Source organism: Mesorhizobium sp. C277A, from assembly GCF_040324395.1.
Lineage (GTDB): Bacteria > Pseudomonadota > Alphaproteobacteria > Rhizobiales > Rhizobiaceae > Mesorhizobium.
Window position 1 is genome coordinate 3770773 of the sequence record NZ_JAMYVW010000002.1, and the last position, 228813, is coordinate 3999585.

General features: G+C 63.3%; 215 protein-coding genes and 3 tRNA genes (1 of these 218 only partly in view). 114 read left to right on the forward strand and 104 right to left on the reverse strand.

The window, feature by feature from the left end; translation table 11 throughout:
* The 6 genes from NKK52_RS18595 to NKK52_RS18620 all read right to left on the reverse strand — a co-directional run.
* A protein-coding gene (locus NKK52_RS18595; RefSeq protein ID WP_023741010.1) for a glycosyltransferase family 2 protein crosses the window boundary here: on the reverse strand, positions 1–171 show its 5' portion. It extends 708 nt beyond the left edge of the window; 171 of the gene's 879 nt are visible here — the first part of the coding sequence; it begins with the start codon at positions 169–171; its stop codon lies beyond the left edge, outside the window.
* Complete coding sequence (locus NKK52_RS18600) at positions 164–1099, reverse strand: glycosyltransferase family 2 protein (RefSeq protein WP_023713997.1); 936 nt, start codon at positions 1097–1099, stop codon at positions 164–166. The genes NKK52_RS18595 and NKK52_RS18600 overlap by 8 nt, the downstream gene beginning before the upstream one ends.
* A gap of 101 nt (positions 1100–1200) precedes the next feature.
* A complete protein-coding gene (locus NKK52_RS18605) occupies positions 1201–2085 on the reverse strand; it encodes a transglutaminase family protein (protein ID WP_023683456.1) in 885 nt (294 codons plus the stop codon).
* A 1-nt stretch (position 2086) separates the two neighbouring features.
* Positions 2087–4498, reverse strand: coding sequence for a circularly permuted type 2 ATP-grasp protein (locus tag NKK52_RS18610; protein WP_023683457.1), 2412 nt, complete (start codon positions 4496–4498; stop codon positions 2087–2089).
* 6 nt (positions 4499–4504) lie between these two features.
* Positions 4505–7864 carry a transglutaminase family protein gene (locus NKK52_RS18615; protein WP_023683458.1) on the reverse strand — a complete coding sequence of 1120 codons (3360 nt, stop codon included), beginning with the start codon at positions 7862–7864 and terminating at the stop codon, positions 4505–4507.
* A 248-nt stretch (positions 7865–8112) separates the two neighbouring features.
* The gene (locus tag NKK52_RS18620) at positions 8113–9309 is read right to left on the reverse strand and encodes an acyl-CoA dehydrogenase (RefSeq protein ID WP_023703957.1); all 1197 of its coding nucleotides are present in this window, start codon (positions 9307–9309) and stop codon (positions 8113–8115) included.
* Positions 9310–9415: 106 nt separating this feature from the next.
* Here NKK52_RS18620 and NKK52_RS18625 point away from each other — a divergent pair, with 106 nt between their 5' ends.
* Positions 9416–10327 carry a LysR family transcriptional regulator gene (locus tag NKK52_RS18625; RefSeq protein ID WP_286439811.1) on the forward strand — a complete coding sequence of 304 codons (912 nt, stop codon included), beginning with the start codon at positions 9416–9418 and terminating at the stop codon, positions 10325–10327.
* A gap of 11 nt (positions 10328–10338) precedes the next feature.
* Here NKK52_RS18625 and NKK52_RS18630 read toward each other — a convergent pair whose 3' ends face one another.
* The 9 genes from NKK52_RS18630 to NKK52_RS18670 all read right to left on the reverse strand — a co-directional run bounded on the left by NKK52_RS18630 (position 10339) and on the right by NKK52_RS18670 (position 21191).
* Positions 10339–10521: a hypothetical protein gene (locus tag NKK52_RS18630; protein WP_023671771.1), complete on the reverse strand. Its 183-nt coding sequence runs from the start codon at positions 10519–10521 to the stop codon at positions 10339–10341.
* 49 nt (positions 10522–10570) lie between these two features.
* Positions 10571–12892, reverse strand: coding sequence for a Tex family protein (locus NKK52_RS18635; RefSeq protein WP_023683462.1), 2322 nt, complete (start codon positions 12890–12892; stop codon positions 10571–10573).
* A gap of 114 nt (positions 12893–13006) precedes the next feature.
* A complete protein-coding gene (locus tag NKK52_RS18640) occupies positions 13007–14188 on the reverse strand; it encodes a serine hydrolase domain-containing protein (RefSeq protein ID WP_023683463.1) in 1182 nt (393 codons plus the stop codon).
* Between the two features lie 33 nt (positions 14189–14221).
* Entirely contained in the window at positions 14222–15418 is a 1197-nt protein-coding gene (locus NKK52_RS18645; RefSeq protein ID WP_031204039.1) for a serine hydrolase domain-containing protein, read from the reverse strand.
* A gap of 62 nt (positions 15419–15480) precedes the next feature.
* On the reverse strand, positions 15481–16515 hold the full coding sequence (locus tag NKK52_RS18650; RefSeq protein WP_023683465.1) for an ABC transporter substrate-binding protein: 1035 nt from the start codon (positions 16513–16515) through the stop codon (positions 15481–15483).
* A gap of 23 nt (positions 16516–16538) precedes the next feature.
* Positions 16539–17339, reverse strand: a complete 801-nt coding sequence (locus tag NKK52_RS18655) for an ABC transporter permease (RefSeq protein WP_023671766.1) — start codon at positions 17337–17339, stop codon at positions 16539–16541.
* The gene (locus NKK52_RS18660; RefSeq protein WP_023683466.1) at positions 17332–18252 is read right to left on the reverse strand and encodes an ABC transporter permease; all 921 of its coding nucleotides are present in this window, start codon (positions 18250–18252) and stop codon (positions 17332–17334) included. The genes NKK52_RS18655 and NKK52_RS18660 overlap by 8 nt, the downstream gene beginning before the upstream one ends.
* Before the next feature lie 2 nt (positions 18253–18254).
* Positions 18255–19355 (reverse strand): ABC transporter ATP-binding protein, encoded by a 1101-nt coding sequence (locus NKK52_RS18665; protein ID WP_023683467.1) that lies wholly within the window; start codon positions 19353–19355, stop codon positions 18255–18257.
* Between the two features lie 156 nt (positions 19356–19511).
* Positions 19512–21191 carry an amidohydrolase gene (locus NKK52_RS18670; RefSeq protein ID WP_023683468.1) on the reverse strand — a complete coding sequence of 560 codons (1680 nt, stop codon included), beginning with the start codon at positions 21189–21191 and terminating at the stop codon, positions 19512–19514.
* A 277-nt stretch (positions 21192–21468) separates the two neighbouring features.
* On the opposite strand from NKK52_RS18670, the gene NKK52_RS18675 reads away from it, so the two are divergent.
* Both NKK52_RS18675 and NKK52_RS18680 read left to right on the forward strand, forming a co-directional pair.
* Entirely contained in the window at positions 21469–22122 is a 654-nt protein-coding gene (locus NKK52_RS18675; protein WP_023686329.1) for a TetR/AcrR family transcriptional regulator, read from the forward strand.
* 24 nt (positions 22123–22146) lie between these two features.
* Positions 22147–23178: a histone deacetylase family protein gene (locus NKK52_RS18680; protein ID WP_023683469.1), complete on the forward strand. Its 1032-nt coding sequence runs from the start codon at positions 22147–22149 to the stop codon at positions 23176–23178.
* 86 nt (positions 23179–23264) lie between these two features.
* On the opposite strand, the gene NKK52_RS18685 is transcribed toward NKK52_RS18680, so the two are convergent.
* Positions 23265–24458, reverse strand: coding sequence for a TMEM43 family protein (locus NKK52_RS18685; RefSeq protein WP_023683470.1), 1194 nt, complete (start codon positions 24456–24458; stop codon positions 23265–23267).
* 64 nt (positions 24459–24522) lie between these two features.
* Positions 24523–27429, reverse strand: a complete 2907-nt coding sequence (locus NKK52_RS18690) for a M16 family metallopeptidase (RefSeq protein ID WP_352629565.1) — start codon at positions 27427–27429, stop codon at positions 24523–24525.
* A gap of 507 nt (positions 27430–27936) precedes the next feature.
* Between NKK52_RS18690 and NKK52_RS18695 the strand changes: the two genes are divergently transcribed.
* Positions 27937–28647, forward strand: a complete 711-nt coding sequence (locus tag NKK52_RS18695) for a helix-turn-helix transcriptional regulator (RefSeq protein ID WP_023683473.1) — start codon at positions 27937–27939, stop codon at positions 28645–28647.
* Positions 28644–29414, forward strand: coding sequence for a helix-turn-helix transcriptional regulator (locus tag NKK52_RS18700; protein WP_023683474.1), 771 nt, complete (start codon positions 28644–28646; stop codon positions 29412–29414). Before NKK52_RS18695 ends, NKK52_RS18700 begins: the two co-directional genes overlap by 4 nt.
* 31 nt (positions 29415–29445) lie before the next feature.
* Here the strand turns inward: NKK52_RS18700 and NKK52_RS18705 are convergent, their stop codons facing one another.
* The 6 genes from NKK52_RS18705 to motA are packed head-to-tail and all read right to left on the reverse strand — an operon-like array spanning position 29446 to position 34297.
* Positions 29446–29883, reverse strand: a complete 438-nt coding sequence (locus NKK52_RS18705; RefSeq protein WP_023671756.1) for a BspJ family T4SS effector nucleomodulin — start codon at positions 29881–29883, stop codon at positions 29446–29448.
* Complete coding sequence (gene flhB / locus NKK52_RS18710) at positions 29880–30962, reverse strand: flagellar biosynthesis protein FlhB (protein WP_023683475.1); 1083 nt, start codon at positions 30960–30962, stop codon at positions 29880–29882. Before flhB ends, NKK52_RS18705 begins: the two co-directional genes overlap by 4 nt.
* Positions 30963–30975: 13 nt before the next feature.
* Complete coding sequence (locus NKK52_RS18715; protein WP_023683476.1) at positions 30976–31992, reverse strand: flagellar motor switch protein FliG; 1017 nt, start codon at positions 31990–31992, stop codon at positions 30976–30978.
* A 38-nt stretch (positions 31993–32030) separates the two neighbouring features.
* On the reverse strand, positions 32031–32420 hold the full coding sequence (fliN, locus tag NKK52_RS18720) for a flagellar motor switch protein FliN (protein WP_023683477.1): 390 nt from the start codon (positions 32418–32420) through the stop codon (positions 32031–32033).
* Positions 32421–32453: 33 nt separating this feature from the next.
* Positions 32454–33386 (reverse strand): FliM/FliN family flagellar motor switch protein, encoded by a 933-nt coding sequence (locus tag NKK52_RS18725; protein WP_023683478.1) that lies wholly within the window; start codon positions 33384–33386, stop codon positions 32454–32456.
* 35 nt (positions 33387–33421) lie between these two features.
* Positions 33422–34297 (reverse strand): flagellar motor stator protein MotA, encoded by an 876-nt coding sequence (gene motA / locus NKK52_RS18730; RefSeq protein WP_023671751.1) that lies wholly within the window; start codon positions 34295–34297, stop codon positions 33422–33424.
* Between the two features lie 144 nt (positions 34298–34441).
* Here motA and NKK52_RS18735 point away from each other — a divergent pair, with 144 nt between their 5' ends.
* The 32 genes from NKK52_RS18735 to NKK52_RS18890 all read left to right on the forward strand — a co-directional run bounded on the left by NKK52_RS18735 (position 34442) and on the right by NKK52_RS18890 (position 65259).
* Complete coding sequence (locus tag NKK52_RS18735; protein ID WP_031204041.1) at positions 34442–36253, forward strand: DUF1217 domain-containing protein; 1812 nt, start codon at positions 34442–34444, stop codon at positions 36251–36253.
* A gap of 7 nt (positions 36254–36260) precedes the next feature.
* Positions 36261–36986 carry a flagellar basal-body rod protein FlgF gene (gene flgF, locus NKK52_RS18740; protein ID WP_023683481.1) on the forward strand — a complete coding sequence of 242 codons (726 nt, stop codon included), beginning with the start codon at positions 36261–36263 and terminating at the stop codon, positions 36984–36986.
* Between the two features lie 4 nt (positions 36987–36990).
* Positions 36991–38412, forward strand: coding sequence for a flagellar protein export ATPase FliI (gene fliI, locus NKK52_RS18745; protein ID WP_023686339.1), 1422 nt, complete (start codon positions 36991–36993; stop codon positions 38410–38412).
* Entirely contained in the window at positions 38399–39265 is an 867-nt protein-coding gene (locus NKK52_RS18750; RefSeq protein ID WP_031203984.1) for a hypothetical protein, read from the forward strand. The genes fliI and NKK52_RS18750 overlap by 14 nt, the downstream gene beginning before the upstream one ends.
* Positions 39266–39350: 85 nt before the next feature.
* Positions 39351–39731, forward strand: a complete 381-nt coding sequence (gene flgB / locus NKK52_RS18755) for a flagellar basal body rod protein FlgB (RefSeq protein ID WP_023683310.1) — start codon at positions 39351–39353, stop codon at positions 39729–39731.
* A gap of 2 nt (positions 39732–39733) precedes the next feature.
* Positions 39734–40150 (forward strand): flagellar basal body rod protein FlgC, encoded by a 417-nt coding sequence (gene flgC, locus NKK52_RS18760; RefSeq protein WP_023683309.1) that lies wholly within the window; start codon positions 39734–39736, stop codon positions 40148–40150.
* Positions 40150–40485, forward strand: coding sequence for a flagellar hook-basal body complex protein FliE (fliE, locus tag NKK52_RS18765; RefSeq protein WP_023683308.1), 336 nt, complete (start codon positions 40150–40152; stop codon positions 40483–40485). The genes flgC and fliE overlap by 1 nt, the downstream gene beginning before the upstream one ends.
* Positions 40486–40496: 11 nt before the next feature.
* On the forward strand, positions 40497–41285 hold the full coding sequence (flgG, locus tag NKK52_RS18770; protein WP_023673650.1) for a flagellar basal-body rod protein FlgG: 789 nt from the start codon (positions 40497–40499) through the stop codon (positions 41283–41285).
* Between the two features lie 6 nt (positions 41286–41291).
* Entirely contained in the window at positions 41292–41819 is a 528-nt protein-coding gene (flgA, locus tag NKK52_RS18775; RefSeq protein WP_023683307.1) for a flagellar basal body P-ring formation chaperone FlgA, read from the forward strand.
* Complete coding sequence (locus NKK52_RS18780) at positions 41816–43057, forward strand: flagellar basal body P-ring protein FlgI (protein WP_023683306.1); 1242 nt, start codon at positions 41816–41818, stop codon at positions 43055–43057. The genes flgA and NKK52_RS18780 overlap by 4 nt, the downstream gene beginning before the upstream one ends.
* A 3-nt stretch (positions 43058–43060) precedes the next feature.
* Complete coding sequence (locus tag NKK52_RS18785; RefSeq protein WP_023673653.1) at positions 43061–43642, forward strand: MotE family protein; 582 nt, start codon at positions 43061–43063, stop codon at positions 43640–43642.
* Complete coding sequence (gene flgH / locus NKK52_RS18790; RefSeq protein WP_023673654.1) at positions 43639–44343, forward strand: flagellar basal body L-ring protein FlgH; 705 nt, start codon at positions 43639–43641, stop codon at positions 44341–44343. The genes NKK52_RS18785 and flgH overlap by 4 nt, the downstream gene beginning before the upstream one ends.
* Before the next feature lie 17 nt (positions 44344–44360).
* Positions 44361–44861: a flagellar basal body-associated FliL family protein gene (locus NKK52_RS18795; protein WP_023683304.1), complete on the forward strand. Its 501-nt coding sequence runs from the start codon at positions 44361–44363 to the stop codon at positions 44859–44861.
* Positions 44858–45589: a flagellar type III secretion system pore protein FliP gene (fliP, locus tag NKK52_RS18800; protein ID WP_023817295.1), complete on the forward strand. Its 732-nt coding sequence runs from the start codon at positions 44858–44860 to the stop codon at positions 45587–45589. The genes NKK52_RS18795 and fliP overlap by 4 nt, the downstream gene beginning before the upstream one ends.
* A 210-nt stretch (positions 45590–45799) precedes the next feature.
* On the forward strand, positions 45800–46684 hold the full coding sequence (locus tag NKK52_RS18805; protein WP_023683303.1) for a flagellin N-terminal helical domain-containing protein: 885 nt from the start codon (positions 45800–45802) through the stop codon (positions 46682–46684).
* Between the two features lie 282 nt (positions 46685–46966).
* On the forward strand, positions 46967–47851 hold the full coding sequence (locus NKK52_RS18810; RefSeq protein WP_023683302.1) for a flagellin N-terminal helical domain-containing protein: 885 nt from the start codon (positions 46967–46969) through the stop codon (positions 47849–47851).
* A 192-nt stretch (positions 47852–48043) separates the two neighbouring features.
* Positions 48044–49684, forward strand: a complete 1641-nt coding sequence (gene fliF, locus NKK52_RS18815; RefSeq protein WP_023683301.1) for a flagellar basal-body MS-ring/collar protein FliF — start codon at positions 48044–48046, stop codon at positions 49682–49684.
* 3 nt (positions 49685–49687) lie between these two features.
* Positions 49688–50314: a hypothetical protein gene (locus NKK52_RS18820; protein ID WP_023683300.1), complete on the forward strand. Its 627-nt coding sequence runs from the start codon at positions 49688–49690 to the stop codon at positions 50312–50314.
* Between the two features lie 31 nt (positions 50315–50345).
* The gene (locus NKK52_RS18825) at positions 50346–51692 is read left to right on the forward strand and encodes a MotB family protein (RefSeq protein WP_023683299.1); all 1347 of its coding nucleotides are present in this window, start codon (positions 50346–50348) and stop codon (positions 51690–51692) included.
* On the forward strand, positions 51689–53119 hold the full coding sequence (locus NKK52_RS18830) for a MotC family chemotaxis protein (protein ID WP_023683298.1): 1431 nt from the start codon (positions 51689–51691) through the stop codon (positions 53117–53119). The genes NKK52_RS18825 and NKK52_RS18830 overlap by 4 nt, the downstream gene beginning before the upstream one ends.
* On the forward strand, positions 53116–54501 hold the full coding sequence (gene fliK, locus NKK52_RS18835) for a flagellar hook-length control protein FliK (protein ID WP_023683297.1): 1386 nt from the start codon (positions 53116–53118) through the stop codon (positions 54499–54501). Before NKK52_RS18830 ends, fliK begins: the two co-directional genes overlap by 4 nt.
* Complete coding sequence (locus NKK52_RS18840) at positions 54479–55021, forward strand: transglycosylase SLT domain-containing protein (protein WP_023683296.1); 543 nt, start codon at positions 54479–54481, stop codon at positions 55019–55021. Before fliK ends, NKK52_RS18840 begins: the two co-directional genes overlap by 23 nt.
* Positions 55022–55241: 220 nt before the next feature.
* Positions 55242–55910 carry a response regulator transcription factor gene (locus NKK52_RS18845; RefSeq protein WP_023683295.1) on the forward strand — a complete coding sequence of 223 codons (669 nt, stop codon included), beginning with the start codon at positions 55242–55244 and terminating at the stop codon, positions 55908–55910.
* 94 nt (positions 55911–56004) lie between these two features.
* Positions 56005–57258, forward strand: coding sequence for a flagellar hook protein FlgE (locus tag NKK52_RS18850; protein ID WP_023683293.1), 1254 nt, complete (start codon positions 56005–56007; stop codon positions 57256–57258).
* Positions 57259–57434: 176 nt separating this feature from the next.
* Positions 57435–58889, forward strand: a complete 1455-nt coding sequence (gene flgK, locus NKK52_RS18855) for a flagellar hook-associated protein FlgK (RefSeq protein ID WP_023683292.1) — start codon at positions 57435–57437, stop codon at positions 58887–58889.
* Positions 58890–58892: 3 nt separating this feature from the next.
* Positions 58893–59936: a flagellar hook-associated family protein gene (locus tag NKK52_RS18860; RefSeq protein ID WP_023683291.1), complete on the forward strand. Its 1044-nt coding sequence runs from the start codon at positions 58893–58895 to the stop codon at positions 59934–59936.
* A 30-nt stretch (positions 59937–59966) separates the two neighbouring features.
* The gene (gene flaF, locus NKK52_RS18865; RefSeq protein ID WP_023671893.1) at positions 59967–60314 is read left to right on the forward strand and encodes a flagellar biosynthesis regulator FlaF; all 348 of its coding nucleotides are present in this window, start codon (positions 59967–59969) and stop codon (positions 60312–60314) included.
* Positions 60311–60754, forward strand: a complete 444-nt coding sequence (gene flbT, locus NKK52_RS18870) for a flagellar biosynthesis repressor FlbT (protein ID WP_023683290.1) — start codon at positions 60311–60313, stop codon at positions 60752–60754. Before flaF ends, flbT begins: the two co-directional genes overlap by 4 nt.
* Positions 60754–61161 carry a flagellar hook assembly protein FlgD gene (gene flgD / locus NKK52_RS18875; RefSeq protein WP_023683289.1) on the forward strand — a complete coding sequence of 136 codons (408 nt, stop codon included), beginning with the start codon at positions 60754–60756 and terminating at the stop codon, positions 61159–61161. Before flbT ends, flgD begins: the two co-directional genes overlap by 1 nt.
* A 24-nt stretch (positions 61162–61185) precedes the next feature.
* Positions 61186–61452, forward strand: coding sequence for a flagellar biosynthesis protein FliQ (fliQ, locus tag NKK52_RS18880; protein ID WP_023671896.1), 267 nt, complete (start codon positions 61186–61188; stop codon positions 61450–61452).
* A gap of 71 nt (positions 61453–61523) precedes the next feature.
* Positions 61524–63392: an asparagine synthase (glutamine-hydrolyzing) gene (gene asnB / locus NKK52_RS18885; RefSeq protein WP_023691732.1), complete on the forward strand. Its 1869-nt coding sequence runs from the start codon at positions 61524–61526 to the stop codon at positions 63390–63392.
* A gap of 223 nt (positions 63393–63615) precedes the next feature.
* Positions 63616–65259: an MFS transporter gene (locus tag NKK52_RS18890; protein ID WP_023671898.1), complete on the forward strand. Its 1644-nt coding sequence runs from the start codon at positions 63616–63618 to the stop codon at positions 65257–65259.
* Between the two features lie 23 nt (positions 65260–65282).
* Here NKK52_RS18890 and NKK52_RS18895 read toward each other — a convergent pair whose 3' ends face one another.
* The 8 genes from NKK52_RS18895 to NKK52_RS18930 form a co-directional block, all read right to left on the reverse strand.
* Positions 65283–65651 (reverse strand): cupin domain-containing protein, encoded by a 369-nt coding sequence (locus tag NKK52_RS18895; protein ID WP_081725355.1) that lies wholly within the window; start codon positions 65649–65651, stop codon positions 65283–65285.
* 58 nt (positions 65652–65709) lie between these two features.
* Complete coding sequence (locus NKK52_RS18900) at positions 65710–67095, reverse strand: NAD(P)/FAD-dependent oxidoreductase (RefSeq protein ID WP_023683286.1); 1386 nt, start codon at positions 67093–67095, stop codon at positions 65710–65712.
* Between the two features lie 50 nt (positions 67096–67145).
* Positions 67146–68261 (reverse strand): ABC transporter ATP-binding protein, encoded by a 1116-nt coding sequence (locus tag NKK52_RS18905; protein WP_023683285.1) that lies wholly within the window; start codon positions 68259–68261, stop codon positions 67146–67148.
* The gene (locus NKK52_RS18910; protein ID WP_023683284.1) at positions 68258–69055 is read right to left on the reverse strand and encodes an ABC transporter permease; all 798 of its coding nucleotides are present in this window, start codon (positions 69053–69055) and stop codon (positions 68258–68260) included. The genes NKK52_RS18905 and NKK52_RS18910 overlap by 4 nt, the downstream gene beginning before the upstream one ends.
* Positions 69055–69927, reverse strand: coding sequence for an ABC transporter permease (locus NKK52_RS18915; RefSeq protein WP_023683283.1), 873 nt, complete (start codon positions 69925–69927; stop codon positions 69055–69057). Before NKK52_RS18915 ends, NKK52_RS18910 begins: the two co-directional genes overlap by 1 nt.
* Before the next feature lie 22 nt (positions 69928–69949).
* Entirely contained in the window at positions 69950–71026 is a 1077-nt protein-coding gene (locus NKK52_RS18920; RefSeq protein WP_023683282.1) for an extracellular solute-binding protein, read from the reverse strand.
* Positions 71027–71063: 37 nt separating this feature from the next.
* Positions 71064–71717 carry a helix-turn-helix domain-containing protein gene (locus tag NKK52_RS18925; protein ID WP_027049833.1) on the reverse strand — a complete coding sequence of 218 codons (654 nt, stop codon included), beginning with the start codon at positions 71715–71717 and terminating at the stop codon, positions 71064–71066.
* A gap of 90 nt (positions 71718–71807) precedes the next feature.
* Positions 71808–72077 (reverse strand): hypothetical protein, encoded by a 270-nt coding sequence (locus NKK52_RS18930; protein ID WP_023683280.1) that lies wholly within the window; start codon positions 72075–72077, stop codon positions 71808–71810.
* A 170-nt stretch (positions 72078–72247) separates the two neighbouring features.
* On the opposite strand from NKK52_RS18930, the gene NKK52_RS18935 reads away from it, so the two are divergent.
* Positions 72248–72562, forward strand: coding sequence for a hypothetical protein (locus NKK52_RS18935; RefSeq protein ID WP_155921527.1), 315 nt, complete (start codon positions 72248–72250; stop codon positions 72560–72562).
* Between the two features lie 39 nt (positions 72563–72601).
* Here NKK52_RS18935 and NKK52_RS18940 read toward each other — a convergent pair whose 3' ends face one another.
* Positions 72602–72901 (reverse strand): putative quinol monooxygenase, encoded by a 300-nt coding sequence (locus tag NKK52_RS18940; RefSeq protein ID WP_023683279.1) that lies wholly within the window; start codon positions 72899–72901, stop codon positions 72602–72604.
* Positions 72902–73024: 123 nt separating this feature from the next.
* Between NKK52_RS18940 and flhA the strand changes: the two genes are divergently transcribed.
* The 7 genes from flhA to NKK52_RS18975 all read left to right on the forward strand — a co-directional run bounded on the left by flhA (position 73025) and on the right by NKK52_RS18975 (position 78596).
* Entirely contained in the window at positions 73025–75112 is a 2088-nt protein-coding gene (gene flhA, locus NKK52_RS18945; RefSeq protein WP_023671908.1) for a flagellar biosynthesis protein FlhA, read from the forward strand.
* Complete coding sequence (gene fliR / locus NKK52_RS18950; RefSeq protein WP_023683278.1) at positions 75109–75861, forward strand: flagellar biosynthetic protein FliR; 753 nt, start codon at positions 75109–75111, stop codon at positions 75859–75861. Before flhA ends, fliR begins: the two co-directional genes overlap by 4 nt.
* A gap of 1 nt (position 75862) precedes the next feature.
* Positions 75863–76246 (forward strand): hypothetical protein, encoded by a 384-nt coding sequence (locus NKK52_RS18955; RefSeq protein ID WP_023683277.1) that lies wholly within the window; start codon positions 75863–75865, stop codon positions 76244–76246.
* A 291-nt stretch (positions 76247–76537) separates the two neighbouring features.
* Positions 76538–77110: a rod-binding protein gene (locus tag NKK52_RS18960; protein ID WP_023683276.1), complete on the forward strand. Its 573-nt coding sequence runs from the start codon at positions 76538–76540 to the stop codon at positions 77108–77110.
* 13 nt (positions 77111–77123) lie between these two features.
* Positions 77124–77540, forward strand: a complete 417-nt coding sequence (locus tag NKK52_RS18965) for a hypothetical protein (RefSeq protein ID WP_023671919.1) — start codon at positions 77124–77126, stop codon at positions 77538–77540.
* Positions 77541–77568: 28 nt separating this feature from the next.
* A complete protein-coding gene (locus NKK52_RS18970; protein WP_023683275.1) occupies positions 77569–78117 on the forward strand; it encodes a hypothetical protein in 549 nt (182 codons plus the stop codon).
* 194 nt (positions 78118–78311) lie between these two features.
* Positions 78312–78596: an SCP2 sterol-binding domain-containing protein gene (locus NKK52_RS18975; RefSeq protein WP_023683274.1), complete on the forward strand. Its 285-nt coding sequence runs from the start codon at positions 78312–78314 to the stop codon at positions 78594–78596.
* Positions 78597–78665: 69 nt separating this feature from the next.
* On the opposite strand, the gene NKK52_RS18980 is transcribed toward NKK52_RS18975, so the two are convergent.
* Complete coding sequence (locus NKK52_RS18980) at positions 78666–79337, reverse strand: GNAT family N-acetyltransferase (protein WP_023683273.1); 672 nt, start codon at positions 79335–79337, stop codon at positions 78666–78668.
* Between the two features lie 147 nt (positions 79338–79484).
* Positions 79485–80618 (reverse strand): ornithine/lysine decarboxylase, encoded by a 1134-nt coding sequence (gene odc2, locus NKK52_RS18985; RefSeq protein ID WP_023671923.1) that lies wholly within the window; start codon positions 80616–80618, stop codon positions 79485–79487.
* A 540-nt stretch (positions 80619–81158) separates the two neighbouring features.
* Between odc2 and NKK52_RS18990 the strand changes: the two genes are divergently transcribed.
* From NKK52_RS18990 to NKK52_RS19005, 4 genes are all read left to right on the forward strand, one after another.
* Positions 81159–82358: an amidase gene (locus NKK52_RS18990; RefSeq protein ID WP_023683272.1), complete on the forward strand. Its 1200-nt coding sequence runs from the start codon at positions 81159–81161 to the stop codon at positions 82356–82358.
* A gap of 2 nt (positions 82359–82360) precedes the next feature.
* A complete protein-coding gene (locus NKK52_RS18995; protein ID WP_023671925.1) occupies positions 82361–83260 on the forward strand; it encodes a LysR family transcriptional regulator in 900 nt (299 codons plus the stop codon).
* 89 nt (positions 83261–83349) lie between these two features.
* A complete protein-coding gene (locus tag NKK52_RS19000) occupies positions 83350–84018 on the forward strand; it encodes a DUF1007 family protein (protein ID WP_023683271.1) in 669 nt (222 codons plus the stop codon).
* An 8-nt stretch (positions 84019–84026) separates the two neighbouring features.
* Positions 84027–85187 carry a nickel/cobalt transporter gene (locus NKK52_RS19005; protein WP_198031495.1) on the forward strand — a complete coding sequence of 387 codons (1161 nt, stop codon included), beginning with the start codon at positions 84027–84029 and terminating at the stop codon, positions 85185–85187.
* Positions 85188–85197: 10 nt separating this feature from the next.
* Here the strand turns inward: NKK52_RS19005 and denD are convergent, their stop codons facing one another.
* From denD to NKK52_RS19025, 4 genes are read right to left on the reverse strand one after another with little or no spacing between them, the layout of a single operon-like run.
* Entirely contained in the window at positions 85198–86181 is a 984-nt protein-coding gene (denD, locus tag NKK52_RS19010; protein WP_023683269.1) for a D-erythronate dehydrogenase, read from the reverse strand.
* Positions 86182–86192: 11 nt separating this feature from the next.
* Positions 86193–86399: a hypothetical protein gene (locus NKK52_RS19015; RefSeq protein WP_023683268.1), complete on the reverse strand. Its 207-nt coding sequence runs from the start codon at positions 86397–86399 to the stop codon at positions 86193–86195.
* A 58-nt stretch (positions 86400–86457) separates the two neighbouring features.
* Positions 86458–87429 carry a cation diffusion facilitator family transporter gene (locus NKK52_RS19020; protein ID WP_023683267.1) on the reverse strand — a complete coding sequence of 324 codons (972 nt, stop codon included), beginning with the start codon at positions 87427–87429 and terminating at the stop codon, positions 86458–86460.
* 15 nt (positions 87430–87444) lie between these two features.
* Positions 87445–88131 (reverse strand): GNAT family N-acetyltransferase, encoded by a 687-nt coding sequence (locus NKK52_RS19025; protein WP_023683266.1) that lies wholly within the window; start codon positions 88129–88131, stop codon positions 87445–87447.
* 83 nt (positions 88132–88214) lie between these two features.
* Here NKK52_RS19025 and NKK52_RS19030 point away from each other — a divergent pair, with 83 nt between their 5' ends.
* Positions 88215–89399, forward strand: coding sequence for a pyridoxal phosphate-dependent aminotransferase (locus NKK52_RS19030; protein ID WP_023683265.1), 1185 nt, complete (start codon positions 88215–88217; stop codon positions 89397–89399).
* 12 nt (positions 89400–89411) lie between these two features.
* On the opposite strand, the gene NKK52_RS19035 is transcribed toward NKK52_RS19030, so the two are convergent.
* Positions 89412–90173, reverse strand: coding sequence for an SDR family oxidoreductase (locus NKK52_RS19035; RefSeq protein ID WP_023683264.1), 762 nt, complete (start codon positions 90171–90173; stop codon positions 89412–89414).
* Positions 90174–90505: 332 nt separating this feature from the next.
* The gene (locus tag NKK52_RS19040; protein ID WP_023671935.1) at positions 90506–91243 is read right to left on the reverse strand and encodes a tellurite resistance TerB family protein; all 738 of its coding nucleotides are present in this window, start codon (positions 91241–91243) and stop codon (positions 90506–90508) included.
* A 204-nt stretch (positions 91244–91447) separates the two neighbouring features.
* On the opposite strand from NKK52_RS19040, the gene NKK52_RS19045 reads away from it, so the two are divergent.
* The gene (locus tag NKK52_RS19045) at positions 91448–91810 is read left to right on the forward strand and encodes a YybH family protein (protein WP_023683263.1); all 363 of its coding nucleotides are present in this window, start codon (positions 91448–91450) and stop codon (positions 91808–91810) included.
* Positions 91811–91833: 23 nt separating this feature from the next.
* Here NKK52_RS19045 and trhO read toward each other — a convergent pair whose 3' ends face one another.
* Positions 91834–92760, reverse strand: a complete 927-nt coding sequence (gene trhO, locus NKK52_RS19050) for an oxygen-dependent tRNA uridine(34) hydroxylase TrhO (protein ID WP_023683262.1) — start codon at positions 92758–92760, stop codon at positions 91834–91836.
* A gap of 174 nt (positions 92761–92934) precedes the next feature.
* On the opposite strand from trhO, the gene NKK52_RS19055 reads away from it, so the two are divergent.
* Positions 92935–93573, forward strand: coding sequence for a 2-dehydro-3-deoxy-phosphogluconate aldolase (locus NKK52_RS19055; RefSeq protein ID WP_023683261.1), 639 nt, complete (start codon positions 92935–92937; stop codon positions 93571–93573).
* 135 nt (positions 93574–93708) lie between these two features.
* Here NKK52_RS19055 and NKK52_RS19060 read toward each other — a convergent pair.
* The 3 genes from NKK52_RS19060 to NKK52_RS19070 all read right to left on the reverse strand — a co-directional run bounded on the left by NKK52_RS19060 (position 93709) and on the right by NKK52_RS19070 (position 97652).
* Positions 93709–93782, reverse strand: a tRNA-Gln gene (locus NKK52_RS19060).
* 115 nt (positions 93783–93897) lie between these two features.
* Positions 93898–95724, reverse strand: coding sequence for a peptidoglycan L,D-endopeptidase MepK (mepK, locus tag NKK52_RS19065; protein WP_023683260.1), 1827 nt, complete (start codon positions 95722–95724; stop codon positions 93898–93900).
* A 389-nt stretch (positions 95725–96113) separates the two neighbouring features.
* Positions 96114–97652 (reverse strand): sigma-54-dependent transcriptional regulator, encoded by a 1539-nt coding sequence (locus NKK52_RS19070; RefSeq protein WP_023683259.1) that lies wholly within the window; start codon positions 97650–97652, stop codon positions 96114–96116.
* 145 nt (positions 97653–97797) lie between these two features.
* Between NKK52_RS19070 and NKK52_RS19075 the strand changes: the two genes are divergently transcribed.
* From NKK52_RS19075 to NKK52_RS19130, 12 genes are all read left to right on the forward strand, one after another.
* Positions 97798–99636, forward strand: coding sequence for a M3 family oligoendopeptidase (locus tag NKK52_RS19075; RefSeq protein WP_023683258.1), 1839 nt, complete (start codon positions 97798–97800; stop codon positions 99634–99636).
* Positions 99637–100050: 414 nt separating this feature from the next.
* Entirely contained in the window at positions 100051–100767 is a 717-nt protein-coding gene (locus NKK52_RS19080; protein WP_023683256.1) for a helix-hairpin-helix domain-containing protein, read from the forward strand.
* A gap of 163 nt (positions 100768–100930) precedes the next feature.
* The gene (locus NKK52_RS19085) at positions 100931–102076 is read left to right on the forward strand and encodes an aminodeoxychorismate synthase component I (protein WP_023683255.1); all 1146 of its coding nucleotides are present in this window, start codon (positions 100931–100933) and stop codon (positions 102074–102076) included.
* A complete protein-coding gene (locus NKK52_RS19090; protein ID WP_031199162.1) occupies positions 102025–102687 on the forward strand; it encodes an aminotransferase class IV family protein in 663 nt (220 codons plus the stop codon). Before NKK52_RS19085 ends, NKK52_RS19090 begins: the two co-directional genes overlap by 52 nt.
* 52 nt (positions 102688–102739) lie before the next feature.
* Positions 102740–103663, forward strand: a complete 924-nt coding sequence (locus NKK52_RS19095) for a heme-dependent oxidative N-demethylase family protein (protein WP_023683253.1) — start codon at positions 102740–102742, stop codon at positions 103661–103663.
* 2 nt (positions 103664–103665) lie between these two features.
* On the forward strand, positions 103666–104904 hold the full coding sequence (locus tag NKK52_RS19100; protein ID WP_023683252.1) for a hypothetical protein: 1239 nt from the start codon (positions 103666–103668) through the stop codon (positions 104902–104904).
* A gap of 127 nt (positions 104905–105031) precedes the next feature.
* Complete coding sequence (locus NKK52_RS19105) at positions 105032–106477, forward strand: homospermidine synthase (RefSeq protein ID WP_023683251.1); 1446 nt, start codon at positions 105032–105034, stop codon at positions 106475–106477.
* Positions 106478–106665: 188 nt separating this feature from the next.
* Positions 106666–107043, forward strand: a complete 378-nt coding sequence (locus NKK52_RS19110; RefSeq protein ID WP_023683250.1) for an Omp10 family outer membrane lipoprotein — start codon at positions 106666–106668, stop codon at positions 107041–107043.
* Between the two features lie 197 nt (positions 107044–107240).
* Positions 107241–109268, forward strand: a complete 2028-nt coding sequence (locus tag NKK52_RS19115) for a bifunctional metallophosphatase/5'-nucleotidase (protein WP_023683249.1) — start codon at positions 107241–107243, stop codon at positions 109266–109268.
* Positions 109269–109422: 154 nt separating this feature from the next.
* Positions 109423–110487, forward strand: a complete 1065-nt coding sequence (gene hemH, locus NKK52_RS19120; protein WP_023683248.1) for a ferrochelatase — start codon at positions 109423–109425, stop codon at positions 110485–110487.
* Between the two features lie 158 nt (positions 110488–110645).
* Entirely contained in the window at positions 110646–111596 is a 951-nt protein-coding gene (locus NKK52_RS19125) for an SPFH domain-containing protein (protein WP_023671952.1), read from the forward strand.
* Between the two features lie 37 nt (positions 111597–111633).
* Positions 111634–112098 carry an NfeD family protein gene (locus NKK52_RS19130; protein ID WP_023683247.1) on the forward strand — a complete coding sequence of 155 codons (465 nt, stop codon included), beginning with the start codon at positions 111634–111636 and terminating at the stop codon, positions 112096–112098.
* Positions 112099–112185: 87 nt separating this feature from the next.
* Here NKK52_RS19130 and NKK52_RS19135 read toward each other — a convergent pair whose 3' ends face one another.
* On the reverse strand, positions 112186–113181 hold the full coding sequence (locus tag NKK52_RS19135; protein WP_023683246.1) for a KpsF/GutQ family sugar-phosphate isomerase: 996 nt from the start codon (positions 113179–113181) through the stop codon (positions 112186–112188).
* Between the two features lie 150 nt (positions 113182–113331).
* Here NKK52_RS19135 and NKK52_RS19140 point away from each other — a divergent pair, with 150 nt between their 5' ends.
* On the forward strand, positions 113332–115116 hold the full coding sequence (locus tag NKK52_RS19140; protein ID WP_031203979.1) for an outer membrane beta-barrel protein: 1785 nt from the start codon (positions 113332–113334) through the stop codon (positions 115114–115116).
* Here the strand turns inward: NKK52_RS19140 and galU are convergent, their stop codons facing one another.
* Positions 115117–116022, reverse strand: a complete 906-nt coding sequence (galU, locus tag NKK52_RS19145) for a UTP--glucose-1-phosphate uridylyltransferase GalU (protein ID WP_023671956.1) — start codon at positions 116020–116022, stop codon at positions 115117–115119.
* A gap of 207 nt (positions 116023–116229) precedes the next feature.
* On the opposite strand from galU, the gene NKK52_RS19150 reads away from it, so the two are divergent.
* Entirely contained in the window at positions 116230–117453 is a 1224-nt protein-coding gene (locus NKK52_RS19150; protein ID WP_023683244.1) for a lytic murein transglycosylase, read from the forward strand.
* A gap of 104 nt (positions 117454–117557) precedes the next feature.
* Positions 117558–118763: an SGNH/GDSL hydrolase family protein gene (locus NKK52_RS19155; protein ID WP_023683243.1), complete on the forward strand. Its 1206-nt coding sequence runs from the start codon at positions 117558–117560 to the stop codon at positions 118761–118763.
* Here the strand turns inward: NKK52_RS19155 and NKK52_RS19160 are convergent.
* Entirely contained in the window at positions 118760–120214 is a 1455-nt protein-coding gene (locus tag NKK52_RS19160) for a glutamate synthase subunit beta (protein WP_023683242.1), read from the reverse strand. The genes NKK52_RS19155 and NKK52_RS19160 overlap by 4 nt on opposite strands.
* Positions 120215–120354: 140 nt before the next feature.
* Positions 120355–125106 carry a glutamate synthase large subunit gene (gltB, locus tag NKK52_RS19165; RefSeq protein WP_023683241.1) on the reverse strand — a complete coding sequence of 1584 codons (4752 nt, stop codon included), beginning with the start codon at positions 125104–125106 and terminating at the stop codon, positions 120355–120357.
* 508 nt (positions 125107–125614) lie between these two features.
* Between gltB and NKK52_RS19170 the strand changes: the two genes are divergently transcribed.
* Entirely contained in the window at positions 125615–126664 is a 1050-nt protein-coding gene (locus tag NKK52_RS19170) for a threonine aldolase family protein (RefSeq protein WP_023683240.1), read from the forward strand.
* A gap of 18 nt (positions 126665–126682) precedes the next feature.
* Positions 126683–127579: an MBL fold metallo-hydrolase gene (locus NKK52_RS19175; RefSeq protein ID WP_023683239.1), complete on the forward strand. Its 897-nt coding sequence runs from the start codon at positions 126683–126685 to the stop codon at positions 127577–127579.
* On the opposite strand, the gene NKK52_RS19180 is transcribed toward NKK52_RS19175, so the two are convergent.
* Together NKK52_RS19180 and NKK52_RS19185 are read right to left on the reverse strand one after the other, a co-directional pair.
* Entirely contained in the window at positions 127576–128340 is a 765-nt protein-coding gene (locus tag NKK52_RS19180) for a sulfite exporter TauE/SafE family protein (protein ID WP_023683238.1), read from the reverse strand. The genes NKK52_RS19175 and NKK52_RS19180 overlap by 4 nt on opposite strands.
* A gap of 157 nt (positions 128341–128497) precedes the next feature.
* Positions 128498–128965: an Hsp20 family protein gene (locus NKK52_RS19185; protein ID WP_023671202.1), complete on the reverse strand. Its 468-nt coding sequence runs from the start codon at positions 128963–128965 to the stop codon at positions 128498–128500.
* 458 nt (positions 128966–129423) lie between these two features.
* Between NKK52_RS19185 and NKK52_RS19190 the strand changes: the two genes are divergently transcribed.
* From NKK52_RS19190 to NKK52_RS19205, 4 genes are all read left to right on the forward strand, one after another.
* Complete coding sequence (locus NKK52_RS19190; protein ID WP_023683237.1) at positions 129424–130383, forward strand: alpha/beta fold hydrolase; 960 nt, start codon at positions 129424–129426, stop codon at positions 130381–130383.
* A gap of 164 nt (positions 130384–130547) precedes the next feature.
* Positions 130548–130718, forward strand: a complete 171-nt coding sequence (locus NKK52_RS19195; RefSeq protein WP_023683236.1) for a hypothetical protein — start codon at positions 130548–130550, stop codon at positions 130716–130718.
* Between the two features lie 3 nt (positions 130719–130721).
* Entirely contained in the window at positions 130722–130961 is a 240-nt protein-coding gene (locus NKK52_RS19200; protein ID WP_023683235.1) for a DUF1127 domain-containing protein, read from the forward strand.
* Between the two features lie 125 nt (positions 130962–131086).
* Complete coding sequence (locus tag NKK52_RS19205) at positions 131087–131917, forward strand: helix-turn-helix domain-containing protein (RefSeq protein WP_023683234.1); 831 nt, start codon at positions 131087–131089, stop codon at positions 131915–131917.
* A 12-nt stretch (positions 131918–131929) separates the two neighbouring features.
* Here the strand turns inward: NKK52_RS19205 and hisN are convergent, their stop codons facing one another.
* Positions 131930–132703 carry a histidinol-phosphatase gene (gene hisN / locus NKK52_RS19210; RefSeq protein WP_023683233.1) on the reverse strand — a complete coding sequence of 258 codons (774 nt, stop codon included), beginning with the start codon at positions 132701–132703 and terminating at the stop codon, positions 131930–131932.
* Between the two features lie 337 nt (positions 132704–133040).
* Entirely contained in the window at positions 133041–133982 is a 942-nt protein-coding gene (locus tag NKK52_RS19215) for an N-formylglutamate amidohydrolase (RefSeq protein WP_023683232.1), read from the reverse strand.
* Between the two features lie 164 nt (positions 133983–134146).
* Between NKK52_RS19215 and cpdR the strand changes: the two genes are divergently transcribed.
* Together cpdR and NKK52_RS19225 are read left to right on the forward strand one after the other, a co-directional pair.
* Positions 134147–134509, forward strand: a complete 363-nt coding sequence (gene cpdR / locus NKK52_RS19220; RefSeq protein WP_023671195.1) for a cell cycle two-component system response regulator CpdR — start codon at positions 134147–134149, stop codon at positions 134507–134509.
* 115 nt (positions 134510–134624) lie between these two features.
* Positions 134625–134699: transfer RNA gene (locus NKK52_RS19225), tRNA-Val, on the forward strand.
* Between the two features lie 207 nt (positions 134700–134906).
* Here the strand turns inward: NKK52_RS19225 and NKK52_RS19230 are convergent.
* The 7 genes from NKK52_RS19230 to NKK52_RS19260 all read right to left on the reverse strand — a co-directional run bounded on the left by NKK52_RS19230 (position 134907) and on the right by NKK52_RS19260 (position 140263).
* Positions 134907–135194 (reverse strand): DUF982 domain-containing protein, encoded by a 288-nt coding sequence (locus NKK52_RS19230; protein WP_245263087.1) that lies wholly within the window; start codon positions 135192–135194, stop codon positions 134907–134909.
* A gap of 114 nt (positions 135195–135308) precedes the next feature.
* Positions 135309–135731: a DUF982 domain-containing protein gene (locus NKK52_RS19235; protein WP_348625649.1), complete on the reverse strand. Its 423-nt coding sequence runs from the start codon at positions 135729–135731 to the stop codon at positions 135309–135311.
* 64 nt (positions 135732–135795) lie between these two features.
* Complete coding sequence (locus NKK52_RS19240) at positions 135796–136260, reverse strand: Hsp20 family protein (RefSeq protein WP_352630538.1); 465 nt, start codon at positions 136258–136260, stop codon at positions 135796–135798.
* A 407-nt stretch (positions 136261–136667) separates the two neighbouring features.
* The gene (locus NKK52_RS19245; protein ID WP_084633965.1) at positions 136668–136874 is read right to left on the reverse strand and encodes a hypothetical protein; all 207 of its coding nucleotides are present in this window, start codon (positions 136872–136874) and stop codon (positions 136668–136670) included.
* Positions 136875–136955: 81 nt separating this feature from the next.
* A complete protein-coding gene (fcl, locus tag NKK52_RS19250; RefSeq protein WP_023683228.1) occupies positions 136956–137924 on the reverse strand; it encodes a GDP-L-fucose synthase in 969 nt (322 codons plus the stop codon).
* Positions 137925–137933: 9 nt separating this feature from the next.
* Positions 137934–139004, reverse strand: a complete 1071-nt coding sequence (gmd, locus tag NKK52_RS19255) for a GDP-mannose 4,6-dehydratase (protein WP_023683227.1) — start codon at positions 139002–139004, stop codon at positions 137934–137936.
* Between the two features lie 104 nt (positions 139005–139108).
* A complete protein-coding gene (locus tag NKK52_RS19260) occupies positions 139109–140263 on the reverse strand; it encodes a dihydrodipicolinate synthase family protein (RefSeq protein WP_023683226.1) in 1155 nt (384 codons plus the stop codon).
* A 228-nt stretch (positions 140264–140491) separates the two neighbouring features.
* On the opposite strand from NKK52_RS19260, the gene NKK52_RS19265 reads away from it, so the two are divergent.
* The 14 genes from NKK52_RS19265 (at position 140492) to NKK52_RS19330 (ending at position 155775) form a co-directional block, all read left to right on the forward strand.
* Positions 140492–141550 carry a LacI family DNA-binding transcriptional regulator gene (locus tag NKK52_RS19265; protein WP_023683225.1) on the forward strand — a complete coding sequence of 353 codons (1059 nt, stop codon included), beginning with the start codon at positions 140492–140494 and terminating at the stop codon, positions 141548–141550.
* Positions 141547–142563, forward strand: a complete 1017-nt coding sequence (locus tag NKK52_RS19270; protein ID WP_023683224.1) for a Gfo/Idh/MocA family protein — start codon at positions 141547–141549, stop codon at positions 142561–142563. The genes NKK52_RS19265 and NKK52_RS19270 overlap by 4 nt, the downstream gene beginning before the upstream one ends.
* Positions 142560–144161 (forward strand): acyl CoA:acetate/3-ketoacid CoA transferase, encoded by a 1602-nt coding sequence (locus NKK52_RS19275; RefSeq protein WP_023683223.1) that lies wholly within the window; start codon positions 142560–142562, stop codon positions 144159–144161. Before NKK52_RS19270 ends, NKK52_RS19275 begins: the two co-directional genes overlap by 4 nt.
* Positions 144154–144930 (forward strand): enoyl-CoA hydratase/isomerase family protein, encoded by a 777-nt coding sequence (locus NKK52_RS19280; protein ID WP_023683222.1) that lies wholly within the window; start codon positions 144154–144156, stop codon positions 144928–144930. Before NKK52_RS19275 ends, NKK52_RS19280 begins: the two co-directional genes overlap by 8 nt.
* Positions 144931–144940: 10 nt before the next feature.
* Entirely contained in the window at positions 144941–146452 is a 1512-nt protein-coding gene (locus NKK52_RS19285; RefSeq protein ID WP_023683221.1) for an aldehyde dehydrogenase family protein, read from the forward strand.
* Positions 146453–146510: 58 nt separating this feature from the next.
* On the forward strand, positions 146511–147764 hold the full coding sequence (locus NKK52_RS19290; protein ID WP_027049809.1) for an ABC transporter substrate-binding protein: 1254 nt from the start codon (positions 146511–146513) through the stop codon (positions 147762–147764).
* A 253-nt stretch (positions 147765–148017) separates the two neighbouring features.
* Complete coding sequence (locus NKK52_RS19295; RefSeq protein WP_023683220.1) at positions 148018–148968, forward strand: carbohydrate ABC transporter permease; 951 nt, start codon at positions 148018–148020, stop codon at positions 148966–148968.
* The gene (locus NKK52_RS19300) at positions 148965–149924 is read left to right on the forward strand and encodes a carbohydrate ABC transporter permease (protein WP_023671181.1); all 960 of its coding nucleotides are present in this window, start codon (positions 148965–148967) and stop codon (positions 149922–149924) included. Before NKK52_RS19295 ends, NKK52_RS19300 begins: the two co-directional genes overlap by 4 nt.
* 20 nt (positions 149925–149944) lie before the next feature.
* Positions 149945–151060 carry an ABC transporter ATP-binding protein gene (locus NKK52_RS19305; protein ID WP_023671180.1) on the forward strand — a complete coding sequence of 372 codons (1116 nt, stop codon included), beginning with the start codon at positions 149945–149947 and terminating at the stop codon, positions 151058–151060.
* A gap of 5 nt (positions 151061–151065) precedes the next feature.
* Positions 151066–152568: a GMC oxidoreductase gene (locus tag NKK52_RS19310; protein ID WP_023671179.1), complete on the forward strand. Its 1503-nt coding sequence runs from the start codon at positions 151066–151068 to the stop codon at positions 152566–152568.
* A complete protein-coding gene (locus tag NKK52_RS19315; RefSeq protein ID WP_023671178.1) occupies positions 152565–153326 on the forward strand; it encodes a 3-ketoacyl-ACP reductase in 762 nt (253 codons plus the stop codon). The genes NKK52_RS19310 and NKK52_RS19315 overlap by 4 nt, the downstream gene beginning before the upstream one ends.
* A 12-nt stretch (positions 153327–153338) precedes the next feature.
* On the forward strand, positions 153339–154967 hold the full coding sequence (locus tag NKK52_RS19320) for a GMC family oxidoreductase (RefSeq protein WP_023671177.1): 1629 nt from the start codon (positions 153339–153341) through the stop codon (positions 154965–154967).
* A gap of 20 nt (positions 154968–154987) precedes the next feature.
* Positions 154988–155305, forward strand: a complete 318-nt coding sequence (locus tag NKK52_RS19325) for a Dabb family protein (RefSeq protein ID WP_023683219.1) — start codon at positions 154988–154990, stop codon at positions 155303–155305.
* 89 nt (positions 155306–155394) lie between these two features.
* Complete coding sequence (locus NKK52_RS19330) at positions 155395–155775, forward strand: MFS transporter (protein WP_023683218.1); 381 nt, start codon at positions 155395–155397, stop codon at positions 155773–155775.
* A 29-nt stretch (positions 155776–155804) separates the two neighbouring features.
* On the opposite strand, the gene NKK52_RS19335 is transcribed toward NKK52_RS19330, so the two are convergent.
* From NKK52_RS19335 to NKK52_RS19405, 15 genes are all read right to left on the reverse strand, one after another.
* Positions 155805–156650: an EamA family transporter gene (locus tag NKK52_RS19335; protein WP_023683217.1), complete on the reverse strand. Its 846-nt coding sequence runs from the start codon at positions 156648–156650 to the stop codon at positions 155805–155807.
* Between the two features lie 7 nt (positions 156651–156657).
* A complete protein-coding gene (locus tag NKK52_RS19340) occupies positions 156658–157566 on the reverse strand; it encodes an endonuclease/exonuclease/phosphatase family protein (RefSeq protein WP_023683216.1) in 909 nt (302 codons plus the stop codon).
* Between the two features lie 88 nt (positions 157567–157654).
* On the reverse strand, positions 157655–159208 hold the full coding sequence (locus tag NKK52_RS19345; RefSeq protein WP_023683215.1) for a cation:proton antiporter: 1554 nt from the start codon (positions 159206–159208) through the stop codon (positions 157655–157657).
* 152 nt (positions 159209–159360) lie between these two features.
* A complete protein-coding gene (locus tag NKK52_RS19350; protein WP_023683214.1) occupies positions 159361–160425 on the reverse strand; it encodes an ABC transporter ATP-binding protein in 1065 nt (354 codons plus the stop codon).
* 30 nt (positions 160426–160455) lie between these two features.
* Entirely contained in the window at positions 160456–161247 is a 792-nt protein-coding gene (locus tag NKK52_RS19355) for an ABC transporter permease (RefSeq protein ID WP_023683213.1), read from the reverse strand.
* Complete coding sequence (locus NKK52_RS19360; protein ID WP_023671170.1) at positions 161244–162158, reverse strand: ABC transporter permease; 915 nt, start codon at positions 162156–162158, stop codon at positions 161244–161246. Before NKK52_RS19360 ends, NKK52_RS19355 begins: the two co-directional genes overlap by 4 nt.
* A 63-nt stretch (positions 162159–162221) precedes the next feature.
* Entirely contained in the window at positions 162222–163328 is a 1107-nt protein-coding gene (locus NKK52_RS19365) for an ABC transporter substrate-binding protein (RefSeq protein ID WP_023671169.1), read from the reverse strand.
* Positions 163329–163567: 239 nt separating this feature from the next.
* A complete protein-coding gene (locus NKK52_RS19370) occupies positions 163568–164740 on the reverse strand; it encodes an iron-containing alcohol dehydrogenase (RefSeq protein ID WP_023683212.1) in 1173 nt (390 codons plus the stop codon).
* A gap of 18 nt (positions 164741–164758) precedes the next feature.
* Entirely contained in the window at positions 164759–166144 is a 1386-nt protein-coding gene (locus NKK52_RS19375; protein WP_352629604.1) for an aldehyde dehydrogenase family protein, read from the reverse strand.
* A gap of 13 nt (positions 166145–166157) precedes the next feature.
* On the reverse strand, positions 166158–166577 hold the full coding sequence (locus NKK52_RS19380; protein ID WP_031197611.1) for a type II toxin-antitoxin system VapC family toxin: 420 nt from the start codon (positions 166575–166577) through the stop codon (positions 166158–166160).
* Positions 166574–167029 carry a DUF7662 domain-containing protein gene (locus NKK52_RS19385; protein WP_023683210.1) on the reverse strand — a complete coding sequence of 152 codons (456 nt, stop codon included), beginning with the start codon at positions 167027–167029 and terminating at the stop codon, positions 166574–166576. Before NKK52_RS19385 ends, NKK52_RS19380 begins: the two co-directional genes overlap by 4 nt.
* Before the next feature lie 90 nt (positions 167030–167119).
* Positions 167120–168490 (reverse strand): glutamine synthetase family protein, encoded by a 1371-nt coding sequence (locus NKK52_RS19390; protein WP_023671164.1) that lies wholly within the window; start codon positions 168488–168490, stop codon positions 167120–167122.
* Between the two features lie 79 nt (positions 168491–168569).
* Positions 168570–170126, reverse strand: a complete 1557-nt coding sequence (locus NKK52_RS19395; RefSeq protein ID WP_023671163.1) for an amino acid permease — start codon at positions 170124–170126, stop codon at positions 168570–168572.
* A gap of 78 nt (positions 170127–170204) precedes the next feature.
* Positions 170205–171749, reverse strand: a complete 1545-nt coding sequence (locus tag NKK52_RS19400) for an amino acid permease (protein WP_023683209.1) — start codon at positions 171747–171749, stop codon at positions 170205–170207.
* A gap of 17 nt (positions 171750–171766) precedes the next feature.
* Positions 171767–172585 (reverse strand): N-formylglutamate amidohydrolase, encoded by an 819-nt coding sequence (locus NKK52_RS19405; RefSeq protein ID WP_023683208.1) that lies wholly within the window; start codon positions 172583–172585, stop codon positions 171767–171769.
* A 147-nt stretch (positions 172586–172732) separates the two neighbouring features.
* Between NKK52_RS19405 and NKK52_RS19410 the strand changes: the two genes are divergently transcribed.
* From NKK52_RS19410 to NKK52_RS19420, 3 genes are all read left to right on the forward strand, one after another.
* Positions 172733–173557, forward strand: a complete 825-nt coding sequence (locus NKK52_RS19410; RefSeq protein WP_023671160.1) for a MurR/RpiR family transcriptional regulator — start codon at positions 172733–172735, stop codon at positions 173555–173557.
* A gap of 171 nt (positions 173558–173728) precedes the next feature.
* Positions 173729–174892 (forward strand): efflux RND transporter periplasmic adaptor subunit, encoded by a 1164-nt coding sequence (locus tag NKK52_RS19415; protein ID WP_023683207.1) that lies wholly within the window; start codon positions 173729–173731, stop codon positions 174890–174892.
* Positions 174889–178020, forward strand: a complete 3132-nt coding sequence (locus NKK52_RS19420; RefSeq protein WP_023683206.1) for an efflux RND transporter permease subunit — start codon at positions 174889–174891, stop codon at positions 178018–178020. Before NKK52_RS19415 ends, NKK52_RS19420 begins: the two co-directional genes overlap by 4 nt.
* Positions 178021–178201: 181 nt before the next feature.
* Here NKK52_RS19420 and NKK52_RS19425 read toward each other — a convergent pair whose 3' ends face one another.
* The 3 genes from NKK52_RS19425 to NKK52_RS19435 are packed head-to-tail and all read right to left on the reverse strand — an operon-like array spanning position 178202 to position 180694.
* Entirely contained in the window at positions 178202–179239 is a 1038-nt protein-coding gene (locus NKK52_RS19425) for a zinc-binding dehydrogenase (RefSeq protein WP_023683205.1), read from the reverse strand.
* Positions 179240–179250: 11 nt separating this feature from the next.
* Entirely contained in the window at positions 179251–179553 is a 303-nt protein-coding gene (locus NKK52_RS19430) for a zinc-binding dehydrogenase (protein WP_084633971.1), read from the reverse strand.
* Positions 179456–180694 (reverse strand): acyl-CoA dehydrogenase family protein, encoded by a 1239-nt coding sequence (locus tag NKK52_RS19435; RefSeq protein ID WP_023683203.1) that lies wholly within the window; start codon positions 180692–180694, stop codon positions 179456–179458. The genes NKK52_RS19430 and NKK52_RS19435 overlap by 98 nt, the downstream gene beginning before the upstream one ends.
* Positions 180695–180809: 115 nt before the next feature.
* On the opposite strand from NKK52_RS19435, the gene NKK52_RS19440 reads away from it, so the two are divergent.
* From NKK52_RS19440 to NKK52_RS19450, 3 genes are read left to right on the forward strand one after another with little or no spacing between them, the layout of a single operon-like run.
* Entirely contained in the window at positions 180810–181625 is an 816-nt protein-coding gene (locus NKK52_RS19440; RefSeq protein ID WP_023683202.1) for an SDR family oxidoreductase, read from the forward strand.
* Positions 181622–182137: a MaoC family dehydratase gene (locus NKK52_RS19445; protein WP_280790513.1), complete on the forward strand. Its 516-nt coding sequence runs from the start codon at positions 181622–181624 to the stop codon at positions 182135–182137. Before NKK52_RS19440 ends, NKK52_RS19445 begins: the two co-directional genes overlap by 4 nt.
* Complete coding sequence (locus NKK52_RS19450) at positions 182134–183168, forward strand: phosphotransferase (RefSeq protein WP_023683201.1); 1035 nt, start codon at positions 182134–182136, stop codon at positions 183166–183168. The genes NKK52_RS19445 and NKK52_RS19450 overlap by 4 nt, the downstream gene beginning before the upstream one ends.
* 250 nt (positions 183169–183418) lie before the next feature.
* On the opposite strand, the gene NKK52_RS19455 is transcribed toward NKK52_RS19450, so the two are convergent.
* Positions 183419–184255: a hypothetical protein gene (locus NKK52_RS19455; RefSeq protein ID WP_156939259.1), complete on the reverse strand. Its 837-nt coding sequence runs from the start codon at positions 184253–184255 to the stop codon at positions 183419–183421.
* Between the two features lie 113 nt (positions 184256–184368).
* Between NKK52_RS19455 and NKK52_RS19460 the strand changes: the two genes are divergently transcribed.
* Positions 184369–185013, forward strand: a complete 645-nt coding sequence (locus NKK52_RS19460) for a TetR/AcrR family transcriptional regulator (RefSeq protein WP_023671149.1) — start codon at positions 184369–184371, stop codon at positions 185011–185013.
* Between the two features lie 186 nt (positions 185014–185199).
* Positions 185200–185433, forward strand: coding sequence for a hypothetical protein (locus tag NKK52_RS19465; protein ID WP_023683200.1), 234 nt, complete (start codon positions 185200–185202; stop codon positions 185431–185433).
* Between the two features lie 139 nt (positions 185434–185572).
* On the opposite strand, the gene NKK52_RS19470 is transcribed toward NKK52_RS19465, so the two are convergent.
* Genes NKK52_RS19470 through NKK52_RS19495 form a run of 6 tightly spaced genes read right to left on the reverse strand, consistent with a single transcriptional unit; the run spans position 185573 to position 191419 of the window.
* Entirely contained in the window at positions 185573–185800 is a 228-nt protein-coding gene (locus NKK52_RS19470) for a hypothetical protein (RefSeq protein WP_023683199.1), read from the reverse strand.
* A gap of 52 nt (positions 185801–185852) precedes the next feature.
* Positions 185853–186437: a sarcosine oxidase subunit gamma gene (locus NKK52_RS19475; protein ID WP_023683198.1), complete on the reverse strand. Its 585-nt coding sequence runs from the start codon at positions 186435–186437 to the stop codon at positions 185853–185855.
* Positions 186430–189423, reverse strand: a complete 2994-nt coding sequence (locus NKK52_RS19480) for a sarcosine oxidase subunit alpha (RefSeq protein WP_352629615.1) — start codon at positions 189421–189423, stop codon at positions 186430–186432. The genes NKK52_RS19475 and NKK52_RS19480 overlap by 8 nt, the downstream gene beginning before the upstream one ends.
* Positions 189420–189731, reverse strand: coding sequence for a sarcosine oxidase subunit delta (locus NKK52_RS19485; RefSeq protein ID WP_023683197.1), 312 nt, complete (start codon positions 189729–189731; stop codon positions 189420–189422). Before NKK52_RS19485 ends, NKK52_RS19480 begins: the two co-directional genes overlap by 4 nt.
* Before the next feature lie 12 nt (positions 189732–189743).
* Complete coding sequence (locus NKK52_RS19490) at positions 189744–190166, reverse strand: hypothetical protein (protein WP_023671143.1); 423 nt, start codon at positions 190164–190166, stop codon at positions 189744–189746.
* Positions 190166–191419, reverse strand: a complete 1254-nt coding sequence (locus NKK52_RS19495) for a sarcosine oxidase subunit beta (protein WP_023683196.1) — start codon at positions 191417–191419, stop codon at positions 190166–190168. The genes NKK52_RS19490 and NKK52_RS19495 overlap by 1 nt, the downstream gene beginning before the upstream one ends.
* Positions 191420–191621: 202 nt before the next feature.
* Between NKK52_RS19495 and NKK52_RS19500 the strand changes: the two genes are divergently transcribed.
* From NKK52_RS19500 to NKK52_RS19535, 8 genes are all read left to right on the forward strand, one after another.
* On the forward strand, positions 191622–191990 hold the full coding sequence (locus NKK52_RS19500) for a YrdB family protein (protein WP_023683195.1): 369 nt from the start codon (positions 191622–191624) through the stop codon (positions 191988–191990).
* Between the two features lie 133 nt (positions 191991–192123).
* Complete coding sequence (locus NKK52_RS19505) at positions 192124–192882, forward strand: SDR family oxidoreductase (protein WP_023683194.1); 759 nt, start codon at positions 192124–192126, stop codon at positions 192880–192882.
* A gap of 105 nt (positions 192883–192987) precedes the next feature.
* On the forward strand, positions 192988–193374 hold the full coding sequence (locus NKK52_RS19510) for an SET domain-containing protein (RefSeq protein ID WP_023671139.1): 387 nt from the start codon (positions 192988–192990) through the stop codon (positions 193372–193374).
* 175 nt (positions 193375–193549) lie between these two features.
* Positions 193550–193828: a 30S ribosomal protein S21 gene (rpsU, locus tag NKK52_RS19515; protein ID WP_023671138.1), complete on the forward strand. Its 279-nt coding sequence runs from the start codon at positions 193550–193552 to the stop codon at positions 193826–193828.
* A gap of 203 nt (positions 193829–194031) precedes the next feature.
* Positions 194032–194886 carry a tetratricopeptide repeat protein gene (locus NKK52_RS19520; RefSeq protein WP_023683193.1) on the forward strand — a complete coding sequence of 285 codons (855 nt, stop codon included), beginning with the start codon at positions 194032–194034 and terminating at the stop codon, positions 194884–194886.
* 257 nt (positions 194887–195143) lie between these two features.
* A complete protein-coding gene (locus NKK52_RS19525) occupies positions 195144–195617 on the forward strand; it encodes a DUF992 domain-containing protein (protein ID WP_023671136.1) in 474 nt (157 codons plus the stop codon).
* Positions 195618–195705: 88 nt separating this feature from the next.
* Positions 195706–196185: a DUF992 domain-containing protein gene (locus tag NKK52_RS19530; RefSeq protein WP_023683192.1), complete on the forward strand. Its 480-nt coding sequence runs from the start codon at positions 195706–195708 to the stop codon at positions 196183–196185.
* 193 nt (positions 196186–196378) lie between these two features.
* Positions 196379–197815, forward strand: coding sequence for an MFS transporter (locus tag NKK52_RS19535; RefSeq protein WP_023683191.1), 1437 nt, complete (start codon positions 196379–196381; stop codon positions 197813–197815).
* Positions 197816–197935: 120 nt separating this feature from the next.
* Here the strand turns inward: NKK52_RS19535 and coaBC are convergent, their stop codons facing one another.
* The 3 genes from coaBC to ubiE all read right to left on the reverse strand — a co-directional run bounded on the left by coaBC (position 197936) and on the right by ubiE (position 201852).
* On the reverse strand, positions 197936–199402 hold the full coding sequence (gene coaBC / locus NKK52_RS19540; RefSeq protein WP_023683190.1) for a bifunctional phosphopantothenoylcysteine decarboxylase/phosphopantothenate--cysteine ligase CoaBC: 1467 nt from the start codon (positions 199400–199402) through the stop codon (positions 197936–197938).
* A gap of 67 nt (positions 199403–199469) precedes the next feature.
* Positions 199470–201044: a 2-polyprenylphenol 6-hydroxylase gene (gene ubiB / locus NKK52_RS19545; RefSeq protein WP_023683189.1), complete on the reverse strand. Its 1575-nt coding sequence runs from the start codon at positions 201042–201044 to the stop codon at positions 199470–199472.
* A 31-nt stretch (positions 201045–201075) separates the two neighbouring features.
* A complete protein-coding gene (ubiE, locus tag NKK52_RS19550) occupies positions 201076–201852 on the reverse strand; it encodes a bifunctional demethylmenaquinone methyltransferase/2-methoxy-6-polyprenyl-1,4-benzoquinol methylase UbiE (RefSeq protein WP_023683188.1) in 777 nt (258 codons plus the stop codon).
* Between the two features lie 133 nt (positions 201853–201985).
* On the opposite strand from ubiE, the gene NKK52_RS19555 reads away from it, so the two are divergent.
* The 3 genes from NKK52_RS19555 (at position 201986) to NKK52_RS19565 (ending at position 204413) form a co-directional block, all read left to right on the forward strand.
* Positions 201986–202957 (forward strand): adenosine deaminase, encoded by a 972-nt coding sequence (locus tag NKK52_RS19555; protein WP_023683187.1) that lies wholly within the window; start codon positions 201986–201988, stop codon positions 202955–202957.
* Between the two features lie 134 nt (positions 202958–203091).
* Positions 203092–203721 carry a uracil phosphoribosyltransferase gene (upp, locus tag NKK52_RS19560; protein ID WP_023671129.1) on the forward strand — a complete coding sequence of 210 codons (630 nt, stop codon included), beginning with the start codon at positions 203092–203094 and terminating at the stop codon, positions 203719–203721.
* 128 nt (positions 203722–203849) lie between these two features.
* Positions 203850–204413: a TIGR02281 family clan AA aspartic protease gene (locus NKK52_RS19565; RefSeq protein WP_023683186.1), complete on the forward strand. Its 564-nt coding sequence runs from the start codon at positions 203850–203852 to the stop codon at positions 204411–204413.
* Positions 204414–204422: 9 nt separating this feature from the next.
* On the opposite strand, the gene deoA is transcribed toward NKK52_RS19565, so the two are convergent.
* The 6 genes from deoA to NKK52_RS19595 all read right to left on the reverse strand — a co-directional run bounded on the left by deoA (position 204423) and on the right by NKK52_RS19595 (position 210713).
* Complete coding sequence (gene deoA, locus NKK52_RS19570) at positions 204423–205742, reverse strand: thymidine phosphorylase (RefSeq protein WP_023683185.1); 1320 nt, start codon at positions 205740–205742, stop codon at positions 204423–204425.
* Entirely contained in the window at positions 205742–206560 is an 819-nt protein-coding gene (locus NKK52_RS19575; protein ID WP_023683184.1) for a purine-nucleoside phosphorylase, read from the reverse strand. The genes deoA and NKK52_RS19575 overlap by 1 nt, the downstream gene beginning before the upstream one ends.
* A 12-nt stretch (positions 206561–206572) precedes the next feature.
* Positions 206573–206965, reverse strand: a complete 393-nt coding sequence (cdd, locus tag NKK52_RS19580; RefSeq protein ID WP_023683183.1) for a cytidine deaminase — start codon at positions 206963–206965, stop codon at positions 206573–206575.
* A gap of 106 nt (positions 206966–207071) precedes the next feature.
* Positions 207072–208043 carry an ABC transporter permease gene (locus NKK52_RS19585; RefSeq protein ID WP_023683182.1) on the reverse strand — a complete coding sequence of 324 codons (972 nt, stop codon included), beginning with the start codon at positions 208041–208043 and terminating at the stop codon, positions 207072–207074.
* A gap of 1 nt (position 208044) precedes the next feature.
* Entirely contained in the window at positions 208045–209184 is a 1140-nt protein-coding gene (locus tag NKK52_RS19590) for an ABC transporter permease (RefSeq protein WP_023683181.1), read from the reverse strand.
* Positions 209181–210713 (reverse strand): ABC transporter ATP-binding protein, encoded by a 1533-nt coding sequence (locus NKK52_RS19595; RefSeq protein WP_023683180.1) that lies wholly within the window; start codon positions 210711–210713, stop codon positions 209181–209183. Before NKK52_RS19595 ends, NKK52_RS19590 begins: the two co-directional genes overlap by 4 nt.
* A 221-nt stretch (positions 210714–210934) precedes the next feature.
* Between NKK52_RS19595 and NKK52_RS19600 the strand changes: the two genes are divergently transcribed.
* Entirely contained in the window at positions 210935–211141 is a 207-nt protein-coding gene (locus NKK52_RS19600) for a SlyX family protein (protein ID WP_196813821.1), read from the forward strand.
* A 13-nt stretch (positions 211142–211154) separates the two neighbouring features.
* Positions 211155–211544: a hypothetical protein gene (locus tag NKK52_RS19605; RefSeq protein WP_023683179.1), complete on the forward strand. Its 390-nt coding sequence runs from the start codon at positions 211155–211157 to the stop codon at positions 211542–211544.
* Here NKK52_RS19605 and NKK52_RS19610 read toward each other — a convergent pair.
* The 4 genes from NKK52_RS19610 to NKK52_RS19625 form a co-directional block, all read right to left on the reverse strand.
* Positions 211539–212000, reverse strand: coding sequence for a GNAT family N-acetyltransferase (locus NKK52_RS19610; RefSeq protein ID WP_023683178.1), 462 nt, complete (start codon positions 211998–212000; stop codon positions 211539–211541). The genes NKK52_RS19605 and NKK52_RS19610 overlap by 6 nt on opposite strands.
* A gap of 89 nt (positions 212001–212089) precedes the next feature.
* Entirely contained in the window at positions 212090–213079 is a 990-nt protein-coding gene (locus NKK52_RS19615) for a BMP family lipoprotein (protein WP_023683177.1), read from the reverse strand.
* 246 nt (positions 213080–213325) lie between these two features.
* Positions 213326–213649, reverse strand: a complete 324-nt coding sequence (locus tag NKK52_RS19620) for a hypothetical protein (RefSeq protein ID WP_023683176.1) — start codon at positions 213647–213649, stop codon at positions 213326–213328.
* A 118-nt stretch (positions 213650–213767) separates the two neighbouring features.
* A complete protein-coding gene (locus tag NKK52_RS19625) occupies positions 213768–214514 on the reverse strand; it encodes a hypothetical protein (protein WP_023683175.1) in 747 nt (248 codons plus the stop codon).
* 359 nt (positions 214515–214873) lie between these two features.
* Here NKK52_RS19625 and NKK52_RS19630 point away from each other — a divergent pair.
* A tRNA-Ser gene (locus NKK52_RS19630) sits at positions 214874–214963 on the forward strand.
* A 232-nt stretch (positions 214964–215195) separates the two neighbouring features.
* Here the strand turns inward: NKK52_RS19630 and NKK52_RS19635 are convergent.
* Entirely contained in the window at positions 215196–215648 is a 453-nt protein-coding gene (locus tag NKK52_RS19635) for a BA14K family protein (RefSeq protein WP_023683173.1), read from the reverse strand.
* A 508-nt stretch (positions 215649–216156) separates the two neighbouring features.
* On the opposite strand from NKK52_RS19635, the gene NKK52_RS19640 reads away from it, so the two are divergent.
* Positions 216157–216555, forward strand: a complete 399-nt coding sequence (locus tag NKK52_RS19640; RefSeq protein WP_023683172.1) for a hypothetical protein — start codon at positions 216157–216159, stop codon at positions 216553–216555.
* Positions 216556–217460: 905 nt separating this feature from the next.
* On the opposite strand, the gene NKK52_RS19645 is transcribed toward NKK52_RS19640, so the two are convergent.
* The 4 genes from NKK52_RS19645 to NKK52_RS19660 form a co-directional block, all read right to left on the reverse strand.
* Positions 217461–221987: an autotransporter outer membrane beta-barrel domain-containing protein gene (locus NKK52_RS19645; RefSeq protein ID WP_156939258.1), complete on the reverse strand. Its 4527-nt coding sequence runs from the start codon at positions 221985–221987 to the stop codon at positions 217461–217463.
* Between the two features lie 215 nt (positions 221988–222202).
* Positions 222203–222358, reverse strand: coding sequence for a hypothetical protein (locus tag NKK52_RS19650; protein WP_156033724.1), 156 nt, complete (start codon positions 222356–222358; stop codon positions 222203–222205).
* Positions 222359–222827: 469 nt separating this feature from the next.
* Complete coding sequence (locus tag NKK52_RS19655; RefSeq protein WP_023704064.1) at positions 222828–223121, reverse strand: hypothetical protein; 294 nt, start codon at positions 223119–223121, stop codon at positions 222828–222830.
* A gap of 192 nt (positions 223122–223313) precedes the next feature.
* Positions 223314–225107, reverse strand: a complete 1794-nt coding sequence (locus NKK52_RS19660) for a PAS domain S-box protein (protein WP_023683170.1) — start codon at positions 225105–225107, stop codon at positions 223314–223316.
* Positions 225108–225262: 155 nt separating this feature from the next.
* Here NKK52_RS19660 and NKK52_RS19665 point away from each other — a divergent pair, with 155 nt between their 5' ends.
* Positions 225263–225631, forward strand: a complete 369-nt coding sequence (locus tag NKK52_RS19665) for a response regulator (protein WP_023671108.1) — start codon at positions 225263–225265, stop codon at positions 225629–225631.
* A gap of 435 nt (positions 225632–226066) precedes the next feature.
* Here the strand turns inward: NKK52_RS19665 and NKK52_RS19670 are convergent, their stop codons facing one another.
* Both NKK52_RS19670 and NKK52_RS19675 read right to left on the reverse strand, forming a co-directional pair.
* Entirely contained in the window at positions 226067–226225 is a 159-nt protein-coding gene (locus NKK52_RS19670) for a hypothetical protein (protein ID WP_023671107.1), read from the reverse strand.
* 129 nt (positions 226226–226354) lie between these two features.
* The gene (locus NKK52_RS19675; RefSeq protein ID WP_023683169.1) at positions 226355–228355 is read right to left on the reverse strand and encodes an AI-2E family transporter; all 2001 of its coding nucleotides are present in this window, start codon (positions 228353–228355) and stop codon (positions 226355–226357) included.
* Between the two features lie 185 nt (positions 228356–228540).
* On the opposite strand from NKK52_RS19675, the gene NKK52_RS19680 reads away from it, so the two are divergent.
* Complete coding sequence (locus NKK52_RS19680) at positions 228541–228774, forward strand: hypothetical protein (RefSeq protein ID WP_023683168.1); 234 nt, start codon at positions 228541–228543, stop codon at positions 228772–228774.
* Positions 228775–228813: the final 39 nt, after the last annotated feature.

The window sequence follows — 228813 nt, forward strand, 5'->3', positions numbered from 1 at the left end:
GACCCCGGCGCCGGTCAGCAGCGCCAGGACCTCGCCTCCGCCCGAGTTGACCACCATGATCTCGAGCGGCGCATTCTGATCAAGCAGGGATGTCACCGCCTCGACGATTTGAGCCGGCGCGCGATAGCCGATGACAATGACGGCAAGCTGCGGCGGGGCTGATTCAGGCACGTTGCAACTGGACGCGCGGAGAGGAAAACCAGCGCCGCAGCGCCAGCTTCAGCTGGTAGCGCCTGCAACGCCAGGTGTTCGACCGCACCTTCGGCGCCGCCGCCGCGATCCTCAGGAACCGCGCCGCCGTCTCCAGATCGCCGCGCGCATAGTGAACCCTGGCGATCTTGAGGGCGACCAGCCCCTCCCTGGTTTTTAGCGACGACAGTGGGATGCCACAGTCAGTCAGCTCGCGCAGCGCCAGCCGCCAGTCGAGAAAGCGGCGCACCGGCCTGGTGATGAAGCGATCATCGGAACGCACTGCCGAAACGTGGTAGATCATGACGGGATGCACGATCAGGGCAAGCGACGCCCTGCCCATCAGCCTGGACCAGAACAGCGTGTCCTCGTCATAGGCAAGCCCGGTCGGGAAGCGCGTGTCGCCGACGACGCGCCGGGAAACCAGCGCACTGCCCACGGCGATCGAGCGAATGTGACCTTCCAGATAGGCCGAGGCATTGGCTATACCATCTTCTATGTAGCCGGCTGGAAGCTTGAGGTTCCGGTTCTCGCCATCGGTGCGCCGACGGTAGGCGCCGATCACCATGTCGGCGGCCGGCTGCGCCCCCGCCCGGACCAGCATCGACCGCAGCCCGCCCTCCAGATGCAAGTCGTCGGCGTCGATCAGGTAGATCCAGGAGCATTGCGCCTGCGCCAGCGCCACATTGCGGGAGCCGCCCGCGTCCCGGCAACTGCTCATGAGCACGCGCAACGGCAACGAGAATTGCGTGGCGGCATTCAGCGCGGCTTCTGCCGTCCCGTCCGAGGAGGAATCGTCGACCAGCAGCACCTCGCCGATAACCTCGGCTTCGGAACGAAGCGAGGCCAGCGTGGCCGCTATGGTTGCCGCCGCATTGTGCGCCGGGATGATGACACTGATTGCCGTCAATACCGAACTCCGCATCAGCATGCCTGCCGACCGATCCTCCCCGAAGTTTCAACCGAGCATAACGGGCATGGCCGTTGTTGAGAAGCTGTGCTTCGAGGCTGTCAGGCCTTCTCGAGCGCGACCGGGATGACGTCGACGGCCTGGTCGCCGACCTGGCCGCCGGTGGTTTTCAGCACGCCGACGATCGGAGCCACGTCGGAATAGTCGCGGCCATAGCCAACGGTGATGTGGTCGTTGCTGGCCCGCATGCCATTGGTCGGGTCGAATTCCTGCCAGCCGGCATCGCGCCCACACCACACCTTGACCCAGGCATGCATGGCATCGGCGCCTTCGAGCCGCGGCTTCCCTTTCGGGGGAATGGTGCGCAGGAAGCCGCTGACATAACCCGCAGGAATACCTAGCCCGCGCAGGCCGGCGATCATGATGTGGGAGAAGTCCTGGCACACGCCCCGCTTCAAACGGAAGGCATCGCTGGCCCCGGTACGCACCGTGGTCGCTTCCCCGTCATAGGTGAAGTCGCGGTGGATGCGGTTGCACAGATCGATGGCCATGCCGACCGTCGAGCCGCCGGCGCTGTCGCGGGCATAGGCGGTGATCGCCGCATCGATGCCGGCATGATCGCTGGCGGCGAGAAAGTGATGCGGTGCATCCGGCGCCAGTGACCGTACGGCGCCGAGTTCTTCCCGCAGCCGCTGCAGATCGGGCGACACGTCGAGCCCAGGCTCCGGCCGTGACACCGACACGCGCGCGCTCATTCTGATGTCGAGCCCGTCATGGACGTCGCGAAAGGCGATCGCGGTGACATTGTTGCCGAAGAAATCGGCAAAATCCGTGCGCTCGGATGGGGTCGGCACAAACGAAAGCGAGGCCGCGATCACGCGCTGCACGCCGGCAATGGTCGGCGGCAATACACGCACCTGATGCCGGCTGCCACCGGCCGCGGCGTCATAATCGTAGCTGAGATGAAGCCTGATATCGTACAGCATGTTAACCGAAATACGCTTTAGCCAGGCTGCTGTAGAGGTTGCCGATCTCAGTTGCGAGATCGTCCAGCACCTCCGACGACATCTCCGATGGCTCCATGACGGCAATTGCCGTGTTGAGCTGCAGGATTTCCTTGGCCGCGACCGACATATGCCCCTCCGGGCCAACCGAGGGCAACAGGCCGATCTCCGCCTTCAGCCGTTCGAGCTGGAACAGGATCGAGCGCGGGTTGAGTGGGTCGAGCGCCAAGAGGTCGATCACCGTGCGCCGTCCGGCCCGCACCGGATATTGCCGGCGGTGGGTCATGACGCTGTCGCCGATCTCCAGCATCATGTCGAGCGAGCCGTCCGGCGCACCGGACCTTGTCAGTCGGGCTAGCGTACGGGCGATCTGGATGCCGCGCTCGATCCGCCGGCCGATCTCGAGGAAACGCCAGCCGGTGAAACGGTACATATTCTCGTGCAACAGGCCAGAGAAACCGGCGAGCTTGCGCAGCATGACCGTCATCGCCCGTGTCGCGTCGTCACCCGGCGCCACCGTGGTGGCGAACTGATGAATGGTCTTCGACAGGTCCTTCAGCGCCAGCCAGCCATCGGGCGAAAAGCGGTCGCGGATCTGTCCGGCGCTGTAGACGGCGCTGTCCAGCGTGCCGATCAATCCGGGCGGAATGGCCGCTTCGAGATCGACGCCGAAGGGTTCGAGATAGTCCCTGATATCGGCGAGCAGCAGCATGTCAGGATCGGACGTCTCGGCCAGCCGCACATGATAGGCGCGCAGGATGCGAACCGTATCCTCCGAGCGCTCGATATAGCGGCCGAGCCAGGTCAGGTTTTCCGCCGCGCGGCTGGGCAGGCTGCCCGGCATGGTGCGGACAAAGCTGTCATGCTCCTGCGGCAGCAGCGTCTCGCGCTCGACCGACCGGTCGCTGACCACCCAGACGTCGGCCGCCTGGCCGCCGCGCTGCATGGCGATGGCTGTCGGGTCGAGCGACAGGCCGACACGGGCGAAACCGCCCGGCATTACCGTCCAGCCATCGGGCGTGCGCGCCAGATAAACGCGCAGGCTTGCCGGTCGCGGTTCCAGCCAGCCGCCGACATAGACCGGCGTCGTCGACAGCGTCACCGCTTCCTGGCCGACGAAACCGCTGCCATCGCTCTCGATGCGCGCGATCAGCGCGATGCGTTCCTCCGGCGTCAGTGCCGAACCGAGCCTGGTCTGGCCGTCATCCTCGAAGGCCAGCCGCGTCGACAGCGCCGGACCGATCACCATGCGATCGATGTTGGCAAGCACATGGGCCCGTTCGGTTGCTTGCCCGCACCACCAGGTGGCGACGCTTGGCAACAGAAGTTCTTCGCCGCGCAATGCGCGCGAAATCTTCGGCAGGAAAGCGAGCAGCGCCCGGGTTTCCATCAAGCCCGAACCCAGCGCATTGACCGTCGACACGGTGCCGCGGCGGATCGCCTCGACCAGCCCCGGGGTGCCGATATGCGAGTCTGGCCGCAGTTCCAGCGGATCGGCGAAGGCGGCATCGAGCCGCCGCCACAGCACGCTGATCGGCATCAGCCCGGAAACCGTGCGCACCATCAGCTTGCCGCCGGAGACGGTCAGATCCTCGCCCTCGAGCAGCATGATGCCGAGATAGCGGGCGATATAGGCGTGCTCATAATAAGTCTCGTTGAGCGGCCCCGGCGTCAGAATGGCGACGCGGCCGTCATTCTCCTTCGCCATGCCGATCAGAGCATCGCGAAAGCGACGGAAGAAACCGGCCAGGCGATGCACATGCATCTCGCCATAGATGTCGGACAAAGCCCGCGTCGTGGCGACGCGGTTTTCCAGCGCAAAGCCGGCGCCCGACGGCGCCTGCGTGCGGTCGCCCAGCACCCACCAGCTTCCATCCGGCCCACGGCCGAGCTCGAAGGCGCAAAAATGCAGGAAATGACCGCTGGCCGGCATGGTGCCGACGACGGGGCGCAAATATTCGGGGCTCGCCGCAATCAGGCCTGCCGGCAGGATTCCCTTCTCGATCAGCCGGTTCGGCCCGTAGATATCAGCGACTATCTCCTCGAAAAGGTCGGCCCGCTGGACGAGACCGGCGCTGATTCCTGCCCATTCCTTGTCTTCGATCAGCAGCGGGATATGCGCCAACGGCCATTCGCGCTCATTGGCGCCGGCCTTGTCGTAGACGCGGTAGTAGACCCCGGCATCGCGCAGATACTGGTCGGCGCGGGCAAAGCGCTGGCCGAGCTTTTCGGGACCCAGCTCCTCCAGCGCCTCGATGAAGGGCGCCCAGGCCGGACGCGGATGGCCCGAAGCATCGACCATCTCGTCGACGACGCCGTCAATCGGCTGGTAGTGCTCCAGCAGACTGTGCCTCAGCGGCTTGCCGCGGACCTTTTTCTGATTCCCCTTTGCCATCGCTGATCAGAGTCTTGCTGGCCGCCTGAGGTCAAGGGTCATGGGGAAGTCTTCAGAGGCTTCTTCATTGCGCAGCACATAGGCCGACGGCGTATGGCCGCGCGGCTCGAAGCGGGCGAGACGCCTCGCCTCGGCCTCATTGCCGTTGACCGGGAAAGTGTCGTAGCTGCGCCCACCTGGATGCGCGACATGGTAGACGCAGCCGCCCACCGCCCGCCCCGACCAACGGTCGTAAATGTCGAAGACCAAAGGCGTGTTGACCGGCAGCGCCGGATGCAGGCCCGACGAAGGCTGCCAGGCCTTGAAGCGCACACCGGCCACCGCGACCTCGCGATTGTCGGTGACCTTCATCGGCACGATTCGGCCATTGCAGACAATGGCATGGCGTTCCGGGTTGAGGCCTTCGGTCCTGACCTGCAGCCGTTCGACCGAGGAGTCGACGAAACGCACAGTGCCGCCGATTGCGCCTTGCTCGCCCATGACATGCCACGGCTCCAGCGCCTGCCGCAGTTCCAGCTTGATGCCGGCATGCTGGACTTCGCCGCAGAACGGAAAGCGGAACTCCAGCTGGGCATCGAACCATTCCGGCCGGAATTCGAAACCGTTGAGCTTGAGGTCGTCGAGCATGTCGAGGAAATCCGCCCAGACATAATGCGGCAGCATGAAACGGTCATGGAGCGAGGTGCCCCAGCGCACGAAGCGGCCATCAAGCGGGTTGTTCCACGCACGGGCGATGATGGCGCGTACCAGCAATTGCTGCGCCAGCGACATGCGCGCATTGGGCGGCATCTCGAAACCGCGGAACTCGACAAGCCCAAGCCGGCCGGTTGGGCCATCGGGTGAAAACAGCTTGTCGATGCAGATTTCCGAGCGGTGCGTATTACCGGTGACGTCAGTCAACAGATTTCGGAACAGTCGGTCGACCAGCCAAGGCAGCGGTGGGTTGCCCTGGCCCGGATGCGGCACCTGCGCCATCGCGATCTCGAGTTCGTAAAGCGAATCGTGCCGCGCCTCGTCGAAGCGCGGCGCCTGGCTGGTCGGGCCGATGAACAGGCCGGAGAATAGATAGGACAGCGACGGGCGCCGCTGCCATTGCAGCACCAGGCTCTTCAACAGATCGGGCCGGCGCAGGAACGGGCTGTCATTGGGCGTCGCGCCGCCGACGACGACATGGTTGCCGCCGCCGGTACCGGTGTGGCGGCCATCGATCATGAACTTGTCGGCGCCAAGCCGCGTCTGCCGTGCTTCCTCGTAGATCGCCGTCGTCGTCGCCACGCAGTCCTGCCAGTTGGCAGCCGGATGGATGTTGACCTCGATGACGCCGGGATCGGGTGCCACCCTGATGACGTTGAGGCGCGGATCGTGCGGCGGTCCATAGCCTTCGATATGCACGGGAAGGCGGATCGCCTTGGCCGCGTTTTCTGCGGCTGCGACCAGTTCGAGATAATCTTCCAGCGCCTCGACCGGCGGCATGAACACGCAAAGCCGCCCGTCGCGCGGCTCGACCGAAAGTGCTGTACGCACCGCGCCGCCGATCTCGGTGATCTCCTGCTCCACCCGGTCTTGCTGGCCGGTCGTCGCAGTGAACGATACCGCCTGCTGGCGCCGCGCCATCTCGTCGGCGCCTTCCAGTTCGGCCGGAGCCGGTTCTGGCAGTATGGCTTCCCGCGCCGGCAGCGGTCCACGCGGCAGCGACGGATCGACCGGCACAATATAGGGGAACTGCGCCGGCGGCACATAGGGCAGCGTGCCCAGCGGCAGGCGGTAACCGACAGGGGAATCGCCCGGCACCAGGAACAGCCGCCCGCGCCGTGTCTTCCACTTCTCCGAGCGCCAGCGCGGGTCCGAAGCCTGGCTGTTCCAGCGCTGCACCGGCAGCACGTAGCCGGACGGCCTGGTCAGCCCGCGCTCGAACACTTTCGCCATGCGGCTGCGCTCTTCCGGGTCTTCCAGCTTGGAGTTGGACGGATCGACATTGTCGGGCAGCTTGCCTTCCTTGAGCAGCCATTCGGCCGGGTCCTCATAGGCCTCGCTGACCATCGCCTTGTCGATGCCGAGTTCGCCGGCGATTGCCGTCAGCAGGTTTTCCGCCTGCTGCGGCCCGACCTTCGCATCGCTCTTTTCGTGTGCGATCAGCGACGGATCGCTCCACACCGGCTGGCCGTCGGTGCGCCAATACAGCGAGAAGGTCCAACGCGGCAGGCTCTCGCCCGGATACCATTTGCCCTGGCCGTAGTGGAGGAAGCCGCCCGGCGCGAAGCGTTCGCGCAATTTACGGATCAGCGCATCGGCCTTTTCGCGCTTGGTCGGGCCGACGGCGGCGGTGTTCCACTCGGCGGACTCGAAATCGTCGATGGAGACAAAGGTCGGCTCGCCGCCCATGGTCAGCCTGACGTCGCCCGCTTGAAGTGCGGCGTCGACCTTGTTGCCCAGCCCATCCAGCGCCTGCCAGCTTTCGTCCGAGAATGGCTTGGTGATGCGCGGATGTTCGGCGATGCGGTCGACACGCATGTCGAAGCCGAATTCGACATTGGCGAAGCTCGCCATGCCGGAAATGGGTGCGGCGTTGCGGAAATGCGGCGTGGCCGCCAGCGGCACATGGCTTTCGCCGGTGAGCAGGCCCGACGTCGGATCGAAGCCGATCCAGCCGGCGCCCGGCAGATAGACCTCGCACCAGGCGTGCAGGTCGGTGAAGTCGACGGCGGTTCCGGCTGGGCCATCGAGCGCGACCAGATCGGGCTTCAGCTGGATCAGATAGCCTGAGACGAAACGCGCGGCGAGGCCGAGATTCCTGAGAATTTGCACCAGCAGCCAGCTCGAATCCCGGCACGATCCCTTTTTCGCGGCCAGCGTTTCCTCCGGCGAGAACACGCCGGTTTCCATCCGCACGATATAGGCGATCTCCCGCTGCAGCCGCGCATTGAGGTCGACGACGAAATTGACGGTGTTGGTGGCGCTACGGTCGATGGTTGCGAGGAAAGCCGACAGCAGCGGCCCCGCCGGCTCCGGCGTGCGGTAGATGGCGAGATCGTCCCTGATGTCTTCGGGGTACTCGAACGGGAAGGTCTCGGCCGATGGCTCGACGAAGAAATCGAACGGATTGTAGACCGTCATGTCGGCGACGAGATCGACCTCGATCTTCAATTCCGTCACTGGTTCCGGGAAGACGAAGCGGGCCAGGAAATTGCCGTAGGGGTCCTGCTGCAGATTGACGAAGTGGTTCGCCGGCCCGACCTTCAGCGAATGGCTGAGCACCTTGGTGCGGGAATGCGGTGCCGGCTGCAGCCTGATGACCTGGGGCCCGAGAACCACCGGCCGGTCATATTTGTAATGGGTCAGGTGGTAGACGGCTGCCAGTATTGCCATGGGGCCCCGGAGATCGGCGTTTCTTCAGCCGAACCCTGACACATCTATTGGCCATTCTCCAAGCAGAGATGTTGCGCTGCACCTAAATTAAGCAGCCGAAGCCGGCTACGCTGTGTCGAGATTCAGGTCAGGCCGAGTCGAAAATGGCTGATACCGAGAACCGGAGCAGAGCGTACTTTTGGCACGCGAGCACCGGAAGCGCAGGTATCGGCCATTTGCAGGCCGGCCTCACTTGAATTCGGCACAGCTTAGAAAAACGCCTGTATCCCCGTCTGCGCCCGTCCCAAAATCAGCGCATGCACGTCATGCGTGCCTTCATAGGTGTTGACCGTCTCCAGGTTCTGCGCGTGGCGCATGACGTGGTAGCCGATCTGGATGCCGTTGCCGCCATGCATGTCGCGGGCCTGGCGCGCGATGTCGAGCGCCTTGCCGCAATTGTTGCGCTTGACGATCGAGATCATTTCCGGGGCCATCTTGCCTTCATCCATCAGCCGCCCGACGCGCAGCGAGCCCTGCAAGCCGAGCGCAATCTCGGTCTGCATGTCGGCGAGCTTTTTCTGGAACAGCTGCGTGCCGGCGAGCGGCTTGCCGAACTGCTTGCGGTCGAGTCCATACTGCCGGGCCCGGTGCCAGCAATCCTCGGCGGCGCCCATCGCGCCCCAGGAAATGCCGTAGCGGGCCCGGTTGAGGCAGCCGAATGGGCCGCCGAGGCCCCTGGCGTTGGGCAGCAGCGCGTCTTCGCCGACTTCGACGCCTTCCATCACCACCTCGCCGGTGATCGAGGCCCTAAGGCTGAGCTTGCCGCCGATCTTCGGCGCCGACAGCCCCTTCATGCCCTTCTCCAGCACGAAACCGCGGATTTCGTCCTTGCCGTTGTCGCCCTTCAGCTTCGCCCAGACCACGAACACATCGGCGATCGGCGCGTTGGATATCCACATTTTCGAGCCGGAAATCCTGTAGCCGTTCGCGGTCTTCTCGGCCCGCGTCTTCATACCGCCGGGATCGGAACCCGCATCCGGTTCGGTCAGGCCGAAGCAGCCGATCCATTCGCCCGAGGCCAGCTTAGGCAGAAAATTCTTGCGCTGTTCTTCCGAGCCATAGGCATGGATCGGATACATCACCAGCGACGACTGCACGGACATCATCGACCGGTAGCCGGAATCGACCCGCTCGACCTCGCGCGCCACCAACCCGTAGGTGACGTAATTGGCGCCGAGCCCGCCATATTCCTCAGGGATGGTGATGCCGAGCAGGCCGGCCTCGCCCATCTCGCGAAAGATGCCGGCATCGGTCTTTTCCTCGAGATAGGCCTCCTCGATGCGCGGCGCGAGCTTGTCGGCGGCAAAGGCGGCCGCGCCATCGCGCACCATGCGCTCATCCTCGGAAAGCTGGTTCTCGATCAGGAAGGGGTCTTCCCAAACGAACGCGTTCTTGTCGGCGGCCATGGCTTCGCTCTCTCCCAAAATCTTGAAGTGCTCGGGCTTATCCGCCTTCGCTTCGGAAAAATCAAACAAAATTGCATCACCGATCAATGAGGTTTAGTAATGGATCATGAACGTCCAACGCCGGCTTTTGCCCAGCACCAGCGCCCTTGCCGCCTTCGAGGCCGTGGCCCGCCTTGGCTCCTTCACCGCTGCCGCCCAGGAACTCGATTTGACCCAAGGGGCCGTCAGCCGCCAGATAGCCCTTCTGGAGGAACAGTTCGGCCGCCGGCTGTTCGAGCGCGACAGCCGCAATGTTCGGCTGTCCACGGCGGGCGAAATCTATGCCGAAGCCGTGCGGGCGGCACTCGGGCAATTGCGCGACGCGGCGCTCGGATTGATGAGCAATCGGCATAGCGGCATGCTGAACCTCGCCATACTGCCGACCTTCGGCACGCGCTGGCTGATGCCGCTGATCCCGGATTTCGTCGCAGAAAACCCTGACATCACCATCAACTTTGTCACCCGCATCGGCCGCTTCGACTTCGCCCGCGAGCGGCTCGACGCCGCCATCCATCATGGCCAGCCCGACTGGCCGGACGCCGACTCCACGCTTCTGATGCGCGAGACCGTAATGCCGGTGGTCTCGCCAGACTTCCTTGCCAGCCGCGATATCACCACGGCGGCCGACATTAGCCGCCTGCCGCTGCTGCACATGGCGACGCGTCCCGGGGCCTGGGGCGAATGGTTCGAGGAACAGGGCTTGAGCGCACCGATCGGACCCGGCATGCAGTTCGAGCAATTCGGCACCGTTGCCCAAGCCTGCATGGCGGGGCTTGGCGTCGCGCTCCTGCCGCAAGTTCTTATCGCCGGCGAATTGCAGCGCGGTCAGCTCGTGCAGGCGCCGGGACAGCCGATGCAAAGCCGCAGCGCCTACTACCTCGTCGTCCCGAACGACAAGCGCGGCCACCCGCCCGTCGTCAGCTTTCGCGACTGGCTGCTGGGCCAGGTTGAGAAGGAACCGGCCGTTCTGGCCTGGTAGCTACTGCCGCTTCATCGACTCGGTTTCCGGCTGGAAGCGCAGCGTTTTTGCGACTTGCGTTCGGCAACTTTCGCATCGAGCTTGCTTTTGATCCGGGCGAAAGCCTGGTCTCCATCGACCGAACTGCCACTCGCCATGCCCTCGTCCCAAAGACGCCCCAACTCTTGGACACTCACTTTCTCGAAACTTGCCATATCGCGCGTATCTCCACACAAGGATGGGATTGCAAGGAACCATTCGAGGCTACTTCCGCTTCAAGGCATCGGCCAGTGCTGCGCCAAACGCGCCTTGCTGTGCCGGTCCTTCCGGCTGACGCTGCGGCATCGGCGAAGGTTGCGCCGGCTTGCCGCCGCCATTGTCGCGCGGCCCCTTCGGCGTCCCGCCCTCGCCGCCGTCCTTGCGCATGGACAGCGCGATGCGCTTGCGCTTGATGTCGACATCGACGACCCGCACCTTCACCACATCGCCCGCCTTCACCACCTCATGCGCGTCCTTGATGAAACGATCGGCCAGTTGCGAGACATGCACCAGCCCGTCCTGGTGCACGCCGATATCGACGAAGGCGCCGAAGGCCGCGACATTGGTGACGGTGCCTTCGAGAAGCATGCCGGGCTTCAGATCCTTGATATCGTCGACGCCCTCGGCAAAGGTCGCCGTCTTGAAGCCGGGGCGCGGGTCGCGGCCGGGCTTTTCCAGCTCCGCAATGATGTCGCGCACCGTCGGCAGGCCGAACCGTTCGTCGACGAAGACGCGCGGATCGAGCGCCTTGAGCGCGGCACTGTCTCCCATCAGCGAGCGCACATCGCGACCGCAGACGGCTACGATCTTCTTGGCCACGCCGTAGGCTTCCGGATGGACCGACGAGGCGTCGAGCGGCTCGCTGCCATTGGCAATGCGCAGGAAGCCTGCGGACTGTTCGAACGCGCGCGGTCCGAGCCGCGCTACCTTGAGCAGCTCCTTGCGGCTGGCGAACGGCCCGGTCGCATCGCGATGCGCGACAATGGCATCGGCAAGCGACGCGCCCAGGCCTGACACGCGGGCCAAAAGCGGCGCCGAGGCAGTGTTGAGATCGACGCCGACGGCATTGACCGCGTCCTCCACCACCGCCTCCAGCGAGCGGCCAAGCCGGTACTGGTCGACATCATGCTGGTACTGGCCAACGCCGATCGATTTTGGCTCGATCTTGACCAGTTCGGCGAGCGGGTCCTGCAGGCGCCTGGCGATCGACACCGCACCGCGCAGCGACACGTCGAGCCCGGGAAACTCAGCCGCCGCTGTCGCCGAGGCCGAATAGACCGAGGCGCCGGCTTCGCTGACGATCACCTTGAGCGGCTTCGGCCCGCCATCCGAAGGCATATCGGACAGCATGTCGGCGACCAGCTTTTCAGTCTCGCGGCTGCCGGTGCCGTTGCCGATCGAGATCAGCTCGACCTTGTGCAGGCGGATGAGCTTGGCGAGCTCCGCCTGTGTGCCGCGCACATCGTTCCGCGGCGGAAATGGATAGACCGTCGTCGTCGCCAGCACCTTGCCGGTGCCATCTACCACCGCGACCTTGACGCCGGTGCGGATGCCGGGATCGAGCCCCATGGTCGGCCGCGATCCGGCGGGCGCTGCCAGCAGCAAATCCTTGAGGTTGCGTGCAAAGACATGGATCGCCTCTTCCTCCGCCCGCTCGCGCAGGTCGCGCATCAAATCGAGCGTCAGGTGCAGCGAAAGCTTGATCCGCCAGGTCCAGCCGGCGACTTCCATCAGCCAGCGGTCGCCCGGCAGGCTGCCGCCGATGGCGTAGGCGTTGGCGATCATCCGCTCGACCGGCTTCACCGGCGAGGCATCGTCGGCATCGACCTCGATGTCGAGCGACAACACCTCTTCGTTGCGGCCGCGCAGCATGGCCAGCGCACGGTGGCTCGGAACATTGGCCCAGCGCTCGACATGCTCGAAATAGTCGGAGAATTTCGCCCCGGCCTCCTGCTTACCGTCGACGACACGGGCACGCATGAAAGCGCGCTCCTTCATGTAGGTTCGCAATTTGCCGACCAGATCGGCATTTTCCGCAAACTGTTCCGACAGGATGTCGCGTGCGCCTTCCAGTGCGGCCTTGGCGTCGGCCACATCCTCGGTCACATAAGCCAGCGCCGCCTCGGCGGGCACCAACGACCGGTTGGCCAAAATAGCCTCCGCCAATGGCCCCAGCCCGCGCTCCCGGGCGATCTCGGCCTTGGTGCGGCGCTTGGGCTTGTAGGGCAGGTAGATGTCTTCCAGTTCAGCCTTGGTGGCGGCAGCCACAATTTTGGCCTCAAGTTCGTCGGTCAGCTTGCCCTGCTCGCGAATCGAACCAAGGATCGTATCGCGCCGCGCATCGAGCTCGCGCAGATAGGCCAGCCGCTCGGCAAGGTCGCGCAATTGCGTGTCGTCGAGCCCGCCGGTGACCTCCTTGCGGTAGCGCGCCACGAACGGCACCGTCGCGCCCTCATCGAGCAGCCCTATAGCTGCCGATGCCTGCTCCGACCGCGCCCCGATCTCTGCCGCGATGATGGATGCGATGCGTTTGCTGTCTGCTGCCATGCTGGTCCCTGTCGCAAAGAGCGGCGACCATAGGCGCTGATGTCCGTCCCGCCAACCGCAGTGTTCTCAAGCGTCAAAGAGGTCCACAGGAAAGCGCCTTGCTTTGGCTCGTCCTCAGACCATCCCGCTCAGCGCCTCGAAAAAGGCAACGATCTCGCGTTCGAGCGGATAATCTTCAGGCACCGGCTGCGACCCCATTTTTGCAATCACCACTTCCGTCTTCGGGTTGACGTAGAGCCATTGGCCGTGGATGCCGATGCCGCAGAAGGCGCCGTTTGCCGCCCCCGTCTGGTACCATTTGTTACGGTAACGGCCCTTTGGGAACAGATGCACCATTGTGCCGCGCTGCCAGGCCTCCGCGCTGCCGCCGGCAACGGTCGTATCGCGCACCCAGCCTTCTGGCACGATGCCGCGGCCATTGGCCGTGCCGCCCTGCCGCATCATCTCGCCGATACGCGCCAGGTCGCGCGGCGTCACCGAAATGCCGCCGGCGGTGCGCGCCGTACCTTCCATGTCGACGCCGATCGAAGCCTCGCTGACTGCACCCAGCGGTAGCCACAGTTTCTCGCGCATCAGGTCCGGGAAGCGCTGGCCGGAAGCTCGTTCGAGCAGCAGGCCGAGCAGATCGGAATTGGGCGAACGGTAGCGGAAGGTTTTGCCGTGCGGTTCTTCGAGCCGCTGCAAGGTCAGAATGAATTCGCGCAAGCTTTCAGTGCCGCCGCCCGGATTCCACAGCGTCGCGCGGCGGTAACGGGCAAAGGCGCTTTCGGGATCGAGATAGGCCTCCTCGAAATCGAGGCTGACGCTCATGTCGAGCACATGCCGGCAGCTTGCATCGGCATAGGCCGAGCCGGCGGCTTCCGGAATGTACTGGGTCACCGGCGCTTCCGGGTCGAACACGCCCTCGCCTTCCAGTATTCCGGCGATGATCGCGGTGACCGATTTGCTGATCGAAAAGATGATGTGACGGGCGCCGAAATCCATATTGGGCGCGAACCAGTCGCCGATGACCTTGCCAGCCTTCATCACCGTCAGCGCGTCGCTGCTCGAACGTGTGAGGAATTCGGCCACCGTCTCCGGCGCGCCGGCGGCGGAGACGTTTTCGCCGAGCAGGCCGCTCAGGTCCCGCACCGGTGCCTCGACGCTTCCCAGCGTCGCCGCCACGGGGGCGGTCGGCACCAGCTCGCCAAGGTTCTGGAACGACCAGCGGTTGAACGGGCTTTCGCGCCAGTTGGAGAGCAGCACCTCATTGCGGGCAAAGCCGTAGCGGGTCTCGAACGCGGTCTTGCCAGTCATGAACGTTTCCTCGGAGGGATGATTTGTTGTGGGTCAACCAAGCGCCTTGGCGATGGCGTGCACCGCCTTCAGCGTTGCTACCGAATAGGCGACATTGCTGAAATCCGGACAGGTCGAAAGCTTGACCACGACCATGCCGGTGTCCCAGTCGACATGGATCATCTGCCCGAACACGCCCCGGCACATCAGCGCGCGCGAGCGCGGGTCTTCGATCCAGAACTGGTTGCGATAGCTGCCTTCGGGCAGGCTTGGATTGAAGTCCGGCCCATGCCTGCCGTTGCGCGTCGCCTCGATCCAGTCTTCCGGCACGATGCCGCGGCCCTTGTCGAGAATCAGCTGGCCGAAGCGGGCATAGTCGCGCAGCGTCGCGTTGAAGCCGCCATCGGCCAGAGCATAGCCGGCGCTGTCGACCGTGAAGCAGGCGCTCTCGTCGGCGCCGAGCTTTTGCCACAGCTCCTCGGACACCAGCTGCGCCAGCCGTTTACCGGTGACCCGCTCCATGATGAAGGCAAGCACGTCGGTCTCGATCGAGCGGTACTCGAACGCGGCGCCATGCGGCCGCACCTTGTCCTTCAGCTGCAGGATCAACTCGAACAGATGCGGCGGCCATTGGAAATCCGGATCGCTGTCCGGCGGCACCGGCTTCCAGCCGGTGGCGACATCGACCTGGCCGATATCGGAGTAACGGTCGGTGTATTCCTCGGAAAAGCGCACGCCGGTGGTCATATCGAGCACATGCTGCACGCTGGCGCCGTCCCAGCCGGTCGCGCCGAGCTCCGGCAGATAGGCGGTCACCGGTTTGACCGGGTCGATCAAGCCGCGCCCAACCAGAATACCGAACACGGTGCCTGTTACCGACTTCGCCATCGACTGCGACAGATGCAGCGTGCGCTCGGCCATGCCGTTGAAATAGCGCTCATAGGCGACCTTGCCGTCTTTGAGCACCAGGAAACCGTCCGTGTAGGTCTCGTCGAGCAGGCCAACGAGCGTCGTCGGACGGCCCTTGCTGTCTTCCACCGGCAGCGCGTCGAGATCGGTCTCTGCGCGCTCAAGACGATGGCGATGGCCATTGCCGCGCCAGACCTCGATGGTCGGCAGGAATTCGCGGATGTGTTGGAAGGCCCAGCGATTCCATGGCGGCCGGTCCCAGTCGAGCTTCGGCAGCACCATTTGAGGCGGCGAGCCCTGCATGATCGACGGCCGCGGATCGCTGTTGCGATAGGAGTCCATGAAAGCCATTCCGGAAAAGAAAAGACCCGGCGGCGCATGCCGCCGGGTCTGTCAGACTGCGGTTATTTCTGCAGTTCGGTCCAGATCTTGGTGTAGATGTCCTGGATCTCAGGCGCGCACATCTTCTGGAATTCGCCTTGTGCCTTCGCAGCCTCCGGAATGACGACTTCCGGGGCATCCTTCATATCGGCCGGCATGTACTTGTCCGAGCCGGTAATGGCGTTTGCGTAGCGATGGAAGGCCGAGAGGCCGGCCGCGTTTTCCGGATCCATGATGAAGTTCTGGAACAGCTTGGCGTTCTCGACATTTTTGGCTTCCTTGAGAACGACGACGTTATCGCTCCACAGGCCGTAGCCTTCCTTCGGATAATTGTAATGGATGGCCGGATTGGCCAGCCGCTGACGCAGCGCCGAACCGTTCCAGTCGCTGGTCGCCTTGAAGTCGCCGGCGCCCATCTTTTCGATGGTGTTGTATTCCATGGCGATCCAGTTCGGCTTGGCCGCGACAAGCGTGTCGCGCACCTTCTTCAGCACCGTCTTGTCGTCGGTGCACTGCTGGCCGCCGACATATTTGATCGCCGCGAAGATAACGTCATTCATCTCGGGAACGACATTGGTCTTGCCCTTCAGCTCGTCCGGCGTGTTGAAGATGATGCCCCAGCTGTCGGCTGGTCCCTTGTAGGCATCGGTGTTGACGACGACGCCGACGGTGCCCAGCGCCCACGGCACGGAATATTTGCGGCCGGGGTCGAAGTCTGGATTGGCCCATTCCGGCGCCACGTTCTTGAAGTTCTCCATCTTGCCCGGATCGGTCTCCTGCACGAGGCCCTCCTTGATCCAGATCGGCACGTAGGTTTGCGACGGAACGGCGATGTCGAAGCCGGTGCCGCCCTGGCGTACCTTGGCGAGCGCCGTATCGTTGGAATCGTAATCGGTGATGGTCACCTTGACGTTGTATTTGGCTTCGAACTTTTTGATCACGTCGGGGCTGGTATAGTTGCCCCAATTGTAGATGTTCAGCTCGCCATCGGCGCTGGCCAGGCTCGTCGTTGCGAGCAGCGCCAACCCCATGGCGGCTGTCGTTGTTTTCCAGTTCATGGTTTTAGCTCCCATTTGTCGGTTCAGTCTCTTTTCCTGCTGACGAAGAAAAACAACGTGACGATCGCGACCGAAAGCAGCAGGAAGGCGGTCGATATCGCGTTGATCTCAGGCGTGATGCCGCGGCGGATCTGGCCGAGCATGTAGGTGGGCAGCGTATCCTGGCCGCCCGATTTGACAAACTCGGTGATGACGACGTCATCGAGCGAGATGACGAATGCCAGCATCAGTCCGGCCAGTATGCCGGGCCACAAAAGCGGCAGCGTGATGCGGCGGAAGGTCTTCCAAGGCGTCGCGTACAGATCGGCGGCCGCGCGCTCCAGCGTCAGGTCCATGTTTTCCAGCCGCGCCCGGATCGGCAGATAGGCGAACGGGATGCAGAACGCCGTGTGCGCGGCGATCAGATATCCAATGCCGGAATAGCCGGTGAAGATCTTGATGCGCGAGAAGAAGATCAGCAGCGCCACGCCGGTGACGATCTCGGGCACCATCAGCGGCTGGTTGATCGCCGCATATTTGAAGGTGAGGCCCGGATAGGACGCGGTGCGCGTGGTGGCGAGCGCGGCCATGGTGGCAAAGATTGTCGACAGCACCGCAGCGACGGCGCCGATCTGGAACGAGCGTAGCGTCGCGTCGATAACTTGCACGTTCTGCCAAGCCGACTGGAACCAGCGCATCGAAAAGCCGCCCCATTCCGACGTCGAGTTCGCCGCGTTGAAGGCATAGGCGACCAGCACGATGATCGGCAGATAGAGCACGATAAAACAGGTCGCAGCGATCACCGTGAAGCCGGTCTGGTGCTTGATGGAAAAGTTCTTAGCCATGCCGCGCCCCCGACTTGCCGGCATTGCGCACATAGGCAAGCAGCGCCACCATGACGATGATCATCACCGTGATCGACAGCGCCGAGCCGAGCGGCCAGTTGCGGCCTTGGCCGAACTGCAATTCGATCAGGTTGGACAGCATCATATTCTTGCCGCCGCCAAGCACGCTCGGCGTCACATAGGCGCCAAGGGCTGGAATGAAGACCAGGATGGAGCCGGCAATGACGCCGGGTTTGACCAGCGGGAAAATGATCTTCCGCAATACATTGAAACGGGTCGCGTAGAGGTCGTAGCCCGCCTCGACGAGGCGAAAATCAAGCTTCTCCATGCTGGCATAGATCGGCAGCACCATCAGCGGCAGATAGACATAGGCCATGCCGATCAGAATCGCCGTGTCGGTGAAGAGAATCTGCACCGGCGCTGAGACGATACCAAGCTTCATAAGGATGGTGTTGATGATGCCTTCGTTGCGGATGATCTGCAGCACGGCGAAGGTGCGGATCAGAAGGTTGGTCCAGAACGGAATGGTGATCAGGAACAGCCAGAGATCCCTGGTTTTCTCGCTGCGCGTCGCCATGAAATAGGCGGTTGGAAACCCCAATGCCAAAGTGGCGATCGTCGTTATCACCGCCAGCTTGATCGAGCGCCAGAAGATGGTGACATGCGCTGCCGCAAGCGAAAGCGTATCGTCGAAAATGTCGCGTTCCATGAACACCGACAGCCAGGCATCGGGCGAAAACTGCCACTTCACATCGCCATAGGGGCCAGGCGTCAGGAACGAGTAGATCAGCACGATCAGCAAGGGGCCGGTCGCGGCGAGGAAGATCACCAGCAAGGCTGGCGCTGACAGCAGCCAGCGGTCGCGCACATCGCGCCGCTCCGCTGCCTTGGCGACTTGTTCCGCGGTCGCCATGATCAGTCCTTCAGCACTTGCGCGGCGTCGTTGCCGATCATGATGCCGATCTGGCCGCCCTGCACGAAGCCGTCACCGGCGCCGCGGCTGTTCTGACGCCGCACGATGAACGGCTCGCCACCGGCAAGGCGCAGATGGAAGTGCGTGTCGGTGCCGAGATAGACGATGTTTTCGACGGTGCCGGACAGCGAAGCGATCGGGCTGGCCGTGCCCAACTGCGCATGCTCTGGACGCACGACGATGGTGACCTTGCCGCTGGGGCTGAAGCCTTCCGGCAGCGAGGCTGGGATTTCCACACCAGACGGCAGCTTCACCGTCGCCCGGCCACCAGTCGCGCTAACCACATCCGCCTTGAGGAAGTTCGACTCGCCGATGAAGTCGGCGACGAAACGCTCGGCCGGCCGGTCGTAGATGTCGCGCGGCGAGCCGACCTGCAGGATTTTGCCCGACGACATCACCGCGATGCGGTCCGACATGGTCAGCGCTTCCTCCTGGTCGTGGGTGACGAAGATGAAGGTAATGCCCGTCTCGTGCTGCAGCCGCTTCAATTCGATCTGCATTTCCTTGCGCAGCTTGTAGTCGAGCGCCGAGAGCGGTTCGTCGAGCAGGAGCACCTTGGGCTGCGGCGCCAGCGCCCGGGCGAGCGCCACGCGCTGCTGCTGGCCGCCGGAGATCTGGCTGGTTCGGCGACCCGCCAGCGCCTCCATCTTCACCAGTTTCAGCATCTCGGCGACGCGCGCCTTGATCTCGGCCTTCGGCTTGCCCAGCATTTCCAGGCCAAAGCCGATATTGTCGGCGACCGTCATATGCGGGAACAGCGCGTAGGATTGGAAGACGGTGTTGACCGGCCGCTTGAAGGGCGGCAACGGCGCGATATCCTGACCGTAGAGGAGGATTTCGCCGGCGGTTGGAAAGTCGAAGCCGGCAATCAGCCGCAGCAACGTGGTCTTGCCGCAGCCGGATGGTCCCAGCAGGGTGAAGAACTCATTCTCGCGGATGGATACCGAGACCGTATCGAGGGCAGCAACCTGCCCCTCACCCGATCCGAAAATTTTACTGACGTTTACGACTTCAATTGCATTCCGATCCGGTTTTTCCGGCACGATACGCCTCACTGTTCACCCCGCTCTTGCTGGCGGAGTTTTTCCCCTGTTCGATGTGACCACACGGCCGGTAGGTTGGCAAGTCCGGCATTGAATCACAGTTCAGTCAGTCATTTCGTCTTGCAAGCGGTAAGCTGTGCAAGCCGCATGCCATTGTCAGGCCTGGTAGGTGACCTTGCCACCGCAGACCGTCGTCACCGGCCGCAGCTTGTGTAGATCGGCCGGCGCCGTCTTCTCGATATCGGCCGACAAAACCACCAGATCCGCCATGTAGCCGGGTTTCAGAACGCCTTTGCGATGCTCGGCGAATTCGGCATAGGCGCCCTCGACCGTGTAGGCGGCAATCGCTTCCTGCAGCGAGAAACTCTGGTCAGGATCGCCTTCTGCCCACGGTTTGCGCTGCACTGCCGCCTGAATGCTCAGGATCGGGTCGATCGCCGCCACCGGCCAGTCCGAGGCGAACACGACATGGGCGCCGGCGCTTTTCAGGGTGCGCCAGGCATAGCTCAGCGGCCAGCGGGCCGGTCCGATGCGTGACACCGTCGGCTCCAGTGGAAAATCCATGGCGCCGGGCGGATGCGACGGCTGCATCGAGGCGATGACGCCGAGTTCGGCAAAACGCGGCACGTCGGCTGCTGTGGTGACCTCGATGTGCTCAACCCTGTGCCGGCTGTCGCGCTTGCCATTGAGCTTCTGCGCTGCCTCGTAACCGTCGAGCACTGCGCGCACCGCGCCGTCACCGATCGAGTGCACCGCGATCTGCAGCCCGCGTTTGTCGATAGCCACGGCGAGATCGATAAATTGCTGCGGCGTGAACAGCGGCTCGCCGACCCAGTCGGGACGATCCGCATAGGGTTCGACCATAACAGCGGTCCAGGAATCGAGCACGCCGTCATAGAACACCTTGACCATGCCCGATGACAGCCACTCACTGTGGTAGCGCTCGGCCATGACGGACGCCTTCTCGAGCATGTCGAGCGTCATGAAATTCTTGTAGTGGAACGGGATCTTGACGCGGCAGGGCAATCCCTCCTCGGCCTCGATCTCGGAAAGCAGTTCGAGCTGGTAGAGATTGCCGTCCATGTTCTGGATCGAGGTGATGCCGTGGCGCGCGCACCATGCAAGCCCGCGCCGCATGATGTCACGGTCAGCGGCCCGCTCGGCGGCCGACGGCATTGGGTCGGGCTCACCGCCGGTCGACAGCCCCAGCCGCACCCGGCTTTCGCCGGCAAGGTCGAGCACCGGACCGAAGGCCTCGCCCTCGCGCAATTCGCCCGCGGCCAGGCCGTCGCCACCCATCACGATCTCGTTGCCCGGACCGAGCGTGCGTCCCTTCAGGATGCCGGCTATCTCCAACGCCTTGGTGTTGGCCCACATCGTATGGTGGTCGGGCGCTGCCATGCAGAAGGGGCGGTCGGGCAGGATGGCGTCGAGATGATGGCGTGTCACCCGCTCGTCGCCGAGCACGGTGTAGTCGACGCCCTGGCCCACAAGCATTTTCGCCTCGGGCCGCGTCGTTGCGTAGTCGCGGATGGCGCTTTGAAGCGCCTCGAAGCCATGGATACCGCCGAGTTGAAGATGCGCGAGCTCGGCCCCTCCCGAGAACAGATGCATGTGGGCTTCGATGAAACCGGGCAGGACCGAACCGCCCTTGGCGTCGATCACCTCTGTGGTCGTTCCCTTGAGTTTTTCGATGGCGGCGTGGTTGCCGATGGCGATGATGGCGCCGTCTTTGACGGCAATCGCCTCGGCGGCGGGATTGTCATCGTCCATGGTCCGCACGCGACCATTGATGACGATCAGATCAGCATTTTGACCCGCACCCGTGACAGACATCGCGACTCCGCGCTTTTGACGACTGGCTGAGACCGACAACCCTCTTGTCCGACAAGCTGCCACTCCGCTGGAGCGGCGTTATCGGACGAAAACTGATGCCAGTGCGCTGTTTCGAAATTCCCCTTGTGATCTCTGGAAACAGCGTGGATAAAAGAATGCGACTAATTATTCGCGTTTGTCAACGTGCCGAATTTCGAATGTATTGTGGACAACACACCACGCCAATGTTGAGACCGGGACCTGTGTTGAAACCGGCAGGGAACGAAGGCATCAATCCGTGAAGCGCAGTCTCAGCCGCGAAACCAGGATGGCGCTCGAACCGCGCAAGCAGCCGCGGCAGGAACGGTCGAGCAAGGTGGTCGACAGGATACTCGACGCGGCTTTGATCCTGACGCGGGAGCAAGGAACCAAGACGCCGACGACGCTCGCCATTGCCCGGCGCGCGGGCCTGTCGGTCGGTTCGGTCTACCAGTACTTTCCCAACAAGGAAGCCATTCTCCTCGACCTCGCCCGGCGCTGGCTGTCGTCCTTTCCCGAGGTGATCGCCAGGCGCATCGAGGTCACCCCACCCACCAACCGCGACGAATTTCGGCAGGAGGTGCGCAAGCTCTTCATCGATACCTCCAGAATATATCTCGAAAACGCCACCCTGATGCCGGTGATCGAGGCGATATCCGGCAATGCCGACCTCAGGCCGATCCAGGACGAATATGACGAGCAGATCATCGCGCTTTACGCCGCGTGGCTGCAGCATGTGAACCCGGCCCTTGAAGACAAGATCGCCAGCCGGCTCGGCGTGCTGATGATGGATGTCGGGCACGCCTGCCGGCTTGTGGGGTTGAAGCGGGATCGCAAGACATACGACCTCATCGAGGACGATGTGGAAAGAATGTGGCTCGCTTTGGTCACCCCCTATCTCAACCTTGACTGATTTCGCTATTTCGAGAGGAAATTCATGAAGACTGTCTATTCGCCACTTCATGCCGGCCATGCCGGCCAGATGGAACTGGTCACGTCGGCAATCGTGCCGGGTTTCGAAAAGCCATCGCGGGCCGAGTTCATCAAGGCGCGGGTCGAGAGCGAGAAGCTGGGGCCGATCATCGGACCGGTCGAGCACGATCTCACAGCCGCCAAGCGCATCCACAAGGCCGACTATATCGACTTCCTGCCAACCGTCTGGCCAGCGTGGAAGGCCGCCGGCCTCGATGGCACGGCGATGCCCTTCACCTGGCCGACGCGCGGCCTGCGCGGCGACGTGCCACCCAAGCGCGTCGACGCCTTGCTCGGCTATTACTCCTTCGACGCCGGCGCCACCTTCGTCGAAGGCACATGGACCGCCATCAAATCGTCCTATGACGTGGCGCTGACGGCGGCGGCCTTGGTCAAGGGTGGCGAGCGGTCGGCCTTCGCGCTTTGCCGCCCGCCCGGCCATCACGCCGGTGCCGGGTTCATGGGCGGCTACTGCTACATCAACAATGCTGCGGTCGCCGCGCAGTGGTTCCTCGACCAGGGCGCCGAACGCGTCTCGATCCTCGACGTCGACTACCACCACGGCAATGGCACGCAGGAGATCTTCTATGAACGCGCCGACGTGCAGGTTCTCAACCTGCATGGCGATCCCATGGTCGAGTATCCGTTCTTCCTCGGCCATGCCGATGAACGCGGCGCCGGCGCCGGCGAAGGTTTCAACGTCAACTATCCCATGCCCTTCGGCACCAATTGGGACGCCTGGAACGCCTCGCTGGAGGATGCCTGCGTCAAGCTCGCCGCCTACGCCCCCGATATCGTCATCGTCTCCCTTGGCGTCGACACCTTCGAGAAGGACCCGATCAGCCAGTTCAAGCTGAAAAGCCCGGACTATCCGAAGATCGGCCGGCGCATCGCCAAGCTCGGCCTGCCGACGCTGTTCGTGATGGAAGGCGGCTACGCCGTCGAGGAGATCGGCATCAACGCCGTCGGCGTGCTCACCGGCTTCGAGGACAAATAGGAAAGCAATTCCAGGATAAGTGTGAGGCGGTTTTCCGGCCGGATTGCGCCAAAGAGATATGGGGTGGCTCCGGCCGCCCCGACCATCTAGGCGGCCGCAGCCGGGTTAGGTGCAACCACCGGAACGGCTGGCCTTCGCGACCGGCCGATGCGGTAGACAATCACCGCCGCAATCACGCCTGCCGCCAGGATGGCGAGCGCCAGCAACGGCCGGTACCAGAACCAGGCAATCGCGATCGTCACCGTGCCGACCAGGATCGCCAGAACGAAGGCGATGATGCCGGTGCCCATCCGCGCCATGCTGCCGAGGAAGGGTATGACGTCGAGGATCACCCCGATCGGGTTGAGGAACAGCGCAAAGCCTATGGTCAGCAACAGCAAGCCGGCGCCGCGCAGCAGCCAGGTGATCAGCGTGTTGGCGCTGACGGCGTCGGCGAACATCTTTTCGGCCGGGACGTTGCCGGTGTCGACCATCAGCAGCGCATCGCCGGCTTGCGTCTGGTAGGGCTCGAAGCGGCTGCCGGCCTGGCGCGCGATGATACTGATCACGCCCAGCGGCGCCAGTTCGTAGCCGATGCGATAGTCGCCCAAAGCGGGCGTCGTGTTGTCATTGCCGAGAAAAATCTTGCCATCGACGATGCTGAGCGGTTTCGTTCCGGTATAGGCAGCCTTTATCGCCGCCGACTGGTCGGCTGAGAGCGAATAGTCCTTGTCACCCTCGATACGGTCCAGCACTGGCGTATCGAGATCGAAGGCGACAAGCTTGCCCTCGGGAATCTGGAAGGTCCGGCCGTGGATTTCCATCGGCGGATTCTGGTGGCCGTCCGGCTTCTTGAAGTCCGACGAGTCGATCTGGCTGTCGTCCCACACCTTGGAATAGCTGTAGGTGGTCACCGTCTCTTCGCCACCGCCGAGCTTCTTGGTCGTCTCCGACTTGGACTCTTCCTTCCACTGATACATCTCGACACTGCGCGACAGCCGCAGCCCTTGCGTGGCGATGCCGAAATCCGGATCCGCCAGGCCGCTGTCCGCCGTCACCAGTCCGCTGACATGAACCAGCTTGCCGTCATTGGCGGTATCGACGCTGTCGGCGCCGACCGAAACCACCGCTCCAGAACCTTCGGCCAGCGAGCGCGCCGTCTGCACGGCGCGGCCTTCGTTCCAGAACAGCCCGATCACCATCAGCACGATCAGGATAAGGCCGAAGATGACCCCGCCGACCGCGCGCTTGATCCGCCCGAACCACGAGACGGATGTGACTTCCCGAAATGAATCGCTCATCGTTTCCCCCGAAACAAAGTTACCCCAAAATTACAACGCGGCCGGCGGCTGCGCGTTTAGCCCGTCAATCGGCGTGGATCTGCGCGCCGCAATCCCTTTCGCCGGCGCAGGCGTGCACCGCGCGCGTCGTGCCGCCATCGCCAACCCGCCACGGTGAAGCGGACAGTGGCGCTTGCCTCTTATTGCCCAGAAGATCAAGCGCCCGCATAGCGGTCTGCTCCTCCGCCTCGTCACGCTTGACGATCTCGACGTCCTTGAGGCCGATCGCGGCAAGCTGCGGCATCACCACATCAGGGTCGCCCGCCACCACGATCAGCGACGGATCGAGCGACGCCAGGGCCAGCGCCTGTTTCTGAACCGCATCGAGCGTCAGCTTTGTGCGCGCCGCCATGCGGGTTTGCTGGTCCTCCAGCGTCGATCCGCTGCCGACCGCGCCAATCAGCGAGGAGAACAGACCAGCCGACGTCTCGGCCGATCCAGCCAGCGCCCGGCGATAGACAGTCACCGTGCGGTCGACTTCGTCCTGCGCCACCGGCAAGGTGGTCAGGCCGGCAAATCCTTTCAGGATTTCGGTAATCGCCGGCCCGGTGTTGGCGCGCTCGACGGTGGTTGCCACGACCAATCCCGAGCCGGCCTTCATCGGGCTCATCAGATAGCTCGACACGCCATAGGAGTAGCCCTTCTCCTCGCGGATCACCGAATTCAGCCGGCTGGAGAAATCGGCGCCAAGCAGGTTGGAGACCGCGGTCGATTCAGCGCGCTCGCTCTCGTCGGTGCCGGGCGCCGGCCGCGCCACGAACAGCGCCGACTGGCTGGCGCCGGGTTCGGGCACCAGCAGCACTTTCTGTCCCCCGTTGAAATGCGCCGCCGGCGACGGCTCGACGGCATAGCCGGCGGTGTCGCTTGTCCACGCGCCGAATGCTTTTTCAAGGCTGGCGGCGACGGTCGCGACCGGCATCGGGCCGACGCTGTAGAAGGTCACCGCCTTCGGCGTGAACTCCGCCTTGAATGCGTCCCTCGCCTCGTCGAGCGAGATCGAGGCCAGCGCCTTTGCCGACCAGTCCACCGCTGCCTTGCCCGGCACCTGCGGGATCAGCGTCGCCTTTGCCATGCGGCCGGCAACGCCGGGCAGATCCGCCTCGCGGCCGTTTAGCCAGTCGACTGTCTGCGCCATCAGCACCGTCCATTCGGTCTTGTCGAAACGAGGCTTCAGCACCGCGTCGGCGAGCAGGCCAATACCCTGGTCGAGCTTTTCCGGCGGCACGCCAAGCGTCATCATCGTGGTCAGCGTTCCGGCCTGGTGGCCGACGCCGGCGCCGATGTCGCTGGCCGCCTTGGCGAAATCAGCCGAGCCGCGATCGGCGGCCCCGCGTGTCGCCATGCTTGCTGCAAGCTCCAGCAATCCCTCCTTGCCTTCCGGCACGCTGTTCCAGCCGCCGGCGGCACTGGCCGCGACATAGACCATCGGCGCTTCCGGCATTGTGTAGTGGACGAGTTTGATGCCATTCGAGAGCGTCGCCGTTTCCATGGCGGGCAGTGTTGCCGAAGGCGCTTGCCCGGCCGCATGCTTCGGAATGTCGATCGCCGCTCGCTCCGGCGCGGTGAACGGCTGCGGTGTGCCGGACGACCCGATCAGTGCATCGGGATAGCCGCCGCGCGGGCCGGGCTTCAGCACCAGTATGCTGGCGTCTTCCGGTTTCAACAGCCGCTTCATCGTTGCCTCGACGCCCGCCACGCTGGCGTCCTTCACCCGCGGGTCGTCCACCAGCGCGCTCTGCGCATCGCCGAGCACGTCGGCATTGTAGGAGACGACGCCGGCGCGATCCTTCAGTGCTTCGCTGCCGAGCCGCGCTGCCTGCAAGATGCCGGTGCGCGCACGCTCGACATCGACCGGATCGAGCGGGGTCTTCAGGAAATCCGCAAACGCCGTTTTCATCGCGCTTTCCAGCGCTTCCGGCGCCACATCTTCGGCGGCACCCGCCTCGAAGGTAAAGCGGCCACCGAGCAGACCGCCGGTCCAGCTCGCGCTGGCATAGGTGGCAATGCCCAACTGCGAAACCAGCCGGTTGCGCAAAAAACCATATTCGCCGTTGCCGAGCAGTTCGGCGGCAATGCTGAGCGCACCATTGTCGGGCGACTGCGCCACCGGGCCACTGAAGCCGACCACAACGATGGGGCTTGGCACGCGATCCTCGAGCACCAGCTTGAGCCGGGCCTGCGTCGGTTCCGGCACGGCGGGCCGCGCCACATCGGCGCCGCGCGCCACGCGGCCGAACGTGTCGGCAATCAGCGCCTTGGTGTCGTCGATCTCCAAGTCGCCGACCAGCACCAACACCGCATTGTTGGGCAGATAGTAGCTGTTGAAGAAACCCCTGACATCGTCGAGCGTCGCCGCATCGAGATCGGCGACCGAGCCGATGACCATGCGGCTATAGGGATGCGGCTTCGGGAACAGCCCGGACCAGAAAGCTTCCCAGCCGGATGCGCCGGCCTTGTCGAGCACGTTCTGGCGCATCTCGTTCTTGACCACCGAGCGCTGCAGATCGAGCTTGGCCTGAGTCACCGAGCGGCCGAGATTGGCCATGCGGTCGGCCTCCAGCGACAAGATCATCGGCAGTGACGACGACAGCCCGTCGACGTAATAAACCGTGCCGTCTTCGGTGGTCCAGGCATTGATCTCGTTGCCGAGCGCGGCGTGCGCGCCGAACACGTTCGGCCAGGCCGGCGTGCCGGAAAACATCAGATGTTCGAACAGATGCGCAAAGCCCGAGCGTCCCGCGGGTTCATTCATCGACCCGACGCGGTAGCGCAGGTTCATCACCACCTTCGGCACGCGATGGTCGGGCACCAGCACCACCTGCAGCCCGTTGTCGAGCGCATAGGTAACGGTCGGCTCAGCCTTGGCGGGCGCTGCCATGCCGGCAAGAGCCGCAAGCACCACCGTGAACGCCAGGAAAACCTGCTTCATCATGACCCCCGATGCTGATGGCCGCGAGCAAGCGCCGCCAAATCCGCCGTATGACCGAAGGGATGCCCACCCCTGCCGGCTGCCGAGACCCTATCGGAATCGATCGGCCCTCGATACGGCAGTATCGCAACACCCTCTGGCTTTTTCGTGTCGGCGTTTCAGGCCTTTTGCGGCGGAAAAGGCCGCGAAAGCAGCCCCTGAGTCGCTTGAGTCCAATAATATTGATTTTGTCAAATCGCGTTTGATGTCGGATTCATCTGCGGGTAGATTAGACCCGAATCAGCCGGTCCTTGGGGGGCGCGGCGACCACCCAAAGTCTCAAGTTCCGGCCAATGACCGGCACCAGACGCGGACGGCTTCGCGTTCCCTGAATGGATTCGGCGATCAGCGCGACCGCCGCGCCGTGTGAGTGCTTCGTAAACGTGATGCGTCTTCAAGTTCGGCCGCTGCTAACCCCAGCGTCCGGGCTCAAGAAAAGACTCCGGCCATGACATACAACCAAAGCATCCAATGAGCAGTTCCGCCGCGCTTCTCCAATCCGATACGTTAGGCTCGCGCCTCGAATCGCGCGGCGATCTCACCTCCTTTTTCATGCAGCTTGCCGCCGAGATCGGCGCCGACAGCTACATGCTCGTCGCCATCGTCCACGACCAGGACCGCAACGACGCCCGCATCGTCTCATCCAACTGGATCTTCGACGCCATTGAACTGATCGGCAAGCGGCTGATCGCCGGCCTTGCCCAGGGACCGCTGACCGTTGCACCTGGCATCCGCCCGAGGCCCCTGGTCGCCGCCGCGGCACCCGACGCCGGCGGACTGCTCACAGGCGAAGAGGCGCGCCTGCTCGACGTGCTTGGACATGCCGAAGTCTATTCACTGCGGCTCAATGTCGGCCGCCAGCGGCTGTTTGCGCTTTTCTCGGCGGCCGAGGCCGGCAGTATCGACCAGCCGGCGCTGATGAAGGCTCAGTTGAAGTGCTGTTACGCGCTGTCCGCCATCCCGCAATTGATCGCCGCCGTCGCCATGCAGGACCCGCTGTCCGACCGCGAGCGCGAATGCCTGTTCTGGGTGTCTGAAGGCAAAACCACCGATGAGGTCGCAGTGATCCTCGGGGTCTCGTCCAACACCGTCAACAGCTACATCACCCACGCCATCCAGAAATTCGCGGCGTCGAACCGCGCGATGGCCATCGCCACGGCGATCAGGAGCGGCATCATTTGAAACATGCTGACATCAAGGCGGCGGCCGAAGCCCTTTTCAACGAGCAGCGCAATCCGTTCGGCGCCTTCTCCATCGGTTCCGAGACGCACCATGCCGTTACCATCCCGGACGCGGTGCGCCGCTGCCGCTGGATCGCCGTCGACATCAACGCGTCGGCGTTTGGCCTCTACTTCGTCAGCCCCTCGCCGGAACGGGCGCGCCTGGTGCCGAGCTTCGATTCCGACTATCCCGCCACCGCGGTGACAACCAAATTCATTGCCGGCGCCAACGGTGAGGAGATGGTTCGCCACAGCGGCGCCTCGACAGCGCCGCGCTGGTGGGCCGATGACGGCATCGCCGGCTCGGACGCCGTCTTCAAGAACCTCGCCTGGGCGGAGCGGACGGAGCCGCTGGCGCCGGGCACCAACGGCATTGGCTTTCCCGTCCATGCCGATCGCGGCCATTGCGGGCTGGTGGTGTTCCTCGGCTCGACGATCGCTTTGCCGGAGGACACGCTCTACGAAATCCACGCCCGCTGTTTTTCGCTGTTCGCCGCCGTCGCCCGCATTCGTCCGAACGATGCCGGCCGGATGCGGTCGATCTCCAAGCGTGAACTGGAGTGCCTGAAGCTGACCGCCAACGGCAACACCAGCGAAGAGATCGCCAGGCTGTTGAAGCTGTCGGTCCACACCGCCAACCAGTATCTCACCCAGTCGACGCAGAAGCTCAACGCGGTCAACCGCAACCAGGCGGTGGCCAAGGCGCTGCGGCTGGGGCTGATCGAGTGATCGCGTCTGGCAGTTGGAGTAAGACAAAAGATCAGCGATAGGCGAGCGGCTCGGTCCTGCGGATTCGCGCCTCTTCGATCACCGTCTCCAGCAAAGCGGTGTTGTGCTCGGGGTCTTCCCCGGGCTTTTCGAACGACACATAGTTGACCGCGACCGAAGACCTCTCCTCGCTCAGCGTCAGCTGGAAATAGACGGTGACGCCCGGCGGCCGAAGCTCGAGATCGAGCACGATGCGCGGGCTGCCGCTCCAGTCGACATGTGCCTCTCCGCCATGGCCGAGCCTGAGCGTGCCTGGGAGGAAAAAAAGCTCCACAGCCGAATCCACCAGATCCGACAGGCAAGCGAAATGCTCGAGCCGGATGAAGGCGATGTAGTCGGCGACGTCGATCAGCCGCAACTCGTCGACCACCTGCTCGATGGCCTTGGCGACGATGAGTTCGCGGGATTTTGCGTGCGGTTGGCGGTTCATGAAATTTGTCTCCGCTCAGCCTTTTTGGAGTAGACGATCCGCACCAGTTCGGCGACGGCCTGGTAGAATTGCGACGGGATCACGCTATCAACCGAAACTTGCTTGTACATGGAGCGGGCGAGCGCCACGTCCTCGAAGATCGGGATGTTGTGCTCCTTGGCAATCTCGCGAATCTTGAGCGCCACAAGGTCCTGGCCCTTGGCCAGCACCATGGGTGCTGAATCCTCGTCGCGGACATATCTGAGCGCGATGGAAAAGTGCGTCGGATTGGCGATGATCAGCGTCGCGCGCGGCACCGCCGTCATCATCCGCTTGCGCGCCCGGTCGCGCGCCAGCGAGCGCAGCCGCGACTTGATGATCGGGTCGCCCTCGGACTGCTTGAACTCGTCCTTGACCTCCTGCTTGGTCATCCGCAGATCCTGCTTCCAGTGGAAGCGCGACCAGACGACGTCGACCGCCGCGATCAGCCCCATGACGAAGACGATCGCCACCAATATGTCGACGGTGATGCTTTTGATGACGAGGCCGAAAGCGACGGGGTTGGTGATCATGCCGGCCAGGAGCTGGCGGTAGTCCTGCGATAGCGTGAAGTAGAGCACGATGCTGGCGAAGCCGAGCTTGCCCAGCGATTTCAGGAACTCGACCCAGCCCTGAATGCCGAACATCCTGGTCCAGCCTTTGGCTATCGAGATGCGCGACAGTTGCGGCCGGATCCGCTCGCCGACGACTTGCGGCATGTTCTGCAGCACCGAGGCGCCGATGCCGGCCACCACCAGCAGCACCAGCAGGCTGACGACGGCGTTGCCTATTTCCATCATCACGGTCTTGTAGAGCGCGATGACGTCGGTCTCGGTGTCCATCGGCCACGCCTCGGGCTTTTCCAGGAACATCGACAGGAACATGCCGAGATCAACGACCGCGTCCTTGGCGTAGAAGACGGTGAACACCAGTATGGCGATGAAGGACGCCAGAAGTGCGGCCTCTCGCGAATGGGGCAGCTTGCCCTGTTCGACGGTGTCGCGGATCTTCTTTTCGGTCGCGTCTTCGGTTTTGGAGTCTTTGTCCGCCGCTTCAGCCATTCAGCGCTCGGCGTTAAGCCGCTTCGCTCTGCTGCGATGAGGGCAGTTCGAAAGCCCCCTCGCGCGAAAGCCGGATTGTCGCCACCGCGATGTTCTTGCGCGCCGTCATGATGTCGGCAAGCTGAATGCCTTCCGAGCCCTGGCCGAGCTCGGACTCGATCATGCGCCGCGACCGTGCGCCGATCGCCGACAGCACCGATTCCGTCAATGCGGGCGCCGCACCGCGCAGCGCCAGCGTGATCAGTTCGGTCGACAGCCCGTCGAAAAGGAGTACCCTCGCCTTCTGCGTCAAAAGCGGCAGATCGTCGAAGGCAAACAACCTGGAGCGAACACCGCCGAGGTCCGGCGTGCCGGCCTCTTCCAGATCCTGCATGACCTCTTCCAACTGAGGCTTGTCCATCTCGTTGAGCATACTGGCGACGCGCGCCTGTCCCGCCGAGATATCCTTGGTCGCGGTCTGCGCCAGCACGCTGGCGCGCAGCTGGTTCTCGATGATCCTGGTGGCCGCGTCCGGAATGGTCGCCATCGTCACCATGCGCTTGATGATCTCGCTGCGCATCGGCTTTTCCATGGTCAGCAAAATGTTGGCGGCGGCTTGCGGCGCAAGCTTCGACAGCACCATGGCCGCGGTCTGGGGATGCTCGGCGGCAAGGAATGTGCCCAGACGCGTCGGTTCGAGCTTTTCCAGCTCCGGCCAGATCGGCGGTGGCCCTTCCGGCGCAACCTCGAAGCGCTTGTCGCCCATGATGGCGCTCATCTCTTCGGGCGACAGCGATTCATTGAGGATCGTGTCCATCCGGTCGGCGGAATCGAGCAGGCCCGCACCTTCGGTGAACTCGGCCTCGAATTCGGCAACGATGCGTTCGAGGTCGCTTTGCGGAATGGTGCGCAGCAGCCGCGCCCCTTCGATCAGTGCCTTCAGTTCTTCTTGCTTGAAGAATTTCAGCAGCCGGCTGGCCGAAGGTTTGCCCATCGCCACCAGGATGGCGGCGGCCTTTTGCGGGCGCGTGAGCGTCACCGGCGTCGTCATGGCATCCGCTCCTGCTGAGACCGCATGTCATTCATTGCTCAAGCGCCCTTGGTCGCCGCGATAATTTCGGTCAGCCTGATGCCAAAGCGCGACGGATCGCTTTCCAGCACGGTGATCTCGCCGCGCGCGATCTTGCGGCCGTTGACCACGACATCGACCGGTTCGCCGATGCGCCGGTTGAGCGCCACCGTCGAGCCCTTCTGCAGCGCCATCAGGTCCGACACCGGCATTTCCGTACTGCCGAGGATGATCTGCACATCGACCGGGATGCTCATGATGATGTTGGAATTGGCGCCGGACGTGGCAGCCCGCAAGGCGGCGTCGGGGCGCTTTTCCTCCTCCTGGAGGACGCCGCGCAATTCCTCGATGGCGCGGTCGAGCTGTTCGTCCGGCTGGTCGATATTGGCTTCCACCTTGGTCTTGGCCATCAGTCGTCTCCAAATGCTTGGGCTTGCCCGGCGTCAGCCCGGCATGAGCCCATCGATAAAATCCTGACCGGCATCGTAAGGATGCCTGATCCGGACGGTGTAGTTCTGCCCGAGTTTACCGAACTCGCAGACAAACAGCGTCTTGTCGCGCGCGCTCAGCTTGGCCTGCGACTGCGCGGTTTCCTCGAACTCGATGACCTGGCCTGGCTCGAAACCGGCGAGATCGCCGAGCGTCAGGCGGGCCAGCGGCATGGTCGCTTCGAGCGTCACCGTCGAGCGCATCACTTCTTCGGAAAAACGTGCCCGCCAGTCGGAGGTCGTGCCTTCGCTGTCGTGGACATCGGCGATACCGCGTGTGGCAAGCAGAATGCGCTGCGGGATCATCACCGTGACCGTTCCGCTGTCGGTCGGCGTCGAGATGCCGAAGACGATGCGCACCGCCGCGCCATCGCGCAGCACGCGACGCTTGGCTTCGCTGCCCGAAAGCGCCCGCGGCACCGGCAGCCGCAGCTCGAGCGAGCGCCGGCCCGATCCGTTCAACGCCTGCGCAACTTCCTGGAAGACCGTGGTCGCGACATCGGTCTCGATCTGCGACAGAGCGCGCTCGATCGGCGAAACCGGCTGATCCGGATCGCCGCCGAACAGCGCGCACACCATCACGGCGATGGCCGGCGCATCAGCCACCAGCGTCATCGCATCCGAAGACGTCGGCGATGCTATGATGGCCATGGCAAAGGCATCGCCGGCATTCGTGCGGGCATCGGGAACACGGCTGATCTCGACCGCGCGCAGGTCGACGGTGACCGGTGCGCCGAGTTCGCCGGCCAGGCTCTTCTGCAGCAGCGGCAGGGCGCGCTCGCCCATCGAGCGCCCGGTGCCGATGACATGAGCGGCCTCACCGCTGTCACCGACCAGACGCTCAATGATCAGCGAGCGGGCTTGCGAGGGGCTGCCAGGACTTGTCATGACGGCGTGCGGTCCTGTCTGTCGTCATGCATGGCTCAAGCCGCTTTCTTCTCGGCGGAAGCTGTGTTCATCGTGCTTTGCTCGACGGCATCGATCGTCGGCCGCTCATAGGACGAGATGGTCTTGCGACCGAACTCGATCGCCACCTGCGGCAGGGCGCCGTTCATGTAGGCAAGCAGCGTCTGCTTGACGATGATATAGAGGCGGTTCTTCTTCTCGCGCACCGTCTTGATCTTGGTGGCGACCGGCCCGACCACCGCATAGGACAGGAAGATGCCGAGGAAGGTTCCGACAAGGGCAGCGCCGATCAGGCCGCCGAGGATTTCGGGCGACTGGTCGAGCGCGCCCATCGCCTTGACCACGCCGAGCACGGCGGCGACGATGCCGAGCGCCGGCAGACCATCGCCCACCGCCACCAGCGCATGGTAAGCCTTCATCTTGTCGGACTTGATGGTCTGGATTTCCTCGTCCATCAGCGCCTCGATCTCATGCGAGCGGGCATTGCCGATGATGATGATGCGGCAGTAGTCGCAGATGAAATTCGTCAGGTCGTGGTTCTTGAGCACGGTCGGGAACGCCTGGAAGATTGCCGACTCCTCCGGATTGTCGATATGCGCCTCGACCTCGCTGCGCGACTTCGAGCGCAGTTCGCGCATCAGGCTGTGCAGCACGCCCAGCGTCTCCAGATAGTCGCGCTCTTTCGGCACCGCCTGCTTGAACGCTTCGAGGATACCCCTGCCGGTGTCCTTGACCGTCTTCATCGGGTTGGCGACGAGAAAGGTTCCAAGTGCGGCGCCACAGATGACCACCGCTTCCCAAGGCTGCATCAGCACATGCAGATGGCCGCCCATCGCCATGAAGCCGCCGAGAACACAGCCGAGCGTCACCACAAGTCCGATCAGAATGCCCACGCCAGATCCTTCCGCATCACGTCAGGCCTAACCGATAGCCCCCGTGCCTTGTGTGAGGCTTGAATCATGCAAGGTGAGGCGATTCAGCCTCGCGCAAGCAAGTCCGCATACTCTTGCTTTTGAAGCTGCGACCGGAGGCATGTCGTGTTGAGCACTTTTACCAGCTACCAGCTCATCGCCAGGGACATCCCCAAGGCGATCGACCGCATCGAGGCGGAGCCGATCACCAAGCGCGACACCGACTACTATCTCGCCAACATCGGCAGCGTGAAATCGATAGACGATTTCGTAAAGAACGACCGGCTGTTCAAATATGCCATGAAGGCCTTCGGTCTCGGCGACATGGCTTACGCCAAGGCCTTCATGGTCAAAGCCCTGAAGGAAGGGGTGTCGGATTCCGACAGCTTCGCCAACAAACTGAGCGACAAGCGTTATGCCGAGTTCGTGTCGGCCTTCAATTTCGCCGCCCTGGGCCCTAATGCCACGAGCTACAATTCGGCGCAGCAGGGCGTGACCAACAATTACGGCCTCCAGGTCTCGGTCGGCCCTTCGCAGAACGGCTTCACCTACTACAAGGGCGAAACCTCGTACTACCTGAGCAACATTTCCAACGTAAAATCGATCGACGACCTGATGGGCAACGATCGCCTGCTCACCTATGCGATGGCCGCGTTCGGCCTGGACGCCGACGCCGAGCCGGCTGTGACCGTGCGGGCCATGTTGGAAGGCGGCGTCACCGACCCGAACAGCCCCGCAAACACGTCGACAAACAAGGGCTATGCGGCTTTCGTCGCGGCTTTCGACTTTGCCCAATATGGCGACCAGGCTACGGCGGGCGACGCCGTCCAGCAGGCGGTCCCAAAAGCTGTGATCGGCGGAACCGGGCTGCTGCTCGTCAAGCCGACCGCGCAATACATCAAGGGCGAGGCCGACTACTACGCAGCCAACATCTCCAAGGTGAAGTCCATCGAAGACCTGCTGAAGGACAAGCGCCTGCTGACCTTCGCCATGGCTGCCTATGGGCTTGATGCATCGACCCAGACGACGAAGCAGATCCGCACCATGCTTACCGGCGGCGTTGCCGATCCGTTGAGCCCCGCCAATTTGTTGACCGACAAGAGCTACGCCAACTTCGTCAGCGCCTTTGATTTTGCCCAGTATGGCGATCAGACGACCACGCGCGACGCGGTGCTGAAGACCACGCCGAAGCTCTACACGACCGAGTCCAGTCTTGGCCTCATCAAGCCGAATGCGGACGCTGTCCAGGCCGAGACCAGTTACTACCTCGCCAACATCATCAAGGTGAAATCGGTCGACGATCTGATGGCCGACAGCCGCCTCTACAACTATGCGCTGTCCGCCAGCGGGCTCGATCCGGCGACGACCAACAAGGATCTCGTCCGTGATGTCCTTGAGGGCGGTGTCCGCGATCCCGCCAGTGTCGCCAACAAGCTCTCCAACAAGGCCTACGCCAGGCTCGCCACCTCGTTGAATTTCGAGGCCTACGGCGCAGCGGCAACGACCCGCAGCCCGTCGCAGCAGCCGGTGGTCGACAAATACATGCGCCAGACCTTGGAAGAAGACGCCGGCAAGACCAATGAGGGCGTGCGGTTGGCGCTCTATTTCGAGCGCAAGGTCTCGACCATCACCAACTGGTACGACGTGCTGGCCGACACGGCCCTGGCCAGCGTGGTACGCACCGCCATCGGCCTGCCCGATTCCTTCGCTGCCGCAGATATCGACAAGCAGGCGCAGGCCTTCGAGGCAAAACTCGATCTCACCGATTTTACCGACCCGACCAAGCTCGAGAAATTCCTCACCCGCTTCACCAGCTTTTGGGAAATCAATCATCCGACCTCGACCGCTCAGACATCGGTCGGTGTGCTGTTTGCGCAGCCGACCACCGTCGGCATCTCGACCGATCTGATGATGGCCATGCAGAAACTGAGATTCTGAGAACACTATGCAGGACAGCCTTTACGTCGCCCTTTCCTCGCAGATCGCGCTTGAGCGCCGTCTCGACACCATCGCCGATAATGTCGCCAACGCCTCGACCATCGGCTTTCGCGCCACCGGCGTGAAGTTCGAGGATGTCGTCTCCGGCACAGGTCCCAAGTCCGTGTCCTTCGCGTCCTCCGGCAAGACCTATTTGTCCGGCGCCCATGGCGCGATGACGCAGACCGGCAACCCGTTCGACTTCGCCGTCCAGGGCGATGCCTGGTTCGGCATCGACACTCCGGCCGGCATCGTGATGACGCGCGACGGGCGGTTTTCGATCAACGAGAACGGCGAACTCATGTCGCTCGAGGGCCATCCGGTGCTGGATGCCGGCGGCGCGCCGATCCAGCTCGACCCGCGCGACGGTCCGCCCAAGGCGGGCGCCGACGGCTCGCTGCGCCAGGGCGACAAGCTTGTCGGCGCCATCGGCCTGTTCAATTTCGACCCCGGTCCGAACTTCGTCCGCTACGGCAATTCTGGCATCGTGCCCGCGCGTGCGCCCGAGCCGGTCACCGACCGTTCCGATCTCGGCGTCGCGCAGGGCTATGTCGAGGAATCCAACGTCAATCCGGTGCTGGAGATGACGCGCCTGATCATGGTCCAGCGCGCCTTCGAGAACACGGCGGCGCTGATGCGCCAGACCGATGCCTCGACCGACGACGCCATCAAGACGCTCGGCTCCAAGTCGTAGCAGCATGTCGAGCAGCAAATCATCGATACGCGCGCTTGAACGGCAACCGGAGACAGCACCGGAAAACCGGCTGGCTGCGCTGGAGCGGATCTGGCGCCGCTTCGATGACACCGAGACGTTGCTGCGGCGCGGCGGCCGTGTTTCGGAGGTTTCGCCAACGCATTACAAGGTGCGCGGCCTGTCTGAAGTCGCCAGGCTTGGCGACCTCGTCGAACAGCGCGGCAATGCCGGCACGCGCCGCGGCGAGATCGTCAGGATCGGCCGCGACGAAGTCGTCATCGCCCCTTTCGAACGCAGCGCCGACGCCGGCATCGGCGACGCCGTGTTTCGCCGCGGCCCGCTGACGGTAACGCCGCATGCTTCGTGGCGTGGGCGCGCCATCGACGCGCTGACCCGCGTCATCGACGGCGGCCCGCCGCTGATCAGGATCGGCGAGGCTGCGAGCGGCGACGGCACAACGCCCGGCGCCATGGCGCGGCAGCGCGTCGGCACCGCCTTCACGACCGGGGTCAAGGTCATCGACATCTTCACGCCGCTCTGCCTCGGCCAGCGCCTCGGCGTCTTTGCCGGTTCCGGCGTCGGCAAGTCGACGCTGCTCGCCATGCTGGCCGGCGCCGACGCCTTCGACACCGTGGTCGTGGCGCTGATCGGCGAGCGCGGCCGCGAGGTACGCGAATTCCTCGAAGACACGATCGGCGCAGAGAGCATGGCCAAGACGGTCGCCGTCGTCGCCACCAGTGACGAGAGCGCCATGATGCGCCGGCGCGCGCCGGATACCGCCATGCGCGTTGCCGAACATTTTCGCGACCAGGGCCATCGCGTGCTGCTGGTGCTGGATTCGATTACCCGCTTTGCCCATGCGCTGCGCGAGGTAGCGACCGGCACCGGCGAGCCGCCGGTCGCCCGCGGCTATCCCGCTTCGGTTTTCACCGATCTGCCCAAGCTGCTCGAACGCGCTGGCCCGGGCGCTGAAGGCCCCGGTGTCAAAGGACAGGGATCAATCACTGCCATCATCTCGGTGCTGGTCGACGGCGACGACCACAACGACCCGGTCGCCGATTCGGTACGCGGCATCCTCGACGGCCATGTCGTGCTCGACCGCGCCATTGCCGAACAGGGCCGCTACCCCCCGGTCAATCCGCTGTCGTCGATCTCGCGCCTCGCCGACAAGGCATGGAGCCCCGAGCAACGCATGCTGGTGACCAGGCTGAAATCGATGATCTCGCGCTTCGAGGACACGCGCGACATCCGCCTGCTCGGCGCCTATCAGGGCGGCGCCGATGCCGAGCTCGATATTGCCGTGCGCCAGGTGCCGCTGATCTACGAGGCGCTGACGCAGTCGCCCAGGGATCGCGCCTCGAGCGACGCATTCTCCGACCTCGCCCGTCATCTGAAAGGCAAGCAAAGTGTCGATGCAGGAGACTGAGCTTCAGTACACCGAGCGGCTTTTGCGCGAGATGATCGCAGAGGCCAGTGCCGCCGAGGAAGCCCGGGCCAACGAAGCGAGAGCTGTCAGGGCAAAGGCCGATCTCGACAAGGCCGCCAAGGCTGAGGCCATTCTGGCCAGGGCCGCCAGGCCATTCTTGCCCAGGGTAGTCAGCGTAGTCGAGTCCACTGTGCCTCGCTTGGCCGAGCCTGCCTTGCCCAGCGTCGTCAAGCCTGCATTGCCAAGGACCTCTCGCGCCGGCCCCAAAGAAGCGATCGAGACCAGTCGTGACTCGCTTCTTGACGGGCTGTTCCCGGTCACCGAATGGCCGCAGCCGCCAAGGCCGCAATATCCCAGGCTCGACAAGAAATCCGACCGCCGCAGCGATATCGTCTTTGCCGCGCTCGGCATCACGCTCGGCCTGATCTGCGCGCTGTTTCCCTGGTATATCTTCTTCAATCAGGACCAGTTCGGCGTGCAGGCGATCAAGTTCGGCGGCAGCGGCACCAATGCAGGGCGGGTCAGCGGCGGTTCGCAGATGGAAAACAGCGGTCAGCCGCTGACGGCAAACGATGTTCCCGATGTCGACCTGTTCGCCACCGGCACGCTGCAGGATCCCGAGGATAGGACCCAGCCTTCCGGCGTCGACGAGCAGCCCTTCCCGGCGGATCCCAAATTTCGCATGGTTCATGTCGCCAATGGCCGCGCCATGATCGAGGACGATGCCGGCCTGTGGATCGTCCAGCGCGGCTCGAAGCTGCCCGACTCCAGCGTCGTCTCGTCGATCGAGCAACGGGGCGGCAAGTGGGTCATGGTCACCAGCACCGACCAGGTGATCGAACTCTCCAAATAGCGGCACACCGGATTCACCCCCGAGCCGCGCAAGGTCCGCGCAAGACTGGCAGCCTAGTCTTGTTCGTACCAGCCCGGAGATCCCCATGGAGCCCGTCAATCTTTTCGATCTCGCCGCCAAACAGTCGCAATGGCTGTCGGTGCGCCAGTCTGCCATTGCCGGCAACATCGCCAACGTCAACACGCCCGGCTACACCGCCGGCGATGTCGAGCCGTTCGAGAAGGTGCTCGACCGCACGGCAGTGTCGCTGACCGCCACCCAGGCAGGCCACCTCGGCACTGCCGCCACCAATGCCGGCTTCACGGTCAAGCCAGAAGAGACGACCGGCGCCATCATGCCCTCGAAGAACACGGTGGTGGTCGAGAACGAACTGATGAAGGCCGGCGAGGTCCGCCGCTCCTTCGAGCTCAACACCGCGATCGTCAAGGCCTTCCATTCGATGATGATGATGGCGGTGAAGAGCTGACAATGGACCCCTTGACCTCAGCCCTCAAGATCGCCGCGTCCGGCCTCAGCGCCCAGTCGGACCGCTTGCGCGTCGTCTCGGAAAATCTCGCCAACGCGCAGTCGACCGGCAACACCCCGGGCGCTGACCCCTATCGCCGCAAGACCATCAGTTTCGTCTCGGAACTCGACCGTGCCTCGGGTGGCACGACAGTTGAGGTCAACTCCATCGACCGCGACCCCAGCGACTTTCCCGTCGAATTCCAGCCCGGCAACGAGGCCGCCGACGACAAGGGCTACGTCAAGATGCCCAATGTCAACGTGCTGGTCGAGATGGCCGACATGAGCGAGGCCAACCGCTCCTACGAAGCCAACCTTCAGGTCATCAAGCAGGCGCGTGATCTGATCTCCATGACCATCGACCTGATGAGGAACCAGTAATGATCAGCGGCATTGGCGGTATCGGATCGCTTCCCCTCAAGCCGGAGATCGGTGGCGCCGATACCACGACCGACCTGTTCCAGGGCACCAGGGCGCCGATGGCCGGCAGCGAAATCGGCGCCACCTTCGCCGAAGCGCTGAGCCAGGCTACTTCAAAGACCGTCAACACCTTGCAGAACGCCGAGCAGGTCTCGATCCAGGCGCTCAAGGGCCACGCCGATACCCGTCAGGTCGTCGACGCCGTCATGAGCGCCCAGCAGGCCCTGCAGACCACGATCGCCATCCGCGACAAGGTCGTCTCCGCCTATCTCGAAATCAGCCGTATGGGCATCTGAGGAGACTTGCCGTGAAAGCACTCGCCATCGCAGCGACCGGCATGAATGCCCAGCAGACCAATCTGGAAGTGATCGCCAACAACATCGCCAACATCAACACCACCGGCTACAAGCGCGCGCGCGCCGAATTCTCCGACCTGCTCTACCAGGTCGACCGCACACAGGGCGTGCCCAACCGCTCCAATTCATCGCTTGTGCCGGAAGGCGTGTCGATTGGCCTTGGCGTCAAGACGACGGCGGTGCGCAACGTCCATACCCAGGGCGAACTGACCTCGACCGGCAACAGTTTCGACATGGCGCTGACCGGCCGAGGCTGGTTCCAGATCGAGGGCGGCGACGGCGGCACGCTCTACAGCCGCGCCGGCGCCTTCAACACCAACGCCACCGGCCAGCTGGTGACCGTCGACGGCGCCAATGTCATCCCGGCCATCACCGTGCCGACCGATGCCATCGAAGTTGTCGTCAACAAGACCGGCCAGGTCTTTGCCCGCATCGACGGCCAGACCGACCTCCAGCTGCTGGGCCAGCTGCAGCTCGCCAACTTCGCCAATGAAGCAGGCCTCGCGCCGCTCGGCGACAATCTGTTCCAGGAGACGCCGGCCTCCGGCCCGGCCAATGTCGGCGTGCCCGGCGATCCCGGCTTCGCCTCGGTCGAGCAGGGTTATCTCGAGGCCTCCAACGTCGATCCGGTCAAGGAAATCACCGAGCTGATCTCGGCGCAGCGCGCCTATGAGATGAACTCCAAGGTCATCCAGGCCGCCGACGACATGGCCTCCGTCGTGTCCAAGAACATCAGGTAAGATTTGATGGTCTCTCCGGCCTTCCGCTCCGCGCTTTGCCGCACCGCGCTGATCCTGGCGCTGGTGGCCGGCGGTGTGCCGGCGTTTGCCCAGGAGAGCGCAGACCAGCAGACCACCACTCAGGTCGCGAGCAGTCAGGCAACGGGCGAGATCGTTCTGATCCCCAACCGGGCCATTTATCCCGGCGAGATGATCGACACCGGCGTGCTGAAACCGGTGACGCTGCTCCCCGGCAAGCACAGGCCAGATGCGGTCGCCACGCGGGCCATGGAACTCCAGGGCAAGGTCGCCAAGCGCACGCTGCTGCCCGGCCGCTATATCCCGGTCGCCGCCATCCGCGACGCCTGGCTGGTCGAACAGGGCGCCGACGTGCAGGTCTATTTCATCGCCGGCGACCTCACCATTTCGGCCACGGCGGTGTCGCTGCAGCCGGGTGCCGCCGGCGATTTGATAAAGGTCCGCAACACAGACAGCGGCAAGATCTTTTCCGGCACGGTGATGGCTGACGGCACCATCCGGGTCAGCGCGTCATGAGACGCGGAGCTGCCCTTCTGCTCGCGACCGTTGTCGGCCTGCAGCCGGCGCTGGCCGACGGTCTTACGCCGAAGCAAAAGCGCGATCTTGCCGGCCAGAATGGCGGCGCCTTTGTCGATCCCGAATACGATCCGGCCACCACCAACCGCATGTTCAGGGTCTCCAACGGCCCAAGCTCTCTGCCACCCGGCCAGGTCGCATCGCGCATCAAGGACATTGCGCAGCTGCAGGCTTCGCGCGACAACCAGCTCGTCGGCTACGGCCTCGTCATCGGCCTCGCCGGATCGGGCGACAGCCTGCGCAATTCGCCCTTCACCGAACAGTCGATCCGCGCCATGCTCGAAAATCTCGGCATCGCCACCGAAGGTGGCAGCGCGCGGGCCAAGAACGTCGCCGCCGTCATCGTCACCGCCAACATGCCGCCTTACGTGCAGTCGGGCGCCCGCATCGACATCGACGTCTCCTCCATGGGCGACGCCACATCGCTTGCCGGCGGCACGCTGATAATGACGCCACTGAAGGCGGCCGATGGCGAGATCTATGCTGTCGGGCAAGGCTCGGTCATCGTTTCCGGCTTCACTGCCCAAGGCGATGCTGAAAAGCTGACGCAGGGCGTGCCGACGGCCGGCCGCGTGCCCAACGGCGCCATCGTCGAGCGCACGGTGCGCGCCGAATTCGAGGACCAGGCGCTGCTCACCTTGCAATTGCGCAACCCCGATTTCTCCACTGCCGTTCGCATCGCGGACGCCATCAACGGCTACACCTCGCAACGCTTCGGCATGCGCGTGGCGGCGGAGCGCGATGCACGTACCGTGCAGATCAGGCGGCCGAAGAATGTTTCGGCGGCGCGCTTCTACGCCGAGATCGAGAATTTGGTGGTCGAGACCGACACGCCGGCACGCGTCGTCATCGACGAACGCACCGGCACCATCGTCATCGGCAACGAGGTCAAGATCTCGCGGGTGGCGATCAGCCACGGCACGCTCACCGTGCGCATCACCGAACAGCCGAAGATCGTCCAGCCGGAACCGTTCTCCAAGGGCGTGACAGCGGAGGAACCCTTCACCACCATCGATGCCACGCGGCCTGACGCCCGCGTCAATGTGCTCGACGGACCGAACCTCGAAACGCTGGTGTCGGGCCTCAACCGTCTCGGCGTCAAGCCGGACGGCATCATTGCCATTTTGCAAGGCATCAAGTCGGCCGGCGCTTTGCAGGCCGATCTGGTTCTCCAATAGGCCATGCCGATGATCGATTTCTTTTCCCAAAAGCAGCACCGCCGAAGCGCAGCCTTGGCAGCTTGCGTCATCGCCGCCACCGTCCTTGCCGGCGGCACTGTTCGCGCGGAAGAAGCGGTGCGGCAGGTTCTTCCTGGCGGGCAACAGCCGGCGGCAGTGCAGCAGCTGGTCCGCGAGAAGGTGCCCGATGAAAGCGAGATCCAGCGCTTCTGCTCCAACATCGCCGACGCCGCCCGCGACCGCCGTTACGCGCTGCAGGCCGAAGAGTTGAAGCAGTTGCAGGCTGGCATCGACCAGCGCATGAAGGCGCTGGACGACAAGCGCGCCGAATACGAGCAATGGCTGAAGCGGCGTGAAGTTTTCCTGGCCCGCGCCGAGGATGGCGTCGTCAAGATCTATGCCGGCATGAAACCGGATGCCGCGGCCGAGCGCCTGGCCATGGTCAACACCGATCTCGCCGCCGCCATCCTGATGAAACTCGATTCGCGCAAGGCCGGCGTCATTCTCAACGAAATGGACCAGAAGGCGGCAGCCACGCTCACCGGCATTATGGCCAGCGCGGCGCGAAGGGTAGACCCGTCATGAAGTCGCATATACTCGCCCTGGTCGCCACCGCTTCACTTGCCGGCTGCGCCTCCGACCCCAGGGAGATCGGCAGGGAGCCGGCGCTGTCGCCGGTTGGCACCGGCATTACCGGCAGCGTCAATGCGCCCTACTCCTATCCCGAAACGCCACCCGCGCCAGTGAAGAAATTCTCGCTGTGGGATGATCGCCAGAGCCGGTTGTTCACCGACCCACGCGCGCTGCGCGACGGCGACATCCTCACCGTCAGGATCAAGCTCAACGACAAGGCCAACTTCAAGAACCAGAACGACCGCAGCCGCACCGCCGGGCGCAAGCTCGGCTATGACGTCAACCTCGGATGGGAAGGTGCCACCACCAGCGGCAAGGGCGACGCGGGGCTGAGCTCCACCACCGAAACCAATGCGGACGGCGAAATCAAGCGCTCGGAGAACCTCGAGCTCAACGTCGCCGCCGTCGTCACCGAAGTCCTGCCCAACGGCAATCTGATGATCCGCGGCTCACAGGAGGTGCGCGTCAATTACGAGCTCAGGGTGCTGACCATCGCCGGCATGGTGCGTCCATCCGATATCGGCGCTGAAAACACCATCTCTTATGAACGCATCGCCGAGGCGCGCATCTCCTATGGCGGCCGCGGCCGCGTCAGCGAAATCCAGCAGCCCGCTTACGGTCAGCAGATCCTCGACCAAGTCCTCCCCTTTTAGGACTGGAGAACGGCGCCGTGGCAAATGTCGAACAGGTTCAGCAAAAAAAGGGCCCGTCGCTTGTCATCCAGCTTGCGATGCTGCTGGCGGTGACGGGCGCCGCGATCGGCATGGGCTGGATGTCCGGCGGCTATCTGAAGGGCGTCGGGGGACCGGTGCCTGTGCCCGCCGCACCGGAGAACCAGTCCAATGCCGAGCAACCGAGCAAGGCGGCCGAACATGCTCCCGGCACCGGGCCGACGCTTGTCCAGCTGGCGCCGATCACCACCAATCTGGCTTCGCCTGCCGACACCTGGATAAGGCTGGAAGCGTCAGTGATCTACGATGCGCCGCAGCCGCCCGAACTCACCGAAAGCATTCACCAGGACCTGCTGGCCATGGTCCGCACCCTGAAGATGCATCAGATCGAAGGTGCCAGCGGCTACCAGCATTTGAAAGCCGACATCGAGGAGCGCGCCGCAATCCGCAGCGGTGGCCATGCCAAACAGGTTCTGATCAGGACATTGCTGCTCGAATGAGAAAACTCGTCCTCGCCGCCGCGATCGTCGTCGCCACCACCTCTGTCGCCGCCGCCCAGCAGCTCGATCTCGGCGGCATCGGCAAGGCCGACGGCGCCACCGTCGGCTATATCATCCAGATGTTCGGTCTGCTCACCGTGCTGTCGGTGGCGCCGGGCCTGTTGATCATGGTGACGAGCTTCACCCGCTTCGTCATCGCCTTCTCGATCCTGCGCGCCGGCATCGGCCTGCAGTCGACGCCGGCCAATCTGATCCTGATCTCGCTGTCGCTGTTCATGACCTTCTACGTCATGGCGCCGACCTTCGACCAGGCCTGGAACACCGGCGTCAAGCCGCTGATGGACAACCAGATCAGCCAGACCGAGGCGTTCGAAAAGATTTCGGACCCGTTCCGCACCTTCATGCTGCACAATGTCCGCGACAAGGACTTCGACCTGTTCGCCGATCTCGCCCGCGAACGCGGCCAGGTCGTTGCCAGGGACACCGTCGACCTGCGCATCCTGGTGCCGGCCTTCATGATCTCCGAAATCCGCCGCGGCTTCGAGATCGGCTTCCTGATCGTGCTGCCGTTCCTCGTCATCGACCTGATCGTCGCCACCATCACCATGGCCATGGGCATGATGATGCTGCCGCCGACCGTCGTTTCGCTGCCCTTCAAGATCCTGTTCTTCGTCCTCATCGACGGCTGGAACCTGCTTGTCGGCAGCCTGGTGCGCTCCTTCACCTGACCGTCCGCGCGCCCTTGGCGCCTTGCTAAAATTTTATGCAATATATTTCCGGTTAACCGTCCCGTTTAGCCCTTTGGTAGGGACTTGCCCGCATATTGCTCGCAGATGGCGGGTGATCGGGTCTCACGATCATTGGCATGATGCCGCTCCGTCATACCGGAAAAGCCGGTATGTCAAAAACACCCTGTAAAAATCAAGGTACGAGTAGCTATGTCCAGTATCATGACGAACGCCTCGGCGCTGACCGCGCTGCAGAGCCTGAACAACACCAACAAATCCCTCGAGCAGACGCAGGCCCGCATCTCGACCGGCTACCGCGTTGCCACCGCTTCCGACAACGCCGCTTACTGGTCGATCGCGACCTCGATGAAGTCCGACAACAAGGCCAACTCGGCCGTGCAGGACGCCCTCGGCCTCGGCGCCGGCAAGGTTGACACCGCCTACACCGCCATCAACGACGTCAAGGACCAGGTCGACCTGATCAAGACCAAGCTGGTCACTGCCCGCAGCGCCTCGAAGGAAGACCAGCAGAAGATCGCGACCGAAATCAACGCCATCCAGGCGCAGATCAAGTCCTCGGTCGCCAACGCCAATTTCGCCGGCTCGAACCTGCTGCAGAACGACGCTGCCGCTGCGTCCGACCTGAAGATCGTTGCGGCTTACAACCGTACCGGCGCGACCGTCACCATCGACACCATCGACGTCAAGGCTGCCGATACGCAGGTTCTCGATGTCGCCGGCACGGGCGGCATCGTCGGCGGCCTGCTCGCCGCTGCCTTCTTCGACCCGAGCACCACGGCGGTTACCCCCGCCGCCATCGACACCGCGCTCGGCACTGTTGAAACCGCGCTTGCCAAGCTGTCCACCGGCGCTGCCTCGCTCGGCGCCGCCAAGTCGCGCATTGACACCCAGAAGAGCTTCCTGTCGAACCTGTCGGACTCGATCGACAAGGGCGTCGGCGCTCTGGTCGACGCCGACATGAACAAGGAATCGACCCGTCTGCAGGCCCTCCAGGTCCAGCAGCAGCTCGGCATCCAGGCGCTGTCGATCGCCAACGGCAACTCGCAGTCGATCCTGTCGCTCTTCCGCGGCTGATCTCTCGACATTACGACTGACACCATCCGTCGGGCCGCGCCAACAGCGCGGCCCGATTTCTTTTTGCGGCTGTTGATTTTCTTGCTAAATGGCTGCCGATTTTTGCTCTTGGCCAGCGCCCTGAATGGCTTGGTTTAACAGGCCGTTAACCATATCCCGGTAGTCATGGTTAACCATTCCATGGCGGGCAGACCATACGGTCGATGGGCTTATGCCTACCCCCTTGATGAAGTTGATCCGGCGTGTTCGGGACACGCCAGTGTTTGAAAAGGGGTAAATATCTTGGCTAGCATCATGACGAACGCTTCGGCTCTGACCGCGCTGCAGAGCCTGAACAACACCAACAAGCAGCTTGAAACCACCCAGTCACGCATTTCGACCGGCTACCGCGTCGCCACCGCCAGCGACAACGCCGCCTACTGGTCGATCGCCACCACGATGAAGTCCGACAACAAGGCGCTTTCGGCCGTTCAGGACGCGCTTGGCCTCGGCGCCGGCAAGGTCGACACCGCCTACACCGCCATCACCGACATCAAGGACCAGGTCGACCTGATCAAGGCCAAGCTGGTCACTGCACGCAGCGCCAGCAAGGACGACCAGCAGAAGATCGCGACCGAAATCAAGGCCATCCAGGACCAGATCAAGTCGTCGGTCACCAACGCCTCCTATGCCGGCTCGAACCTGCTGCAGAACGACGCTGCTGCGACCTCCGACCTGAAGATCGTCGCGTCCTATAACCGCACCGGCACGACCGTCGCCATCGACACCATCGACGTCAAGGCGGCCGACACGCAGGTCCTCGATCTTCCCGGCACCGGCGGCATCGTCGGCGCTCTGCTGGCGACGACCTTCTTCGATCCCAGCACAACCCAGGTCCTTCCGGCAGCCATCGACACCGCACTTGGCGCCGTTGAAACGGCGCTTGCCAAGCTGTCCACGGGCGCTGCCTATCTCGGCGCCGCCAAGTCGCGCATCGATACCCAGAAGAGCTTCCTGTCGAACCTGTCGGACTCGATCGACAAGGGCGTCGGCGCGCTGGTCGACGCCGACATGAACAAGGAATCGACGCGGCTGCAGGCCCTGCAGGTCCAGCAGCAGCTCGGCATCCAGTCGCTGTCGATCGCCAACGGCAACTCGCAGTCGATCCTGGCGCTGTTCAAGCAGTAAGCCTGACCCGGCTTTCTCCTTCTTGAATTGAAGGGCCGCGCCGACAGCGCGGCCCTTTCGCTTTGTGGCTGTGTTTTGACGCATGTCGTTGACCCGGAACCGCTGCACTTCCGGGCGACATGCTCTATCATCTTCGCACAAGCTTCGCGGTCTAGTGTTCCCACGGAATATCATGCTGGGAGCGCTTGAATCGTGCCGCAACAGATCCAGAGCATCATCTCGAATCTCAGGGCATTTGGCGTCAGGCGCCTTGCCATGCTGGCCGGCATTGCCGCATTGGTGATGGCCGTCATCGGCATCGGCTCGGTCTATCTCAACCGCCCGGCCTATGAGACGCTCTATGTCGGGCTCGATCGCTCCGACGTGAACCAGATAGGCCTGGTGCTCGGCGAAGCCGGCATCGGCTTCGACGTCGGCTCCGACGGCACCTCCGTGCTGGTGCCGGCCGGCACCACCGCGCAGGCGCGCATGCTGCTCGCCGAAAAGGGCCTGCCGACCAGCGCCAATGCCGGCTACGAACTGTTCGACAATGTCGGTTCTCTTGGCCTGACCTCCTTCATGCAGCAGATCACCCGCGTGCGCGCCCTGGAAGGCGAGATCGCCCGCACCATCCAGTCGATATCCGGCATCAAGGCCGCCCGCGTTCACATCGTCATGTCCGAGCGCGCCAATTTCCGCCGCGACGAACAGCAACCCTCCGCCTCGGTGGTCATCCGCTATTCCGGCATCGACGCCGAAAAGAGCGCCATGTCGATCCGCCATCTCGTCGCCGCCGCCGTGCCGGGCCTGTCGGCCGACAAGGTTACCGTGCTCGATTCCAACGGCAACCTTCTCGCCGCCGGCGACGATCCCTCCAACACAAGTGCTGCCCGCACGCTCGGCGTCGAGCAGACCGTCGAGGCGCAGATCGGCGACAACATCCGCCGCGCGCTGACGCCTTATCTCGGCCCCGACAATTTCCGCGCCAGCGTCAAAGCCGACGTCAATACCGACACCCGCCAGACCGAAGAGACAATCTTCGATCCGGAGTCGCGCGTGGAGCGTTCCGTGCAGTCCGTGCGCGCCAACGAAAACAGCAATCAGAGGCAGGCCTCGACCCCGGCCACCGTCGAGCAGAACCTGCCCGAGACCCAGGCGACCAGCACCGATGGTCCGCAGACGTCATCGGAGAATGATCGCAAGGAGGAGATCACCAATTACGAGATCAACTCCAAGAAGATCGCCACAGTCTCCAACGGCTATTCCGTCACCAAGATGTCGATCGCCGTCGTCGTCAACCAGCAGCGGCTGATGACCATCCTCGGCAAGGACGCCACACCCGAACAGATCGCCAAGCGCGTCGCCGACATCCAGAAAATGGTCGCCTCAGCCACCGGCTTCGACGACAAGCGCGGCGACATCATCGATGTCTCGGCGGTCGAGTTCATCGACGGGCTGGACGGCGAGCCGGTCGAACAGCCGGGCATAATGGCGTCGATCGGAACCCATGCCGGTACGATGATCAACGCCGGCGCGTTCATCGTCGTGGTGTTCCTGGTCGCCTTCTTCGGCCTGAGGCCAATGGCCACCGCGCTGAGCGCGCGGCCGACGCCGGCACTTGCCGGTCCGAGCTTCGACGACGTCCAGCGTTCGCTGCCGACACCCGAAGCCGCCGGCGCCGAACCGGCGCCGGCTGCCTTGCCCGGCAGCCGCCCCGGCCCGACTCCACTCGATGATCTTCGCCAGAAGATCAGGCCGGCGCCACAGGAGCGGCTTGCCCGCATGGTCGACATCAATGAGGAGCGCACCGCGCAGATCCTGCGCAAATGGGCGGCCCAGGAAGCAGCGGTATAGACCATGGCCTCGGCAGCGCTTTTCGACCTTTTGCCGGATTTCGGCGCACGCAGCCAGCGTGCCGGCCAGCCCTCGCTCGCGGCCATGGCCGAGCCAAGGCCGGAGACGTCGGCGCCGCAGGCCGACATCGGCGCGCTGATCGCCGAAGCGGTCATCGATGCCGAAGCCGCCCTTGAAGCCCGCCTTGCCATCGCCCACCAGGCAGCGCTCGAGGCGCAGAGACAGGCCAATGCCGATGAAGCAAAGGCCTTTCTGGAAAGTTTCGGCGGCGATCTCGGCGCGGTCGTCACTGCCCGTATCGAGATCATGGAGGCCAAGGTCAGCGACCTCGTCGGCGCCACCATTGCGCGCATCATTGGCGGCCTTGTCAGCGACGATCTGCAGAAGCGTTCGCTGGAAGCCCTTGCCGGCACGATCCGCGAAGCCGTCGGCGACAGCGAGGCGGTGCGCATCGCCGTGCGCGGACCGCTGTCATTGTTCGAGGCACTGAAGGCTTCGCTCGGCCCACGCGCGGCCAATCTCGATTTCATCGAGGCGCCCGGCTTCGACCTTACCGTCGCCATTGACGAGGCGGTGTTCGAAACCCGCATTGCCGAATGGTCGGCCGCCTTGTCGGAGGCCCTATCATGAGCGGGGGCCCTATTATGAACGAGTGGACGTCATGAGCGTTGTCGAGGCCGCAGACGCCAGGCACGAGATCATCATCGTGCGGCGCAATCACGACGACCACGACGACGCCCACCATGGCGGCGTCTGGAAGATTGCCTTTGCCGATTTCATGACCGCCATGATGTGCTTCTTCCTCGTCATGTGGCTGATCAACGCCGCCAACGAGCAGACCAAGGCGGCCGTTGCCAGCTACTTCAATCCGGTCAAGCTGGTCGATCGCAACGCCAGCCGCAAGGGCCTCGAAGACCTCGGCGATGGCCCGAGCAAGGTCGGGCTGACGGCCGACGACCCGCGGGACAAGACCAGCAAGGCCGGACAGGACGGCATCGGCGGCGCCGGCACCTCGGACAAGAAGCAATCGAAGGAATCGGCGCCGAAGACCGATCTTTCCGACGAGCATCTGTTTGCCGATCCCTATGCTGTGCTGTCGGAAATCGCCACCGACACCGGCGTCATGCAAAATGTCAGCGAGAAGGGCGATGGCGGCGCGCAGGCGTCCGGCCCGGCTACCGGCGCATCCGGCGGCCAATCCTACCGCGACCCGTTCGCGCCGGATTTCTGGTCGCAGCAGGTGGCTGCACCAGGCGCCGAAGCCACCGCCGAACGCACCAAGATCGAAGGCGATCCCCTGAAGCCGGGTGACAAGGCGGCACAGACGCAAGTGGCGGAGGTGAAGGCCGTGCCGGCCGCGCCGCCAGTGGCCGCGGCGCCGCTCGAGCCGCTGGCGAAATCCGTTTCCGATAAGCCGCTGACCAAGGCTGAAGCCAAAGCAGAGGCCAAGGCTGAAGCAGCGAAGGCCGAAATTGCAAAGGCCGAAGCCGCCGAAGCACAACCCGCACCCAAACCCGAAGCCGCAGAAAAAGCGCCGACGGCCGCCACTGTTAGAGCCGCGGCGCAGGTCAAGCAGGAACTGGCCGAGGCCTTCAAGCCAGGCGACAAATTGCATGATGGCGTCTCCGTCGAAGCCACCGACAAGGGTGTCGTCATTTCCATCACGGACCAGTTCGATTTCGGCATGTTCGAGATCGGATCGGCTGTGCCTAGGCGTGAACTGGTGCTGGCGATGGAAAAGATCGGCCGCATCGTCAACGAGCAGAAAGGCACGATCAGCATCAACGGCCACACCGACGCGCGGCCGTTCCGCAGCGACACTTACGACAATTGGCGGCTGTCCACGGCGCGCGCCCATTCCGCCTATTACATGCTGGTGCGCGGCGGCGTCGACGAGCGCCGCATCACCGAGGTCGCCGGCTTCGCCGATCGCGAGCCGAAAATTGCAGCCGACCCGATGGCGGCCGCGAACCGCCGCATCGAAATCCTGATGGCGACCGACGGATGAGGCGCGCCGCGATCATCGGCCGCGCCGTCGGGCTGCTGCTGCTGAGCGCTGTCCATCCGCCATCGGCCTTCGCCGAGGACGGCTTGCAGCCCTATCAGCTGGTGCGCTCGCTGCAGCTTGTGCAGGACCGCATCGCCGCCGGCGATCACGCCGCGCTGCCGATGCAGGCCAAGCTGCTCGAAATGGCCGACACAAGGCTGCGCGCGGCGGACGCAGATGATTTCAGCGACCCGAAGAATTTTCGCGCCTTGCTGGTCTATGGCATGAGTGGCGGCAACCCCGTCACCGTCGAGGCGGCGGTGTCGCGCGCCAAGACCGACCCGCAAAGCCTGACCATCGCCAAGGGCATTGTCGATTATCTGAACGGCCGGCAGGCGGCTGCGATCGAGGCGCTGAAGCCGATCGATCCGATGACCCTGCCCCCCGATGTCGGTGCCTTTCTGGCGCTGGTCAAGGGCTCGCTTCTCGCCACCGAGCAACCGGTCAGCGCGCTTGCGCTGCTCGACGATGCTCGCCTGCTCAGCCCCGGCACGCTGGTCGAGGAAGCAGCGCTGCGCCGCTCGGTCGGCATCGCCGCCGCGCAAGGCGACGGTGCGCGTTTCGCGCTTGCCTCAACCCAATACGTCGAAGACTACCTCTATTCGCCCTATGCCAGCCAGTTCGCCGACGCCTTCGTCTCCGGCGTCATCACGCTGCACATGGCGATCAGCCAGGACAAGCTCGCCGACATCACCGCAATGATGGATCCAGAACGCGAGAAGGTGATCTATCTGCGCATCGCCCGCCGCGCCGCGATCGACGGCTTTGCCGATCTCTCCGCCTTTGCCTCGGCCAGGGCTGAACGGGGCCGCGACGGCATCCACAATCAGGACGATCCGCGCGCCCAGCTCTATTCCAGCCTGTCCACGGTAACGTCCGGCACCATCGGCGAGGTCCGCGCCAAGCTGGACAAGATCGATCGGAACCAGCTTTCGCAAAGCGACCGCGACCTGCTCGATGCCGCGCAGGCCGTGGCGGGTGAAGTCATCGCCCCGCCGGCGCCGCTGCCTGCCGAAAAGCCCGCACCTGCCGCGGCCAGGCAGGAGCCGGTCAAGACCGCGGCAGTGGAAAGACCCGACGAGCCAGAGCTGCCGCCGGTCGAAGGCGCGATGCCGGAACGGCCAGCCGCCACAACGTCGAGTGAACAGCCCGCAACCGACCAACCGAAGGCGGCAAGTGAGCCGGCCGCGCAGGCACCGAGCACGCCAGAGGCAAAGGCGGCGGAAACGCCTGCAGTCGCCTCGGCCAGCGATGCGGCTCCGGTCGTGCCGGCATCGGTGCCGGCCCCCGCCGCAGTAGAGCCTACCGATCCCACCGACGCCGCCATGGCGAGGACGCGTCGCCAGCTCGATTTGATCGACCAGATGCTTGGAGCAGCCCCGAAATGACCACCAATGTTGGCCAGGCCCTGCCGGCTCCCGCGCACGCCGGATCGAAGCAGTCGGCCTCAAACGCCAAAGGTGGCGACAAAAGCTTCGGCGACATGGTGCGCGGCGACGACGATGCGCCGACACCGATAGGCCACGGAGCAATTGAGGCCGCGTCGCACGAGCTGCGTTGGGCCAAACGCAGCCCTGCCGGTCCCGGCAAAAGCGAAATCCCACACACCCAGTCTGGCAAAACGGGGACGAAATCCGCTGCCGGCAAGGCCGCAAAAGAACATGCCGATAGTGGCCCGGACAAACCATCCAAGGATGCTGAGGTGGCCGGACGAGACGCGGATGCAGGATCGCTGCAGGATCATTTGCCACTGGTGCTGGCGCTGCACGATATCAGGCATTTCTCAACGGTCCGGACAAGCGGGAACGGCATCGCGACGAATGGACAGACTGGGCAACCGGCGCCCGCTGGCGAGGCCATTTCTGCACAGACGTCGCCTCTGAAGAGACACCGCGCAGCGTCCGGCATTGACAACAGACTCGACACGACGACGCGATCGGAACGGGCCAAGCCCGGTACCAGCGTTTCCGCACAGGATCAGGGGCAAAAGCTGCCCGCGATCGGGCTCCAGTCCGGCAAACTGCCGCACCAGGATGGTCCGACGCCTCCTCTACCGGCGGACCAGACGGCAAGCGACGTTTCGGCACCCGAGGCAAAACGGTCCGCGCCGTCGGCGAAGTCCGTCGATGGAGCCCATTCCGCGGCATCGGCCACACAGGGAAAACAGCCGCCATTCGCTGCGCGCGTCGACATTGTCGCCGAACAGAGCTTCCCGGCCCCGGCGCAAAACCCGATGAACCAGACGACTTCGGCGCTTATCGACGTGCTGGCTTCGGACAACGGACTGCGGCAAGCGGTTTCGACGCCGTCGACGAGCGCCCAGACGGCCGGTTCTGTTGCCGTTCCGACACATATATTGAAGATCGAGCTTCACCCGGCAGAGCTAGGCATGGTCACCGCCAGTCTCAGGCTTTCCGGAGAACAACTTTCGATAGAATTGAAGCCCGAAACCCATGAGGCTTACCGCCGTCTCGCCACCGATAGCGACGCCATCGTGAAGTCGTTGCGCGGGCTCGGCTTCGATGTCGACAAGGTCACCATCCTGCAACCTTCGATAGCAGTCCACGCAGGGGTTCGCAGCGATGCAGCGAACTCGCAGCCAATGCCGCAAGGCCGCGACCAGTCCGCTTTTCAGCCCGGAAACTCGAGCGGCAACAATACGGGTTCGGGCGGCCAGCAGTCGGGAAGAAACCGCAATGACGATGCCCAGGAATTCGGCCGCGCTGGCGCGCCTGCTCGCGAGCGCGATGGCGAGGATATGTTTATCTAGCCTCATCGCCGGGCCTGCCAACGCCGCCACCAACCCTTGCGAGCCCGAGATCTTGCGTGCCGCCGACCGCTATGGCGTGCCCGCCGGCATCCTCTATGCGGTCGGGCTGACCGAGACCGGCAAGAAGGGTAGCTTGCAACCTAACGCATTGAATATAGAGGGAAAAGCGGTCTTTCCAAGGAGCCGCACTGAGGCCCTGGCCGCCTTCGAAGCAGCCCGACGTGAGGGCAAGACGCTGATCGACCTCGGCTGCATGCAGATCAACCATCACTATCACGCCGCGCATTTCCGCAGCGTCGACGACATGCTCGACCCGCGCCAGAATGTCGACTATGCCGCGCGCTTCCTGGCCAGCCTGCATGCTCGTCATGTCAGCTGGTCGATGGCCGTCGCCCGCTACCACGCCGGCCCCGACAATGACCCCGCGCAGAAATTCTATGTCTGCCGCGTCATCGCCAATATGGTCGCCACCGGCTTCGGCAAATGGACCCCGAACGCCCGCAACTTTTGCAACCCTTAGGTGAATAATCTCTTGCGAACGGTTGCAAATCCACGCCCGGCGGGTGACGTGCCACGTCACCCGTTCGGCAACCAACGATACAACCTCCTGATTGCGGTTATTTCGAAACTCGAAATAACTCCCAAGAAAATAGCTACAAGAAATGATGGTTGTTCAGGATTCCCGGCACCGGTTACGGCTCTTCCCACGGGGCAGATGATCTGATTCGGAGGCGGGGCCGATGATTGTAATCGTTGACGAGCGTGAGCTCGTAACTGAAGGCTATAATTCACTTTTCGATCGTGAGGGCGTCGCCTGTGCAGGCTTCGCGTCCGGTGAATTCGGCGAGTGGGTGACATCGGCCGCCGACACGGATTTGCGATCGGTCCGAGCCTTCCTCATCGGCGACTGCCGCGAAGGCGCCATCTCGCCACGCCAGATCCGCGACCGCACCGGCGCTCCGGTCATTGCGCTGAGCGAACAGCACTCGCTTGAAAATACGCTGCGGCTGTTCGAGAGCGGGGTCGACGACGTCATACGCAAGCCGGTCCATATCCGGGAGATCCTGGCCCGCATCACCGCCATCCGCCGCCGCGCCCATGAGGACGTCAGCTACACCGAGATCGGCGCCATGCGCATCTTCATGGATGGCCGCGATCCCGAGATCGATGGCCAGCCGCTGCCTCTGCCGCGCCGCGAACGCCGCATCCTCGAATATCTGGCGAGCAACCGCGGACGCCGCGTCACCAAGACCCAGGTCTTCAACGCCATCTACGGCATCTTCGACGAAGAGGTCGAGGAGAACGTGGTCGAGAGCCACATCTCCAAATTGCGCAAGAAACTGCGCGAAAAGCTTGGTCAGGACCCGATAGATTCCAAGCGCTTCCTCGGCTACCGGCTGGTGTTCTGATGCCGGTCTGCGCCAGCCTCGCGCAAGACAAAAATTATATCCTCGCGACCACAGACATGGGCCCAACGATGTTGGGCATTGAGGAGACGTTTCGATGAGCCTTTACGGAATGATGCGGACCGGCGTTTCCGGCATGAACGCGCAGGCCAACCGCCTTTCGGCGACAGCCGACAACATCGCCAATTCCGACACCACCGGCTACAAGCGATCCTCGGCCGAGTTTTCGACGCTGATCATGCCGCAGGTCGGCGGCGCCTATAATTCCGGCGGAGTCAACACCACCATCCGCTCGGCCATCAGCGCCCAGGGCGTGCTGCAGTACACGACTTCGGTTTCCGACCTTGCGGTGAACGGCAACGGTTTCTTCGTCGTCCAGGACCCCAGCGGGACGCCCTTCCTCACCCGCGCCGGCGCATTCGTTCCCGACGCTCAGGGCAGACTGGTCAACGCCGCCGGCTACCAGCTGATGGCCTACAGCTACGCCAACGGCACGCCGGCTGCCACCGCCAACGGTTTCGAAGGACTGGTGCCGGTCCAGATCTCCGACCAGGAAATGACGGCGACGCCCAGCACCACGGGCAATTTCAACGCCAATCTGCCGGCTGGCGCCACGCCGCCCGCCGGTCCGCTGCCTTCCACCAACAGCCCGACCGCGGAATACACGTCGAAGTCCTCGATGGTCACCTACGACAATCTCGGCAACAAGAAGCTGCTCGACGTCTATTTCACCAACACCGGCACCGGCACCTGGTCGGTCTCTGTGTTCGACCAGTCCCAGGCGACGCCGGGCACATCCTTCCCCTATACGGGCGGTGCGCTGGCCACGGCCAACTTGACCTTCGACACCACCACCGGCAAACTCACCGGCGCCGTCGACTCAATCACCATCCCCGTGCCGGGCGGTGCGTCGCTCGATCTCGATCTGTCCAAGCTGACCCAGCTCGGCACCGGCTTCACGGTCTCCGAAGCCAAGGTCAACGGCAACGCGCCCAGCACGATCGAAAAGATCCAGATCGGTGAGGACGGCGTCATCTACGCCCAGTATCAGGACGGCTCGACCAAGCCGCTGTTCAAGATCCCGCTGGCTGACGTCCAGAGCGCCGATAACCTCACCGCACTGCCGGGCAATGTCTATGCACAGTCCACCGACTCCGGGACCGTGCGCATCGGCTTCGCCAATGAAGGCAAGCTCGGCAGCATCATCTCCGGCGCGTTGGAAAATTCCAACGTCGATATCGCCGAGGAATTGACCAACATGATCGCGGCGCAGCGCAGCTACACCGCTAACTCGAAAGTGTTCCAGACCGGTTCCGACCTCATGGATGTCCTTGTCAACCTGAAGAGATAAACGACGGGCGCCAGGGGAATGAACCCAAACCAGAGCAGCGCGGTGCGCGGATTTCGAATTCAAGGCCACACCGGCAAACCGGCCGGGGTGGTCTGGGATTGCAGGTTTCCGAACGCCGACGCCGCCGACAGGGCAGAGACGTCATCCCCTCCCCACTGGCCTCGTGAAAGACCCGCATGTCGCTGACTTCCGCATTGACCATAGCCCAACAGTCGCTTCAGACCACATCGAAGCAGACCAGCGTCCTTTCCCGCAATATTGCCGACGCCAGCAACCCCGACTATGCCCGCCGCACGGCGGTCGTCGTCAGCAGCGCGCCCGGGGCGCGCTCGGTCGAGATCCAGCGCGCCACCAACGCCCTGCTGTTTCGCCAGAACCTTAGCGCGCAATCGGCCTGGAGCGGCCAGAGCACGCTCTACAGCGGCATTGACCGCCTCGCCGTTGCCGTCAACGGCGTCGACAACGCCTCCTCTGCCTCGACCGCGATCGGCAAGCTGCAGAACGCGCTGCAGCTTTACGCCGCTACGCCATCCAACCAGAACCTCGGCTCCAGCGTCATCGACGCGGCCCAGCAGGTGGTGCGCGCTCTGAACGACGGCACCAACGCGATCCAGGATTTCCGCACCCAGGCCGATGGCGAGATATCAACGGCGGTTAACGATCTCAACTCGCTGCTTAGTCAGTTCCAGGACGCCAACAAGGCGGTCATCTCCGCAACCCGTTCGGGTACCGACGCATCCGACGCGCTCGACCAGCGCGACGCTTTGCTGAAGAAGATCGCGGACTATGTGCCGGTGTCAACCTTCACGCGGGGCGACAACGACATGGTCATCACCACCAAGGATGGCACGACACTGTTCGAGACCATTCCGCGCTCGGTAAGTTTCACCCCGTCGCCGGGCTACACGGCCGGCACACCAGGCAACACCATCTACATCGACAATGTGCCGGTCAGCGCCGGGGCTGGCGGCAACACCAGCGCCGACGGCAAGCTCGCCGGGCTCATTACCTTGCGCGACGGCGTCGCGGCGACGATGCAGAGCCAGCTCGACGAAGTGGCGCGCGGCCTCATCACCGCCTTTGCCGAAACAGCACCTTCGCAGCCCGACCGAACCGGCCTGTTCACCTGGTCGGGTGCGCCCGCCATTCCGGCCGCCGGCACGCTGATCGACGGGCTTGCCGGCTCGATCAAGGTCAACGCCGCAATGGACCCGAGCGTCGGCGGCAATCCGGTGCTGCTGCGCGACGGCGGCGCCAATGGTGCGGCGTATATCGCCAACACCGCCGGCAACGCCTCCTATTCGCAGCTCTTGATCGGCTATGGCGACAAGCTCGACAAGCCGATGCCTTTCGACGCTGCGGCCGGCATCACCGTGACGTCCAGCGTCTCCGACTACGCCGCCAATGCCATTGGCTGGTTCGAAGGCCAGCGCCAGCAGGCCTCGAGCAATGCAGACGCCAAGGAAGCGCTGGCATCGCGCACCGCCGAGGCGCTGTCCAACGACACCGGCGTCAATGTCGACCAGGAGATGTCGCTGCTGCTCGACCTCGAACACACCTATCAGGCCTCGGCGCGCATGATGAAAACCGTCGACGACATGCTGTCGGCCCTGCTCGATGCCGTGGGATAAGCCATGAAAGCCACATCCGTCTCCTCAGCCGCTCTCTCCAACGCCGCGCGCTATCAGCAGATGCGCATGCAGGGCGAACTGGTCAAAGCCACTAAGGAATCGACGACCGGCACCGTCGCCGATGTCGGTCTGGCGCTCGGCGCGCGCACCTCGCAGGCGGTCACCTTCTCGCGCGACCTCGACCGGTTGAACGTCATCATCGATTCCAATTCGCTGGTCACCGCTCGGCTGTCCTCGACGCAGGCTGCGCTTGGCCAGCTTTCCGACACTGCGCAGAATTTGCTGACCGCACTGACCGCCGCCGGCAATTCCTCGAGCACCATCACGCAGCAAGCCGGCAAGGCCGCCGTGCAGCAGATGACCTCTATCCTCAATGCCAGCGTCAACGGCGAATATCTGTTTGCCGGCACCAACACCGACGTCAAGCCGATCGACGATTTCACCGCCGCCGGCTCGCCGGCCAAGGCGGCGTTCGACGCTTCCTTCTCGTCGTATTTCGGCTTCACGCAGACCGATCCGCTCGCCGCCAACATCACCGCCGCCCAGATGGACGGCTTCATCACCAGCAATGTCGTGCCGCAGTTCATGGGCGCCGGCTGGCAGGCCAACTGGTCGAACGCCACCGACCAGCAGATCGTCAGCCGCATTTCGCTGGGCGAAACCACCCAGACCTCGGCCAGCGCCAATGAAGACAGCATCCGCAAGCTCGCCATGGCTTCCGCCCTGGTCACCGGCCTGCTCTCCGGCAACATCAGCCAGGCGGCGAAGACCACCGTCGTCGGTCGCGCCCAGGCGATGGTCGGCGAGGCGCTGGGCGGACTCGGCCAGTTGCAGGCCGAGACCGGCCTTGCCGAGAAGCGTGTTTCCGACGCGAGCGACCGCATGAAGACGCAGGTCGACCTGTTCGAGCGCCATATCCTCGATCTGGAGGGCGTCGATCCGGCCGAGGCCGCCACCCGCGTCGCGGATCTGACGCAGCATATCGAGACGTCCTTCGCGCTGACCGCGCGCCTGCAGCAGATGAGCCTGCTGAACTACCTGACCTGACAATCTCAACCGCAACGGTAGAGCCAAACGATGTACCAATTCTCCTACGCCGACATCCAGACCGACTCCGTTGCCGATGCGAAAGATCGCGAGCGGCAGCTTTTGACCCGCTCGATCGAAATGCTGGCGGCGGCGGCGGCGGTCGGCCACACCTCGATGGAGGCAGTCGAAGCGCTGCACTTCACCAACCGGGTCTGGACCACCTTCGTCGAGGATCTCGGTTCCAGCGACAATGTCCTGCCCAAGGAACTGCGCGCCAACCTCATCTCCATCGGCCTGTGGCTGCTGCGCGAGGCCGAGGACATCCGCCAGGGCCGCACCGACAATTTCGAAGGGCTGATCGAAGTGTCCCAGATCATCCGGGACGGCATTCAATGACCAACACGCTGAAGATATCGCTGAAGCCGAACGAGAAGATCTACATCAACGGCGCCGTCATCCGCGTCGACCGCAAGGTCACCGTCGAGCTGATGAACGACGTACAGTTCCTGCTCGAGAACCATGTCATCCAGGCCGACGATGCCTCGACGCCGCTCAAGCAGCTCTATTTCATCCTGCAGGTGATGCTGATGAACCCGGCCGGCGCCATCGAGGCGCGCGCCATGTTCCGCCGCTCGCTGCCCTTGCTTTTGGCAAGCTTCGAGGATGAGCAGATCAGTGGCGCGCTGAAGCAGATCGACCGCATGGTCGGCGAAGACCATATCTATGAAGCGCTGAAGGCTATCCGCGCGCTTTATCCGCTCGAACGCCGCGCACTTGGCGGCAATGACGATGTTCAGGGTGCGAAGCGCCCGCTGGCCGTGGGAGCACAATACTGATGAATGTGGACATGACGACGACGATCCCCACGGGCGCCAACCAGGGTACCCAGCAGACGTCGAAGACAGCGGTCGACTACCAGTCGTTCCTGAAGCTGTTGATCGCCGAGATGAAGAACCAGGATCCGACGAAACCGATGGATTCGACGCAGTACGTCGCCCAACTCGCCACCTTCTCGCAGGTCGAGCAATCGGTGCAGACCAACACCAAGCTCGACCAGATCATGCAGTCGTCGGCGCTGTCGCAGGCCGATGCCCTGATCGGCCGTTCGATCACCTCGGCCGACGGCAAGACGACCGGCGTCGTGGCCTCGGTCAGGCTTGCAAGCAACGGCGTGATCGCCGTGCTGCAGAACGGCACCGAAGTGCCGGTCGGCGCGGGCGTTTCGATAAAGCCGGCCAGCTAGACAGTTCAATAGAGGCGCGCTCACATGAACGAGGCCGACGCCCTAGACATCGTCCAGTATGCGGTGTGGACGGTGCTCGTCGCGTCCGCGCCGGTGGTGCTGGTTGCCATGGTGGTCGGCATCGGCATCGCGCTGATCCAGGCCCTGACCCAGATCCAGGAAATCACCCTGACCTTCGTACCCAAGATCGTAGCCATCATGCTGGTCGTGGCGCTGACCGGTCCGTTCATCGGCAGCCAGATATCGGCCTTCACCAACGTCATCTTCGAACGCATCGAAAACGGGTTCTAGGCAGCGCTTGCAGGCGGCTGTGTTCCGGCTAGATTGCAGGCCATGACTCAGGCAGAACTCACCGGCAGGCCATGTGCGGAATAGCCGGCGTCTGGCGCAAACGAAACCCGATCGACGCCAACGACCTGTCGGATGTCGCCAGCATGATGCAGGCGCTGGTACATCGCGGCCCCGACGATCATGACAGCTGGCACAACAATCGGCTGGCGCTCGGTCACCGCCGGCTTACCATCATCGATCCCTCGCCCGCCGCCCGTGAGCCGATGCTGACTTCTTCCGGCGATGGCGTTCTCGTCTACAATGGCGAGGTCTACAATTACCGCTCGCTGCGCGAAACGCTGCAGGCGCAAGGCGTCGTCTTTCGAACCATCTGCGATGCCGAAGTGGTTCTCGAAGCCTTGCATCACTGGGGTCCCGAAAAAGCCGTGCCGCTGTTCGACGGGATGTTTTCCTTCGCCTATTTCGACGCTCGCAGCAGTGCGCTGTGGCTTGCGCGTGACCGTCTTGGAATCAAGCCGATGTCGGTGGCCGACACGCCGGAGCGAATCCTGTTCGCCTCGGAGGACAAGGCGATCCTCGCCTGCGACGGTTTTCCGCGCGACATCGACAGCCGCGAGATCACCTTGCGGCTTGCCTGGCAGAGCCGCGATTCCAGCTACAGCCTGTTCGACCGCATCGAGCGCCTGCCGCCCGCCGGCCTGTGGAAGATCACCGATGGCGTTATCGAGAAGCGCCGCTTCTGGCATGTGCTGGACGTGCTGGAGACCGCGCGCATTACCGGCGATGCATCCGCTGATGCTGAACACATGGCGACGCTCGAGGCGTTGCTCAAGGACAGCGTCGGACTTCACTGCATCGCCGATACCAGCGTTGCCACCGCCTGCAGCAGCGGTGTCGATTCCGGCCTGATAACGGCGCTGGCAAAGCGGTTCAGGCCGGAAGTCCACGGTTATGTCGTCGACCCGCAGCTCGGCAACAGCGAGGCCGAAGACGCCGAACGCACCGGCCGCCATGTCGGCGTGCCCTTGCGCCGGGTGCCGGTCGACAGGAACCGGTTTTTCGAACTTTGGCCAAGGGTAATCTGGCATCTTGAAAGCGATGGCTGGCACGCCAGCCATGTCGCACTGCTGGCGCTTGCCGAACGATGCCGGGCCGATGGCGTCAAGGTGCTGCTCACCGGCGAAGGCGCAGACGAATTGTTTGGCGGCTACCCCTTGCAGGCCTTGAGCATGAAGAAGTGGCGTTCCTGGTCGTGGCCCCGGCGCCTGGTCCATTCGAAGCGCTCGCTCGACCGGAGATTCGAGCAACAGCGTCATGCCCCCTACAAGGTCTCGGCTGGAAGCCACTCACAAATGGATCGCAGCATGGTCCTGCGTGCTTTGTCGCCGGAGCTGAATTTTCTGCAAACCGAGATCTTCGACCGCCTGGAGCCGGTTATGCCGCCCGCGGATCGCGCCTTTCTCGGTAGTTGCCTCTACGACCTCTATTCGCATCTGCAGGACATCCTGCACCGGCACGACCGGCTGAGCATGGCGGCGTCCGTGGAACTGCGGGTCCCGTTCCTGGAAAACCGCCTGATCGACTTCGCCATCCATTTGCCGAGGCGGCAGAAATACCGCGACAAAACAGGAAAATGGCTTTTGCGAAAGGTCGCTGAAAAGCATATTCCGCGCCAGAACGTCCAGGCGCGCAAGATCGGCTTCGAGATGTCGTCGCAATTTTCGGCCGGCACGGAGACTTTGCTACGCGGCGGTTTCCTGCGCGATGCCTTGAAATGGCCCGCCGCGAATTTGGAGGACATGGTCCAGTTGGCGCGGCGCGAGCAACCGTCCAGGCTGCGGCTTGTCGGCATGGAGCTTTTCCTGCGCCTTCACGCCGGCGGCGAGACGACAGGCACGCTGACCGAAGCCTTGCATACCGCTGCCCGGGACAGAAGCTGACTTCGCGCGCGGCCGACAGCCCCGCGCAGTGGACCAATGAGAACATCGCTCTGGGTAGCGGACCATTCCCGGCTGACGTATTTTCGCCTTGCTATCCTGTTGTTGGACCATGATCTTTTTCGAAGACGCGTTCGCCCTTTTGGATGTCGTGCTCTATTTCAAACGGATGCCATGATTGTCGTCCCCGCGGACGAAACCAGCACGTTAAGGTGGGACAGGTCTGATGATCGATGACGAGCCGGACAGCGAACGCGTTTCGGCGCTGGCGCCGTTCCGGCACGGCATCTTCCGCGCCGTCTGGTCGGCCAGCCTGGTGTCGAATTTCGGTGGCCTGATCCAGGGCGTCGGCGCCGCCTGGATGATGACCACCATCGCCACGTCGCCCTATCAGGTGGCGCTGGTCCAGGCCTCGGCCACTCTGCCGATCATGCTGTTTGCACTCGTCGCCGGCGCCATCGCCGACAGCTTCAACCGGCGCAAGGTGATGCTGATCGCCCAAATCTTCATGCTGGTCGTCTCTGCACTTCTAACGCTGTTCACCTGGAACGGCTGGATGACGCCGTGGACGCTGCTTGCCTTCACCTTCCTAATCGACAGCGGCACGGCGCTCAACAACCCGTCCTGGCAGGCATCGGTCGGCGACATGGTGCCGCGCAACAAGCTGCCGGCCGCGGTTGCACTCAATTCACTGGGCTTCAACCTGACACGCAGCGTCGGCCCGGCGATCGGCGGCATCATCGTTGCCGCCGCTGGTGCGGCTGCTGCGTTCGCCGCCAATGCGCTGAGCTATATAGGTCTCATCATCGTGCTCTTCCGCTGGAAGCCGGAGCTGCCGGTCTCGACGCTGCCGCGCGAGACGCTGGGCGCCGCCATGGGCGCCGGCCTGCGCTATGTCGCCATGTCGCCCAACATCGGCAAGGTGCTGGTCAGGGGCTCCGCCTTCGGCTTCAGCGCCGGCGCGGTTTTGGCGCTGCTGCCGCTGGTGGCGCGCGACGTCGTCAAGGGCGATGCCTTGACCTACGGCATCATGCTCGGCGCCTTCGGCATCGGCGCCGTCGGCGGCGCGCTGATAAGCGTGCGTCTCAGACAATTGCTGTCCAGCGAGACGATGGTGCGGATGGCCTTCGCCGGCTTTGCCGTCTGCGCCTTCAATGCCGCCATCAGCCTCAATGCCTGGCAGACTGCGGCGGGTTTGCTCATCGGCGGCGCCTGCTGGGTGATCGCGCTGTCGCATTTCAACGTCACGGTGCAGATGTCGACGCCGCGCTGGGTCGTCGGCCGGGTGCTGTCGGTCTACCAGACGGCGACCTTCGGCGGCATTGCGCTGGGCAGCTGGATCTGGGGCGTCGTTGCCGATGCGCATGGCGCCGAAACCGCGCTGATTGCGGCGGCCATCGCGATGCTTGTTGGCGGCGCCATCGGCCTGTTCCTGCCGCTGCCGCAGCAGACGACTCTCAACCTCGACCCGCTCAACCGCTTCAAGGAGCCGCATCTCGGCCTCGACCTGAAGCCGCGCAGCGGCCCCATCGCCATCATGATAGAGTACATTATCCGCGACGAAGATGTACCCGAATTCCTCGCCACCATGGCCGAGCGCGGGCGCATCCGCCGCCGCGACGGCGCCCGCAACTGGACGCTGGCTCGGGACCTAGAAAATCCCGCAGTCTGGATCGAACACTACCACACGCCGACCTGGCTGGAATACATCCGCCACAACCGGCGCGCCACCCATGCCGACGCCGTCGTCGGCGAGCGGGTGCGGGCGCTGCACAGCGGCGACGAACCGCCGCGCGTGCGCCGCCTGATCGAGCGCCCGACGACCGCCGGCACCGCGCTGGTCTCGCCGAAGGGGCCGATCGATCACTGAGCTCGCCATAGCCGTAGCGCCGGTCAGCCGGCGCTCTGGATCATGTAGAGCTTGCGCGTGGTCTCGCGTATCAGCCACTCGCCCTTCCAGCCCTGCGGCAGGACGAGGAGATCGCCCGGACCGAGTTCCCGCACCTCGCCATCGATGCGGCTCAGTTCCACGCGCCCCGAAATGATGTGGCAGATCTCCGACGAGTCCGAACGATCGGCGGTGAAGCGGCCGGGCGTGCATTCCCAGATGCCGACATCGACAGTCCCGTCAGGCGATTGAAAGAACGAGCGCACGGCCTCGACCTGATCGCCTTCAATCGAGCTTGGCTTAGGAGAGAACGCGCCGATCTCGGCCTTGGCGAGATCGTGGAAGGTCGAAAGATCGATCAAGTCTAGCTCCATGGATAAGAGCAATTCCAGGAAAGGGGTCTGCCCCGGAATTGCGTGAGAACAAATGGCTTTAGTGGCCGGTGATGCTGTCGGCCAACGCGGCCAGCTTCGAGGTGCGCGCAAGCCCTGCCGCCTCGCGGCCATCGGCAATGCGATAAAGCTGGTACATCGAATGCACGCCCAGCCAGCGGAAGGGCTCCGGTTCCCATGGCCTGACCTTGCGGTTGACCCAGGGCAGCTTCGTCAGCTCGGTGTTTGCCCCGAGAACAAGGTCAGCCAGCGTGCGCCCCGAAAGGTTGGAGCTGGACACGCCGAGGCCGACATAGCCGCCGGCCCAGCCGATGCGGGTCGCGGGATCGAGGCCGACCGTGGTGCACCAGTCGCGCGGCACGCCGAGCACGCCGCACCAGGCGTGATCGATGCGGCATCCCTTGGTCTGCGGCAAGAGCGTCGTCAGGATCGTGTGCAGCTGGTCGATCGTGGCCTGCTGCGTCTGGCCGTTGACGTCGGTGCGCGAGCCGTAGCGATAAGGCACGCCGCGTCCGCCCATCGTGATGCGTCCCTCACGCGTGTGCTGGGCATAGCAATAGGCATGCGCCGCATTGCCGAGCAGTTCGTGCCCTTCCCAACCGATGTCGCGCCACAGGTCGGCAGGCAGCGGCTCAGTCACGATCTGCGCGCTGTTGAGCGCCAGCCAGGTCCGCTCCTCGCCGGGGATGCCTGATGTAAAACCCTCGGTCGCGCGGATGATCGTCTCCGCCTGCACCGTACCGCGGTCTGTCGTCACGCTGCCCTTGGCGATGCTTGTCACCGTCGTCTTCTCATAGATCGGCACGCCCAGCCGCTCGACGGCATCGGCAAGCCCGCGCACCAGCTTGGCCGGCTGCACCCGCGCCTGGCCATGGACGACGAAGCCGCCCATGACGTTACGGATGTTGATGCGCGTGCGCGTTGAGGCGGCGTCCAGCATCTCGACGCGGTTCGGGTCGACATCCCAGGAACGGATCGTCTCGCATTCTTCGCGCACGCGCTCCAACTGCGCTGCGTTGGTGGCCACCGTCAGATTGTCGACGCGGCGAATGTCGGCGTCGATGCCTTCCTCGGTCGCGACCCGGATCACTTCATCAACGCAGCCTGCCATCGCCGCCTGCATCGCCATCACGCCTTGGCGGCTCGATGTCTTGAGATATTTTTCGCGCGACCAGCTGAAGCCGCCCGACAGCCAGCCGCCATTGCGCCCCGAAGCGCCGAAGCCGGCAAATTCGCGCTCGACGATCACGACGCGCAGCGATGGCTTCGCCTTTTTCAGATAGTAGGCGGTCCACAGGCCGGTATAGCCGGCGCCGACAATGGCGACATCGGCCTCGATGTTTCCAGGCAAGGACGGGCGCGGAACGGGAACCGCCCCCAGATCCGCATACCAGAACGATATGTCGCCGTTGCGCTTGGCTTGCATGGAATGACTTTCAGATGAGATCAGGCCAGATGGGATCAGGCCAGATGGAATCAGGTGAGTGTGGTGTCGGCGCTTGCGTCGTCCGCCAGCAGCTTGGCGTCGCTGCCGTCGAAGCAGAGCTCGACCTTGTCGCCGAGGCCAAAACTCTCGCCGGTCAGCGGTGAGCGCACGATCGCGGCCGAGCCGTCGGCGAGCTTAACTTCGTATTTCGATTCCGAGCCGAGATAGATGGCTTCCGCGATCGTCCCCGACAGGCGGTTGGCGCCATTGGCAGCACTTTGGCCGGCTCTTCGGATCGCGAGCTTTTCGGGACGCAGCAGCATCACCGGGCTGGCTTCTCCCGACAGCTTACGCGGTACCGTCACCGTCTCGCCGGCGATGCTCAGCGCGGTGCTGTTGCCATCGCTGCGCGCCTCGCCGCGCAGCACGGTGGAATCGCCGATGAAGCGGCCGACGAACAGCGTTGCCGGCTCGTCATAGAGCTGGCGGCCGGTGCCGACCTGCTCGATGTGCCCGCGGTTAAACACGGCGACGCGGTCGGACAGCACCAGCGCCTCTTCCTGGTCGTGCGTGACATAGACGAAGGTGGTGCCGAGCTCGCGGTGGATGCGCTTGATCTCGAGCTGCAGCCATTCGCGCAGCTTCTTGTCGAGCGCGCCGAGCGGCTCGTCCATCAGGAGCAGCGGCGGGTCGAAGACGATGGCGCGCGCCAGCGCCACGCGCTGCTGCTGGCCGCCCGACAATTCGCTGGGATAGCGATGCGCGAAATCGCCCATCTTGACCATGTCGAGCGCCCTTGCCACGCGTGTCTGCCGCGTCGCCTGGTCGACGCCGCGCAGCGTCAGCGGATAGGCGACGTTGCGGCCGACGCTCATATGCGGGAACAGCGCGTAATGCTGGAAGACGACGCCGATGTTGCGCTTGTGCGCCGGCACGCCGACGACGCTTTTTTCCCCGACCAGAAGCTTGCCGCTGGTGACATCGGTGAAACCGGCAATCACGTTGAGCGTCGTCGTCTTGCCCGAGCCGCTGGGGCCGAGCAGCGTCATGAACTCGCCGGGCTCGATGCGCAGCGACACGCCGTCCAGCGCCTTGAAGCCGCCATAGGCCTTGCTGATCGCTTCGAGATCGATCGCCGCGCCCTTGCTTGTCGGCTTCGGATTCATTGGCGTCCTTTCCGCTCGCGGCCAAGAAGGAGCATGCCGCCGCCGATCAGGATCGTGGTCGCGAAAAGCAGGATCGTGCCGACAGCCGCCACCGTCGGATCTGCGTCGCGCGTGATCGAGGCAAAAATCTGCACCGGCAATGTCTTGAGATAGGGGTTGGTGATGAACAGCGACACGACAATCTCGTCGAACGAGGTGGCGAAAGCGAACAGCAGGCCGGAGAGCACGCCCGGCGCGATCAGCGGCAGCGTCACCGTGCGAAACGTGGTCAGTGCGCCGGCGCCCAGGCTGGCTGCGGCTGTCTCCAGCCGGCGGTCGAACACTTCGAGACTGGCCGAGACCGCGATCAGCACGAAGGGCAGCGCAAGGATGGTGTGGGCCAGCACGAAGCCGAGCAGCGTCCCGACGAGCTGCGTGTCGAGATAGACGGCATAGATGCCGATCGCCAGCACCACGCCCGGCACCACCATCGGCGTCAGCATCAGCATGCGTAAAAGGTTCGCCGGCCGCGCCTTCATGCGGTCGAGGCCGAAGGCGGCAAGCGTGCCGAGCACCGTTGCCACGACGGCAACGATGGAGGCGACTTTCAGCGAGTTCAGGAAGCTGTTCGACCAGTCCGGATTGGTGGCGAAATTCTGGTACCACTGCCAGGAAAAGCCTTGCGGCGGAAAGGCCAGCGATTTGTTTTCGTTGAACGACATCGGCACCACGACCAGCGTCGGCGCCACCAGCCATATCGCCACCAGCAGGCAGACGAGCCCGAGAAGAACGCGGGTGAGCGGCTTCATCTCCATCAGCGCCGCCCCGCTTCCCGATGACTGGACCGCATCACGGGTGCTGCCAGCGCCAGCAGCACGAAGGTGGTGACCAGCAGAACGACGCCCATGGCGCCGCCCCTGCCCCATTGCAGCAGGCTCAGCACCTGCGTCTGCACCAGCGTCGACAGCATGGTCGAGCGCGGGCCGCCGAGCAAAGCAGGCGTGATGTAGAAGCCGAGCGACAGGATGAAGACGATGATCGCGCCGGCATAGACGCCGGGCAGCGACAGCGGCAGATAGACGGTGAAGAACGCGCGCGACGGCCGCGCACCGAGGCTTTGCGCCGCACGCATCAGCCTGAGGTCGATGCCTTGCATCACGGAATAGAGCGGCAGGATCATGAACGGCAACAGCACCTGCGCCATGCCGATGACCACGCCGGTCTGGGTGCGGATCAGCTTGACGCCGCCGAACCCGACCGAGCGCAGCAACGAATTGATGACGCCCGAATCCTGCAGCAGGATCACCCATGACAGCGTTCGCACCACACCACTCACCCAGAACGGGATCAGCACGCAAAGCACAAGCACCAGCCGGACGCGCGGCCCGACCGCGGTCATCAGATAGGCATAGGGATAGGCCGCGATGACGCACACCAGCGTCACCCAGGCCGAGATGACAAAGGTCCGCTGCAGCACCGTCAGGTTCACCGGCGCACCGAAGAACCAGGCATAGTTCTGCAGCCCCCACTCAGGTTCCGACAGGCTGCGCAGCACGATGGTGAGCAGCGGGTAGCCGATCACCGCGACAAGCAGGATGAGCGCCGGCGCCGTGAGCGCGAACGGCCGCCATGCCCGACCGGGCCGCACATCGGCGGCGGGTTGGGCGATGGGTTCGGACGCGCTCACGGCCTGGCTCTCACTCGGCTGTTCAGTTGCCTGCCATCAGCGCCGACCACTTCTCCTGCGCCACCGGGAAGTTCTCGACCCAGAACTTGATGTTCTGCTTGTAACCCTGCTTCTGGCGCTCTGGCGTGTTGGTCAGGAAGGCGGCGACCGACGCATCGACCTTTGGCTGCGCGTCATTGTTGATCGGCGTATAGGAGGTCTGCTGCGCCAGGATCTCCTGCGGCCCCTTGCCGAGATAGGCATTGAGCAGCGCATAAGCCGCATCCGTATCCTTGACGCCGACCGGAATGGTCATCTGGTCCATCACCACCAGCCAGTCCTGCCAGGCCGGCGCATATTTGGCGCCGTTCTTCACCGCCGTCATGGCACGGCCCGTCCACATCATCAGCATGTCGGCCTCGCCGGACTCGGCGAGTTGCTGCGATTCAGCGCCGGTCTTCCAGTAGATCGTGTCGGGGCCGAGCTTGCGGATCACGTCGATGGATTTGTCGATGTCGGCCACCGTCATCGCCTTCGGATCGCCGCCCGACGCCTTCAACGCCTGCTCCAGCAGGCCACCGGTCGGATCGCCGGAACCATCCAGCGCGCGCACGCCCGGGAATTTTGCCGTGTCGAAGAAATCGGCCCAGCTCTTGGGCGGGTTATCCCCATACTTCTCCTTGTTGTACATCAGCACGACGCCGTAGTTCATCGCCGGCACCGAGCATTCGCCGACCTGGCCCTCGGGCACCTTGGAGACGTCAAGCTTGCTGAAATCAAGCTTCTGGAACAGCTTGCCGCAATAGACGTAAGGCGGCAGGTCGGCGGTGTCGACGACGTCCCAGGTGACGTTGCCGGATTCGACCTGCGCCTGCAGCTTGGCGATCTCTGTCGGCCCGTCATTGAGCAGCGTGGCGCCGGACTTTTCGACGAACTCCTTGAGCGCGGCGGCCTGGCCGTCCTGGTAGATGCCGCCATAGGAGACGAGCGTCAGCGTCTTTCCCTTGAGCGAGCCTTCCTTGACCTCACCCGCGACAGGCTTTTCCTGCGCGAACGCTGCGGTTGCCAGAACGCCGAGCGCCAGCACGGCGCCAAGGCCAAGATGTCTTGTTTTCAGCATGATTATTGTTCTCCCATTTGACCCGCATGGATTGAACCTACCTGGCTGCGAGCGGTTTCCAGGCCCTGTATTGATCGAGTTCGGCGCGCACCGAAGTCGGTGGCGCAATGATCCACATCACCTCGGCTCGACCACTGCCGATGTTCTCTGAGCGATGTGCTGTCGATGTCGCGTATTCGATGCTGTCGCCCTCTTCCAGCACATGCCTGACATCGCCGAGCGAAACCTCGACGATGCCGCGCAGCACGACGAGCATCTCGTGCGCGTCGCCATGGGTGTAGAGCGCTGGGCCGGTCGAGCCGCCGATTTCGAACTCGCCGACATAGACTTCCATGTCGCTTAAAGGGGGACGCGAGAGCAGCATCTTGCGGCAGCCGTCGCTGGGCGGCAGGCTCGGCCGCTCGCTGCGCAGCAAGACCCCGCGCTGCCCGGCGGCACTATCCTCGAACAGCATCGCCACGCTCACCCCAAGCGCCGAGGCCATCTGGTTGAGCGAGGCGGTGCTGGCGCCGGTCAGGCCGCGCTCGAGCTGGCTGATGAAGCTGGCGCTGGTCCCGGTCAGCTCGGCGAGTTCGCGCAGCGAAAGCCGCCGGCCGAGACGCAGGCTCTTCAGCCGCTGGCCCAGCATCTGATGGGCATGCGTCGCCGTCGAGGCGACGCCATTCTTGACCGGAGCCTGGTCGGTGCTCATCCCGTCTTTTTCTCCCACTGAACAATTTGTACAGTGACACTGTACACGTGGCAAGCGCCGAGTAGGGACATTTAAGATGCCGGCCGAGGCCTAGTCTTCGCCCGACAGGTCGCGCCGCGCCTTGTCGAGTTCCTCGGCGTAGCGCCGTATCAGATGGCCCTCGGTCAAAAGCCCGACAACGGCCCGGTTGTCGAAATTCTCGACCACCGCCAGTTCCTCCGCGACGGCGCGCTGGATGGTTTCGGCGGTGGACTGGACGTTCATGGTCGGCACCAGCACCGCATGCCGGAATTTGGCCGGCGCCAGCACCGGCGTCTCACCATCGGACGGATCGCTGTGCAGTTCGGCGACGATCAGCACGGCGACATAATGCCGGCTGCTTGCGGCGCCATTCTGGCGCTGAGGCGCAGTCAGGCTTGCCGCCCCGCTTCAATTCCCCGCGAGCGTGTCGAGGTATATGAGCGATCGCTTACGCAATCGACGCAGCTGTGTTATTTTTGGCCGTCTCTATTTCCCTCAAGGAGGAGAAGATGAGTGCGCGGGGATTTTTTTCATTAGCTGTTGGCATGATTTTTTTGAGCTCGTCTGCGGTGAGCAATTCAAGCATGGATATGCCGGTTAGGTCTGTTGTGTCACACCCGATGTCTCTTTTTTTGGCGGGAGGCAATCCGGAAAACCAAAGCCGGCCGGCAAAGGAATTTATCCAGACTGCACAACAAGATGTTTGCTGTCCTGGCGGCTACCCTTGGTATCGCAATTCGACGAACACCTGCTACGGCAGCTATGAAGACTGCCACGATACCGATGGCGGCGGATGGTCCTGCAGACAGGTCAACGCCTGCTAGACTTTCTTGGGCCTACGCCTTCTTGACTGTGCCCGGTCCTCAGATCGGCTTCGGCTCGCCGGCCTCGTAGAGCATGAGGTTGCGCTCGCCTATGCCGAGCGATGCCCAGCTCGCCCGCCAATCGGCGATGTGAGGCGAGCGGAAATGCGCGTCGAGCGCGGCCCTGTCGCTCCACACCTCGGTTACATGGATGAGCCCGACGTCGAGCACGTCCTGCGCGTAGGAGTATTCGATGCAGCCGGGCTCCGCACGGCTGCCCAGTATCATGCGCCGCATGGCCGGCCTTGCCTCGTCGAGCCGTTGCGCAGGCAGGCGAATGGTGCCGATGATCACCAGCATGATCTCTCTCCTCAAGGCCTCTGTCGTCCTGGCAAGTAACCAGTCCTCCCACCCTCGCGCAAGCTTGACCGGTTAGGCTCGAAGGGCTGTCGCGTGCTCGGCAGGCTTGTGATTGGGGACGATATGGCCGTCAGCGAAAGCTTAGCGACAGGAACAGTGGCCAAGAACGGCCGCGATGTCTTCTTCGCCATCGGCATCGTCATCATCCTGGCCGTGCTGTTCCTCCCGATCCCGGCCTTCCTCATCGACATCGGCCTCGCCTTCTCGATCGCACTGTCGGTGCTGATCCTGATGGTGGCGCTGTGGATCCAGCGGCCGCTCGATTTCTCGTCCTTCCCGACCGTGCTGCTGATCGCCACCATGCTACGGCTATCGCTCAACATCGCCACCACGCGCATGATCCTGTCGCACGGCAATGAGGGCACGCACGCCGCCGGCTATGTCATCGCCGGCTTCTCCAAACTTGTGATGGCCAGCGATTTCGTCATCGGCCTGATCGTCTTCATGATCCTGATTGTGGTCAACTTCATCGTCATCACCAAAGGCGCCACCCGTATTGCCGAAGTCGGCGCCCGCTTCACCCTCGACGCCATCCCCGGCAAGCAGATGTCGATCGACGCCGACCTGTCCGCCGGCATGATCGACGACAAGACAGCGCAACTGCGCCGCAGAGAACTCGAGGAAGAATCGTCCTTCTTCGGCTCGATGGACGGCGCCTCGAAATTCGTGCGCGGCGATGCCATTGCCGGCCTCATCATCACCGCCATCAACATCGTCGGCGGCATCGCCATCGGCTACATCAGGCACGGCATGGGCATGGGCGAAGCCGCCGATGTCTTCATCAAGCTGTCGGTCGGCGACGGCCTGGTCACCCAGATCCCGGCGCTTATCGTTTCGCTCGCCGCCGGCCTGCTGGTGTCCAAGGGCGGCACGCGCGGCTCGACCAACCAGGCGGTGTTCGGCCAGCTCGGCGCGCATCCGCGCGCGCTCTATGTCGCGGCCTCGCTGCTCGTCCTGCTCGGCCTGATGCCCGGCCTGCCGTTCTTCCCGTTCTTCACGCTGGCTGCAGGCATGGCCGGTCTTGGCTACGTCATCCCGATGCGCGCCAACCGCGAGGCTGCCGCCGCCGAAGCGATCAAGGATCTGGAGAAGGCGAACAAAGTCGAGGAAGAGAAGAACTCGGTCAAGGCTTCGCTGACCACCGCCGAGATCGAGCTTCTGATCGGCAAGCAGCTGTCGACGCGGCTGCTGGTGTCGCATCAGGAACTGGTGTTCCGCATGGCCAAGATGCGCAAGAAATTTGCCACGCAATACGGCTTCGTCGTGCCGGAAGTGCGCGTCGCCGACGATTTCGGCATCCCGCCGAAAAGCTATCAGATCAAGGTCCACGGCACCGTCGTCGCCGAATATCAGATGCGCGTCGGCGAGATCATGGTGCTGCTGGGGAACCGGGATTTGCCCGACGTTCCCGGCGAGGAAATCCGCGAGCCGGCCTTCGGCATGCGCGCCTTCTCGGTGCTGGAAACCTTCGCCGAGGATCTGAAGCGCGAGAACTATACCTTTGCCGACAACATGTCGGTGCTGCTCACCCATTTGTCCGAGGTGATCCGCAACAACCTGCCGCAGCTTCTGTCCTACAAGGACATGAAGGCGCTGCTCGAGCGCCAGGATCCGGAATACCGCAAGCTGGCCGACGAGATATGCACCTCGCACATCTCCTACCCCGGCCTGCAGGCGGTGCTGAAACTGCTGCTGGCCGAACGCGTATCGATCCGCAACCTGCATTTGATCATCGAGGCTATCGCCGAGATCGCGCCGCATGTGCGCCGCACCGAGCAGATCGTCGAGCATGTCCGCATCCGCATGGCCCAGCAGATCTGCGGCGATCTCTCCGAAGGCGGCATGCTCAAGGTGCTGCGGCTCGGCAACCGCTGGGACCTCGCCTTCCACCAGAGCCTCAAGCGCGACGCCAAGGGCGAGGTGCGCGAGTTCGACATCGACCCGCGCCAGCTGGAGGAATTCGGCCAGGACGCGACCAAGGCGATCCGCAAGCATCTCGAGGCCGGCGAGCGTTTTGTCCTCGTCACCGCGCCCGATGCGCGGCCTTATGTGCGCATGATCATCGAGCGCCTGTTCACGACGCTTCCCGTTCTCTCCCATGTCGAAATCGCCAAGGGCGTCGAGATCAAGGTGCTCGGGACGATCTCGTGAACATCCTGTCGCAAGGCGTCGTCATCGCCGCCTTCCTCGCCTTCTGTCGCATCGGCGCCTGCTTCATGCTGGTGCCGGGTCTGTCCAGCGCCCGCGTGCCGGTCCAGGTCCGGCTGTTCGTGTCGATCGCCGCCACCGGTGGCCTGCTCGCCTTCCTGTGGGACAAGATCTTTCCCTTCGTCGATGCGCGTCCGCAGGTGCTGACACCGATGATCATCTCCGAACTTTTGGTCGGCGGGCTGATCGGCGCGATGACGAGGCTCTACATGGAGGCGCTGCGCTTCATAGGTTCGGCCATCGCCATGCTGATCGGCTATGGCGGCACCGGCGGCCCCGCCATCGAGGAGCCGGAGCCGCAGGCGGCCCTCGCCGCCATCATCTCGTTTTCAGCGTTGCTGCTGCTCTTCGTCTTCGATTTCGACCACGAGATCATCCGCGCTCTGGTCGCCTCCTACACGGTGGCGCCGGTCAACGTCTTCTTCAATCCGCAGGCCGCCCTGGTCGATCTCACCGACACGGTGTCGGACGCCTTCTTCCTGGTCATCCGGCTCGGCAGCCCGTTCATCGCCTATGCCATTCTCGTCAATTTGACGATCGGCTTCGTCAACAAGCTGACGCCGCAGATCCCGGTCTATTTTATCTCGCTGCCTTTCGTCATCGCCGGCGGCATGATCATCTTCTACTTCGCCATCGGCACCATGCTGTCGCTGTTCGTCGACGGCTTTGTCGACCTGACGCTGGCGAGGTGAGATGAGCACGCGCAAGGAACGGCTGAAGAAACTGGTCAAGGTGCAGGAGCAGTTGAAGGCCCTGCACGAGACGCGCCATGCGGCCTTCCTGGCGGCAGCGGCAACCGCCGAAACCGAGGCCAGGGAACTTGTCCAGCATTTCGACGCCGACCAGTCGATGGCGGTGCTGTTCCCTGATCTCTACCATCGCCGCATCGCCAATGCGCTGGTCCGGCAGGAAGCGAGCTTGGAAAGCGCCAGGCAGGAGGTCACGCTCATCGCCACTGCGACGGCGCGCACCAACATGGTCGAGCGCGCCTACAAGGACGTGCGCCGACAGGACGAACGCGAACGCTCCGACCGCGACCGGCTCGATCTGATCGCGCAGAAGCGCGGGCAGGAATAATCGAAAGTTAAAGCCGCGTCACTTGCGGACGGCGTTCGGTTTCGTTCCGTGCGGCGGGCTGTATTGGGTGTACGGCGCCGTGTTCGGCCTCTGCGCCTACGCCACCTACGATCTGACCATGGCGACGCCGGCAGCGCCCACCGCAAACGACCAGATCGCATCGACCCAGCCGGACTTGCCGCTGCTGATAGCAATGGCCCCTCATCCGGCGAAGGATTTCAAACCGGCAAGCCTGCCACAAGCTTGTTGCGGCATGGTCGCTCAGGAAACCCGGCAAAGAGGCGGACTTTCTTGGCGATTTCTCCACCCAGCGACATCGTTCTCGATGTTGCCCGAGCCGTCGACCCGACGGATATCGAGGCTGCCCGTGCCGCGCTGGCCAAGCGGGCCAACGGCGTTGGCGGTAATTTTTCTGTCGACATGGCTGCTTCGGTCGATGCCGGCTCGATCCTGTCGCGCGCTACCGCCGACAAGGCCGCCGCAAATGCCGATCCCGCCAGCAAGTTCAAGAAGTTCGAGGCGATGGTCTTGCAGACCTTCATCCAAAACATGCTGCCCAAGGACACCGAGGGCGTCTACGGCAAGGGGCTGGCCGGCGACATGTGGAAATCGCAGCTTGCCGAGCGTGTCGCCGACGTCATGGCCGAGCGCGGCGGGATCGGCATCGCCAAATCGCTGCTCGCCGACCACTACAAGGACGGCAAGCGCACCGTGCCGATCGGCCCGGTGTCAACCGGGCCGCACAAGACCGAGATCGACCAGCAGACCCGGCTGTCCACCTCGCTGGTCGAGGAATTGCAGCGCAAGGCCGCACGGTCGATGACCGGCGACGAGACGACCATCAAAACCGAAATCAAGATCTAGACCAGGATTTTCAATGGCCGATTTTTCAAAATACTCTTCCAACCTGCCGGCGCGTACGTCCGAAGCGCCGATCCCGTTTGCACGGCCGGGCAACCTTGCCGCCATCATCGGCCGCATCGAGGAAGCGGTCGAGGAAGAGACGGCCGGTTTGAAGAACGACACCAGCTATGACCTCAAGGCCTCCAACGCCCGCAAGAGCCGCTACCTCTATGAGCTGACCCGCGCCATGAAGGGCGCCAACGAGATCGAATTCCTGGAACAGCATCGCGACAGTCTGGCGCGGCTGCGCCAGAAGCTCGCGAAAAACGAGGCTGCAATCCTCGCCCACCTCAACGCGGTCAACGAAGTCGCCACGCTGTTGAAGAACGCCATTCAGCGCGCCGAAGCCGACGGCACCTATTCGGCCGGCGAATTCGGTTGGGCGAGCTGATGATCTCGGCAACAGGCGGGAACAACCGGTGATCAAATTCATCGCTGCCGCGATCTGGATCTGCGCCGCCACGCTTGGCGCGGTGTTCTATTCGTTCCAGGCGGCCGGTGAGCGCGGCGTCGGCGAGACGCCGAAACCGATGCTGGGTGGCCTCGACTACGTCAAGACCGACATCATCTCGGTGCCGCTGATCCGCGATTCCAAGATCGACGGCTATTTCCTCACCAAGCTCGTCTACACGGTCGAGCCGGCCGAGATAAAGAAGATGTCGATTCCGGCCGAAGCGCTGATGACCGATCAGGTCTATTCCTATCTCTACTCCAATCCTCAGATCGACTTCACCAAGAAGGAAACCATCGATCTCGATGCCTTCCGCAAGGCCATACGCGACACCGTCAACGCCCGCGTCGGCGCCGACCTGGTGCATGAAGTGCTGATCGACCAGGTCAACTTCCTGACCAAGGACGAAATCCGCGACAACGCCATGCGCCGCCGCAAGGATCCGGCCACGCCGACCGAACCGGCCCCGGCGGAATCGGCCCAGGCCGAGGCGGCGAAGCCCGCTGCTGAACACTAACCTTCGTCGCAGGGCGAATGTTCTCTGCCGCATTCCTTCCGACTGAAACGAGATGACGCATCGCGCGTTGACGTTTACGTCAACTCGAAGCTATATGCGCCAAGCGACCAGGATCGCGGCACGCGCGAGACAGCGACTCGGCGGACGCCGGTCACTGAAGCGCGGCAAAACGCAACGAGACCAGGAGAACAGTCATGAGCGTTCAGGACATTGCCGAGAAGATGAGGTCGCGCGTGGCGAGCGCCGGGTTCGAACATTCCGTGAAGTTCGATACCGGCAGCAACGGCGTCATCGTCATCGACGGCGCGACCGTCTCGACCACCGATGCGCCGACCGACTGCACCATCAAGCTGTCGCTCGACGATCTCGATTCGCTGATCGCCGGCGACCTCAACCCGACCATGGCGTTCATGTCCGGCAAGATAAAGGTCGAAGGCGATATGTCGGTCGCCATGGCGCTCAGCCAACTGATCGGCTGAGCCCTTCGCAAAAACAAAACGCCGCCCTCGCTGAAATGCAAAGGACCGGCGGCGTTTGTTTTTGACCAATCAGGCGGCCAGCGACAGCCTCTGCGCCTTGAGCTTGCGACCTGCAGCCCTCAGCGTGCCACGCGCGCCGTCGAGCGCACCATCGATCAGTTCCAGCGCCAGCAGGCGGTGCCGCTCGTACGGACCAGGCATGGCGAGCGCGCCGGTCTTCTCCGCCGAGAAGCCGAAGCGGCCATAGTAAGGCGCATCGCCGACCAGCAGCACCGCGGCATGGCCGAGACGCGCGGCCTCGGCCAAAGCATGGTGCATCAGCGCCGAGCCGATGCCGGCGTTCTTCAGCGCAGGATCGACGGCGAGCGGTCCGAGCAGAAGTGCTCCCGGGCCGCCCTCGCCAAGACGCACGTCCCACAGCCGCACCGTGCCGGCAACCGCGCCGGCGGCATCCCGCACGACAAAAGCGAGGCCTTCGGAAGGCCGGCGGCCGCGCCGCAGCTTCTCCGACGATTTCTTGCGCCGCATCGGCCCCATGGCGCGATCGAGCAACGCTTCACGCGATGCAATGTCTGCCGCAGTTTCGGCGACGATGGGAATGGCGCGGGCACTCTCCCCCCTCGAGGGGGAGATGTCGCCGAAGGCGACAGAGGGGGTCGGCACGACCTGACGCGACACCGCGTCGTGGACGAGGGATGCCGGCGCTTCACGCGAGACGACCCCCTCTGGCCTGCCTGCCATCTCCCCCTCAAGGGGGGAGATTCCCACGGCACCATCAATGTAATTTACAATGTCCATTTCCGCGATCCTTCACGAGCGGAGCTTGTTCCACAGGCGAACCCGAGCGGACGCAAACGTCCGCCTGAGGTGATCTGAAGGCCGAAGCCGTCAGATCACGTAGGATCGGAGAGGCTCGAAGCCGTTGAAGGCGACCGCCGAGTAGGTGGTCGTGTAGGCGCCGGTGCCTTCGATCAGCACATCGTCGCCGATGGTCAGCGACAGAGGCAGCGGATACGGCGTCTTCTCGTACATCACGTCGGCCGAATCGCAGGTCGGGCCGGCGAGCACGCAAGGTGCTGTCTCCGAGCCGTCATGGCGGGTGACGATCGGATAGCGGATCGCCTCGTCCATCGTCTCGGCCAGACCGCCGAACTTGCCGATGTCGAGGAACACCCAGCGCACATTGTCGTTTTCGGCCTTCTTGGAGATCAGCACGACTTCCGACTTGATGACGCCGGCATTGCCGACCATGCCGCGGCCCGGCTCGATGATGGTCTCAGGGATCGCATTGCCGAAATGCTTGCGCAGCGCCGAGAAGATGGCCTGGCCATAGGCCTGGGCCGCCGGCACGTCACGCAGATAGCGCGTCGGGAAACCGCCGCCCATATTGACCATCTTGAGGACGATGCCTTCGTCGGCGAGCGTGGCGAACACCTTCTTGGCGTCGGCCAGCGCACGGTCCCACGCCGTCAGGTCGGTCTGCTGCGAGCCGACATGGAACGACACGCCATAGGCGTCGAGGCCGAGCGTCCTGGCATGGCGCAGCACGTCGACGGCCATCGCCGGCACGCAGCCGAACTTGCGCGACAGCGGCCACTCGGCGCCTTCGCCGTCGGTCAAAACGCGGCAGAACACGCGCGCGCCGGGAGCGACGCGGGCGATCTTGTCGACCTCCTCGACGCAGTCGACGGCAAACAGCCGAATGCCGAGCTGGTAGGCGCGTGCAATGTCACGCTCCTTCTTGATGGTGTTGCCGAAGGAGATGCGGTCCGCCGGCGCACCGGCGTCCATCGCCATCTCGACCTCGGCAACGGAAGCGGTGTCGAAGGACGAGCCCATCGCAGCAAGCAGGCGCAGGATCTCCGGCGCAGGGTTTGCTTTCACCGCATAGTAGATCCTGGAATCGGGCAGCGCCTTCTCGAAGGCACGGAAATTGTCGCGCACGACATCGAGGTCGACGACGAGGCAGGGGCCGGACGGACGTCGGGTGGCGAGGAAGTCGAGGATGCGCTGGGTGGCCATCGGGGTCTCTCCATTAACGCCTTGCGGCGCGCAATAAGGCTGCGGGACGCGGGCTTTCGGCCTCGCGAACACGCGGTCAAACAAAGGCGGGACGGAAATCCATGGAACCAGCCGGTGGAGACCCCGGAACCATGAAACGCCGTCTCGCGGCGGTGAACCTTGGCCTTGCCCGGCCTCGGTTCGCTTTGTCTGCCTTGGCTTGGATGGGAGACCCGTCCGCACTGCCGGCAATGAAGGTGTGCCTCTTCAGTAACCCCGGTCTTTGGACGACCGGCAGAACACCAGAAAGGCCCGCACCGTCGTTGCTTCAAGGTGTCCTCGGGCTGGCGGTTGGCCGCTAGACCGACTGGAGGGGTTAGCTCCAGTTACCTTACCGATTTCCCTCACCATTCGAGGATCGGCGGACACCCACAGGCACGTGCGACTTTGGGCAAGCGCGATATAAGATCGAAAGATTTCACAATCAATAAAAATCGTATCCCAGGTTGTAAAATTTCCGGCATCGAACAATGCTGGCCTACTGTATACGGATATCGAACGATGCCAGGCACACACGGCCCGCTCAACGCCTTTCTCGACCTGCGCCGCATGCCGGTCGCCAATGCGGAACTGGGGCCGCTGGCGGGGCTCAAACTGGCGGTAAAGGACATTTACGACGTCGCCGGCTATCGCACCGGTTGCGGCAATCCGGTGAAGTTCGCCGAGTCCCACGCCGCGTCGAGCACCGCACCGGCCGTACAGGTGATTCTCGATGCCGGCGCGCGCTTCATCGGCAAGACGCAGACCGACGAGTTCGCCTTCTCGCTGATGGGCCAGAACGCGCATTTTCCGTTTCCGGTGAACCCGGCTGCCCCCGACCGCGTCACCGGCGGCTCGTCCTCCGGATCGGCCGCGGCGGTGGCCGGCAAGCTCGCCGACATCGCCACCGGCTCGGACACCGGCGGCTCGATCCGCGCCCCGGCGAGCTTTTGCGGATTGATCGGGCTGCGCACCACGCATGGCCGCATCTCGCTCGAAGGCACGATGAAGCTGGCGCCGAGCTTCGATACGTTCGGCTGGTTCGCCGACGACATCGAAACCTATGAGACGATCGGCAAGCTGTTGCTTGGCCGCGACCCGCATCAGCATCCGCTCAACCGGCCGCTGTCGATCCGCTGGCTGGACGCCTTCGTCGCCGGCCCGGCCGAGGCAGCCGAATATGCCAGGATGAGAGCGCTGGCCGCCAGTCTTGTCGGTGAGCCGGCGCCGGTAGAGTACAGCTTCGCCTCCTTCCCCGACGAGCTCTACTGGTGCTTTCGCCGCCTCCAGGCCGCCGAGGCCTGGCAGCAACATGGCGCCTGGATCATTTCGGGCGAGCGCAATCTCGGGCCGGGCGTCGAGGAGCGCTTTGGTTTTGGCAGGACAATCGACGAAAAGACCGCGCGGGCCGAGGCGGTGCGCCGCCTGACCTTCCGCTCCGAGCTGGCTGCCTTGCTCGGCCAAGACGGGTTTCTTGTCCTGCCCACCGTTCCAGGCCCCGCACCTCTGGTCAAAAGCGAGCCGCAGCAGCTCCAGGCCTACCGCGAAAGGGCCTTGCATCTTTTGTGCCTTTCGGGTCTTTCAGGCTTTCCGCAAATCACCCTGCCGCTGGGCTCGGTCGACGGTGCCCCTTTCGGCCTCTCGCTGCTCGGCCCTCCCGGCAGCGACATTGCCCTGATACGGCTCGGCCGGCGAATTCTCGATGCGGCACGAAAGGCCTGATGATGGATACACTGACCCGCATGCGCGCCTTCATCGACGTCGTCGAGGCCGAAGGCTTTTCGGCGGCCGCGCGCAAGATCGGTCGCTCCAAGGCGCTGCTGTCGAAATATGTGCGCGAACTCGAGGACGAACTCGGCGCGCTGCTGCTCAACCGCACCACGCGGCAGTTCTCGTTGACTGAGGCCGGCCATACCTATTACAGCCGCGCTTCGGAAATCGTGCGCGAGGTCGACAGCCTAGCCGACGCCGTGCGCGAATCCTCCGGCGACGTGCGCGGCAGGATCAAGCTCTCCGCGGCGCGCACCTTCGCCGACGCGCCGATAGGCCAGTCGCTCATCGACTTCGCCAAACAGCATCCCGACATCGTGCTCGACATCCATCTCGACGACCGTTTTGTCGATCTGGTCGAGGAAGGTTTCGATCTTGCCGTGCGCATCTCGCGCCTGGAGAACTCATCGCTGATCGCCCGCCGCCTGGGGCCGTTTTCGATCAAGCTTTGCGCCTCGCCGGAGCTGATCGCCAAGCACGGCAAGCCGACGCGCCCGCAGGATCTCGCCAACTTGCCCTGCATCGTCGACACCAATGGCCGCTCGCTCGCCAACTGGCGCTTCAGGGGCGATGGCGAGGAGTCAGTCAGTGTCAACGTATCGGGTCCCATCGAGGTCAACAGCCCGATGGCCGCGCGAGCCGCCGCCGTGTCCGGTCTGGGCTTCACCATCCTGCCGGATTTCATCGCCGCGCCCGACCTCGCATCCGGGCTTCTGGTGTCGTTGCTCGACGACCGCATCCAGTCGGGCAGCGGCATTTTCGCCGTCTACCCGCACCGTCGCTATCTGCCGGCCAAGGTCCGTGTCTTCGTCGATTTCCTGGTGCAATGGTTCAAGAACCGCGAGAGCGCTTGAGCCGGTCCTGCCGTGCCGCGGTCCCAATTTCGCCCCGTTTCTGGTAACCTCTCGAAATCTCTCCGAGGCCGATGGAACAGCGACCGAGAATGCATCTGAAACGGCACGCAATCATGCTGGCTTCGGCCCTGGCGACGACTTTTGCCTCCGTCGGAGCGGCTGGCGCGCATCCTCATGTCTTCGCCGAGGCCCGCCTCGACGTGATCCTCTCTCCGGATCACCAAAGTGTGAAAGCGCTGCGTCACCTCTGGCGTTTCGATGATCTGTTTTCGAGTACGGTGATGATGGAGTTCGACAAGAACTCCGACCTGAAGCTTGACGACAAGGAGCTGAAGGATGTCGCCGACACCGTTCATGCCTCGCTGGCCGAGTTCAATTATTTCCAGCTCGTCACCGTCGACGGCAAGGACGTGCCGATGACGCCGCCACCGCATCTTATGGCCAATTTCGAAAACGACCAGCTGATCATCCTGTTCGAATCCGAACCCAAGGTGCCGATCAAGCTCGCCGGCAAGATCGATTTCGGCGTCTACGATCCAACCTTCTACACAGCGATCGACTTCACCGAGGATAGCAACATCACGGTGGAAGGCCTGCCCTCGAGCTGCACCAAGAGCGTCATCCGGCCTGATCCAGACGAGGCGATCAAGGAAAACCAGAAGACCCTGACGGACGCGTTCTTCAACGACCCGACAGGCACCGACATGAGCAAGATCTTCGCCACCAAGCTCGAACTGAATTGCCCGCCAGAAGGATAGATCCGGTGATGAAACCGTCCCTGCGTTTGGCATTCGGCCTCGTGGCCGCTGCCCTGCTGATGACGCACTTTCTCGGGCAGGCCCATGCCCAGAGCTCACTCGGCATCGGTGTCAATGACGGCATGGCGCCCACCACCGGCCCGTTCGCCCACATCCTGATGTGGATCAATCTGCGCCAGCAGGAATTCTACCGCGCATTGGCCACGGCGATGAAAGCAATGCGCGAGGACGGCAGCAAGATGTGGCTGCTGATCGGCCTGTCCTTCGCCTATGGCATTTTCCACGCCGCCGGCCCCGGCCACGGCAAGGCGGTGATCTCGTCCTACATGGTGGCCAATGAAGTGGCGCTCAGGCGCGGTATCCTGCTGTCCTTCGTCTCGGCGCTGCTGCAGGGCCTGACCGCGATCCTGGTGATGCTGCTTGCCTATTTCGTCCTGCGCGGCACCGCCATCTCGATGACCGACGCAGCCTGGTTCATGGAGATCATGAGCTATGTCTTCGTCACTTTGTTCGGCGCCTGGCTGCTGTGGCGCAAGCTTGGGCCCACGGTCCAGCGCTGGTTCGGCAGGGCGCCCGCCTACAGCCTGTCGGCAGCCCACGCCGGCCATGGCGGCCATTCGCATGCCGGTCACAGCCACGCGGCGCAGGCGCATGCCTTGCATGTGCATCACGACCATTCGCATGATCATCACGATCACGCCGCGCACGACCACGACACGCACGATCATTCCGATCACGACCACGCTCATCACAATCACGCCGCTCACGATCAACCGGCCGGCGAGGTCTGCGACACGTGCGGCCATTCGCATGCGCCTGATCCGGCGCTGCTGTCGGGCGACCGCTTCGACTGGCGCACGGCCTGGTCGGCTGTAGCCGCCGTCGGCATCCGCCCCTGCTCCGGCGCGCTGATTGTGCTCAGCTTCGCGCTGCTCAACGGCCTGTGGCTCGGCGGCCTGCTGTCGGTGCTGGCGATGTCTATCGGCACCGCCATCACAGTCTCGGCGTTGGCGACGATCGCTGTGACAGCCAAGAACTGGGCGGTCTATTTCGCCGGCGATGGCCGCATGGGCAACCGTATCCACACATTCGTCGAAATCGGCGGCGCCGCGTTCGTCTTCCTGTTCGGGCTGTTGCTGTTGTCGGCGAGCCTGTCCGGAACTGTATGACCTCGGCGGGTCAGGCCTGACCCGCGATCTTTCCGCCCAACTCATCCTCGATATGAGCGCGGATGATTTCATCGAAACTGTTTTCGGCGCTGAAGCCGAGGTCCCTTGCACGGCGCGCCTCGAAGCGCGTCGGCCAACCCTTGACGATCGCCCAGATGGTCTCATCCGGCTGTTCGCGGATCAGCTTCACGACGTCGGCGCCTGCAATGCGCTCCAGCGCCTCGATCTGCTCGCCGACGGTGACGGCAACGCCGGGCATTGTGAGGTTGCGGCGCGGCCCGACAGCGGCACCGTCGAGCCCGGCGGCATGGATCAGGAAGTTCACCGCCGAACGCGGGCTGGCATGGGTGTGCAGCACCGAGCGCGGCACCGGCAGGATCGCCTCGTGGCCGCTCAGCGGCTCGCGGATGATGCCGGAGAAGAAACCTGACGCCGCCTTGTTCGGCTTGCCGGGCCGCACGCAGATGGTCGGCAGCCTTATGCCGATGCCGTCGAAGAAGCCGCGCCTGGAATAGTCGGCCAGCAGCGCCTCGCTCATCTGCTTCTGGGTGCCGTAGGAGGTCAGCGGCGTCGGATGAAAGTCGTCCGGGATCACATCGGGGAACGGCGCGCCAAACACCGCGATCGACGAGGTGAAGACGAGGCGCGGCGAAAAGCCCGCCAGCCGGACCGCATCGAACAGAGCCCGTGTGCCGTCGAGATTGACGCGGTAGCCGAGATCGAAATTGGCTTCCGCCTCACCCGACACGATGCCGGCGAGATGGAACATGACGTCGGGGCGTGACGCCACCAGGCTCTCGGCAGCACCGGCGTCGGCAAGGTCGCCGGTATGCGTGGCGATGCTGACGCCGTCCATCGCCGGCGCCTGCGGCGGCACGATGTCGTGCAGGTCGAGCCCGGTGATCTTGCGGCCGTTGAGCGTGCCGTCCTTGGCCAGCCGGTCGACAAGTTTGCGGCCGACCATGCCGGCGGCGCCAGTAATCAGGATGCGCATTTCAAAGCCTCTTATTTGCCCTTGTTCTGGCTGCGACCCCGCAACCAGAACACCAGAAAGAATGCCAGCACGAAGGCGATGCCGACGATGCCGGCAAGTACGGTCGAGATATTGCCGACAGCCAGCATCACCGTCGGCAGATAGAACGCCGCGATGCCGAACAGCAGCATGATCCAGGCTGCGGCAATCAGCGCGTTTCGCGTGTCGCGATCCATCATGCCGTCCCGCCACAGCGGGAACTCGTCAACTCGGATGCCAATGCCATGAAATTCCCTGTCAGTGATAATGGCCGTGATGCGGTGGCGCACCATGGTCGTGGTCATGATCGTGCTCGTCATGGCTGTCGGCGCACTGGCCGAATTCCGGTTCGACCGTCGCGTGGCTGATGCCGTGTTCGGCGGCGAGCCGCTTCTTGATGGCGCTGACCGCCTGGTGCGGATCGACGCCATCGTTGAGGCAGGCATGCAGCGTCGCCATGTTGCTGGAGCCGTCCAGCGACCAGACATGCATATGGTGCACTTCGCGCACGCCCTTGACGGTGCCGGCAATGTCCTTGGCGATGATGTCGCGGTCGAGGCTTGCCGGTACGCCTTCGAGAAGGACGTGGGCGGCTTCGCGCATCAGCGACCATGCGGTGGACAGGATCAACACCGAGACCAGCACCGACAGAATCGGGTCGATCGGCGTCCAGCCGGTGGCCAGGATGACCAGCGCCGCCACGATCGCCGCCGCCGAACCGAGCAGGTCGCCCAGCACATGCAGGATGGCGCCGCGCATGTTGAGGCTGTCGTGGTCGCCGCCATGCAGCACGAAGAACGAGGCGAAGTTTACCAGAAGGCCGGCGATCGCCACCACCAGCATCGGCCCGCCCAGCACCGGCGCCGGCGTCATCAGCCGGCCCCAGGCTTCGTAGACGATCCACAAAGCAATGGCGAAGATGGCGATGCCGTTGGTGTAGGCGACCAGCGTCTTGACCCGGCCGAAACCATAGGTCAGGCGCACTGTCGCCGGCCGTCCGCCAAGATGGAAGGCGTACCAGGCAAGGCCAAGCGCGATCGAGTCGGCGAGCATGTGGCCGGCGTCGGCCAGCAGCGCCAGTGATCCCGTCAAAAGGCCGCCAAGCACTTCGGCCACCATGAAGCCGGCGGTCAGGCAGGCTGCGATCAGCACACGCTTCTTGTCGGTCGAGCCATGCAGGTGGCTGGCGCCATGCCCAGCAAGCGAACCATGATCATGGCTGTGCGCCATCGGAAAAAACTCCTGTTACGCGCCGAACTCGGCGCGGAAATCCTCGAGCCGCCGCTTCTGCCGGCCTTCGCCATCGAAATTGGCGGGATCGAGCCATGCCTCATAGGCTTTGCGCAGCGCCGGCCATTGCTTGTCGATGATCGAGTACCATGCGGTATCGCGGTTTTCACCCTTGACCACAAGATGCTGGCGGAAAATGCCCTCGAACTTGAAGCCGAACCGTTCCGCCGCGCGCTTTGACGGCTCGTTGCGGTTGTTGCATTTCCACTCGTAGCGGCGATAGCCGAGCCCGTCGAAAATATACTTCATGAACAGGAACTGCGCCTCGGTCGCTGCCGGCTTGCGCGAGATCAGCGGCCCCCAATAGATGTTGCCGATCTCGATGACGCCATAGGTGGGATCGATGCGCATCAGCGTCTGTCGCCCGGCGACCTTGCCGCTGGCCTTGTCGATGACGGTGAAGAACAGCGGGTCCTCGCTCGCCTCGACCTTGTCCAGCCATGGCTGGAAATCGGCGCGGGTTTGCGGCGGGTAGTCGGGCAGCCAGGCAAAGCGTCCATCGATGTCGGGCACGGACGACGCCTCGTACAACCCATCGCCGTGCTTTTCGGCGCTCAGCGGTTCGAGCCGGACATAGCGGCCGTCAATGGGCTTGCGCTCGGGCCGCGGACGCGCTTGCCAATCTTTGAGATTTTCCGACACGCAAAACTCCAATCCGTTTGACTTTTGTGAGCAGACGCTCACAAAAACGCGACCTAACAGCAAGAACCACACGGACGGGAAAAATGCTCCACACGATTTCGGCCTTCGACCGTCTCGGCGAGGAAAACGCCTTTGCCGTGTTGGCGCGCGCGACTGCACTGGCTCAACAGGGCCGCGACATCGTCAACCTCGGCATCGGCCAGCCCGACTTCAAAACGCCGCAGCACATTGTCGAGGCCGCGATCAAGGCGCTGCGCGACGGCCACCATGGCTACACCCCGGCCAATGGCCTGCTGGCGACGCGCGAAGCGGTGGTGCGGCGCACGCTGACCACTACCGGCGTCGAAGTCTCGCCCGAGAATGTAATGATCCTGCCCGGCGGCAAGCCGACCATGTTCGCGGCCATCTTGATGTTCGGCGAACCCGGCGCCGAGATCCTCTATCCAGACCCAGGCTTTCCGATCTACCGCTCGATGATCGAGTTCACCGGCGCCGCGCCCATTCCGGTGCCGATCCGCGAGGAGAACGGCTTTGCCTTCTCGGCAGAAGAGACGCTGGCGCTGATCACGTCGAAGACCAGACTGCTAATCCTCAACTCACCGGCCAACCCGACCGGCGGCGTCACGCCGCGCGCCGAGATCGAGAAGCTGGTAAAGGGACTGCAAGCGCATCCGCAGGTCGCTATCCTCTCCGACGAAATCTACGACGTCATGACCTATGACGGCGAGACGCATTTTTCGCTGCTCAATTTTCCGGAAATTCGCGACCGGCTGATCGTGCTCAACGGCTGGTCGAAGACATGGGCGATGACCGGCTGGCGCATGGGCTGGTCGATCTGGCCGAATGGCGACAAGGGCGGGCATCTCTACGACAAGGTCCGCAAGCTGGCGGTCAATTGCTGGTCCTGCGTCAACGCGCCGAGCCAGTTCGCCGGCATCGCCGCCATCGACGGCCCGCAGGACGATGTCGACAAGATGATGTGCGCCTTCGACAACCGCAGGAAGATGGTGGTCGAGGGGCTGAACGCGCTGCCCGGCGTCTCCTGCATCACGCCCAAGGGCGCATTCTATGCCTTCCCGAATGTTTCGAAGACCGGCTGGAAGGCCAAGAAGCTCGCCTCGGCACTGCTCGAGGAGGCCGGCGTGGCGCTGATCGGCGGCCCCGATTTCGGCATTCTCGGCGAAGGCTACATCAGGCTCTCCTACGCCAATTCCGAAGAGAACATCTTGCGCGCGCTGGAGCGGATCGAGTCGTTTTTGAAGAGGTAGGCCTTCGGCTCTTCACCCACGCCCCACGAACGGCATCTTGGTCGCCATCACCGTCATGAACAGCACATTGGCATCGAGCGGCAGGCTGGCCATGTGGACGACGGCGTCGGCGACGCGCTGGACGTCCATCACCGCTTCGGCGGCGATGGTGCCATTGGCCTGCGGCACGCCGACCGTCATGGCATGCGCCATATCGGTCAGCGCGTTGCCTATGTCGATCTGGCCGCAGGCGATGTCATAGGGCCGGCCGTCGAGCGCCAGCGTCTTGGTCAGCCCCGATATGGCGTGCTTGGTCGCGGTGTAGGGCACCGAGCCCGGCCGTGGCGCATAGGCCGACACCGAGCCATTGTTGATGATGCGGCCGCCCATTGGCTTTTGCTTGCGCATGACGCCGAAGGCGGCGCGGGCGCACAGGAACGATCCGGTGAGATTGACGCCGACAATATCGTTCCAGACCTCGACCGGGATCTCGTCGATCGGCGTCGACTTGTAGCTCATGCCGGCATTGTTGAAGAGCAGGTCGACGCGGCCGAAGGCTGCGGCCACCGTCTCGAACAGATCATCGACTTCGCCGGCCTTGCTGATGTCGCAGGCAACCGCCAGCGCCTTGGCGTCCGTTTTCCCGGCCTCGGTAATGGCGGCATCGAGCACCGCTTTGCGGCGGCCGCAAAACACCGTGTTCCAGCCGGCCTTGAGCAGCGCCGTGGCGACGCTCTTGCCGATGCCGGTGCCGGCGCCGGTGACGATGGCGGTTTTCTCTGTGAGGACTGTCATGATTTTGCTCCTGCGCGCCGCGCATCCCCGGCACAGATCGGGGTGCATCCGAATGCACCGACCCATCGCAAATGAGGGCGATCATGGCAAGCCGGACACTAATGCATGTCGCTCAAAAGTGGCCCCGGTTCTGAGAGAACGACATGCATCCGGACAAAAACATGAAGCGCCACGCGCTTTATGTGATCGGTCCGACAAAAAGGGCGGTCATTGGCGACCGCCCCCTGATCTGAACCGGGCTTGGGAGGAGGAAAAGCCGATCCGACTAACTAAAATCATGCGCTTCCTCGGTAAACGAGCAGTTAACGCTTTTCCCGCCGCGGCTGCGTTGTCTACCAGCGCGGGTTCGGCGCCGTGCCTGACGGAACCGGCACCTTGGCCGCCGACACCGTCGCCTCGACATGATCGACGAGCGCATCCGGCAGGCCGAGCCGGCCGGCGAGCAGGTCGAGATAGCCGCGTTCGGCGCGCGTATCGGGGTCGATCGTCAGTCGCGACGCCGTGTAGAGCTCGAGCCTCTGCTCATCGGTCTTGGCGCCTGCGACCAGCGTATCGAGGTCGAGCGGGCTATCCAGCTCGGCCATCAGAAACTTTTCCGCTTCCGTGCCGATGCCGGCCAGACTGAGCTTGCCGGCGATCTTTTGGCGTTCCGCGTCATCGACATGGCCATCGGCCTTGGCCGCCGAGATCATCGCCCGCACCAGGGTCAGCGTGAACTCGTCCTCCCCCTGTGGCGCCTGTGAAGGATGAAAGCCGGTGTCGGCGGGCGGCGGCAGCAATTCCGGCTGGCCGGCCGCCGGCGCCTGCTCGGGTGCATTGCCGGCCTTGTAATTCTGGTAGGCCTTGTAGGCGAGACCGCCGATCGCAGCCAGTCCGCCGAGCTTCACGGCCGTGCCGGTGACCTGCCGTCCCGTGCCGGTTCCAAGCAGCACCGCGGCCAGCGCACCGGCGGCCAGCGGATTGTCCTTGGCCATCTGCACAGCCTGCCCGGCCTTGTCGCGAACGGTGCCGGTTGTGCCGGGAACTTGCGAGCCGAGCAGATCGTCGAGAAGCTTCTTGGGGTCGAACATGGTGCCTCCAGAAAAGGGCCCGCACCAACGTGGACGGGCAGGTTTTGGACGTTGCAGACGTAGGTCCCGCACACTGACATTACAATGACGGAGGCGCGCTTTGCTATCGGCGCCGGCAATGCCGCAAATCAGTGATCCGTGTGTCGATACCGGCCTCGGCTTGCGCTAATGTCGCCGCCGCATTGCCGAGGGAGGAACCTTGCTGTGACCGATCAACCTGGCCGGGAACCGGCGCGCGATCCGCAGGATCTGGAACGTTTGTTGATCGACCGGCAGTGGGCCGGAGACATTGACGGCATGGTGGCGTTGTTCCAACCCGATGCCGTCATCGACACCGGAGCAGCCGAATTGACGCGTGGCCACGAGGCGATCCGCGCTTTGTTCGAAGCCTTTGCCGCGAGCGGGCGAAAATTCCAGCGCGGCGAGCAGCGCCCGGCGGCCATCAACGGCGACCTCGCGTTGACGTCGACCAGGCTTGCCGACGGATCGATAACCTCAGAGATCGCGCGCCGGCAGGCCGACGGCACATGGCTGTGGGTGATCGACCGCTATTCTGTCGTGTGGTGATCCAGTCAGGGCGTCGGCGGCACTTAACTGCCGATATGTCCCCTGCCCTGCGCCTGCGCAAGTTCGACCTGGCGCTGGCGCTCGGCATAGCGGGTGCGATCCTCATCCGAGCGTGCCTCGTAGCAATGCGGGCATGTCACGCCGGTGGAAAAATGCGGCGACAGCCGGTCCTCCCGCGTCAGCGGATGCCGGCAGGCGCGGCAGAGTTCGGCCTCGCCTTCGGTCAACCCATGCGACACCGAGACCCGATCGTCGAAGACGAAACACTCGCCCTGCCAAAGGCTGTCTTCGGCCGGCACCTCTTCAAGATATCTGAGGATGCCGCCCTTGAGATGGAACACATCCTCGAAGCCGAGCGACTTCACATAGGCCGTCGCCTTTTCGCAGCGGATGCCGCCGGTGCAGAACATCGCAACCTTGCGGCCGTCGAGTTGGTCGCGGTGTTTTTCCACCCAGGCCGGGAATTCGCGAAAGCTCGACGTGCGTGGATCCACCGCACCCTCGAACGTGCCTATCGACACTTCGTACGCGTTGCGTGTGTCGATGACGATGGTGCCGGGGTCCGAGATCAGCGCGTTCCAGTCGGCCGGCGCGACATAGGTCCCCGCACCCGTCGCCGGGTCGAGGTCTTCGACGCCCATGGTGACGATCTCGCGCTTCAGCCGCACCTTCATGCGATGAAACGGCATTTCGGCGGCAGTGCTGTATTTGACCTCGAGATCGGCAAGACCCTCGATGGCCTCAAGATAAGCGATCAGGTCGGCTATGTCGGTTTCGCTGCCGGCGACCGTGCCGTTAATACCTTCCTGCGCCAGAAGCAATGTGCCCTTGATGCCCCGCCCGCAGCAGAAGGCGGCAAGTGGCGTGCGCAAGACCCGCAGCACCTCGAAGTCGCCCAGCCTCGCAAATTTGTAGAGTGCGGCAACGCGCACGGGTTCACGGTTGGTCATCGCCAAGCCACTAAACCGTGGTCAAAGCGGATTCAAGGCAGAGCTAAAGACACTTCGTCGGTATTCGCCCGCAGGCTCGTTGGCCGACATGTGACATCGCGGCAGGCCGGGTTTCGTGGACTCGGAATCGGCCTTCTGCTAATCGGTTGAAATCACCTAGGGAGAGACAAGCCAATGCTCAGCAAGACCGAAACGCTCCTGTCGCTGCTCAATGGCCAGCCGGTCATTCCGGTGCTGAAGATCGCCAATGTCGCGGACGCCGTCCCGCTCGCCCGGGCGCTGGCCGCCGGCGGCCTGCCGGCAATCGAGATCACGTTGAGAACCGCCGATGCGCTGGAAGCGATCCGCCGCGTCGCCGGTGAGGTCGAGGGCGCCATTGTCGGCGCCGGCACAATTCTCGATGCCAAGCAGTTCGACGAGGCAGCGGCCGCTGGCTCGAAATTCATCGTCAGCCCCGGCATCACGCGAGAGTTGCTGGCGGCGGCCAAGGACAGCGACGTTCCCTTGCTGCCCGGCGCCATCACGCCCGGCGAGATCATGGCTGCCCGCGAGGCCGGCCTGCGGTTCCTGAAATTCTTCCCGGCCGAACAATCCGGCGGCATCGCCTCGCTCAAGGCCTTTGCCTCGCCGCTGGCCGACGTGAAATTCTGCCCGACCGGCGGCATCTCGGCCAAGAACGCCGCCGACTATCTCAGCCTGCCCAATGTCGTCTGCGTCGGCGGCTCGTGGGTGGCGCCGGACGAGTTGGTCAAGGCCGGCAAGTGGGATGAGATCGAGGCGCTCGCGAAGGCCGCGAGCAAGCTCGGAAAATAACCTCCGCTACTTTGTCTTTGCGCAATTCCCAAGGGAAGCGCTCTTTTCCCGGGAAAATCACAGTGTTCCCGGAATTGCACTCGGCACAAAAACCCGCCAGCTGCGCCGACCGGGTTTGCTACGCATTGAAATTTTTGGTTCCCGCTCATGGGCTCGAACCACGATTCACGCCTTCAAAGGGCGCTGTCCTACCATTAGACGAAGCGGGAATGCAGGCTGGTGGTTAGCATTCCGGGACGCTAGAAGCCAGTGCTGGAGATTCGCCAACAGCAAAAAGCCGCGCGGGTTGCCCAGCGCGGCTTCGATGTTTACCCCGTCGAGCTCTTACTTCGTCTGGAAGCGGGCGACCGAAAGGAATTTTACGGCATTGCCGGTGAAGCGGTTGGCATCGGCCATCTGGTTGTCCGCCTGGAAGCCTGCGGTGTAGACCTCGCTCGGCGGCGTATGCACGATGTTGTAGGCATAGCGCGGCGCTGTCGTCGGGCTGGAAACGGTGGCGATGTTGTCGCCGCTGCTCAGCGCCCAGCGCGCCGCCTGCGGTTCGGCTGCCACCACCACTGCCTTCGGTCCTGGCTTCAGGTCGCGGGCCGAAGCCCTTGCTTCCTTGCGTGTCGTCTTGACGCCGGCGCCGATCACCGAGGCTGGATCGGTACCGGCGGGACGGGCAGCAATAGCACCGCGCGGCGATGCGGCATCGACACCTGACGGATCGTTGAACGCCGAGCGAGGCTCGAGCGACGCAACCTGATAGTCGTCGGTAGCACCGGCTGTATCGGCGGCACTGGCCTGTTCGAGAACCGCCTTGACCTCGTCCGGACGCTGCGACGGTAGCACCGAGAACGCGTCGGTTGCGGTCTGCTTGTGGGCAGCCGTATCGGCCAGCGCCAGCAGAACGCCCTTGTCCTGCGGCGCAAGCTCAGCCGGCTGCGAAGAGCGGTCGGGACGCCAGGTCGGCAACGGGACGTTGACCGCGACCTGCGCCGGAGCGGCAGCTTGATCGACCCCCTGGTCGGCATTGCTCGCATCGGCCGTGCCGAACGGCACATTGGCCGGCGCCTGCGCCGTCGCCACCGTCTGTTCGGTGGTGGCATCGGCCACGCCGAACGGCACGGTCTCAGGTTGTTGCGCGCCGACATCGGCCTTCGGCCGCGGTGCGAAAGCGGGCAGCGGCACTTCCTTGGCGGGCAGCGCGGCGATGATCGTCTCCGGCGTGTCCTGCGGCTCCGAATCGTCAGCGCTGTCGTCGGCAAGCTGTGGAATGTTGGCGCGCTTGGCGTTCTGCGGCGACACGATCGCGATGCCAGGCAGATTGCTGTTGTTGTTGCTCGTGGCAGCCAGCACCGGCTTCACGCTTCTCGGCGGCGGCGCGGCGGTAGCGACATCGGCGCTGTCGTCGGCTTCGTCTTCGCCGCCACCGCCAAAGAAAGCGGACAGGAAGCCACCGGATTTCTTGGTGCTGCCGCCTGCGCTGGCCATCATGATGGCAGGAGAACCGGCGCCCTTGCGCGCCTTGTAGGAGGCGAGCGCCTGGTCATAACCCGGCAACGGCCTGCCGTCGCTCGGCACATGCAGCGTCTTGCCATTGGGGAACAGGCTGACCAGTTCCTGGCGGCTGATGCCTGGCCAATGCCGCACATTGCCGACGTCCATGTGGACGAAGGGCGAACCCGACGACGGATAGTAGCCGACGCCGCCGCCCTGCATCTTCAGGCCGATGTTGCGCAGCTTTTTCAGCGGCACACCCGGAATGTAGAAGTCCATCGCCTTGCCCAGCATATGCTGGCTTTCCTTGGCGACACCGCGGCTGCGGCTGCGCAGCATCGAATTGGTCGACGGCGAGCGATAGCCGCAAACGACCTGGATGTAGTCGGTGGCGCCGGCCTGCCGGTAAGCTTCCCACACCAGATCGAGCAGGCGCGGATCCATCTTGGTCGGTTCGTTGCGACGCCAGTCGCGCAGGATGATGTTGATCTTCCTGAGGCCTGCCGGATCGTAGCGGCCATTGCGCTTGTAGACGATCTCGGCCTTTTCGTGCGTGTGGAGGTGATAGAGCTTGAGCGAGCGCGTTTCAGCGCTGGCGCCGGCAGCAGTTGCGGCGAGGAAAGCGAACGCAACGATCAACGCTGCCAGCCATCTCGGCCAGACGCCCATGTGATCGCGCCGCCCGTTTCTGTGTCGTTCGACTTTGTTCAAATCAAAAGGCCTTGCAGGCTGCCGTTTGTCCCCGGATTTGTCCAAACGGATGCGTGGTTCTCACATCCGAATATCGATCCTAATGGTTAATCATCGCTTATTGAAGCCGAAATGCGGTAACACCGTGGCGATATCCCGTCAAAAATAATACACAGGATTTCTTGGTAAACTGCTGGTTTAGATCAAGATTCAGCCTTTTCCCGCTACACGATCTGTTACCGCTGGCCTTAATGCGTGAACAACGCTGTCCGCATCAGCCATATTCCCGCCCCAACCCTTATGCAGCGCCGGATGTGGCATGGCAAGCTGGTCCCGGCCTTGCGTTGGCAAGCTGTGGAATTCGGCGTTCAGGAGGCAAGGCGGTCGAGGCGGCCGGTTTCCGGGTCGATGCCGTATTCCTTGAGCTTGCGGTAGAGCGTCGAGCGGCCGATGCCGAGACGCCGTGCGACCTCGCTCATCTGGCCGTTGTAATGGTCGATGGCGAGCTTGATCATTTCGAGTTCGACATCGGCCAGCGCACGCACATTGCCACGCTCGTCCAGCGCCCTCAATGTGCCGAAACGCTGAAGCAACCTGGCCGGAGGGGCGAGCTCGGCAGCTGCAGTACCGGCGTCATCAGTCTGCGCGCCATCGCCTTGCGATCCGGTGCTCAAGGCCATGCCGGGGTCCGACAAGGACGCATCGGCGTCGAGATTGACGGTGCCGTCGACCTGCGCCCGGATCTGCGGAAATTCGTCAGTCGTGAGCACATCGCCTTCGGCAAGCACCGAGGCCCTGAACACGGCGTTTTCCAGCTGCCTGATGTTTCCCGGCCAATCATAGGCCTGCAGCATGGCCAGTGCGGCATCCGAGATGCCGTGCAGGCGATTGCCCGCCGGCGCCACCTTGTCCATGAAATGCTTGACCAGATAGGGGATGTCGTCGCCGCGGTCGCGCAGCGGCGGCACGACGATCGGGTAAACGTTGAGCCGGTAGAACAGGTCCTCGCGAAACTTGCCGTCCTTGACCTGCTGCAGAAGGTTGCGGTGCGTGGCCGAGATCAGCCTGATGTCGACCCTGACGGTGGAACGGCCGCCGACCGGATCGACCTCGCCATCCTGCACGGCGCGCAACAGCTTGACCTGCACGTCGAGCGGCAGGTCGCCGATCTCATCCAGGAACAGGGTGCCCGAATGCGCCTCGACGAACTTGCCGGTGTGCTTTTCGGTGGCGCCGGTGAACGAACCTTTTTCGTGACCGAACAGGATCGATTCGACCAGATTGTCGGGGATGGCGCCGCAATTGACGGTGACGAACGGCTTTGTGCGGCGTTCGCCGCTGCCCTGGATGGCGCGCGCCACCAATTCCTTGCCGACGCCCGATTCGCCCTCGATCAGGATCGGGATGTTGGAGGCCGCAGCCTTCTGGCCGAGGCGGATCACCCGGTCCATCGCCGGGCTGTGCGTGATCATGTCCTTGAAGGTCAGGTGGCCGCCGCGACGCCGCGACGTGCGCTTGACCTCGTCCTCGACCGCCTCGACCTTGAGCGCGTTGCCGACCGCGGTCTGCAGCCGGTCGGGAGACGCCGGCTTGACGACAAAATCGAAAGCGCCGTGGCGCATCGCCGAAACCACCGTTTCGATGCCGCCCTGCGCAGTCTGCACAATGACGGGAACAGTGATGCCGCGCTCGCGCATCGCCTTCAGCACGCCGATGCCGTCGAGGCCCGGCATGACAAGGTCGAGGATGACTGCCGAAATATCCCTCGCATTGGGTCCGTCAAGCGCGCTCAGACCGGCCTCGCCGCCATCGGCAACGATGGCGCTGTGGCCGAATTTCGTCACCGCCGCCTCGAGCAGCCGGCGCTGCACGGGATCGTCATCGACTATAAGAATGGAACCTGTCATGACTGATTTGAGTTGCCCGCCTGGGAAATTCCCATGGATCATCTTGGCACAGGGTTCTAAACAAGGTTTCAAAAAACCCGGTGAACGAATTCCTTAGGATTTGACCGGCTTGTCCTTTCCCCTTGATTCCAGAAGGTAATTGTTGATGAGCAGGATTCTCGGTCGGCAGCTTGCGGCGGTAGCGTCCGGTCAGGGCGCGGCGGAACTCGGCGACCTGCCGGAATGGAATCTCGCCGATCTTTATTCCGGCATGGAGGCGCCCGAACTGAAGCGCGACCTTACCAAGGCGGCGGCCGATGCCGTCGCCTTCGAGAACCGCTGGAAGGGCACGCTGGCTGCGGAGGCCGAGCGCGGCAGCGCCGGCAGGCTTGGCGAGGCGCTGACAGCCTATGAGGCGCTGGAGGAACTGATCGGCCGCATCGTCTCCTATGCCGGCCTGATCTATGCCGGCAACACCGCCGATCCGCAGCGCGCAAAGCTCTATGGCGACATCCAGGAGAAGATGACCGACGCCAGCGCGCATCTTTTGTTCTTCGCGCTGGAGCTGAACCTGATCGACGACAAGGCGCTCGAAGCAGCCCTCGCCGCCGACGCCGGCTTTGCCCATTACCGCCCCTGGGTGCTCGACCTCAGAATGGACAAGCCCTACCAGCTCGAGGACCGGGTCGAGCAGCTGTTCCATGAGAAATCGATCACCGGACGCGGTGCCTGGAACCGGCTGTTCGACGAGACGATGACCGATCTGCGCTTCGACATAGACGGCGAGGAACTGACGCTGGAGCCGGCGCTGAACCGCCTCCAGGACGCCGATGGGGAGGTCCGCCGCCGCGCCTCCGAAGCGCTGGCCGCAACCTTCCGCAAGAGCCTGCGCACCTTCACGCTGATCACCAACACGCTGGCCAAGGACAAGGAGATTTCCGACCGCTGGCGTGGCTTTGAGGACATCGCCGACTCCCGCCATCTCGCCAACCGCGTCGAGCGCAGCGTGGTTGATGCGCTGGCGTCTGCCGTGCGCGAGGCCTATCCGCGCCTGTCTCATCGCTACTACGCGATGAAGGCGCGCTGGCTCGGCATGGAGGTGATGAACCACTGGGACCGCAACGCCCCCTTGCCCGAAACGCCGCAAGCGGTGATTCCTTGGGATGATGCCAGGAACACTGTGCTGTCGGCCTATCAGCGCTTTTCCCCCGACATGGCGGAGATCGCCCGCACCTTCTTCGACCGCAACTGGATCGACGCGCCGGTCAGGCCCGGCAAATCGCCCGGCGCCTTCGCCCATCCGACCGTGCCTTCGGCGCACCCTTACGTGCTGCTCAACTACATGGGCAAGCCGCGCGATGTGATGACGCTGGCGCATGAACTCGGCCACGGCGTGCATCAGGTGCTGGCCGGCGGCCAGGGCGCCCTGATGGCTTCGACGCCGCTGACTTTGGCCGAGACGGCCTCGGTGTTCGGCGAGATGCTGACCTTCCGTTCGCTGCTCGACCAGACCACCGACAAGCGCGAGCGCAAGGCGATGCTCGCCCAGAAGGTCGAGGACATGATCAACACGGTCGTGCGCCAGATCGCCTTCTACGAGTTCGAGCGCAAGGTGCATGCAGAGCGCAAGAACGGCGAACTGACCTCCGACAAGCTCGGCCAGTTCTGGCTCGAGGTGCAGGCCGAAAGCCTGGGGCCGGCGATCAAGCTGCGTGAGGGCTATGAGGTCTTCTGGACCTACATCCCGCACTTCGTCCACTCCCCCTTCTACGTGTACGCCTATGCCTTTGGCGACTGCCTGGTGAACTCGCTCTACGCGGTCTACCAGAACGCCGAGCATGGCTTCCAGGACAAGTATTTCGAGATGTTGCGCGCCGGCGGCACCAAGCATCACTCGGAGCTTCTCGCGCCCTTCGGCCTCGACGCCACCGACCCCGCCTTCTGGCAGATCGGGCTTGGCGTGATCGGCGGCCTGATCGACGAGTTGGAAGCGCTCGACAGTTAATGCGCGCACCCATTGGACCGATGGCGCAGAGTGACAGGTTCAGGAGCGGTCTCGACTTTGCGGAATCGCAGAACAGTTTAGCCGGAATGCATGTGACGGCAGCGTTGTTCTTGTTCTAAATATCTGTTCTTGAATAACTCTCCGGCGAAATTTTCCGTTAGCTTTCCCGAAGCCGTATGATAGCTTTCCGACCGAAGCTCAGCCGGGCGCGCGGCTTAAGGCCGGACAGCATCCCGGCCCATGGCAGCGGTCTGACGAATGCGACAGCGACGGTTGGCAATGGGCGGGAAAGCCGAACGCCGACAGTCGACGACAGACCGGCTGTTCCCTGAGCCGCCGAACCACATTGGATGATCCGATCTGCCAAGGTCATGACTTGGGACGGCGGCGGACGGATCCGACTGGAGAGAGACGATGACCTTCTTTTACATTGTCCTGGCGTTCCTTGTAGGTGTGTTGGTTGGCTGGTTTATCTGGGGCCGGCTGCGCGGCGAACTTGACAGCCTGCGCGGCGATCTCGACCGCACCCGCAGCGAGCGTGACAGACTGCGCGCCGACGCCGATCGTCTGACTGGCGAACTCGACGCCTGCGGCAAGACCCGCGCCGATCTCGAACGCCGGCTGCGTGAAACATCGACTCCATCCGCCAAGCCTTCCAGTTCGGCGCCGGCCGCGCTGGTGTCGACAGCGGCAACGGCCAAGTCCGCCTCGGCCGCGAAACCTGCCCCCGCCAAACCCGCCGCGGCCAAACCAGCTGCGGCCAAATCCGCGGCCGCAAAACCAGCGGCCAGCAAACCTGCCGCCGCCAAGGCCGCGCCCAAAGCCGCGGCTTCAAAGCCCGCCGCCGTCCCGAAGAAGGCCGCCCCGGCAGCTGGGAAGGCCGACAATTTGCGTCGCCTGATCGGTATCGGCCCGGTCAACGACAAACTGCTCAAGGGCCTTGGCGTCACGACCTACGCGCAGATCGCCGGCTGGACCGCGGCCGACGTCAAGCGCATCGAGGACACGCTGAATTTCGACGGCCGCATCGCTCGCGAAAAGTGGGTCGAGCAGGCCAAGCTGCTTGCCGCCGGCGACGAAAAGGAGTTCGCACGCCAATTCCCGAGCGCCGGGACCGCCAACAACAGCTGATCTGTCATCGGCAACATAACCAGAAGGCGGCGCTCTCGGGCGCCGTCTTTGTTTTTGCATTCGCCACTGTCTTTGCGCCCTGCGACGCCGCTCCCTCGATTGCACGCCGCCCGGCCCCCATATAGAGCGGTTCTGGCGTCATCGACCGCAGTACCCGAGCCCCATGCCCCTGCCCTCTGCCATTTTCCGCAACGATGAAAGCGGCCGTCAGTTGGTCTTCGACCACCCGGCCGACATCATCATTGCCTATGATGGCAAGGATTTTCTGCCGGCGCTGGCGGCCGCGCAGGCGGCGAGCGATGCCGGCAAATGGCTGGCCGGCTATTTCTCCTACGAAGCGGGCTATCTGCTCGAACCGAAACTGGTGCCGCTGTTGCCTGAAGGCCGGCGCGCGCCACTGGTTTGTCTGGGTGTCTTCGATGCTCCGGCCGAAGAGGCCGTGCCGCGCAACGATGCGCCGGCCACCAATGGCCCCATCTTCGACGCCAGGGCCAGTTGGTCCGCTCAGGACTACGCCAAACGCTTCGCGCGCCTTCACGACCACATCCGCAAGGGCGATTGCTACCAAGGCAACCTGACCTTTCCGGTCCGTGCCCAATGGTCGGGCGATCCGCTTGCTGCCTTCGACGCACTGACAGGACGCCAGCCGGTCAAGTATGGCGCACTGATTTCGCTCGGCGATCCCATCGTCTTGTCGCGTTCGCCCGAGCTGTTCTTCGAGATCGATGCCTTAGGCATGATCGAAACCCATCCGATGAAGGGCACCGCACCGCGCGGCGCGACCAAGGCCGAGGACGCGCGGTTGAAGTCCTTCTTGCGCAGCGATGAAAAGAACCAGGCCGAGAACCGGATGATCGTCGATCTCCTGCGCAACGACATCTCCCTGATCAGCGAGATCGGCACGCTGGAAGTGCCGGAACTGTTCCGCATCGAGAGCTACCCGACCGTCCATCAGATGGTGAGCCGTGTGCGGGCGAAGCTTCTGCCTGATCTCGGCATCCGCCAAATCTTTGGCGCGCTGTTTCCCTGTGGCTCGATTACCGGCGCACCGAAAATCCGCGCCATGGAAATCCTGCACGAGCTGGAAGAGACACCGCGCGACGTCTATTGCGGCGCCATCGGCTGGATCGCGCCTGCCGGCATGATGCGCTTTTCGGTGGCGATCCGCACCATATCGCTCTTTTCCAGTGGCGAGGCCGTTTACAATGTCGGCGGCGGCGTCGTCTTCGATTCGACGGCGCAAGAGGAGTATCAGGAGTGTCTGCTGAAGGCGCGCTTCGCGACGGGGACACCGCCGATTTCGAGCTGATCGAGACGATGCGCTGGGAGCCCGGCCAGGGCTTTCTGCGCTTCGAACGCCATCTCGCGCGCCTTTATGGCTCGGCGGAAGAACTCGGCTTTGCCTGCGATCCGCAGCGGATCGGCGAGGTGCTGGCGAATACTATCGGGGCGCAGCAAAAGGCGCTGCGCACCCGGCTCGTCCTGCAGCGCAATGGCGAAGTGACCGCCTCGGTCCAGCCCTATGAGCCGTTCGCCGCCGACAAGGTCTGGCGGCTGCAGCTGGCACGGGTGCGGCTCTCCTCCACCGACACGCTGCTGCGCCACAAGACCGGCCGGCGGCAAGTCTACACTCACGCCCGCTCCGAATATCTGATCACCCAGGCCGACGAAGTGTTGCTCGCAAATGAGCGCAGTGAAATCTGCGAAGGCACCATCACCAACGTCTTCGCCGATTTCGGTGATGGCATGCTGATGACACCCAGGCTCGACTGCGGGCTGCTGCCTGGCGTATTGCGCGCCGAGCTGCTGGACGAAGGCCGCGCCCAGGAGGCGATCTACAGCTATGACGAGTTGAAATCCGCCAAAACACTGTTCGTCGGCAATTCTCTGCGCGGCTTGATCCCGGCAACATTGGCCTGATACGAAGCGGCTGCGAGAATAACCGCCGGCATTGGACACTTTCTAGCGAAGCATGAATTCTCGTCAGCCCACGCACACGCCCTATGATGGCTCCTCAAACCTCTTCACCATCGGGCTGAAGCCGCTCGAACTCGACAAGTGGATCGAGGTCGACCGGTATCTCTTCGACCATCTCGCCGAAAAGCGCCGGCTGTATGCCGAAATCCCCGACAAGGTGTTTGTCGAGGAAGACGGCACGCGCGACGCCCAGCGCGAAGTGCGCGGCCTCATCGAAGCACATCTGCTGTCGACATTTCCCGGGATGTACCGGCGCACCAATGCCGGGGTTGAGGTCATTGGCGCCAAAGCCGACTCTGACGCCACCTTCCCCGATGCCCCGCTGGTCGCAGCGTCGCTGCTCGTCCAGGAAGACCTGATCCTGATGCGCCGTGACGACACCGGCTGGCGACTCGCCGCCGGCTCGCTGTGCTTCCCGTCATCCTGGTCGCTGGTCGAAAAATTCGGCCGGCCGCTGCAGCAGATCCACGCACCGGTGCCGGGCTTCGGTCCGGGCACCAGGCCGGCCGAGCTCATCAACCGCATGTTCGACGGCCTGCAGGGTCAGGCTGTCGAACGCTTCAACTGGTCGATCCAGGCCGACGACGCGCTCTATCATCCGCTCTCCAATGTCGAGCGCATCGACCGCGCCACCAGGCGCCCCTCGCGATTTCCCGACGGCGACGTCAACACCCACGCCTTCATCCGCGTCGAGCGCCAGACGCTGCGCAAACTGCCTCTGTCGCGCGACATCCTGTTCACCATCCGCATCCACCTCGACCCGCTGAAAGTGCTGGCGCGGCATCCCGACCGGGCAACGCTTGCCGCCTCTTTCGCGGCGCAATTGCAGGCGCTGGATGAGGCTCAACTCGACTATAAGGGGATGACGTCAGACCGTGACAGGCTGGTGCAACGCCTGCAAGCCATGACGCTGGAGTGACGATGATCCGAAAAATCCTGGAGCAAGCCGTATTGCTCGGTGCATTGCTGGCGTTGCCGGCAACGGCGCTCGCCGACCCCGTCACCTATGCCGGCAAGCTCGGCAACATCGACATCGTCGTCGAGTTTACCGGCGATCCGGCGACGGCTGGAGAGGCACTGGCGGCGCGCTATTTCTACCGCACCAAGGGCATCGATATTCCTCTGCAGGCGAAGTCGAGCAAGGGCGCCACCTTTCAATTGGCCGAGGAAGAAGCCTGCGATGCCAAGAAGTGCGGCGACGGCCAGGCTCCACCCATCGGCGCCGTCTGGCGGTTGAGTTCCGCCGACAAGGGCAAGACGCTGGAAGGCACCTGGACGGCCAAAAAGACCCTGCCGCTGAAGCTGACAAGGATCGCCAGCCGTGCCCAGACAGAGACGCCGGCGACGACGCCACGCGATCTCTATGATTTCACCGACATGACATTCTCGGGTGACGATGCGCCGATCACCATGGCGGCATCGCCCTACGACTATCTCAAGCTGGATTTCGCGCCCAAGGCAGACGCCAAGGAAGGTTGGCCGGATGCAGCCTACAACTATGTCACCGATCCGCGCACCAAATTCGCCAGGCCGCGCATCGTCGATCTCGCCGGCAGTGCGCCGATCGAAGCCGCCAATGCCTTGCTGCAGAACCGCCATTGGCATGACAGCCTCAGCGCCTTGACATGCGCGGCGCTGCAATATGCCGGTTTCCACGACGGGCCGCCGATGGAGGGCATGGACGACGATTCGCTTGGCGGCTATGAAGACACGACGTCCAAAGTTACGTCATTGACGCCGAAGCTGATGAGCTGGTCGGAATCCGGCAGCCTCTATTGCGGCGGTGCGCATCCGAACAACTATTCCGACGCCTATGTCATGGACGTGCGCCGTGGCGCCTTGCTTACCCTTCAGGACATGTTTTCCGATACGGTCGACGGCAAGCCAGGCCCCTCGCTGGCCACCTTCGTCAAGGAGAAGCGCAAGAAGCCAAGCGACCAGACCGAGGTGGATTACGAGGCCGAATGCGGCATCGACGATTTGATCGGCGACTATCTCGGCGCCAGCCTGAAGCGCGATGGCGACAGGCAGGTTCTGGTCTTCGGCCTGCAAGGTTTGCCCAACGTCATCCAGGCTTGCGGCGGCGATCTCGTTGAAATCCCGGACTCCGAAGCACAAGCGCTGCTCACGCCGGAATTCGCGAAACTGCTCGAACCGTAGGCGCATCTGCGCCGTCGGGAACTAACCTTATCCCTGCTTTTCGCTTTATTGTGACAATGATCTATGGTTTGTCGCGCGGCGGTCGAACGGCCGTTTTGGCGCGTTGCTTGAAGGAGTGCTCGATAAAATGGCGAATGAAAACTGGCCCGTTTACGGTGAAATCACCGGCCCTGTCGTGATGATCGGCTTTGGTTCGATCGGACGGGGAACGCTGCCTCTGATCGAGCGCCATTTCAAATTCGACAAGTCGCGCATGACGGTCATCGACCCGCTCGACACCGACCGCAAGCTGCTCGACGAGCGCGGCATCGCCTTCGTCCAGGAGCACGTGACCGAGAAAAACTACAAGAAACTGCTGACGCCGCTTTTGACCAATGGTGGCGGCCAGGGCTTTTGCATCAATCTGTCGGTCGATACCGGCTCGGTCGACCTGATGCGGCTCTGCCGCAAGCTCGGCGTGCTCTACATCGACACCGTCGTCGAGCCGTGGCGCGGCTTCTATTTCGACGCCAGGGCCGACAATGCCAGCCGCACCAACTACGCGCTGCGCGAAGCCTTGATCAAGGAGAAGCACGACAAGCCCGGCGGCGCTACCGCGGTTTCGACCTGTGGCGCCAATCCGGGCATGGTCTCGTGGTTCGTCAAGCAGGCGCTGCTGAACCTTGCCGGCGACCTCGGCCTCGAGTTTTCCGAACCCGCGCAGGACGACCGTGACCGCTGGGCCAAGCTGATGAAAAAGGCCGGCGTCAAGGGCATCCACATCGCCGAGCGCGACACCCAGCGCACCAAGAAGCCGAAGCCGATGAACGTGTTCTGGAACACCTGGTCGGTCGAGGGTTTCATCTCGGAAGGGCTGCAGCCGGCCGAGCTCGGCTGGGGCACGCATGAGAGATGGATGCCGAAGAACGGCAAGGAGCACAAGCATGGCTCCAAGGCTGCGATCTATCTCGAACAGCCCGGCGCCAACACCCGCGTGCGCTCCTGGTGCCCGACGCCGGGCGCGCAATACGGTTTCCTGGTGACGCACAATGAGGCGATCTCGATCGCCGACTTCTTCACCGTGCGCGGTAAGAAGGGCAAGGTGCAATACCGCCCGACCTGCCACTATGCCTATCACCCCTGCAACGACGCCGTGCTGTCGCTGCACGAAATGTTCGGCGCTGCCGGCAAGCCGCAGCCGGTCCACCATGTGCTTGACGAAAACGAACTGGTCGACGGCGTCGACGAGCTTGGCGTGCTGCTCTACGGCCATGCCAAGAACGCCTACTGGTACGGTTCGCAGCTGTCGCTGGCCGAAGCCCGCAAGCTGGCGCCCTACCAGAACGCTACCGGCATGCAGGTCACCTCGGCCGTGCTCGCCGGCATGGTCTGGGCGCTGGAAAACCCGGAGGCCGGCATCGTCGAGGCCGACGAGATGGACTACAAGCGCTGCCTGGAAGTGCAGTCCCAGTATCTCGGACCGGTCAAGGGCTACTACACCGACTGGACGCCGCTCGATAACCGTCCGGGCCTGTTTCCCGAGGACCTCGACAAAAGCGACCCGTGGCAATTCCGCAACATCCTCGTTCGATAGCGGTTCCATACCCCTGCCCCACTGCCTTGCAATCGCCCGGAAATCGGGCGATTGAAGGGATGCGGACGAGAGCAGTGTGCATCCATTTGGACGCGCGAGGGACGGCTCTGGAAACTTGAGGCCACGCACATCGTGTGCTCCAAAACGTCGTTTGACGATTGGGCCGATGCGTCAGGAGAGGATTTGATATGACGATTGCGCGCAAAATTCTTTCTGCGGGCGCGGCGGGCGCTCTTGCGACGATGCTTGCCGCCTGCACCACCGGCGGCTCCGACGGGCCACCGATCTCATCGCAGGCGCGAGGCGTCGAAGGCTCATGGCTGAACGCCGAAGGCAAGGCGGTCTCGACATTGAACGGCGGCGTCTTCACCACCGTTTCGGCGGAGACCGGTGAGAAATTCGCTGACGGCAGCTACACCAAGACCGGCGCCACCTCGGTCGAGATCAACGGAACCTCGCTGATCCGGCAGCAGCCAATCGCTTTCAACTGCCTGCTGGTGTCCATAAACCAGCTGAATTGCACCAGCTCCGCCGGGCAGAACTTCGTGCTGACCAGGCGCGGCTGAACCTTTCCCATGCGGCTTTGCGGATGGCGGCGGCGCGATGCCGCCGCCTTTTTTATGCCGGCAAACCGATGCCGGTTATCCGCCCTGATTCTTCTTGCATCGCCACAACCGCGATGTGAACATACCCGAAATGCTGGCTGTTATCCTGCAGTCGGGCAAGAGCGTTAAACGCCTTTGATCATATCCGGGAGACGAAGATGAAGAAGCTCGCCGCCATTGCCGCCCTCTCTGCCTCGACACTCGGCCTGTCGGCCGCACCATCCTTTGCCGACTACACGTTGAACATCCTGCATTTCAACGATTGGCACAGCCGCATCGAAGGCAACAACAAATACGAGTCGACCTGCTCGGCCGAGGAAGAGACCAAGGGTGAGTGCATCGGCGGCGCCGGCCGGCTGGTCACCGCGATCGCACAGGAGCGCAAGAAGCTCGAAGGCCAGAACGTGCTGCTGCTCAATGCCGGCGACAGCTTTCAGGGATCGCTGTTCTACATCACCTACAAGGGCACGGCGGAGGAGGAATTCCTCAATCAGATCAAGCCTGACGCGGTGACGCTCGGCAACCACGAATTCGACGATGGCGAGAGCGCGCTGGTGCCTTATCTCGACAAGGCGAAGTTCCCGATCGTCAGCGCCAATGTCGTGCCCAACGACAAGTCCGGCGCCGCAGGCAAGATCAAGCCGTCGATTGTGCTTGAGGTCGGCGGCCAGAAGATCGGCATTGTCGGCGCCGTGACCAACGACACACCGGAACTCGCCTCTCCCGGCCCCAACATTACCATCGAGGACGACGTCAAGTCGATCACCGCCGAGGTCGAGAAGCTGAAGGCGCAAGGCGTCAACAAGATCATTGCCGTCACCCATATCGGCTACAGGCGCGAGCGCGATGTCATCGCCAAGATCCCGGGCATCGATGTGGTGGTCGGCGGCCACAGCCATTCGCTTCTGTCCAACACCGACCCGAAGGCGGAAGGCCCCTATCCGACGATGGTCGACAACCCCGACGGCTCCAAGGTGCCTGTCGTGCAGGCCGCGTCCTATTCGAAATATCTCGGCGAATTCAAGGTCGTGTTCGACGACAATGGCAACGTCAAGGAAGCCAGCGGCGACCCGATCTTCCTCGACAAGTCGATCACTCCCGATCCGGCCGTTCTTGCCCGCATCAAGGAACTCGGTGCGCCGATCGAGGCGCTGAAGAACAAGGAAGTGGCCGAGACCACCGAGGCCATTGACGGCAGCCGCGAAAGCTGCCGCACCAAGGAATGCGCGATGGGCAACCTCGTCTCCGACGCCATCCTCGACCGCGTCAAGGGACAGGGCGTCGAGATCGTCGTCTCGAATGGCGGCGGCTTGCGTGCTTCGATCGACAAGGGCACCGTGACCATGGGCGAGGTGCTGACCGTGCTGCCGTTCCAGAACACGCTGGCGACCTTCCAGATTTCCGGCAAGGATCTGGTTGCCGGGCTGGAAAACGGCGTCAGCCAGGTCGAGGACGGCGGCGGCCGCTTCCCGCAGGTGGCAGGTCTCAAATACTCCTTCGACAAGTCGGTCGCGCCCAATGCCGGCCGAGTCAAGTCGGTCGAGGTGATGCAGAACGGTGCCTGGGCGCCGATCAATCCGGACAAGGACTATCTGGTCGCCACCAACAATTACGTCCGCCAGGGCGGCGATGGCTACAAGGTCTTCGCCGAGAAGGCCAAGAACGCCTATGATTACGGCCCGGGCCTCGAACAGGTGGTCGCCGACTATCTCGCCGCGCACCGGCCCTACACGCCCAAGCTCGACGGCCGCATCACCGAGGTTGCCGCAACCGTAGCGGCTGCCCCGGCCGCCGAGCCGGCAAAACCAGCCGAACCGGCACCTGCTCCAGCCGAACCGGCAAAACCGGCCGAGGCTGCACCGGCGGAGCCGGCGATGCCCGCATTGCCGGCAGGCTCCGGCGACATCACCACCACGCCGCCGACTGTCCCGGCGGAAACCGCCCCGGCAACGCCGGCACCGGCCGAACCGGCAAAACCGGCCGAAGCCGCACCTGCTCCGGCAAAGCCGGCTGACGCCGCCCGGGCCGAAGCCAGCCATGTCATCGTCGCCGGCGATACCTATTGGGATCTCGCCAAGAAGGCCTATGGCGACGGCGCCAAGTGGAAGGTGATCTCCGAGGCCAACAAAGGCTACGAGCCACGCCGGCTTCCGGTCGGCGCGACCTTGACCATTCCGGCGAAGTAACCTCGCTTCGCACTCACGACCAGCAAAACCCGTCCGGGTAACCGGACGGGTTTTTGGCTTCAAGGTAAGGTGCGGCCAGACGCAGCATTGAAAACTCGCGCCACATCGCTAGGTTCGCCCGACATCGTCGGTTTCGCGGTGTCGGGAGACCTTCATGACGCTTTCCACGCCTGTCGACCCCAAAGCCGCGAAAGCGCTCGACCCGCTACCGGCCGGACATCCGCCGGTAAAGGCAGGCAAGATCGGCGTCATGTTGGTCAATCTCGGCACGCCGGACGGCACCGATTTCAAGCCGATGTGGCGCTATCTCCGCGAATTCCTGTCCGATCCGCGGGTCATCGAGCTCAACAAGGCGATCTGGTATCCGATCCTCTACGGCTTGGTGCTGACCACGAGACCGAACAAGTCCGGCGCCAATTACGCCAGGATATGGAACCGCGAGAGGAACGAGTCGCCGCTGCGCACCTACACCCGGGCGCAGGGCGAAAAGCTGGCCGCAGCGCTCATCGACCTACCCGATGTCGTGGTCGACTGGGCGATGCGCTACGGCAACCCCTCGACCGCGAGCGTCGCTCAAAGGCTGGTCGAGCAAGGCTGCGACCGCATCCTGTCGTTCCCACTCTACCCGCAATACTCCGCGACCACCACCGCGACCGCCAACGACCAGCTGTTTCGCGCCTTGATGAAGATGCGCCGCGCGCCTGCCGTGCGCAGTGTTCCGCCCTACTATGACGAGCCGGTCTACATCGAGGCGCTCGCCCATTCGATCGAACGGCATCTGGCAACGCTAGACTTCGAGCCCGAGGTGGTCATCACCTCCTATCACGGCATCCCGAAGCCCTATTTCGAGAAGGGCGATCCCTATCACTGCCACTGCCAGAAGACGACACGGCTGTTGCGTGAACGACTGGGGTGGGATGAAAAGAAGCTGATCATCACCTTCCAGTCGCGCTTCGGCGCCCAGGAATGGCTGCAGCCCTACACCGACAAGACGGTCGAGAAACTGGCGAAGGACGGCGTGAAATCGATCGCCATCGTCAACCCAGGCTTTTCCGTCGACTGCATCGAGACGCTGGACGAAATCGGCCGCGAGGCGGCCGAGACCTTCCATCACGCCGGCGGCGAGAAATTCGCCCACATCCCGTGCCTCAACGACAGTGCAGAAGGCATGGCGGTGATCGAGGCGATGGTGCGGCGCGAGCTGTCGGGCTGGGTCTGAGGCCGCCACGTTGCGGCGATCGATCGCCGCAGTTGCGCTATTCCATGCACTAATAATCAACGATCACCTGATTGTAACATTATTGAAACACACCTAAGTGTTTGGTGAAGTCGGTTGCATGGAATCAACGCCATGGCCGGCATCTGAGGGAGATTCAAATGGACTTCAGTGGTTTCGGTATTGCGATTGGTGCGCTTGCCTTTCTGGTATTAGTGCTTCTTATCAAAGGCATCCGGACAATCCCGCAAGGCTATAATTATACGGTGGAGCGCTTTGGTCGTTACACCAAAACACTAAGCCCCGGCCTCAACCTGATCGTGCCGTTCGTCGACCGAATCGGCGCCAAGATGAACATGATGGAGCAGGTGCTCGACGTTCCGAGCCAGGAAATCATCACGCGCGACAACGCCATTGTGGGCGTCGACGGCATCGCCTTCTACCAGATCCTCAATGCGGCCCAGGCCGCCTACCAGGTCGCCGGCCTGGAGAACGCCATCCTCAATTTGACGATGACCAACATCCGTACCGTCATGGGTTCGATGGACCTCGACGAACTGCTGTCGAACCGCGACGCCATCAACGAACGGCTGCTGCGCGTCGTCGACGAAGCGGCGCATCCGTGGGGCATCAAGATCACCCGCGTCGAGATCAAGGACATCAATCCGCCGGCCAACCTCATCGAATCGATGGGCCGTCAGATGACCGCCGAACGCAACAAGCGTGCGCAGATCCTCGCCGCCGAAGGCCTCAAGCAGTCGCAGATCCTCGAGGCCGAGGGCCGCAAGGAAGCCGCCTTCCGCGACGCCGAGGCGCGCGAACGCTCGGCCGAAGCCGAAGCGCGAGCCACCCAGGTTGTATCGGAAGCCATCTCCAAGGGCGACGTGCAGGCACTCAACTACTTCGTGGCGCTGAAATACACTGAAGCGATGGGCAAGATCGGCACCGCCAACAACAGCAAGGTCGTGCTGATGCCGATGGAAGCCTCGGCGCTGATCGGCACGCTCGGTGGCATAAGCGAGATCGCCAGGGAGGTGTTCCGCAGCGAAGGCACCGCCGGCGCCGCCAGGCAGGCCGCCCGCCCTCCGGTGGTTCGCCCAAGCGAGAATTGAGGCTAGCTGAGAACTGAGATCATAGGAGCGCACTCCCATGTTCGACCGCATCATTTCCGAACTTGGTCCGTGGAACTGGATGGTTCTGGGCTTCGTCCTCCTGGTGATGGAGGTCATCGCGCCAGGAATATTCATGCTGTGGATCGGCATCGCCGCATTGGTGATCGGTGTGATTTCCCTGCTCGTCTGGGACGCAAGCTTCTGGCCCTGGGAAGTCCAGGTCCTCGCCTTCCTGGCCCTGTCGCTGGTCTCGGCCCTTGCCGGAAAGAAGCTGGTTGGTGGGCGTAATACCCCTAGCGACCAGCCGCTGCTCAACCGGCGCGGCGCGCAGTTGGTCGGCAGGATGGCAACGCTGGCCGAGCCGATAAAGGACGGTCGCGGCCGCATCAAACTCGGCGACACACTGTGGCGCGTCTCCGGTCCCGACCTGCCGGCCGGCACGCAGGTGCGCGTCGTCAGTTCGGCCGACACCGATCTGGAACTGACCGTCGAGGCAGTTTGACATTTCGAAAGCGCATGGCGCTTTCGATCCGGAAAATCAGGCCGCGTCGCCTAGGGCTTCCCGAACGCGACGCGTCCTTTGATTTTTTCAGGCGGCGCCGATGCGCAGCAGGTCGTGCAGATGAACCAGTCCCACGAGCCGCCTGCCTTCGACCACCATCAGGCTCGTAATGGCCGAATTGTTGATAATCTGCAGCGCCGTCGCCACCAGCGTGTCCGGTGTGGCCGTCTTCGGCTTTTTCGTCATCACCTGATCGACGCTCATTTCCATGAGATTGCTGCCGATGTGACGCCTGATGTCGCCATCGGTGATGATGCCCACCAACGCGCCATCCGCCGTCGCGATCGCCACGCAGCCGAAGCCCTTGTTCGACAATTCGAGGATCGCCTCGCGCATGCCCGTGCCGGAAGCCACCAGCGGCAGCCTTTCGCCGACATGCATGATCTCGTGGATCTGCGTGAGATTGGCGCCGAGCTGGCCGCCGGGGTGGAACGTGCGGAAATGGTCGGGCGTGAAGCCGCGCGCTTCGAGCAGCGCTATGGCCAGCGCATCGCCGACCACCAGTTGCAGCAGGGTCGATGTCGTCGGCGCCAGACCGTGCGGGCAGGCTTCCGGCGCGGACGGCAGGAGCACCACCACGTCGGCCGCGCGCGCCAGCGCCGAGGCCGCGCCCGCGGTAATCGCAATCAGCGGGATCGAGAAGCGCCTGGAATAGGCGACGATGCCCATCAATTCTTTGCTCTCGCCGGACCATGACATGGCGATGATGGCATCGTCTCTGGCGATCATGCCAAGGTCGCCATGATTGGCCTCCGCCGGATGGACGAAGAAGGCAGGCGTGCCGGTCGAAGCCAGACTAGCCGCGATCTTAGTGCCGATATGGCCGCTTTTGCCGACGCCGGTGACTATGACGCGGCCATTGATGCGCGACACCATGTCGACGGCGCGGGCGAAAGGTTCGGCCAGTTCGTTCTCCAGCGCGGCAGCCAATGCCGCCACGCCGGCCTGTTCCGTGGCTACCGTTCTCAGCGCCGAGGCGATCGAAGCCTCCAAAGGCTTCTTTTCTTGGGATCCCGCATGCATGGCTGATGCGATTAGCGCTTTGCCGTTCGCCTGTCCAACAGAATTGCCGTCCAGCCATGTCCGACAGGCCGCCCTTCAACCCTCCGTTAACCATCCCCGTTTACGGTTCGGTAAGTATGGCGCGCTTGCGCCGCGCAAGCAGTGGTGACGATGTCGCGGGCCCAGCCTCAAGAGAAAAAAGGTCGAACGGGCAGAGCCTTTTGCGCTCTGCTTCTGGCGACGAGCGTGCTCGCTTTGCTGCGGCCAACTGCGCTTCATGCCCAGGAGACGGAGCTGCGCGGTGAAGTTTCGGAATCGGCGATCCTGTCCGACCAGCAGCGCCGGGCCAGGCAATTGAGCAAGGCCAACACGCAGGTCAAGCCCGCCCCTGCCGACACCGCCCCCACGGGAAACACGCCAACCGCCTATGTGCCGGCCAGCGATGGCGCCTTGCCTGACGACACCGACCCGTCACAGGCCGGCGCAAACAGCATTTTCGACCCGCCGGCGACCATCGACGATTCGTTCACCGACAAGCCGCCAACCGTCCAGCCACGCCGTCCGTCGACGGCAAAGCAACGCGCCGCCGCGGATGCAGACAAGGCCAAGGACAAAACCAAGGCTGCCGACAAGAAGAAGCCTGGCAAAGCCACGGACCAGACCACCACCGGAACGACCCCGGACGGCACTGCGGCAGGCGACGCCGATCAGGACACAGCCAACCGCCGTGTCCTCACCGTCGACGGCGTCGACCGACGAAAGCTCGACCCCGGCGCCGAGCGCACCGACGCCATCGAGGGCCAGAAGAAGAAGCTCGAGGACGACCCGTACGCGGCAACCGGCATCAAGGTCGGCTCGTTCCTGCTGCGGCCGACGCTCGAGCAGGGCGTTGCCGTCACGTCGAACGCCGATTCCAGCGCTGGCGGCAAGTCGGCGGTGCTGTCCGAAACGGCGCTGCGTTTCTCCGCCGCCTCCGATTGGCGCGAGAATTCGGCGGTCATCGACGGCTACGGCAATTTCCGCAACACCATTTCGGGCCAGAAGATCAATGAGGCACGCGGCCGTATCCAAGGCACGTACAATGTCGACCTCGACAATGAACTGCGCGCCATCGCCAAGCTCGGCTACGAGATTGCGCCGGAATCGGCCTCCGCGCCCGACGCCATTGCCGGCGTCAAATCGCAGCCGATCCGCCAGACGGTCGACGGCAGCCTCGGCGTCGAGAAGGACGTTGGCAAGATGCGCTTTGCGCTGACCGGCGCAGTCTCCCGCGACATCTATGGCGATGCCGAACTTACCGATGGCACCTCGCTGTCGCAGAAGGACCAGGACAACACGCTCTATACCGCAACGTTGCGGACCGGCTATGAAATTTCCCCGGCTCTGACGCCCTTTGCCGAGATTGAGCTCGGCCGCCGGGTATATGACCAACGGGTCGACAACAAGGGCTTCGAGCGCTCTTCGACCCGGCTTGGCGCACGCGCCGGTATCGAAGTCGACATGGGCGAGAAGCTCAAAGGTGAGTTCTCGGCCGGCTGGCTGCGGGAAGCGATCGACGACAAGAACCTGGAGGCGATTTCGGGAGCCACCATCAATGCCGACCTCAAATGGTCGCCCGAGCGCGGCACCATCATCGGCCTCACCGGGCGAACCACGGTCGAAGGCACAACGAATGCCGGTGAGAGCGGCGACATCCTCTATTCCGGCCGCCTCACCGGTGAGCGGCAGATCCGCGCCGACCTGACCGGCAACGCAGCCCTTGGGCTCGACTGGCGCAATTACACCGGCTCCGACGGCCATGACATGACGCTGAGTGCAGAGGCCGGGCTGACCTGGTGGCTGAACCGTTACGTCGGTCTCACCAGCCGCGCCCGCACCGAAAAGCTGACCAGCAATCTGCCCGGGCGCAACTACACCGCCAACAGCATCTATTTGGGGCTGAAGCTGCAGCGGTAGCTAAAAAGCAGCGCCGCGACGCTCGGACGGCTTCATCTCATCGAGCAGCGTGCGGATGACGCCGGCCATGTTCTCGTTCATGTCGCTGCGCCACAGCGCGAAGGCGACATTGGCCTCGACGAACCCTTCCGGCGAGCCGCAATCGAAGGTGCGGCCCTGAAAGTGGTAGCCAAAGAAGGGCTGCTGCTTTTCCAGCTTCAGCATCGCGTCGGTGAGCTGGATCTCGTTGCCGGCGCCCTTTTCCTGGCTTTCCAGGATCTTGAAAATCTCGGGCTGCAGGATGTAGCGGCCGTTGATGTAGAGATTGGACGGCGCGGTGCCGGTCTTCGGCTTTTCGACCATCTCGGTGATGCGGAAGCCGTGATGCGTGTCCTCGCCCCGGCCGACAATGCCATATTTGTGGGTTTCGGCCGGATCGCATTCCTGCACGGCGATGATGTTGTTGCCCGTCTCCTCGTAGAGCTCGACCATGGCCTTCGTGCAGCTCTTCTCCGACTGCATGATCATGTCGGGCAGCAACAGCGCGAAGGGTTCGTCGCCGACCAGTTCGCGGGCGCACCAGACGGCGTGGCCGAGCCCCATCGGCACCTGCTGGCGGGTGAACGAGGTCTGCCCCGGCGCCGGCTGCAGCCGCTGCAAGCGGGCCAGCTGGTCGTCCTTGCCGCGCTGTGCCAGCGTATCATAGAGCTCGAACTGGATATCGAAATGGTCTTCTATGACCGCCTTGTTGCGGCCGGTGACGAAGATGAAATGTTCGATGCCGGCCTCGCGCGCCTCATCGACGACATACTGGATGACCGGCCGGTCGACGACGGTCAGCATCTCCTTGGGAATGGCCTTGGTGGCCGGGAGAAACCGTGTGCCGAGACCGGCGACCGGGAAAACTGCCTTTCGAACTCGCTTCATGCGTCAATTATCCGTTTGAGGGCGTGCCCGGCAATCCCGCCTCGCGACATTTTCGCGCCGGAATTGTGGATTATCGGGCCATTGAGGGAAACATCAACCGGTAAAGCATCCAGCTGTCTTTTCGTTCCAGGCGCCGCCTATGGTAAACCAATTGCTAACCCGGTTCGGCGATGAATGGTCTTTCCTGAGATAGAGAAAGGGGAAAATATGTCCGTTCGCAGTGCCGCAAAACTCTTTACCAGCGTGCTGACGGCGGCCAGCCTCTCGCTCGCCTTGCTGATGCCGGCCGGACCGGCCTTCGCCGATGCCGGTTTTCGGCAATGGGTCGCCGGCTTCCGCGCCACGGCCGTGGCGGGCGGCGTTTCCGGCGGGGTCTACGACCGGGCGTTCCGGGGCATCAATGAACCCGACCCGGTGGTGCTGGAAAAGGCACGCACCCAGCCCGAATTCACCGCACCTGCCTGGGACTATTTCGACAACCGCGTCCACGACCAGTCCGTTGCCGTCGGCCAGCAGATGGCCAGGAAATGGAAGCCGTGGCTGGAACGGATCGAGGCGAGGTTCGGCGTCGACCGCTACATCCTGCTCGCCATCTGGTCGATGGAATCGAATTACGGCGAGATCCTCAAGCGCGACGACATCATGCGCAATGTCATCCGCTCGCTGGCAACCCTCGCCTATGGCGACGCCAAGCGTTCGAAATTCGCCCGCACCCAATTGGTCGCCGCGCTGAAAGTCCTGCAGACCGGCGACATCGACGAAAGCCACCTGATGGGCTCCTGGGCCGGCGCCATGGGCCAGACCCAGTTCATCCCGACCAGCTACCAGCATTATGCCGTCGACATGGACGGCAACGGCAAGCGCGACATCTGGAATTCGATCCCCGATGCGTTGGCGACATCAGCCAATCTGCTGAAGAAGAATGGCTGGCAGGGCGGCAAGACCTGGGGCTACGAGGTCACCATTCCAGCCGGCAAACTGCCTGCCGGCTCGAAGACATTGGCGCAGTGGCAGGCGCTCGGCGTCGCCAGGGCCAATGGCAAGCCGTTCAAGAACGCAACCGACAAGGCGACGCTGAAAGTGCCGGACGGCCGCGGCGGACCGGCATTCCTGATGATCAAGAACTTCTCCGTCATCAAGGCCTACAACAACGCCGACAAATATGCCCTGGCCGTCGGCCTTCTTGCCGACGAAATCGCCGGCTCTAATGGTCTGGTGCAGGACTGGAAGCGGCCCTTCACCAAACTGTCCTTCGAGGAAAGGCAGGAGTTGCAGAAGCGGCTTTCGCAGCACGGACTTTACGACGGCAAGTTCGACGGCAAGATCGGTGACGGCACGAAAACCGCCATCATGACCTATCAGGCAACGGTCGGCTTGACCCAGGACGGGTATCCGAGCATGGAAGTGCTCAAATGGCTCAGAAAGAAATAGAGCCGGCGACGGCAGCGCGCATCTGCGACGCGCAAGGGATGCCGTAGCATCGGTCTGTGCATGATCCCCTGCGAGGGCCATGCACCAAGGGATGGAGAGGGTGCTTGGTTCCGGCAGCGCGTATCCGTGTGATCGTTTTCCGCTTGCCGATCCTCATTCTGGCCATCGTCGTCCTGGCGACGGGGGTCGCCGGCAGTTTCCACACACCGGCTTTGGCGCAGGAACAACCGCAGAACCGCGGCTGGTCGCTGCGCGACCTTCTGTTCCCGCGCCGCAGCGAACGCATCGAGCCGCCGCTCGACGTCCGCAAGGCAAAGCCGAAGGTCAAGAAGAAGCCCCGTGCACCGGTTGAACCTTCCGCTCCGATTGTCGAGAAGACACCGGATGCCCGCGTCATTCTGGTGATCGGCGATTTCATGGCCAACGGCCTGGCCGAAGGCCTCGAAACAGCCTTTGCCGACAATGCCAACGTCAGGATCGTCGAGCGCGCCAACGGTTCTTCGGGTTTCGTGCGCGATGATGTCTACAACTGGCCCGAACAGGTCAAATCGCTGGTCGAGACCGAAAAACCCTCCGTGGTCGTCGTCATGCTCGGCTCCAACGACCGCCAGCAGATGCGCGTCAACGATGTGCGCGAGCAGCCGCGCTCCGAGAACTGGACCAAGGAATACGAACGCCGGACCGAAGCCTTGGGAAAGGCACTGGCGGCGACCAAGGTGCCTTATATGTGGGTCGGCATGCCAGCCTTCAAGACGCCGAAGATGACCTCCGACATGCTGGCATTCAACGACATCTACCACTCGGCTGCCGAGAAGAACGGCGGCGAATTCGTCGATGTCTGGGATGGGTTCGTCGACGAGAACGGCGCCTTTGTCTCGACCGGCCCCGACATTAACGGCCAGGCCGTGCGGCTGCGCTCCGACGACGGCATCAACGTCTCGAAAGCCGGCAAGCGAAAGCTCGCCTTCTACACCGAAAAGCCGCTGGCCAAGATCCTCGGCCTGGCAGCGCCGGGAAGCGTGGTGACGGCTGCCGCACCGGCCGGCGCCCCGGTCGAGGCGCCGTCGCTGCCCGCCGCCCCGATCGTGGTCGACCGCACCGTTCCGATGCTGCTCAACGATCCGGCGCTCGATGGCGGTACCGAACTTCTCGGTGCGGCGGCGGCGCCGAAAGCCAATCCGGATCTGCCCGGCGAAAAACTAATCCTCGAAGGCAAGGCGCCCGAGGCCTCGCCCGGCCGCGCCGACGACTTCTCGTGGCCGCCCAAGGCCGCTGCCGCGACGGATACGACGACGGCGATCAACCGTTAACGGGGGAGTACCGTCGACCCCATCAGCGCTTCATCGATCGAGCGCGCGGCCTGGCGGCCTTCGCGGATCGCCCACACAACCAGCGACTGGCCGCGGCGCACATCACCTGCGGCGTAGAGCTTGTCGACGCTGGTCTTGTAGTCGCGATCGTTGGCTTCGACATTGCGGGAACGGCGGCTGTCGGTGGTGATTTTCATCTCACCGTCCAGCTCTTTCGCGACGCCGGCGGCAGCCGGTCCGGCAAAGCCGATGGCGATGAAGGCGAGGTCTGCACGGATGACGAATTCGGTGCCGGCGATCGGCCTGCGCTTCTCGTCGACTTCGCAGCATTTGACGCCGGTCAGTTGGCCGTCCTCGCCGATGAATTCGAGCGTCGCCACCTGGAATTCGCGCTCCGCACCTTCGGCCTGTGAGGACGAGGTGCGCATCTTGGTCGCCCAGTAAGGCCAGACCGAAAGCTTGTCTTCCTTCTCCGGCGGCTGCGGGCGGATGTCGAGCTGGGTGACGCGCACCGCGCCCTGGCGGAAGGCGGTGCCGACGCAGTCGGACGCGGTATCGCCGCCGCCGACGACGACGACATGCTGGCCGCCGGCGATGATCGGATGCGACGGCCAGGCCACCGACTGGATCGGCTCGCCGCCGACGCGACGGTTCTGCTGCACCAGATAGGGCATGGCGTCATAGACGCCGCCGAGATCGTCGCCCGGAATGTTGGCCGGACGCGGCGATTCCGAACCGCCGCAATAGAGCACCGCATCGTATCCGGCGAGCAACTCTGCCACCGGCTTGTCGACGCCGACATTGACGCCGCAATGGAAGGTCACGCCCTCGCCCTGCATCTGCTCGATGCGGCGGTCGATATAGTGCTTCTCGATCTTGAAGTCGGGAATGCCGTAGCGCATCAGCCCGCCGGGACGGCTCTCACGCTCATAAACGCTGACCTCGTGGCCGGCGCGGCCAAGCTGCTGCGCCGCCGCCATCCCTGCCGGGCCGGAGCCGATGACAGCGACCCGCTTGCCCGTCTTCTTCTCTGGCGGATAAGGCCGGATATGGCCGGTTTCATAAGCCTTGTCGGCGATTGCCTGTTCGACGGTCTTGATGGCAACCGGAATGTCCTCGAGGTTCAGCGTGCAGGCTTCCTCGCAGGGCGCGGGGCAGATGCGGCCGGTGAACTCGGGGAAATTGTTGGTCGAATGCAGGTTGCGGATCGCATTGTCCCAGTCGCCATTGTAGACGAGGTCGTTCCAGTCCGGGATCTGGTTGTGGATCGGGCAACCGGTCGGCCCGTGGCAGAACGGGATGCCGCAATCCATGCAGCGCGCGGCCTGTTTCTCGACCTCCTTGTCCGACATCGGCAGCGTGAATTCACGAAAATGCCGGATGCGGTCGGAGGCCGGCTGGTACTTGTGCACCTGCCGGTCGATTTCGAGAAAGCCTGTTACCTTGCCCATAGTCCAGTTCCTGCTGTCCAGATGGTGCGGTTTTCGCACCCGTTAACCCCTTGAGGCAGCCGTGGCAACCTTGCATCCGAGGTCAAACTGTCGCTGAAAGTTCCGCCGGGAAGCCTGCGCCTCCCGGCAAGTCGAAAAACCTATTCCGCCGCCACGCCCATGCGCATGCGTTCCATCTCGATCAGCGCGCGGCGGTATTCGACCGGCATGATCTTGCGGAATTTCGGCCGGAAGGTCGTCCAGTCGTCGAGTATCTCGCGGCCGCGTACCGAACCGGTGAAATGGACGTGGTTCGAGATAAGCTGGTAAAGCCGTTCCTCGTCATGGGTGGTCATGTCACCCGAGACGTCGACGCGACCCTTGTGGTCGAGGTCACCGCCATGATGCAGCAGCCTTTCCATCAGATCGTCTTCTTCCGGAACCGGCTCCAGCTCGACCATCGCCATGTTGCAGCGCGCGGCGAAATCGCCGGCCTCATCCAGAACATAGGCCACGCCGCCCGACATGCCGGCAGCGAAGTTGCGACCGGTCTGGCCGATGACGACGACGATGCCGCCGGTCATGTATTCGCAGCCATGATCGCCGACGCCTTCAACGACGGCGGCGACGCCCGAATTGCGCACCGCGAAGCGCTCGCCGGCGACACCTGCGAAATAGGCCTCGCCCTCGGTCGCGCCATAGAGGACGGTGTTGCCGACGATGATCGATTCCGCCGCGACGATCCTGGACTCCTCCGGCGGCCGGATGACGATGCGTCCGCCCGACAGGCCCTTGCCGACATAGTCGTTGGCCGCACCGACGAGATCGAACGAGATGCCGCGCGCCAGGAAGGCGCCGAACGACTGGCCGGCGGTGCCGGTCAGCTTCACCTGGATCGTGTCCTCGCGCAGGCCCTTGTGCCTGAAGCGCTTGGCGACTTCGCCCGACAGCATGGCGCCCGTGGAGCGATCGACATTGCGGATGTCGACCTCGATCTTGACCGGCTGCTTGCTTTCGAGCGCGGGCTTCGCCAGTTCGATCAGCTTGCGATCGAGTACATCGTCGATCGGGTGTTTCTGCCGTTCGGTCCAGTGCACCGCCTCATGCGGCGCGTCCGGCTTGAAGAACATCTTGCCGAAATCGAGCCCACGCGCCTTCCAATGCTGGATCATCTCGCGCTTTTCCAGCAGGTCGCTGTCGCCGATGATCTGGTCGATATGGGTGTAGCCCATCTCGGCCAGCAGCCCCCTCACCTCTTCCGCAACATAGAAGAAGAAGTTGATGACATGCTCGGGCGTGCCCTTGAAACGCTTGCGCAGAACCGGATCCTGCGTCGCGACGCCGACCGGGCAGGTGTTCAAGTGGCACTTGCGCATCATGATGCAGCCGGCCGCGATCAGCGGCGCGGTCGAGAAGCCGAACTCGTCGGCGCCGAGCAGCGCACCGATGATGACGTCGCGCCCCGTGCGCAAGCCGCCATCGACCTGCAGCGCAACGCGCGAGCGCAGCCCGTTCAGCACCAGCGTCTGGTGCGTCTCGGCTAGGCCCATTTCCCACGGGCTGCCGGCATGCTTGAGCGAGGTCAGCGGCGACGCGCCGGTGCCGCCATCATAGCCGGAGATGGTGATGTGGTCGGCGCGTGCCTTGGCGACGCCGGCCGCAACCGTACCGACACCGACTTCCGACACCAGCTTTACCGAGACATCGGCCGCCGGGTTGACGTTCTTCAGATCGTAGATCAGCTGCGCCAGATCCTCGATCGAATAGATGTCGTGATGCGGCGGCGGCGAGATCAGGCCGACGCCAGGCGTCGAGTGCCGGACCTTGGCGATGGTGGCGTCGACCTTGTGGCCGGGCAGCTGGCCGCCCTCACCGGGCTTGGCGCCCTGCGCGACCTTGATCTGCATGACATCGGAATTGACGAGATACTCGGCGGTGACGCCAAACCGCCCCGAGGCGACCTGCTTGATCGCCGAACGTTCGGGGTTCTTGCTGCCGCCGGGCAGCGGCAGATAGCGGTCGGCCTCTTCGCCGCCCTCGCCGGTGTTCGACTTGCCGCCGATCTGGTTCATGGCGCGCGCCAGCGTCGTGTGTGCCTCGCGCGAGATCGAGCCGAACGACATCGCCCCGGTCGAGAAGCGCTTGACGATATCGGCCGCCGACATCACGTCCTCTATCGCCACCTTCTTGCGGCCGGTCTCTTCCGCAAGCTTGATCCTGAACAGGCCGCGTATGGTCTGAGCACGGGCCGTCTCGCTGTCGATCTGCGCGGAATACTCCTTGAACGTCTCCCACGAGCCCTGGCGCACGGCGTGCTGCAAGGTGGCGACGGCGTCGGGCGACCATATATGGGCTTCGCCGCGCATGCGGTACATGTACTCGCCGCCGACCTCGAGGCTGTTGCGCAGCACCGGATCGTTGCCGAAACCGTCGGTGTGCCGGCTGAGCGTCTCAGCCGCGACCTCGTCCAGGCCGACACCTTCGATCAGCGTCGCTGTGCCGGTGAAGTACTTCTCGACGAAATCTGACTTCAGCCCGATGGCGTCGAATATCTGCGCGCCGCAATAGGACTGGTAGGTGGAGATGCCCATCTTCGACATCACCTTGAGGATGCCCTTGCCGATCGACTTGATGTAGCGCGAGACCACCTCGTAGGCGTCGACCTCCGCCGGCAGTTCGCCACGCTTGTGCATGTCGAGCAGCGTGTCGAAAGCAAGGTAGGGGTTGATCGCCTCGGCGCCGTAGCCGGCGAGACAGCAGAAATGATGCACTTCGCGGGGCTCGCCGGATTCGACGACCAGGCCGACCGCGGTGCGCAGACCCTTGCGGATCAGGTGATGGTGCACCGCAGCCGTCGCCAGCAGTGCCGGAATGGCGATACGGTCGGGACCGACCTGGCGGTCGGACAGGATGATGATGTTGTAGCCGCCGGCAACGGCCGCCTCGGCGCGCTCGCACAGACGCTCGACGGCGCCCTGCATGCCGGCAGCGCCCTCGCTCGACCCGTAGGTGATGTCGATCGTCTTGGTGTCGAAACGGTCTTCCGTGTGGCCGATCGAGCGGATCTTTTCCAGATCGCCATTGGTCAGGATCGGCTGGCGCACTTCGAGCCGCTTGCGGCGCGAATTGCCAACCAGGTCGAAGATGTTCGGCCGCGGCCCGATGAAGGACACCAGGCTCATCACCAGTTCCTCGCGGATCGGGTCGATCGGCGGGTTGGTGACCTGGGCGAAATTCTGCTTGAAGTAGGTGTAGAGCAGCTTCGACTTGTCCGACATCGCCGAGATCGGCGTGTCCGTGCCCATCGAACCCACCGCTTCCTGGCCGGTGGTCGCCATCGGCGACATCAGCAGCTTGGTGTCTTCCTGGCTGTAGCCGAACGCCTGCTGGCGATCGAGCAGGCTGACATCCTTGCGCAGCGCGCGCGGCTCGACCGGCTTCAGATCCTCCAGGATCAGCTGCGTGTTGTTGAGCCAGGTCTTGTAGGGATGCCTGGTGGCGATCTCCGACTTGATCTCCTCGTCGGAAATGATGCGGCCCTTGGCGAGGTCGATCAGAAGCATGCGGCCGGGCTGCAGCCGCCACTTCTTGACGATCCTCTCCTCCGGCACCGGCAGCACGCCGGCTTCGGACGCCATGATGACGCGGTCGTCGTCGGTGACGATGTAGCGCGCCGGGCGCAGACCGTTGCGGTCGAGCGTGGCGCCGATCTGGCGACCGTCGGTGAAGGCGACCGCGGCCGGCCCGTCCCACGGCTCCATAAGGGCTGCGTGGTATTCGTAGAAAGCCTTGCGGTCGGCATCCATCAGCTTGTTGCCGGCCCAGGCTTCCGGGATCAGCATCATCATGGCGTGGCTGAGGCTGTAGCCGCCCTGGAACAGGAATTCGAGCGCATTGTCGAAGCACGCCGTGTCGGACTGGCCGTCATAGGAGATCGGCCACAGCTTCGAGATGTTGTTGCCGAACAGTTCGGAATCGACCGAGGCCTGGCGCGCCGCCATCCAGTTGTTGTTGCCGCGCACCGTGTTGATCTCGCCATTATGCGCGACCATGCGGTAGGGGTGCGCCAGCTTCCAGGACGGGAAGGTGTTGGTCGAGAAGCGCTGGTGGACGAGGATCAGCGCGGTCTCGAAACGCGGATCCGACAAATCCTTGTAATAGGCGCCGACCTGGTAGGCCAGGAACATGCCCTTGTAGACAATGGTACGCGCCGATAGCGACACACAGTAGGCGCCGATATCCTTGTTGTTGTTCTCGGCGTAGATGCGGCCGGAAATCACCTTGCGCAGCAGGTACAGCCTGGCCTCATATTCCTCGTCATCTGGAATGTCTGATGTGCGGCCGATGAAGACCTGGCGATGGAACGGTTCGGAGGCCGCGATATCGGGCGCCTTCGACAGCGATGAATTGTCGACCGGCACGTCGCGAAAGCCGAGCAGCGGCAGCCCTTCTGACTGCGCCGATTCGGCGATGATCTCTTCGATATGGGCGCGCAGTGCCGCATCCTGCGGCATGAACCAGTGGCCGACGCCGTATTGGCCTGCCGCCGGCAGTTCGACGCCCTGGGCCGCCATCTCTTCGCGGAAGAAACGATCGGGGATTTGCACCAGCACGCCGGCGCCGTCGCCCATGAGCGGATCGGCGCCGACAGCGCCGCGATGCGTCAGGTTTTCGAGCACGAAGAGCCCGTCCTTGACGATCTGGTGCGACTTCACGTTCTTCATGTTGACGATGAAGCCGACGCCGCACGCGTCATGCTCGTTGCGCGGATCGTAGAGACCCTGCGCGGCCATGCCATTGGTGGTCAGGCCGTTGGTGGTCTGGCCTTCTTTGGTCAGAACGGTATTTTTAACGGCTGCCGCTTTCGTCTGCGCGGCCTGGCCGATAATCGCAGATGGCGTCAGTTCCGTCATCGTCCTGTCCTCCGTTCCGGCCCCTTGCACGTCTAGCATTTGGGGCGCTGGTCTACCTTGGGAAGCGACTGGCTTCCGCTCTCATTCTTGCGGCACGTCTTTTCGAAATCCTTGGCGGACCGTGCGGTGCACCGCCGGTTCGTATCCGGTATCGTACAGGCCACAGCCGAGCCGTCTACCCGTCGCTCGCGGCAACGGCCGGAGTGGCCCAAATGATACGCCAATCCAGCCTGACTTGTGCGACAAAATAAGACAGCACTACTGTCCTAAATTTTTATGGCAGAAATCCTGGGCGCACACAAGACCGATTCCCAAATTCTTGGACGTTTGGCGACAGAAAATTACGTCAGGCGCTGTCGAAACGAAATTTCGGTCCCGGCACTCCTTCGTGATCGCCTTTGGCTTTACCGCTTTTTCAGCCCTTGGCCCTTGCGCGTCAAACCCCGAAACGGCCATGGTCGCGCTCTTGTCGCAACCAGACTTTCTCAACCAGGCAGGGACTTTCCTGATGTTCTTTGCATCCGACAACTGGGCGGGCGTCCATTCCAACATTGCCGCCGGGCTGTCAGCCAATGCCGGCGGCTTTTCGACCGCCTATGGCGATGGCGATCTCGACCGCGCCGTCTACCAGCGTTTCAGCGAGATCTTCGAACGCGAGGTCGCGGTGTTCTTCGTCGCTACCGGCACGGCGGCCAACTCGCTGTCCCTGGCCGCTTACAACAAGCCCGGCGGCATTTCCTTTGCGCACCGCGAATCGCACATCATCGAGGACGAATGCGGCGCGCCGGAATATTTCAGCGGCGGCTCGCGTCTCCATGCTGTCGACGGCGCCCTGGGCAAGATCGATCCGCACAATCTTGAACGCGCCGTCGCCCGTTTCGCACCCGAAATCGTCCATTGGGGACGCCCGACGGCCGTCTCGATCACCCAATCGACCGAAGTCGGCACAGTGTACGGGCTCGACGACATTTCCACCATTTCGGAGATCGCCAAACGCTTTTCCCTGCCGCTGCATATGGACGGCGCCCGTTTTGCCAACGCATTGGTCGCGCTTGAGACGACGCCGGCCGAAATGACCTGGAAGCGCGGCGTCGACATCGTCTCGTTCGGCGGCACCAAGAACGGCTGCTGGTGCGCCGAGGCCATTGTGCTGTTCGATCTAGACCGCGCCAAGGAGTTGTCCTTCCTGCGCAAGCGCGCCGCACAGCTGTTCTCCAAGTCGCGCTTTATCGCAGCGCAGTTCGACGCCTACTTCACGGACGGCCTGTGGCTGGACACGGCCCGTCATGCCAATGCCATGGCCGCACGCCTGGCGGCTGCGATCGAGGATTCGGCAACGGCGAAGCTCGCCTGGTTGCCGCAGGCCAACGAGGTGTTCGCGGTGATGAAAAAGGCGGAAGCCGAAAGGCTGCAATCCGTCGGCGCAGCCTTTTACGACTGGCACAGGCCGCACGGCTTCGACGGCCATGTCGGCGAGGACGAGTTGCTCTATCGCTTCGTCACCAGCTTTGCCACGACTTCAGATGAGGTCGATCGCTTCGGCCAGATGATCGCCTGAACCCGCGAGACCGCGCCAATGACAAAGCCACCTCTCGGCTCAACCATGCGGCTGGTTCGCCCGGCGCCAAACGTGCTCGGCTTCTACGATGGCCGCGTTGACGGCGTTCGCGCCTGGTCGGACGAGCCGAACTGGCTGGACGAAGGCGCCTATGCCCTCGGCATCTGCACCTATGCGATCGTCGATGGTTCGCAGGCGCTTGTCTACGACACGCATATTTCGCTGCCTCACGCGCGCTTCATCAGGCAGACGCTCGAAGACATGGGCGCAACATCGATCCGGGTCGTGCTCAGCCACTGGCATGACGATCATATTGCCGGCAATGAGGTGTTTCAGGATTGCGAGATTATCGCCAACACGCTCACCGCCTCGGCGCTCGCGAACAACCGGGCTGAGATCGAAAGCGGTGTTCCACCGATCAAGCCTCTCGTGCTGCCGAACAGGACCTTCGCAGGCAGTCTTGACCTCGCCGTTGGATCGATCGCCGTCGAACTGCGTCAGGTCGAAATCCACAGCCATGACGGCACGGTGCTGTTCATGCCCGAAACCGGCCTGCTCCTGGCGGGCGACACGCTCGAGGATCCGATCACCTATGTCAGCGAGGCGGATCGGCTGGCGCAACATCTGGTCGATCTCGAACGCATGGCCGGCTGGTCGATAGACCGCATCTTGCCCAATCACGGCTCGCTCGAAGCGATTGAGCGAGGCGGCTACGACAAAGGCCTCATCGCCGCGACGCAAGCCTACGTTCAAAAACTGCTTCGCTGCCGGCGTGAGCCTGATCTTGCGAAGCAGGATCTGAAAACCTTCGGCGCCGACATATTCGCCACGGGCGCGGTCGAGTACTTCGCGCTGTACGAGCCCGTCCACCGGCAAAACATCGAGGCCGTTCTCGCAACCGGCACCGGTCGCTAAGCAAGGAAAGGCCGCGCCAAAAGCTCGAGGCCAAGCAAGATCAGGAAAACAAGAAACCAGCGCCGGAAGGTCGCCGGGCTGATCCGCTGCCGGAGCAACTGTCCGAGCCACATGCCGAGCAAGGCCGGCGCAACCGCCAGCGACGACATGGCGACATGCCCGACCTGGAACGCGCCGTGCGAGGCAAGGCCGGCAGCGAGCGCGATCGTCGACACGGTGAAGGACGGGCCGAGCGCCTGGATCAGATCGTCACGGCTCAAGCCCAGCGCCTGAATGTAAGGTACAGCGGGCACGACGAACACGCCGGTGCCGCCGGTGACGATGCCGGTAAGGAAACCGACGATGGGCGACGACCAGCGCTCGGCTGACGCGGGAACCGTCAACTGCCGCGCCAGCAGCGTATAGACGGCATAGACGATCAGCGCCGCCCCGAGGCCGGCCGTCGTCCATTTGACATTGTCGCTGGCCAGCAGCCATGAGCCGGCCAGCGTGCCGGCGACGATGCCGACCATCATCAGCCACAGCCGCCTGAGGATCCATCCGAAGCTCGGGCCGGCAAACAGCTGCCAGATATTGGTGACGAAGGACGGCACGATCAGCAGCGAAGCCGCGGCGACCGGCGGCATGATTGTGCCCAGCAGCCCCATCGCCAACGTCGGCAGTCCCATACCGGTAACGCCCTTGACGATGCCGGCCAGCAGGAAGGTCACCGCAATGGTTGCCGTTAGGGCCAGGGAAAAATCAGCCGAAAGATCAGACATCGCCCTTCATGGGAAGACGGCGCCCGCCGCAAAAGAGCCAGAACTCTTCGGTTGGGGTGACAGAGGCTGCGGCGAAAAAAAGCGGCGCCTCGCGGCGCCGCTTTCGTCTCGGGAGGAGACGCTTTCAACCTTGGGCGTTGTGACGCCGCCGTCTTGATCACGCGGCGTTCTTGGCCTCGATCTGCTTGGCGTTGGCCGAAGAGGCGGTAATCGCGATCTTGCGCGGCTTCAGCTCCTCGGGGATGTTGCGCTTAAGGTCGACGAAAAGCAGGCCGTTCTTCAGGGTGGCGCCGACGACCTCGACATGGTCGGCAAGCTGGAAGCGGCGCTCGAACGAACGCGAGGCAATGCCGCGGTAGAGCAGCTCGGAGCCTTCGCCATTGCCCTCTTCCTTGCGCTCACCCTTGACGGTCAGCACGTTGCGGTGGGCTTCGATCGAAATCTCTTCGTCCGAGAAGCCGGCAACCGCCATCGAGATGCGATAGGCGTCCTCGCCGGTGCGCTCGATGTTGTAGGGCGGATAGGTCTGCGCGCCATCGGGCTGGGCCAGCGAGTCGAGCATGGTGAACAGGCGGTCGAAGCCGACGGTCGAGCGATAGAGCGGGGAAAAATCAACGTGACGCATGAGGTGTTCTCCTGTTGAGCAACATGTTTGCGTGTGGCCGGTGCGAAACCCTGGAAAGGCATTTCGGGTGGACCAGCAGCCCCGACATCGGCGGCTGCATCCGACATTTGGGGAGCGCAAAAGCGCATTTCAAGGATTTTTGAAGAGCACCAATCGAGGCGTCGATGAACGGCAGATGAACCGCCGCTTCGGCGCCCGTTCAGCCGGCCGGCGCTAGAGTGCCCCCAGGATAAAGAACCAGGCGGCGCCGGATGAAAGCGCCGCGACGAGGCCGACCGGGTGTAACGTCCCTTCCTCCCGGATCGACAGAGGCCGGAAGCACGCCGCCGCAGGCTGCTTCCGGCCTTGCTTGTTGTTCGTCCGCCCCCTTGGCGTCCTCCCTTTGCTTTTCATCCATTGGCGTCTATCACCATGCCGACGCCCTGCCGGGTGAGACACCACGAAGACGCAAGCGCCTAATGACGGATCTCTTCCATCCCACGCCAGGCAATCCGCCGCCGCAAAATGTCGCCGGCGGCTTTTTCACCACGCGCGACGGCAAGAAGATCCGCTACGGCCTGTTTGCCGCGGTCACCCGGCCGCTGAAAGGCACCGTCGTGCTGCTGCCCGGCCGCAACGAGTGCATCGAGAAGTATTTCGAAACCATCCGCAACCTGACCGACCGCGGCCTCGGCGTCGCCACGCTCGACTGGCGCGGCCAGGGCGATTCCGACCGGCTGATCGCCGACCCGCAACGCGGCTATGTCCGCTCCTTCTACGATTACACCGGCGACCTCGAACAGTTCTTCGAGGACATCGTGCTGCCCGACTGCCGCGGCCCGTATTACATCCTCGCCCATTCGATGGGCGCCGTGATCGCGCTGCTCGCGGCGCCGTCGATGGTCAACCGGGTGCGTCGAATGGTGCTGATTGCGCCTTTCCTGACGGTGCCCGACTCGCCCGTGTCGGCAAAAATGGCGCGCCGCGTCTGCTCGGTATTGTGCTTTCTCGGCTTCGGTCGGCTCTACGCCGCCTGGGGTCCGCGTCCCAGGGAAACCCTGCCCTTCGCCCTCAACAAGGTGACATCGGACCCCGGGCGCTATCAGCGCAACACGAAAATCTACGAGCACTATCCGCAACTGGCGCTCGGCGGGCCGACGATCCGCTGGCTGCAGGCGGCAATCAAGGCAGGCGAAGCCATCAGCGAGCCCGACTTCATGGCCAGGATCCAGGTGCCGCTGCTGATGATCGCCGCCGGCGCCGATCAGGTCGTCTCGACCAAGGCCGTGGAAGCCTACGCCAGGCGTCTGCGCCTCGGCTCGCTGCTGATGATCGATGGCTCGAAACACGAGATCCTGCAGGAGGCCGATGTCTATCGCGAGCAGTTGCTCGCCGCCTTCGACGCCTTCATACCCGGCAACGACGACCCCACAGCCTGATGCCACCGGCGCTGCATGTTGCGGCGCCTTGAGCTTGCGCCTGCTGACAGCCTTCTGTCAGGAGCAGCGTCGGCAGCACACAAAGAGCTAAAGATTCTGACAGCCGGTGCCGCCCCGGAATGCTCATCTCTCCGTGTCGAACCGAACGCCAAGGAGATGACGTCATGACCGAGAAAACCTGCGCTGCCTGCGATTGCCAGCTGGACGCCAATCCGATCCGCGTCAAGGTCGGCGGCAAGACCGTCGAGGTCTGCTGTGAGGAATGCGCGATTGCGCTGAACGAAGCCGGCGCATCAGTGGCCGGCGCATCAGTGGCCGGCAACGGGGAAGCCTGAGCGATGCGCCCCGATCATGCAGCGGCGGCGCAATGCCTCGCACATCAGCCGACAACTCAAACCGCGACGTTCCGGCGGTCCTTGCGGACACAAGGCATCGCGGCGGCCAACTGGATCGGCCGTCAACTGGAAAGGCGCCGAAGCCGCCTTGCCTTGCTCGAAATGACCGACGAACAGCTCAAGGACATCGGCCTGTCGCGCAGCCAAGCTCACTGCGAATACATGCGCCGTTTGTGGGACTGAGCCATGGCCGTACGAAGGGCCCGACAGGTGAAGTCTCCTGACAGGTTTGGACAAGCCAATCGCCTAATGTGCCGGAGCAGCTTTCGGCGCAAGGGTAGAACGCAACGGCCATGTCTCAGCTCACCATGTCGCAGTTCACGGTACAGACGCTTCTGGACACCGGCACCGTCAGGGTGAGGGATGTCCTCTGCAGCGGCGAATGCCGGCACAAGAGCGAAGAAGAGTGCACCGCTGCCACGCATCTTGTGTTTCCCTATCGCGGCGTCTTCGTGCGCCATGTCGGCCGCAACGATGCGGTCGCCGAAGCCAACCAGTTGTTGTTCTTCAACAACGCCGAAGGCTACCGGATCAGCCATCCCGTCGAGGGTGGCGATTCCTGCCTCGATCTCGTTGTCGAGGAGGCGCAACTGCAGGAGCTGACGCCGAAGGAGCAGTTGCGCTCGGGCAGCGCCGTGGCGTTTCGTCGTCAGCGCCGCCGCATCGACCCGCGGGCTCAGGCGCTGGTGGCGGTGCTGCGCTACAGCCTGAGCCGCAACATTGCCGAAACGCTGGAGGCCGAAACCCTGGCGCTGACGCTGGTGCGGCGCTCCCTCGGCGAGAGCACCTCGCATGCCGCCGGCGCCAGCGCTGGCCGGCAGAAGCTGGTCGATCGCGCCAAGCTCGTCCTGTCCTCGGATCTTTCGCGGCGCTGGACGCTGGCCGAGATCGCCGCTGAAGTCGGGGTATCACCGGTTTATCTCACGCAGGTTTTCCAGCAGGTCGAGGCGATGCCGCTCTATCGCTACCATCTGCGCCTGCGGCTGGCGCGCGCGCTCGACCTGCTTGGCCGCTACGACAATCTGACCACGCTCGGCCTGGACCTCGGCTTCTCCAGCCACAGCCATTTCAGCTCCGCGTTCAGGCAGGTCTACGGGCGAACGCCGGCGGAATTCCAGCGCTCGATCAAGCCGCGCTGATCGGGTCGACTATCAGCCCCGCAGGGCTGCCATTGCAGCCGCATGAAGCTCCGGCGTTGCGGCGGCCAGGATGTCGCCGCCCTTTTCCGCCGGACCGCCCTCGAATGTGGTGACGACGCCGCCGGCCTTTTCGATGATCGGGATCAGCGCCACGATGTCGTAGGGTTTCAATCCGGGATCGGCGACGATGTCGACGCTGCCCGAGGCAATCATGGCAAAGGCGTAGCAATCGGCGCCGTAGCGGGCGAGCTGGATCTGTTCCTCGAACGCGTCGTAGCGGGTGCGCGCCTCGCCCTTGAAAAGCGCCGGCGTGGTGGTGAACAAGGTCGCCTCGTCAAGCTTCGTCCTCTTGCGGGTCGACAGCTTCCGCGGCCCACCGGGGCCTTCGTAGTGGGAGCCGGAAGCGTTGGCGTAGAACAGCTCGCCGGTGAACGGCTGCGCCATCATGCCGGCGACGGCGTCACCGTCGACCGTCAACCCGACCAGCGTTCCCCACACCGGCAGGCCTGAGATGAAGGCGCGGGTACCATCGATCGGATCGATCACCCAGACATGCCTTGAGGAGATGTTTTCGCTGCCATGTTCTTCGCCAAGGATACCGTGATCGGGATACTCAGCCGAGATCAGCGCCCGAATGGCGCGCTCGGCCTCGCGGTCGGCCTCGGTGACCGGGTCGAAACTGCCTTTTTCCTTGTTGGCCACTGCGCCCTGTGCGCGGAAACGCGGCAAGGTTTCAGCCGCCGCCGCTTGCGCGATCCGGCGCATGAAATCGATGCTGATGTCCACGTGATTCTCCCGCATTACAGAGTGCCAACCCGGTCTGCCGGCACTTTCCCGCCAAAACAAGCCGGTTTATCGATTTATCAGAGACATCAGCGTTGCTGAAATGTCACACATCGGGACCATCGAAACGCATTTTCACATCAGAGTGAATTAAAAAAGCGTGGGATCGATTGACATTTGTGCATCGCACAATAAATTTGTTCTCGGACAGGTTTTCCTGTCCATGCCCTCCTTGGGCGTTTCCTCCCTAGACTTCGACCGTGTCGTGCAAACGATGCGGTCTTTTTTTACGCTGCGGGATGGCCAGCGCGGGATTGCATGAACAGCCGCCGCTCCGGCGTCATTCGGCGGCCAGCGGCAGGTCGACGAAGTGGTGGTCGGGCATCGCCATCAGGTCGGCCGAAAAGCGCGCCATATCGTCGGCCAGCGCATCGAAGCCGGCCGATTTCTGGAACGTCCGCTCATTCATGTAGAGGCCGCGATTGACCTCGATCTGCAGCGCATGCAGATGGCGCGCCGGCCGGCCGTAATGCTCGGTGATGAAGCCGCCTGCATAGGGTTTGTTGTGCGCGACGGTGTAGCCCATGCCGATGAGCAGGCCGATCGCCGTCTCGGTCAGGGCCGCCGTGGCCGAGATGCCGAAACGGTCGCCGACGATGAAATCCGGCCGCAGGCCGCTGTCGCCCACCCTGATGCTCGCCGGCATCGAATGGCAGTCGATCAGCACGGCATAGCCGAACCTGGCATGGGTTCTGGTCAAAAGCCGCTTCAGCGTCTCGTGATAGGGTTTGTAGACCACCTCTATGCGCTGGACGGCCTCCGCCAGCGGCAGACGGCCGGAATAGATGTCGAGCCCCTCGCCCACCAGCTTGGGCACGGTGCCGAGCCCGCCGGCGACGCGCGCCGAGCGGATGTTGCAGAAGGACGGCACCGGCTCGGCGAACATGCGCGGGTCGAGTTCCCAGGGTTCGCGGTTGACGTCGAGATAGGCGCGCGGAAAATTCGCCGCCAGCATCGGCGCGCCCAGCGCCACCGCGCTGCCGAACAGCTCGTCGACATAGCAATCCTCGGAGCGGCGGATGGCGTTCCGGTCGAGCCGCGCCATGGCCAGGAAGCGGTCTGGATAATAGCGGCCGCTATGCGGTGAGTTGAAGACGAAGGGAACGCGCTGCTCGGCGCCCGATCGGATTTCGAAGGGTGGAACGACCGAAAAATCTTCGGCTGCCGTCGTCAATTTGAACGAACCCGGAAACAGCAATGCATCATGATGGGAAACTGCCACCTCATCGGCCGCATGTCCAGCATTTCGGCATGTCAGGAACCCCGTCAAATCAGGATTAATGCCGCCAACGTTCACTTGATGTTTACCGTCAGCTCCTCATATACAGGATGGTTAACGGGCTTGCCGGACGGCAGGCTCGGCTGGGGTGATTCGGACGGGACAAGATGGCACGCATTCTGCTGGCGGAAGACGACGACGACATGCGCCGGTTCCTGGTCAAGGCACTGGAGCGGGCCGGCTATCACGTCAGCGATTTCGACAATGGCGCCAGCGCCTACGAGCGGCTGCGCGAAGAACCTTTCTCCCTGCTGCTGACCGATATCGTCATGCCGGAGATGGACGGCATCGAACTCGCCCGCCGCGCCACCGAGATCGATCCCGACCTCAAGGTGATGTTCATCACCGGTTTCGCGGCCGTCGCGCTCAACCCCGATTCCAAGGCGCCGAAAGACGCCAAGGTTCTGTCCAAGCCCTTCCACCTGCGCGATCTCGTCAATGAGGTCGAAAAAATGCTTCAGGCCGCCTGAAGCGCGCACAGTGTGATCTCGCCGCTTCGTCGGCGGCGCGGCAAAACGAGCCTTTCTTTCCCTTTTCCGGCTATTGACGCGCTGGACCAAAAATGGTGTATGCGCGGCTTCGGATGGGCGTGTAGCTCAGCGGGAGAGCACTGCATTGACATTGCAGGGGTCACAGGTTCAATCCCTGTCACGCCCACCATCCTTTCAATAACTTGGCCAAGCCCGTTTTTGGCGCACCCCTTCGACGACTTAGCCGGTAAGGCGGCCACCGCTTGTGGCAGCCGCCTCGTGTTTGTGGACATTCTAATGCATGGCGCTCAAAAGTGGCCCCGGTTTTGAGACGACGACATGCATAAAAACAAAGACCTAAAGCGCGTCGCCTGAGTCCGTTCAAACGCGACGCGCTTTAGACGTGGTGCGGACTTAGCGTCCTTGAAGGCGCAGGCTCGATGCCGTCCTCCATAAGAATATCCTTCTTGCGAGCGAACGCGACGAAGACGCCTCGTGCTGTCTCGGGTTCCACATCACCAATCAGAGCGGCTTTGCAAGCGCGAATAGCAGCTCTCTGCTCCGGGCCGTTGCCACACCATTCGGCTGCGAATTGATAAGCATCCGCGACCGTGTTGAGTTGGCGGGGAAAGCCCAATCCCACCCACACCCGGACTGGCTTTTCAAAAGGTTTCGATAGCATCATGACCTCCTTTCCTAATGCATGTCACCCAGAAGTATGCTGCGGTTCTGGGACAACGACATGCATCAAAACAAAGACTTAAAGCGTGTCGCATGAATGGTTTCAGCGCGACGCGCTTTAGGCAGTCACTCCTCCGCCTTCGCCACCTCTGCCCATCATCCACGGCATTGTCGTGGATACTTCCTCAAGGATTCTGGCTGCTTTCGCAAAACCGCTGAACGCTTCTCTGGCTGCGGAAAGCGGATAATCGCTATCGAAAGCTCGCTGGCAGGCCCGCAATGCGGTTTGGTGAATGGGGCCGCGCCTGTCCTTCGGCCATTCATAGAGGAACTCCAGAGCGTCCTCGAGACACGTGATTTCCTGAACAAGGTTGTCGCCGCTTTTCACGAAAACGGCGCTGTCGAACATCCGATCGTTCATATGATCCTCCAAATTGAACGAACCATTGAGTTTCATGGTTTGCGCGGTCCAGGCCAACTGCAGGCGCGCGACAGAGGCGCGCCAGTACGTCCTGCAGTGATCATCTTCGTTTCTCCGCAATCACAGCCTCCCGGCCGGAACCGGGAGGCGGACCCGCAGTTCAAAGTGTGACAGATCGACAGGATTACGCGGCTTTACGCGCGCGGTCCGTGTCTGGCGTGATCTGAGTGGCGGCCGTTGGCGTGTCGCCGACGCCGATGCTGATGCGGCGCGGTTTCAGCTCTTCGGGAATCTCGCGGACGATGTCGATCGAGAGGAGGCCATTCTCCAGTTTGGCTGCCTTGATCTTCATGTGGTCGGCAAGCTTGAACGTCTGCCTGAAACTGCGATAGGCGATGCCCTGGTGCAGCAGCTGGCGTCCGCTCTGATCATCAGCCTTCTGGCCTACCACGACCAGTTCGGGTCCATGCTGGGTCAGCTCAACCTCATCCTGGCTGAAGCCTGCGATGGCCATCGAGATACGGTAATCGTTCTCGTCGACCTTCTCGATGTTATAGGGCGGCCAGTCTGGACGCGTGCCGCTGTCGAGCATGTCGAAAAGCCGGTCGAAACCGACGGTGGTCCGATAGAGGGTATCAAAGGTTCTCATAGCCACATCCTCCTTGAAGCAACATGGGTACAAGGACGCCGCCCCGTGCGGCGCCGCCATTTTTTGCCGAGCCTTATGGCCTTGGCGGAAATCGAATTAGGAGGCGCCCCAAATGAGTTCAAGAGCATCTCGAATTTTTTTTAGTAGCATCCTTCGCATCGACGGAAAGCGAAATCTGAGTTTCTACGGGACCTTCCCTTCGAACAGTCGAACAGCCCCTTGAAGTACAGATCCGGCGGGAAGTTTTCGCGCGATCTGCGCGACCGCATCGTCTACTGCCCCGCCGTCCCGTTTCGTATTCAAATGCCGGCCAGCAAGGAACCGGGTAGCGGCCTTCCGATCCGTAAATCCACCCTGTCGGGGGGCGAAACGTCCCGGCACGTGCCGGGACGTTTCTGGCTCGCGGATCACTGTGGCCGCGGATCGGGCCTGTCGGGCTTGTCATGAGGGGTGTTGCTGCCTTCACGGCACGGGGTGCCGATGCCGCAGCATTTGCCGTTGTAGTCGACACCGGGCTTGGTCTTCTCGCATTCCCTCGGCGGTGCCGTCTGACACCCTGCCAGCACCGAAACCGCGATGGCGGCGAGAAATGCGTTTCTTGAAGTGATAAACATTGACGTTCTCCTTGATGGACCGTGTTTGCTACACACCGCTTGGTCGCGGGCGGCAGCGAAATGGTTCAAGGAAAATTGGAATCAGGCCGCGCCGAGGCGGACATCACCCTTCTCAATATGGTTGAGAAACCACGCATATGTCTGTTCCAATCCATCGCGAAGCGCGTAGCGCGGGCGCCATCCCGTCGCAAACAGCCGCGAAACATCCATCAACTTGCGCGGCGTGCCATCTGGCTTGGTCGTATCGAAGGCGATATCAGCCTCGACGCCGGCGACCGATGCGACGGTCTGGGCAAGCTCGGCAATGGTGACATCCTCGCCCGAACCGACATTGACGTGGCTGTCGCCGGCATAATTCTTCAACAGCCAGACCAAGGCATCGGCGGCGTCGTCGACATGCAGGAATTCACGCCGTGGCGTGCCCGAGCCCCAGACCTCGAGGCTGTTGCCGCCGCTCAGCGCCAGTGCATGCGCCTTTCGCATCAGGGCCGGCACGACATGGCTGGACTGGAGATCGAAATTGTCGCCAGGACCGTAAAGGTTGGCCGGCATCGCCGAGATGTAGTCGACGCCATGCTGGCGCCGATAGGCCTGGCACAGTTTGAGCCCGGCGATCTTGGCGATCGCATACCATTCATTGGTGGGTTCGAGCGGACCGGTCAGCAGCGCGTCTTCCCTGATCGGCTGCGGCGCGAGCTTTGGATAGATGCAGGACGAGCCGAGAAACAAAAGCTTGCCGACCTCGCTGCGAAAGGCGCCGTCAATGACATTGCCCTGCATAACCAGGTTTTGCTGCAGGAAATCGACAGGGAACCGGTCATTGGCCAGGATACCGCCGACTTTGGCGGCCGCCATCACCACCGCATCCGGCCTGTGCTCGGCCATCCAGCGCCGCACCCCTGCCTGGTCGAGCAGGTCGAGCCTGTCGCGCGATACGGTGAGTATCTCGCAGTCCTCGCTCGCCAGCCGGCGCACGACGGCCGAACCGACCATGCCACGATGCCCGGCGACGAAGACACGCTTGCCCTTCAGTTCAAATGTCGCGTCCATCGGCCTGCCTCACGCAGAACGGCTGTTCTGCCGCGTGCCGCCGGCGGTGCGCGCCAGATCGGCCTGCACCATTTCCGCCACCAGATCCCTGAAGCCGGTCGTGTGCGACCACCCCAGCCTGGCTTTGGCCTTGGCGGGGTCGCCGAGCAGCAGGTCGACCTCGGTCGGCCGGAAATAGCGCGGATCGATGCGCACCAGGACAGTGCCCGAACCGGCATCGACACCGACTTCATCGACACCCTCGCCTTGCCAGCGGATGGTGCGTCCGGTCTCGGCAAAAGCCAGTTCGACGAATTCGCGCACCGAATGCGCCTCACCGGTCGCCAGCACGAAATCGTCGGCTTCACTGTGCTGCAGAATGCGCCACATGCCCTCCACATAGTCGCGCGCATGGCCCCAGTCACGCTTGGCGTCGAGATTGCCGAGATAGAGCGTGGCCTGAAGGCCGTGATGGATCGAGGCGACGGCCCGCGTGATCTTGCGGGTGACGAAGGTTTCGCCGCGTGTCGGGCTTTCGTGGTTGAACAGGATTCCGTTGGCGGCGAACATGCCGTAAGCCTCGCGGTAGTTGACCGTGATCCAGTAGGCGTAAAGCTTGGCCGCGGCATAGGGCGAGCGCGGATGGAAGGGCGTCGCCTCGCTTTGCGGGACCTCGCGCGCCTTGCCGTAAAGCTCCGACGTCGATGCCTGGTAGAAGCGCACCGACTTCTCCAGGCGCAGGATGCGGATCGCCTCGAGCAGCCTGAGTGTTCCCAGCGCATCGGCATTGCCGGTGTATTCCGGGGTCTCGAAACTCACCTGGACATGGCTCTGGGCGCCGAGATTGTAGATCTCGCTGGGCTGTGTCTCCTGCACCAGGCGAATGAGGTTGGTTGCGTCGGTCAGATCGCCATAATGCAGGAAGAAACGCGCACCGCGCTCGTGCGGATCGACATAGATGTCGTCAACGCGCTCGGTGTTGAACGAGGACGAGCGGCGTTTGACGCCATGGACAATATAGCCCTTCTGCAGAAGCAATTCTGCGAGATAGGCCCCGTCCTGCCCGGTTACACCGGTGATGAGCGCCACTTTTTCCGTCATTGCCGCTCCGTCCGCATCCAATCCCGGCAACCGAATACAGATTTGGCGCGAGAACGCAAATCCCCCATACGGGGGACAGGTTTCAGCCAGCGATTGTGTCGTTCTCAGGCACCTGCAACCGCGCAGAAATGCTTCATCCTGGCCAGCGCAAGCTCGGGATCGGCGAGCAACCCTGCCTGGTCGGCAAGGCGGAAGATGTCGGCGTAGTGCAGGATGCCGCGCGCCGACTGCATGCCGCCGACCATGGCGAAATGGTCCTGATGGCCGTTGAGCCAGGCCATGAAGACGATGCCGGCCTTGTAATACTCCGTCGGCGCCTCGAAGATCTTGCGCGACAACGGCACTGTCGGCGCCATCAGCGCGTCATAGCCGGCGCGATCGCCCTCAGCCAGTTTCGCCAGCGCCGCACTGGCGACCGGCGCGATGGCGTCGAATATGCCGAGCAAGGCGTGCGAGTGCCGCTTCCCGTCGCCGGCAATCAGTTCGGGATAGTTGAAATCGTCGCCAGTGAACATGACGACGCCTTCCGGCAGCCGGTTGCGCAAGGCAACTTCCTTGCCGGCATCGAGCAGCGATATCTTTATCCCCTCGACCTTATTAGCATGGCGCTCGATGATGGCGACGACGGTGTCGAGCGCAGCCTCGAAATTCCCACTGCCCCAATATCCCTGCAACGCCGGATCGAACATGTCGCCCAGCCAGTGGAGGATGACCTTGCCGGATGCCTGGCTGAGGATGCGATCGTAGACCCTGATATAGTCGTCCGGATCTTTTGCGACCGCCGCCAGCGCCCGGCTGGCCATCATGATCGCCTTGCCGCCCTCGCCTTCGATGAAGGTGAACTGCTCCTCATAGGCGGCGATCACATCGTCGAGCGTTCTGGCAGCGGCCGGCGCCAGATGATCGGTGCCCGCGCCCGAGGCGAGGTCTGCGCCTTCGACGCTGCGCGCCTCGGCGATCGAGCGCCGGATCAATTCCTGCGCATTCGCCCAGTCGAAACCCATGCCGCGCTGGGAGGTGTCCATCGCCTCGGCGATGCGGAAGCCAAGCCGCCACAAATGATGCCGAAACGCCATCGTCTTGTCCCAATCGACCGCAGGCTTCGACCAGGGGTCGGTCATCGCGAAAGGATCGGCGACGACGTGGGCCGCGGCATAGGCGATGCGCGGGAAAACCGCACCGATTACGGGCTCGACCGGACTGCCCGCGAGCTTGTAGCTGACGCGGCCGCCATTCTGCGTAGGCAGGGTGATATCCATGGCAACCTCCGTTTTCGGCATCCTATAAATGGAACGTTCCAATAAATCAAGAACCTTTATGATTCGGCGATTGAACCGGTCCAAATGCCGAAGAAGGCTAAGAGTCCTTGCTAGGAACCACATTCATCACCTTTTCGATCTCCGCAAGAATCCCGATTGACTCTCGGTTGGCAGAGTGATTAGAACGTTCCAATAGAATTGCCCATTTAAGCGGAGGAAACCACCGACATGGCCAGCCGGGCCAAGGCAACGATCCTGGACATCGCCCGCGAGGCTGGTGTGTCCAAATCGACGGTGTCGCTTGTGCTGCAAGGCTCAGGGCTGATCCGGCCTGAAACCGCGGTCAAGGTTCGCAAGGCGATCGAGGATGTCGGCTATGTCTACAACCGCGGCGCCGCCAATCTGCGCAAAGCCCATTCCAACGTCATCGGCATGGTCATCAACGATCTCACCAACCCCTTTTTCGCCGAACTGGCGGTCGGCATGGAGCGCGTCTTCCAGTCAGCCGGCATCGTGCCCTTCATCGCCAACACGGCGGAGAACCCGGTGCGCCAGGAAGAAGTGCTGAAGTCGCTGATGGAACAGGGCGTCGCAGGCCTGATCGTGTCACCGGCACGCGGCACCACGCCGGGCGCCTTCCGTCGCCTCGAGATGGCGGGCGTGCCGGTCGTCTTCGCCATGCGCCGCCTGCCGGACAGCCGCATCCCGGTGATCGCTCCTGACAACCATCGCGGCGCGTATCTCGCCGCCGCCCATCTGATCGGCAAGGGCCATCGCCGGCTGGCCTTCTTCGGCGGCACCTCCGACCTGGTCGTCTATCAGGAGCGCCTGGGCGGTTTTCGTGAAGCTTGCGAAACATTGGGCATTGCCAGGCGCGACGTGCTTGTCGTCGAAGGCGAGACCAGCCGCAGGGGCGGCATCGCGTGCCTGGAAACCGCCCTTGCCATGGCCGAGCCGCCGACGGCGGCACTTTGCTTCAACGATGCCGTCGCCTTCGGCGTCATGCTGGCGCTGCGCAAGCGCGGGCTGGAGCCCGGCGCGGACTTTGCCGTCGTCGGCTTCGACGACGTGGTCGAGGCCGAGCATTATATGCCGGCGCTGACCAGCGTCTCGGTCGACACACCCGGCCTCGGTGAACGCGCCGCCCACGTCATGCTGAAGATGATCCAGTCGCGCACCACGCATGCCGAGGACCATATCGGCGCCGTCAATCTGGTCGTCAGGGACAGCTGCGGTCCCGGTCGCCGCGCCCAGAACACATCAGCAGGAATGGGAGACGCGGCATGAGCGTCAGATGGGGACTGATCGGCGCCAGCACGATCGCCAAACAGTTCATGATCAACGCCATCCGCGCGCAAGAGGGTGGCGAGATCGCGGCGGTGATGAGCTCCAGTCCGCAGCGCGCCAAGACTTATGCCGCGGAACAGAATATTCCGCTTGCCGTCTCGACGCTGGACGACCTGCTCGGCGCCGAAATCGACGCCGTCTACATCTCGACCACCAATGAACTGCATCTCGAACAGGCATTGGCTGCGATCAAGGCGGGAAAGCATGTTCTGTGCGAAAAGCCGCTGGCGCTGAACAGCGCCGACGCGCGCACAATGGTCGCCGCCGCCAAGGAAGCCGGTGTCGTGCTTGGCACCAATCATCATCTGCGCAATGCCGGCGCCCACCGCGCCATGCGCGACGCCATATCAGCCGGCCATATCGGCAAGCCGATTGCCGCGCGCGTCTTCCATTCCGTCTATTTGCCGGAAAACCTGCAGGGCTGGCGCATTACCAAGCCTGAGGCCGGCGGCGGCGTGGTGCTCGACATCACCGTGCATGATGCCGACACGCTGCGCTTCGTGCTCGGCGACGACCCGATCGAGATTTCGGCCTTCACCCAGTCGGCCGGCATGGCCGGCAGCGGGCTGGAAGACGGTGCCATGTGCATCTGGCGCTTCAGGTCCGGTTTGATTGCCCAGTCGCATGAAGGCTTCACCACGAAGTTCGCCGATACCGGCTTCGAGGTGCATGGTTCCGAAGGCTCGCTGATCGCTAAAAATGTGATGACGCAGAAGCCGGTCGGTTCGGTGCTGCTACGCACCGCCAAGGGCGAGGAGGAACTGAGCTTCGACCGCGAAGACCTCTACGTCAGGTCGCTGCGCCAGTTCCATGCCGCTATTAGCGGCGCGGGCCAGCCCTCCGCAACCGGCGAGGACGGCGTCTGGTCACTAGCCTGCGCCGAAGCAGCGTTGCTGTCCGGGAAATCCGGCAAGGCGGTTGCCATCGAGCCGAAACTCGGGAGCGCCAAGTGAGCAAGCTCGTCTCCGCTCAGCAGGCCGCCAGCCTCATCAAGGACGGCATGACCGTCTCCGTCTCGTCATCGAGCGGCCTCGGCTGCCCGGATGCCGTGCTGGCTGCCATCGGCCAGCGCTTCGACGCTGAAGGCCATCCGAAAGACATCACCACGCTGCATCCGATCGCCGCCGGCGACATGTATGGCATCAAGGGCATCGACCATCTGGCTAAGCCTGGCCTGTTGAAGCGCACGCTCTGCGGCTCCTATCCCTCGGGCCCCTCCTCGTCCGAGCCGCCGCAGATATGGAAGATGATCGGCGACAATTCGGTCGCCGCCTACAATGTGCCGTCCGGCATCCTGTTCGACATGCACCGCGAAGCTGCCGCCAAGCGGCCGGGCGTGCTGACCAAGGTCGGCCTCGACACTTTTGCCGACCCGCGCCACCAGGGCTGCGCCATGAATGAGGCTGCAAGCGAGCCGATCGTCTCGGTGCAGCAGTTCGACGGCGAGGAATGGCTCTATTTCCGCTCGATCGTGCCCAACGTTTCGATCATCCGCGCCACCACCGCCGACGAGCGCGGCAACCTCACTTACGAGCATGAAGGCGCCTATTTGGGCGGCCTCGAACAGGCGCTCGCCGCCCGCAACAATGGCGGCATCGTCATTGCGCAGGTCAAGCGCGTCGTCGAGAACGGCACGCTGAAGCCGCATGACGTGCGCGTGCCCGGCGTCCTGGTCGACCACATCGTGGTGGCGCCGGACCAGTTGCAGACGACGTTGACGCCTTACGACCCGGCGATTTCGGGCGAGATCTTCCGGCCGTTGTCCAGCTTCCGCAACGCTGAGATGAACGTCCAGAAAGTAATCGCGCGCCGCGTCGCCATGGAATTGCGCGACGGCATGGCGGTCAACATTGGCTTCGGCATCTCGGCAAACGTGCCGCGTATCCTTCTCGAGGAAGGCCAGCACGGCAAGGTCACCTGGGTGATCGAGCAGGGCGCCGTCGGCGGCGTGCCGCTGCTCGACTTCGAGTTCGGCTGCGCTTCCAATGCCGAGGCGATCATGCCCTCGCCGCACCAGTTCATCTATTTCCAGGCCGGCGGCTTCGATGCCTCGCTGCTCTCCTTCTTGCAGATCGACCGCCATGGCTCCGTCAACGTGTCGAAACTCTCGGCCCGGCCACATGTCACCGCCGGGGCCGGCGGCTTTGTCGACATCACGGCACGGGCGAAAAAGATCGTCTTCTCCGGCTTCTTCAATGCCGGCGCAAAACTGTCGCTCGCCGATGGCGGCATCCGCATCGATGCAGAAGGCAAGGTCAAGAAGGTGGTCAACGAGGTCGAACACATCTCCTTCTCCGGCAAGCGCGCCGTCGCGCAAGGGCAGGACATCACCTACGTCACCGAGCGCTGCGTGATGAAGCTGACGCCGGACGGTCTGATGGTGACGGAACTGGCGCCCGGCATCGACCTCGAACGCGATGTGCTGGCGCAGTCAGAGATTCCGCTCGGCATCGCCAACGATCTCAAGTTCACGCCGGCGGCTCTCTATCAGGACCGGCCGATCGGCCTGTCGCTGAATGGTGGCGCTTCTCTCGGAGGCGCGCATGGCTGAGCGCCTCGTCACCTTCGAGCAGGACGGCGCCATCGGCATCGTCACGCTGCGCCGGCCGGAGAAGTTCAACGCGCTGGACATTCCGATGCTGCGCGCGCTCGAGACAGCGCTCGACGAAGCCGAAATGGCTGAAGGCGTGCGCGTCGTGCTGATCCGCGGCGAAGGCAAAGGCTTTTGCGCCGGCGGCGACGTCGAGGCCTGGGCACAAATGAGCGCTGCCGACTTTCAGGTGCAATGGGTGCGCTACGGCCACCGTGTCTTCGACCGACTGGCGCGGCTGCGGCAGCCGACCATCGCGGTGCTTTCCGGCCATGCGCTGGGTGGCGGGCTGGAGCTGGCGGTCGCCTGCGACTTCCGTGTCGCCGAAACGCAGGTGAAGCTCGGCTTCCCCGAGACATCGATCGGCGTCGTCCCCGGTTGGTCCGGCACGCAGCGCGCCGTGCGCCGCTTTGGGGCCCAGATCGTGCGCCGCATGGCACTCGGCGGCGAGCTCTTTGCCGCCTCCGACGCGCTTGCCCTCGGCGTCGTTGACCGCGTGGTCGAGACCGGCCAGGCGCTGGCAGAGGCCAGGACTTGGGCCGAAAAAATCGCCGGGCGCGGGCCGCTCGCAACCGAAGCCGCCAAGCTGATGATCGCAGTCGCCGAAGGCGAGGAAAGTGCGGCCGCCACCGAGGCGCTCGCCAGCGGCTTCGTTGCGCTGACCGGCGACCTCAAAGCCGGCGTGAGCGCCTTCAAGGCCAAGCAGAGGCCGGCCTTTTCCAGATCTTAGAGAAAGCATGATGAACGCACCGCTCAACATTTCCATGCCGGCCGAGGCGTCCAAGGCGCCGAAGGCTTACAAGCTCCTGATCGACGGCAAGCATGTCGATGCCCGTGACGGCCGCACGATTGCGCGCAACAGCCCCGGCCATGGCTTCACCGTTTCGCGCTATGCGCAGGCCGGCGAGGCCGAGGTGGAGGCGGCCATGCAGGCCGCGCACAAGGCATTCGAGACCGGCCCGTGGCCGCGCACGAAGGCGGCCGAGCGCGCAGCCATCCTGCTCAAGACGGCCGACCTGATCGAGGCCCAGCTCGAAGACATCGCCCGACTCGATGCGCTGGAATCCGGCAAGCCGATCGCCCAGGCGCGCGGCGAGATCGGCGGCGCCATCGACATCTGGCGCTATGCCGCCTCGCTCGCCCGCACGCTGCACGGCGAAAGCTACGCCAATCTCGGCGACGCCATGCTGGGCGTCGTCCTGCGCGAGCCGATCAGCGTCGTCTCGATCATCACCCCGTGGAATTTCCCGTTCCTGATCGTCAGCCAGAAATTGCCCTTCGCGCTCGCCGCCGGCTGCACCGCGGTGGTTAAGCCGAGCGAAATGACCTCGGCCTCGACCTTCGTGCTCGGCGACATCCTGATGCAGGCCGGCCTGCCCGCGGGCGTCGTCAACATCCTGGCCGGCCTCGGCGCCGATGTCGGGGGGCCGATGGTCAGCCATCCGCTGGTCGAGATGGTGTCGTTCACCGGCTCTACCCGCGTCGGCAAGATGACCATGGCTTCCGCCGCGCAGTCGCTGAAGAAAGTCTCGATGGAGCTCGGCGGCAAGAACGGCCAGATCGTCTTCCCCGATGCCGATCTCGAGGCGGCCGCTGACGCAGCAGTGTTCGGCGGCTTCTTCAACGCCGGCGAATGCTGCAATGCCGGCAGCCGGCTGATCGTGCATGAAGCCATCGCCGACGATTTCCTCGCCACCGTCAAGGCGCTCACCGCCATGGTAACGGTCGGCGACCCACTCGACGACCGAACCAAGGTTGGCGCGATGATATCAGCCGACCATCTGACCAAGGTCGCGGGTTACGTCGCGGTGGCAGCAAAAGACGGCAGCAATGTCTATTGCGGTGGCGGCCAGCTGGCGTCCAATGCCGGCCAGTATCTCGATCCGACCATCATCCGCGGCGTTACCGAAGACATGGCTATTGCGCGCGAGGAAGTGTTCGGCCCGGTGCTCTCCGTGCTGACTTTTGGATCGATTGAAAAGGCGTTGCACATCGCCAACAACACGCCCTATGGTCTGTCTGCAGGGGTGTGGAGCGCCAGCATCGACACTTGTATGTCGGTGGCGCGTGGTGTGCGTTCGGGGACCGTTTGGGTGAACACATTCATGGAAGGCTTTCCCGAGTTGCCATTCGGGGGCTACAAGCAGTCCGGCATCGGACGCGAACTCGGCAAACGCGCTGTCGAGGATTATACCGAGGAAAAGACAATCCAGTTTCATCGCGGCCAGCGCACCGGTTGGTGGGTCGGCTGAGTTTGGAAGAACCCGGTGGGCTTCCACCGGTCGTGTAATGCAACAAGGGAGGTAGAACATGTTGCGCAAACTGCTTATCGGAACGGCTCTGGCGACGGCCTTTGCTTTCTCGGCCCATGCCGAAGACGTCAAGGAAGTGCAGATGCTGCATTGGTGGACGTCGGGCGGCGAAGCGGCTGCTCTCAACGTCCTCAAGGGCGACCTTGCCAAGGAAGGCTATGCCTGGAAGGACGTGCCGGTGGCCGGTGGTGGCGGCGACGCCGCCATGACTGCGCTGAAGGCGATGGTCGCGGCCGGCAATTACCCGACCGCGTCGCAGATGCTCGGCTACACCGTGCTCGACTATGCGGCGGCCGGCGTCATGGGCGACCTGACCGAGACGGCGAAGAAGGAAGGCTGGGACAAGTCGGTTCCGGCAGCCCTGCAGAAGTTCTCCGTCTATGATGGCAAGTGGGTCGCTGCTCCAGTCAACGTCCACTCCGTCAACTGGCTGTGGATCAACAAGGCGGTGATGGACAAGATCGGCGGCACCGAGCCAAAGACCTTCGACGACTTCGTCGCCCTGCTCGACAAAGCCAAGGCGGCTGGCGTTATTCCGCTCGCCCTTGGCGGCCAGAACTGGCAGGAAGCCACCATGTTCGACTCGGTTGTGCTGTCGACCGGCGGACCTGAGTTCTACAAGAAGGCCTTCAACGACCTCGACGACGAGTCCCTCAAGTCGGACACGATGAAGAAGTCGTTCGACAACCTCGCCAAGCTCGTCACCTATGTCGACCCGAACTTCTCGGGCCGCGACTGGAACCTTGCCACCGCCATGGTCATCAAGGGCGATGCCCTGGTGCAGGTGATGGGTGACTGGGCCAAGGGCGAGTTCAACGCCGCCAAGAAAACGCCGGGCACCGACTTCCTGTGCTATCGCTTCCCGGGCACGGAAGGCTCGGTGGTCTACAACTCCGACATGTTCGGCATGTTCAACGTTCCGGACGACCGCAAGGCCGCCCAGGTCGCGTTGGCCACCGCCACCCTGTCGAAGAGCTTCCAGTCGGCCTTCAACGTCGTCAAGGGTTCGGTTCCCGCCCGTACCGACGTTCCGGACACCGACTTCGACGCGTGCGGCAAGAAGGGCATCGCCGACCTGAAGGCTGCCAACGAAGGCGGCACACTGTTCGGCTCGCTTGCCCAGGGCTATGGCGCGCCTCCGGCGGTCGCCAATGCCTACAAGGACGTCGTTTCGAAGTTCGTCCACGGTCAGATCAAGACCTCGGACGAAGCCGTGACCGAACTGGTCAAGGCAATCGACGACGCCAAGTAAGCCCTGGCCGGCAAGACACCTTTCCCGCTTCGGCGGGGAAGGTTCGCCTCAGGATTGGCCGGCTGGCGCAATTCCAGGAAAAGTGTGAGCGGTTTTCCGGCCGGAATTGCGTAAAAGAAAGAGTTAGAGAGGTTCGCCGTTTCCGTGAAACGGTGAAACCCTCTTGAACACCATGCCGACCAGAGACCCGTATGCACGGGGCCGCCTTGCCTCCTGACGGCAGAGCACGGACGACCCTAACGGGAGGAGCCTCATGAGCAGTGTAGCGACGACCCAGATCAAGCTGACACCCGAGCGGTCTCGCCCCTCCGTGCGCGCGCGATTGCAGGACGCGCTGCCGAAGATCGTGCTGGCGCCGAGCTTCGCCATCACCATCGTCTTCGTCTATGGCTTTATCATGTGGACTGTCTATCTGTCCTTCACTAATTCCAAGACCTTCCCGTCCTATGTCATTACCGGACCACGCGCGTATCTACGGCTGTGGGGCTGGACGTTCGACTCCGACCCGCCATCGAGCTGGTACACGTCGATCGTCAATATGGGCATTTTTGGCTTTCTCTACATCGCCATCTGCCTGGCGCTCGGCCTGTTCCTGGCCATCCTGCTCGACCAGAAGATTCGCGGCGAAGGCGTGTTGCGGCCGATCTATCTCTACCCGATGGCGCTGTCCTTCATCGTCACCGGCGTCGCCTGGAAATGGTTCCTCGACCCCGGCCTCGGTCTTGAGCAGACCTTGCATCAGTGGGGCTGGACGAGCTTCCATTTCGACTGGATCAAGAACAAGGATTTCGTCATCTACACGGTGGTCATTGCCGGCGTCTGGCAGGCCTCCGGCTTCATCATGGCGATGTTCCTGGCCGGCCTGCGTGGCATTGACGGCGAGATCATGAAGGCGGCGCAGATCGACGGTGCCACCACCTTTCAGCTCTACCGCCGCATCGTCATTCCGCTGCTGCGGCCAATCTTCCTGTCGGCCTTCATCGTGCTCGCGCACCTTGCCATCAAGTCCTACGATCTCGTCGTGGCGCTGACCAGCGGCGGCCCCGGTGGCTCGGCCTGGCTGCCGTCCAACTTCATGTATGAGTACACCTTCAAGCGCAACGAAATGGCCGTCGGCTCGGCCAGTGCCGTGATCATGCTGATGACCATCGTCGCCATCATCGTGCCCTATCTCTATTCCGAACTGCGGGAGAAGCCGCGATGAGCGCTGTCGCCACCCCTGCCCGCCCCGCTGCTTCCCAAAAGGCCTCCGGCGGCATGAGCACCAAGACCCTCAACCGCATCGTCATTTACGGGCTTCTGGCGCTGTTTGCGCTGTTTTATCTGATGCCGCTGTTCGTCATGCTGGTGACCTCGTTCAAGACCATGGACGAGATCCAGAACGGCAACATGCTGGCGTTGCCCACGGCGCCGACCTTCGACCCGTGGCTGAAGGCCTGGGGCGAGACCTGCGTCGGCCTCACCTGCGCCGGCATCAAGGGCTATTTCTGGAACTCGATCAAGATGGTGGTTCCAGCCGTACTGATCTCGACCATGCTCGGCGCGCTCAACGGCTACGTCTTGACCAAATGGCGTTTTCGCGGCGCCACGCTGGTGTTCGGGCTGATGCTGTTTGCCTGCTTCATTCCGTTCCAGTCGGTGCTGCTGCCGATGGCGACCATTCTCGGCAGCTTGGGACGTTTCGGCGTGAAGCTGCAGAATGCGACGGGTACGAGTTTCGGTCTCGGCAATCCGACGGTCAACCTGGTCTTCGTCCATGTCGTCTACGGCATCGGCTTCACCACGCTGTTTTTCCGCAACTATTACGAGGCGTTCCCGAACGAACTGATCAAGGCGGCGCAGGTCGACGGCGCCTCCTTCTTCCAGATCTTCCGCCGCATCATGCTGCCGAACTCGATGCCGATCTTCGTCGTCACCGTCATCTACCAGTTCACCAACATCTGGAACGACTTCCTGTTCGCTTCGGCTTACGCCGGCACAGGCGACTCCATGCCGATGACGGTGGCGCTCAACAACGTCGTCAACACCTCGACCGGCGTCGTCGAATACAACGTCAACATGGCGGCCGCGATGATCGCGGCTCTGCCCACTCTGATCGTCTATGTCGTCGCCGGCCGCTATTTCGTGCGCGGGCTGATGGCTGGCGCGGTCAAGGGCTGATCAATTCGGAAGGAACGACCATGGCTTTTCTGGAAATTGATGGGCTGAAGAAGCGCTTCGGGAATGTCGAGATCCTGAAGGGCATCGATGTCGAGCTCGAAAAGGGCGGCTTCCTGGTGCTGGTCGGCCCGTCCGGCTGCGGCAAGTCCACCTTGCTCAACACGATTGCCGGCCTGGAGCAGATCACCGAGGGCGAAATCCGCGTCGACGGCCGCGCCATCAACGATCTGCACCCATCCAAGCGCGACATCGCCATGGTGTTCCAGAGCTATGCGCTCTATCCGAACATGACGGTGGCCGGAAACATCTCCTTCGGCATGGAGATGCGCGGCGTGCCGGCCGACGAACGCCAAAAGGCGATCGACAAGGTGGCCAAGGTCCTGCAGATCGGCCACCTCCTGCAGCGCAAGCCGAGCCAGCTTTCCGGCGGCCAGCGCCAGCGCGTCGCCATGGGCCGGGCGCTGGTGCGCGACCCCAAGCTGTTCCTGTTCGACGAGCCTTTGTCCAACCTCGACGCCAAATTGCGCGTTGACATGCGCATCGAGATCAAGCGCCTGCATGCCACCACCGGCACAACCATCGTCTACGTCACCCACGACCAGATCGAGGCGATGACGCTGGCTACCAAGATCGCCGTCATGCGCGACGGCGAGGTGCAGCAGTTCGGCACCCCGGCCGAGATCTACAACAACCCGACCAATTTGTTCGTCGCCGACTTCATGGGTTCGCCAGCGATGAACCTGATCCCGGCGACCATTGCCACGTCGGGCAATGCGCTGTCCGTCGTGTTGGAGCGCGAGGCGCGCGAGCCGATCACGCTGCCGATGGCCAACGCGCCAGCGGGTCTTTCGGCATTCCAGGGCAAGCCGATCATCTTCGGCGTGCGCCCGGAAGCGCTGACCGATCCGGAAGGTGCGGAACGCAACGCCTCCAACATTGCCACTGCCGACCTGCACATCGAAGTGGTCGAGCCGGCAGGGTCCGACACGTTCGCGGTGACCAACCTCGGCGGCAAGGGCGTGGTGGCGCGGTTGCGGGCCGACGCCAACATCCAGCCGGGCACCAGCACGCCGCTCGCCTTCAACCTGACCAAGGCCGTGTTCTTCGATCCGGCGACCGAACACCGCATCCGCTGATCGAGATGGTCAGCCCCGATATCGTCATCATCGGCTCCGGTATCGGCGGCGCTACGATCGCCTCCGGTCTGGCGGGCAGCGGTGCCTCGATCCTGATGCTGGAGCGCGGTGAGCCCTTGACGGCAACGCCGCATGCCCGCGACACGCGCTCCATCTTCGTCGACGGCCACTACCGTCCGAAGGAGATGTGGCGCGAGGCCGGCGGTGCGGCCTTCAACCCCGGCAATTACTACTATGTCGGCGGCAATTCGAAATTCTACGGCGCGGTGCTGATCCGCTACCGCAAAGAGGATTTCGCCGCCATGGAGCACTTCGGTGGCGTCTCGCCGGCATGGCCGTTTTCCTACGATGAATTCGAGCCTTGGTATTCGAAAGCCGAGCAGCTGTTTCGCGTCCGCGGCTCGCTCGGCGAGGACCCGACCGAACCGTTCCACTCGATCCCCTATGCTTTCAAGCCGGTGCCCGACGAAGCGCCGATTGCCCGCGCCCGCGCTGAGTTGAAAGCCCTCGGCCTGCATCCGGCCTCGCTGCCGCTCGGCGTCGACATCGACAACTGGCTGAAAGAGGGCAAGACCGGCTGGGACGCATTCCCCAATACCGCCCAGGGCAAGGTCGATGCGCAGACCGGACCGCTGACGGCTGCACTCAAGGACAGCAATATCCGACTCGAAACCGGCTGCCATGTCGAATATCTCGAAGCGTCGTCCGACGGCAAAAGCATCGCTGCCGTTCACTACCGTCAGAATGGCGAGCTGAAGAAAGTCGCGCCGAAGCTGGTCATCCTGTCCGCCGGCGCGGTCAATTCCGCCGTCATCCTGCTGCGCTCGCCTTCATCAGACGGTAAAGGCCTCGCCAACAGCTCCGACCAGGTCGGCCGCAATTTCATGAACCATAATTCGAGCGCCATGCTGGCGATCGATCCGCGCCGCAGGAACGACAGCGTCTACCAGAAGACGCTGATGCTGAATGACTACTATCTCTCCGACGGCAAAGGCGGCAAGCCGCTCGGCAACGTCCAGCTGCTCGGCAAGATCGACGGCAACATGTTGAAGGCCAACGTCAAACGCGTGCCGAAATTCGCGCTCGATTACATGGCCGGTCACGCCGTCGACTGGTATCTGATGTGCGAGGATCTACCCGATCCGGAAAGCCGCATCATGGTCGACGGCAAGGACATCGTCATGCAATGGCGGCGCTCCAACATGCAGTCGCTGGACGGGCTGACCAGGGTGATGCGTGAGAACTTCCGCGCCTGCGGTTATCCCATCGTGCTGTCGCGTCCCTTCGACAAGCGCACGCCCTCGCACCAGTGCGGCACGGTGAAAATGGGCGACCATCCGGCGACGTCGCCGCTCGACCCTTTCTGCCGCGCCTTCGACCACCCGAACCTGTTCGTTGTCGACGCCAGTTTTTTGCCGAACTCGGCCGCCGTGAATCCGGCGCTGTCGATTGCGGCACAGGCGCTGCGCGTGGCCGAGCATATTCGCCGAACGGACCTCGCGGCATGACCCGCCCCGCAGCAATCGTCACCGGCGGTGCGCGCGGCATTGGGCTCGCCTGCGCCGAGGCGCTGGCCGGGGACGGCTTCGACATTTTGATCGCCGACCTTGCCGAACAAGCGCCGGACGAACTGGCCGCCAACATCACCGCACGGGGTGCGGAGTTCGCCTATGTCCGTTGTGATATCGCCAACCTCGAGGATCACACGGCCCTCGTCGACGCCGCCATACGTGCCTTCAGCCGCATCGACTGCCTCGTCAACAATGCCGGCATCGGCGCCGTGGTGCGCGGCGATCTGCTGGAGCTGAAGCCCGAGAATTTCGACCGTGCGCTGGACGTCAATTTGCGCGGCACAGTCTTCCTTAGCCAGGCCGTCGCCAAGGCGATGCTGGCGGCTCCCAGCAATCATCCGCGCTCGATCATCACCATCACCTCGGTCAGCGCCGATATGGCCTCGCCGGAACGCGCCGACTACTGCATCTCGAAAGCCGGCCTTTCGATGTGGGTGAAGAACCTGGCGCTACGGCTTGCGCCGGAAAACATCGGCGTGTTCGAACTGCGGCCGGGCATCATTCGCACCGACATGACCGCGAGCGTATCAGCCAAATACGACGCGCTTATCGACAGCGGCCTGGTGCCGGCAAAACGCTGGGGCGAAGCATCGGACATCGGCGCCGTGGTGGCGACGCTTGCCGCCGGCAAGCTCGGCTTTTCCACAGGCTCGATTATCAATGTCGACGGCGCGCTCTCCGTGCCTCGACTGTAGGTGGATAGGGTTATGACCGACTACATCATCGTAGGTGCCGGCCCGGCCGGCTGCGTTCTGGCCAACCGGCTGAGCGAGGATCCAGCGAACTCCGTGCTGCTGCTCGAGGCCGGCGGCAAGGACTGGCACCCCTACATCCACATGCCGGCGGGCTTTGCCAAGATGACCAAGGGCATCGCTTCCTGGGGCTGGTCGACCGTGCCGCAGAGGCACATGCAGGACCGCGTCTTCTGGTATACGCAGGCGAAGGTGGTCGGCGGCGGCTCGTCCATCAATGCCCAGATATACACGCGCGGCAACGCTCGCGACTACGACGCATGGGAGAAGGAAGAGGGCCTCGCGGGCTGGGGCTATCGCGACGTGCTGCCTTATTTCAAGCGTGCCGAGAACAACCAGCGCTTCGCCAACGATTTTCACGGCGACCAGGGGCCGCTCGGCGTGTCGAACCCTATTTCGCCGCTGCCGATTTGCGAAGCCTATTTCCGCGCCGGCCAAGAGATGGGCATCCCCTTCAACCCGGATTTCAACGGCGCTAGCCAGGAAGGCGTCGGCTACTACCAGCTGACCCAGAAGGACGCCCGGCGCTCATCCGCTTCGGTCGCCTATTTGAAGCCCATCCGCGCCCGCAAGAACCTGACGGTCCGAACCGATGTGCTGGTCACCCGCATCGTCGTCGAGAAAGGCCGCGCCACCGGCGTCGAGATCGTCGACAAACCCGGCGGCGAGAAGACCATCATGCGCGCCGAGCGCGAAGTGATCGTCTCGTCCGGCGCCATCGGTTCGCCGAAGCTGTTGATGCAGTCGGGCATCGGCCCGGCTGATCACCTGAAATCGGTCGGCGTGACGCCGGTGCATGATCTGCCCGGTGTCGGCTCCAACATGCAGGACCATCTCGATTTGTTCGTCATCGCCGAATGCACCGGCGACCACACCTATGACAACTACGCCAAGCTGCACCGCACCGCGTGGGCCGGCTTGCAGTATCTGCTGCTGAAGAAAGGGCCGGTCGCCTCCAGCCTGTTCGAGACCGGCGGCTTCTGGTACGCCGATCCTACCGCCGCCTCGCCCGACATCCAGTTCCATCTGGGACTCGGCTCCGGCATCGAGGCCGGCGTCGAGAGGTTGAAGAACCCCGGCGTGACCTTGAACTCGGCCTTCCTGCGCCCGCGCTCGCGCGGCACGGTGCGGCTGAGCAGCGCCGACCCGGCCGACCACCCGCTGATCGATCCCAACTATTGGTCGGACCCTTATGACCGCGCCATGTCGATCAAGGGCCTCAGGCTTGCGCGCGAGATCATGCGGCAGAAGGCGCTTGCACCTTACGTGTTGCGCGAGGTGCTGCCCGGACCATCGCTCGCCAGCGACGACGAGCTGATCGACTATGCCTGCCGCACCGCCAAGACCGACCATCACCCCGTGGGCACCTGCCGCATGGGCCATGACGATATGGCGGTGGTCACACCGGACCTGCGCCTGCGCGGCATCGAGGGCCTGCGCGTCTGCGATGCCTCGGTGATGCCGCGCGTGCCTTCCTCCAACACCAATGCGCCGACCATCATGGTCGGCGAAAAAGGCGCCGACATCATCCTCGGCCGCGAGCCGCTTCCGCCGGCGGTGTTCTCCGGCAATCGGGCCGCATAGCCACTTAGGAGAACGAACCAATGATCAGACACTGCGTCTTCGTACGCTTCCGCAGCGATGTGCCCGCCACCGAGCGCACGGCAATCCACGCCGATCTCGAAGCACTGCGCTCTGTTGTCGACGGCATGGACACGGTCCATTTCAGCACCAATGTCAGCCCGGAGCCGTTCGCGCGCGGCTTCAGCCATGCCTTCACCATCGACTTCCGCGATGCCGCCGCCCGCGACGCCTATCTCGTGCATGAAGCGCATCAGCGCGCCGGCGCCCGATTGGTCGCAGCGCTTGAAGGCGGCACCGACGGGCTGATGGTGTTCGATCTCGACATTACGAAAAAGTGACCGCGCTTCTTTCGAAAGCCGGCTGACGCCTGTTCTCTTTTGCGCCCCAAGGAACATATCGTTCCCCGGGGGCGTTTAGGAGGAACGTCGTGGCTCTCACCGCGCAGAAGAAGAAAACCGTCCTTGCCTCCTTCCTCGGCTGGACGCTCGACGCTTTTGATTTCTTCCTTCTGACGTTCCTGCTCACCGATATCGCAACCGAATCCAACACTGACGTCCCGGCAGTCTCCAAAGCGTTGTTCCTGACGCTGGCGACACGCTTCATCGGCGCCTTCTTCTTCGGCAGGCTGGCCGACAAATATGGCCGCAAGCCCATTCTGATGCTCAACATCGTAAGCTATTCGGTGATCGGCGCGCTGGCTGCCTTCTCGCCCAATCTCGTGGCTACGCGCTGGCGCTGTTTGCCGGCGTGGTCGCCGTCTGCATCATCGTCGTCATCCGCTTCAGTCCGGAACGGCGCGGACAGGTGATGACGGTGCTCGGCTGAAGTATCAGGCTCTCAGCCCAGTCTGAGGGCCACGACACCGGCGACGATGCTGAGCGCGGCGGCGCCGCGCCAGCCTGTCATTTTCTCGCCGAGCGCGAAAACCGAGATCATCATGGCAAACAGGATCGACGTCTCCCGCAACGACGCCACCGAGGCGATCGGCGCCTTGGTCATCGCCCACATGACGATCCAGTAGGCCGCGCCGCTGAGCACGCCGGTGAACAGGCCTGCTTTCCAGTCACGCGCCAGCACGGGCAGCGCCTTGGGCCCGCGAAAGATGAGGCACAGCACCAGCGCCCACGTGGCATCGCAGATGAACAGCCATGCGGCATAGCTCGTTGCCGTTGCGGCCAGCCGCGCGCCGCTGCCGTCGGAGAGCGTATAGCTGGATATGAAGATCGAAGTGCCGAGCGCAAAGCCGACCGCCCGCACATTGATCCGCTCCAGATGCGCGCCGCCGCGAAACGACATCACCAGCGTGCCGGCCGACAGCAGCAGGATGCCGAGGATGGCGAACGGCGCCGGCATCTCCTGCACCACGACAACGCCGCCGAGCGCGGTCAAAAGCGGCGCCGTGCCGCGCGCCAGCGGATAGGTCTGGGCGAAATCGCCGGCCTTGTAGGCGCCGATGAGGAAGGTCCGGTAGCCCATGTGAAAGAGCACCGAGGCGATTATAAAGGGCCATACCGCGGCCTTTGGAAACTCGACGAAGGGCAGCACGAACAGTGCGGCAAAACCCATGCCCAGCGTCATCAGCGTGATCGACAGGAAGCGATCGAGATGCACCTTGACCAGCGCGTTCCAGATCGCGTGCATGGCGGCGGCGGCAAGCACCGCGAAAAAGACGAAAAGCGTCATTGAGGGCTCACCGATCTCCTGAGCTCAAAGGCGTTTCGAGATCGATATCGATCCGGACCGGAAAATGGTCTGAAGCGATCTCGCCTATATCGGCACTGACCGAGCGCACACGGTCCGCGAACATACCGCCGACGAAGCAATGGTCGAGCCGGCGTTTTGCCACTTTCCCGTCGATCGTTTTCACATGGGTGTGGAAATCGGCAGCCGGCTCGCTAGCGACGGCAACGGCATCAACAAAGCCGTCGAGATAAGCTGCCCCGCGATGATAGGGCGTGCTGCCGACGATGCGGCTGTATTCGGCGCTGCCCGGCTCCATGTTGAAATCGCCCATCCAGATCGCAGCTGTCGGGTTTTCCGGCTCGGCCTCGCCACTGGTCCAGTTGCGCGAAGGCTCATCGTCCGCGCCGCTCCACGGGCCGCCCTCGGACGGCGCGCGGCGATGCTCGGCCAAGAGATAGTCGATCTGCTCCAGACGCTCCTCCGCCGCGATATGGGCGAGATGCAGCGACAGGACCCTTACCGGTCCGGCCGGCGTGCGGATCATGCATTCGAGCGCGGCGTTGCGCATGTTGAGCGGCCGCAGCGTGCGGCGCATGGGCAGCGCGTGCAGCCGCGACCAGGCGATCGGCAGCTTCGACAGCAGCATGGTGCCGAACTGGCGGCGGCGGTTGACGACCCGGCCGTCGCGCTGCTCACTGGCGTCCATGTCGAAGGCCGGGCCATAGACCCAGTAATAGCTAGGCAGCAGCTTGGACAGGACCTCCGGCTGGTCGTCCTCATTGGTGCGCTGCCAATGCCGCTCGACCTCCTGCAGCGCGATGATATCGGCGCCGTCGACCAGCTTGGTGCAGCGCGAAAGATCGTAACGGCCATCGCCGCCGAACCCGTACTGGATGTTGTAGCTGACCAGTTTCATTGCTTATCCGGCTCAATTTCGCTTTGGCAGTAGCGGTTCGGCAGACGGGTTGCAATGTACCGGCACGACGGCGGAACTGCGCCAGCGTCTATGATGTGGTCAGCGGCTGGAACCGGCCCGCCGGCGATGCCGCCAGTTCGGCCCAGTCGATCTCTTCCTCCAGCCGGTGGTAGGCTTCGTCGCCGATCGTGCCGTTGCTGCGCAACTCCTCGAGCGTGTCGCGCTGGCGGTTGATGGCATAGAGGCGCAGCCGGTCGTATTCGGTCGCGGCCTGAGCGTCCTCCGGGTTTTCCGCAATCAGGCGCTGCGCTTCATACTGTTCGCGCACGACGGCGGCGGCCGCAGATGTCTTGCGGCTCAGCACGTCCAGTGCTGCCTGCATGATGGCGACGCGCGCCTGCGCCACCTCATTGTCGACGGTTCTATCGGGGTCGAAGTTGATCCAGCGCAGCAGCGGCTTCAGCGTCATGCCTTGCAGCACCAGCGTGCCCAGCACCACCGCGAAGGCGGCAAGCACGATCGGGTCGCGGCCGGGAAAATCGGCCGGCAGCGCAATGGCCACCACCAGCGTCACCAACCCACGCATGCCGCACCAGCCGACAATGACGGCGCCGCCGAACGTCGGCAATTCCCGCCTTGCCTCTTGGCTGCCGAAGCGGGCAAGCCACCGGATGATCGCGACGTAACTCGCCACCCAGACAAGGCGCGCGACGATAACGACGACCAGCACCGTTGCGGCGAAAAGGAATGCTTCGCCTTGCCCGTCGCCGGCCAGCCTGCCAACGATCGTGCGTGCCTGCAGGCCCATCAGCACGAAAGCCAGCACGTTGAGCACGAACACCGCCGACTCCCAGACCGAATAGGTGCTGACGCGGCGTCTCGCCGACGACTGGCGCGGCCCCCTGCGCGCAATGGTCATGGCATAGACGACGATGGTGATGATGGCGGAAAGGCCGAGCCTGTCGGCGATGATCCACACGGCGAAGGTTCCGGCAAACTGCACCACCGTGCTGCTCGCCGCATCCTCGATGCGGCCGAGCGCCAGCAGCGAGACGCGGCCAAACAGATAGCCCGCGATCACACTGCCGATCGTTGCCAGCAGGATCACCGGAACGGCGTTGCTGAGCATGATCGTGCCAAGCGCGGCCGAAACCGCCAGCCGGTAGATCAGCAGCGCCGTGGCATCGTTGAGCAGGCTCTCGCCCTGCAGGATGGCGGTGATGCGGTGCGGTACCTTGAACTGGCTGAGCACGGCGGATGCGGCCACCGCATCCGGTGGCGCGACGATGGCGCCAAGCGCGATTGCCGCCGCGATCGGCAGGCCGGCCATCTTCCAGCCGACCAAGGCAACCACCACGGTGGTGAAGACCACGGCGCCCAGCGCGAGCAACGCGAGCGACAGCCGGTAGCGCTTGAGGTCGCGCAGCGACGTGTCATAGGCGGCGTCGAGAAGCACCGGCGCGATGAACAGGGCAAGCGCCAGCTCCGGATCGATCTCGATCGTCGGCGCACCGGGTACGAAGGCAATCGCGACGCCGGCCAGAGCCAGCAGGGACGGATAGGGAATTTCCAGCCGCCGCGACAGCGCCGTCAGCGCGACGGCAGCCAGAAGCAGGATGAGGGTAAGTTCGAATAGCGCCATGGCCCATCGTAGCGGCGAAGCGGCATCATGGGCAGTGGCTGGATGGCAAGATGCTGTTGATTGTCCAGCAAACGCCCGACCTTGGCAGGATACGGCCGTTCATCGCGCTGGCCTGATTCGACCGTCTCGGTTCCCTTGGGATGCTGCTTTTACTAGTGCAGCACCAGCATGTCGCTCGATGAAAACGATATCTCCGCCTTCTCGCCAACAGCCGGCGGTGGTGTGGCCGGGCTGTTGAAGGTGTCGAGCGACACCGTGTTGCCGCCGATGCCGACGCGAACGCGGATCACCGAGCCGAGGAAGTGCACTTCGGAGATTTCGCCCGACAGGCTTGAATCGCGACCGGGCTGGCGCCCTAGCGAAATCGCCTCGGGACGCAGCGCCAGCGACAGGGTGTCACCGGACTTCGAGCCGTTGAGCTTGCCCTTGAGCGAGACTTCCTGCGTGTTGACTTGCACCGTGCCGGCCGCGGCGTCAGTGACCTTGCCTTCGAGCACGTTCAGCGTGCCGACGAAATTGGCGACGAACTTGGTCGCCGGCCGGTTGTAGATCTCGAACGGCGTGCCGACCTGCTCGGCCTTGCCGCCATACATCACCGCGATGCGGTCGGAGATCGACAGCGCCTCTTCCTGGTCATGTGTGACGAAGATGGTGGTGATGCCGAGCTTCTTCTGGATCGAGCGGATTTCCTCGCGCAACGACACACGTACCTTGGCGTCGAGCGCCGACAGCGGCTCGTCGAGCAAAAGCAGCTTCGGCTTCGGCGCGATGGCACGCGCCAGCGCGATGCGCTGCTGCTGGCCGCCGGAGAGCTGGTAGGGATAGCGGTCGGCCATCTGCGGCAGCTTGATGATGTCGAGCATCTCGGCCACGCGTCTGTCGATGTCCGCCTTGGGCATGCCGGCGACCTTCAGGCCAAAGCCGATGTTTTGCGCCACCGTCAGGTTGGGGAACAGCGCATAGGCTTGGAACACCATGCCGACATTGCGCTGGTTGGGCTTTAGCCTCGTGATGTCCTTGCCTGCGACGACGATCTTGCCCGCCGACGGCTCTTCGAAACCGGCGACCATGCGCAGCACGGTGGTCTTGCCGCAACCCGATGGCCCAAGGAAGGAAACGAACTCGCCCGGCTCGACATCAAGATTGAAATCTTCGACCACGGTGGTGGCGCCGAAGGATTTTCGCACATGCTGGATGGAGAGGAATGGTTCGGCCATGGCTTTTTCTTTCGATCAGTACTTTGTCGATCAGTTCGGGCGGTTCGCCGATCTCGGCGCGAAACGGGACAGAATCTGGATCAGCGACATACAGCCCCAGGTGATGGCGAAGGCGATGATGGCAAGCGCCGCCGGCTCATAGGCGCGGTTGGCGCCAACGTTTTGCAGATAGGGGCCGAAGGCGGGCCGGTTGAGCAAGCTGGCCATGGTGAATTCGCCAATGACGATGGCGAAGGTAAGGAAGGCGCCCGACAGCACGGCGATCAGCACATTGGGCAGGATCACACGACCAATGATCGTGCCCCAACCGGCGCCAAGGATCTGCGCCGCTTCGGTCAGCGTCCTGACGTCGATGGTACGCAGTCCGGTATCGACCGCGCGATACATGTAGGGCAGCGCCAGCATTGCATAGCCGATGACCAGCAAGGCATTTGTGCCCGTGTCGGTCGCCAGGAACGGCAGCGGCGAATTCGAACCGTACATCCTGATATAGCCGAAGACGATGACGATGGCGGGAATGACCAGCGGCAGCAGCGTGATGAACTCTACGATCGGCCGCAGTTGCGGCAGGCGCAGTCGAATCCAGTAGGCGGCGGGCACCACGATCAACACGCCCAGAATGATGGTGAAGATGGCGGCAAGCACTGAGTAGCCAAAGGTCGCCTGAAAACGAGGGTCGCCAAGCACGATCTGATAGGCGTCGAAGGAATAAGCGCCGCGCCGCATGCGCAAGGAAAATTCCACCGTCGCGATCAGCGGAATGAAGAAATAGGCCGCGCCCAGCCCGAAGACGACCCAGGCCCAGAATTTTCCGGACTTCATTTCAGCCACCTCTCCGAGCGCGTCCGGAACCAAATGTAGAAGACATTGGCCAGCCCGGTGATGACGATCATGCCGAAGGCGATCGCATAGCCGAGATGGGCATTGTGCAGCACGTCACCGCGTATCTGTGCATAGAGCAGGATCGGCACGATGTTGAGTGAAGAGCCGGTCAGCGCATAGGCGGTGGCGATGGCGCCGAAGGCATTGGCGAAGAGCAGGATGACCGTGCCGAGGAAACTCGGCCAGATCACCGGGATGACCACCATGCGCCAGTATTGCGTCTGGGTGGCGCCAAGCGTCGCCGCAGCCTCGCCCCACTCCTTCTTCAAGCCGTCGATCGCCGGCGTGATGATGACCACCATTAGGGGAATCTGGAAATAGACATAGGTCAGCGTCAGGCCCCAGAACGATAGGATGTTGAAGCCGTGCGCATAAATGTTGAGGCCGAACACGGTGTTGAGCAGCACCGTGGCGAGACCGAGGCGTCCGAGCGTGGCGATGAAGGCGAAGGCCAGCGGTACGCCGGCGAAATTGGAAGCCACGCCGGAGAATGTCAGCGTCGCCGAACGTATCCACTCCGGCAGGCCGCCGCGCACGATGGCGATGGCGATGCCGAGACCTGCGAAGGCGCCGATCAGCGACGAGGAAAGGCTGACCTTGAGCGAGATCCAGTAGGCGGCGACAATCGATGGCTGCGCCAGTGCTGCTATGTTTTCGAACGTGAATTCGCCGGCATCGTTCTGGAATGCACCCAGCATCAGATAGAGCGTGGGTAGGATCAGGAACATGATGGCGAAGATGAAGAATGGCGCAACGCCGAGCCATTGCGTCGGCAGTCGCATTGCACGCGCCTCGCTGGGGGGCGCGGTCTTCCCGGCAACTGCGTGATCGGAAAGCGAGATATCTGTCATGCGCCGGCTACCGTCTCCGAGGAACACCGGGCGGCCGCGAGGCCGCCCGGTTGGTTTCAAGCCTTACTTGACGTTGGCGCCGACGACGGCATCCCAGTTCTTGGTGACGGCTTCCTTTGCCTTGCCCTGCTCGTCCAGCGTCGGGAACACCGCGGCAGCGTAAGCCTCGGCCGGCGGCAGCTTGGCCATCACGTCCGCCGGGAGCTTGCCGTTCTTGGCAAGATCGTTGAAGCGGATCGGGTGGCAATAGCCCTTCAGCCAGCCGATCTGGCCTTCGTCGGAGTAGAGATACTCCAGCCAGAGCTTGGCAGCGTTCGGATGCGGTGCGAAAGCACTGATCGCCTGCACATAGACGCCGGCAACGACACCGGTCTTGGGCACGACGACGTCGACGGGCGGATTGCCCTTCAGCGTGTCGCGACCGGCAAGTGCATTGTAATCCCAGGTCACCAGGATCGGCGTCTGGCCTTGTGCCAGGGTCGCCGGTTTGCCGATGACCGGCACGAAATTGCCGGCGGCGTTAAGCTTCTTGAAGAAGTCGAGACCAGCAGTGCCAGCAGCTTCGCCGGCAGCCGCACCACCGGAAATGCCGGCCGCGTAGACGGCCTGGATGGCCTGGTTCGAGGCGCGCGGGTCGCCGGCAAGCGCCACGGTGTTGGCGAATTCCGGCTTCAGCAGGTCAGCCCAGTCAGCAGGCGCTTCCTTGACGAGGTCCTTGTTCACCAGGAAGGATAGCACGCCATAGTAGTCGCCGGTCCAGTAACCATCGGCATCCTTGGCGCTGTCGGGGATCGAGTCCCAGGTCGACACTTTGTAGGGCTGGATCAGGCCGTCAGCCTTGGCGGTCGGGCCGAAGGACAGGCCAACGTCGATGACGTCGGGCGCCTGCGGGCCCTTGTTGTCCTTGTTGGCCTTGATCGCCTCGACCTCGTCGCCGGAGCCGGCATCGGGGTTGAGTTCGTTGATGGTGATCTCAGGATACTTTGCCTTGAAGCCGTCGATGACGGCGCCGTAGCCGCACCAGTCATGCGGCAGCGCGATGGTCGTGAGCTGGCCTTCCTTCTTCGCAGCGGCAACCAGTTCATCCATGGACTGGGCCGACGAGATAGCAGAGGTCGCCATGAGGGCGACGGCCGAAAGGGAAAGCACTTTCCCTGTGAACTTGAACATGTGTTCTCTCCGTTGAACTGGCGTCCTGGACGCCTGCGATGCGGTATCGGTTTCATATGACAGCCAGATGAAAGCTTTTTGAAACTGGCCCCCGGCGGTACGAAAAGTTAACTCTTTTTAACCGGCTGTAGCAATTAGCCTCGACTTAATTTCCCGGCTAATGGTTTATTGCCTTGCTTTTTGCCCCCTTGCCCTTCCTTTCCCTTCGTTTTTAGATCACGTCCGGCGCAGAAACCGCCTCAGACAGTGCCGGCGATAGTGTTCTCGAGCAGCGTCAGCGCCGCCTTTTTGGTCAGCCTGACCGGGTTGCCGCCGGCGGTCGGATCGACCACCGCCATGTCGGCGATCAGCCCTTTGCGCTTCTTGTCCATGTCGAGCCCCTTGATCAGATCGGGCAGCGCATGCGGCACCTTCAATTCCTTGCGCAGCTTGATGATCGCTTTGGCAAAGCCGTCGAAGCCACCCTTGATGCCGCAATAGGCAGCGAGCCGGGCAATCCGCTCCTCGATGGAGTCGCGATTGAAGGCCAAGACATAGGGCATGAACACCGCATTCGTCATGCCGTGATGGGTGTCGTAGAGCGCGCCGATCGGATGCGACAGCGAGTGGATGGCGCCAAGACCCTTCTGGAAGGCGGCAGCACCCATGGCGGCCGCACTCATCATGTGGGCGCGCGCGACAAGGTCCTTGCCGTTGGCGTAGGCCTTGGGCAGGTTCTCGAACACCAGGCGCACACCTTCCACCGCAATGCCGTCGGCCATCGGGTGATAGCCCGGCGCGCAATAGGCTTCGAGGCAGTGCGCCAGCGCATCCATACCGGTGCCGGCGGTGATGAAGCCGGGCATGCCGACCGACAGTTCCGGATCGGCAATGACGATTGCCGGCAAAAGCTTCGGATGGAAGATCACCTTCTTAGTGTGCGTCGCCTCATTGGTGATGACGCCGGCACGCCCGACTTCCGAGCCTGTGCCGGCAGTGGTCGGCACGGCTATGATCGGCGCGATGGCATCCGAATTGGCGCGCGTCCACCAGTCGCCGACATCCTCAAAGTCCCAGATCGGCCGCGTCTGGCCAGCCTGGAACGCGATCAGCTTGCCGAGATCGAGCGCTGAACCGCCGCCGAAGGCGATGACGCCGTCATGCTTGCCCTTCTTGAACACGGCGATCCCGGCGGTGAGGTTGGAATCGACCGGGTTCGGCTTCACCTCGGAGAACACGCCATAGGATACCTTGGCGTCGTCGAGGATTTTCAGCGTCGAAGCGACGACCGGCAGTTTCGCCAACCCCGGATCGGTGACGAAAAGCGGCCGCTTAATGCCGGTGGCCGCGAGCACCTCAGGCAGTTCCTTGATGCGCCCGGCACCGAAGCGGACGGTGGTCGGGTAGTTCCATTTGGAGATCAGCTTGGACATGTCTTGTCTTTCAAAAAATCAGATGGCTTCGCGCAGATGGAAGGATTTCGGCCGGGTCAGATTGTCGTAGCCGAGCGCCGAAAGGGCGACGCCTTTGCCGGTGTCCTTGACGCCGGTCCAGACCAGCGCCGGATCGAGGTAGTCGCAGCGGTTCATGCACACGGTGCCGGTCTCGACGCGGTCGCCGATCGCCACCGCATGCTCGATATCGCCGGTCCAGATCGAAGCGGTCAGCCCGTAGGGGCTGTCGTTCATCAGCGCGATCGCCTCCTCGTCGTTACGCACCTTCATGATGCCGACGATCGGGCCAAAACTTTCCTCGCGCATGACGCTCATCTGGTGGTCGACGCCGGTCAGCACTTCCGGCGCCAGATAGGGCGAGCCGGCCTTGTCGTTAGCCACCTTCATACTGATGTGTGCGATTGCACCCTTGCGCAGCGCCTCGACCTTCTGCTCGCGGATCAGGTCGGCAAAGCGCGCCTGCGCCATCGGCCCCATTGTCGTCGCCTGTTCCAGCGGATTGCCGACGACATAATTCTTCGTCTCGGCGATGAAACCTTCGACGAACTGGTCGTAGACCTTCTCATGCACATAGACGCGCTCGATGCCGCAGCAGCACTGGCCGGAATTGTAGAAGGCGCCGTCGACCAGATTGGCCACCGCATGGTCGAGCTTGGCGTCGGGCAGCACATAGGCCGGATCCTTGCCGCCGAGTTCGAGCCCGAGCGTCATGAAGGTGCCGGCCGCCGCCTTCTCGATGGCGCGGCCGCCGCCGACCGAACCGGTGAAATTGACATGGTCGATCTTGCCCGAGCCGAGCAGCTTCTCAGTCTGGGCATGGTTCAGCACGACATTCTGGAACACGCCCTTGGGCAGCCCAACCTTGTCGAACGCCTGCTGGAACCGTTCGCCGACCAGCAGCGTCTGCGCCGCATGTTTGAGGATAACAGTATTGCCGGCCATCAGTGCCGGCACGATGGTGTTGACGGCGGTCAGATAGGGATAGTTCCACGGCGCGATCACCATGACGACGCCGAGCGGATCCTTCTTCACATAGCGTCGGAAGCCGCCCTTCGGGTTGGATGCCGGCACGGATTTCAGCGCGGCTTCAGCGATCTCGACCATGTAATTGGTGCGTTCCCTGACGCCGCCGAACTCGCCGCCATAGCGCACCGGTCGCCCCATCTGCCAGGCGATCTCCGGCACGATCTCGTCGGTCATCGCGACCAGCGCTTCGAGCATCGCCAGCATAAATTTGCCGCGCTCGACGATCGGCTTCAGCGCCCACTTCTCCTGCGCCGCTTTGGCGCGCTCGACCGCGGCATTGATCGCCTGGTCGGTCGCGATCGGTCGCTCGGCATAGATCGAACCATCGATGGGCGATTTGAGTTTTACGGTTTCCAAAGGATGCTCCAGTTTAGCAGGCTAGCGTACGCAGATGGCCGTTGCGGCCATAGCGAAGGATGGGCTCGTCACGCGTCACCAGAACCATGTCCAACGCTCTCGCACTTGCCATCAGTATCCGATCCATGGGATCACCATGAGGCGGACCGGGCAGGTTGGATGACGCAATCAGAATGGCTGGTGAGATAGCGCTGAGCTTTGCCGACATTCGGTCGATGAAACGCTCCACGAAGTCGAGTGGCGTCAATGGCAGATTGAGCCGGCCCTTGGCTACGCCGATTCCGATCTCCCATGCCGACATCGGCGAAAGATACAGACGGCCGTCATAGGCCGCTTCCGAAATCTCCCGGCTTGCGTGCGGATCGATCAGACTATCGTTGGCGACAAAGATCATCGCACATGTATCCAGAAGCAGGTTTGGCCCTTCGCTCATTTACTCACCGCAAGTTTGCCGTCACGCGCGTCAGCCTCACCGCCCAGATAGCCCCGGTCCCATGGCTCGTCATCGAAAGGTTTGGTGATATCAAATCCGGCTTCGATTGTTATCAGGCCCTTCATGAAACCAAAACCGGGGTGGCGATCCGCGCGCGCCTCCTTTGGCGCGGCAGGCACGCTACCACTGGGCGGCGCCGAAATGGGCACTTTGCGAACGCGGCGAAATACCAATTTCCCACTCCCTATATTGACGGATTCGGTCTCGAACCCAGCCTCAAGCCACTCCCTTGTCATGGGATTGTTGCTCGGATTGTTGCTCCACCATGCAGGGTATTGCTTCGATGCGGGCAGCGGCAGATTGAGCACTCTCTCGATTTCGGCGAATGACATCGGAATGCGATCGACATTTTGGGCAATGAGAAAGTCCTTGAGCGGCGCATATTTGGACATTGCAAACTCCTCAATGTAGCGCACTGCAGTTTACAGGTACCATATGGTACTAACTTCACTACATTGTCAACATTAAAGCTGTATAAAGTTTTAATACCGCTCGAACCCCCTGTGCAGTTCCCAATCCGTAATGCGGCGGTCGTATTCGAACTGCTCCCACTTTGCGGTGTGGACATAATGTTCGAGCACATCGTCGCCGAGCGCCTGCTTCAACATCTTCGACTTGGCCAGCGTCTCGGTGGCGTCGCGCAGCGTCTTCGGGATCTCCGGCAGGCGCGAGGCCTGGTAGGCATCGCCGACGAACGGCTTCTGCAGTTCGAGCTTCTCGTCGATGCCGGCAAGGCCGGCGGCGATCAGCGCCGCGAAAGCGAGATAGGGGTTCAGGTCGGCGCCGCCGATGCGGCATTCCATGCGGATGCCCTTGGTGCCCTCACCGCACAGGCGGAAGCCGGCGGTGCGGTTGTCCTCGCTCCACATGATCTTGGTCGGTGCGAAGGTGCCGGCCTGGAAGCGCTTGTAGGAGTTGATGTAGGGCGCCAGGAACCAGGTAAACTCCCTGGCATATTTCAGTTGCCCAGCCGCCCATTGCTGGCCAAGCGTGGACAAAGTCCAGTCCGCCTTCTTGTCGAAGAACAATGGCGTCTTGCCATCGGCGCTCCACAGCGAATTGTGGATGTGGCTGGAATTACCGGCGAGCCCGTAATTGTATTTCGACATGAAGGAAATCGACTTGCCTTCGGACTCGGCAATCTCCTTGGCGCCGTTCTTCAGGATGACGTGGCGGTCCGCCATGTCGAGCGCCTCGGCATAGCGCACATTGATCTCTTCCTGCCCCGGGCCCCATTCGCCCTTGGAGTTTTCGATCGGAATGCCCGCCGCTTCCATCTCGTTGCGAAGCCGGCGCATGACGCCTTCTTCCTTGGTGGTGATGCCGATCTGGTAGTCGCCGATATAGGGCGACGCGGTGTCGAGCCCCTGCCAGTGCTTCTTGCGGGCGGAATCATAGGTCTCGTTGAACAGGTAGAATTCGAGCTCGGAGGCGAAGTAGCCGATATAGCCGCGTTCGGTGAGCCGCTTGACCTGCTTTTTCAGCATCGCGCGCGGCGAATGCGGAAGGTCGTCATGGGTGTGGTGGTCGAGCACGTCGCAGATCACCAGCGCGGTCTTTTCCAGCCACGGAATCCGCCGCAGCGTGGCAAGGTCCGGCTTCATGACGAAGTCGCCATAGCCCTTCGACCAGCTTGCCGCCTTGTAGCCCGGCACCGGCTCCATATCGATGTCGGCGGCGAGCAGATAGTTGCAGCCATGCGTCTCGTCATGAGCAGAATCCACAAAGTACTGCGCCAGGAAACGCTTTCCCGCGAGCCGCCCCTGCATGTCGACGATGCAGGCCAGCACCGTGTCGATCTCGCCATTGGAGACCGCTTTCTTCAACTGATCGAACGAGAAATTTCCGGCCATTCCTTTGGCACTCCAGTGCTTGGTCGTTGAGGACGAAACCATAGCCGGCTGCACGCCGGCCATGGCCATGATGGTGACGTCAGTGGCCGGTTTCGCCGACAGCCTGTTCGGCAGCCTTGATCGCTGCCTGACGCGCCGCGATGATGTCGCCCAGCGGCGGGCCCTGGAAGCGATTGCGCTCGAAGGCGAACCAGACAATCGCCGTCAGGATGAAGAAGCCGACGGTGATGTACAGCGCCCAGTCGTTCGGCGGCTGGATGCCGATGATGAAGATCAGGATCATCGACACGATCGAGAGAACGCCGAACAGCATGAAGATGCCACGGCCCAGGTTCCACGGTCCCATCTTGTCCCACTTCGGCGTGCCCCAGGCCAGCATGCCGAGCACGATCGGCACGGTGAAGGACAGGAACAGGAAGATGACGGTGCAGGACACGACGATGGTGTAGGCCGAAGTACCGGCGACCGAAACCAGCGTCGAACCCCAGACGAACAGCACCGACAGGACCGACGCCGTCCAGATCGCCGCCACCGGCGTGCGATAGGTCGGGCTGACCTTGGCCAGTGCCGACGAGCCCGGCAGGCCGCCGTCACGCGAGAAGGCAAAGATCATGCGCGAAGCCGAGGTGACGGTTGCGAGGCCGCACAACAGCTGGGCGATGAACACGACGAGGTAGACGAACTCCTTGAGGCCGGGACTGACGCGCTGGTCGAAGGCCCAGAAGAACACGTTCCAACCCTGCTTGGCGGCGTCGTCCATGTTGGGGATCATCAGCACGAAGGCGGCCAGGAACAAATAGCCGAAGACCGCCGACCAGATAACCGACATCACCATCGCACGCGGCACCGATGAGGCCGCCTTGATGGTTTCCTCGGAAGTGTGTGCCGAAGCATCGTAGCCGGTGATGGTGTAGATCGGCAGCAGAAGGCCGAGAGCGAACACCCAGGCGTTCGAGACGGACGGCCAGACGCTGGCGCCGGCCTCACCCGAGTAGTTGTGGAAGGTGAAGAGCCGGCTGAAATCCCAGGTCTCGGCGGAGAACAGGCAGACGACAGCAATCAGGATCGAGCCGAAGAAGATCAGGTAACCCGAAAAGTCGGTCAACTTCGCAGTCAGCTTGATGCCGAGATGGTTGATCAGCGCTTGGGCGCCGGTGATGATGACCAGGAAGATCATCTGATTGGTCAGCGTACCCTCGATGCCGAGCGTCGGCCCGAAGGCGCCGATGAAGAACGTCCAGGTGCCGACATTGATGGCGCCGAGCACGGTGATCAGGCCGAGCAGGTTGAGCCAGGCCGTCACCCAGCCAGTGCCGCGATTGCCGAGGATCGAACCCCAGTGATAGAGGCCGCCGGCCGTCGGATAGGCCGAGCTGATCTGCGACATGGCGACCGCGAAGGTCAGCGAGACGAAGCAGCCGACCAGCCAGCCGATGCCGATGCCGATGCCACCGGCGCCCGACGTTGCCTGCGCCAGCGAATTGATGCCGCCCGACAGGATGCAGATGATGGAGAAGGAAACGGCGAAGTTGGAGAAGCGGCTTAGCCGCCGCTCAAGTTCCTGGGCGTAGCCCATGGAATGGAGGTGCTTTACGTCTTCCGCCTTGTCTGTGTCTGAATAACCCGGTGCTGCCATTGTAGTCCCCTTTGCGTTCTTAGCTGGCCGGCCCTGCCCCGGTCGGCTTGCGCCGGCCGGAGCATCTAGTCTTTGCTGTTAGCCTGCCGTCTGGCCGACGGCTGCTTCCGCGGCCGCGATCTCGGCAGCGCGGCGAGCAATGTCGGCGCCGATCGGCGGGCCCTTGAAGCGGCGCGATTCGATGCCGAACCACAGCACCACGAGCAGAACGATCAGGCCGATGGCATAGTTGATCAGGATATCGAAGGGCGGCTGGATGCCGGCATACATCAGCACCAGAACGCCAAGCACCGTGATGACGGCGAACGGCTTGGACCAGATGCCGAGGCGGAACGGGCCGAATTCGGTCCAGCTCTTGCCCTCGGCAAGCAGGCCGGCGGCCACGGGCATAGCGTAGGACACGTAGAGGAACAATGCACAGCCGGCCGCCAGTGCGGCAAAAGCCGGCGAGTACAATGTCGCTGCGACCGCGAGCACCGCTCCGAGCCAGATTGCCGCCACCGGCGTGCGCCATGTCGGGCTGACGGTTTTCCACACCGACGAACCGGGCAGGCCGCCGTCACGCGCGAAGGCAAAGATCATGCGCGAGGTCGACGTCAGTCCGGCGAGAGCGCAGATGAAGTTCGCCAGCACGATTGCGATGGCAATGATGCTCTTCAGCAGGAATGGTGCCGGCAGGTTGTTGAAGAGATTGAACCAGGCATTGGCGCCATCCTTGGCCGTCGCTGCCAGATCGGGGCTGGCCAGTACGAACGAAACGGCCATGACGAAGCCGAACACCAGCGACCACAGGACCGAATGGATCATGCCGCGCGGCACCGCCACGCGGGCATTGTGGGTCTCTTCGGACGTGTGGGCCGAAGCGTCGAAGCCGGTGATGGTGTAGAGTGGGTAGAGCAGGCCGATCAGGAAGGCGACGAGTGCCGTCCGTGCGGTCGGAACGTAGCCTGCGCCTGGATCACCGGTGTTGTTGACGAAGGTGGTGAGCCGCGAGAAATCCCAGCTTGCGCCCCAGATCAGGAACATCGCGGTCAACACGACGGCGACGACCAGAATGAGGTAGCCCGAGAAATCCGTCAGCATGGTGGTGAGCCTGATACCGAAATGGTTGATCAGCGCCTGTGCGACCGTGATGATCACAACGCCGATCACCTGCTCCTGATAGCCCCACGCGGAGACGTCGTTGCCGAACACGCCGGACCAGACAAGGTCCTTGAACAGCGCGTAGACGCCGACATTGACCGAGGCGACGACGAAGACCAGGCCGAGCAAGTTGATCCAGGCCGTGGCCCAGCCCCAGCCGCGCCCGCCGAGAATTGACGACCAGTGGTAGAGACCGCCGGCCGTTGGGTAGGCCGAGCCGATCTGGCCAAGGGACGCGGCAACGACAAGTGCAAAGACGCCGCCGATGACCCAGCCGACAGTCGCCTCGAAGCCGCTGCCGGTCGCCATGGCCAGCGGGAAGGACGTGATGCCGCCCGCCAGAATACAAATGATCGAAAAGGAAATTGCGAAATTCGAGAAGCCGCTCATGCGGCGAGCCAACTCCTGGGCATAGCCCATGCTATGGAGGGTTTTTACATCCTCCGATCTTTCAGCGTCTGATTTGTCCGGTCCTGCCATTTTCGTCCCCTGTTTTTCTAGCTGGCCGATTGAACTGACTTTCCCATTGCGTGTCGCCGGGAACCCTTGGCCTCCTCGGGTTCCAGGTCAGAAAAAATGCCCGTGAGCAGATCCGCCCATTTCCGCTGCCCGGTCTCGCCGGAGATCTCGTCGTTGCGGATTTCGATCATTGCGCAGGCAAGGCCGCGCGAGCGTGCATGGCGCTCCAAAGTGAAATAGACGCGGTCGGCCGGCGAATAGGGCTCGTTGATGCCGACACTGACGCCGGAGAGCCGCTGCAGCGCCGCTATCAGCGGCGACGCCAGCCGGCGGTCGTCATCATGGATGATGCCGATATGCCAGGGCCGCTTCTTGCCCTTGTAGACGGGGGTGAAGGAATGCACCGACACCAGACGGGTCTCCTGCCCACGCGCCTGCCGGTCGTCGATGATCGATGCGATCGTGTCGTGGAACGGCCGCCACGACAAAGCGATGCGCTCAGCGCGCTCACTGTCCGACAGGCCGGCATTGCCCGGAATGGCCGTCGTCTCGCTGACGGGCGGCACTAGGTCCGGTGCGTCGAGCGGACGGTTGCAGTCGATGATCAGGCGCGAGATGCGGGTTTCGATGAGCGTCGCATCGAGGGCGGTCGCGATGCGGCGGGCCACCGGCAGCGCGCCGGGGTCCCAGGCGATGTGGCGGGAGAGGTCCTCGGCCGGCAGGCCAAGCGTGCCGAATGCCGACGGCAGGAAGTTGGAAGCGTGGTCGCAGGTCAGCACGAAAGGGCTGGACCCGCCGGGGTTCGTCACCCCTACGGTATCAGACGATGCAAGGCTGGCGGGCCGTGCTCTCTCCATAGTCTGCCGTCCCCTGGGGAGCGCTGTATCTTATGTTACGTATTTTGCCTCATTGCGTCCCTGTGGATGATTTCATACAGTTTGTCCGGCTTTGTCAAACGCGATTTCAGGGAAGCGGTCTGGACGGGCTCAGGGGTGGGGAAAACGATGATTTCCAGCATTGCCGAACTGATTTCGGACCGCATCGGCACGATGCCGGCCGGCGAGCGCCGCGCCGCGCAGACACTGATTGCCAACTATCCGCTGATCGGGCTGAAGACGGTCGCCGAGTTCTCGACCGCCGCCGGCGTATCGTCGCCGACCATCCTGCGCTTTGTCTCCAGGCTGGGGTTCCAGAACTATCCCGAATTCCAGTCGGCGCTGCAGGACGAACTGGCGGCGCAATTGCAGTCGCCGGCATCGCGCACGCTCAACCCGGCCTCCCCAAGCGGTGCAGTATCGCCAATGCTGGAGGCGACGCTGGACAATATGCGCGAGACCTTCAGGCATCTCTCCGACAGACAGCTTGCCGACATCGCCGCAAGGCTTGCCGACCGGCGCGGCAAGACATTCCTGATCGGCGGCCGCTTCACCGATCCGTTGGCACGCTACATGGCCGCCCATCTCGCCATCATCCAGCCCGATGTCTATCACCTTGCCGGCCAGGAGAGCATCTGGCGCGACCGGCTGATCGACATGGGCAAGCGCGACGTGCTGGTGATCTTCGACATCAGGCGCTATCAGGACAGTCTGGTCCGCTTTGCCCAGACCGCGCATCAGCGCGGCGTTCAGATCGTGCTGTTCACCGACCAGTGGCTATCGCCGATCGCCCGCTTCGCCCGCCATGTCATTGCCGGACGCACCGCCGTGCCTTCGGCGTGGGACTCTTCGGCCGCTCTGTTCGTTGTCGCCGAGACGCTGATCGGCGCCGTCACGAGGCAGCTCGAGGCCGACAGCGCCAGGCGCATCCGCGACCTCGAAAGCCTGCGCTGACACGTTCAATCCCCGCCGCAGGTGCGCAAAATTACGCAGATTTAATGTGCATGGAAGCGGCAGAATTGCCATAAAGCCATGATATTGCGGCGGCTTCGCACATACCGGGTGCGTCGCTGCGCGTTTTTTTGCTTGGCGAAACCCGTAGACGTTTTGCCAACCGGAGTGTCGATGGTCGCCTGGAAACAGATCGTTTTTGCGCTTGTGATCCTGGTCGCGGCTGTCCTCGCCTGGGCGCGATTCTTCCCGGGCGCGCCGGAGGTTCTAGCACGCTGGGGCATCGACTGGACCTATCCTTCGGCGCCCGCCACAACCGGTGCGGTCGACACGACGAAACAGGCAGGCGGCCGCAACGCTGCCGGCCGCCCGGCAAATGTCGTCGCCTTGCCGGCGACCACCGCCACCATCAACGATCGCCTGCAGGCGATCGGCACCGGCCGCGCCAACGCCTCGGTGACGGTCAACCCATACAGCTCTGGGCGCCTCGTTGAATTCCTCGTCCAGTCCGGTACCCGCGTCGACAAGGGGCAGATCATCGCTGTTCTCGATTCCGAGACCGAGGTGATCTCGCAGGATCGTGCCAAGCTCGCCTTGCAGGATGCCCAGGACAAGCTCGAGCGGGTGAAATCATTGAGGGCCTCCAACGCCGCGACCCCGGTCGCCGTCGCCGATGCCCAAGTGGTGCTGGCCGGCGCCAAACTGGCGCTGCAGGATGCCGAACTCGCCTTGCAGCGTCGTTCGATCGTCGCCCCTATCGCCGGCACGGTCGGCATCCTGCCGATATCGGCCGGCAATTACGTCACCAGCCAGTCGGCGATCGCCACGCTTGACGACCGCTCCTCCATCCTGGTCGATTTCTTGGTGCCCGAGCGCTTCGCCGCCGCCGTCAAGGTCGGCGCGCAACTGTCGGCGACGCCGATCGCCAATCCGAGCAAGGCCTATACCGGCACTGTGTCGGCCATCGACAACCACATCGACGAAAAGAGCCGCACCCTGCTGGTCAAGGCTGCAATCGCCAATCCAGCGGATTCGCTGCGCGCCGGCATGTCGTTCGGCATCACCATGCGCTTCCCCGGCGAAACCTACCCGGCCGTCAGCCCGCTGGCGATCCTGTGGGGTTCCGACGGCGCCTATGTCTGGCAGATCGAGGACGGCAAGGCCAGGCGCGTTCCCGTGCGCATCATCCAGCGCAACACCGAGACGGTGCTGATCGACGCCGAGATCGAGGATGGCGACATGGTTGTGACCGAGGGCACCCAGAGCGTCAGCGAAGGCGGCGCGGTCCGCATCGCCGGCCAGGATCAGCGGGCCGCGGACGCGGCCGAAGGCTCATGACCGCGCCTGTCAGCACCGCCAGCGAAACCGGCTTCACCGCTCTCTTCATCCGCAGGCCGGTCATGGCCTTCGTGCTGAACACGCTGATCGCAGTGGCCGGCCTTGCCGCTTTCTACGGCGTCGAAATCCGCGAACTGCCCGATGTCGACCGCGCCGTGGTCACCGTGTCGACGGCCTTCGAGGGTGCCGCCGCCGAAACCGTCGACCGTGAACTGACCGACACCATCGAGGGCGCGGTCGCCCGCGTCTCCGGCGTCAAGTCGATCTCGTCGACCTCTTCCTTCGGCCAGAGCCGCGTCACCATCGAGTTCAACGATGGCGTCGATTTGAACGTCGCCGCCTCCGACGTGCGCGACGCGGTCGGCCGTGTCGCCAACATGATACCGGAGACCGCCGACCCGCCGCGCATCGTCAAGGCCGATGCGAATTCCGATGCCGTGATGCGACTGGCCGTCACCTCCGACACCATGTCGGTGCAGGACATGACGGTGATCGTCCAGGACCAGATCGAGGACGAACTGGCTGCCGTGCCTGGCGTCGCCGACGTTCAGGTCTATGGCGACCGCGACAAGATCTTCCGCATCGATGTCGACCAGAACAAGCTCGCCAGCCTCGGCTTCACTGTGGCCGATCTGAGGGCAGCGCTTGCCTCGGTCGCTTTCGATTCACCAGCCGGTTCGATCACCACCACCAACCAGGATCTCATCGTCCGCACCACGGCCGATGTGACGACGCCGGAAGAATTCGAAAACATCATCATCGGCGGCACGACGCGCATCCGCGACGTCGCCACCGTCACGCTCGGTCCCGACATCGGCCAGACCTCGTTGCGCTCCGACGGCAAGACCGGCATTGGCCTTGGCATCATCCGCCAGGCGGAATCGAACACGCTGGATATTTCCACCGGAGTGAAGGCAGCCGTCGCCAAGCTGCAGGAAAACCTGCCCAAGGGCATGTCGATCAAGATCACCAGCGACGACGCAGTCTTCGTCAACGGCGCCGTGCACGAGGTCGAGATCGCGCTCGGCCTGTCGATCTCCATGGTGCTGATCGTCATCTACATCTTCCTGCTCGACTGGCGCGCGACGCTGATCCCTGGTCTGTCAATGCCGGTCGCCATGATTGGCACCATCGCCGCCATCTATCTCGCCGGCTTCTCCATCAACATCCTGACGCTTCTGGCGCTGGTGCTGGCGACCGGCCTTGTCGTCGACGACGCCATCGTCGTTCTGGAAAACATCGTGCGACGGCGCAACGAAGGCATGGGGCCTCGTGCCGCCGCCGTGCTCGGCGCCCACGAAGTGTTCTTCGCCGTCATCGCCACGACGCTGACGCTCGTTGCCGTTTTCGTGCCAATCTCCTTCCTGCCGGGACAGACCGGCGGCCTGTTTCGGGAATTCGGCTTCGTCCTCGCCATGTCGGTGCTGCTCTCCTGCGTGGTGGCGCTGACGCTGTGCCCGATGCTGGCCTCGCGCATGTTGACCGGCGCATCGCTCCACCATGAAGGCGGTCACGGCATTGGCGCGCGCGTCGGTGGCGCGCTGAACGCGGCCTACAAGCGCGCCCTGCATGCCTGCCTCGGCGCGCCGTGGATCGTGCTGCTGGTTGCGGTGCTGTTTGCGGGCGTCGCCTTCAGCCTGTTCGGCACCATCCGCCAGGAACTGACGCCGAGCGAGGACCGCGCCGTCGTGCTGTTGCGCATCAACGCGCCGCAAGGCGTCAGCCTCGATTACACCACGCAGCAGATGCAGAAGATCGAGCGACTGATCCAGCCGCTTCGCGATTCCGGCGAGATCGTCTCGACCTTCGAAAACGCCGGCCAGAACGGCGCCTACAATTCCGGCTTCATGGTGATGACGCTGGCGCCGTGGGACGAGCGCACGCGCAGCCAGCAGGAGATCATGGCGCAGATAAGCCAGCTGACCCGGCCGGTGCCATCCGTGCGCATCTTCCCGGTGCAGGCCAATAGCCTCGGCATTCGCGGCGCCGGCAACGGCCTGCAATTCGCGCTGGTCGGCAACGACCGCAAGGCGCTCGGCGACGCGGCGGTCAAGATCATCGCCCGGATGCAGGCCGATCCGCGCTTCCAGACGCCGCGGCTTTCCATCGACCCGACGCAGCCGCAGCTGGCGGTGGCCATCGACCGCGAGCGCGCCTCCGATCTCGGCATCGACATATCGGGTCTCGCCAACACCTTGCAGGCGATGCTCGACGGCAACGATGTCGTCGATGTCTACATCGCCGACCGCAGCTATGGCGTGAAGCTGGTCTCGACCACCAACCCGATCAATGATCCGACCGATCTGGAAAACATCTTCCTGAAGACCGCCGACGGCCGCTTCGTGCCAATGTCGACCATCGCCACGCTGACCGAGCGCGCCGTGCCGCCGTCGCTGACCCGCGAACAGCAGCAGCCTTCGGTGGCGATCACCTCGAACCTGAACGGCAATTTCGCACTGGGTGACGCGCTCGGCGTTGCCGAGCAGATCGCCGCCCCGCTGCTGCCGCCGGGCAGCCGCGTCCTGCCGCTGGCCGAAGCCGCGACGCTCGGCGAGACCAACAGCGCCATGATCACCATTTTCGGCTTCGCGCTGGTCATCATCCTCCTGGTGCTCGCCGCCCAGTTCGAAAGCTTCGTCAGCGCCGTCATCATCATGGCGACGGTCCCCCTCGGCCTTGCCTGCGCAATCTTTGCGCTGCTTTTGTCAGGCACCAGCCTCAATGCCTACAGCCAGATCGGCCTCGTGCTTCTGGTCGGCGTCATGGCCAAGAACGGCATCCTCATCGTCGAATTCGCCAACCAGCTGCGCGACCGCGGCCTCGGCGTGCGCGAGGCGATCGAGCAGGCCTCGATCATCCGCCTGCGGCCGGTGATGATGACGATGATCTGCACCATCCTCGGCGGGGTCCCGCTGGTGCTGGCCGCCGGCGCCGGTGCCGAAGCGCGCATCGCGCTCGGCTGGGTCATCGTCGGCGGGCTGGGTCTCGCCACCGTCTCGACGCTGTTCCTGACCCCGGTCGCCTACCTCCTGCTCGGCCGCTTCGTCACGCCGAAGGCGCATGAGGAAGCGAGGCTGAAGCGGGAGCTTGAGGAAGCGGCGTACGCCAATGTCGAGCCGGCGGAGTAGCTCCGCTTACCATCCCCCTTGTGGGGAGGGTCGGACCGCAGGTCCGGGGTGGGGTGCAGCGCCAACTAACGTCGGTCCAGCGCTCCCGCGAATAACAGAGGTAGGAGCCAAGACCCCCAACCCGACGAAAGAGCAAAATTGCTCTTTCGTCGACCCTCCCCACAAGGGGGAGGGTAGAAAGTCACGGCCTAATAAACACCTTCCCGTTCGGCTTGGCCAGCTCCGCCGGGGCCTTCGCCATCGCCTCATCCAGCGGTAGCACCGCCGTCACGTCGGTTGACCAGCGCCCATCCGAAAAGCGCTTCTGTGCTTCCATGATCGCCGGGCTGCGCTTGTCGCGGAACTGGCGCATCCATTCGACCAGCCAGAAGCCTTCAATGTGCTTGTGTTGGAAGATCATCTGGCCGGGCTCACGGATGACAGTGGTGTCCGGATCGAGCCGTCCATAGATGATCCAGCGCGAGCGCTTCGGCATGGCGTCGAAGATCGCCGAGGCCAGCGGCCCGGTCACGGCATCGAGGAAGATGCGCGGCTGCTCGGCCTTGACCACATCGCGTAGTGCTGCCTTGAAATCCGGCGCCTTCTCGTTGAGCACATGGGCAGCCCCGATCTCCTTCAACAGCGGAATCTGCTCGTCGCGGCGCACGGTGACGATCGGCCGGAACCCAGCCTCCTTGGCGAGACCCGCGATCAGCTTGCAAAGCTGGCTGGCGCCGGCGGTCATGATGAAGGCTTTTTCGCCCGTCTCCTTGACGATGTCGAACATGGCGAGCGCCGTGAGCGGGTTGACGATCATCGCCGCGCCATCCTCGTCGCGGACCGTGTCGAGCAGCGGAATGCAGCCGGCAGCTTCGGCAACTGCATAGTCCGCCCAGGCGCCCCAATTGGTGACGCCGGTGGTGAAGGCGATGCGCTTGCCGATCAGGCTTTTCGCATAGGGCTCGTGGCCGCTGGCAACGACCGTGCCGACACCCTCGAAGCCGGCCGGCTGGCCCTTGGCGCGCGGCTGACCGTACTGGCCCTTGATGAACATGACGTCGGACGGGTTGATCGAGGCGAGGCTGACCTTGATCAGAACCTGGCTCGGTCCGGGCGTCGGCACGCCGATGCTGCCAAGCTTGAGATACGGCTCCATCGCCTCCAGCGCACTGCCGGAGGGCGTCCTGGTGTAGCCGTCGCCGGTCAGCAGCAGTGCTTTCATGTCTGAGGGGATCGCCATGGCGGGGCTCCTTACAGTTTGAGGATGAGCTTGCCGGATGCGCCACGGCCAAGCACGCGCGTCACCACGGCGGCGGCATCGGCCAGCGGATAAGTGCCTTCGATGGCCGGCCGAACCTTGCCGGCGAGATGCCAGCCGACCAGCTCCTTCAGATTGTCGGCATGGACGAGCTGGTCGAGCGGCGCGAAATCGCGGGCGATGAGGGTTTTCATCCACTCAGACCCTTTCCTGCGTGTATTTCCTGAGCTCCGTGCGCGCCACCTGCCGGCGGTGCACCGCGTCCGGCCCGTCGGCGAGGCGCAGGGTTCGCAGATGCGTCCATGAGCGTGCCAGCGGCGTGTCCTGGCTGATGCCTTGCGCGCCGAACATCTGCACTGCCTCGTCGGTGACCTTGAGCGCGACGCGCGGTGCGATGACCTTAATCTGGCTGATCCAGGGCGCGGCTGCGCGCGCATCGCCCTGGTCGATCATCCACGCCGCCTTGAGGCAGAGCAGCCGCGCCATCTCGATCTCCATGCGGCACTCGGCGATGATGTCGAAATTGGCGCCGAGCTTGGCCAATGGCTGGCCGAAGGCCTCGCGGCGCACCGAGCGCTGGCACAGCAGCTCCAGCGCCATTTCGGCCTGGCCGATGGCGCGCATGCAATGGTGGATGCGGCCGGGGCCAAGCCGCCCCTGGGCGATCTCGAACCCCCTGCCCTCGCCGAGGATCAGGTTTCCGGCCGGCACCCGCACATTGTCGAAGCGAAGATGCATGTGGCCATGCGGCGCGGCGTCATCGCCATAGACCTGCATCGGCCGCAGCTTGGTCACGCCCTTGGTACCGGACGGCACCAGGATCATCGAATGGCGGCGGTGCTGCGTCTCGGCTTCGCCGGTGCGAACCATGACAATGTAGATGGCGCAGCGCGGGTCCCCGGCCCCCGACGCCCACCATTTCTCGCCGTTGAGTACATAGTCGCCGCCTTGCTTTTCGCAGCGCATGGCGATGTTGGTGGCGTCGGAGGAGGCGACATCCGGCTCCGTCATCAGATAGGCCGAGCGGATTTTCCCCTCGAGCAGCGGCGCCAGCCATGCCTGCTTGTGGTCCTCCGAGCCATAGCGCTCCAGCACCTCCATATTGCCGGTGTCGGGCGCCGAGCAATTGAAGGTCTCCGCGCCGAGATGCGCCTTGCCCATCTCCTCGGCGAGATAGGCATATTCGACGGTTGACAGCCCATAGCCGCGCTCGGAGCCGGTCAGCCAGAAATTCCACAGGCCGCGCTCCTTGGCCGTTTTCTTCAACCCTTCGAGGATCTCGGTCTGCCGCGCGGTGTAGACCCAGCGGTCGCCGCCCTTGCCGACCTCGCTCAAAAACTCATGATCGAGCGGCATGATCTCATCGCGCACCATGGTGGCGACGCGGGCGTGAATCGGCTGCAGCCGCTCGGTCATGCCGAGATTCATGTCGCTCATCGCTCGCTAACCCTTCACGCTGCCCGGACATTTATCCGTGGCAAGGATGACCGTACTTCGGATAGCCTTGTCAACGCGAACTGTTGCCGGGCGGCAAGGAAGAGGCGGAGGAGCGATGAGCTATCTGAAAGAACTGTTCTCAGTCGCCGGCAAGACAGCGCTGGTGACGGGAGCCGCGACCGGCATCGGCCGCATGGTGGCGACCGCTTTGGTCCAAGCCGGCGCTACCGTGATGATCGCCTCGCGCAAGGGCGAGGATTGCATCAAGGTCGCCGCTGAGTTGAACGGGCTCGGCGGCTCCGGCAGTGCCGAAGGCTTTGCCGGTGACGTCTCGAGCGAAGCAGGCATTGCCGCGCTGGTCGGCGAGGTCAAGGCGCGCACCGAGAAGCTGCACATTCTGGTCAACAATGCCGGCATATCCTGGGGTGCCTCCCTGGAGGATTTTCCCTATAGCGGCTGGGCCAAGGTGTTCGCCGTCAACGTCACCGCCGTCTTTCATCTGACGCGCGAATTGCTGCCGCTGCTGGAAGCCGCCGCGAGCGATGCCGATCCGGCCCGCGTCATCAATCTGGGCTCGGTGATGGGCACGCAGCCGCTGGCCGACGATGCCTATTCCTACACCGCGTCCAAGGGCGCCGTTCACCACCTGACGCGCACGCTGGCGATCGAACTCGCGGCGCGGCGCATCACCGTCAACGCCTTCGCGCCCGGTCCCTTCCAGAGCCGGATGACCGCCTTTGCCACCGGCACCGAAGAAAAGGCCAGACATGTCGGCAGCCATGTGCCGATCGGACGTATCGGCGTGGCGGATGACATCGGCGGCGCAACGCTCTATTTGTGCAGCCGTGCCGGTTCCTATGTCACCGGCGCCATCCTGCCGATCGACGGCGGGCAGTCGGTGCAGCATGGGCTGACATTGTTCAAGGAATGAGCCGCGGTCGGCGGCAAGGGGAGGACACCGCAGTGGAACCGATCAGTCTCGATGTGCTTCTGGCCAGCGTCGGCAAGGAAGTCGGCGTCTCGCCATGGCGCGAGGTCACACAGACCATGATCGACCAGTTCGCCGACGCCACCGACGACCACCAGTTCATCCATTGCGACCCCGAGCGGGCCAAAAACGAGACGCCGTTCGGCGGCACCATCGCGCATGGCTTCCTGTCGTTGTCGCTGCTCTCGGCGATGACCTTCGAGACCATGCCGCCGCTGGAAAAGGGCAAGATGGGCGTCAACCACGGTTTCGATTCGCTGCGCTTCCTGGCGCCGGTGAAGACCGGCGCGCGCATCCGCACCCGCTTCGTGCTGGCCGACGTCAAGGTCAGGCCGTCGGGCTGGGTGCAGACGGCGCATGACGTGACCATCGAGATCGAAGGCTCGAAGAAGCCGGCGCTGACGGCGCGCTGGCTGACGCTGACGCTGATAGAGCGTGAGCCGGAGACCGCATGAGCGGCGACGCCAACGCGCTGGACCAGACGGCACTAGCGCCCTATCTCGGGGCGCACATCCCGGGTTTTGCCGGGCTTTCCGCAATCGAAAAATTCAAGTCCGGCCAGTCCAACCCGACCTATCTGCTGACCGCGGCCAGCGGCCGCTATGTCCTGCGCGCCATGCCGCCGGGCCAGTTGCTGAAATCGGCGCATCAGGTCGACCGCGAATTCACGGTCATGAAGGCCCTGGCCGGCACCGCCGTGCCGGTGCCGGCGATGCTGCATCTGTCGGCGGAGGCGACGCCGATCGGCCGCATGTTCTACGTCATGGACTTTCTCGACGGCCGCATCTTCTGGGATCCGGCAGTGCCGGAGGCCGCTGGCAACGATGAGCGCGCCGCCCTCTACGATGCTATGAACGCCACGCTTGCGGCCCTGCACGATGTCGATGTCGAGGCGGTCGGGCTCGGCGATTTCGGCAAACCCGGCAATTACTTCGAACGCCAGCTGGCACGCTGGACCAGCCAGTACCGCGCCTCGGAGACCGGCACGGTCGCCGACATGGACCGGCTGCTCGCCTGGCTGGAGACGCATATGCCGGCCGATGACGGCCGAAAATCACTCGTGCATGGCGACTACCGGCTGGACAACATGATCTTCGCGCCCAGCGAGCCGAAAGTGCTGGCGGTTCTCGACTGGGAACTGTCGACACTCGGCCATCCCTTCGCCGACATCGCCTATCAATGCATGCAATGGCGGCTGCCGCACGCCTCAGGCTTTCGCGGCCTTGGCGGCGTCGACCGCGCCGCCCTCGGCCTGCCCTCGGAGGAAGCCTATGTCGCGGCCTATTGCAGGCGGCGCGGGCTGGGCGGCATCGACAATTGGAGCTTCTTCCTCGCCTTCTCCTTCTTCCGTTTGGCGGCCATCTGTCAGGGCGTCTACAAGCGGGCGCTCGACGGCAACGCCTCAAATCCCGAAAAGGCAAAAACCTATGGCGAAGCGGTGAAGCTGCTGTCGCACCTTGCCGCCAAGCTGATCGACCGAACCTGACTCGACAATGAGATATTGTGGTCGGCGCGATTTGATGACAGATCGGATCAGTTCCGTTCCCCGACCGGGGAGCAAGCCCATACGGAGGTGGTGGCAACCGGCCTGGAAACAGGACGCAAACCGATCACCGTCTGTAGACAGAGCATGATGCCGAAAAGTGTGAAGCGGTTTTCGGACGACATCATGCTCTATCTATTTGATTAGAGCCGGATTCAGATTTCAGGTCAATTCGACCTGAAATCATCCGGCTCTAGCGCGCATCGCTGGAAATGAACTTCATGTGCCGGCTGACTTGCAGGGCGATGTAGACGACCAGCGAGCATCCGATCGGAAACACGATCTCAATGAGGCCGGTGGCGACAGCCTGCGGCAATGCCAGCGCAATGTCCTTGGCTGCGGCAGTCTCGATCGTTAGCGCCGTGATCCCGCCGCCGAACACCGCGCCGGCCAAGGCACCCGCCAGCATGAAATGCAGCGAGCGAGGTTCTTCCTTGGATGCCAGCGAAGCCAGCATCCAGCCCAGCAAACCATACTCGATCGCCCGCAACATACCGAGCGTGGTGAGCGACAGGATCACGGGCTTTGCCGATACATCAAGCGCGCTCACCATCACCTTTTGCGTACCTTTGGCGATGCCCATGGCCAGCGGCCCCGAGATCATGGCGATCAGGCCGCCAAGCGAGGCTCGCACCTTGGTGATCGCCGTGCCGAGGCTGACGCCGGCGCAGACGAAGAATGACCAGGTCACGCCTTGCGCCAAGTCGATCAGAACCTGGGTCGGGGCCGGGTGCGAACCTGCCGCAAATCCGGCAGTCAGAATAAGCGCTTCCATGGCGAAGCCGATTGCGATCGCCAGCCATGCGACTATCACGACTCGCCTGAGCGCCAGCCTTGCGCCATGAGAAAGTGGATGTGCGCCCGGCAGCCCGGACGAAAGCTCTATCGCAGCCATAGAGGCCCCCCAAAACCGAAATTTCTTGCAGAGCCGCCAAATAGGCTTTGTTTGTAACAGTCCGATGTTGCCTGCGTGCGCCCCGGTTACACATGCTGTGACATAGATGCTGGCGAAATGGACCAGAACGGGCACGACTATTCGAGAGAAAGCTTGAGGTCGCTTTTTGCTGTCCCTGACAGCGCCCTTGCCCGTTTCCGTACAGCGTATATATTTAGTCATGCACAACCAACCAAAGGCACCGGATCTTGCCACTGAGCGTCCAGAAACGCCGCGAGAAACAAAAGGCCGAACTGCGTTCCGAACTGCTCGACGCAGCCCACAAGCTCGTCAAGGAAGAGGGCTATGAAGGCCTGACCATCCGCAAGTTGGCCAAGCGGGTCGGCTATGCTCCGATGTCGGTCTATTCCTACTTCGCCGACAAGCAAGACATCCTGTTTGCGCTGGCCGAGGATGCCTTCGAAACACTTGCCCGCCGCATCGAGGAGCACCCTTCCGACGATCCGATCGAGGCCTTGCGTGCGGTGATGACCGAATATGCTGCCTTCGGGCTCGGCAATCCCAACGAATACCGCACCGTGTTCATGACCGAAAAGACCAAGCTGCCGGAAGGCAGAAGCTATGAGGACATGGAAGAGGCCAACCCGGCGATGAAAGCGCTGATATCCAGGGTCGAGGCCTGCGTTGCCGCAGGCAAGCTGCAGGGCGATCCGCGCGCCATCGCCACCATGCTTTGGGCAGTCGGCCACGGCACCATCTCGCTTTTGATCACGTTCCCGTTCTACCCCTTCGGGGATCCGCAGGCTTTCGTGACGCGGATGTGCGATTTCACACTCGCCACGCTCAGCACTCAGAATGTGCCGCCGCTGACCGAGACCCCGGTCGACTGCTGAGCATCCCCGCCCCTCCAATTCAACGTCCGGCCTGACAGCTTCGGCTGTGTCAGTGCGCCGCAATTTTCGGCGTTCAAAAAGATTTTTCGTACGCGTACGTTTTCCGACTTGAAAACCCATCTCGGTGGGCGTATGTGTACGTTGTATCGTACATGTACGAAAAGAATTTAACCGATGGAGACAGACATGAACAAGACCCTTCTCGCTCTCGCCACCGTGCTGGCTCTCTCCAGCTCGGCTTTCGCCGCCAACAACACACACTCGACCAAGCAGGCCCCCGCCGCCCCCTGCGTCGACACCACGACCAATGCCAAGCTCGATTGCGCCGTGACCGGCTCGGTCGAAAAGTCCGACGTCAAGGCCAAGAGCCCGCGTCTCGGCATCGAGATCAACCCATGGATCGTGCCGAGCACGTTCTAAGTTGATCGGGCTCGACCACAGCACAACGATTAATTTAAGGGCGGCAGGATAATCCCGGCCGCCCGTTTTTTCCTCAGCGCCCCCATTTTCTCAGCGCAAGCTGGGCTTCTCCGAGTTCAAACCTGGCGTAGCCGAACGGTTATTTCTTGCGCGGTTTGCGACCCGGCGCCGTCTTGGCCTTGCCGGGTCTTGCCGGCGCGCCTGGGATGGCGGTCGAGGTGATCGACAACGGATCGCTGGCCGGAAACGTGTCCTCGAGGCCTTCCTCGAGTTCCTCTTCGGCAGTCACCTCGTGATGCTGCTCATGTTCGAGTGAGCGCACGGCGGACGTCTTGCCAGCTGACTTCGGCGGCGCTTTCGACGGCATCGTATGTTCTCCCTGATGGGGGAAGCAGAACGGCTTGACCCGTCAAACGTTCCTACGCCGCCGCGTCGCTGGCTGCTTCCGACAGGAAAGTAAAGACATAGTCCGAGAAGGAACGCCAGCACTCGACCCGGAAAGCGTCGGCTGCCGTGCGCAACAGCAGGATTTCGCACTTGCCGAGAATGGTGCGCGACGCCGCGCCCACCGGAAAAGCCTCGAGCGACAAATCCTGCGGGCAGCCTGCATTGATCGCGGCGGCAGCCGCCGGGCCGGTGACGGCGAAGGCGACGTTGCGGTGCGAGATGCCGACCGCCGAATGCAATGCGGCAACCCCAGCACGATCGGCCAGCGGATCCTTGCCAGCCTCATCGATGACCAGCCACTCGTCAGGGCCAAGCCACAGCGCCGTGCGCCCTGTCTTCGACGCCGAAGTTTTCGGCTGCTTCGGCAAGGTCAGGCCGAGCGCCTTCGACAGCGCCGCGACGGAAGCCTCCGGCGCGCGCAGCGACATGCGCTCCGCCGGCGGCAGCACCTCAACCTTGACATCCGTTGCGGAAACGACGCGTCCAGCCAGGGCCGGGCGGCGCTCGACGGACGGCGCTGCAGCTGGGGCCGTCTTCTTTGCAGCAGCCTTAGCCATTGAGGCGCCCTCCCGTCTCGTCGAAGAACACCATGCCGGTAACCTCCACTTCGATCACCCCGTTCGGCATCGGCACATAGAGCGTGTCGCCCATCCGGTCGCGGCCGGCGGCAACCAGCGCCAGCGCGATCGAGCGACCGCAATTTTCCGACCAGTAGCTGGATGTGACGTGACCGATCATCTTCATCGGGATCGCCTGCTTCGGGTCAGCGACGATCTGCGCGCCTTCCTCAAGCACCACTTTCGGGTCCTTGGTCTTCAAGCCGACCAGCTGCTTGCGGCCCTTGGCGACCAGATCGGGCCGCGTCAGGCCGCGGATGCCGACGAAGTCGGTCTTCTTCTTGCCGACCGCCCAGTCGAGCCCGGCATCGTTCGGCGTCACCGTGCCGTCCGTGTCCTGGCCGACGATGATGTAGCCCTTTTCGGCGCGCAGCACGTGCATCGCCTCGGTGCCGTAAGCAGTCGCGCCATGCTTTTGGCCTTCGGCCCACAGCGCTTCCCAAACGGCCTGCCCGTAGTCTGCCGGCACATTGACCTCGAAGCCGCGCTCGCCGGTGAACGACATGCGAAACAGCCTGGTCGGCACGCCGCAGATCTTGCCTTCGCGCACCGACATATGCGGCAGCGCCTCGTCCGACATGTCGACGCCTTCGACCAGCGGCGCAATGATGTCTCGCGACTTCGGCCCCTGCACGGCGATGACCGCCCATTGTTCGGTGATCGACGTCAGCCAGACATTGAGATGCGGGAACTCGGTCTGGAGATAATCCTCCATGTGGTTCATGACGCGCGGCGCGCCACCCGTTGTCGTCGTCACATGGAAACGATCCGGCGCCAGTCGGCCGACGACGCCGTCATCATAGATGAAGCCGTCCTCGCGCAGCATGATGCCATAGCGGCAGCGGCCGGGCTCAAGCTTCTCCCATGGATTGGTATAGAGCAGTTCCATGAACCTGGCCGCATCCGGTCCGACCACTTCGATCTTGCCCAGCGTCGAGGCATCGAACAGGCCGGCATTGGTGCGCACAGCGACGCATTCGCGGTCGACCGCCTTGTGCATGTCCTCGCCGGGTTTGGGGAAATACCAGGCGCGCTTCCACTGGCCGACATCCTCGAACACCGCGCCTTGAGCTTCCGCCCAGGGATGGATCGCGGTCTTCCGTGTCGGGTCGAACAGCGGACCGCGCGAATGGCTGACGATCGCGCCGAAAGTGACAGGCGTATAGGGCGCGCGGAACGTGGTCAGCCCGACCTCGGGGATCGGCTTGCCAAGCGTCTCGGCGGCAATCGCCAGGCCGTGCATGTTGGAGGTCTTGCCCTGGTCGGTCGCCATGCCGTTGGTGGTGAAGCGCTTGACGTGCTCGATCGAGCGCATGCCTTCATGCACCGCCTGGCGGATGTCCTTGGCGGTGACGTCGTTCTGAAAATCGACGAAGGCCTTGACCGTCTTGTCCGGCCCGGCGCCGGGCGCCGCGCCCAGCATGCCGCGCGACCAGCTTTCCGACGCGTCGACCTTCGGCTTAACGCCCTTGGCCACTTTGCCGTCCGCATCCTTCGCCGCCTTGGCGCCGGCCGCATAGGCTTCGTCGATCGACGCCGACAGCCCATCGGTGCCGTTGCAGGCGCCGACCGAAACGCAGTCCTGCGCATAGATGCCCGGCACGAAGCGCTTGGTCTCGTCATCGAAGGCGACCTTGCCGCGCGACTGTGAGAACAAATGCACCGACGGCGTCCAGCCGGCCGACATCAGGATGGCGTCGACCGGAATGGTGCGCTCGCCGCCCCCATTCTTCGGCTGCACCGTCATCGAGGTCACGCGCAACTTGCCGCCGGCGCGGATCACCGCGCGGCCGAAATTGACCTCGATCCCGAGCGCCCTCGCCTCCTCGATCACAGGTCCGGTCGGATGGTCGCGCAGGTCGACGATCGCCGCCACGTTGACGCCGGCCTTCTTCAGGTCGATCACGGCGGAGTAGGCCGAGTCATTTGCGGTGTAGACGCCGACATTTTTGCCGACCGCGACACCGTACTGGTTGAGATAAGTCCGCGCCGCCGAGGCCAGCATGATGCCGGGCCGGTCATTGTCGGCAAACACCATATGGCGTTCGATGGCGCCGGTCGCCAGCACCACGCGCTTGGCGCGTACCTGCCATAGGCGCTCGCGCGGCAAATCGTGGCCGGGGTTTTGCAGATGGTCGCTGACCCGCTCGACCAGGCCGACGAAGTTCTGCGCGTAGTAGCCGAACGCCGTCGTCCGCGACAAAACGCGGACATTGTCCAGGGCGGTGAGCTTGGCCACCGCGCCTTGCGCCCAGGCATAACCGTCCTGGCCGTCGATCTTCGCCCCGCTCTCGAAGCGCAGGCTGCCGCCGAAGCTGGCCTGTTCATCGGCGAGGATGACACGCGCGCCGGTTTCGGCAGCGGCGAGCGCTGCCGCAATGCCGGCCGCACCGCCGCCTAGCACCAGTACGTCGCAATGCGCATAGCGCGACGAATAATGGTCGGGATCTGGCTTGTCAGGCGAAACGCCGAGGCCGGCCGCGGCGCGGATCTTCGGCTCGTAGAGGCTCTTCCAGGCCGCCTTCGGCCACATGAAGGTCTTGTAGTAGAAACCGGCCGAAAACAGCGGCGATGCAATGTCGTTAACCGCGCCGACGTCGAAGGCGAGCGACGGCCAGCGGTTTTGCGAGTTGGCGACGAGCCCGTCATAGAGCTCCTGCACCGTGGCGCGGATGTTGGGCGCCTTGCGTGCCGCGTCGCGCTTGACCTCGACCAGCGCGTTGGGCTCTTCCGCTCCGGCCGACAGGAAGCCGCGCGGACGGTGATACTTGAACGAACGTCCCACCAAATGCACGCCATTGGCAAGCAGCGCCGAGGCCAGCGTGTCACCTTCGATGCCGGTGTAAGACTGGCCGTCGAAAGAGAACCGCGCGGTCTTCGCCTGGCTGAGACGGCCGGCGCTCGGAATGCGGAACGCGCCGCTCATTTGGAAGCCATTTCGTTGGAGTTTTTGGGCAGCTTGGACGGTTTCGGCTCGCCGGCTTTGTAAGTCATGACGAACTTGTCGGTGACGGTGTCGCGCACCGCATTGAAGAAGCGTGCGCAGCCATGGATGTGGCGCCAGCGCTCATAGATGATGCCCTTGGGGTTCGAGCGGATGAAGAAGAACTTTTCAAAATCGTCGTCGCTCTCGCCCGCCATGTTGGCCGAACGCGCAATATGCGCCTCGCCGGCGTTACGGAACTCGAGCTCCGGGCGCTCTTCCTCGCAATAGGGGCAGCGGATGAGAAGCATTATCGTTCGTTCCTACAATTCGCCGTGGCCGACATGCGCGCCGGCCGGTTGGTTGCAAAGCCTCTGGCCCATCGCCGCAAAAGGCGCGACGAGCCGAATGCGCTCCTCTACACTTGCGGCGGGGCGAAACAGCTCGCGATACGCCATGTTGCCGATCGTGAGCTGAAACGGATCGGTCGTCACGATGACGCTGCGCGGCTCGAATGTGTCGTCCTCGCCGAGATCGGAGGGCCTGTTCTCCATGAAGATGACCACCTTCTGGCCACCACTCCACACGCATCCCAGAATGCCGGCGTCGATCGAAAACGGCCAATTGGCTTCGTTGCCGGCGCGGCTGATCGGCTGCGTCCGCACTTCGTCCGGTGACGGAAAGTGGAACAGGTCCTGCTCCCCCGCCAGCACCAGCGGCACCGCTACAGCCAACTCCACCATCATCAGTGCGCCACCGCCGCCGCCGCTGCCTCGTCGATGAGGCGACCGGTGCGGAAGCGCTCGATGGTGAAGGGCGCGTTGATAGGATGCGGATCGTCCTTGGCAATCGTGTGGGCAAAGACATGGCCTGAGCCGGGCGTTGCCTTGAAGCCGCCCGTGCCCCAGCCGCAATTGACGTAAAGGCCGGGCACCGGCGTCTTGGCCAGGATCGGCGAACGGTCGGGCGTCACGTCGACGATGCCGCCCCACGAGCGCAGCATCTTCATGCGGGTGAAGATCGGGAACATCTCGCAGATGGCGTCGAGCGTGTGCTGCAGGATATGCAGGCCGCCGGTCTGCGAATAGGAGACATACTGGTCGGTGCCGGCGCCGATCACCAGCTCGCCCTTGTCGGACTGCGAGATATAAGCGTGCACCGTGTTCGACATAACCACGCACGGCACCACCGGCTTGACCGGCTCCGACACCAACGCCTGCAGGGGATAGCTTTCCAGCGGCATGCGCACGCCGGCCATGTTCATGATCACCGAGGAGTGGCCTGCAGCCACCACGCCGACCTTCTTGGCGCCGATGAAGCCGCGCGTCGTGTCGACGCCCATGACCGCGCCATTGGCCGCCCGCTTGACGCCGGTGACCTCGCAATTCTGGATGATGTGCACGCCGCGCGCCGAAGCGCCGCGCGCATAGCCCCAGGCCACCGCATCGTGACGCGCCGTGCCGCCTCGCCGCTGCAAGGCGGCGCCGACAACGGGATAGCGCGCCTGCCTGGAAATGTTGAGCGGCGGGCAGAATTCCTTCGCCTGCTCAGGCGTCAGCCATTCATTGTCGATGCCGTTGAGACGGTTGGCATGGACATGGCGCTTCAGCACCTGGATGTCGTGCACATTGTGCGCCAGCATCATGACGCCGCGCGCCGAATACATGACGTTGTAGTTGAGTTCCTGGGAGAGCCCATCCCACAGCTTCAGCGCATGGTCGTAAATGCCGGCGCTCTCGTCATAGAGATAGTTGGAGCGGATGATGGTGGTGTTGCGCCCGGTGTTGCCGCCGCCTAGCCAGCCCTTTTCCAGCACCGCGACATTGGTGATGCCGTGCACGGTGGCGAGATAGTAGGCGGTGGCCAGGCCATGACCGCCGGCGCCGACGATGATGACGTCATATTCCTTCTTCGGTTCCGGCGAGGACCATTGTTCCTCCCAGCCCTTGTGGCCGCGCATGGCCTCGCGGGCGATGGCGAATACCGAATATTTTTTCAACGTTCCAGCCTCGCAAATGGCGGTGGGGTATTTTACGCAGCCCCGGCGCGCGAGGTGTATCACTAGCGAAACGGCGCTTCCACCCTTGCGCTGTTTGCGACGGCGCTTGCCGTTTTGCGCCGCGGTGGAAAAGACCTGCCCGGGCTGGCAGGCATGGCTGCGTTCGGACACACTGGCGATCGCGAGACTCTGGAGGACGGATATGGGCAACGCCTGGTGGAATCTGACGTTGCGTTTCCTGCTGGAACTTGCCGCCTTGCTTGGCCTCGGCTTTGCCGGCTGGAGCCTCTCCGGCGGATGGTGGCGCTGGGTCCTCGCCTTGGCCTTGCCGTTCATTGCAGCTGCGCTGTGGGGAACCTTCGCGGTGCGCGGCGACCCGAGCCGGTCCGGACGCGCGCCGGTTCCTGTACCAGGCGCAGTCAGGCTGGTGCTTGAACTGGCCATCCTGTTTGGCGGTGCAGCCGGATTCTATGCCGCCGGTCACACAACCACGGGCGTTGTCATCACGCTGCTCATCGCCATCAGCTACGCATTTTCGCTCGATCGCCTCGGCTGGCTGCTGAAGCAATAGTCCGGCGCGCGGCGCTTGTGCCGCTGCGAAGCCATTCAGCAAGTCGAGCACGTATCGGGTGGCTAGCACCGTCCCGAACTGCGATCAACATCCCGGTTGCCGGCACAGCCGGCGCGATGAAAGGATGTAAAAAATGTTCGCACTCACCAATAAAATAGCGATCGTCACCGGCGCCAGTTCCGGCATCGGCCGCGCCACCGCAAAACTCTTCGCCGAAGAAGGCGCCAGGGTCGTCATCGCCGCCCGCCGCCAGGCCGAACTCGATGCGCTGGTCGTCGAAATCGAGGACGCCGACGGCACGGCAGTCGCGCTTGCCGGCGATGTCCGCGACGAAGCCTATGCAAAAGCCCTCGTCGATCTCGCCGTCGAAAAATTCGGCGGGCTCGATATCGCCTTCAACAATGTCGGCTCCGTCGGAACGATGGGTCCGATTTCGGAACTGTCGCTGGACGGATGGCGCGAGACGCTCGACGCCAATCTGACCAGCGCCTTTCTCGGCGCGAAATACCAGGTGCCGGCGATGGTCGAACGCGGCGGCGGATCGCTGATCTTCACCTCGACCTTCGTCGGTCACACAGTCGGCATGCCGGGCATGACCAGCTATGCCGCCAGCAAGGCCGGACTGATCGGCCTGACGCAGGTGCTGGCCGCCGAATACGGCCCCAGGGGCGTGCGGGTCGACGCGCTGATGCCGGGTGGCACCGACACGCCGTCGGCAACATTCAAGACGCCGGAATCACGCGCTTTCGTGGAAAACCTGCATGCCTTGAAACGTGTGGCTGTGCCTGAAGAGATCGCCCGCGCTGCGCTCTTCCTGGCATCGGATGCGTCGAGCTTCACCACAGGATCGGCGCTGTTTGCCGATGGCGGCGTCTCGATCACCCGGACGTGAAGCATTTCGCGGGTCATCGCCCGCGCCGATCAGCCATAGAACCCGAAACCGGACTTGCTTTTTCCTCGCGATTTGGCGATTCGGTTTCGGGTGAGGAGGACGGACATGCTGCTGATCAGGACCTATGTCGCCCAGAGCGCAATCGAAGGCGTCGGCGTGTTCGCCGCCGAGCCGATCAGGAAGGGCGCCTCGATCTGGCGGCTCGATCCGGATTTCGACCGGCTGATCCCGATGGACAAATACGAGGCGGCGCCGCCGCACCTCAAGGAATTGCTCGACCGCTATGCCTATCCGAGCCCCGACCGTCCCGGCTTCATGGTCTATGAAGTCGATAATGGCCGCTTCATGAACCACGCCGAGCGGCCGAACACGGATTTTTCGCAATATGGCGGCGCCACCGCCACTCGAGATATATCAGCCGGCGAGGAAATTACCTGCGATTACGGCGAATTCTTCGAGGATTTCGCACGGCTCCATCTGGCCAGCGCCTAGTTGGCGCCCTATCTCGGGGCTGCCGTGGCAAATTGGCGGTTGTCCTTCATTCCAGTGTGGACAGCGCGGCCTGATTCTGCTATCAGCCGCCACAATTCGTGGTGTAAAGCGCCGCGGAGGCATGTGGCTATGGCCACTTGCCTGTTGATATCAAACCCGAAAGACAGGATTGCCCGTGCAGGTACTCGTCCGCGACAATAACGTTGATCAGGCGCTTCGCGCTCTCAAGAAGAAGATGCAGCGCGAAGGCATTTTCCGCGAAATGAAGATGCGCGGCCATTACGAGAAGCCTTCCGAGAAGCGCGCCCGTGAAAAGGCCGAAGCCGTTCGCCGCGCCCGCAAGCTGGCCCGCAAGCGCGCCCAGCGCGAAGGCCTGCTGCCGATGACGCCGCGCCCGGTTGCTGCCGGCGCCGCCGGTGGTCCTGGTGGTGCTCCGCGTCCGCCGCGGTTCTGACGCCAATTTTTCGTCCTTTTCGAAGGATACTCTGAGGTGGCGCGATGCGGAATCGCCGCCACCTTTTTGTTTGGAGCGCCGCCATTCTGTTGGAGGCCGTTCCCTTGAACGCGCAAACGGCGTTCTAGATTTCGTTGCGACAATCTGTGACCCGGCCCGGAGGGGGACCTGGACGGCGCGGCTGAAGTGAGGACAGGGCAGACATGAACGCAATCGGCGTAGAGCGCAGAACCACAATGCGCGGTTTGGCCCTGGCGGCAGCCCTGATGTCCGGCCTAGTGCTGGCCGGTTGCCAGAGCGTTCCGACCGGCGAATTCAACAACATTGACAAGGCGCAAGGCTCGAGCGAGAACATCTCCTCGCTGTCGGCGGTGATCCAGCGCAATCCGCAGGATCCGGAAGGCTACAATGTGCGCGGCTCGGCCTATGGCCGTGGCGGCCAGTACCAGGCGGCGCTGAAGGATTTCGACACCGCCATCCAGCTCAACCCGAATTTCTACCAGGCCTATTCGAACCGGGCACTGATCCAGCGCTTCCTCGGCAACCAGGCGGCCGCCCTTGCCGACTACAACCGCTCGATCCAGATCAATGCAAATTATGACGCCGCCTATATCGGCCGCGGCAACCTCTATCGCAAGGCCGGCCAGACCCAGCAGGCCTTCAACGATTTCCAGAAGGCGATCCAGCTCGACACCACGGATGCCCGCGCCTATCACAATCGCGGCCTGATCTATCAAAACCAGGGCCAGCACAAGTTTGCCATCGAGGATTTCTCGACCGCCATCTCCCTGGCGCCGGACGCGGCCGAACCCTATAACGGCCGCGGCCTCTCCTATCTCGCCATGAATGACGAGGACAACGCCTTCTCCGACTTCAACATGGCCATCAAGCTCGACGGCAAGAACGCCGAAGCCTGGTCCAACCAGGCGCTGATCTACGAGCGCCGCGGCGACAAGGTCAAGGCCTCGAAGGCCTACCGCGAAGCCGTCCATCTCGACCCGACCTACCAGCCGGCCAAGGACGGCCTGTCGCGCACATCGGGCGCCACCGCCGGCTGAGATGCGGCCGGCGCGCCGCCATCGGCGGCCTTTTATAACAACGTTCCATTCCTGATGCAGTGCGCCGCGTGAGCGGTTTCTCCCCGGGAAAGCGCAGAGCGCTTCCGCTAGGGATGCCTATCCAGAAAACCCCACTATCACCCAATCTTAACCACCGGGGCAAAGCGTTAACCCCTGCCTTGATCGCGCCAAGTTTTCAGCGGAACGCTCCGGGCCATTCAACCGTTGTTGAAGGCATTTTTCGAAAGGACTGACCCATGATCAAGAAAATCATCTGTGCCGCGGCACTTGCCACGACGCTGCTTGCCGTTCCCGCCAGCGCCGGCAAGCTTCAGCTCGGCACGCTCGATTGCACCATCGACGGCGGCGTCGGTTACGTCATCACGTCGAACAAGGGCGTCGACTGCACGTTCCGTCCTTATCACCATGGGCCGTCCGAGAAATACACGGGGATGATCTCCAAGCTCGGCGTCGATCTCGGCCAGACGCATCAGGGCCAGCTGGTGTGGGCGGTTCTGGCCGCCACCCGCGGCCATGACGAGGGCGACCTTGCCGGCCATTATTACGGCGTCAACGCCGAGGCGAGCGTGGTGACCGGCGGCGGCGCCAATCTACTGGTCGGCGGGCTCGACGGCGCCTTTGTGCTGGAGCCGCTCAGCGTCCAGGCGCAGACCGGCGTCAATGTAGCGGTCGCCGTGACCTCCCTGGAGCTGATCCACTCGTTCAAGTAAGCATCGGCAAATAAGGAGCGACTGATCCCTCTACGCGCGGCGCGGAACAGGTTACTGTTTCGCGCCGTATGCTTTTTGGGGATCCGCCGTGCTGAAACCAGCCATCGCCGCCGCTATCACCATCATCTGTACCGCCCAGGCCCAAGCGCAAGACCAGGGCATCGAACTCGGCGTGCTCGATTGCGCCATCGGCGGCGGAACCGGCTTCATCTTCGGCTCCAGCAAGGATCTGAGCTGCACCTTCACGCCGGCCGACAAGAGCTTTTCGCCGGAAGCCTATTTCGGCGCCGTCAACAAATACGGGCTCGACATCGGCACCACCAAGCAGACCGTCATGCAATGGCTGGTGCTGACGCCGCTGAGGAACATCTATGCGCCCGGCGCGCTGGCCGGCGACTATATCGGGGCCAGCGCCGAAGTGACGGCGGCGGTCGGCGCCGGCGCCAATCTCCTGGTCGGCGGCTCCTCGCAGGCCTTCACCCTGCAGCCGCTCAGCCTGCAGACGCAGACCGGTATCAACATTGCCATCGGCGTCAGCCAGTTTCAGCTGCGCAGCATTGAGAACTGACCGGCGCATCAAGCGGAGAGGCTTCCGGCCAATCTCGACCGTTTGCACTTCGATAAAAAGCCACTTGAGCTCAACTGCGCTTGAGGTTTTACAACTCGCCTGACTGAAACAGCGCGCATGGCCCCGCCGGAAAGCCCGACTGGCTTCTGGCGCCATGCGCCGGCATCGAGATATGCAAAGGCAGGGTAAAAGAATGACTGAAATCACCAGCAACAAGGTCTACTGGCGGGCATTGTGGGCAAGCGGCGACCTCGCGCGCTTCTGCTTCATCAGCCTTGGCATCCTGCTGCACGCCACCAACGAGACGATGGTGGCGACGGTCATGCCGGCCATGGTCGGGGACCTCGCCGGTGTGCAGTTCGTCGGCTGGTCGCTGGCCGTCTACGAGCTCGGCGCCATTGTCGCCGGCGCTGCGGCGGGGCGGCTGGTCAGCTATGTCGCTCTACGCTCCAACGTCACGGTCGCCGCCCTGCTCTATGCCGTGGGCGCACTGATCTGCGCCACCGCGCCGTCCATGCCGGTGTTTCTTGGCGGCCGTCTGGTCGAGGGTCTCGGCGGCGGTGCGCTGGTGTCGCTGGCCTTCGTCTCGGTCGAGCGGCTGTTTAACCGCAGCATCTGGCCACAGCTGTTCGGCATCATGTCGGCGATCTGGGGCGTCGCCGCCTTCAGCGGCCCGATGCTCGGCGCGATCATGGTCGAGCTCCTGTCCTGGCGCTGGGCCTTCGGCGTCTTCGTGCTGGGTGGCATCGCCATGGCATCGGCAAGCTTCATCGTCCTGAACACGCCGGAAGCGACGAAGCCGCAGGCCGCCGCCGGCACCTCGCCGCCCTTCCCCTATGCAGCACTTGGCTGCCTCGCCATCGCCGTCGTGCTGATCGCCACCGCAGGCGTCGACGTCGCCTTGCTGCGCTCGTCGCTGCTGCTGGCCCTCGGCCTCGCCGGCCTGGCGCTGTTCGTTTTCGTCGACGCCATGAAGCCGCAATCGCGACTGTTCCCGTCGGGCCTGTTCTCATGGCGCTCGCCGGTCGGCAGCGGCATGAGCATGGTTGCCGCCTTCTCGGTGGCGACAGTCTCTTTTTCCATCTACGGGCCGCTTCTGCTTACCACGCTACACGGTATCCCGATCCTGACCACAGGCTACATCATCGCCGCCGAATCGATCGCCTGGTCGATCCTGTCGATCGCCGTCGCCAATGCGCCGCTGCAGCGCGAACGGCAGATCCTCGTCATCGGCGCGCTGATGATTGCAGCCGGCCTCGCGGGTTTCGCCTATGCCATCCCCGCCGGCTCGATCCCGCTGATCCTGCTCTGCGCTTTGTTGCAAGGCGGTGGCTTCGGCGTGTCATGGCCCTTCCTGACCCGCATCATCGTCGCCTCGGCCCGCGATGGCGAGCAGACGATCGCCTCGGCCGCCGTGCCGACCATGCAGCGCATCGGCTACGCCGTGGGCGCCGCCATGGCCGGCATCATCGCCAATGCCAGCGGCTTTTCGGACGGACTGAACCGCGAGGCAGCAGCGCACGTCGCCGGCTGGCTGTACCTGGCCTTCGTGCCACTCGGCATTGTCGGTTGCCTGGCGGCGTTGAAGATGGCTTTGGAGGCATGCCGGCCGCAACTGGCGCCAGGCTGAGGGCACGGCCGATCGAGAATTTGGCGACAGCATTCCGCCGGCGCTGTCGGCGTCAAATGCCCTCGGCCACAAGGCTGCTTGCAAGACCATGGCCTGCCCGATTGCGGAACCGGCGGCCGCTCAGGCTTGCAAACGCTCGGCGATGAGCGCGGCGAGCCGCGCCGCCACCTCGCCCTTGCCCATCTCAGGCCATTCCTCGACACCGTCCTTCGAGACGATGCGCACCTTGTTGCGGTCGCCGCCCATGACGCCGGTGGGGCCGACGCCGCTTTCATGCGAGACATCGTTGGCGACAATGAAATCGGCGCCCTTCTTCTTCAGCTTGGCCTCGGCATTCGCAATCAGGTCCTGCGTCTCGGCGGCGAAGCCGACAACCAGCCCCGGCCGTTGCCCGTGATGACCAACACTGGCGAGAATGTCGGGGTTTTCGACCATTTGCAGCGCCGGTGGGCCCTGGCCCGCCACCTTCTTGATCTTCTCGCCGGCCGTGCCAGCGGTGCGCCAGTCGGCGACGGCAGCTACGAAGACCGCGGCGTCCGCCGGCAACAACTGTTCGACGGCCGCTTTCATCTCGGCCGCGGTCTCCACATGCGTCGTCACAACGCCGGCCGGATCGGCAATGCCGACCGGACCGGAGACCAGGCGTACATCCGCGCCCAGTCTTGCCAGCGCTGCCGCAATCGCATGGCCCTGCTTGCCCGAAGAGCGGTTGGCGATGTAGCGCACCGGGTCGATCGGTTCATGCGTCGGCCCCGAGGTGACGATGATCCTGCGGCCGGCCAGCGGCTTCGGCCTGCTGTCGAGCAGTGCCTCGATCACTGCCACGATCTCCAGCGGCTCGGCCATGCGGCCCTCGCCCGCCTCGTTGCTTTCCGCCATCTCGCCCTTGGCCGGGCCGACGAAGGCGATGCCATCCTTGGCGAGCGTCGCCCGGTTGCGGCTCGTCGCGGCATGCGACCACATTTTCGGGTTCATCGCCGGCGCCATCAGCACCTTCTTGTCGGTGGCGAGCAGCACCGTCGAGGCCAGATCGTTGGCATGGCCGTTGGCGAGCTTGGCCATCAGATCGGCAGTGGCCGGCGCCACTACCAGAAGGTCGGCCTCGCGCGACAGGCGGATATGGCCGACATCGTGCTCGTCATTGCGGTCGAACAATTCGCTGAAGACATGGTCGGCCGAAAGCGCGCCGACCGAAAGCGTGGTGACGAACTCCTGCGCCGCCGATGTCATCACGACGCGCACCGCCGCACCGCGCTCGCGCAGCCGGCGGATCAGGTCCAGCGCCTTGTAGGCGGCGATGCCGCCGCCGATGATCAGCAGGATGCGCTTGCCGTCGAGGGTTTTGTGCGTTTTTGTGGATTGACCTCGCTCGGGCAGATCAATGTCAAAACCTCCATGAGGCTCAACCAAGCGGCGGATTGTTGCATAGAGGGTTTCGCTCTCGGGCATGCCGGCTTCCGCCGACAGCACGCTTTTGGCAAGCGCATCACGCGCCTCTTCCTCCATCGACACCCCGCGCGCCGCAGCGCGCTCACGCAATTTCTGCTTCACGTCGTCAGCTAGATTGCGGACAGTAATGGTGCCCATGACTTGCTCCGCGACATCAATAGCGCGACTGCAACGCTAGCACCACAGTTGCTAGCGTTGCAAGCGATCAGAGCAGCTTCCACGCGATATACACCAGCGTCAGCGCGATGACCCACAGCGCCATGCGGCCGGAGCGGGTGTAGCGTGCTTCGGCCTTACCGATGGCGCGCGATGTCGCTTCGTCGAAGCGCAGGCCGTGTTCGGCCATAAAATCGATCTCGCGCGACAGCCGTTCGGTGCGGGCGGCAAGATCGGGCGCTTGGCGGGCCAGCGCCAGCAGCGCCTTGGCGCCGTCGCGCGCGTCCATCAGCAGGCCGCTCGGGCCGAGATTGCCGGCGATCCACTGGCCGACCACCGGCTCGGCCGTCTTCCACATGTTGAAGGCCGGGTCGAGCGTGCGCGCGACGCCTTCGACCACCACCATGGTCTTCTGCAACAGGATCAGTTCCGACCGCGTGGCCATATCGAACAGTTCGGTGACCTCGAAGAGCAGCGTCAGAAGCTTCGCCATCGAGATGGTTTCAGCCGGCTGGCCATGGATCGGCTCGCCGATGGCGCGGATCGCCTGCGCGAAAGCCGCGACATTGTGCTGACGCGGCACGTAGCCGGCCTCGAAATGCACCTCGGCGACGCGCAGATAGTCGCGCGTGATGAAGCCGTAGAGGATTTCGGCGAGGAACCGGCGCTCCTTCTTGCCGAGCCGTCCGGCAATGCCGAGATCGACGGCGACAATATTGCCATTGGCCTCGACGAACAGATTGCCTGGATGCATGTCGGCATGGAAGAAGCCGTCCCGCAGCGTGTGACGCAGGAACGACTGGATCAGGTTGGTGGCGATCGCCTTCAGATCGTGGCCCGCCGCAGCGAGGCCGGCGATGTCGTTCATCTTGACGCCGTCGACCCATTCCATGGTCAGCACATCGCGCCCGGTGCGCTCCCAGTCGACCGACGGCACGCGAAAGCCCGGGTCATCCTTGGTGTTTTCGCCAAGTTCCGAAAGCGCTGCCGCCTCGAGCCTCAGATCCATCTCGATCTTGGTGGTTTGCGCCAGCGTCTCGGTCACCTCGACGGGCCGCAGCCGGCGCGACGACGGGATGTATTTCTCCTGCAGCCGGGCGGCGAGGAAATAGCTTTCGAGATCCTGAAAGAAGCGGCGGCGCACGCCAGGCCGGATCACCTTCACCGCCACCTTGGTATCGACACCGTCATGCATGGCCTGCGCGGGATGGACCTGGGCGATGGAGGCCGCCGCGACCGGCCCGCCGAACTGCGTATAGAGTTCGCCGATCTTGCGCCCGAGCGAGCCCTCGATCGCCGCCACCGCTTCCGCCTGCGAAAAAGTGTGCATCTTGTCCTGCAGCATGGCGAGGTCGAGCGCCATGTCGTTGCCGACGACATCGGGCCGCGTCGCCAGGAACTGGCCGAGCTTGACGTAGGAGGGTCCGAGCCGGACCACCGCCTTGGCCAGCCGGTCGCTGCGCTCATAAGCGAGTGCGCGGCGGCGGGTGAAGAGCCGGGCCATGCGCCAGCCGAATTTCGGCAGGCCGCCGAGTTCGTCGCCCGGCAATGCTGCGATCACGCCTTCGCGAACCAGCACCCAGCCGGCCCGTGCGAGCCGAAAGGCGGCGCCGACGCTGCTCATCGCCTACCCTGCTGCTGCAAACTGTGGTGCCTCAAAGCTTCCAGCCCGAATGCAGGGCGGCAATGCCGCCGGAATAGTTGCGGAACGACACGCGCTCGAAGCCCGCGCGGGTGATCATGGCAACAAAGTTCTGCTGATTGGGAAATTTGCGGATCGATTCGACCAGGTAGGAATAGGGTTCGCCCTCGCCCGTCACCATCTTGCCGATCTGCGGAATGACGTTGAACGACCAGGCTTCGTAGACCTTGTCCAGCAGCGGCATCTCGACCTCGGAAAACTCCAGGCACAGGAACCGTCCGCCGGGCTTCAGCACGCGAAAGGCTTCCGTCAGCGCGACATCGATGCGCGGCACGTTGCGGATGCCGAATGCGATGGTGTAGGCGTCAAAGGTGCTATCGGTGAAAGGCAGTTCCTCGGCATTGGCCTCGACGAAATCGGTGTTGCCGGACAGGCCCTTTTTCTCCGCGCGGTCACGGCCGACGCTGAGCATCGAGCCGTTGATGTCGAGCACCGTGGCATGCGTGTTGCCATGGCTGGCGTCGACAATGCGGAAGGCGATGTCGCCGGTGCCGCCCGCCACGTCAAGCACTTTCCAGCCCGGACGTTTCGGCGGATTGAGCCATGTCACCATGGCATCCTTCCACAGCCGGTGCAGCCCGGCCGACATCAGGTCGTTCATCAGGTCGTAGCGGTTCGCCACCTTGTGGAAAACCTCATTGACCAGAGGCTGCTTGTCGCCTGGCCCTACCTTCTTGAAACCATAGGAGGTTTCCATGCCGCCCGCGGCCGTGGTTCTCTCAACTGACATTATTTTGATCCGTCATAAAACCGGCGGGACCATAGCCGATCGATGGTGCGGGCGCTATTGTTTAAGGCGCGGTGTTCGGCCGCGCTTCCAGGTGGTGGGCTTACGGCCTGGACTGATGAGACGGGATAACTGCATGCCTTTGAAAGCGGAACTGCACTGCCACATCGAGGGGGCAGCGGCGCCCGAACTCGTCGTCCGCCAGGCGCAGAAATACGGCAAGGACACCTCGCTTTATATCCAGAACGGCTCGTTCGTCTGGCACGACTTCACCTCTTTCCTCGCGGCTTACGACTTTTCCGCCGACCTGTTCCGCTCCGAGGAGGATTATGCCCGCCTCGCCGACCATTATCTGACCAGCCTTGCCCGCGACGGCGCCATCTATTCCGAAGTCTTCACCTCGCCCGACCATGCCGTCAGGGCCGGCCTGTCGCCCAAGGCCTACACCGATGCGCTCGGCGAAGGCATGCTGCGCGCGAAAGCCAAGACCGGCATAGAGGGCCGCATGATCGTCACTGGCGTACGCCATGTCGGCGTCGAATCGATCGAGCAGGCGGCGCGTTTTGCGGCGCGCTGCGGAAATCCGCTGGTCACCGGCTTCGGCGTCGCCGGCGATGAACGCATGGGCGAGATGGAGGATTATGTCAGGGCCTTCGAGATCGCCCGTGAAGCGGGTCTTGGCATCACCATCCATGCCGGCGAGTTGACCGGCTGGGAGACGGTGCAGGCCGCACTCGACCACATCCGCCCCTCGCGCATCGGCCATGGCGTGCGCGCCATCGAAAATCCCGACCTGGTGCGCCGCATCGCCGATGAGGGCATCGTGCTCGAATGCTGCCCCGGCTCCAACATCGCGCTCAAAGTCTACGACAGTTTCGCCGATCACCCTTTGCCTGCCCTGCAGGCGGCCGGCTGCAAGGTGACGCTGAACTCCGACGACCCACCCTATTTCTGGACCTCGCTGAAGCGCGAATACGACATCGCCGCCGAGCATTTCTCCATGAATGAAAAAGCTTTGACCGCCGTCACCAGGACGGCGATCGAAGCGGCTTTCGTCGACAGGAAGACGAAAAGCGCGCTGCTTGCCCGGCTCGATGCGAAGAGGTGACTGGTGACTGGTGACTGGTGACTGGTGATTGGTTTCCGGCGGTTCGGCCTGTCAACGGCAATGATCGATCCATCGGGACTCGCAAACCTGCTCACTATTCACTATTCACTATTCACCATTCACTGGAGCAACCCATGCAGGGCGTCACCGTCGTCGACCACCCGCTTGTCCAGCACAAGCTGACCATCATGCGCAAGAAGGAGACGTCGACCGCCGGCTTCCGGCGGCTGCTGCGCGAGATCTCGCTGCTGCTCGGCTACGAGGTCACCCGCAACCTCGAACTGACGACGACGACCATCGAAACCCCGATGGAAACCATGGAAGCGCCGACGCTGGAAGGCAAGAAGCTGGTCTTCGCCTCGGTGCTGCGCGCCGGCAATGGCCTGCTCGAAGGCCTGCTCGACCTGGTCCCGGCGGCCCGCGTCGCCCATGTCGGCCTCTACCGCGATCACGAAACGCTGGAGGCGGTGGAATATTTCTTCAAGGCGCCGAGCGATCTCGCCGACCGGCTGGTGATCGTCGTCGATCCGATGCTGGCGACCGCGAACTCGGCCATCGCGGCCATCGACAAGCTGAAGGAGCGCGGCGCCACCAACATCCGTTTCCTTTGCCTGCTGGCGGCGCCAGAAGGCATCGAGCGCTTCACCAAGGCGCATCCGGATGTCCCGGTCTTTACCGCTTCCATCGACCGCCAGCTCAACGAGAAGGGCTACATCATGCCCGGCCTCGGCGATGCCGGCGACCGCATGTACGGAACCAAATGACGGCGGCTGGCAAGGCCAGCTGGCATCCAGTCGTTTACCGCCCGTTTACGCAAAGCCGCGGTTTCGGGTTGGCGTTAAAGCGGCACACACCATACGTGGCAAGAATGGGCCTTCACGAAGGTCCGTTCATGCTGCGCAAGCTTCTCATTCTGGGCGTGTTCGCCGGAACGTCGGCATCGATCCCGATCGTCTATCAGTCGAACCCGCAGATTCTCGACAACCTGTTGAAGTCGACCGTCGCCGGCAAGCCGTCCGCGCAGCCTCAGCCCGAACTGAACATGGCCTCGGTTCCCGGCAAGCCGGCCGCACCGCTGCCCACCGGTCGCAAGGTCCTGGTGGCGGCCGACGAGCGCGGCCATTTCACCTCCGCCTTCAAGCTCAACGGCCGCCAGGTCGACGGCATGATCGACACCGGCGCCACTTTGGTCGCCATCAACACCTCGACGGCGCGCCGCATCGGCATCTCGCTCAACCCGTCGGACTTCAACCAGCAGGTCAACACCGCCAATGGCGCGATCAGGGCCGCCGTGGTCAACATCGATCGCCTGCAGATCGGCAAGATCAGCGTCGACAACGTCCAGGCGGTAGTGCTCGACGACAAGGCTCTGCGCACCAACCTCATTGGCATGAGCTTTTTGCAGCGGCTGGCAAAATACCAGGTCGAAAACGGCACACTGTTGCTGGTGCAGTAGCGCGTTCCGCTACCCGCGCGGCAGCACGCGCCGGATGACAGTCTTGTCGGCGGCTGGTTTCGACGCCCCGATCGTATAGGCCGAAAGCACGGCGGCTGCGGCCGCTTCGGCCTCCACTTGCGTGCGGGCGTGGACCAGCGCCAGCGGCTCGCCGGCCCGCACCTCGGCGCCGAGCGGCAGCAGCCTGGTGATGCCGACCGCATGGTCGATCCTGTCGTCCGGCCGCGTGCGCCCGCCACCGAGCCCGACCACAGCAAGGCCGATATCGCGGGTGGCAATAGCGGTGGCAAAACCGTTGCCTGTCGCCTTGACCGCAAACTCCACCGCCGCTTTCGGCAGGTATTTTTCCGGCTTCTCGACGAAATCGGCGGGACCGCCAAGGGCTGCGACCATACGCGCGAAGGCGGCTGCCGCGCGGCCGCCGGCCAGCGTCTCGGCCGCGCGCCTGAGACCGTCCTGATTGGACGACGCCAGCCCTGCCGATTGCAGCATTTCGGCGGCCAGCGCCAGAGTCACATCCTCCAGTCGCTTGTCGCGGAACCTTCCGGTGAGGAAATCGACGGCGTTGCGCACCTCGACCGCGTTGCCGGCCGCCGACGCCAGCGGCTCGTTCATACCGGTGACCAGCGCCGAGGCCTTCAGGCCGGCGCCGTTGGCGATCTCGACTAGGCTGTTGGCCAGTGCTGTCGCGTCGCGCGACTTCTCCATGAAGGCGCCATTGCCGACCTTGACGTCGAGCACCAGCGACCGCAGGCCGGCCGCGAGTTTCTTCGACAGGATAGAGGCAGTGATCAGCGGCACCGATTCCACCGTTCCGGTCACATCGCGGATCGCATAGAGGCGACGGTCGGCGGGCGCGAGATCGGCGGTCTGGCCGATGATGGCACAGCCGGTCTCGAGCACGGTCTTGCGGAAGCGCGCGATATCCGGCTGGCTGATATAGCCTGGGATGGCATCCATTTTGTCCAGCGTGCCGCCGGTATGCCCAAGGCCCCTGCCGGAGATCATCGGCACATAGGCGCCGCAAGCGGCGACGATCGGCGCCAGCATCAGCGAGACATTGTCGCCGACGCCGCCGGTCGAATGTTTGTCGGTGACCGGACCCGGCAGATCCGACCAGTCGAGCACATCGCCGGAATCGCGCATGGCGAGCGTCAGCGCCACCGCCTCGTCGCGGTTCATGCCGTTGAAGAACACGGCCATGGCGAAGGCGCCGACCTGGCCGTCCGAGACGCTGCCCGAAGTCACGCCCGCGACGAAGGCCGAAATCTCCTGCGGGGACAGTTTCTGGCCGTCGCGCTTGCGGCGGATGATTTCCTGCGGAAGCATCAGGCAGCGCCCTTCGGCTCCGGCAACCCATCCTGGAACACATGCGCAAGGATCGTCGCCAGCCGTGCGCCGCCGATCGGCGCCATGTCCTTGGTCTCCTGGTGCGACAGTTCCGCCCCGCTCATCCCGGCGGCGAGATTGGTGATCACCGAACAGGCGGCTACGCGAAGCCCAAGGAAGCGGGCGAGAATGACCTCCGGCACGGTCGACATCCCTACCGCATTGGCGCCCATGACGCGCGCCATGCGGATTTCAGCAGGGGTTTCGAAACACGGACCGGAAAACCACATATAGACGCCCTTGTGCAGCGCCGTCCCTGTCGCCTTCGCCGCCCGTTCGATCGCCGCGCGCAAGCCGGCATCATAGGCTTCGGTCAGGCCGACGAAGCGGCGGTCGCTCGGCTCGCCGATCAGCGGGTTGGAGCCGGAGAAATTGATGTGATCGGTGATCAGCATCACCGATCCAGGCAGCATGTCGGGATCGACCGAGCCGGCGGCATTCGTAAGGATCAGCTTGGTGATGCCGATGCCGGCAAGCACCTCCAGCGCCGGCCGCATCGCCGCAGCAACGCCGTGCTCGTAATAATGGGCGCGGCCGGACAGCATCAGCACCGGCGTGCCGGCGAAAAGCCCCGCGACCACCTCGCCGGCATGGCCAGTCACCCCGCTGCGGGGGAAACCCGGCAGGTCGGCATAAGAGATGCGCACGGCATTCTCGACCTGGTCGACAAGCCCGCCAAGGCCCGACCCCAGCACCATCGCCGTTGTCGGCGCTAACCCGTCCAGCCTTTCGACGAGGTGGTCCAGAGCTTCCTTCATACCAGCCAACTCTCACTTCAAAATGTCGCCACGAAACCCGTAGGGCAGCATGTCGCCCATGGTCACGGTCTCGACCACGCCGGTGTTGTCGCAAAGATAGAGCTTTGTGTCCGGCCGGCAGAATTCCGCCAGCCTTTGCCGGCAGCCGCCGCAGGGCGAGCATTTCGCCATGCGTGAGGCAATGACGGCGATTTCCACAATCTTGCCGCCACCGCCCATGATGTAATGGCCGAGCGCCGTGGTCTCGGCGCACCAGCCTTCCGGATAGGACGCGACCTCGATGTTGGCGCCGGTGAAGACACGGCCGTCTTCGGTGCGCAACGCCGCACCCACCGGAAACTTCGAATAGGGCGCGTAGGCCTTGGCCATGGCCTCCTGCGCGGCTTCGAACAGATCATGCGACATCTAGGTGTTCTCTCCGACGATCGTGGTCAAAACCCGGCGCTTTGCGTTTCGTGGCGCCTTTCGAGCACCAGCCGCATGCTCGACTCAGTGCTCCTGGGCGCCCGGATCAACGTTCCTTGACATACGGCACGCCGCCGGCGCGCGGCGGGATCGCCTTGCCGATGAAGCCGGCAAGCAGGATCACGGTCAGCACATAGGGCAGCGCCTGCATGAACTGCACCGGCACCTTGCCGATCAACGGCAGCGGCGAACCCTGCAGGCGGATCGCCGCCGCGTCGAGGAAGCCGAACAGAAGACAGGCGAACATAGCGTTGACCGGTCGCCATTTGGCAAAGATCAGCGCCGCCAGTGCGATGTACCCCTTGCCCGCGGTCATGTCCTTCACGAAGCCGCCATTCTGCACCATCGAGAGGTAGGCGCCGGCAATGCCGGTCAGCACACCGGTGCAGATCAGGGCCCGGTAGCGCAGCCAAGCGACCGAGATGCCGGCGGTGTCGACGGCGGCCGGGTTCTCGCCGACGGCGCGTAGGCGCAGGCCGAAGCGGGTGCGAAACAACACCCACCAGGTGAACGGCACCATGGCGAAAGCGAGATAGACCAGGATCGAATGGCCAGAGAGCAGCTCGGAATAGATCGGCCCTATGATCGGCACGTCGTGGATCGCGGCAGCACCAGGCAGAGTGATGGCCTCGAAACGCTCGCCCGGCTGCAGCGCCGGCGTTCGCCCGCCCTGCTGGAACCAGGCTTGGCCCAGAATGATGGTCGAGCCGGCGGCGACGAAGTTGATGGCCACACCGGAGACGATCTGGTTGCCGCGATGGGTGATCGAGGCGAAGCCGTGCACCAGGGCAAAGGCGACCGACATCACGATCGCCATGCCGAGACCGAGGAAGGCCGAATGGAAGACCGAAGCGGCGGCCGCACCTGCAAAGGCGCCGACCAGCATCTTGCCTTCCAGCCCGATGTCGAAAACGCCGGCGCGTTCCGAATAGAGGCCGGCGAGGCAAGCGAGCAGCAGCGGCACCGACAGGCGTATGGTCGAGTCCAGGATCTGCACGATGGCGATGAAGACGTCCATCTCAGGCGCCCTTCCCTTTGACCGCTTCGATGCCGACCGACCTTGGACTGAACGAGGCGAACAGCGCCTGGACGTAGGGCCGGAACATGTGCTCCAGCGCACCGGCAAACAGGATGACCAAACCCTGGATGATGACGATCATGTCGCGGGAAATCGCCGGCATTTCGAAGGCAAGTTCGGCGCCGCCCTGGTAGAGCATGCCAAACAGGATCGCCGCCAGCACGATGCCGACCGGATGCAGTCGGCCCATCAGCGCCACGGCGATGCCGACGAAGCCGGCGCCGGAGACGAAATCGATCGCCACATTGTGCTGGTCGCCCATCACCGGGTTCAGCGTCATCATGCCGGCCAGCGCGCCCGAAATCATCATCGCTATAATGATGATGCGGGTCTCCGAAATGCCGGCATAGCGCGCCGCTTTCGGGCTGTGCCCGTAGGTGCGCATCTCGTAGCCGAGCTTGGTGCGCCAGATCAGCAGCCAGACCAGGAAGGCCATGACCAGCGCCAGCAGGAAGCAGATGTTGAACGGCGCCGAGCGGATCTTGGCGCCGAACAGTTCGATGATCCAGTTGAGTTTGGGCAGTTCGGCGCCGGCGAGGAAGTTGCGCGTCTGCGGCGCCTGCGACGCCGCCGGCTTCAACGGCCCGACCAGGAGGTAGACCATGATCGAGGCCGCGATGAAGTTGAACATGATGGTGGTGATGACGATGTGCGACCCGCGCTTGGCCTGCAGATAGGCCGGGATCAGCGCCCACAGCGCACCGACGGCGGCTCCGGCGACGATCGCCAGCGGAAAGGTCAGCCACCACGGCAGCACAGTGTCGAAGGCGAGGCAGACCACGCCCACGCCAAGGCCGGCAATATAGGCCTGGCCCTCGGTCCCGATGTTGAACAGGCCGCAATGCGCGGCCACCGCCACCGACAGGCCGGTGAAGATGAAGGTGGTGGCATAGAACAGCGTGAAGGCAATGCCGGTTCCCTTGCCGAAAGCGCCCTCGACCAGGATGACGGCGGCACGAAGCGGGTTTTCGCCGACCAGCATGACGACGAAACCGGCAACGATGAAGGCCACGGACAGATTGATCAGCGGGATCAGCCCATAATCGGCCCAGGCCGGCAGTTTGGCGTAAGGCGTGCTCACTCTGCCGCCTCCTGGCGATCGATGCCTGCCATCAGCAGGCCAAGCTCGCCCTCGGTCGCCTCGGGGCCACGTTCGCCGACGATGCGCCCGGCAAACATCACCAGGATGCGGTCGGACAGCGAACGGATCTCGTCGAGCTCGACCGACACCACCAGCACCGCCTTGCCCTGGTCGCGCATGGCAATCAGCCGCTTGTGGATGAATTCTATGGCGCCGACATCGACGCCGCGCGTCGGCTGGCCGACGATCAGAACACCGGGGTCCTGCTCCATTTCCCGCGCCAGCACGATCTTCTGCTGGTTGCCGCCGGAGAAATTCGCCGTCTTCAGACGCGGATTGCCGGGACGGATGTCGTACTTCTCTATCTTGTCCTTGGCATCGGTCATGATGGCGTCGATGTTGAGGAACGGCCCTTTGAGGTAGCGCGGGTCGTCATGGTAGCCGAGGATCGAATTCTCGTTCTCCTCGAAGGCCAGCACCAGGCCGACATGATGGCGGTCCTCCGGCACATGGGCGAGCCCACGGTCGCGCAACTCGCCGGGATCGGCGGCCCCGGTTAGGTCGATCGGCTTGCCATCGAGCATCACCGAGCCGGAAACCGCGCGCCTGATGCCGGAAATCGCCTCGAGCAGTTCGGACTGGCCGTTGCCGGCGACACCGGCAATGCCGACGATCTCGCCGGCGTGGATATCGAAGGAGATGTCGTCGACCATGGTGACGCCGCGCTGGTCTTTCACCGTCAGGTTCTTGACCGCGAGCTTGACCGCGCCAGCCTCCGTCTCGCCCTTTTCGACCCGCAGCAGCACGCGCCGCCCAACCATCAGTTCGGCCAGTTCGCCGACTGTCGTCTTGCTGGTCTCGCGCGTCGCCACCATCGTGCCCTGGCGCATGACCGAGACATTGTCGGTGATGGCCATGATCTCGCGCAGCTTGTGGGTGATCAGCACCACCGTTTTCCCCTGGTCCTTCAATTGCCTGAGGATGCGAAACAGATGGTCGGCCTCGGCCGGCGTCAACACGCCCGTCGGCTCGTCGAGAATCAGGATTTCGGCGCCGCGATAAAGCGCCTTCAGGATTTCGACACGCTGCTGCAGGCCGACCGGCAATTCCTCGATGATGGCGTCGGGATCGACTTCCAGCCCGTATTCGCGCTCGAGCCGCTCCAGTTCGGAGCGCGCCTTGGCGATGCTCTTTTTCAACAGCGCATCGCTTTCGGCGCCGAGGATGATGTTTTCCAGCACGGTGAAATTGTCGACCAGCATGAAGTGCTGGTGCACCATGCCGATGCCGAGCGCGATGGCGTCGTTGGAAGTCTTGATAGACGCCGGCTTGCCGCCGACGCGGATCTCGCCGCTGTCGGCCTGGTAGAAGCCGTAGAGGATCGACATCAGCGTCGACTTGCCGGCGCCGTTCTCGCCGACGATGCCGTGGATGGTGCCGCGTGCGATCTCCAGATTGATGTCGCGATTGGCGCGAACGGCGCCAAAACTCTTGTTGATGCCGATCAGTTCGATTGCGGCTTGCGCCATGCAGCCTGTCCCACTCTTATTTTTTTATCGCTTGGTCAAAACGCCTAGCATGATGCCCCACCCGTGCCAATTGGCGGCGCAGTGGCCACTCTCGACAAATCCCGGTGCGCTTGTCAATTTCGAACGTGGCCGCAGACCTTCACATTCACTAATATGCAAGGGTCAACAGTCGCATCATCATGCTGCAACTGCGTGCACCAAGACCTAGGGAGTTTCGAATGATCATGCCTGTCGACCGGCTGACGACGCTGGAAATCCGCGCCGCCGAGCAGGAAAAGACCATCGAGGAACTGTCGGGCCAGATCGCCGAACAGTGGACGGCGATCGAACGCATGCAGCGCAAGCTCGATGCGCTGACCGGGCGCTTCATGGCGCTGGAGGAACAGTCGGCCCCCGACGTGCCGATAACCAAACCGCCGCACTGGTAACAAGGAGAAGCCGATGGCCGGTGAAAGCGATCGCGTTGCGCGGGCGGGCGACTATGTGCTTGGCCTGATGAACGATCGCGACCGCGAACGTGCCGAGCGCGACCTGGAGATCGATCCCGCCTTCCGCGACACGGTGATGCGGCTGGCCGAGTGCATGCATGTCTTCGACCGCACGGGGCGGCCCTCGGGCGACGGCGATCGCTGGCGGCTGATTTCGCAACGCATCGCCGAACTGCCGCAGATGCGTGTGGTCGGCCACGACGAAGCGAAGCCGGTGATCGGCAGACTGGAGCGGAAGCCCTATGGCGTCGGCGTGCATTCGCTCGGTGGCCGACGCGGCGCCGTCATCGCCATCGCGCTGATCATGGTATTCGCGCTGGGTTATCTCGTCGGACAGCTATAGGCCGAGTTCGCGCGACATCAGCAGCATCGGGGAGCCGTCCTGCTCAAACGACTCGACCACTGCCCAACCGAGCCCGGCATAGAAGTCTCGCGCCACCCACGTATAGAGGTAGGTCCTCTCCACACCGATCGCGGTTGCATGCGCTTCGATGGCTGCAACCAGCGCGCGGCCGATCCCTTTGCCGCGGTGGTCGCTATCGACGACCAATCCCGCCAGCCAAGGCGTCAGCTCATGCGCGGGTTCAATTTCGTGGCGAACCAGCAGGCAGGTCCCGACCGGGACCTCCCCTATCCGCGCCACAAGCGCCGCCTCGAAGCCATCTCCATTGAGCAACTCGCGAAGCCCGGCGACGTCCTCATTCAGCGTTCTTGCGCTGCCCTCGAAAAAGGCGGCGATGCGCAGTCGCGCCACTGCATCAACATCGCGTTCGGTCATCGGTCCGATGGTCGGCTTCACTCTCGCCTCTCAAGTTGCGGCCCCCGTCAAAACCCAAAAACAAAACCGCCGGACTCTCGCCCGGCGGTTTCAACTCTAATGGATACAGATCAATACGGGCAGGCGTTGTCGGCGGTATAGTCGTGCACCTGGATCGTGCCGGCGATGATGTCGGCCTTGGCCTTTTCGACGGCAGCCTTCATCTCGTCGGTGACCAGCGCCTTGTTGTTGTCGTCCATGGCGTAGTCGACGCCGCCTTCCTTGAGGCCGAGATTTTGCAGGCCGCCCTTGAAGGTACCGTTCTTGCCGTCCATGAAGGCGGTGTAGACCGCAACGTCGACGCGCTTCAGCATCGAGGTCAGCACCTTGCCGGGCTGCAGGCCGTTCTGGTTGGAATCGACGCCGATGCCGAGCTTGCCGGCATCCGCCGCCGCCTGCAGCACGCCGACGCCGGTACCGCCGGCCGCGGCATAGACCACGTCGGAACCCTGGTCGATCTGTGTCTTGGCGATCTCGCCGCCCTTGGCCGGATCGTTCCACGCGGCGGGCGTGTCGCCGGTCATGTTCTGGATGACGTCGGTCGCACCGGCTGCCTTGGCGCCGCCGACATAGCCGCATTCGAACTTGCGGATCAGCGGAATGTCCATGCCGCCGATGAAGGACACCTTCTTGGACTTCGAGGCCATCGCCGCCAGGATGCCGACGAGATAGGAGCCTTCGTTTTCCTTGAACACAAGCGAGCGGACATTGGGCATATCGACGGCATCGTCGATGATGGCGAAGTTGAGATCGGGATATTCCTTCGCGACCACCTTCAGCGCATCCTCCCAGGCAAAGCCGGCCATGACGATCGGGTTGCGGCCGTCCTCGGCGAAGCGGCGCAGCGCCTGCTCGCGTTGCGAGGCGTTCGACACTTCGAACTCGACATAGGCGGTGCCGGTCTCGGTCTTGAACTTTTCGGCCCCGTGATAAGCAGCCTCGTTGAAGGACTTGTCGAACTTGCCGCCGAGATCGTAGAGGATGGCCGGCTGGACATCCGCGGCGAAAGCCGGAAGAACCATTGCGGTTGCGGCCAGGAGGCCGAGAACGATACGTTTCATGTGATCCACACCCTGTCGGTTATTTTTTTCCGTTACGCGCCGCCCGTCTGCCCGGTTCTGGCATGCGGCATCAGCCAGGAGTGTACTCCCCTCCCGCTCAAGGCAATCTGGCACGGCCCGAAACAAAATTCACGCGGAATTTTGACCTTTTGGAAAAGCATGCCCCCCGTTGGAAAAACATGCCCAATGCGGTGACAGCTGTGGACGATTGCCGCGTTGTCGTCGCAAGTCCGCTGGGACAACCCATCAGCCCGGCGCGAATTCTCCGCCGCGCCGCCGGCGCCGGTAGCCGATCGCATAGAGGATGAAGGCAAGCACCGCGAACACGGCAAACCCCGGCTGGGCAAGCACCCAGGCGATGCCGCCATCCCATATCATCGGATTGACCTTGGCGCGCACGAAGGTCTCGAACGCCGCGCGGGTGTCGGGCGAAACCGCCAGCCAGCTCGAATTCAGCGGCGTCATGACCAATGTGGAAGCCGCCACCGAGCGCGTCGCGTCGAGCACGGCCATGATGACGGCGACCGAGAGTGCGATCATGGCCGCGAGGCGAAACAAAAAACGCAACATCGAAATCTTCCCCGGTCCTCAAGTTCCTCCCGAGGACCTTCCGGTCAAAGGCGAGGAATAGAATGCGCACGCCCGGCGTGCAATCGCCATATACGCGAATTTGAAGCCTATCGCCCGCCTATATGGAAACCTTTCGGCTCCGCCGATGGACGAGCCAGACGCCGAGGACCCCGCCGCCAATGGCCCCGACCACCAGCCCGGCAAGGCCGATGAACACCGCGAAGTAGCCGCAGCCGCCTTCGAAACAGCTGATGTCGGTGGCTTCGGCGATCCCCGCGCCGAGCGCGAAGCCGGCGACAGTGCCGACGACGGCGCCGAGGGTGATGGCGGCCAGCGCGGCGACGACCGAACTAAAGGCTGACGGTGCCTGCGCTTCCGGCCTTGCATAAAAGGCCTTGGCCTCGTCGCGGCGGCGCAGCAGGTAAATGCAAAACAGGCCGATGACGATTTCGCTGGCGGCGATCGCAAGCTCCCTGGCGGAGACGGTGAAATCGGGCACGGTCAGCGCATAGACCTGCTCGGCCAGCCGCCAGGCGATGGTGGTGATCTGCCAGATGGTGAAATGACGCGGAAAGCGCGCGGAACGGCTTAAGGCGAGGCCGAGCAGATAAAGCCCCCACACGATGGTGACGATGTCGAAGGCCAGTCCGCCAAGCACGAAATAGAAGACCCTGTCCGGCAGGCCGGAACTCTCCAACAGCCACCGCGCCGAGACCAGCCAGTAGACCGACCATGCCATGACGAAGAGGAGCCAGACCACGGGCACAAAGGACAGCCCGCTGTCCGGACGCCCTGCCGGCGTCAGCCCGCCTGGCATGCCTCCGGCCGGCGTTCCGCTGGCCGGCTGTTCATTGCTCGATGTCATGTCGGACGATGCCCCCCGCAAAGCCTCCGCCGCACTCGACAGGTGGCGAGGGGCGAAGTCAAGCGCGGCCGGCCCTGCCGCCTTGCCCGTGCACACCATTCAGAACCGAAGCGCCTTAGAAGCGGAGCCGTTCAACGCCCCGCGAAACGATGCATGGCCGGCAAAGCGAATAGACTGCCGTTATGGCTTGGCATTCGGCGCCGGATCGACTAGATGAGCCCCGCGCCTGTTTGATTGACGGGCGCCGGGAAGGGCATCCGCTGGTTGGCGGTGTCCATCAAGCGGGTCTTCCCGCAAATCCCAAAGGGATGCATCTCCCCAACCCGCGTGGCAAAACCGGCCGGCGCGAATGCAAGGACGGAGAGGTGGCCGAGTGGTTGAAGGCGCACGCCTGGAAAGTGTGTTTACGGGAGACCGTAACGCGGGTTCGAATCCCGCTCTCTCCGCCATCGCCGTTGATTTTATTGTATTTTTTGACTATTTATCGATCTGCCATAACCGGGGAAACTCGACGGTAGCAACTCTTCGGAACCTTGCCCAGCCGGATATCTTGAGTCTCGTGGCGGCGGAGCATTTGTTTGTCCCTCACAGCGATGTCGGGTCTCGTAACCCTAATTCGCCGTCACGCCTCACACAAAGAAAAACCCCGCCGAAGCGGGGTTCTCATTTCGGTCAAAAATCTCAATAGGGAGAATTGCACTCCCGACGAGGGCCGTAGTTCGGCTGGTAGGTGTTGTCCGAGGCGCGGTAGCTGCGGTAATGATCGTAGCACCACTGCACATGCGAATCGCCACCCCGGTAGACGCGATGGTTGTTGTTGAGCGCGCCGGTAATCAGGGCGCCGGCAATGAATGCTCCGGCGGGGAACCAGAAATCGCCGTGGCGGCGATAGCCGTGTCGGTAATGGCGCGAGCCGCGATGGCCGTTCCAGTAGGGGCCGTCATTGTTGTAGCGCGAGAAATTGCGATCGCCGCGATGCTTCATCCACGGCTTGTAGTCCACCGCCTGCACATCGGACGACGCCGAAGGCGCCTGCGGCGTGAACATTTGCGCTGCACCTGCAGGCACAGCGGCGGTGGCCGCGAACGAAACTGACAGCGTGGCCGCCAGCATACCCGATACAATCTTATTCATGATCTTCTATCTTTCCGTTGCCGTCCCTTATGGGCTTTAAACGGTTTAAGAGCGTTCCGGTTCCGCCCGCCTGCCACAACAAAACCCCACACTTGGCGGGGTTCTGTCGTTTGCGATGCGGAGCGGTTAGGCGGAGAGCTTCGCAACCATCTCCGGAGTCAGAATGCAATCCGCCCATGCCTCGTCATCGATCGGCTTTAGGCTGTCCGCCAAGATCTATCCCGATTGGGATCCACGTCCATGAAGGATCCCACGCCGCAAATCCCGCGGACCTTGCTGGTCCTAACCCGTCCCATAACCATAGACGGCAAGATTTGGTCTTTGTGGGTTATCATTGCGCCGAGTTCGAATTTCACGCTCGCTTAGTGGAGAGCTACGTAGCGCCGAAGCGGAAGACGCGACTTGTCGACAAGGCGTAGATCCCATGGTTGGCGGGGAGCGTTGGGCGTGTCCTTGTGCCGGCGCAGGGATGATGATTTGCTGCGATTCAACAAAGCGGGGGAACGCCATGGCGGACACGGTTATGAAGGCTCCGGTTCTGGATGTAGTTTTAGCATCTGGGATCGACGCCGCCTTAGGCACGGTGTCGGTCACATTTGGATCAATCGACACAAAGAGATTCCAACTCGATTTCTCCGCACAATGTGTTCCTTTGGCAATTGCTGCCCTCTCGGTCGAGATGGGAAAGCTCGTCGCCACTCTTCCTGCCGAAATGACACCAAAACTGCAGGGCATTTCTATAACGAGCACTCAACTGGCCATGAAAGAGGACGGCACTGTAGCCATCTTTCTCCGATTGGAGAGTGGAGCGGAACTGCCGCTTGATTTTCGGTTGGACGACCTCACCCGCCTGCGCCAACAAATAGACGAAGCGCTTACGCTGGCGGATCGAAAGACCCACCACTGATATAAGCTTCGTCCCGCTCTACATCCGCGCCTTGTCATCTCGCTGGTTGCTGCCGGCGTCTGGCGATTCCGGCAGCGCGATATAGTGGGCATGGCTTCCTGCCCCTGCTGGCCGGGCTCGGCACAACCGGGCTTAATGAAACAAACTGCGACATAGCGCGTTGAGGCTCATTCGCGGAGGGAGCTTCAAAAATGGATCCGGTAACGGCTGCTGTGCTAGTTTTGCTTTCTTGCAGCCCCGGCCAGGGAGTCTGCGAACCACTCGGTACATCACCGGCCGTTTTCGGATCCCTTGACACATGCCAGTTGACGCTAGCGAGGAGGCTCGCGGACGCGCCCAACGGAGAGATTGTCGGTCGATGCCGTTTAATCGATCCGATGGCTACAGGTTCCGTTCCCGCGGGATACAGGACCATTGTCGTCACGCGGGGCACAGGGGCGGATTCGGTGAGCCGTCGCTATATCGTCCCGCACAAGGACTGAAGCCCGCGACATCGCCCGCACCTCTTGAGTAGGGGAAAGAGGCGCGGGGCCGACCGGCTGTTTTGCCTTGCGCAAACGCTTTCGGCTGGCAAGTTCATCAACCGGCTACCCGCAGCAGCAGTTCGGGCCGGGGTTAATCTCTATGACGGCCGCGTCTATGGGCCTGGCGGCGAAGGCTTCATCCGCCTGAATGTCGGCTGCCCGCGTCCCCTGTTGCGCCAAGGGCTGGAGCGCATGTCCAGCGCGCTGGCATCCCTGTGATCGAGCGCCAGGGTGCTTCGGATTCGAGCCTGGTACTTGATGCCGGCAGCCGGTAAGGAAACGTCCGAGGGCCGACGAGCCAGGTGGCCCGCAAGTCCGGATTCCATAGCCGTGCCGGACACAACCCTCAAGCCAAAGTCGACATGTCCAGCTTGATCGCCGCTACCATTTCACAGCGAACCCGAGCTTGGCGCCCAGGGCGTGGCTATCGCCAAAATCCTTGAGGCTTGTCCGCGCTGTCCCTTCTCCGAAGACGGCGTAGCGGCCGTCCGCCCAGCTCAGCGAGCCACCAAGGCCGACACCGCCCCACAGCGCCTGATTTTCGCTGACCAGCTTCGTGCCAGACACATCGACATCATTTCCGTCGAGGAAGTCGTAGTAAAGGTTGCCGAGCCCGTAAATGTGCGAACGGCTTACTTGCCCGGCATCGTCCACCCACTGGTCTTCATAGTCCGCGGAGAGGCCGAGCCGGCCAACGAAGCTGTTGCTGCTGCCGGGCGACACGACGGCGCCAAACGGGTCGGTGAACGTGTCGAAGTCGACCGAGGAATAGGCAAGCTGGGCTTGGGGCGTCAGCGACCAGTTGCCGTTGAGGGCGATCTTCTGTCCGGCCTCCACGCTCAGTCCGTAGCCGAAACCGTTGTTGCCGTCCGCAAGCGTGGTGCCCAGCGTGGCCGACCGGATGTCACTGTCATACCATGTCGCCTCGGCCTGCGCGTCGACGTAGAAGCCACCGCTGCCGAACCAGGTGAGCGTGCTGCCGACGCCGTAGCCGGTGGCAGCGATCGACCCTGCCCCGAAGATCGAGGACACGTCCGACGACGCGGTTCCGTAGTGGGCCGTAATCCCTCCGATCAGGGTACCGGCGTCGCTTTCGTGCAGCAGGCCATCGACGCCGGCCTGCAGCTTCCAGGTGGTCACGTCATAGTTCGTGCCGGAGGTCGACGTCTCAGGCTTGATCTCGGCATGGGCAGCTTCGATGCGCGCCCATATCGCCTTGCCGTCGACCGAGCCCTGGCCTGGCAGGTCCGCACCTTGCGGCGTAGCACCCTCGCCCCACGACCGATTGCCAATGCGTTGCTGCATGGTGCCCAGTTCATTGAACGCCTGCAGCACCCCTTCATAGGCCTCGTACAGCGGCACGCCGGGCGAATAGAGCGGCTGCGGATCGGGATCGCCGTTGACCAGGGCCGAGCGCAGATACCAATCGCCATCGGCCGGTGTGCTGACGCCGTTCTTGTAGAGCCTGTATGCGTAGGCGCCCGCGACGACCGCTGCATCGCCTTCGAAGGTATAATTGCCGTCGAGCGAGAAGCTGCCGTTCGAGACGCCGCCGACGTCGACGATCTTGATGCCTCCGACCGTTTGGGCGCCCGACCCGCCGAAATTGACGACCTGAAGGGTACCAGTCCCTGACGTGTTGCCGGCGATCACCAGCATATTGGTCGGCGAACCGTCACCACCGAGCGCCGTGTTGAGGATGACGGCGCCGCCATTGCCGATATAGTCGCCGCTGACGGTAAGTGTGTCGCCTGGGTCGCCACCCGCGATGCGCACCGTTCCGGCGTTGCTCAGCCCCGCAATCGTCTGGGACGTGCCGGCAAGATCGAGCGTGGCGCCCGAGGCGACGGAAAACTGCGAGGAGGAACTGAACGCGTTCGCAGCGCCCGCGGCAAGGGTGCCGCCGCTGACCGTAGTGGCGCCGGTAAAGCCTGAGTTGTCCAACGCAAGCAGCAGCGTGCCTTGGCCGTCCTTGATGAACGTACCGGCGCCCGAGAGCACGCCGGCATAGCTGGCGGAGGCGACTTGGTCGAATGTGAAGGAGGCGCCGGCGCCGATCGCGACATCGCCACCGAAGCGCTCGGCTGCCGAGACGAGGCCGCCTTGATTGACGGTCCAGTCCAGCAGCGACGTGCCTGACAGCGTCAGCACGCCGGCGCCATCCTTCATCATTGCGCCGGTGCCGGAGATATCGCCGGCGAAGCTGGCGTCCGCCGCCTGGTCGAACACGACAGTGCCGGAATTGCCGATGTCGCCACGAATCGAGGTTGCATCGCCGACCAGCGTGCCAGCGCTGACCAACGTGTTGCCGCCATAGCTGTTCGTTCCCGTAAGCGTCAGCGTGCCGGCGCCGGTCTTGGCAAGGCTGCCAGCGCCAGAGATCGCACCGGACAAGGTCAGGTCGGCCACAGTGTCGAAGGTGCCGCCGGCCGACGAAAGCGTGACGTCGCGCGCCGAGCTGAACGCCGCTGTGTTGCGCAGCGTCCCGCCGGAGAGCGTCAGGCCGCCAGCGGCAACGCCAAGATTGTTGTCGGCTGAAACAGATAGCACGCCGCCCAGGACGGAGGTGCCGCCCGTGTAGGTGTTGGCGCCGGACAGCACCAGCGTGCCCGCATCGGTCTTGGTCAGGCTGCTGGTCCCGGTTAGCACGGAGGCGATGGTGGCGGTGTAACCTGCTCCGGCCACCGTGCCGTCGCCGACCCGAATGATGCTCTCGCCGCCAGCGCCATCAAGCGTGATGGCGTCGCCTTCGATGCGGTAGCCATCGGCGGCGAATTGCATGCCCGTAATCGCAAGCGCGCCGGCGCTGCCGTCGGCGATGACGGTGCCGCCGAGCGTCTGGAAGATGGCGAAGCCGGGCTGCGGCTTCATCGCGCCAGTTACCAGGCCGGTGCTCGTCGTCCAGTTCAGGCTTGTCGCCGTCCACGTGCCGTTGCCGCCGTCGACCAGATCATTGTTGGCGTTGCCGGCCGCGTCACCATCCCAGAAGAGCAAGTCGGTGCCGACGCTGCTGACGAGATTGACCTGGTTGGCGACGGAGGTCTGCACCGTCAGGTCGGCGGCCGTGACACCGGCCGGCAGATTGCCGAGCTCGAGACCATTGTCGGTGAGGGCGCCGCCATAATTGATGAGCCGGTAGACGCCAGGCCCGAAGCCGCCGACATCGGTGATGTTGAGGCTGCCGTCCAGCGTCAGCGCGCCGGTCACCTCGATCAGGTCGTTGACACCGCCGCCGACAATGCCCGCCTGGCCGAGCTCGTAGTCGAGCATAGAACCGGAGCTCAGGCTGAGCGATCCGACCGTAAGCGTGCCAGGGCTGGACCCCGGCGCCAGCACACCGCCATCGGCGACGATCACCGCGCCGCCGATCGAGCCGGAGCCGCCCAGCGTGCCGCCGCTGTTTACCGTCGTTTCGGTGCTGCCGAGCGAGCCCTCGACGATAAGCTTGCCGCTGTCGACGGTGGTGCGGCCGGAATAGGTACTGTCGCCCTTGAGCACCAGGGTGCCGGCGCCCTCCTTGTAGACGCCGCCCACGCCGCTCAGCTCGCCATTCGCGGTCAGCGTCGTACCCGCCGCCGCGCGGAAGTAGCCATAGGCGGAAGTGAGCTTGACATCGCGGCTCATGGCGAAGCTTGCTGTCGTGCCGAGTTCGCCGCCGTCGAGTGTCAGCAGGCCCGTAGCGGCACCCAGATTCTGGTCCGACGCGACCGAGATGCTTTTGCCGGTCCCGACCTTGGTGCCGCCGCTGTGGGTGTTGGCACCGGTCAGCGTCAGCGTGCCGAAGCCTTCGATGTCGACGCTGCCCGAGCCGGAGATATTTCCGCCGAAGGTGTGGGGGCCGAGGTCGAGAAACGAGACAGCGCCGTTGTCCAGGATGTCGCCACGGATCGCCACGGTGTTGCCGGCAAGCGTTCCTGCATTGACGATGTTGCCACCCGTATAGCTGTTGGACAAATTGCTGACGTTGAGCGTGCCGGCGCCGCTCTTGACCAGTGTGCCGGTGCCGGTCACCTGGCCTGACACGTCCAACTGCGTGCCTGCCACCGTGTCGAACCCGCCGGTCGAATTGATCAGGACATTGCGATTGGTGGCGAAGCTGGTGGTCGTGCGCAACGTGCCGCCGTCGAAGGTCAAGCCGCCCGAGAGGGCGCCCAGATTGTTGTCACTCGAAATTTGCAGGGTCCCGCCGGACAAGGTCCAAGGCGTGACGGCAGTTGTCGTCCCCGTTAGGGTCCAGGTGCTGTTTCCGGTTTTCTCGTAGAACCCAAACCCGTCATATTTGGCGCCAGCGCCGATCTGCGACACACCGAAACTGGCGCTGATATCGCCACCCAGCTTGAATGTATCCGCGGCGCTGAAAGCGACCACATTGCCTATGATGGTGGAGCCGGCCTGAATCTCCAGCGAATTGACGCCGCCGGTGAACTGGATGGCTTTGCCGGCTGCCGGCGTTCCGCCACCGGTGCCGACGGCACCGCCGCTGATCGTACCCGCATTGATGACCGCGATGTTGGCGCCCTTGATCCCTGCGGCGCCATCGCCGCCTGCCAAGGAGCCCTGACCGCCACTGCCGCCAACGATCGTCGCACCTAGCTTGTTGATGACGGTTCCACCTGAAAGCAGCAGAACAGCGGCGCCACCGTCCCCACCGCCGCCGAGAACTGTTCTTCCACCGGCACCCCCGAGCAGATTCCCGCTGTTCTGGATTGTCCCGCCGCCCATCAGGACGATGGCAGCTGCGCCGCCGCCACCACCTGCTTGGACCCCAATTGTGGAAAGACTCGTGCCGCCGGTAACGCTGCCGCCCGCCTCTACAAACACGTTTGCGGACGAGAATATGCCGACGCCGCCACCACCGCTGCCGCTGTTGCCATTGGTCCCACCTCGGCCGCCAGTGCCACCACTCACCGATCCTGTGCCAGTGACTGTAACGTCGGCCGTGGCACTGACGCCCACACCGCCACCGCCACCGCCGCCGCTCCTGACGACGCCATTCGTGCCAGGGGAGCCCAAAGCGCCGGCCCCGCCGCTGATGCTGGTTGCAATGGTCCCGTCTGTCGAGATGACCAGACCCGTAGCACCAGTGGCACCGGCAACGCCATTTGGGTTGTTGGCTGTCCCACTTACCGCTCCCGATCCTCCTGGCGCCCCGTCACCCGTCGTGAGGTCAATGCCGCCACCACCGCCACCAGCGGTCGCGCCATTGGCGGCATTCTGACCCGTGGCACTCGCGAGCGCGCCGTCAACGCCACCTTGTCCAGCGCCTGCGCTGCTACCATTGCCGCCATCGGCCCGAGCCGGCGCGGCGCTCAGCGCAAGGGCAACAGTTAGGATCGTCAAGGCGGAAGTGCCGGAGCGAAGCGACACGACTTGCGGCAAGCGCGCGAGATGCAAAACCCAAAACCCATCACGCGCAATCCGCTCCGCCATGCCTAAGCTCCCTGATTCCTGAGTGCGCGAAGGCAGCATGAAAGCTATTCGCCCGCAAGAAGTTTATAGTCGTGAGAGCTACCAAGAAGCTAACGGTGATCAGTAAAATGAAGTCTGCGACTTTTGAGCGACAGAAAATAGTCAATATTAGATATAGCTTATTAAACAGAGACCTTACGGAATCGCGAGAACAATCTCGCTGCATGAATTTATGCGGAAACGTTCGGACCTCCTGGGCCCAGCCGATCCCATCGGGCGGAGGTGAGTTTCGCCTCTACGGGGCGATGAGGCGCTAGGCTGCCCCTTGGGCGACCCTCACTATCCTGCAAGAAGTGATTCTGTAATCGACTCCCACTCTGCGTCTAGCTTGCCAGTTGCCACAGGCTGCCCGGCGCGGCGGTACCAGTAGGCTGCATTAGAAAGGTCGCCTTCTTTGCGGTGCAGATAGGCATGAACCCATACAGAGGCCGGATCAGATTCGTTGGCCTGCACACACTCATGCGCCCGCTCCCAATCGCCCTGTCTATCCCACCATAGAGCGTGGAGCGCCATCCCAAGATTCGCCGGGGGCTCTACACCCTGAAGGGTCGCACGGAACTCGTCGATGTCCATAGTTACCTCGCCTCTGGCTACGCCGGTCCTGTCCCGTTCCGTGCAACGAAATGCGCCCTCTGCCGGTGATTTGCTCTGCCGACTTTAGCAATGGCTCTGGCGATCTTTAGCGGAAACGGGGTTTTCGCTCGGCAAAGGCCGCATCAAGGGCTTCCAATTGACGAATGCTCGTTGCAGGGCTGCTTCCTGCTTCTAAGCTTCATGGTCGGCAGAAGCTGCCACGGAAACCAAAGGCGCTTCCAGGCTCCATGTTATGCCATGCGGACCGTGTTCGAGAATTCCCTGCCCACTGACCGCTGCGGGCGCAACCCGCTTCAGCACAACGGTTCCAAAGCCACCTTGTCCGACAGTCTGGACCTGCGGACCATCGGATTCGGCCCAGGTGAGGTGAAAGAGCCTCGAAGCACCGGAACCGGTGATGCCCCATGTGACCGAAATCCGGCCCTTGTCCCCTGAGAGCACGCCGTATTTGGCCGAGTTGGTCGCCAGTTCGTGGAAGGCAATCCCGAGATACTGAACTGCGTTGGGACTGAGCACCAATGATGGGCCCGACATTTCGATCACATCCCCCCGCGGGAAAGGCTCGACCTGGGCCGCCAAGAGGTCGCTGATCGTGGCACCCTTCCAATCCGCCGAAACAAGCAGGTCGTGAGATCGCGACAACGCCATGATGCGCTCGCGCACCTGGGTTTCAAAGTGTTTTGGCGTCTCCGATCGCTTGTTGGTCTCCCGGATCATCGACAGGATGACCGAATACTGGTTTTTCACCCGGTGGTTGACCTCGCGCATCAGCATGCGGATGCGGTATTCATTCTCCTTCGCCGACGTGATGTCTCGCGCTATCTTCGATGCGCCGGTGATCTGCCCGGTTGCGTTACGCACGGGCGATATCGTCAGCGAAACCGGAACCAGGCTGCCATCCTTGCGCAGGCGGGTCGTTTCGAATGGTTCGACGCGCTCGCCGCGGCGAATGCGTTGGAGGATGCGGGGTTCCTCGTCCTGATGGTCTTCGGGGATCAGCATGGTCACCGACCGGCCAATCGCTTCGTCGGCGGTATAGCCGAAAAGCCGTTCGGCGCCGTGGTTCCAGCTTTTTATGATGGTGTTGAGATCCTTGCTGACGATAGCGTCAAATGAGGATTCCACGATCGCTGACAGGTGCTGCCTGGTTTCTTCGGCACGCTGGCGGTCCGTCAGGTCCAGCAGCATGTTGACGGCGCCAATCAGAGCGCCGTGCTCGTCCCGCAGCGGTGTCGGGTAGGGCAGGAACGGAAAAAACGATCCATCGGGACGCTGCGCAACAGCTTGCTGATTGCGGACCGGCCTGTTCTCCTTGAGCGCGATGGCCATCGGGCATTCATCGTGCGGCAATTCCTTGCCGTCGGCACTGAACAGCTTGAACGTCACACACCATTTATCCTTGCCGACCTCAGGCTCCCTGCCTGCCAGATCGGCCGCGGCGCGGTTGTAGTAGGTGATCGTCCCATCCTGATCGGTCGTGTAGATGGCGACGGGTAGGCCGTCGAGTATCTGGTGATAGGTACTGTCATGCTGCCTGAGCTCCGAGCGGGTGTGCACCAAGTCGGTTACATCGACCGTGAAGCACCGGGTGTTGATCAGCTTGCCGTCCCGGAAATGTCCGCTTGAGGTGACTTCGACGTGCTTGATCGATCCATCGCTGGCCCTCAATCGCGCCGGATATCTTACGATCTTCTCGCCATTGGCAAGGCGACCCAAAATGTCCTCTATGACGTCCCGGTCGGGATAGAACTCGGCGATGTGGCAACCGAGGTAGTCCTCTGCGGGATAGCCGAGAAGGTCGAGCTCAGCCTGGTTGGCATGCACGATTACGCCGTCTGCGTTCACCAGATGGAGGGCAACGGCGCCGTTTTCGAAGAAATCCTTGTAATCGAAATCCAGACCGTCATTGCTGGACACCCCCGGGTTTTCGAAGGCGACAACATTCGCCTGTGTTGCTTCATGCATCCCAAACACCTTGTCCAGTCCAACCAAATATAATGCGGCTTGGATCAGTTGGTTCCCATTGCTCGCGGTCTCGACCCGCTGCGTACGGGAACCGGACCCTAAAAGGGTCGTAGCCTCGACTCGTCTTCCATCTACAAACGTGCGATCATCCGCGCATGGGCAAACCCTTGGTCCTTGTCGTCGACGACGAAGCCTTGATAGCACTGGATATGGAGTCCACTCTTTCGGAGGCGGGCTTTGCCGTGGCATTGGCGGCGACATGTTCCCAGGCGAAACGTTTTCTTGCGGACCATACCCCCGCCGCAGCGATCCTGGACGTAAGGCTGTCGGACGGCGAGGCTGTTGACGCGGCAAAAACCTTGGCAGGGCGGGCGGTTCCTTTCATCGTCTATTCCGGCCTGGGGCTCGAGGAAACCCCCGAAGCGTTCTCGTCCGGCGTAAGAGTGATGAAACCCGCCGGACCTGCAGAGGTGGTCCGGGCTCTCAAAGCGATGACCGCCGGGCAGCAGAAGGCGACGGGATAGCCGTGCTCTGAGCACCTTCGGTCTAAACTAGCCAGGCGCTGCCGGAGCAGCTGCCGTGCCTCACGGAGCAGCGAATTGCGGCCGGTGCCGATCAGGCGAACAAGGTCGCGCGCTTGATCCTCGGTGATGCCGGTCTCTTTGGCAGTTGACAGCACCAGTGCTTCATTCCCTTCCACTTTCTTAGGGTTGTGCTCGTCCTTGCCCGTGCTGATCATGCCTTCTCCATCGGCTCAACGCCAGGATCTGAGACTCATTCTTCGACGCACGGTCAACCTCGCTGTGCCGCGTTTGAGCGACAGAGATAGCGGCTCAATTATTGCGTTGCCAGAAACGATCCTGGCAACAGCCAAGTGGCCGGGTCCGTTCGTACGATAAAGCGCCCCGCGCAGGGACGGCGCCAGCATGGGCCAGATCGACCAGACAGATTGACCGGTCCTATGCCTCTCCGAAATCGGTTTCGTTTCTTGACGTCGGTTGCCGCTCGTAGTCAACGGGCGGCGGCAGGAGCATGATTTCGGTCTCCTTGCGGCCGAACTCTCGGCCGATCTGGAACGCCGCGTAGATCGCGCCGAGGCGGATAAGGAATCTAAGCATGGGGGTTCTCCTTCGATGTTAGGAACCGCAAGGCCGCGAGATTGTTCCATGGTTTGCGAGTGGGGACGATCTTGCCGTCGCACCAGGCATTCCAGCGCCGGCGCGGCAATCTGAGACATGGCGGTGCGGCTAGGCTGTTGCGGCCGTTGCCTGGGCCGGGATCCGTTTTCGAGGGGCCGGACGGCGTCGATCGCGGCGTTTCGAAACGACTTTGAGGGGAACGGCCGGCGCTGGAGAAAGTGCGCCAAGCACAGCGTTGACCATGCCGTGCGCTACGAAATCGGCGCTGATGTCGGCGGCCAAAGCTTGCCTTTCTTGCCCGACATCGCCCTGCTCCGCGTCTGACCAGAACACAATCCCAATTCTCAAACCTGCCTTGGCGCGCTTCAGTCTCCGGACCAGAAAGCGGGCATGCTTGAGCGAATCCCGGTTCAGGAAACCGACCACGACGGTGTCGATCGCCTCTAGTTCGAGACGACGAATACCTGCCGGCTCCATATCGACAAAACTGGCCTTCGCCACCGTAGCACCTTGCACCTCCAGCACCTGAGCGAGCATGGCGGCAGCGGCATCGTCGAGTTCGCCGCGACCGCCGGCACAAAGCACCGACATGTCCTTGCCGTCGGGCAGCTCGATCTCTTCCTCTTCGACGCCATCTGTTTCCCTGCTCGCGCTCCCTTCCGCGGTGGTTGCCGGCGCATCTTCCTCGCTTGCCTCTTCCTGTGCATCGTCGGCAAGATTTGCCACAAGAATTTGGGCGCTCGCCGCCACCTGCCTTCGCTGTTGATCGCCCATCACGCCACGCATGCGGTCCTGCTCGCCCAACAGGAGAGCAGGAATGGCGACAGTGTCGTAGAAATCGATCAGGTACTTCTCCTCGAGGATCTCCTCGGCATGGTCAGTGGCCTCGTCGGGATCGCCGGCCAGGAGCCGTTGATAGAGCCGGGCGTGAGATTCAAGGACGGGCTCGTTGCCAAACAGGACGTCGAGAAATTCGAACTGCGGAACATGTCGCCCGAGGACGACGAGGCAAACTGTCAGCGGCGTCGAAAGGACCAGGCCGAGCGGCCCCCACAACCATGTCCAGAAAATTGCCGCAACGATGATTGCCAAAGGAGAAAGTCCCATGCGCGAGCCATAGAGCCACGGTTCGATGACGTTGCCGGTTACCAATTCCATGACGACAAACAGTGCGGCGGTCCACAGCACCAGCGACCAGCCGGGCGCAACCGCCAAGGCCAGAAACAAGGGCAGCAGCATGCCGATAACAGGGCCGATATAGGGAACGAAGCGCAGCGCCAGTGCCAGCAACCCCCACAGCAGCGCGTTGGGAATGCCGAGCACCCAAAGGCCAATTGCGATTGGTATCGCGTAGACGATATTGACCACCAATTGCATGATCAGATAGCGGCCAACCCGTTTGCCGGCATCCTGCAATGCCTGCGTTGTGCGATGGAGGTCGCCATAGCCGACGAGGCGGATAAACCGGTCGCGCAGATCCTCGCGCTCAAGCAACATGAAGATGACGACGATGATGATCAGGCCAGCTGATGCCAGCGGGCTGATCAACGGTCCGATGATGTTCTGCAATACCTCCAGAGGTCTCTCGCGGGCGACGATCTCGACGGGAACAGGCTCGCGCCGGGGCTTGTCGGCCGCAGGCGGCGCCACATCCTGCTTGTCGATCTCCTGACCGACACGCTCGATCACCCCGCTCAGCCTGGCAATTATGCCGCCACCAACGCCCGTCTCCTTGAGGGAACGTACCTTGGTCAGAATGTTTGTCTGGTAGACGGAAATGTTCTGAGCAAGCTCGCTTACCTGGGTCGCAACAATGAAGCTGAACAGGCCCAGGGCCGCGAATGCGCCAATCACGCTCAGAAGCACTGCGGGCAGCCGAGGCAAGCCGACACGCTTCAGTGCGGAGACCATCGGCACCAGCGCAAAGGTCAAAAGCAGCGCGATGGCAATGGGAAGGAACACCTCACGACCGAAATACAGCGCAGCTACTGTCGTGACGATGGTTGCCACGGTAGGCAGAGCTGTGCGCGGATGGGCATTGCCTGCCGCAAGAATCCGTCCTAGCCCTCGCTCGGACGATGAGATGTCGTTTCGACGATTGGCAGCCACGTGATTCCCCCCGTTTCCTAGCGATAGTTAGACCCATTCGCCTGCCGGGCAATGTTTAGCAGGGCCGAATACATACGTTTTGCGGTTTTGCGCCCTGGGCGCTGTGCTCTGACGGTTCAGTCGATATCGTCGGAGCCGCAAATCTGTGGTAAAGCCGCCGCCCAACCAACCAAAGGACGACATCTGTGAGCGAACCGACTGTGGCTGAAGCGACCGAAAGTATCTATGCCTCGCTGCGGGCGGACAATGCCGACATCGACGCCCATATCGCGGAGCTCAAGGCTGCGCTGACACGAGAGGGCGCAAAACAGGCGGTGTTCAATCCGGCCAAATTGGCCCAGAACAACCGCTCGGGCCGTAAGTTGATGCAGGCTTATTTTCGCCAGCGCGGCGTGAGCGTGAGGTTTTCGGACCAGTAGCGCGCGGCAGCTTGGGGGAACCGCGCCTCGACGGACGGT

What these genes read in the sequence shown, in the direction of transcription:
- NKK52_RS19390 (WP_023671164.1), bottom strand. Translation starts at nt 168,490, where the DNA reads ATGGCCGGAAATTTCTCGTTCGATCAGTTGAAGAAAGCGGTCTCCAAT.
- NKK52_RS19300 (WP_023671181.1), top strand. Translation starts at nt 148,965, where the DNA reads ATGAGCGCTGTCGCCACCCCTGCCCGCCCCGCTGCTTCCCAAAAGGCC.
- NKK52_RS19095 (WP_023683253.1), top strand. Translation starts at nt 102,740, where the DNA reads ATGAATTCTCGTCAGCCCACGCACACGCCCTATGATGGCTCCTCAAAC.
- NKK52_RS19635 (WP_023683173.1), bottom strand. Translation starts at nt 215,648, where the DNA reads ATGAATAAGATTGTATCGGGTATGCTGGCGGCCACGCTGTCAGTTTCG.
- NKK52_RS19435 (WP_023683203.1), bottom strand. Translation starts at nt 180,694, where the DNA reads ATGAGCGACATGAATCTCGGCATGACCGAGCGGCTGCAGCCGATTCAC.
- NKK52_RS18630 (WP_023671771.1), bottom strand. Translation starts at nt 10,521, where the DNA reads ATGGCAAGTTTCGAGAAAGTGAGTGTCCAAGAGTTGGGGCGTCTTTGG.
- NKK52_RS18780 (WP_023683306.1), top strand. Translation starts at nt 41,816, where the DNA reads ATGAGACGCGGAGCTGCCCTTCTGCTCGCGACCGTTGTCGGCCTGCAG.
- NKK52_RS18650 (WP_023683465.1), bottom strand. Translation starts at nt 16,515, where the DNA reads ATGAACTGGAAAACAACGACAGCCGCCATGGGGTTGGCGCTGCTCGCA.
- coaBC (WP_023683190.1), bottom strand. Translation starts at nt 199,402, where the DNA reads ATGGGCACCATTACTGTCCGCAATCTAGCTGACGACGTGAAGCAGAAA.
- NKK52_RS19415 (WP_023683207.1), top strand. Translation starts at nt 173,729, where the DNA reads ATGGTCGCCTGGAAACAGATCGTTTTTGCGCTTGTGATCCTGGTCGCG.
- NKK52_RS18895 (WP_081725355.1), bottom strand. Translation starts at nt 65,651, where the DNA reads ATGGAGCTAGACTTGATCGATCTTTCGACCTTCCACGATCTCGCCAAG.
- NKK52_RS19125 (WP_023671952.1), top strand. Translation starts at nt 110,646, where the DNA reads ATGGACTTCAGTGGTTTCGGTATTGCGATTGGTGCGCTTGCCTTTCTG.
- NKK52_RS19140 (WP_031203979.1), top strand. Translation starts at nt 113,332, where the DNA reads ATGTCGCGGGCCCAGCCTCAAGAGAAAAAAGGTCGAACGGGCAGAGCC.
- flgB (WP_023683310.1), top strand. Translation starts at nt 39,351, where the DNA reads ATGGAGCCCGTCAATCTTTTCGATCTCGCCGCCAAACAGTCGCAATGG.
- cdd (WP_023683183.1), bottom strand. Translation starts at nt 206,965, where the DNA reads ATGTCGCATGATCTGTTCGAAGCCGCGCAGGAGGCCATGGCCAAGGCC.
- NKK52_RS19190 (WP_023683237.1), top strand. Translation starts at nt 129,424, where the DNA reads ATGACGGATCTCTTCCATCCCACGCCAGGCAATCCGCCGCCGCAAAAT.
- NKK52_RS19030 (WP_023683265.1), top strand. Translation starts at nt 88,215, where the DNA reads ATGCTCCACACGATTTCGGCCTTCGACCGTCTCGGCGAGGAAAACGCC.
- NKK52_RS19405 (WP_023683208.1), bottom strand. Translation starts at nt 172,585, where the DNA reads ATGGAGAGAGCACGGCCCGCCAGCCTTGCATCGTCTGATACCGTAGGG.
- NKK52_RS19490 (WP_023671143.1), bottom strand. Translation starts at nt 190,166, where the DNA reads ATGATGGTGGAGTTGGCTGTAGCGGTGCCGCTGGTGCTGGCGGGGGAG.
- NKK52_RS18995 (WP_023671925.1), top strand. Translation starts at nt 82,361, where the DNA reads ATGGATACACTGACCCGCATGCGCGCCTTCATCGACGTCGTCGAGGCC.
- flhA (WP_023671908.1), top strand. Translation starts at nt 73,025, where the DNA reads ATGGCCGTCAGCGAAAGCTTAGCGACAGGAACAGTGGCCAAGAACGGC.
- fliN (WP_023683477.1), bottom strand. Translation starts at nt 32,420, where the DNA reads ATGGCCAAGACCAAGGTGGAAGCCAATATCGACCAGCCGGACGAACAG.
- NKK52_RS18830 (WP_023683298.1), top strand. Translation starts at nt 51,689, where the DNA reads ATGAGGCGCGCCGCGATCATCGGCCGCGCCGTCGGGCTGCTGCTGCTG.
- NKK52_RS19070 (WP_023683259.1), bottom strand. Translation starts at nt 97,652, where the DNA reads ATGACAGGTTCCATTCTTATAGTCGATGACGATCCCGTGCAGCGCCGG.
- NKK52_RS18940 (WP_023683279.1), bottom strand. Translation starts at nt 72,901, where the DNA reads ATGCTGGTGATCATCGGCACCATTCGCCTGCCTGCGCAACGGCTCGAC.
- NKK52_RS19180 (WP_023683238.1), bottom strand. Translation starts at nt 128,340, where the DNA reads ATGTCTGATCTTTCGGCTGATTTTTCCCTGGCCCTAACGGCAACCATT.
- NKK52_RS18935 (WP_155921527.1), top strand. Translation starts at nt 72,248, where the DNA reads ATGAGTGCGCGGGGATTTTTTTCATTAGCTGTTGGCATGATTTTTTTG.
- NKK52_RS18920 (WP_023683282.1), bottom strand. Translation starts at nt 71,026, where the DNA reads ATGCTGAAAACAAGACATCTTGGCCTTGGCGCCGTGCTGGCGCTCGGC.
- NKK52_RS19595 (WP_023683180.1), bottom strand. Translation starts at nt 210,713, where the DNA reads ATGGCGCAAGCCGCAATCGAACTGATCGGCATCAACAAGAGTTTTGGC.
- NKK52_RS18655 (WP_023671766.1), bottom strand. Translation starts at nt 17,339, where the DNA reads ATGGCTAAGAACTTTTCCATCAAGCACCAGACCGGCTTCACGGTGATC.
- asnB (WP_023691732.1), top strand. Translation starts at nt 61,524, where the DNA reads ATGTGCGGAATAGCCGGCGTCTGGCGCAAACGAAACCCGATCGACGCC.
- NKK52_RS19355 (WP_023683213.1), bottom strand. Translation starts at nt 161,247, where the DNA reads ATGAAGTCCGGAAAATTCTGGGCCTGGGTCGTCTTCGGGCTGGGCGCG.
- NKK52_RS19240 (WP_352630538.1), bottom strand. Translation starts at nt 136,260, where the DNA reads ATGAGAACCTTTGATACCCTCTATCGGACCACCGTCGGTTTCGACCGG.
- NKK52_RS18605 (WP_023683456.1), bottom strand. Translation starts at nt 2,085, where the DNA reads ATGCTGTACGATATCAGGCTTCATCTCAGCTACGATTATGACGCCGCG.
- NKK52_RS18925 (WP_027049833.1), bottom strand. Translation starts at nt 71,717, where the DNA reads ATGAGCACCGACCAGGCTCCGGTCAAGAATGGCGTCGCCTCGACGGCG.
- NKK52_RS19410 (WP_023671160.1), top strand. Translation starts at nt 172,733, where the DNA reads ATGATTTCCAGCATTGCCGAACTGATTTCGGACCGCATCGGCACGATG.
- NKK52_RS19265 (WP_023683225.1), top strand. Translation starts at nt 140,492, where the DNA reads ATGGCCAGCCGGGCCAAGGCAACGATCCTGGACATCGCCCGCGAGGCT.
- NKK52_RS19150 (WP_023683244.1), top strand. Translation starts at nt 116,230, where the DNA reads ATGTCCGTTCGCAGTGCCGCAAAACTCTTTACCAGCGTGCTGACGGCG.
- NKK52_RS19310 (WP_023671179.1), top strand. Translation starts at nt 151,066, where the DNA reads ATGGTCAGCCCCGATATCGTCATCATCGGCTCCGGTATCGGCGGCGCT.
- NKK52_RS18670 (WP_023683468.1), bottom strand. Translation starts at nt 21,191, where the DNA reads ATGTCTGTCACGGGTGCGGGTCAAAATGCTGATCTGATCGTCATCAAT.
- NKK52_RS19650 (WP_156033724.1), bottom strand. Translation starts at nt 222,358, where the DNA reads ATGGTAGCAGCGCAGGCGCTGGACAAGGTGGCGTTGACGGCGCGCTCG.
- hemH (WP_023683248.1), top strand. Translation starts at nt 109,423, where the DNA reads ATGACGCTTTCCACGCCTGTCGACCCCAAAGCCGCGAAAGCGCTCGAC.
- NKK52_RS19365 (WP_023671169.1), bottom strand. Translation starts at nt 163,328, where the DNA reads ATGTTCAAGTTCACAGGGAAAGTGCTTTCCCTTTCGGCCGTCGCCCTC.
- NKK52_RS19660 (WP_023683170.1), bottom strand. Translation starts at nt 225,107, where the DNA reads ATGCATGAAGCAACACAGGCGAATGTTGTCGCCTTCGAAAACCCGGGG.
- NKK52_RS19500 (WP_023683195.1), top strand. Translation starts at nt 191,622, where the DNA reads ATGGGCAACGCCTGGTGGAATCTGACGTTGCGTTTCCTGCTGGAACTT.
- NKK52_RS18620 (WP_023703957.1), bottom strand. Translation starts at nt 9,309, where the DNA reads ATGGCCGCCGACAAGAACGCGTTCGTTTGGGAAGACCCCTTCCTGATC.
- upp (WP_023671129.1), top strand. Translation starts at nt 203,092, where the DNA reads ATGCAGGGCGTCACCGTCGTCGACCACCCGCTTGTCCAGCACAAGCTG.
- NKK52_RS19400 (WP_023683209.1), bottom strand. Translation starts at nt 171,749, where the DNA reads ATGGCAGGACCGGACAAATCAGACGCTGAAAGATCGGAGGATGTAAAA.
- NKK52_RS19280 (WP_023683222.1), top strand. Translation starts at nt 144,154, where the DNA reads ATGGCTGAGCGCCTCGTCACCTTCGAGCAGGACGGCGCCATCGGCATC.
- NKK52_RS19315 (WP_023671178.1), top strand. Translation starts at nt 152,565, where the DNA reads ATGACCCGCCCCGCAGCAATCGTCACCGGCGGTGCGCGCGGCATTGGG.
- NKK52_RS19015 (WP_023683268.1), bottom strand. Translation starts at nt 86,399, where the DNA reads ATGATGGATCGCGACACGCGAAACGCGCTGATTGCCGCAGCCTGGATC.
- NKK52_RS18890 (WP_023671898.1), top strand. Translation starts at nt 63,616, where the DNA reads ATGATCGATGACGAGCCGGACAGCGAACGCGTTTCGGCGCTGGCGCCG.
- NKK52_RS19005 (WP_198031495.1), top strand. Translation starts at nt 84,027, where the DNA reads ATGAAACCGTCCCTGCGTTTGGCATTCGGCCTCGTGGCCGCTGCCCTG.
- NKK52_RS18695 (WP_023683473.1), top strand. Translation starts at nt 27,937, where the DNA reads ATGAGCAGTTCCGCCGCGCTTCTCCAATCCGATACGTTAGGCTCGCGC.
- NKK52_RS19475 (WP_023683198.1), bottom strand. Translation starts at nt 186,437, where the DNA reads ATGGCTAAGGCTGCTGCAAAGAAGACGGCCCCAGCTGCAGCGCCGTCC.
- NKK52_RS19135 (WP_023683246.1), bottom strand. Translation starts at nt 113,181, where the DNA reads ATGCATGCGGGATCCCAAGAAAAGAAGCCTTTGGAGGCTTCGATCGCC.
- NKK52_RS18715 (WP_023683476.1), bottom strand. Translation starts at nt 31,992, where the DNA reads ATGACGACGCCGGTGACGCTCACGCGCCCGCAAAAGGCCGCCGCCATC.
- NKK52_RS19470 (WP_023683199.1), bottom strand. Translation starts at nt 185,800, where the DNA reads ATGCCGTCGAAAGCGCCGCCGAAGTCAGCTGGCAAGACGTCCGCCGTG.
- NKK52_RS19605 (WP_023683179.1), top strand. Translation starts at nt 211,155, where the DNA reads ATGGCCGGTGAAAGCGATCGCGTTGCGCGGGCGGGCGACTATGTGCTT.
- NKK52_RS19170 (WP_023683240.1), top strand. Translation starts at nt 125,615, where the DNA reads ATGTTCTTTGCATCCGACAACTGGGCGGGCGTCCATTCCAACATTGCC.
- NKK52_RS18905 (WP_023683285.1), bottom strand. Translation starts at nt 68,261, where the DNA reads ATGAATCCGAAGCCGACAAGCAAGGGCGCGGCGATCGATCTCGAAGCG.
- NKK52_RS19290 (WP_027049809.1), top strand. Translation starts at nt 146,511, where the DNA reads ATGTTGCGCAAACTGCTTATCGGAACGGCTCTGGCGACGGCCTTTGCT.
- ubiB (WP_023683189.1), bottom strand. Translation starts at nt 201,044, where the DNA reads ATGAGCAGCGTCGGCGCCGCCTTTCGGCTCGCACGGGCCGGCTGGGTG.
- NKK52_RS18850 (WP_023683293.1), top strand. Translation starts at nt 56,005, where the DNA reads ATGAGCCTTTACGGAATGATGCGGACCGGCGTTTCCGGCATGAACGCG.
- flgK (WP_023683292.1), top strand. Translation starts at nt 57,435, where the DNA reads ATGTCGCTGACTTCCGCATTGACCATAGCCCAACAGTCGCTTCAGACC.
- NKK52_RS19285 (WP_023683221.1), top strand. Translation starts at nt 144,941, where the DNA reads ATGAACGCACCGCTCAACATTTCCATGCCGGCCGAGGCGTCCAAGGCG.
- fcl (WP_023683228.1), bottom strand. Translation starts at nt 137,924, where the DNA reads ATGGACGCGACATTTGAACTGAAGGGCAAGCGTGTCTTCGTCGCCGGG.
- mepK (WP_023683260.1), bottom strand. Translation starts at nt 95,724, where the DNA reads ATGGGCGTCTGGCCGAGATGGCTGGCAGCGTTGATCGTTGCGTTCGCT.
- NKK52_RS19380 (WP_031197611.1), bottom strand. Translation starts at nt 166,577, where the DNA reads ATGAGCGAAGGGCCAAACCTGCTTCTGGATACATGTGCGATGATCTTT.
- NKK52_RS19270 (WP_023683224.1), top strand. Translation starts at nt 141,547, where the DNA reads ATGAGCGTCAGATGGGGACTGATCGGCGCCAGCACGATCGCCAAACAG.
- NKK52_RS18660 (WP_023683466.1), bottom strand. Translation starts at nt 18,252, where the DNA reads ATGGCGACCGCGGAACAAGTCGCCAAGGCAGCGGAGCGGCGCGATGTG.
- flgH (WP_023673654.1), top strand. Translation starts at nt 43,639, where the DNA reads ATGAAGTCGCATATACTCGCCCTGGTCGCCACCGCTTCACTTGCCGGC.
- ubiE (WP_023683188.1), bottom strand. Translation starts at nt 201,852, where the DNA reads ATGTCAGTTGAGAGAACCACGGCCGCGGGCGGCATGGAAACCTCCTAT.
- NKK52_RS18610 (WP_023683457.1), bottom strand. Translation starts at nt 4,498, where the DNA reads ATGGCAAAGGGGAATCAGAAAAAGGTCCGCGGCAAGCCGCTGAGGCAC.
- NKK52_RS18825 (WP_023683299.1), top strand. Translation starts at nt 50,346, where the DNA reads ATGAGCGTTGTCGAGGCCGCAGACGCCAGGCACGAGATCATCATCGTG.
- NKK52_RS19105 (WP_023683251.1), top strand. Translation starts at nt 105,032, where the DNA reads ATGGCGAATGAAAACTGGCCCGTTTACGGTGAAATCACCGGCCCTGTC.
- NKK52_RS19130 (WP_023683247.1), top strand. Translation starts at nt 111,634, where the DNA reads ATGTTCGACCGCATCATTTCCGAACTTGGTCCGTGGAACTGGATGGTT.
- NKK52_RS19425 (WP_023683205.1), bottom strand. Translation starts at nt 179,239, where the DNA reads ATGGCGATCCCCTCAGACATGAAAGCACTGCTGCTGACCGGCGACGGC.
- NKK52_RS18955 (WP_023683277.1), top strand. Translation starts at nt 75,863, where the DNA reads ATGAGCACGCGCAAGGAACGGCTGAAGAAACTGGTCAAGGTGCAGGAG.
- gmd (WP_023683227.1), bottom strand. Translation starts at nt 139,004, where the DNA reads ATGACGGAAAAAGTGGCGCTCATCACCGGTGTAACCGGGCAGGACGGG.
- flgA (WP_023683307.1), top strand. Translation starts at nt 41,292, where the DNA reads ATGGTCTCTCCGGCCTTCCGCTCCGCGCTTTGCCGCACCGCGCTGATC.
- NKK52_RS18685 (WP_023683470.1), bottom strand. Translation starts at nt 24,458, where the DNA reads ATGAGCGATTCATTTCGGGAAGTCACATCCGTCTCGTGGTTCGGGCGG.
- NKK52_RS18980 (WP_023683273.1), bottom strand. Translation starts at nt 79,337, where the DNA reads ATGGCAGGCAGGCCAGAGGGGGTCGTCTCGCGTGAAGCGCCGGCATCC.
- flbT (WP_023683290.1), top strand. Translation starts at nt 60,311, where the DNA reads ATGACCAACACGCTGAAGATATCGCTGAAGCCGAACGAGAAGATCTAC.
- NKK52_RS19295 (WP_023683220.1), top strand. Translation starts at nt 148,018, where the DNA reads ATGAGCAGTGTAGCGACGACCCAGATCAAGCTGACACCCGAGCGGTCT.
- NKK52_RS19185 (WP_023671202.1), bottom strand. Translation starts at nt 128,965, where the DNA reads ATGCGTCACGTTGATTTTTCCCCGCTCTATCGCTCGACCGTCGGCTTC.
- denD (WP_023683269.1), bottom strand. Translation starts at nt 86,181, where the DNA reads ATGCGCATCCTGATTACTGGCGCCGCCGGCATGGTCGGCCGCAAACTT.
- NKK52_RS19575 (WP_023683184.1), bottom strand. Translation starts at nt 206,560, where the DNA reads ATGAAGGAAGCTCTGGACCACCTCGTCGAAAGGCTGGACGGGTTAGCG.
- NKK52_RS19655 (WP_023704064.1), bottom strand. Translation starts at nt 223,121, where the DNA reads ATGGACATCGACGAGTTCCGTGCGACCCTTCAGGGTGTAGAGCCCCCG.
- NKK52_RS18965 (WP_023671919.1), top strand. Translation starts at nt 77,124, where the DNA reads ATGGCCGATTTTTCAAAATACTCTTCCAACCTGCCGGCGCGTACGTCC.
- NKK52_RS18705 (WP_023671756.1), bottom strand. Translation starts at nt 29,883, where the DNA reads ATGAACCGCCAACCGCACGCAAAATCCCGCGAACTCATCGTCGCCAAG.
- NKK52_RS19035 (WP_023683264.1), bottom strand. Translation starts at nt 90,173, where the DNA reads ATGACAGTCCTCACAGAGAAAACCGCCATCGTCACCGGCGCCGGCACC.
- NKK52_RS19670 (WP_023671107.1), bottom strand. Translation starts at nt 226,225, where the DNA reads ATGCTTAGATTCCTTATCCGCCTCGGCGCGATCTACGCGGCGTTCCAG.
- NKK52_RS19450 (WP_023683201.1), top strand. Translation starts at nt 182,134, where the DNA reads ATGAGCGGCGACGCCAACGCGCTGGACCAGACGGCACTAGCGCCCTAT.
- NKK52_RS19175 (WP_023683239.1), top strand. Translation starts at nt 126,683, where the DNA reads ATGACAAAGCCACCTCTCGGCTCAACCATGCGGCTGGTTCGCCCGGCG.
- flaF (WP_023671893.1), top strand. Translation starts at nt 59,967, where the DNA reads ATGTACCAATTCTCCTACGCCGACATCCAGACCGACTCCGTTGCCGAT.
- cpdR (WP_023671195.1), top strand. Translation starts at nt 134,147, where the DNA reads ATGGCACGCATTCTGCTGGCGGAAGACGACGACGACATGCGCCGGTTC.
- NKK52_RS19565 (WP_023683186.1), top strand. Translation starts at nt 203,850, where the DNA reads ATGCTGCGCAAGCTTCTCATTCTGGGCGTGTTCGCCGGAACGTCGGCA.
- NKK52_RS18785 (WP_023673653.1), top strand. Translation starts at nt 43,061, where the DNA reads ATGCCGATGATCGATTTCTTTTCCCAAAAGCAGCACCGCCGAAGCGCA.
- NKK52_RS19075 (WP_023683258.1), top strand. Translation starts at nt 97,798, where the DNA reads ATGAGCAGGATTCTCGGTCGGCAGCTTGCGGCGGTAGCGTCCGGTCAG.
- NKK52_RS19485 (WP_023683197.1), bottom strand. Translation starts at nt 189,731, where the DNA reads ATGCTTCTCATCCGCTGCCCCTATTGCGAGGAAGAGCGCCCGGAGCTC.
- NKK52_RS19085 (WP_023683255.1), top strand. Translation starts at nt 100,931, where the DNA reads ATGCCCCTGCCCTCTGCCATTTTCCGCAACGATGAAAGCGGCCGTCAG.
- NKK52_RS19420 (WP_023683206.1), top strand. Translation starts at nt 174,889, where the DNA reads ATGACCGCGCCTGTCAGCACCGCCAGCGAAACCGGCTTCACCGCTCTC.
- NKK52_RS19440 (WP_023683202.1), top strand. Translation starts at nt 180,810, where the DNA reads ATGAGCTATCTGAAAGAACTGTTCTCAGTCGCCGGCAAGACAGCGCTG.
- NKK52_RS18750 (WP_031203984.1), top strand. Translation starts at nt 38,399, where the DNA reads ATGCAGGAGACTGAGCTTCAGTACACCGAGCGGCTTTTGCGCGAGATG.
- NKK52_RS18910 (WP_023683284.1), bottom strand. Translation starts at nt 69,055, where the DNA reads ATGGAGATGAAGCCGCTCACCCGCGTTCTTCTCGGGCTCGTCTGCCTG.
- NKK52_RS19480 (WP_352629615.1), bottom strand. Translation starts at nt 189,423, where the DNA reads ATGAGCGGCGCGTTCCGCATTCCGAGCGCCGGCCGTCTCAGCCAGGCG.
- NKK52_RS19465 (WP_023683200.1), top strand. Translation starts at nt 185,200, where the DNA reads ATGAACAAGACCCTTCTCGCTCTCGCCACCGTGCTGGCTCTCTCCAGC.
- NKK52_RS18635 (WP_023683462.1), bottom strand. Translation starts at nt 12,892, where the DNA reads ATGGCAGCAGACAGCAAACGCATCGCATCCATCATCGCGGCAGAGATC.
- NKK52_RS19000 (WP_023683271.1), top strand. Translation starts at nt 83,350, where the DNA reads ATGCATCTGAAACGGCACGCAATCATGCTGGCTTCGGCCCTGGCGACG.
- NKK52_RS18840 (WP_023683296.1), top strand. Translation starts at nt 54,479, where the DNA reads ATGGCGAGGATATGTTTATCTAGCCTCATCGCCGGGCCTGCCAACGCC.
- NKK52_RS19505 (WP_023683194.1), top strand. Translation starts at nt 192,124, where the DNA reads ATGTTCGCACTCACCAATAAAATAGCGATCGTCACCGGCGCCAGTTCC.
- NKK52_RS19615 (WP_023683177.1), bottom strand. Translation starts at nt 213,079, where the DNA reads ATGAAACGTATCGTTCTCGGCCTCCTGGCCGCAACCGCAATGGTTCTT.
- NKK52_RS19245 (WP_084633965.1), bottom strand. Translation starts at nt 136,874, where the DNA reads ATGTTTATCACTTCAAGAAACGCATTTCTCGCCGCCATCGCGGTTTCG.
- NKK52_RS19525 (WP_023671136.1), top strand. Translation starts at nt 195,144, where the DNA reads ATGATCAAGAAAATCATCTGTGCCGCGGCACTTGCCACGACGCTGCTT.
- NKK52_RS18615 (WP_023683458.1), bottom strand. Translation starts at nt 7,864, where the DNA reads ATGGCAATACTGGCAGCCGTCTACCACCTGACCCATTACAAATATGAC.
- NKK52_RS18975 (WP_023683274.1), top strand. Translation starts at nt 78,312, where the DNA reads ATGAGCGTTCAGGACATTGCCGAGAAGATGAGGTCGCGCGTGGCGAGC.
- flhB (WP_023683475.1), bottom strand. Translation starts at nt 30,962, where the DNA reads ATGGCTGAAGCGGCGGACAAAGACTCCAAAACCGAAGACGCGACCGAA.
- NKK52_RS18640 (WP_023683463.1), bottom strand. Translation starts at nt 14,188, where the DNA reads ATGACTGGCAAGACCGCGTTCGAGACCCGCTACGGCTTTGCCCGCAAT.
- gltB (WP_023683241.1), bottom strand. Translation starts at nt 125,106, where the DNA reads ATGACGGAACTGACGCCATCTGCGATTATCGGCCAGGCCGCGCAGACG.
- flgC (WP_023683309.1), top strand. Translation starts at nt 39,734, where the DNA reads ATGGACCCCTTGACCTCAGCCCTCAAGATCGCCGCGTCCGGCCTCAGC.
- NKK52_RS19115 (WP_023683249.1), top strand. Translation starts at nt 107,241, where the DNA reads ATGAAGAAGCTCGCCGCCATTGCCGCCCTCTCTGCCTCGACACTCGGC.
- NKK52_RS18690 (WP_352629565.1), bottom strand. Translation starts at nt 27,429, where the DNA reads ATGATGAAGCAGGTTTTCCTGGCGTTCACGGTGGTGCTTGCGGCTCTT.
- NKK52_RS19325 (WP_023683219.1), top strand. Translation starts at nt 154,988, where the DNA reads ATGATCAGACACTGCGTCTTCGTACGCTTCCGCAGCGATGTGCCCGCC.
- NKK52_RS19350 (WP_023683214.1), bottom strand. Translation starts at nt 160,425, where the DNA reads ATGGCCGAACCATTCCTCTCCATCCAGCATGTGCGAAAATCCTTCGGC.
- deoA (WP_023683185.1), bottom strand. Translation starts at nt 205,742, where the DNA reads ATGCTTCCGCAGGAAATCATCCGCCGCAAGCGCGACGGCCAGAAACTG.
- NKK52_RS19340 (WP_023683216.1), bottom strand. Translation starts at nt 157,566, where the DNA reads ATGAAACTGGTCAGCTACAACATCCAGTACGGGTTCGGCGGCGATGGC.
- NKK52_RS19555 (WP_023683187.1), top strand. Translation starts at nt 201,986, where the DNA reads ATGCCTTTGAAAGCGGAACTGCACTGCCACATCGAGGGGGCAGCGGCG.
- NKK52_RS19040 (WP_023671935.1), bottom strand. Translation starts at nt 91,243, where the DNA reads ATGTTCGACCCCAAGAAGCTTCTCGACGATCTGCTCGGCTCGCAAGTT.
- NKK52_RS19335 (WP_023683217.1), bottom strand. Translation starts at nt 156,650, where the DNA reads ATGACGCTTTTCGTCTTTTTCGCGGTGCTTGCCGCCGCCGCCATGCAC.
- NKK52_RS18900 (WP_023683286.1), bottom strand. Translation starts at nt 67,095, where the DNA reads ATGCAAGCCAAGCGCAACGGCGACATATCGTTCTGGTATGCGGATCTG.
- NKK52_RS19160 (WP_023683242.1), bottom strand. Translation starts at nt 120,214, where the DNA reads ATGGGCAAGGTAACAGGCTTTCTCGAAATCGACCGGCAGGTGCACAAG.
- NKK52_RS19535 (WP_023683191.1), top strand. Translation starts at nt 196,379, where the DNA reads ATGACTGAAATCACCAGCAACAAGGTCTACTGGCGGGCATTGTGGGCA.
- NKK52_RS18820 (WP_023683300.1), top strand. Translation starts at nt 49,688, where the DNA reads ATGGCCTCGGCAGCGCTTTTCGACCTTTTGCCGGATTTCGGCGCACGC.
- NKK52_RS19110 (WP_023683250.1), top strand. Translation starts at nt 106,666, where the DNA reads ATGACGATTGCGCGCAAAATTCTTTCTGCGGGCGCGGCGGGCGCTCTT.
- NKK52_RS19585 (WP_023683182.1), bottom strand. Translation starts at nt 208,043, where the DNA reads ATGGACGTCTTCATCGCCATCGTGCAGATCCTGGACTCGACCATACGC.
- NKK52_RS19195 (WP_023683236.1), top strand. Translation starts at nt 130,548, where the DNA reads ATGACCGAGAAAACCTGCGCTGCCTGCGATTGCCAGCTGGACGCCAAT.
- NKK52_RS18845 (WP_023683295.1), top strand. Translation starts at nt 55,242, where the DNA reads ATGATTGTAATCGTTGACGAGCGTGAGCTCGTAACTGAAGGCTATAAT.
- fliK (WP_023683297.1), top strand. Translation starts at nt 53,116, where the DNA reads ATGACCACCAATGTTGGCCAGGCCCTGCCGGCTCCCGCGCACGCCGGA.
- NKK52_RS18990 (WP_023683272.1), top strand. Translation starts at nt 81,159, where the DNA reads ATGCCAGGCACACACGGCCCGCTCAACGCCTTTCTCGACCTGCGCCGC.
- fliP (WP_023817295.1), top strand. Translation starts at nt 44,858, where the DNA reads ATGAGAAAACTCGTCCTCGCCGCCGCGATCGTCGTCGCCACCACCTCT.
- NKK52_RS18625 (WP_286439811.1), top strand. Translation starts at nt 9,416, where the DNA reads ATGAACGTCCAACGCCGGCTTTTGCCCAGCACCAGCGCCCTTGCCGCC.
- NKK52_RS19200 (WP_023683235.1), top strand. Translation starts at nt 130,722, where the DNA reads ATGCGCCCCGATCATGCAGCGGCGGCGCAATGCCTCGCACATCAGCCG.
- NKK52_RS18680 (WP_023683469.1), top strand. Translation starts at nt 22,147, where the DNA reads ATGAAGACTGTCTATTCGCCACTTCATGCCGGCCATGCCGGCCAGATG.
- galU (WP_023671956.1), bottom strand. Translation starts at nt 116,022, where the DNA reads ATGAAGCGAGTTCGAAAGGCAGTTTTCCCGGTCGCCGGTCTCGGCACA.
- NKK52_RS19020 (WP_023683267.1), bottom strand. Translation starts at nt 87,429, where the DNA reads ATGGCGCACAGCCATGATCATGGTTCGCTTGCTGGGCATGGCGCCAGC.
- NKK52_RS18725 (WP_023683478.1), bottom strand. Translation starts at nt 33,386, where the DNA reads ATGACAAGTCCTGGCAGCCCCTCGCAAGCCCGCTCGCTGATCATTGAG.
- NKK52_RS19520 (WP_023683193.1), top strand. Translation starts at nt 194,032, where the DNA reads ATGAACGCAATCGGCGTAGAGCGCAGAACCACAATGCGCGGTTTGGCC.
- NKK52_RS19665 (WP_023671108.1), top strand. Translation starts at nt 225,263, where the DNA reads ATGGGCAAACCCTTGGTCCTTGTCGTCGACGACGAAGCCTTGATAGCA.
- NKK52_RS19055 (WP_023683261.1), top strand. Translation starts at nt 92,935, where the DNA reads ATGCTCAGCAAGACCGAAACGCTCCTGTCGCTGCTCAATGGCCAGCCG.
- fliI (WP_023686339.1), top strand. Translation starts at nt 36,991, where the DNA reads ATGTCGAGCAGCAAATCATCGATACGCGCGCTTGAACGGCAACCGGAG.
- NKK52_RS19230 (WP_245263087.1), bottom strand. Translation starts at nt 135,194, where the DNA reads ATGATGCTATCGAAACCTTTTGAAAAGCCAGTCCGGGTGTGGGTGGGA.
- NKK52_RS19445 (WP_280790513.1), top strand. Translation starts at nt 181,622, where the DNA reads ATGAGCCGCGGTCGGCGGCAAGGGGAGGACACCGCAGTGGAACCGATC.
- NKK52_RS19640 (WP_023683172.1), top strand. Translation starts at nt 216,157, where the DNA reads ATGGCGGACACGGTTATGAAGGCTCCGGTTCTGGATGTAGTTTTAGCA.
- NKK52_RS18645 (WP_031204039.1), bottom strand. Translation starts at nt 15,418, where the DNA reads ATGGACTCCTATCGCAACAGCGATCCGCGGCCGTCGATCATGCAGGGC.
- NKK52_RS19320 (WP_023671177.1), top strand. Translation starts at nt 153,339, where the DNA reads ATGACCGACTACATCATCGTAGGTGCCGGCCCGGCCGGCTGCGTTCTG.
- NKK52_RS19100 (WP_023683252.1), top strand. Translation starts at nt 103,666, where the DNA reads ATGATCCGAAAAATCCTGGAGCAAGCCGTATTGCTCGGTGCATTGCTG.
- NKK52_RS19625 (WP_023683175.1), bottom strand. Translation starts at nt 214,514, where the DNA reads ATGACATCGAGCAATGAACAGCCGGCCAGCGGAACGCCGGCCGGAGGC.
- fliQ (WP_023671896.1), top strand. Translation starts at nt 61,186, where the DNA reads ATGAACGAGGCCGACGCCCTAGACATCGTCCAGTATGCGGTGTGGACG.
- NKK52_RS19260 (WP_023683226.1), bottom strand. Translation starts at nt 140,263, where the DNA reads ATGGATATCACCCTGCCTACGCAGAATGGCGGCCGCGTCAGCTACAAG.
- flgF (WP_023683481.1), top strand. Translation starts at nt 36,261, where the DNA reads ATGCAGGACAGCCTTTACGTCGCCCTTTCCTCGCAGATCGCGCTTGAG.
- NKK52_RS19385 (WP_023683210.1), bottom strand. Translation starts at nt 167,029, where the DNA reads ATGTCCAAATATGCGCCGCTCAAGGACTTTCTCATTGCCCAAAATGTC.
- NKK52_RS19360 (WP_023671170.1), bottom strand. Translation starts at nt 162,158, where the DNA reads ATGACAGATATCTCGCTTTCCGATCACGCAGTTGCCGGGAAGACCGCG.
- NKK52_RS19305 (WP_023671180.1), top strand. Translation starts at nt 149,945, where the DNA reads ATGGCTTTTCTGGAAATTGATGGGCTGAAGAAGCGCTTCGGGAATGTC.
- NKK52_RS19370 (WP_023683212.1), bottom strand. Translation starts at nt 164,740, where the DNA reads ATGTCCAAGCTGATCTCCAAATGGAACTACCCGACCACCGTCCGCTTC.
- NKK52_RS19395 (WP_023671163.1), bottom strand. Translation starts at nt 170,126, where the DNA reads ATGGCAGCACCGGGTTATTCAGACACAGACAAGGCGGAAGACGTAAAG.
- NKK52_RS19080 (WP_023683256.1), top strand. Translation starts at nt 100,051, where the DNA reads ATGACCTTCTTTTACATTGTCCTGGCGTTCCTTGTAGGTGTGTTGGTT.
- NKK52_RS19510 (WP_023671139.1), top strand. Translation starts at nt 192,988, where the DNA reads ATGCTGCTGATCAGGACCTATGTCGCCCAGAGCGCAATCGAAGGCGTC.
- NKK52_RS19345 (WP_023683215.1), bottom strand. Translation starts at nt 159,208, where the DNA reads ATGGCGCTATTCGAACTTACCCTCATCCTGCTTCTGGCTGCCGTCGCG.
- trhO (WP_023683262.1), bottom strand. Translation starts at nt 92,760, where the DNA reads ATGACCAACCGTGAACCCGTGCGCGTTGCCGCACTCTACAAATTTGCG.
- fliE (WP_023683308.1), top strand. Translation starts at nt 40,150, where the DNA reads ATGATCAGCGGCATTGGCGGTATCGGATCGCTTCCCCTCAAGCCGGAG.
- NKK52_RS19620 (WP_023683176.1), bottom strand. Translation starts at nt 213,649, where the DNA reads ATGTTGCGTTTTTTGTTTCGCCTCGCGGCCATGATCGCACTCTCGGTC.
- NKK52_RS18805 (WP_023683303.1), top strand. Translation starts at nt 45,800, where the DNA reads ATGTCCAGTATCATGACGAACGCCTCGGCGCTGACCGCGCTGCAGAGC.
- NKK52_RS19205 (WP_023683234.1), top strand. Translation starts at nt 131,087, where the DNA reads ATGTCGCAGTTCACGGTACAGACGCTTCTGGACACCGGCACCGTCAGG.
- odc2 (WP_023671923.1), bottom strand. Translation starts at nt 80,618, where the DNA reads ATGGCCACCCAGCGCATCCTCGACTTCCTCGCCACCCGACGTCCGTCC.
- flgD (WP_023683289.1), top strand. Translation starts at nt 60,754, where the DNA reads ATGAATGTGGACATGACGACGACGATCCCCACGGGCGCCAACCAGGGT.
- NKK52_RS18860 (WP_023683291.1), top strand. Translation starts at nt 58,893, where the DNA reads ATGAAAGCCACATCCGTCTCCTCAGCCGCTCTCTCCAACGCCGCGCGC.